The 230686-nt window shown below is 39.5% G+C and carries 187 protein-coding genes, 1 tRNA gene, 1 pseudogene and 2 riboswitches (1 of these 191 cut by a window edge); of the genes and pseudogenes, 99 read left to right on the top strand and 90 right to left on the bottom strand.

Annotated features, from left to right (window positions below; genetic code table 11):
• The first annotated feature begins 714 nt into the window (after nt 1-714).
• The 4 genes from ACMX3D_RS15905 (at nt 715) to bioB (ending at nt 5247) form a co-directional block, all read left to right on the top strand.
• Nucleotides 715-1458: a tetratricopeptide repeat protein gene (locus ACMX3D_RS15905; protein ID WP_482746863.1), complete on the top strand. Its 744-nt coding sequence runs from the start codon at nt 715-717 to the stop codon at nt 1456-1458.
• Nucleotides 1459-1581: 123 nt separating this feature from the next.
• Entirely contained in the window at nt 1582-2454 is an 873-nt protein-coding gene (locus tag ACMX3D_RS15900) for an SDR family oxidoreductase (RefSeq protein ID WP_482746862.1), read from the top strand.
• A 702-nt stretch (nt 2455-3156) separates the two neighbouring features.
• Complete coding sequence (locus ACMX3D_RS15895) at nt 3157-3885, top strand: WGxxGxxG-CTERM domain-containing protein (protein ID WP_482746861.1); 729 nt, start codon at nt 3157-3159, stop codon at nt 3883-3885.
• A 351-nt stretch (nt 3886-4236) separates the two neighbouring features.
• Nucleotides 4237-5247: a biotin synthase BioB gene (gene bioB / locus ACMX3D_RS15890; RefSeq protein ID WP_482746860.1), complete on the top strand. Its 1011-nt coding sequence runs from the start codon at nt 4237-4239 to the stop codon at nt 5245-5247.
• A 78-nt stretch (nt 5248-5325) separates the two neighbouring features.
• Here the strand turns inward: bioB and petL are convergent, their stop codons facing one another.
• A complete protein-coding gene (gene petL / locus ACMX3D_RS15885; RefSeq protein ID WP_229542885.1) occupies nt 5326-5421 on the bottom strand; it encodes a cytochrome b6-f complex subunit PetL in 96 nt (31 codons plus the stop codon).
• Between the two features lie 173 nt (nt 5422-5594).
• Between petL and aroB the strand changes: the two genes are divergently transcribed.
• Both aroB and ACMX3D_RS15875 read left to right on the top strand, forming a co-directional pair.
• The gene (gene aroB / locus ACMX3D_RS15880; protein WP_482746859.1) at nt 5595-6689 is read left to right on the top strand and encodes a 3-dehydroquinate synthase; all 1095 of its coding nucleotides are present in this window, start codon (nt 5595-5597) and stop codon (nt 6687-6689) included.
• Between the two features lie 209 nt (nt 6690-6898).
• Entirely contained in the window at nt 6899-7885 is a 987-nt protein-coding gene (locus ACMX3D_RS15875; protein ID WP_482752350.1) for a DNA-methyltransferase, read from the top strand.
• A 27-nt stretch (nt 7886-7912) separates the two neighbouring features.
• Here ACMX3D_RS15875 and ACMX3D_RS15870 read toward each other — a convergent pair whose 3' ends face one another.
• Nucleotides 7913-8737, bottom strand: a complete 825-nt coding sequence (locus ACMX3D_RS15870) for a helix-turn-helix domain-containing protein (protein WP_482746858.1) — start codon at nt 8735-8737, stop codon at nt 7913-7915.
• Between the two features lie 278 nt (nt 8738-9015).
• On the opposite strand from ACMX3D_RS15870, the gene ACMX3D_RS15865 reads away from it, so the two are divergent.
• Together ACMX3D_RS15865 and ACMX3D_RS15860 are read left to right on the top strand one after the other, a co-directional pair.
• Nucleotides 9016-9588 carry a Uma2 family endonuclease gene (locus tag ACMX3D_RS15865; protein ID WP_482746857.1) on the top strand — a complete coding sequence of 191 codons (573 nt, stop codon included), beginning with the start codon at nt 9016-9018 and terminating at the stop codon, nt 9586-9588.
• Between the two features lie 192 nt (nt 9589-9780).
• Nucleotides 9781-10248 (top strand): hypothetical protein, encoded by a 468-nt coding sequence (locus ACMX3D_RS15860; protein ID WP_482746856.1) that lies wholly within the window; start codon nt 9781-9783, stop codon nt 10246-10248.
• Between the two features lie 200 nt (nt 10249-10448).
• Here ACMX3D_RS15860 and ACMX3D_RS15855 read toward each other — a convergent pair.
• Both ACMX3D_RS15855 and ACMX3D_RS15850 read right to left on the bottom strand, forming a co-directional pair.
• Nucleotides 10449-10522, bottom strand: a tRNA-Arg gene (locus tag ACMX3D_RS15855).
• Nucleotides 10523-10554: 32 nt separating this feature from the next.
• Nucleotides 10555-11640, bottom strand: coding sequence for a tocopherol cyclase family protein (locus ACMX3D_RS15850; protein ID WP_482752349.1), 1086 nt, complete (start codon nt 11638-11640; stop codon nt 10555-10557).
• Nucleotides 11641-11970: 330 nt separating this feature from the next.
• On the opposite strand from ACMX3D_RS15850, the gene ACMX3D_RS15845 reads away from it, so the two are divergent.
• Nucleotides 11971-12645: a hypothetical protein gene (locus ACMX3D_RS15845; protein WP_482746855.1), complete on the top strand. Its 675-nt coding sequence runs from the start codon at nt 11971-11973 to the stop codon at nt 12643-12645.
• 546 nt (nt 12646-13191) lie between these two features.
• On the opposite strand, the gene ACMX3D_RS15840 is transcribed toward ACMX3D_RS15845, so the two are convergent.
• From ACMX3D_RS15840 to ACMX3D_RS15830, 3 genes are all read right to left on the bottom strand, one after another.
• Nucleotides 13192-14031, bottom strand: coding sequence for a metallophosphoesterase (locus ACMX3D_RS15840; RefSeq protein ID WP_482746854.1), 840 nt, complete (start codon nt 14029-14031; stop codon nt 13192-13194).
• 87 nt (nt 14032-14118) lie between these two features.
• Nucleotides 14119-14949: a metallophosphoesterase gene (locus ACMX3D_RS15835; protein WP_482746853.1), complete on the bottom strand. Its 831-nt coding sequence runs from the start codon at nt 14947-14949 to the stop codon at nt 14119-14121.
• 311 nt (nt 14950-15260) lie between these two features.
• Complete coding sequence (locus ACMX3D_RS15830; RefSeq protein ID WP_482746852.1) at nt 15261-16949, bottom strand: DUF262 domain-containing protein; 1689 nt, start codon at nt 16947-16949, stop codon at nt 15261-15263.
• 236 nt (nt 16950-17185) lie between these two features.
• Nucleotides 17186-17269, top strand: a riboswitch (adenosylcobalamin-variant (AdoCbl-variant) riboswitch).
• Between ACMX3D_RS15830 and cobG the strand changes: the two genes are divergently transcribed.
• The 3 genes from cobG (at nt 17256) to ACMX3D_RS15815 (ending at nt 20148) form a co-directional block, all read left to right on the top strand.
• Nucleotides 17256-18812 carry a precorrin-3B synthase gene (gene cobG / locus ACMX3D_RS15825; RefSeq protein WP_482746851.1) on the top strand — a complete coding sequence of 519 codons (1557 nt, stop codon included), beginning with the start codon at nt 17256-17258 and terminating at the stop codon, nt 18810-18812. Its footprint overlaps the riboswitch before it by 14 nt.
• A gap of 2 nt (nt 18813-18814) precedes the next feature.
• Nucleotides 18815-19441, top strand: coding sequence for a precorrin-8X methylmutase (locus ACMX3D_RS15820; protein ID WP_482746850.1), 627 nt, complete (start codon nt 18815-18817; stop codon nt 19439-19441).
• Between the two features lie 2 nt (nt 19442-19443).
• Nucleotides 19444-20148 (top strand): precorrin-2 C(20)-methyltransferase, encoded by a 705-nt coding sequence (locus tag ACMX3D_RS15815; RefSeq protein ID WP_482746849.1) that lies wholly within the window; start codon nt 19444-19446, stop codon nt 20146-20148.
• 114 nt (nt 20149-20262) lie between these two features.
• On the opposite strand, the gene ACMX3D_RS15810 is transcribed toward ACMX3D_RS15815, so the two are convergent.
• The 4 genes from ACMX3D_RS15810 to ctpB form a co-directional block, all read right to left on the bottom strand.
• Nucleotides 20263-20553, bottom strand: a complete 291-nt coding sequence (locus tag ACMX3D_RS15810) for an HNH endonuclease (protein WP_482746848.1) — start codon at nt 20551-20553, stop codon at nt 20263-20265.
• A gap of 391 nt (nt 20554-20944) precedes the next feature.
• Nucleotides 20945-21406 carry a DUF2214 family protein gene (locus ACMX3D_RS15805; RefSeq protein ID WP_482746847.1) on the bottom strand — a complete coding sequence of 154 codons (462 nt, stop codon included), beginning with the start codon at nt 21404-21406 and terminating at the stop codon, nt 20945-20947.
• A gap of 272 nt (nt 21407-21678) precedes the next feature.
• Nucleotides 21679-22647: a glycosyltransferase family 2 protein gene (locus tag ACMX3D_RS15800; RefSeq protein ID WP_482752348.1), complete on the bottom strand. Its 969-nt coding sequence runs from the start codon at nt 22645-22647 to the stop codon at nt 21679-21681.
• A 133-nt stretch (nt 22648-22780) separates the two neighbouring features.
• Entirely contained in the window at nt 22781-24118 is a 1338-nt protein-coding gene (ctpB, locus tag ACMX3D_RS15795; RefSeq protein ID WP_482746846.1) for a carboxyl-terminal processing protease CtpB, read from the bottom strand.
• Between the two features lie 326 nt (nt 24119-24444).
• Here ctpB and ACMX3D_RS15790 point away from each other — a divergent pair, with 326 nt between their 5' ends.
• On the top strand, nt 24445-25200 hold the full coding sequence (locus ACMX3D_RS15790; protein ID WP_482746845.1) for a YdcF family protein: 756 nt from the start codon (nt 24445-24447) through the stop codon (nt 25198-25200).
• Nucleotides 25201-25209: 9 nt separating this feature from the next.
• Here ACMX3D_RS15790 and ACMX3D_RS15785 read toward each other — a convergent pair whose 3' ends face one another.
• Both ACMX3D_RS15785 and ACMX3D_RS15780 read right to left on the bottom strand, forming a co-directional pair.
• Nucleotides 25210-26556 (bottom strand): pentapeptide repeat-containing protein, encoded by a 1347-nt coding sequence (locus tag ACMX3D_RS15785; protein ID WP_482746844.1) that lies wholly within the window; start codon nt 26554-26556, stop codon nt 25210-25212.
• A 295-nt stretch (nt 26557-26851) separates the two neighbouring features.
• The gene (locus tag ACMX3D_RS15780) at nt 26852-27373 is read right to left on the bottom strand and encodes a TetR/AcrR family transcriptional regulator (RefSeq protein WP_482746843.1); all 522 of its coding nucleotides are present in this window, start codon (nt 27371-27373) and stop codon (nt 26852-26854) included.
• Between the two features lie 249 nt (nt 27374-27622).
• Between ACMX3D_RS15780 and ACMX3D_RS15775 the strand changes: the two genes are divergently transcribed.
• On the top strand, nt 27623-28480 hold the full coding sequence (locus tag ACMX3D_RS15775) for a tetratricopeptide repeat protein (protein ID WP_482746842.1): 858 nt from the start codon (nt 27623-27625) through the stop codon (nt 28478-28480).
• Here ACMX3D_RS15775 and ACMX3D_RS15770 read toward each other — a convergent pair.
• Both ACMX3D_RS15770 and ACMX3D_RS15765 read right to left on the bottom strand, forming a co-directional pair.
• Entirely contained in the window at nt 28470-28664 is a 195-nt protein-coding gene (locus ACMX3D_RS15770) for a hypothetical protein (RefSeq protein ID WP_482746841.1), read from the bottom strand. The two genes, ACMX3D_RS15775 and ACMX3D_RS15770, sit on opposite strands and share 11 nt — an antisense overlap.
• Before the next feature lie 199 nt (nt 28665-28863).
• A complete protein-coding gene (locus ACMX3D_RS15765) occupies nt 28864-29259 on the bottom strand; it encodes a response regulator (RefSeq protein WP_482746840.1) in 396 nt (131 codons plus the stop codon).
• A 227-nt stretch (nt 29260-29486) separates the two neighbouring features.
• Between ACMX3D_RS15765 and gyrA the strand changes: the two genes are divergently transcribed.
• The 3 genes from gyrA (at nt 29487) to ACMX3D_RS15750 (ending at nt 33076) form a co-directional block, all read left to right on the top strand.
• A complete protein-coding gene (gene gyrA, locus ACMX3D_RS15760; RefSeq protein ID WP_482746839.1) occupies nt 29487-31991 on the top strand; it encodes a DNA gyrase subunit A in 2505 nt (834 codons plus the stop codon).
• An 84-nt stretch (nt 31992-32075) separates the two neighbouring features.
• Nucleotides 32076-32762 (top strand): phosphatase PAP2 family protein, encoded by a 687-nt coding sequence (locus tag ACMX3D_RS15755; RefSeq protein WP_482746838.1) that lies wholly within the window; start codon nt 32076-32078, stop codon nt 32760-32762.
• 131 nt (nt 32763-32893) lie between these two features.
• Complete coding sequence (locus ACMX3D_RS15750; protein ID WP_482746837.1) at nt 32894-33076, top strand: high light inducible protein; 183 nt, start codon at nt 32894-32896, stop codon at nt 33074-33076.
• 223 nt (nt 33077-33299) lie between these two features.
• On the opposite strand, the gene rpoD is transcribed toward ACMX3D_RS15750, so the two are convergent.
• Together rpoD and gyrB are read right to left on the bottom strand one after the other, a co-directional pair.
• Nucleotides 33300-34475 carry an RNA polymerase sigma factor RpoD gene (gene rpoD / locus ACMX3D_RS15745; RefSeq protein WP_482746836.1) on the bottom strand — a complete coding sequence of 392 codons (1176 nt, stop codon included), beginning with the start codon at nt 34473-34475 and terminating at the stop codon, nt 33300-33302.
• Between the two features lie 1592 nt (nt 34476-36067).
• The gene (gene gyrB / locus ACMX3D_RS15740; protein ID WP_482746835.1) at nt 36068-38005 is read right to left on the bottom strand and encodes a DNA topoisomerase (ATP-hydrolyzing) subunit B; all 1938 of its coding nucleotides are present in this window, start codon (nt 38003-38005) and stop codon (nt 36068-36070) included.
• A 376-nt stretch (nt 38006-38381) separates the two neighbouring features.
• On the opposite strand from gyrB, the gene miaA reads away from it, so the two are divergent.
• Nucleotides 38382-39275: a tRNA (adenosine(37)-N6)-dimethylallyltransferase MiaA gene (gene miaA, locus ACMX3D_RS15735; protein ID WP_482746834.1), complete on the top strand. Its 894-nt coding sequence runs from the start codon at nt 38382-38384 to the stop codon at nt 39273-39275.
• Nucleotides 39276-39402: 127 nt separating this feature from the next.
• Here the strand turns inward: miaA and ACMX3D_RS15730 are convergent, their stop codons facing one another.
• From ACMX3D_RS15730 to ACMX3D_RS15710, 5 genes are all read right to left on the bottom strand, one after another.
• Nucleotides 39403-40314: an Rpn family recombination-promoting nuclease/putative transposase gene (locus ACMX3D_RS15730; RefSeq protein ID WP_482746833.1), complete on the bottom strand. Its 912-nt coding sequence runs from the start codon at nt 40312-40314 to the stop codon at nt 39403-39405.
• Nucleotides 40315-40466: 152 nt separating this feature from the next.
• A complete protein-coding gene (locus ACMX3D_RS15725; protein ID WP_482746832.1) occupies nt 40467-41201 on the bottom strand; it encodes a hypothetical protein in 735 nt (244 codons plus the stop codon).
• A gap of 179 nt (nt 41202-41380) precedes the next feature.
• A complete protein-coding gene (locus tag ACMX3D_RS15720; RefSeq protein ID WP_482746831.1) occupies nt 41381-42784 on the bottom strand; it encodes an NAD(P)(+) transhydrogenase (Re/Si-specific) subunit beta in 1404 nt (467 codons plus the stop codon).
• A complete protein-coding gene (locus ACMX3D_RS15715) occupies nt 42781-43074 on the bottom strand; it encodes an NAD(P) transhydrogenase subunit alpha part 2 (RefSeq protein WP_096558236.1) in 294 nt (97 codons plus the stop codon). Before ACMX3D_RS15715 ends, ACMX3D_RS15720 begins: the two co-directional genes overlap by 4 nt.
• A gap of 79 nt (nt 43075-43153) precedes the next feature.
• Nucleotides 43154-44329 carry a Re/Si-specific NAD(P)(+) transhydrogenase subunit alpha gene (locus tag ACMX3D_RS15710; RefSeq protein WP_482746830.1) on the bottom strand — a complete coding sequence of 392 codons (1176 nt, stop codon included), beginning with the start codon at nt 44327-44329 and terminating at the stop codon, nt 43154-43156.
• Between the two features lie 685 nt (nt 44330-45014).
• Here ACMX3D_RS15710 and ACMX3D_RS15705 point away from each other — a divergent pair.
• The 10 genes and pseudogenes from ACMX3D_RS15705 (at nt 45015) to ACMX3D_RS15660 (ending at nt 52237) form a co-directional block, all read left to right on the top strand.
• A complete protein-coding gene (locus tag ACMX3D_RS15705; RefSeq protein ID WP_482746829.1) occupies nt 45015-45572 on the top strand; it encodes a DUF2808 domain-containing protein in 558 nt (185 codons plus the stop codon).
• A 121-nt stretch (nt 45573-45693) separates the two neighbouring features.
• Entirely contained in the window at nt 45694-45828 is a 135-nt protein-coding gene (rpmH, locus tag ACMX3D_RS15700) for a 50S ribosomal protein L34 (protein WP_193883728.1), read from the top strand.
• Nucleotides 45829-45853: 25 nt separating this feature from the next.
• The gene (rnpA, locus tag ACMX3D_RS15695) at nt 45854-46276 is read left to right on the top strand and encodes a ribonuclease P protein component (RefSeq protein WP_482746828.1); all 423 of its coding nucleotides are present in this window, start codon (nt 45854-45856) and stop codon (nt 46274-46276) included.
• Complete coding sequence (locus ACMX3D_RS15690) at nt 46263-46649, top strand: PH domain-containing protein (protein WP_482746827.1); 387 nt, start codon at nt 46263-46265, stop codon at nt 46647-46649. Before rnpA ends, ACMX3D_RS15690 begins: the two co-directional genes overlap by 14 nt.
• 248 nt (nt 46650-46897) lie before the next feature.
• Nucleotides 46898-48043: a membrane protein insertase YidC gene (yidC, locus tag ACMX3D_RS15685; protein WP_482746826.1), complete on the top strand. Its 1146-nt coding sequence runs from the start codon at nt 46898-46900 to the stop codon at nt 48041-48043.
• 3 nt (nt 48044-48046) lie between these two features.
• Nucleotides 48047-48562: a Jag family protein gene (locus ACMX3D_RS15680; RefSeq protein ID WP_482746825.1), complete on the top strand. Its 516-nt coding sequence runs from the start codon at nt 48047-48049 to the stop codon at nt 48560-48562.
• A 112-nt stretch (nt 48563-48674) separates the two neighbouring features.
• Nucleotides 48675-49181 (top strand): YceD family protein, encoded by a 507-nt coding sequence (locus ACMX3D_RS15675; protein ID WP_482746824.1) that lies wholly within the window; start codon nt 48675-48677, stop codon nt 49179-49181.
• Nucleotides 49182-49280: 99 nt separating this feature from the next.
• A pseudogene (locus tag ACMX3D_RS15670) lies at nt 49281-49888 on the top strand (Uma2 family endonuclease).
• Between the two features lie 1055 nt (nt 49889-50943).
• Nucleotides 50944-51288 (top strand): DUF1815 family protein, encoded by a 345-nt coding sequence (locus tag ACMX3D_RS15665; RefSeq protein WP_482746823.1) that lies wholly within the window; start codon nt 50944-50946, stop codon nt 51286-51288.
• Nucleotides 51289-51739: 451 nt separating this feature from the next.
• Nucleotides 51740-52237 carry an acyl-CoA thioesterase gene (locus tag ACMX3D_RS15660; RefSeq protein WP_482746822.1) on the top strand — a complete coding sequence of 166 codons (498 nt, stop codon included), beginning with the start codon at nt 51740-51742 and terminating at the stop codon, nt 52235-52237.
• 136 nt (nt 52238-52373) lie between these two features.
• Here the strand turns inward: ACMX3D_RS15660 and ACMX3D_RS15655 are convergent, their stop codons facing one another.
• Nucleotides 52374-52571 (bottom strand): hypothetical protein, encoded by a 198-nt coding sequence (locus ACMX3D_RS15655; RefSeq protein ID WP_482746821.1) that lies wholly within the window; start codon nt 52569-52571, stop codon nt 52374-52376.
• Nucleotides 52572-52895: 324 nt separating this feature from the next.
• The gene (dxr, locus tag ACMX3D_RS15650) at nt 52896-54092 is read right to left on the bottom strand and encodes a 1-deoxy-D-xylulose-5-phosphate reductoisomerase (protein ID WP_482746820.1); all 1197 of its coding nucleotides are present in this window, start codon (nt 54090-54092) and stop codon (nt 52896-52898) included.
• A gap of 194 nt (nt 54093-54286) precedes the next feature.
• Here dxr and ACMX3D_RS15645 point away from each other — a divergent pair, with 194 nt between their 5' ends.
• On the top strand, nt 54287-55027 hold the full coding sequence (locus ACMX3D_RS15645) for a class I SAM-dependent methyltransferase (protein ID WP_482746819.1): 741 nt from the start codon (nt 54287-54289) through the stop codon (nt 55025-55027).
• 20 nt (nt 55028-55047) lie between these two features.
• Nucleotides 55048-56433 (top strand): DUF2079 domain-containing protein, encoded by a 1386-nt coding sequence (locus ACMX3D_RS15640; protein ID WP_482746818.1) that lies wholly within the window; start codon nt 55048-55050, stop codon nt 56431-56433.
• 73 nt (nt 56434-56506) lie between these two features.
• On the opposite strand, the gene ACMX3D_RS15635 is transcribed toward ACMX3D_RS15640, so the two are convergent.
• Nucleotides 56507-58057, bottom strand: coding sequence for an ArnT family glycosyltransferase (locus ACMX3D_RS15635; RefSeq protein ID WP_482746817.1), 1551 nt, complete (start codon nt 58055-58057; stop codon nt 56507-56509).
• A gap of 187 nt (nt 58058-58244) precedes the next feature.
• Here ACMX3D_RS15635 and ACMX3D_RS15630 point away from each other — a divergent pair, with 187 nt between their 5' ends.
• The 4 genes from ACMX3D_RS15630 to ACMX3D_RS15615 all read left to right on the top strand — a co-directional run bounded on the left by ACMX3D_RS15630 (nt 58245) and on the right by ACMX3D_RS15615 (nt 63118).
• Nucleotides 58245-59207, top strand: coding sequence for a glycosyltransferase family 2 protein (locus tag ACMX3D_RS15630; RefSeq protein ID WP_482746816.1), 963 nt, complete (start codon nt 58245-58247; stop codon nt 59205-59207).
• Between the two features lie 71 nt (nt 59208-59278).
• Complete coding sequence (locus ACMX3D_RS15625) at nt 59279-59647, top strand: EamA family transporter (protein ID WP_482746815.1); 369 nt, start codon at nt 59279-59281, stop codon at nt 59645-59647.
• Between the two features lie 806 nt (nt 59648-60453).
• Nucleotides 60454-61365 carry a polysaccharide deacetylase family protein gene (locus tag ACMX3D_RS15620; protein ID WP_482746814.1) on the top strand — a complete coding sequence of 304 codons (912 nt, stop codon included), beginning with the start codon at nt 60454-60456 and terminating at the stop codon, nt 61363-61365.
• A gap of 1198 nt (nt 61366-62563) precedes the next feature.
• Nucleotides 62564-63118 carry a YdcF family protein gene (locus tag ACMX3D_RS15615; RefSeq protein ID WP_482752347.1) on the top strand — a complete coding sequence of 185 codons (555 nt, stop codon included), beginning with the start codon at nt 62564-62566 and terminating at the stop codon, nt 63116-63118.
• Between the two features lie 158 nt (nt 63119-63276).
• Here the strand turns inward: ACMX3D_RS15615 and ACMX3D_RS15610 are convergent, their stop codons facing one another.
• The 9 genes from ACMX3D_RS15610 to ACMX3D_RS15570 form a co-directional block, all read right to left on the bottom strand.
• Nucleotides 63277-63570, bottom strand: coding sequence for a DUF2288 domain-containing protein (locus ACMX3D_RS15610; protein WP_482746813.1), 294 nt, complete (start codon nt 63568-63570; stop codon nt 63277-63279).
• A gap of 79 nt (nt 63571-63649) precedes the next feature.
• A complete protein-coding gene (locus ACMX3D_RS15605) occupies nt 63650-64687 on the bottom strand; it encodes an AI-2E family transporter (protein ID WP_482746812.1) in 1038 nt (345 codons plus the stop codon).
• A 100-nt stretch (nt 64688-64787) separates the two neighbouring features.
• The gene (locus ACMX3D_RS15600) at nt 64788-65426 is read right to left on the bottom strand and encodes a lysophospholipid acyltransferase family protein (RefSeq protein ID WP_482746811.1); all 639 of its coding nucleotides are present in this window, start codon (nt 65424-65426) and stop codon (nt 64788-64790) included.
• Nucleotides 65427-65521: 95 nt separating this feature from the next.
• Complete coding sequence (fabD, locus tag ACMX3D_RS15595; protein ID WP_482746810.1) at nt 65522-66403, bottom strand: ACP S-malonyltransferase; 882 nt, start codon at nt 66401-66403, stop codon at nt 65522-65524.
• Nucleotides 66404-66495: 92 nt separating this feature from the next.
• On the bottom strand, nt 66496-67488 hold the full coding sequence (locus ACMX3D_RS15590) for a beta-ketoacyl-ACP synthase 3 (protein WP_482746809.1): 993 nt from the start codon (nt 67486-67488) through the stop codon (nt 66496-66498).
• Nucleotides 67489-67573: 85 nt separating this feature from the next.
• Complete coding sequence (gene plsX, locus ACMX3D_RS15585; RefSeq protein ID WP_482746808.1) at nt 67574-68599, bottom strand: phosphate acyltransferase PlsX; 1026 nt, start codon at nt 68597-68599, stop codon at nt 67574-67576.
• Between the two features lie 260 nt (nt 68600-68859).
• On the bottom strand, nt 68860-70344 hold the full coding sequence (locus ACMX3D_RS15580; protein WP_482746807.1) for a leucyl aminopeptidase: 1485 nt from the start codon (nt 70342-70344) through the stop codon (nt 68860-68862).
• A 1271-nt stretch (nt 70345-71615) separates the two neighbouring features.
• Nucleotides 71616-72065 (bottom strand): hypothetical protein, encoded by a 450-nt coding sequence (locus ACMX3D_RS15575; protein WP_482746806.1) that lies wholly within the window; start codon nt 72063-72065, stop codon nt 71616-71618.
• 888 nt (nt 72066-72953) lie between these two features.
• Nucleotides 72954-73649, bottom strand: a complete 696-nt coding sequence (locus tag ACMX3D_RS15570) for a peptidoglycan-binding domain-containing protein (protein ID WP_482746805.1) — start codon at nt 73647-73649, stop codon at nt 72954-72956.
• 1545 nt (nt 73650-75194) lie between these two features.
• Here ACMX3D_RS15570 and ACMX3D_RS15565 point away from each other — a divergent pair.
• On the top strand, nt 75195-77816 hold the full coding sequence (locus tag ACMX3D_RS15565) for a dynamin family protein (RefSeq protein ID WP_482746804.1): 2622 nt from the start codon (nt 75195-75197) through the stop codon (nt 77814-77816).
• Between the two features lie 108 nt (nt 77817-77924).
• Here ACMX3D_RS15565 and ACMX3D_RS15560 read toward each other — a convergent pair whose 3' ends face one another.
• Nucleotides 77925-78314: a hypothetical protein gene (locus ACMX3D_RS15560; RefSeq protein WP_482746803.1), complete on the bottom strand. Its 390-nt coding sequence runs from the start codon at nt 78312-78314 to the stop codon at nt 77925-77927.
• Between the two features lie 930 nt (nt 78315-79244).
• Here ACMX3D_RS15560 and ACMX3D_RS15555 point away from each other — a divergent pair.
• Nucleotides 79245-80573, top strand: coding sequence for a hypothetical protein (locus ACMX3D_RS15555; protein WP_482746802.1), 1329 nt, complete (start codon nt 79245-79247; stop codon nt 80571-80573).
• Nucleotides 80574-80694: 121 nt separating this feature from the next.
• Here the strand turns inward: ACMX3D_RS15555 and ACMX3D_RS15550 are convergent, their stop codons facing one another.
• From ACMX3D_RS15550 to ACMX3D_RS15540, 3 genes are all read right to left on the bottom strand, one after another.
• Nucleotides 80695-81822 (bottom strand): hypothetical protein, encoded by a 1128-nt coding sequence (locus ACMX3D_RS15550; RefSeq protein ID WP_482746801.1) that lies wholly within the window; start codon nt 81820-81822, stop codon nt 80695-80697.
• A 242-nt stretch (nt 81823-82064) separates the two neighbouring features.
• The gene (locus ACMX3D_RS15545) at nt 82065-82892 is read right to left on the bottom strand and encodes an alpha/beta fold hydrolase (protein ID WP_482746800.1); all 828 of its coding nucleotides are present in this window, start codon (nt 82890-82892) and stop codon (nt 82065-82067) included.
• Nucleotides 82893-83243: 351 nt separating this feature from the next.
• Nucleotides 83244-83969 carry a lysophospholipid acyltransferase family protein gene (locus ACMX3D_RS15540; RefSeq protein WP_482746799.1) on the bottom strand — a complete coding sequence of 242 codons (726 nt, stop codon included), beginning with the start codon at nt 83967-83969 and terminating at the stop codon, nt 83244-83246.
• 374 nt (nt 83970-84343) lie between these two features.
• Here ACMX3D_RS15540 and metG point away from each other — a divergent pair, with 374 nt between their 5' ends.
• The 3 genes from metG (at nt 84344) to lptC (ending at nt 88008) form a co-directional block, all read left to right on the top strand.
• Nucleotides 84344-85945, top strand: coding sequence for a methionine--tRNA ligase (gene metG, locus ACMX3D_RS15535; RefSeq protein WP_482746798.1), 1602 nt, complete (start codon nt 84344-84346; stop codon nt 85943-85945).
• A gap of 171 nt (nt 85946-86116) precedes the next feature.
• Nucleotides 86117-86749 carry a LabA-like NYN domain-containing protein gene (locus ACMX3D_RS15530; protein ID WP_229539581.1) on the top strand — a complete coding sequence of 211 codons (633 nt, stop codon included), beginning with the start codon at nt 86117-86119 and terminating at the stop codon, nt 86747-86749.
• Nucleotides 86746-88008 carry an LPS export ABC transporter periplasmic protein LptC gene (gene lptC, locus ACMX3D_RS15525; RefSeq protein WP_482746797.1) on the top strand — a complete coding sequence of 421 codons (1263 nt, stop codon included), beginning with the start codon at nt 86746-86748 and terminating at the stop codon, nt 88006-88008. Before ACMX3D_RS15530 ends, lptC begins: the two co-directional genes overlap by 4 nt.
• A 332-nt stretch (nt 88009-88340) precedes the next feature.
• Here the strand turns inward: lptC and ACMX3D_RS15520 are convergent, their stop codons facing one another.
• The 5 genes from ACMX3D_RS15520 to ACMX3D_RS15500 form a co-directional block, all read right to left on the bottom strand.
• A complete protein-coding gene (locus ACMX3D_RS15520) occupies nt 88341-89993 on the bottom strand; it encodes a caspase family protein (RefSeq protein ID WP_482746796.1) in 1653 nt (550 codons plus the stop codon).
• A 245-nt stretch (nt 89994-90238) separates the two neighbouring features.
• On the bottom strand, nt 90239-90967 hold the full coding sequence (locus ACMX3D_RS15515; protein WP_482746795.1) for a hypothetical protein: 729 nt from the start codon (nt 90965-90967) through the stop codon (nt 90239-90241).
• A gap of 35 nt (nt 90968-91002) precedes the next feature.
• Entirely contained in the window at nt 91003-91806 is an 804-nt protein-coding gene (locus tag ACMX3D_RS15510) for a S1 family peptidase (RefSeq protein ID WP_482746794.1), read from the bottom strand.
• Nucleotides 91807-91915: 109 nt separating this feature from the next.
• Complete coding sequence (locus ACMX3D_RS15505; RefSeq protein ID WP_482746793.1) at nt 91916-92704, bottom strand: S1 family peptidase; 789 nt, start codon at nt 92702-92704, stop codon at nt 91916-91918.
• A gap of 37 nt (nt 92705-92741) precedes the next feature.
• Nucleotides 92742-93305, bottom strand: coding sequence for a COP23 domain-containing protein (locus ACMX3D_RS15500; RefSeq protein WP_482746792.1), 564 nt, complete (start codon nt 93303-93305; stop codon nt 92742-92744).
• A gap of 394 nt (nt 93306-93699) precedes the next feature.
• Here ACMX3D_RS15500 and ACMX3D_RS15495 point away from each other — a divergent pair, with 394 nt between their 5' ends.
• The 3 genes from ACMX3D_RS15495 to ACMX3D_RS15485 all read left to right on the top strand — a co-directional run bounded on the left by ACMX3D_RS15495 (nt 93700) and on the right by ACMX3D_RS15485 (nt 96104).
• Complete coding sequence (locus ACMX3D_RS15495) at nt 93700-93993, top strand: P-II family nitrogen regulator (protein WP_482746791.1); 294 nt, start codon at nt 93700-93702, stop codon at nt 93991-93993.
• Between the two features lie 78 nt (nt 93994-94071).
• Nucleotides 94072-94746 carry a carbonic anhydrase gene (locus ACMX3D_RS15490; protein ID WP_482746790.1) on the top strand — a complete coding sequence of 225 codons (675 nt, stop codon included), beginning with the start codon at nt 94072-94074 and terminating at the stop codon, nt 94744-94746.
• Nucleotides 94747-94832: 86 nt separating this feature from the next.
• A complete protein-coding gene (locus tag ACMX3D_RS15485) occupies nt 94833-96104 on the top strand; it encodes a proton extrusion protein PcxA (RefSeq protein ID WP_482746789.1) in 1272 nt (423 codons plus the stop codon).
• Between the two features lie 49 nt (nt 96105-96153).
• On the opposite strand, the gene ACMX3D_RS15480 is transcribed toward ACMX3D_RS15485, so the two are convergent.
• Nucleotides 96154-96336, bottom strand: a complete 183-nt coding sequence (locus ACMX3D_RS15480; protein ID WP_482746788.1) for a hypothetical protein — start codon at nt 96334-96336, stop codon at nt 96154-96156.
• A 153-nt stretch (nt 96337-96489) separates the two neighbouring features.
• On the opposite strand from ACMX3D_RS15480, the gene ACMX3D_RS15475 reads away from it, so the two are divergent.
• The 4 genes from ACMX3D_RS15475 (at nt 96490) to ACMX3D_RS15460 (ending at nt 113701) form a co-directional block, all read left to right on the top strand.
• A complete protein-coding gene (locus ACMX3D_RS15475; RefSeq protein WP_482746787.1) occupies nt 96490-97227 on the top strand; it encodes an alpha/beta fold hydrolase in 738 nt (245 codons plus the stop codon).
• Between the two features lie 736 nt (nt 97228-97963).
• Nucleotides 97964-103444, top strand: coding sequence for an ATP-binding sensor histidine kinase (locus tag ACMX3D_RS15470; RefSeq protein ID WP_482746786.1), 5481 nt, complete (start codon nt 97964-97966; stop codon nt 103442-103444).
• A gap of 22 nt (nt 103445-103466) precedes the next feature.
• Nucleotides 103467-112667, top strand: coding sequence for an amino acid adenylation domain-containing protein (locus ACMX3D_RS15465; protein ID WP_482746785.1), 9201 nt, complete (start codon nt 103467-103469; stop codon nt 112665-112667).
• 179 nt (nt 112668-112846) lie between these two features.
• Nucleotides 112847-113701, top strand: a complete 855-nt coding sequence (locus ACMX3D_RS15460; RefSeq protein WP_482746784.1) for a phytanoyl-CoA dioxygenase family protein — start codon at nt 112847-112849, stop codon at nt 113699-113701.
• A 139-nt stretch (nt 113702-113840) separates the two neighbouring features.
• Here ACMX3D_RS15460 and ACMX3D_RS15455 read toward each other — a convergent pair whose 3' ends face one another.
• Nucleotides 113841-115526, bottom strand: a complete 1686-nt coding sequence (locus tag ACMX3D_RS15455) for an NAD(P)H-quinone oxidoreductase subunit 4 (protein WP_482752346.1) — start codon at nt 115524-115526, stop codon at nt 113841-113843.
• A gap of 199 nt (nt 115527-115725) precedes the next feature.
• Nucleotides 115726-116232, bottom strand: coding sequence for a GNAT family N-acetyltransferase (locus tag ACMX3D_RS15450; RefSeq protein ID WP_482746783.1), 507 nt, complete (start codon nt 116230-116232; stop codon nt 115726-115728).
• 65 nt (nt 116233-116297) lie between these two features.
• Here ACMX3D_RS15450 and ACMX3D_RS15445 point away from each other — a divergent pair, with 65 nt between their 5' ends.
• Both ACMX3D_RS15445 and ACMX3D_RS15440 read left to right on the top strand, forming a co-directional pair.
• A complete protein-coding gene (locus ACMX3D_RS15445; RefSeq protein WP_482746782.1) occupies nt 116298-117209 on the top strand; it encodes an isopenicillin N synthase family dioxygenase in 912 nt (303 codons plus the stop codon).
• Nucleotides 117210-118352 (top strand): NAD(P)/FAD-dependent oxidoreductase, encoded by a 1143-nt coding sequence (locus ACMX3D_RS15440; RefSeq protein ID WP_482746781.1) that lies wholly within the window; start codon nt 117210-117212, stop codon nt 118350-118352.
• 92 nt (nt 118353-118444) lie between these two features.
• Here ACMX3D_RS15440 and ACMX3D_RS15435 read toward each other — a convergent pair whose 3' ends face one another.
• The 4 genes from ACMX3D_RS15435 to ACMX3D_RS15420 form a co-directional block, all read right to left on the bottom strand.
• Nucleotides 118445-119179: a hypothetical protein gene (locus ACMX3D_RS15435; RefSeq protein ID WP_482746780.1), complete on the bottom strand. Its 735-nt coding sequence runs from the start codon at nt 119177-119179 to the stop codon at nt 118445-118447.
• Nucleotides 119180-119187: 8 nt separating this feature from the next.
• Nucleotides 119188-120501 carry a cytochrome P450 gene (locus tag ACMX3D_RS15430; protein WP_482746779.1) on the bottom strand — a complete coding sequence of 438 codons (1314 nt, stop codon included), beginning with the start codon at nt 120499-120501 and terminating at the stop codon, nt 119188-119190.
• Nucleotides 120502-120628: 127 nt separating this feature from the next.
• Nucleotides 120629-126313, bottom strand: coding sequence for a choice-of-anchor I family protein (locus ACMX3D_RS15425; RefSeq protein WP_482746778.1), 5685 nt, complete (start codon nt 126311-126313; stop codon nt 120629-120631).
• A gap of 608 nt (nt 126314-126921) precedes the next feature.
• Nucleotides 126922-127125: a CARDB domain-containing protein gene (locus ACMX3D_RS15420; protein ID WP_482752345.1), complete on the bottom strand. Its 204-nt coding sequence runs from the start codon at nt 127123-127125 to the stop codon at nt 126922-126924.
• A gap of 606 nt (nt 127126-127731) precedes the next feature.
• On the opposite strand from ACMX3D_RS15420, the gene ACMX3D_RS15415 reads away from it, so the two are divergent.
• The 4 genes from ACMX3D_RS15415 to ACMX3D_RS15400 all read left to right on the top strand — a co-directional run bounded on the left by ACMX3D_RS15415 (nt 127732) and on the right by ACMX3D_RS15400 (nt 134217).
• Entirely contained in the window at nt 127732-129063 is a 1332-nt protein-coding gene (locus ACMX3D_RS15415; protein ID WP_482746777.1) for a hypothetical protein, read from the top strand.
• A 209-nt stretch (nt 129064-129272) separates the two neighbouring features.
• Nucleotides 129273-130595, top strand: coding sequence for a hypothetical protein (locus ACMX3D_RS15410; protein WP_482746776.1), 1323 nt, complete (start codon nt 129273-129275; stop codon nt 130593-130595).
• 163 nt (nt 130596-130758) lie between these two features.
• Entirely contained in the window at nt 130759-133689 is a 2931-nt protein-coding gene (locus ACMX3D_RS15405; protein WP_482746775.1) for a carotenoid oxygenase family protein, read from the top strand.
• Between the two features lie 27 nt (nt 133690-133716).
• A complete protein-coding gene (locus ACMX3D_RS15400; RefSeq protein WP_482746774.1) occupies nt 133717-134217 on the top strand; it encodes a cupin domain-containing protein in 501 nt (166 codons plus the stop codon).
• Between the two features lie 12 nt (nt 134218-134229).
• Here the strand turns inward: ACMX3D_RS15400 and ACMX3D_RS15395 are convergent, their stop codons facing one another.
• A complete protein-coding gene (locus ACMX3D_RS15395; RefSeq protein ID WP_482746773.1) occupies nt 134230-134793 on the bottom strand; it encodes a 3'-5' exoribonuclease domain-containing protein in 564 nt (187 codons plus the stop codon).
• Between the two features lie 60 nt (nt 134794-134853).
• Between ACMX3D_RS15395 and ACMX3D_RS15390 the strand changes: the two genes are divergently transcribed.
• Nucleotides 134854-135477 carry an FMN-dependent NADH-azoreductase gene (locus ACMX3D_RS15390; protein ID WP_482746772.1) on the top strand — a complete coding sequence of 208 codons (624 nt, stop codon included), beginning with the start codon at nt 134854-134856 and terminating at the stop codon, nt 135475-135477.
• Between the two features lie 111 nt (nt 135478-135588).
• Here ACMX3D_RS15390 and ACMX3D_RS15385 read toward each other — a convergent pair whose 3' ends face one another.
• Nucleotides 135589-135855: a hypothetical protein gene (locus tag ACMX3D_RS15385; RefSeq protein ID WP_482746771.1), complete on the bottom strand. Its 267-nt coding sequence runs from the start codon at nt 135853-135855 to the stop codon at nt 135589-135591.
• Nucleotides 135856-136331: 476 nt separating this feature from the next.
• Here ACMX3D_RS15385 and ACMX3D_RS15380 point away from each other — a divergent pair, with 476 nt between their 5' ends.
• Nucleotides 136332-136781 (top strand): Fur family transcriptional regulator, encoded by a 450-nt coding sequence (locus ACMX3D_RS15380; RefSeq protein ID WP_482746770.1) that lies wholly within the window; start codon nt 136332-136334, stop codon nt 136779-136781.
• A 79-nt stretch (nt 136782-136860) separates the two neighbouring features.
• Here the strand turns inward: ACMX3D_RS15380 and ACMX3D_RS15375 are convergent, their stop codons facing one another.
• A complete protein-coding gene (locus tag ACMX3D_RS15375) occupies nt 136861-139881 on the bottom strand; it encodes a pentapeptide repeat-containing protein (RefSeq protein ID WP_482746769.1) in 3021 nt (1006 codons plus the stop codon).
• A 103-nt stretch (nt 139882-139984) separates the two neighbouring features.
• Between ACMX3D_RS15375 and ACMX3D_RS15370 the strand changes: the two genes are divergently transcribed.
• Nucleotides 139985-141742, top strand: coding sequence for a DUF3685 domain-containing protein (locus ACMX3D_RS15370; RefSeq protein WP_482752344.1), 1758 nt, complete (start codon nt 139985-139987; stop codon nt 141740-141742).
• A gap of 23 nt (nt 141743-141765) precedes the next feature.
• Here ACMX3D_RS15370 and ACMX3D_RS15365 read toward each other — a convergent pair whose 3' ends face one another.
• Complete coding sequence (locus ACMX3D_RS15365; RefSeq protein ID WP_482746768.1) at nt 141766-142668, bottom strand: Rpn family recombination-promoting nuclease/putative transposase; 903 nt, start codon at nt 142666-142668, stop codon at nt 141766-141768.
• A gap of 12 nt (nt 142669-142680) precedes the next feature.
• Here ACMX3D_RS15365 and ACMX3D_RS15360 point away from each other — a divergent pair, with 12 nt between their 5' ends.
• The 4 genes from ACMX3D_RS15360 to ACMX3D_RS15345 all read left to right on the top strand — a co-directional run bounded on the left by ACMX3D_RS15360 (nt 142681) and on the right by ACMX3D_RS15345 (nt 149675).
• Nucleotides 142681-143388 carry a diacylglycerol/polyprenol kinase family protein gene (locus ACMX3D_RS15360; protein ID WP_482746767.1) on the top strand — a complete coding sequence of 236 codons (708 nt, stop codon included), beginning with the start codon at nt 142681-142683 and terminating at the stop codon, nt 143386-143388.
• A gap of 106 nt (nt 143389-143494) precedes the next feature.
• On the top strand, nt 143495-144211 hold the full coding sequence (locus ACMX3D_RS15355) for an SDR family oxidoreductase (protein WP_482746766.1): 717 nt from the start codon (nt 143495-143497) through the stop codon (nt 144209-144211).
• 747 nt (nt 144212-144958) lie between these two features.
• Complete coding sequence (smc, locus tag ACMX3D_RS15350) at nt 144959-148636, top strand: chromosome segregation protein SMC (RefSeq protein WP_482746765.1); 3678 nt, start codon at nt 144959-144961, stop codon at nt 148634-148636.
• A 58-nt stretch (nt 148637-148694) separates the two neighbouring features.
• A complete protein-coding gene (locus tag ACMX3D_RS15345) occupies nt 148695-149675 on the top strand; it encodes a PRC-barrel domain-containing protein (protein ID WP_482746764.1) in 981 nt (326 codons plus the stop codon).
• Between the two features lie 515 nt (nt 149676-150190).
• Here ACMX3D_RS15345 and ACMX3D_RS15340 read toward each other — a convergent pair.
• The gene (locus tag ACMX3D_RS15340) at nt 150191-151150 is read right to left on the bottom strand and encodes an aldo/keto reductase (protein WP_482746763.1); all 960 of its coding nucleotides are present in this window, start codon (nt 151148-151150) and stop codon (nt 150191-150193) included.
• A gap of 79 nt (nt 151151-151229) precedes the next feature.
• Here ACMX3D_RS15340 and ACMX3D_RS15335 point away from each other — a divergent pair, with 79 nt between their 5' ends.
• Both ACMX3D_RS15335 and ACMX3D_RS15330 read left to right on the top strand, forming a co-directional pair.
• On the top strand, nt 151230-151829 hold the full coding sequence (locus tag ACMX3D_RS15335; protein ID WP_482746762.1) for a DUF1802 family protein: 600 nt from the start codon (nt 151230-151232) through the stop codon (nt 151827-151829).
• A gap of 548 nt (nt 151830-152377) precedes the next feature.
• Complete coding sequence (locus tag ACMX3D_RS15330; RefSeq protein ID WP_482746761.1) at nt 152378-152644, top strand: hypothetical protein; 267 nt, start codon at nt 152378-152380, stop codon at nt 152642-152644.
• 79 nt (nt 152645-152723) lie between these two features.
• On the opposite strand, the gene ggt is transcribed toward ACMX3D_RS15330, so the two are convergent.
• Complete coding sequence (gene ggt, locus ACMX3D_RS15325; RefSeq protein ID WP_482746760.1) at nt 152724-154523, bottom strand: gamma-glutamyltransferase; 1800 nt, start codon at nt 154521-154523, stop codon at nt 152724-152726.
• A 546-nt stretch (nt 154524-155069) separates the two neighbouring features.
• Between ggt and ACMX3D_RS15320 the strand changes: the two genes are divergently transcribed.
• Nucleotides 155070-155447 carry a hypothetical protein gene (locus tag ACMX3D_RS15320; protein ID WP_482746759.1) on the top strand — a complete coding sequence of 126 codons (378 nt, stop codon included), beginning with the start codon at nt 155070-155072 and terminating at the stop codon, nt 155445-155447.
• A 157-nt stretch (nt 155448-155604) separates the two neighbouring features.
• On the opposite strand, the gene ACMX3D_RS15315 is transcribed toward ACMX3D_RS15320, so the two are convergent.
• The 9 genes from ACMX3D_RS15315 to ACMX3D_RS15275 all read right to left on the bottom strand — a co-directional run bounded on the left by ACMX3D_RS15315 (nt 155605) and on the right by ACMX3D_RS15275 (nt 166006).
• Nucleotides 155605-156345 (bottom strand): phytochelatin synthase family protein, encoded by a 741-nt coding sequence (locus ACMX3D_RS15315; RefSeq protein ID WP_482746758.1) that lies wholly within the window; start codon nt 156343-156345, stop codon nt 155605-155607.
• A complete protein-coding gene (locus tag ACMX3D_RS15310; RefSeq protein ID WP_482752249.1) occupies nt 156342-157286 on the bottom strand; it encodes a glycine betaine ABC transporter substrate-binding protein in 945 nt (314 codons plus the stop codon). Before ACMX3D_RS15310 ends, ACMX3D_RS15315 begins: the two co-directional genes overlap by 4 nt.
• Nucleotides 157286-157924: an ABC transporter permease gene (locus ACMX3D_RS15305; RefSeq protein WP_482752248.1), complete on the bottom strand. Its 639-nt coding sequence runs from the start codon at nt 157922-157924 to the stop codon at nt 157286-157288. The genes ACMX3D_RS15310 and ACMX3D_RS15305 overlap by 1 nt, the downstream gene beginning before the upstream one ends.
• Entirely contained in the window at nt 157921-158679 is a 759-nt protein-coding gene (locus ACMX3D_RS15300; protein ID WP_482752247.1) for an ATP-binding cassette domain-containing protein, read from the bottom strand. Before ACMX3D_RS15300 ends, ACMX3D_RS15305 begins: the two co-directional genes overlap by 4 nt.
• Nucleotides 158680-158866: 187 nt before the next feature.
• A complete protein-coding gene (locus tag ACMX3D_RS15295; protein ID WP_482752246.1) occupies nt 158867-160570 on the bottom strand; it encodes a hypothetical protein in 1704 nt (567 codons plus the stop codon).
• 62 nt (nt 160571-160632) lie between these two features.
• Complete coding sequence (locus ACMX3D_RS15290; RefSeq protein WP_482752245.1) at nt 160633-162540, bottom strand: ABC transporter permease; 1908 nt, start codon at nt 162538-162540, stop codon at nt 160633-160635.
• 21 nt (nt 162541-162561) lie between these two features.
• A complete protein-coding gene (locus ACMX3D_RS15285) occupies nt 162562-163512 on the bottom strand; it encodes an ABC transporter ATP-binding protein (protein WP_482752244.1) in 951 nt (316 codons plus the stop codon).
• A 258-nt stretch (nt 163513-163770) separates the two neighbouring features.
• The gene (locus ACMX3D_RS15280; protein WP_482752243.1) at nt 163771-164622 is read right to left on the bottom strand and encodes a mechanosensitive ion channel family protein; all 852 of its coding nucleotides are present in this window, start codon (nt 164620-164622) and stop codon (nt 163771-163773) included.
• Nucleotides 164623-165139: 517 nt separating this feature from the next.
• Entirely contained in the window at nt 165140-166006 is an 867-nt protein-coding gene (locus ACMX3D_RS15275) for a mechanosensitive ion channel family protein (protein WP_482752242.1), read from the bottom strand.
• A 322-nt stretch (nt 166007-166328) separates the two neighbouring features.
• Here ACMX3D_RS15275 and leuB point away from each other — a divergent pair, with 322 nt between their 5' ends.
• From leuB to ACMX3D_RS15250, 5 genes are all read left to right on the top strand, one after another.
• The gene (gene leuB, locus ACMX3D_RS15270) at nt 166329-167414 is read left to right on the top strand and encodes a 3-isopropylmalate dehydrogenase (RefSeq protein ID WP_482752241.1); all 1086 of its coding nucleotides are present in this window, start codon (nt 166329-166331) and stop codon (nt 167412-167414) included.
• A 92-nt stretch (nt 167415-167506) separates the two neighbouring features.
• Entirely contained in the window at nt 167507-167767 is a 261-nt protein-coding gene (locus ACMX3D_RS15265) for a hypothetical protein (RefSeq protein WP_482752240.1), read from the top strand.
• Between the two features lie 103 nt (nt 167768-167870).
• Nucleotides 167871-168692, top strand: coding sequence for a prepilin peptidase (locus ACMX3D_RS15260; RefSeq protein WP_482752239.1), 822 nt, complete (start codon nt 167871-167873; stop codon nt 168690-168692).
• Nucleotides 168693-168780: 88 nt separating this feature from the next.
• Entirely contained in the window at nt 168781-169071 is a 291-nt protein-coding gene (locus ACMX3D_RS15255) for a nucleotidyltransferase family protein (RefSeq protein WP_482752238.1), read from the top strand.
• The gene (locus tag ACMX3D_RS15250) at nt 169068-169412 is read left to right on the top strand and encodes a HepT-like ribonuclease domain-containing protein (protein ID WP_482752237.1); all 345 of its coding nucleotides are present in this window, start codon (nt 169068-169070) and stop codon (nt 169410-169412) included. The genes ACMX3D_RS15255 and ACMX3D_RS15250 overlap by 4 nt, the downstream gene beginning before the upstream one ends.
• Nucleotides 169413-169505: 93 nt before the next feature.
• On the opposite strand, the gene ACMX3D_RS15245 is transcribed toward ACMX3D_RS15250, so the two are convergent.
• Nucleotides 169506-169628: a hypothetical protein gene (locus ACMX3D_RS15245; RefSeq protein WP_482752236.1), complete on the bottom strand. Its 123-nt coding sequence runs from the start codon at nt 169626-169628 to the stop codon at nt 169506-169508.
• 85 nt (nt 169629-169713) lie between these two features.
• Nucleotides 169714-169923 (bottom strand): hypothetical protein, encoded by a 210-nt coding sequence (locus tag ACMX3D_RS15240; RefSeq protein WP_482752235.1) that lies wholly within the window; start codon nt 169921-169923, stop codon nt 169714-169716.
• Between the two features lie 155 nt (nt 169924-170078).
• On the opposite strand from ACMX3D_RS15240, the gene accD reads away from it, so the two are divergent.
• The gene (gene accD / locus ACMX3D_RS15235) at nt 170079-171029 is read left to right on the top strand and encodes an acetyl-CoA carboxylase, carboxyltransferase subunit beta (RefSeq protein WP_482752234.1); all 951 of its coding nucleotides are present in this window, start codon (nt 170079-170081) and stop codon (nt 171027-171029) included.
• Nucleotides 171030-171110: 81 nt separating this feature from the next.
• Here the strand turns inward: accD and ACMX3D_RS15230 are convergent, their stop codons facing one another.
• Nucleotides 171111-172505 (bottom strand): MFS transporter, encoded by a 1395-nt coding sequence (locus ACMX3D_RS15230; RefSeq protein WP_482752233.1) that lies wholly within the window; start codon nt 172503-172505, stop codon nt 171111-171113.
• A gap of 191 nt (nt 172506-172696) precedes the next feature.
• Here ACMX3D_RS15230 and ACMX3D_RS15225 point away from each other — a divergent pair, with 191 nt between their 5' ends.
• Nucleotides 172697-173944 carry an ABC transporter substrate-binding protein gene (locus tag ACMX3D_RS15225; RefSeq protein ID WP_482752232.1) on the top strand — a complete coding sequence of 416 codons (1248 nt, stop codon included), beginning with the start codon at nt 172697-172699 and terminating at the stop codon, nt 173942-173944.
• A gap of 69 nt (nt 173945-174013) precedes the next feature.
• Here the strand turns inward: ACMX3D_RS15225 and ACMX3D_RS15220 are convergent, their stop codons facing one another.
• Nucleotides 174014-176455: an ATP-binding protein gene (locus ACMX3D_RS15220; protein WP_482752231.1), complete on the bottom strand. Its 2442-nt coding sequence runs from the start codon at nt 176453-176455 to the stop codon at nt 174014-174016.
• A 162-nt stretch (nt 176456-176617) separates the two neighbouring features.
• Between ACMX3D_RS15220 and ACMX3D_RS15215 the strand changes: the two genes are divergently transcribed.
• From ACMX3D_RS15215 to petJ, 6 genes are all read left to right on the top strand, one after another.
• Nucleotides 176618-177529 carry a carbohydrate ABC transporter permease gene (locus tag ACMX3D_RS15215; protein WP_482752230.1) on the top strand — a complete coding sequence of 304 codons (912 nt, stop codon included), beginning with the start codon at nt 176618-176620 and terminating at the stop codon, nt 177527-177529.
• A complete protein-coding gene (locus ACMX3D_RS15210; protein WP_482752229.1) occupies nt 177526-178362 on the top strand; it encodes a carbohydrate ABC transporter permease in 837 nt (278 codons plus the stop codon). Before ACMX3D_RS15215 ends, ACMX3D_RS15210 begins: the two co-directional genes overlap by 4 nt.
• A 193-nt stretch (nt 178363-178555) precedes the next feature.
• On the top strand, nt 178556-178810 hold the full coding sequence (locus ACMX3D_RS15205; RefSeq protein WP_482752228.1) for a hypothetical protein: 255 nt from the start codon (nt 178556-178558) through the stop codon (nt 178808-178810).
• Nucleotides 178811-178886: 76 nt separating this feature from the next.
• Nucleotides 178887-179378: a photosystem II cytochrome c-550 gene (psbV, locus tag ACMX3D_RS15200; protein ID WP_482752227.1), complete on the top strand. Its 492-nt coding sequence runs from the start codon at nt 178887-178889 to the stop codon at nt 179376-179378.
• Nucleotides 179379-179740: 362 nt separating this feature from the next.
• A complete protein-coding gene (gene petE / locus ACMX3D_RS15195) occupies nt 179741-180160 on the top strand; it encodes a plastocyanin (RefSeq protein ID WP_482752226.1) in 420 nt (139 codons plus the stop codon).
• Nucleotides 180161-180506: 346 nt separating this feature from the next.
• On the top strand, nt 180507-180851 hold the full coding sequence (gene petJ / locus ACMX3D_RS15190; protein ID WP_482752225.1) for a cytochrome c6 PetJ: 345 nt from the start codon (nt 180507-180509) through the stop codon (nt 180849-180851).
• Nucleotides 180852-181041: 190 nt separating this feature from the next.
• Here the strand turns inward: petJ and ACMX3D_RS15185 are convergent, their stop codons facing one another.
• From ACMX3D_RS15185 to ACMX3D_RS15175, 3 genes are all read right to left on the bottom strand, one after another.
• Nucleotides 181042-183732: a peptidase domain-containing ABC transporter gene (locus ACMX3D_RS15185; protein ID WP_482752224.1), complete on the bottom strand. Its 2691-nt coding sequence runs from the start codon at nt 183730-183732 to the stop codon at nt 181042-181044.
• Nucleotides 183681-184439: a peptidylprolyl isomerase gene (locus ACMX3D_RS15180; protein ID WP_482752223.1), complete on the bottom strand. Its 759-nt coding sequence runs from the start codon at nt 184437-184439 to the stop codon at nt 183681-183683. Before ACMX3D_RS15180 ends, ACMX3D_RS15185 begins: the two co-directional genes overlap by 52 nt.
• 147 nt (nt 184440-184586) lie before the next feature.
• Nucleotides 184587-185384: a TIGR00297 family protein gene (locus ACMX3D_RS15175; RefSeq protein ID WP_482752222.1), complete on the bottom strand. Its 798-nt coding sequence runs from the start codon at nt 185382-185384 to the stop codon at nt 184587-184589.
• Nucleotides 185385-185925: 541 nt separating this feature from the next.
• Here ACMX3D_RS15175 and ACMX3D_RS15170 point away from each other — a divergent pair.
• Entirely contained in the window at nt 185926-186357 is a 432-nt protein-coding gene (locus ACMX3D_RS15170; RefSeq protein WP_482752221.1) for a VOC family protein, read from the top strand.
• On the opposite strand, the gene ACMX3D_RS15165 is transcribed toward ACMX3D_RS15170, so the two are convergent.
• Nucleotides 186287-186964, bottom strand: coding sequence for an esterase/lipase family protein (locus ACMX3D_RS15165; protein WP_482752220.1), 678 nt, complete (start codon nt 186962-186964; stop codon nt 186287-186289). The genes ACMX3D_RS15170 and ACMX3D_RS15165 overlap by 71 nt on opposite strands.
• Before the next feature lie 396 nt (nt 186965-187360).
• Here ACMX3D_RS15165 and ACMX3D_RS15160 point away from each other — a divergent pair, with 396 nt between their 5' ends.
• Entirely contained in the window at nt 187361-187843 is a 483-nt protein-coding gene (locus ACMX3D_RS15160; protein ID WP_482752219.1) for a hypothetical protein, read from the top strand.
• Between the two features lie 4 nt (nt 187844-187847).
• Here ACMX3D_RS15160 and ACMX3D_RS15155 read toward each other — a convergent pair whose 3' ends face one another.
• Together ACMX3D_RS15155 and ACMX3D_RS15150 are read right to left on the bottom strand one after the other, a co-directional pair.
• Nucleotides 187848-188939, bottom strand: a complete 1092-nt coding sequence (locus tag ACMX3D_RS15155) for a tetratricopeptide repeat protein (protein ID WP_482752218.1) — start codon at nt 188937-188939, stop codon at nt 187848-187850.
• A 120-nt stretch (nt 188940-189059) separates the two neighbouring features.
• A complete protein-coding gene (locus ACMX3D_RS15150; RefSeq protein ID WP_482752217.1) occupies nt 189060-189791 on the bottom strand; it encodes a 16S rRNA (uracil(1498)-N(3))-methyltransferase in 732 nt (243 codons plus the stop codon).
• Nucleotides 189792-190166: 375 nt separating this feature from the next.
• Between ACMX3D_RS15150 and ACMX3D_RS15145 the strand changes: the two genes are divergently transcribed.
• On the top strand, nt 190167-191474 hold the full coding sequence (locus ACMX3D_RS15145) for a glycosyltransferase (protein ID WP_482752216.1): 1308 nt from the start codon (nt 190167-190169) through the stop codon (nt 191472-191474).
• Between the two features lie 101 nt (nt 191475-191575).
• Here ACMX3D_RS15145 and ACMX3D_RS15140 read toward each other — a convergent pair whose 3' ends face one another.
• The gene (locus ACMX3D_RS15140) at nt 191576-192682 is read right to left on the bottom strand and encodes a precorrin-8X methylmutase (RefSeq protein WP_482752215.1); all 1107 of its coding nucleotides are present in this window, start codon (nt 192680-192682) and stop codon (nt 191576-191578) included.
• Nucleotides 192683-192857: 175 nt separating this feature from the next.
• Entirely contained in the window at nt 192858-194246 is a 1389-nt protein-coding gene (locus tag ACMX3D_RS15135; RefSeq protein ID WP_482752214.1) for a carotenoid oxygenase family protein, read from the bottom strand.
• A gap of 269 nt (nt 194247-194515) precedes the next feature.
• Here ACMX3D_RS15135 and ACMX3D_RS15130 point away from each other — a divergent pair, with 269 nt between their 5' ends.
• The gene (locus ACMX3D_RS15130; RefSeq protein WP_482752213.1) at nt 194516-195820 is read left to right on the top strand and encodes a lactonase family protein; all 1305 of its coding nucleotides are present in this window, start codon (nt 194516-194518) and stop codon (nt 195818-195820) included.
• Between the two features lie 232 nt (nt 195821-196052).
• Here ACMX3D_RS15130 and ACMX3D_RS15125 read toward each other — a convergent pair whose 3' ends face one another.
• A complete protein-coding gene (locus ACMX3D_RS15125) occupies nt 196053-196232 on the bottom strand; it encodes a hypothetical protein (protein ID WP_482752212.1) in 180 nt (59 codons plus the stop codon).
• Nucleotides 196233-196742: 510 nt separating this feature from the next.
• Here ACMX3D_RS15125 and ACMX3D_RS15120 point away from each other — a divergent pair.
• Complete coding sequence (locus ACMX3D_RS15120) at nt 196743-197861, top strand: phosphotransferase enzyme family protein (RefSeq protein WP_482752211.1); 1119 nt, start codon at nt 196743-196745, stop codon at nt 197859-197861.
• The gene (locus ACMX3D_RS15115) at nt 197858-198397 is read left to right on the top strand and encodes a DOMON-like domain-containing protein (protein WP_482752210.1); all 540 of its coding nucleotides are present in this window, start codon (nt 197858-197860) and stop codon (nt 198395-198397) included. Before ACMX3D_RS15120 ends, ACMX3D_RS15115 begins: the two co-directional genes overlap by 4 nt.
• A 271-nt stretch (nt 198398-198668) precedes the next feature.
• On the opposite strand, the gene ACMX3D_RS15110 is transcribed toward ACMX3D_RS15115, so the two are convergent.
• The 4 genes from ACMX3D_RS15110 to ACMX3D_RS15095 all read right to left on the bottom strand — a co-directional run bounded on the left by ACMX3D_RS15110 (nt 198669) and on the right by ACMX3D_RS15095 (nt 201799).
• Nucleotides 198669-200285 carry a hybrid sensor histidine kinase/response regulator gene (locus ACMX3D_RS15110; RefSeq protein ID WP_482752209.1) on the bottom strand — a complete coding sequence of 539 codons (1617 nt, stop codon included), beginning with the start codon at nt 200283-200285 and terminating at the stop codon, nt 198669-198671.
• Nucleotides 200286-200320: 35 nt separating this feature from the next.
• A complete protein-coding gene (locus ACMX3D_RS15105) occupies nt 200321-200941 on the bottom strand; it encodes a chemotaxis protein CheC (protein WP_482752208.1) in 621 nt (206 codons plus the stop codon).
• A 7-nt stretch (nt 200942-200948) separates the two neighbouring features.
• On the bottom strand, nt 200949-201314 hold the full coding sequence (locus ACMX3D_RS15100) for a response regulator (RefSeq protein WP_482752207.1): 366 nt from the start codon (nt 201312-201314) through the stop codon (nt 200949-200951).
• 212 nt (nt 201315-201526) lie between these two features.
• Nucleotides 201527-201799 carry an IS1/IS1595 family N-terminal zinc-binding domain-containing protein gene (locus tag ACMX3D_RS15095; RefSeq protein ID WP_482752206.1) on the bottom strand — a complete coding sequence of 91 codons (273 nt, stop codon included), beginning with the start codon at nt 201797-201799 and terminating at the stop codon, nt 201527-201529.
• A 140-nt stretch (nt 201800-201939) separates the two neighbouring features.
• Here ACMX3D_RS15095 and ACMX3D_RS15090 point away from each other — a divergent pair, with 140 nt between their 5' ends.
• The 5 genes from ACMX3D_RS15090 to ACMX3D_RS15070 all read left to right on the top strand — a co-directional run bounded on the left by ACMX3D_RS15090 (nt 201940) and on the right by ACMX3D_RS15070 (nt 207891).
• A complete protein-coding gene (locus ACMX3D_RS15090; RefSeq protein WP_482752205.1) occupies nt 201940-204126 on the top strand; it encodes a chemotaxis protein CheA in 2187 nt (728 codons plus the stop codon).
• A complete protein-coding gene (locus ACMX3D_RS15085; RefSeq protein ID WP_482752204.1) occupies nt 204119-204568 on the top strand; it encodes a chemotaxis protein CheW in 450 nt (149 codons plus the stop codon). The genes ACMX3D_RS15090 and ACMX3D_RS15085 overlap by 8 nt, the downstream gene beginning before the upstream one ends.
• A gap of 12 nt (nt 204569-204580) precedes the next feature.
• Complete coding sequence (locus ACMX3D_RS15080; protein WP_482752203.1) at nt 204581-205885, top strand: methyl-accepting chemotaxis protein; 1305 nt, start codon at nt 204581-204583, stop codon at nt 205883-205885.
• Between the two features lie 108 nt (nt 205886-205993).
• Nucleotides 205994-207061, top strand: coding sequence for a protein-glutamate methylesterase/protein-glutamine glutaminase (locus ACMX3D_RS15075; protein WP_482752202.1), 1068 nt, complete (start codon nt 205994-205996; stop codon nt 207059-207061).
• On the top strand, nt 207061-207891 hold the full coding sequence (locus ACMX3D_RS15070; RefSeq protein ID WP_482752201.1) for a CheR family methyltransferase: 831 nt from the start codon (nt 207061-207063) through the stop codon (nt 207889-207891). The genes ACMX3D_RS15075 and ACMX3D_RS15070 overlap by 1 nt, the downstream gene beginning before the upstream one ends.
• A gap of 83 nt (nt 207892-207974) precedes the next feature.
• Here the strand turns inward: ACMX3D_RS15070 and ACMX3D_RS15065 are convergent, their stop codons facing one another.
• Nucleotides 207975-208346, bottom strand: coding sequence for a cyclic nucleotide-binding domain-containing protein (locus ACMX3D_RS15065; protein ID WP_482752200.1), 372 nt, complete (start codon nt 208344-208346; stop codon nt 207975-207977).
• 326 nt (nt 208347-208672) lie between these two features.
• Here ACMX3D_RS15065 and ACMX3D_RS15060 point away from each other — a divergent pair, with 326 nt between their 5' ends.
• Nucleotides 208673-208927: a DUF6464 family protein gene (locus tag ACMX3D_RS15060; RefSeq protein WP_482752199.1), complete on the top strand. Its 255-nt coding sequence runs from the start codon at nt 208673-208675 to the stop codon at nt 208925-208927.
• Between the two features lie 74 nt (nt 208928-209001).
• Here ACMX3D_RS15060 and ACMX3D_RS15055 read toward each other — a convergent pair whose 3' ends face one another.
• Both ACMX3D_RS15055 and ACMX3D_RS15050 read right to left on the bottom strand, forming a co-directional pair.
• Nucleotides 209002-209598 carry a hypothetical protein gene (locus tag ACMX3D_RS15055; protein ID WP_482752198.1) on the bottom strand — a complete coding sequence of 199 codons (597 nt, stop codon included), beginning with the start codon at nt 209596-209598 and terminating at the stop codon, nt 209002-209004.
• A gap of 147 nt (nt 209599-209745) precedes the next feature.
• Nucleotides 209746-209976 (bottom strand): hypothetical protein, encoded by a 231-nt coding sequence (locus ACMX3D_RS15050; protein WP_482752197.1) that lies wholly within the window; start codon nt 209974-209976, stop codon nt 209746-209748.
• Nucleotides 209977-210468: 492 nt separating this feature from the next.
• Between ACMX3D_RS15050 and ACMX3D_RS15045 the strand changes: the two genes are divergently transcribed.
• The gene (locus tag ACMX3D_RS15045; protein ID WP_482752196.1) at nt 210469-211029 is read left to right on the top strand and encodes a methylmalonic aciduria and homocystinuria type D protein; all 561 of its coding nucleotides are present in this window, start codon (nt 210469-210471) and stop codon (nt 211027-211029) included.
• A gap of 87 nt (nt 211030-211116) precedes the next feature.
• Here the strand turns inward: ACMX3D_RS15045 and ACMX3D_RS15040 are convergent, their stop codons facing one another.
• Nucleotides 211117-211686 (bottom strand): thermonuclease family protein, encoded by a 570-nt coding sequence (locus tag ACMX3D_RS15040; protein ID WP_482752195.1) that lies wholly within the window; start codon nt 211684-211686, stop codon nt 211117-211119.
• A gap of 89 nt (nt 211687-211775) precedes the next feature.
• Nucleotides 211776-211915: riboswitch (cobalamin riboswitch) on the top strand.
• 25 nt (nt 211916-211940) lie between these two features.
• Between ACMX3D_RS15040 and ACMX3D_RS15035 the strand changes: the two genes are divergently transcribed.
• From ACMX3D_RS15035 to ACMX3D_RS15015, 5 genes are all read left to right on the top strand, one after another.
• Nucleotides 211941-212720, top strand: a complete 780-nt coding sequence (locus ACMX3D_RS15035; RefSeq protein ID WP_482752194.1) for an energy-coupling factor ABC transporter permease — start codon at nt 211941-211943, stop codon at nt 212718-212720.
• Nucleotides 212707-213009 (top strand): energy-coupling factor ABC transporter substrate-binding protein, encoded by a 303-nt coding sequence (locus ACMX3D_RS15030; RefSeq protein ID WP_482752193.1) that lies wholly within the window; start codon nt 212707-212709, stop codon nt 213007-213009. The genes ACMX3D_RS15035 and ACMX3D_RS15030 overlap by 14 nt, the downstream gene beginning before the upstream one ends.
• Nucleotides 213006-213818 (top strand): cobalt ECF transporter T component CbiQ, encoded by an 813-nt coding sequence (gene cbiQ, locus ACMX3D_RS15025; protein WP_482752192.1) that lies wholly within the window; start codon nt 213006-213008, stop codon nt 213816-213818. The genes ACMX3D_RS15030 and cbiQ overlap by 4 nt, the downstream gene beginning before the upstream one ends.
• On the top strand, nt 213793-214620 hold the full coding sequence (locus ACMX3D_RS15020; RefSeq protein WP_482752191.1) for an energy-coupling factor ABC transporter ATP-binding protein: 828 nt from the start codon (nt 213793-213795) through the stop codon (nt 214618-214620). Before cbiQ ends, ACMX3D_RS15020 begins: the two co-directional genes overlap by 26 nt.
• Nucleotides 214621-214751: 131 nt before the next feature.
• Nucleotides 214752-214877, top strand: coding sequence for a hypothetical protein (locus ACMX3D_RS15015; RefSeq protein ID WP_482752190.1), 126 nt, complete (start codon nt 214752-214754; stop codon nt 214875-214877).
• Nucleotides 214878-215044: 167 nt separating this feature from the next.
• Here the strand turns inward: ACMX3D_RS15015 and ACMX3D_RS15010 are convergent, their stop codons facing one another.
• Nucleotides 215045-220777 carry an alpha-2-macroglobulin family protein gene (locus tag ACMX3D_RS15010; RefSeq protein WP_482752189.1) on the bottom strand — a complete coding sequence of 1911 codons (5733 nt, stop codon included), beginning with the start codon at nt 220775-220777 and terminating at the stop codon, nt 215045-215047.
• 218 nt (nt 220778-220995) lie between these two features.
• Between ACMX3D_RS15010 and pbpC the strand changes: the two genes are divergently transcribed.
• From pbpC to ACMX3D_RS14990, 4 genes are all read left to right on the top strand, one after another.
• Complete coding sequence (gene pbpC, locus ACMX3D_RS15005) at nt 220996-223275, top strand: penicillin-binding protein 1C (RefSeq protein ID WP_482752188.1); 2280 nt, start codon at nt 220996-220998, stop codon at nt 223273-223275.
• A 113-nt stretch (nt 223276-223388) separates the two neighbouring features.
• On the top strand, nt 223389-225284 hold the full coding sequence (locus ACMX3D_RS15000) for an ATP-binding protein (protein WP_482752343.1): 1896 nt from the start codon (nt 223389-223391) through the stop codon (nt 225282-225284).
• Nucleotides 225285-225304: 20 nt separating this feature from the next.
• The gene (locus ACMX3D_RS14995) at nt 225305-226567 is read left to right on the top strand and encodes a sensor histidine kinase (protein ID WP_482752187.1); all 1263 of its coding nucleotides are present in this window, start codon (nt 225305-225307) and stop codon (nt 226565-226567) included.
• A gap of 210 nt (nt 226568-226777) precedes the next feature.
• Nucleotides 226778-226933 (top strand): hypothetical protein, encoded by a 156-nt coding sequence (locus tag ACMX3D_RS14990; protein ID WP_482752186.1) that lies wholly within the window; start codon nt 226778-226780, stop codon nt 226931-226933.
• Nucleotides 226934-227031: 98 nt separating this feature from the next.
• Here ACMX3D_RS14990 and ACMX3D_RS14985 read toward each other — a convergent pair whose 3' ends face one another.
• Nucleotides 227032-227613 carry a hypothetical protein gene (locus tag ACMX3D_RS14985; protein WP_482752185.1) on the bottom strand — a complete coding sequence of 194 codons (582 nt, stop codon included), beginning with the start codon at nt 227611-227613 and terminating at the stop codon, nt 227032-227034.
• A gap of 407 nt (nt 227614-228020) precedes the next feature.
• Nucleotides 228021-228377, bottom strand: a complete 357-nt coding sequence (locus tag ACMX3D_RS14980; RefSeq protein ID WP_482752184.1) for a Rieske (2Fe-2S) protein — start codon at nt 228375-228377, stop codon at nt 228021-228023.
• Nucleotides 228378-228563: 186 nt separating this feature from the next.
• Between ACMX3D_RS14980 and ACMX3D_RS14975 the strand changes: the two genes are divergently transcribed.
• Nucleotides 228564-228824 carry a hypothetical protein gene (locus ACMX3D_RS14975; protein ID WP_229542517.1) on the top strand — a complete coding sequence of 87 codons (261 nt, stop codon included), beginning with the start codon at nt 228564-228566 and terminating at the stop codon, nt 228822-228824.
• 60 nt (nt 228825-228884) lie between these two features.
• Here the strand turns inward: ACMX3D_RS14975 and ACMX3D_RS14970 are convergent, their stop codons facing one another.
• Entirely contained in the window at nt 228885-230003 is a 1119-nt protein-coding gene (locus ACMX3D_RS14970; RefSeq protein ID WP_482752183.1) for a ferrochelatase, read from the bottom strand.
• A 357-nt stretch (nt 230004-230360) separates the two neighbouring features.
• On the opposite strand from ACMX3D_RS14970, the gene ACMX3D_RS14965 reads away from it, so the two are divergent.
• Nucleotides 230361-230686: the 5' portion of a hypothetical protein gene (locus tag ACMX3D_RS14965; protein WP_482752182.1), read on the top strand. The gene runs 241 nt beyond the window's last position; only the first 326 of its 567 coding nucleotides appear in the window; the start codon lies at nt 230361-230363; its stop codon lies off the right edge, out of view.

Genomic DNA, 230686 nt, shown 5'->3' with positions numbered 1-230686 from the left:
AGAACTTTGTAACATATCAATTAACGTTCCTTAATACTAGTCTTTAGTAATTTTACGCGCCTTCACCTAAATGGGTGAACTCCGAGATTTCATCAAAGTCCTGAATACAACACCAAAAAAAGTTTTCAGACATCCTCTAAAGTAAATTATTGACTAGGGGAGTCAGTGCAGTGGACGGGTTCCCGGCATAAAGGAGACAGTGCCGTGGTGAGACAGTCCGCAAAAGAGGGGGTTTCCCCCCGAAGGAAATGCAACAGATGGTTTCCCGACTCCCTAACTGTCGTCAACTGGCGTTGTGTTATGGCGTTAGCCTAAAGCACTACCAAAAATGAAAAACGTCCTTTCCTCGCAACTATCTCTGAGTCTCAGCGCGGTTATTTTCAAGCTATAGGATTCATATTTGATTAGTGAAAAAAATCAGTACACATCTAACTTTCCTATTATCTGTTCCCTGTTAAGAGTTCCCTACCTACACAAGGATTTTCAGTAACCAAATCGAATTCCTATAGTTACACAAAATTAATTACGCCAAATATAAGCTGAAAAGCTTGTGTAGTCAAAGCTCAATCTGTAATTTATCTATTAGTTTCCTGAGCAGCAAAATTTAGTGATTGCCCAGATAAGCAAATTAATTAAAAAAGAACAGTCTTTTCTGATACTATTAAGAAATATCAAAATGACTTAACATCAAAATTAGAGTTCTATAGGTACAGCATGGTCTTTTGGCGCTGCTTTGTTGCCTCTGGCTTGATTATTTGCTTCGCATCTGGCTGCGATAACAAAGCACAATTATCAATCAAAAATACCCAGCAAGTGGTGCAAGAAATTAATGTTTCTCAGTTGCTGACAGAAGCAAAAACTAGTCAAAAGGCAGAAGATTTATTTCATGAAGGCAATCAATTATTAGATGAGCAACGTTACCAAGATGCTATAGCAATATATGACAAAGTAATCGCCTTCAAACCAGAAAGTGCTGATGCTTGGATAAACCGAGGCATAGCTTTAACAAAATTGCAAAAACACACAGAAGCACTAGCATCGTATGATAAAGCGATCGCCATAAAAGCTGATAAAGATGAAGCGTGGTACAACCGAGGTAATGCTTTAGTTGCATTGCAAAGTTATAAAGCAGCAATTGCAGCTTATGATAAAGCGATCGCCATTAAACCAAACAAGCACGAAGCCTGGATAAACCGAGGCATAGCCTTGACAAAACTGCAACGTTATCCAGAAGCACTAGCATCGTATAATAAAGCGATCGCTATCAAACCAGACAAGCCAGAAGCTTATTACAATAGAGCTTGTACTTATGCTTTACAAAACAAAGTAGACTTGGCGATTGAGAACCTAAAAACAGCCATCCGTCTAGTTCCAGGAAAATACCAACAGTTAGCGAAAATCGATCCAGATTTTAAGAAAGTACGTAGTGATCAAAGATTTCAACAATTAATTCAATAGCTGCTTCCAACAGCGAGAAAGTATAAGTGGCAATATGCGCTCTGTTGCAAGTTACAGAGTATGATTTGGAATAACTAAATCTAATCTCTGCGTTGCTTTGCTCGCTGCGATCAAAAATCATATATGAAAAAATTATTAATTACCGGAGCCAGTGGTTTTTTAGGATGGCATCTTTGCCAACTAGCAAAACCAGAATGGGAAGTTTATGGTACATATTATTCACATTTTCTAGAAATTCCAGGAATCAAAATACTGAAAGTCAATTTAACGGACTTTCAAGAATTAAAACAACTATTTAAAGATATTAACCCAGCCGCAGTTATTCATACAGCCGCCCACTCACAACCAAATTTTTGTCAAATTTATCCTCAAGAATCACACATTATTAATGTCACAGCATCTTGCAATATAGCTGGGTTGTGTGCAGATTATTCTATTCCTTGCGTATTTACATCAACCGAGCAAGTCTTCAATGGTTTAAATGCTCCATATAAAGAAACTGCACCTGTATGCCCTATAAATATATATGGTGAGCAAAAAGTCATGGCTGAAATGGGTATGTTAGAACGATATCCCATGACCGCAGTCTGCCGGATGCCTTTAATGTTTGGCAGGGCAACACCTGCGGCACAAAGCTTTATTCAACCATTTATTCAAACTTTAAAAGAAGAAAAACAATTAAATTTATTTATTGATGAATTTCGCACACCAGCCAGTGGTACAACAGCCGCTAAAGGATTGTTGTTAGCTTTAGAAAAAGTGAATGGAATCATTCACCTAGGAGGGAAAGAGCGGATTTCACGTTATGACTTCGGGCAGTTATTAGTAGAAATATTTAAACTACCATCCACAGGCATAAGAGCCTGCCAGCAAAAAGATATAAAAATGTCAGCACCCAGACCACAAGATGTTTCTTTAGATAGTTCTAAAGCTTTTGGGTTAGGATATCAACCTTTATCTATCAAAGAAGAATTACAAATAATAGCCAAATATTAATAACAGATATAGCTTTCAGAGCCTATTTATAAAGTAAGTATTAAGTAGAGTGTGTTACTGCTATGCAAAGATTTGAGGCTTTGAGAGAGCTAGGATTAGCCGTAACGCACCATATCTTTCGGTGCGTTATAGCAACGCGTAACGCACCCTAAAATTTAAGCTTTACTTTATAAATCATCTCTCAAAGGTTAATAGCAACGTTGAGTGGGTGGTTTAAATTTTAAATCCTCCATTTTGCTGTTATTTCACTAACTTAAACTTATATCTCAAGAAAGAGGGTGCATACTTAATCGTCTGCAAAAATTTAAATTGTTTAATAACAATGCATAACTCGGCATTACTTATTATTAAGCAACAAAAAGCTAAGCAATTATTAATAGACTTCTTGCAAAATTCTAAAACATCAATAATTAACCGCAGATAGACGTAGATAAAATCTACTTATGCAAGAGGTCTAATGATTTCAAAAAAATAAACTGATGCCTGCGGCTATTTTTTTGATAGATGGATGGAATGAAATGAGTAAATAAAATACTTGTTTTCAATTAGTTTATCGTTTCGGGGGAAGTAGCTTATATCTGATAGGCAAAAGCCTAGGTTTTCAAAAAAACATCACAACAGAGAGTAAAAATCAATCTCTACCAAGACTTTTAAAACTCAAAAAATTGAGAATTTAGTACACACATACAAGGAAATAAAAGCATGAAATTCCTGAATTTATCTAAGTCTGTTTTAGTTAGTTTATTCGCTATCAGTTGTGCAGTTGCACTATCTACACCTATTTCTGCTCAAACTGGAGGAACTGGTACAGGCACTAGCGGAACGGGAACTAGCACAGGAACCACAGGTACGTCTGGAACCACCGGAACCGACACTACAGGTACTGGAACAGGAATTACAGGAACTGGTACTACAGGTACTGGAACCACCGGAACTGGCACAGGAACTACAGGCACGGGTACTGGAACTGGAACAGGAACCACAGGAACTGGTACTACAGGTACTTATGGTACAGGTACAGGAACTACTGGAACTGGTACAGGAACCACTGGAACCGGCACTACAGGTACTTATGGTACAGGTACAGGAACCACAGGTACTTCTGGAACCACTGGAACTGGTACAGGAACTACAGGCACTGGAACAACCGGAACTGGCACTACAGGCACTTATGGTACAGGTTCCGGAACCACAGATACCACAGGAACAGGAACTGGTACTACAAGTACTTACAGTACAGATCAAGGAAGGACAAACACTACAGGTACTACCTCTTACCAAGGAACTAACGATGTGAGAGGCGATCGCAATTCCAATTGGGGTTGGTTAGGTTTACTTGGTCTGGCTGGTTTAGCAGGATTAACTGGTAAGCGCCAGGAACCCACAGTTTACCGTGATCCTAATGAAGTGCGTTCGACTACCAGATATTAAATCACCATCCAGCCTGACTCTTGCAGCTAAATTTGCACAACATATTTTAGATCCCTGACTTTTAAAAAAGTCGGGGATTTATGTTTTTAGTTTATTTATATTGACCTAATATACCAATTTGAAAAATATTTGCGACAGATGAATTGATAGAAGCTATACACAGATAGCAATTTCCAATCTAAAATCCAAAATCTAAAATCCAAAATCCAAAATGTATTAGTCTGCCATCCCAGCAAAATATTGATAAGCTGATGTCTAATGTCTACAGCCTTAGGATTGAAAGCAGTACTTCAACAGATCCAGCAATAAGACAGATATTAATCAATCCAGTCAACAAGAAGGATTTATTGAATGTCGGTGGGAATACGCTACGATTGGCAGGAAGCAGAGATTCAGAAGATTTACGAAATGCCATTGCTAGAGCTGATTTATCAAGCTGCTAGTGTACATCGCCAATATCATGACCCTAAAAAAATACAGGTCTGTAAACTGATCTCCATTAAAACAGGAGGTTGCCCTGAAGATTGTAGCTACTGCGCTCAATCTTCTCGTTACAAAACAGAAGTAAAACCACAGGCGCTTCTGGACAAAGATACAGTGGTGAATATTGCCCAAACAGCTAAACAAAAAGGTGTAAGTCGTGTCTGTATGGGTGCGGCGTGGCGAGAAGTGCGAGATAACTCTCAGTTTGAAACAGTGCTGGAAATGGTCAAAGAAGTGACTGACATGGGTTTAGAAGTATGCTGCACCCTTGGTATGTTAACAGCTGACCAAGCAAAGCGATTAGAAACAGCCGGATTGTATGCTTACAACCACAACTTAGACACCTCGGAAGACTATTACAGCACAATTATTACCAGCAGGACTTACAGCGATCGCCTGAATACAATTGAAAATGTCCGGCAAACTAACGTGACTGTCTGCTCTGGTGGTATCTTGGGCTTAGGCGAAACTGCGGCTGACCGTGTATCAATGTTATGCACTCTGGCAAACCTCAATCCTCATCCAGAGTCAGTCCCCATTAACATTCTTTCTCAAGTTGAAGGAACGCCGCTAGAAAATCAACCAGATGTCCCCTTTTGGGATGTAGTGCGGATGATTGCCACAGCACGTATTGTGATGCCCACTTCTGATGTGCGGTTGAGTGCTGGCCGCGCCCGACTTTCTCAAGTTGAACAAGCTTTTTGCTTTATGGCAGGAGCTAATTCTATCTTTTCGAGCGACGATAACAAAATGCTCACAGTTACCACACCTTGTCCAGATTATGATGCTGACCAGGAAATGTTGAACTTGTTGGGCTTAGAAATGCGTCCACCTGTTCAAAGACAAAATCAGGTAGCTAGTCCTGCGGCTGTAGGATAACTAAATAGGGTGCAAGGGGTTAAGGGTGTAAGGGAATTCTGCCTCACTTCTACCCTTACACCCCCATACCCTTAATTCTTAGAGGATTTTAGCAGCACGTAGACCGAACAACAGACCAGCTGCGATCGCTGTAAATAAAGCCAAAAAACCGATGTAAGCAACTACTGCGAACATTTTAATGCTTCTCCACAATACTTCACTAAATCTATTGAACCATTAGTCAAGGGTCAATGGTCAATGGTCAACAGGCTAAAGAATGCAATTTCAGACTTCATACTTCAGACTTCATACTTCATACCCAGATTGCGATAGAATACAAGCCCACAGCGCTTGTTTAGGGATGGGTAATGACTTCTACCATTAACGTTAATTTACCGCAGCAGTCTTACGAAATTGCGATCGCACCTGCGAGTTTAGATCAACTTGGTCAAAGCATGGCCAATCTCAAGCTAGGTCAGAAAGTACTTTTAGTTTCTAATCCCACCATTTTCAAGCATTATGGCGAAAGAGCGATCGCATCATTAAAATCGGCGGGATTTGAAGTAGCTAGTTATTGCTTACCCGCTGGGGAACGCTACAAAACCCTCAATTCTATCCAAAAACTCTACGATGTTGCCTTAGAAAACCGCCTGGAACGTTCCTCCACAATGGTAGCTTTAGGGGGAGGCGTAATTGGTGACATGACTGGTTTTGCGGCTGCAACTTGGCTGCGGGGAATTAACGTTGTCCAAGTGCCTACCACTCTTTTAGCAATGGTAGACTCTGCCATTGGTGGCAAAACAGGTGTAAATCATCCCAATGGCAAAAACTTAATTGGCGCATTCCATCAACCGCGTTTAGTATTAATTGACCCAGAAGTATTGAAAACTCTGCCTGTACGCGAGTTTCGTGCAGGGATGGCAGAAGTCATCAAGTATGGCGTAATTTGGGATGCGGAATTGTTTACCCAAATGGAAGCCAGTAAACATCTCAATCAACTCCGATACATGAAGCCGGAACTGTTGAACGAGATATTGACTCGCTCTTGTCAAGCCAAAGCTGATGTTGTCGGCAAAGATGAGAAAGAAGGCGGAATACGGGCGATTTTGAATTATGGACACACTATCGGTCATGCCATAGAAAGTTTGACAGGTTATCGGTTACTGAATCATGGCGAAGCTGTAGCGATCGGTATGGTAGCTGCTGGACAAATTGCTGTCAACTTGGGTATGTGGCAACAAGCAGAAACTGACCGACAAAATGCCATCATTCAAAAAGCAGGTTTACCAACAAAATTACCTGCGGGTGTAGATATTGCTGCAATTATTGATGCACTCCAACTAGATAAAAAAGTCAAAGCAGGTAAAGTACGGTTTGTTTTACCAACTCAAATTGGTGTAGTTACAGTTACCGACCAAGTACCAGCAGATGTCATCCAGCAAGTATTACAAGAAATGCAATAAATGCAATAGATTAGCTAACAGTGAGGTTGTGAGGCGGCAGATAAACTCTGAGTTACCACAAGGAGCTCTGTGCCGTCCGTTGCAGCGCAGTGTTTGGCGGTGGACGAAAAGCGTGCATATGTAGATACTTGCAGGGTCGGGTGCAAAAAATATGCCACGTTTGCATTTTAGCATTATATTTATATAACGGACTTACAGTACGTTATACAATGCCTCTTACAAACCCCCTATATATTACAGACTACGGTGCAGCTTATGTTGGTGATTCAGTTGAACTACTAGAGCAGCTTGAATCAGACTCAATTGACTTGGTGATGACCTCACCACCTTTCGCTCTGCAACGTAAAAAGACTTATGGAAACGTAGACCAAGAGGAATATGTTGATTGGTTGATTGAATTTTGTAAGAAAGTTTATAGAATTCTCAAGCCAACAGGTAGCTTTATCCTTGACTTGGGCGGAGCTTATCAAAGTAAGCGACCAGTACGTTCTCTCTACAACTATAGAGTTTTAATTAGGCTTTGCGACGAATTAGAGTTTAGACTGGCAGAAGAATTTTTCTGGTTTAACCCTGCAAAACTACCTTCTCCTATTGAATGGGTTAACAAACGAAAGATTCGGGCAAAAGATTCTGTAAATACTGTATGGTGGCTTTCAAAAACTGACAATCCTAAAGCTAATGTCAGCAATGTTTTAGTACCTTACTCTGAGCGGATGAAGAAGCTACAAGCAGACCCAGAGAAGTATTACAAACCTAAAGAAAGACCTTCAGGTCACGATATTGGTAAGAGTTTTGCTACTAATAATGGAGGTGCTATCCCATCAAACTTGTTAGAAATTCCAAATACTGAAAGTAATTCAAGTTATATACAACTATGTAAGTCTATTTCTGTTCCTCCTCATCCGGCGAGATTTCCCCAAAAACTACCGATGTTTTTTATAAAATTTCTAACTGAACCAGGAGATAAAGTTCTAGATATATTTTCAGGCTCAAATACTACGGGTTTTGCAGCTGAACAACTAGAGAGAAATTGGATAGCTTTTGAAAAAGATTTATCCTATTTAGCATCCTCAGCTTTTCGCTTCTTGGATAAATCTCACACTCCAAATGAAGCTCTTGCTCTCTACGAGAGCCTTCTTACTCAACAAGGCTCTATTTATTTAAAGACTACAAAACAATTAGCCATAAATTTTTGAGTGAATTTACTAAATTAGCAATTTTCTTTAAATTGCTTGTTCATCTTGTTTTGGGTAGACCTTTTCGCCTTCCCTTTCTATCAGCCCTAGAGGAATTTTAGGATTATTAATAGACTCCATACCTCCCACTATTCTAGATTCCCAGTAGCTAAACTTAGTTTCCAGTGAGCTAGGATCAACTTTATATATGGCCTTTAATAATATTCCTTCATACACAGCAATATACCAAGCTTTTACAGCTCGGTATTTGGCTAAGATATCAAGATTAAGATGATGGTGCGTTGTAACACTTCTACTTAGAAGTTTATTAATCGTTTTTAATTCATACTCATTTCCTTCTGCGTCAAGTGCATCGTTTCCTTCCCGTCCAGGAGATATACGCAAGCCAAGTAGAATCAACACTTGAAGAACTTTTCCTCCATTATCCTGGAAAACATCATTGATGCCATATTCATTTGCAAGGCTTTGTAATTCCTGTATAGCCTCAAGTGCAGTCTGTAGTCGCTCTAAATCAGAGCGTCGCTCCTTCGTCGTATTAACTGGTTCCTCAACAGGTTGAACAAGAGAAGGAGGAACAACTGGAGTTTGTAATTCAGTAATAAAGTTAGTGCTGATATCGGCTAGAGGAGTGATGTTCATCAAATACGGCACTGATACTTTAAGAGCTTCAGCAATATCTAGAATTGTCTCGAAAGATGGGGTACGCTCACCACGCTCTATATAGCTAATATGCTCAACAGATTTATTAATAGACTCTGCAAGTTGCTCTTGTGTAATTCCTCTTTCTTTCCGAAGTGCTTGCACTCTATCGCCAAAGAGTTGTTTAGCTTCCTTATACTTTTTGGAACTCATAAAATTTAAAACGGACTAAAAGTACGTTTCAAATCTTATGAATGGCTTCAAAATATGGAAACGAACTGAAAGTGCGTTTTTTGAATAGCATTTAATTTGCATATTGATACAGCAGGGGGGGGTAGGGAGCAAGGGAGAGGGTTTGCAGCTTTTACCACCATGAAAATAGTGCAATTTAAATGACGATTAGCTTACTGTTATTAGCAATAACGATAGAATTAGAGGGTTTCAGCTTAAAGTTAATCACAATTAAAACTAGCTAACAGCTGGTTTACGCTATGATTCCCCAAGTCAAAAATCAATTAACTTTGCAAGAGTTCTTACATCTTCCTCCAGGTGAGGGAGATACTACTTATGAACTTGTGGATGGTCAAGCTATTCCTAAAATGTCACCAAAGTTTTTTCACGCCAAGCTGACTTACGTCTTTTTAGAGTTAATCGAACAATGGCAAAAAGAACAGGGCATCGTCTGCCCAGAATGGTCTGTTACTTTACAACGTCGAGGGCGTGATTGGGTTCCAACACCGGATGTTTTATACATTTCCTATCAGCGCTTACCAGCTAACTGGAATGAAGACGAAGCTTGCCCTGTTCCGCCAGATTTAGTGATTGAAATAATTTCACCAGGACAAACATTTGGCGAAATGGCGGCTAAAGCAAAAGATTATTTGGATGCACAAGTTTTGCGGGTGTGGGTGGTAGACAGCAAAGCCAGAAGTATTACTGTGTTTTTCCCAGATGCAGCACCACAAACATATATGGGAGATGAAGTGCTTCAAGATTCCCTATTTCCAGGGCTGGAATTTACGGTTGAGCAAGTATTTCAGCAGGCAAAAATCCCGTTAAAGTAACCATTTTTTAGTTATGAATTATTAGTAAAGAAGTTGATCCCTGGCTGATTAAAGAAGTCGGGCATACAATACAGAATTATTAAGAGTAATAAGAAGAAATGGTTAATTGCCTCAATAATGAGTTGAGTACTGTTACCCTAGTCTATAGATGATATGAAGTGAAAGAAAAGCATAACACTCAAGGATTGTTCGATGAAAACATTAATTTGCTTGCCTGCGATCGCTTCTTTATTGATGAGTGTGGGATGCCAAGTTGCTTTTTCTCAAAATTCCGATTCTAATTTAAAACAGGAATCAATCGAGTCACAAACATTATTTCAGTTAGATACAGCTAATATTGTGGAAGTTGCTGAATTTAAGCAAGAAATAGATGAAAAAACAGCCTTAAATTTAGTCTGGAAGCTACCACAAGTACAACGCAAAGCTAGGGAAATTGAAAGGCTGTCTAAAGGCAGGATTAAAGTAGGTGCAGTAGTTGATGGTTCTCCTACCTTTAATGAACCTTACTATACAGTTCGCATATTTGAGAATCAACCAGACCATGATTCAACAATTTACTGGTTTCGAGTTTCTAGTACCAATGGTGTGGTAGAAGTTCTCGATTTGATTGAAAATAAATACATCAGTTTGGATGAATGGCGAGAACAATTTAAGCGTTAATACCTGAATAATCTTAAGTTTTAGTTTTGGCGATCGCAATCTATCAGGGATAACAACACTAGTCAACCACTGATAATTAATTCATTTTCAATACTTCAAGTGATTTTAAATACTGCTTTAGTACTATATTTCAGCTACTAGGGCAAAAAATTAATCCCTGAAACCCTTGTCTTTTCAAGGTTTCAGGGACGAGTGGCTAACGGGACTGGTGCGTCTCGAACGCACGACCTAGCGCTTAGGAGGCGCTCGCTCTATCCAGCTGAGCTACAGCCCCAACTATAAGGCATAAATATAATAGCAGTAGTTTTAGCTAGACTGCCAAGAATTGTCCCAAGAACCGCCGCCTATTTCTAAACCACACAGAGAACTATGCGATTTTAGGATGATTTGAGATTGTTTGTCACTAACTTTGCGCAACTCCAAATTCAGATTTCCTTGCATGGTATCCCGACAACAGAACATTAAACCATTTGTGGTCGGCGCACGCAGGGGTGTACCTGGTAGATGGGTGGTTCCTGTCAACTCAACCTCGTAGTGTAGGTTTCTAGCTTGCATTTGCCATCTGCCCCAAGGTTGAATTTGCCATTGTACTTGCGAATTCCAGGGGACAAATTCATAAAATTTGCCTTGATAATGCACCCCAATCATCGCTACAGATTCCATCCACCACAATACACCGCGTCTACCACCACCAGCCGTTAATGCTAAGTCAGGTTCGCCGTCAAAGCAGTTACAGTTTAGCCAAAACCATTTTTGTGGAAAAGCCCCACCCCAATTTTTTTCTCCGTAGGCTGGCGCGTTGGTAAATTCATAGATTTTGCCATTCCAGTCTATCCAGCCACTAGCCAAACCATGCGCCATTAAAATTTGCCAGCCGGGTTCAAAAATCTGTAAAAATGACAGCCAGCCAGCAGTTGATTGCTGAAGACTATTGTGATTTCCCCAAGCATATACTGGCTGAATTTCATACAACCAACGGCAATAAAAACCAGTCGCAGGATCACGAATGATTCCCTGATTTAAGGTAGCTGTGGCTTGATAACCTTCTTGAATGTGCTGTTCAAATTCTCCTGGTAAGAGGTACAGAGGTTGAGTGTTGAGGTTCGTTTTGCCCCAATGTCCTAAAGCTAAGACATCTCGACTAGCCCAAAATTTTTCGACATCGGGAAAAGTCCGACATAAATACTCATCGTTGGGGCCGAGAACTTGGGCTGAACCACCGCTATGGGGTTTACCACCAATGGGGTCTTCAATAGAGTACATGAAAGCAAAGGTTTGTCCGCAGTCTGGCAAAGTTACACGGTAATACCAACCTTCAAAAAAACGACGACTACTGCCATCCCAATGGTAGCCGCTATGTGGTGTTTGAGAATTTACAGGCAAGGAAAACATCAGTATTGATATGCTTGCTAATTGGCTATTTTTTAGTATGCGCGATCGCCTGTCAGCAAATTTGACCATTTTTAGGCGACAGCTAAAATTTCCGGTTATCAGCTAATAACTGCATATATCTACCCTATACTCGCTCTTTTGGCAGATGATCAACTCCCGACTCTAGATAGAACCATCTGTGCAATTACAGAGGGTATGCTGAATATCATTACAAGCTAAGTAAAAAAAAGAACCCAAATTTATTGAGTTCTTTGCAGATTAGTATTGCAATTTCTTTTGTATTAAGGCTTTAGCTTTACCAGCACAGAGTTTAGGAGTGTAAATAATAGTATGACAAATTCAGGCGATCGCGAAAGATATAACAGCGAAACAAGACAAGAATCTTACACCGATAGTTACGGTAACACTCACACTAACGTGACACGTAGCAGTGAGACAGTGAACAACAATCCCAACTCTTACAGAAATGGTTACGTAAATGGTCGAGAAATCGAGCGTAACTACCAACAAGATTATTTAGCTACGCGTGACAATGAAAATGCGTCTCGTGGTTTACTACTGGGAATCTTACTCACTTCTCTAGCTGGTTTAATAGTTGGTGCATTCTGGTACTTTAACCAGCCCAGAGAAGCTGAAGTTAACCAAGTTCAACCAGTGTTGGTTCCCACACCTAACAATGAGCCACCTAGCCCTCAACCACAACAAACCACGATTATTGAAAGAACCAGAGACGTACCTGTTGTAGTTCCACAACCTCAAGTTCCATCTGTAACTATAACTTCCCCACCAGACATTAACGTTAACGTTCCGCCTCAACAGCCTGCGACATCTGGAACCCAAACTACTCCTCAAAGAGATAGTTCTGGTGATACTCCTGCGACTGGTAGTAAAAGTAATACTTCTCAAACCACTGTTCCGCAAGGGTCAAGCGATTCTGACAGAACTCCAAACAGCAGTTCTTCTAATACTGGTGATACTGCTACAGATAAGAGTAACCCTCGATAAATCCTGCATTGCAATATCTCTTAATAAATAAGGAACTAAGTAATGGAAAAATCTTAAGAAAATTTTTCCTAGTATTGCGACAAATTAATGGTAATCAACTTTAGTAAACAGGTATACCATTCAAAAATAGAGCGTGCTAGATTAAGAGCAAGGTACAGAAAGGTTAAGTTTAAGTGAAGTTAAAAACTTGAAATTAGAGCCTGTACCTCCTGCTCTAAGATCTACGCGATCGCAACTCAACTGTCGCATCCTCTGGAAGTGTTTTCGCCTTAAGTCTATTGATTTTGTTGGAGGTTTTTGAACGTAAAGCCAGAAATGCCTGCCTATTAGAATCAAGGATGCTGAAGTCTGAGAACAGCGATTGCATTTGTCCACCTTATTTGAGTTAGTTCTTCTGTTTTTTCAATCTTCTCGAACGACTTTTATATTTAATCAGCCGCCTGAAGTTACTGAACATTAATCGGTCGTAACTTCGGCGGTTAATAGTTTTAAGGATGTAGATATTCCTTGTGTCACTTCCTCAAAGTTAGACTAAAGTTTCATACTTCACACTTCACACTTCATCAAAGTAATCACAGTAACTTCAGGTGGGCAAAAAAAGCGTCCTGGTCGATAAGTTCCTAAGCCACGATTAACATATAACTGATTGTTGGCTACTTTGTGAAATCCCTGCGCCCATTCCCAATATCTCACTACCTTTGAACAATCACCGAATAAAAATGGAACCCAACGCCGCAGTTTTTTCGGGAGTTGTTTGAGTAATTTTTTATAATAAAAAACCGCAGGGCCAAAGCCAGGAATTACAATGTGTCCCCCGTGTGTATGACCAGATAACTGTAAATCAACTCGCCACTGTTCTAATATTTTGGCGGTATCTGGGTTATGAGATAAAACTATGCGGGGTGTCAAAGGGTCTAGTTGTTTCATAACGGGTACAGGATTAAACTCCCGCGACCAATAATCAGCTAAACCTACTATTGGTAATTCTTTTCCGAGTGGATAGGCGATTTCATTCCACAAAACATGAACTCCAATACTAGCGAAAGCATTTGTAACTTCTGCTTGGGAGTGATTGTAGTGTATGTCATGATTGCCGAGTACAGCATAAATACCGCAGCGACTTTGGAGATGTTTAAGTCGCATCACAAGTTGATGAATTGGGCTAGGATCATCAGTTACATAATCGCCAGTTAAAACAATTAAATCAGGTTCTGCTTCATTAGTAACTGCGATCGCTTCTTGCAACATTTCTTCTGATAGCCGCATCCCATCATAATGAAAATCTGATAACTGTACTAAAGTTGTACCTTCTAAAGATTGTGGAAGTTCGGCAATCTTAACCGTGATTTTATCTACACTTAAACGTCCCGTAAACAACCAGTGCATAGTGCAAAAAACACTCCTCATAGCAGCGTTTACAGCTTATCAAATATCAAAATCAAGCTTAAGAAATTGTAAAAACTTAATAACTAATTATTCTCTTTGTAGGGTAATAACTGTTACTTCTGGCGGACAAAATAGCCTTCCTGGGAAATAAGTTCCTAAACCACGATTGACATATAGCTGATTGTTTCCTATGCGATGTAAACCTTGCGCCCATTCCCAATGATGGATAACAAATTTTTGTCTGCGTAAAAATGGAACGCAACGCCGAATTGAGTAAGGTATTAGTTCCAGCATTTTTTTACGATAACCTACAATCACCCCTAAACCGGGAAGCACTATTTGACCACCATGACTATGACCGGATAACTGCAAATCTACGCGCCATGCTTGTAACATTTCCGCCGTGTCAGGGTTATGGGATAGGACAATTCGGGGAATGTTTGGGTCTAGCTGATTCATCACTGGGACAGGATTAAATTCTCGTGAATAACGATCTGCAAGTCCAACTAGTGCTAATTCTTTACCAAAAGGATAGGCGACTTCATTCCATAAAACACGCACTCCAATGTTAGTTAAAGCATGAGTAATTTCTGTTTTTGAGTGTCTGTAATATATATCGTGATTACCAAGTATGGCATAAATACCAGACTGAGTTTGCAATTGCTTCAGTCTTGAAACTAATTCGTGAATTGGTTGCGGAGTAGTTGTAACGTAATCACCTGTTAATAATACTAAGTCTGGTTTTACTTCGTTACTAAGTGCGATCGCTTCCTCTAACATCTCATCAGACAAACCCACACCATCATAGTGAAAATCTGACAACTGCACCAACTTCTTACCTTGTAACGATGCAGGTAAACCCGTAATCTTAACCATTAATTTTTCTACAGTCAACGGCCCAGACAATAACCAATACATAATAGATTTAATAAATTTCAATAATAGCTTTTAAAGTTTAACTAACAATCTGCTATTTGAAAGTTGCAAGTAAAACACTTTTTAGAAACTTGATAAATGTTAATTAAACTCTGGGTTTTTGTGCCTCTGTGGTTAGTATAAAAATTATTGAAATAAATCGATATATTTAGGAGTATCTTTTATAGCAAAGTGAGAATAGACACAACGGCGGAACAAGCTTACAAAAACAATTTTGGCAAAGTTTACCTAAGTGCGATCGCTTGCTCATTGACAGGATAATACAGATGCGATCGCACAATTCTAATTTAATATTATAAACGCCAAACTTTTTTCAACTTCTCAATTAAAAGTTTCTGCCTTTTTTCGATGAATTCCGGTGTCCATTCTTTCTCCATCAGCACTTGTGTAGTAAGCGCAAAATTACAAATCCCTTTTTTAGTTGTAAAATACTGCTGCTTCTTTTTTTCAAAATCATAGTTTTGAGCCATACTATTTTTATAAGAAGATAGCAGAACTAAATTTCCTATACGATGAACATATTTTTCCCGTTCTTCCTGACTAGGAAACCACGTAAACCAATCACTATCAGGAGATGGGTTTTGTGGTAATACATGCTCAATTGTAATGTTAGAGAAATTATATGCAGCTTTTCCTTCAGAGAGTGCAGCATCTAAGCGCAACAAAACATAAGTTCTAATTTTTTTAACTAAATAAAAGTCACCATTCAATATTTTGATGATATTTTCTTTTTCGTGAATGCTCAATTGTAGCGGTGAGCAGTCCGTATATAAATCTTCTTGATTTTCAATAGCATTTAGCAACTTGCTATAACGTTCAATTCGTTCATTGACATTAGACCGTTGAATCATTAAACCAGAAGCAAGCCTATCTAAATCTGAAAAGAATCGCAATAATAATTCAGGGTTGTGATAATTCTTCGATAAATAAAGAATAGCTGGAGGTATCCAATCAGAATTATCAATAAATTGTAACCACTGAAACAAGATATTAATTTCATCTGTCCAAGAGCTACCCTCGTAAACTTGATGATTAATATCATAAAAAGCTTCAGCTAAAGGGAGTAAAGTTTTATCAATGAACTGCTGAGGATATTGAAGCGGAGATGGTTTAACATCTTTATTAAATTCTTTAAGTATACCTTCACGCGGTTTTGACTTACCATGAATCATTCTAATATGAGAAAAAAGGCTTTTAAATACATCACGTCCTAGTTTTTCTTCAGCATCTTCCCACTTTTTACTATATTTATCTTGTTGTTCTGGGGCTATTTTGCCTATAATATCTGCTTTTAAAATATCAGCATGAGACAAATCCATCCCTCGATTATTCATAACAGAGAATATTCGATATGCTGAGTCAATATCAGGAGTTGATACTACTACCAAAAAACACCGAGTAATAATAAATTGACTCAGGCGCAGAATCGTTTGTTGCTGTAAATTCTTTAACTGCTCTACGAAAAAGAGTAAATTCTCTTTAATATTTTTACAGCTATCTGATAGCTTGCCATTATGTAATTCTTTTAAATTAATAATGTTACCTTCTGTTTGAACATATTCTCTAAAAAATTCTGCATCTCTGTCACGCAAAGTTAGACGGTAAACAGTAGGAATTCTAGCAACTGCTTTACCTTTTTGGTATAGATAGGTAGTTAATTCTTCAGCAATTTCTTGAGGTGCTAACATCCGTAGGGCAGCTATCAATAAAGTTAGTGTTGTTAGACGTTGTTGCCCATCAACTATTTCGGCATCTGGCTTATCTCCTTTAATAAGTACAATACTGCCTAAAAAGTATGGATTAATATCATCAATCTTCTCTTCGCTATCTCCCAACGCACTGACTAAATCGTCAAATAGTTCTCCTGCTTGTTCAATTTTCCAAGCATAGGGACGCTGATATAGAGGAATAGTAAAAATAAAATCTTCACTAAATACTCTATGAATAGGAAGTTGATTAGCTTGAATTGTAACTGTACTCATTGGTATATCCTTTAGGAGCGTAGTAGATTACACTTTCACTAAAGATAGTTTTCCCAACTTGCAGGGCAATATTTGATAGCAGTACAGTTTATAGAATCATATTTGATTGACAAAAATTGCAAGCCTCAGATCCCTGACTTCTTCAAGAAGTCGGGGATCTGTTTATTCATAAATCATTAATGAAAAATGTGAAGCATAGAGGATTCTGAAGACTGTCTCATGCTAAATTACTAAAGCTTGGAGTTGGGAAACTCCGGTGAAATTCCGGGACTGTGCCGCAGCTGTGAAGGGAAATCCCAAGTCAGAATGCCAACTCCGGGTGTGTCAGGAAGACACAATGATTATCTACTCTCTGCGTCGCACAGAGAAGGAGTTAGGACTTTGCTTTCGGGATTTACTGCCTGTCCAGGCTTATTTTACGCTACTTCTGCCCAAGATGGAATTTTATCTCGCTTGAGAATTCCTGGTGGGATACTTAATAGTAAACAATGTCAGGCGATCGCAGAGATAGCAGATAATTACGGTGGTGGCTATGTCGATGTCACAAATCGCGCTAACCTGCAAATTCGAGAAATTAGCCAGGGTATCAACAGCGAAGTTTTAAAACAGCTACAAGATTTGGGTTTGGGTTCGCGCAATTCGGCTGTAGACCACATCCGTAATATTATGATTAGCCCAACCGCAGGTATCGACCCAGAAGAATTAATCGATACTCGCTTTTTAGTTCAAAGCTGGGATGATTATATTGCAGCGCATCCTGAACTATCAGGACTATCGGCTAAGTTTAGCGTTTGCTTTGATGGTGGAGGAAAAGTTTCCGTATGCGATCGCCTCAATGATATCCTGTTTACGTCTGAGATAATAGACACTCAAGTTTACTTCCGCTTGCATCTAGGCATTACAAAAGGAAAACCACCCATTGATACAGGAATTGTATTGTCACCAGGGCAATGTTTATCCGTTTTGGCAGCTTTAGCTGATGTTTATTTAAATCATATTGATATTAACAGTAACCGCAAGCCACGTTTGCGAGAAGTTGTAAATGGTCTGGGATATGAAAATTATCTTCAGCAAGTTGCACAACGGTTAACTTTTTCTTTGACGCGTTGTGAAAAATTTATTCAGAAACCTTCCCAAGTAAACACAGAAGAATGTTTTGGGTATATTGGCGTTCATCCCCAACGACAGGAAAATTTATTTTATGTCGGTGTAGTGTTACCTCTCGGTCGCTTGGAAAGTCAGCAGTTGCGGCGTTTGGGAAATTTAGCCGAAAAATATGGTAGCGGGAATATCCGACTCACGCCTTGGCAAAATTTACTCATCACTGATATTCCCCAGGAGTCGGTTGTTGATGTTCAACGTGAAATAGTTGAATTAGGATTAGATTCCACAGTCACTAATATTAAAAGTGCATTAATTGCTTGTTCTGGTAAACGGGGTTGTGCGGCTTCTGCTACAGATACTAAAACAGATGCGTTGACATTAGCCGATTATCTAGAAACTCGTGTTAAGCTAGATCGCCCCATTAACATTCACTTTAGCGGCTGTGAAAAATCTTGCGCTCAACATCATAACAGTGACATCACTTTACTAGGTATGAGCGATCGCAACATAGAAAGTTATCACATTTATGTTGGCGATAGTAACAGTCATGAAAAATTCGGTCGAGAAATCTATCAATATGTGAGTTTTGCAGAACTACCTGCACTTATCGAACAAATGCTCAGGGTGTATAAAATTTATCGCCTTAATCAAGATGAATCCTTTGGGGAATTCGTCAATCGATATGAGAAGACCCAACTAAAAGAGTTATTTTCTCAGCCATTAGAAGTTTATCAGGGTTTAACTGCGGTTTGTAATTGAAAATGTCCGAATATATCCGAAACGCTAACGAAATCTACCGTAATTCTTTTGCTATCATTCGGTCAGAAGCTAACTTGGATGTGCTGCCACAAGATGTAGCAAAAGTTGCTGTACGGCTCATTCATGCCTGTGGAATGACGGATATTGTCACTGACTTGGGATATTCACCCACAGCAGTACAATCGGCACGCGCCGCACTCACAAATGGTGCGCCAATTTTATGCGATTGTCGGATGGTAGCCGAAGGTGTCACGAGGCGGCGACTACCTGCCAACAACGAAGTGATCTGCACCCTGAACTATCCAGAAGTACCAGAACTCGCCCAAAAATTAGGTAATACAAGGTCAGCCGCAGCTTTAGAATTATGGCGATCGCACTTAGAAAACTCAGTCGTCGCCATTGGTAATGCACCCACCGCACTATTTAGGTTACTGGAAATGTTGGACGAAGGAGCGCCTAAACCTGCGGTAATTTTAGGTTTCCCTGTAGGATTTGTGGGTGCAGCCGAATCAAAAGCCGCCTTAGCCGCAGATAGCCGGAATGTACCATTTATGACATTACATGGTCGGCGGGGTGGAAGTGCGATCGCCGCCGCCGCAGTTAACGCCTTGGCAACGGAGGAAGAATAATTATGACAACCAAAGGCCGTCTGTATGGAGTTGGTGTAGGCCCTGGCGACCCAGAACTGTTGACGTTGAAAGCACTGCGGTTATTGCAAACTGCACCTGTAATTGCCTATCAATCAGCAACAGATAAAGAGAGTATAGCGCGGGCGATCGTTTCTCAATATTTAACTGGCAAGCAAATTGAAGTCGCCTTTCATCTACCCCGCGCCTTAGAACCAGAAAAAGCCAAGGCGATTTACGACCAGGAAGTTGAACCTATTGCCCAACATCTGGCAGCGGGACGCGATGTAGTCGTGCTGTGTGAAGGCGACCCGTTTTTCTACGGTTCATTCATGTATGTATTCACACGCTTATCTGGGCATTACCATACAGAAGTTGTTCCTGGTGTTTCCTCTTTAATGGCTTGTCCAGTAGCTTTAGGTGTACCATTCACCTACTACAACGATATTCTCACCGTTCTACCCGCCCCCCTACCAGCCGAAGAACTGATAACACAACTACTAGCTACCGATGCAGCCGCAATTATGAAACTAGGCCGCCATTTTACAAAAGTGCGGAATATTTTGCATCAATTAGGACTAGCATCACGGGCATTATATATTGAACGCGCAACAATGACACAGCAACGAATTGTTCCCTTAGATGAAGTTAATCCAGCCGAAGTACCTTATTTTGCAATGATTGTCATACCTAGTAAAAATCGTCTGTAAAGATGAAGTAACAGTCAATATCAGATAAGAAAGACTCTAATGTGGGAATTACTTAAATACAACACTAAAAAGTTTTCAGTTATCCTCTCAGCACTCAGCACTTCGCTATATTGTTTAGCGATGAACCGCAATTCGCTTATCAGGGTTTTGTTTTTTAACCCACGCCAGGAATTTTTGCATTTGCGGGTTATTCGTTAGTTTTTCTAGAGTATTAAGTTCAATAGCAAGTTGTTTGTTATCAAATAAAGCATGAATCTGACGATGGCAGGCAGAACAGATATTTGCTGTTGGCCCTGGATCTTGCTTTTTACGTTTGGTATTTTGTCGCGGAACTAAGTGATGGACAGTTAAATGCTCCATCTCTCTTTGGCAAAGTTCACATTGCTGGTATTGGTTTTTAGACACATTATTTCGCTCAAATCCTATTTAATAGGATAACTATTATTAAACAAATTCGACACGCGATCGCCTTGTGCTTGTCCGGCTGGAGAGGTTAATTATAAAGTAAAAATAAAATGACTTTTGTGGACTGATACAACTAAAATCATCCAATAGATTTGAATGGAATTAATCGCAGATAAACGCAGATATAATTTCTAATATTGTAAAAAATTAGCTGTGTCAGTTCAGTCCAATCAGAATATTAGACCTCTCGCAAAAGTACCTATTTGCGAGCTTTTCTTTGCGTCTTTGCGCGGCAGTCGCTTCAAGTCGGGGAACCCGCCCAACGCGCTGCCTTGCCTTTGCGCGAGACAAATAAAGATTTATGCAAGAGGTCTATTACTTCTAAATTAATTTAGCCTAAGTCTGTACTTATTCCTGTTGCCATGATTGTTGCCAATAAAGGAATCAAGGTAAAACCAACAAGTTCAATCCTAATTAGCCAGATTAGACGATTTAGTTTTCGTATTTCCAGTTGAGGTGCTTCCCCACGTTGGAAATTTTTCAACCAACTAATAAAAGAAATTGTCGGATAAATAGACAAAAAACCTACGCTCAGAAAAAGCATCACTTTAGCGTAGAAAATTGGATTATTCAAATAGTAAACCGTACCTTTACCAAAGTAGATAACACGTAAAATTCCTGTGATCAGAATAGCAGTTGCTGATATGCCATATACTGCATCAGCAATGACAATTTTCCAAGCTTCACTCAGACTCAACTCTTTTTTTAAGGTGAATGCTTCTAACACCAGAGCGCCAAAACACAACATTAAGCTTAAATAATGCAAATACTCAACTATGCTACTTATCCACATATTAGTTTTTGCTAGTTTGCTGTTCTGATATTGATTTGAGGTGCAGACTCACACCATCCAGCCAAAACTAGCATTAAGACAACTAGCCAAAAAGTGCCTAATAATTCATATTTTCATTGACTACAAAGACTTAAGCGGAGACGGCTCTGGCTACTGTTATCAAATGAAACTCATGATAATCGAATGTAGATAATTATTAGTTTTTACACAGTACGAAATCCATCCTCTAAGAACTTTATTATTAAAGAATTGGGTAAATTTCAATCTCATTGTTACAACCAAGCAATTATCTTGGCATTTTCTGGTAACTTAGCATTTTTCTGCCCAGCAACACGAGCTTGAATCACAAATACAGTAATAGGAGTATTCAATAAATCTACAAGACTAGCTTTACCTGCGATCACCTTCACTATATTCTTAGGTAATTCCTTAAATAGCCAACGTCCCAACCGATGCCCATGTTCTAGAAGTGTAATTTCTGGCATAAGTTCTATACCATGCAATTCGTGTAAATAGCGATTTGACCGCCCATAGCGTCGCCATTGACTAGCAAGTTCTTTAAGTGTAGAACGATGATGATGCTGCACAGTTGCGTAGGATGCAAACTCTAAACGCCCAAGATTTTGTTGCAAAATTCGCCAGCACATATCTGCATCACCACCAGTAGTCAAGTAAGGACGAAATAAGCCGACTTTTTCTAAAGCAATACGGCGAATTGCTAAATTTGCAGTTTGTCCGTAAGCACAAAAGGGATGAGCCAGAGTATGCTTTTGCGATAAGATTTCTTGGAGTTCTGCGTATTGTTCTAGTAAACTGTTGCCAGGTAATGCTGTAATTTCGCCAGCTACAATCACTACTTCTGAATTAATAAAAGGCTGGATGAGTGATTCTAGCCAATCAGGTTGGGGATGACAATCAGCATCAGTAAAAGCGACAATTTCGCCTGTAGCAGTGCGAATTCCCGTGTTACGTGCTGCGTAGGAACTTTGAATTTGATTTTCGCTCAAAGCCCGAATTGTGATGGTAGAATTTGCCGCAGCTTCTTGGAGTAAGGTGAGGGTGCGATCGCTACTGTTATTGTCCACCAACAAGTATTCTACTCGGTCTTTTGGGTAGGTTTGCGCCGACAAACAACCAATTAAAGCTGGTAAATCTACCTCGGCATTATAAATAGGAACAACCACCGACACCATTGGTAAAAATTTGGTGGTGGTGGTTGTGTCAACTGGCTGATAATTCATAAAATTTTGGATTTTGGCAATAGGATTACTCATTATTATTCCCAATCCCAAAATCCTATGAAGATTTGATCAGGCAGTTTTTATAACTCCAGCAATTTAGGTTCAAAAATCCCCATACATGAACCTGTGGTAATTAAAACTTAAAGTTTTCGGCACTAGCACTCACAGGTGGGATGGGTGATATGACTGAAGACCGAGCAAAACTGTTACTAGATAAAGCTGCGATCGCTCCAGCATACTGCGGATCGCTGGGAGTGCCAATTAAACTGGGGTTAGATGCCAACTGGCGTTCTTGAGCTTCTGTTAAATCTATCTTGATATCTGGAGTAATGCCCTTATGGTTAATATCAGTTCCTAGTGGAGTGTAGTAGTGAGCAATAGTAACAGCTAAACCAGAACCATCTGATAGTTCATGCACTGACTGTACTAAAGCTTTGCCAAAGGTTTGACTACCAATAACTACTGCGCGTTTATTATCTTTCAGCGCCCCTGTTAAAATTTCGCTGGCACTGGCTGAATTTCCATCTACAAGCACAGCCAAGGGGAGTTTTGTTAAGGCGGTGCGATTAGCTTTGGTTTGCTCACTGCTACCTTGACGGTCAACTGTGCGGACGATCGCACCATTATCCATCCACATCCGCGCAATTTCAATACTTGCCTGCAACAAACCACCAGGATTTCCACGCAGATCTAATACGAAAGCATCAACTTTCTTACCGTTTAAATCTCGAATTGCTTTACGCATTTGGTCAGCAGCATGACCACTAAACTCTCTTAAGCGGATATAACCTACACGTCGATTGCCTTCTTGCTTCAGGCCATAACTAACGGTTGGGACTTCAATAGTTGCTCGTGTCAGTTTCAAGTCAAATGTACCCTGTCCGCTTCTTTCCAAGCGCAAAGTAATCGGAGTACCTGCTTGACCACGAATCAGCTTAGAAGCATCATCCACCTTGAGTTTTAAAGTAGATTTTCCATCAATTGCTAATATCTCGTCACCAGCTTTAATCCCTGCTTTTAATGCAGGAGAATTGTCTATAGCTTCTACAACTGTTAGCCGCTGAGTTTTTTCATTTACTTCCATGCGAATACCAATACCTGAGACCTCACCAGAAGTTTGGCTGGTAAGAGCCTCATACTGTTTGGGATCCATAAACCTTGTGTATGGATCGCCCAATTTTTGTAAAGCTTCGCGTATGGCTACATAAGCTTCTTGTTTAGAAGAATAGTCTTTACTTAATAGGCTCTGCCTAGTTGCTTGCCAATCTTGTTGATTAAAAGTCCCATCAACATACTCACGATTTACCAGTTGCCATACTTGGTCAACTAAGGCTTTAGGGCTATCTTGTAGGGCGGCACGAACGCAGCGTGTCCAAGCAGGGCCAAATACGGACACAGCAGCTGTCGTGGCGATCGCTCCACCAATCATGGCTAGTTGGAGCGGCGAGTAATGTTTCGCAGATTGGTTCATGTATATTAGCTGGAATGGTTGTGTTGTTGACAGTTTAGCAATCAGACTTTTCAGAGATTTTTAAGTTTTTATAATCTATTTTCAGTTAAGCTTTCTTCATTATTTTCCCCTCAGAATTATCCTAAAAATTCTGCATCACTTACCATTAGTGTTGCAGCCATACATCTGCTAAATAACTTAGCAGTCTAATCTCACACCATAAAGCTCTTGTGACACTTTTAACCGTGTCATATTTACACCCTATATTAATTTTATAAGATAGCATTTTGCAGGCTGGTCTGCTGGCATTTTCTAGATTCTTTAACTCAGCTTTTTTTAGCTATGACATGAGACATAAATTTACTCGAACTTCATCAATTTCCGAGCAGAGAAAATTACAAAAATGGTTGCAATTATTACAAAAACTTTTACGTAGTTTATGCTTAGTTTTGGGTTGCTGGCTAATTCTCATAACTATAACCTTAGTTCTCGCATCTTCCAAGCCAGTTGATGCTTTGTTTGTACTTGGTGGCAGTATTCGCCGTGAAATCTATGTTGCCCAACAAGCAAAACAAAATCCCCAAATCCCCATTTTAATTTCTCGCGGTTCTCCAGACCCTTGTATATGGCTGATTTTTCAAAGGGAAGCAGCAGATTTACAAAACGTTTGGTTAGAAAATTGTGCAAATTCTACCTTTGATAATTTCTATTATGGAATTCCAATTCTCAAACGCTGGGGAGTACATAAAGTCAAGCTAATTAGCTCTCCAACTCACTTTCCCAGAGCTAAATGGATGGCTCAGATTCTTTTAGGAGCGCATGGAATTTGGGTAGAACCAGAGGTTGTGAAAGAAAAAGGTCGTCCGGCTAATCGTGAATATTGGTGGAAAACAGGATTTGACATCACACGGAGTTTGTTGTGGGCTGTGATCAGTCAATTTATCCACCCGCAATGTTCAAATGTGATCCAACTTACTAATGTGGATATGCAAGCATGGCAGAATCAAGGATTTTTCTGTGAAAGACAAGGGGGCTTGGGCAAGCCGGGAGGCAGGGGGCAGGGTGCAGGTCAGGGGGACAGGGGAAAAACTATTGACCCTTGAATCAAAAATTTATCGCCCCAACATGTTAGGAATACCTTCACAACCACCGGGAATTGTGGCTCTAGTTTTTTCCCCACCCCAAGCACAGCAGTAGAAACGGTTAGCCTCAGACATCCGTTGGGCATTGGTGAAATCAGCATTTTCAACAACAGCCCCAGTGCATTCCCCAGTTTCGTAGTTTGGTGGTTCTGTACGACTTCGGGGTGAGGCTTTTTCTAAAGAGCCATAAAATAGACGCGCTCCATTGAGGTCAGCACCGCTGAGATTGGCATCATATAAAATGGTGCGGGAGAGGTTAGCTTTTACTAAGTCACAACCACTCAGGTTAGCACGGACAAGATTAGCTTCGCTGAGGTCAGTCCAACGCAAATCTGTTCCAGAAAGGTCAGCTGCGGCTAACATTACTCCTAAATCAATCACGCGCACACCTTCTAGGCGGTCTTCTGCATAACCACCCATACCGTTGAGAATCGCCCGACCTAAGCGCCGATCGCGTTTTAAGGGTGTCAGCAATTTAGAACGGGAAAGAAATCTGAGAATTTTGGCTTTACCACTGCCATCAACACTACTAAAAATCGCAGCTGTGCGACCTTCGGCGATCGCTCTTTCTTGGGGCCAGTCTTCTAATAATCCTTCTTCGTCTAACACCAAATCTGAAATACCTTGGAAATAAGAATCTATGGTCTGCTGCTGAGTGATGATATTTTGTTGAACTGTCAACAGATTTTGTTGAATGGTCAGGTCTTTGGAAATAACGTACTGTCGCCACGCTACGTAAACGGCAATAATAGCGATTAAAATTTGCCCCAATGCGCCAAACCATTCTGCTAGTGTTCCAGAGGCTTCCCAGTTGATTTTGCGTCCTAATATGAGGAGGCGCGAGCCAATACCAGAAAATTTGATAAAGCCGACAATGGCTGCTAGTAGTCCCAAAAAACCAACAAACAAGGTTCTGTCTTCTGCTGTAAACCATTCTCTGAGGACATATTGCAACCAAGGTAACAGCATTGCTACAGATAACACCAAAGTCAGCAAGGTGCCGACAATTCCCAAAATCCAGTTATTCAGGATGACTCCGAGCAAAGTCAAAGCGATCGCGCCTAGAGTTAGTACTAATGCCCTTGGCTTTACTGTAAATTGATCAGCAGGGCGTGGCTGCATACTAGAACGGGCTTGTTGCATCACTGCGGTATTCTGCGACGATTGCAAAGATGAAATCGCTGCTAGAGCCTGTTGAGTTGTCAGTGCTTCTGGACTTAAATGATTGTCGCTAGAGCCGTTGTCAAAATCATCTGGCTCCTGTTCGGGTAAAGGTTCTGGGGTTGGTCGATTGTGAGAGTTAGATTCAATTGCCATGCTTTCTATTTTGCCCCAGTAGACTCAGTTCAACAGCTGTTTTATGTTAACGGCGAATAAGTAGGATTAGATACAGGGCGATCGCTCTTACAAATCTTAAAAATTTTCATCAAAATTTTTAATCTTGCTTTTAAGCTATATTCTTAAATGCCATATCTTTATTTAGTTAGAAAACTTTATCAACCTCAATAGGTGCAATACCTAGCCAGATTGCTTCTATCAAATTCTGAATAAATGAAAACACTAAATTTGATTGATTTTCGGCGGAATCAAAGTCTTTGAAAGGTTCATTTGCTCATCCAGGTTGAAAGAGTGGTATGTGCTCTAAAAGAACGTAGTTCATTAAGGTTCCTACTAATATCTGGGCAACTATTTTGGCATTAACAGGACGCAATCTACTTAGGCTAATTTCTCGCTCTAAAAAAGAAGTTAACGCTTTAACATCTTGCATCGGCCCCTGTTCTGTTTTCATTCCAGGTTCTAAAAGAGTGCTGCCACGAGAACGCAGCATGATAAAGCAAGGTAGGACTTCTCTGTAAAATTCTAAAATCTGAATACACACCTGAATCAAGTTTTCTTTGAGATTACCTTTACCGCATAAGTTTTCTATTTCGGTTATCCACAAAGGTCTTTCCGGAAGCCCCATAGCTGAGAAGAACAATTCTTCCTTCGTAGAAAAGCGCTTGAAAATAGAAGCCTCAGAAATACCTGCTATTTGTGCAATTTCTACAGTTGAACCACCAAACCCTTGCTGAAGGAAGACTTCGCGGGCAGATGCTAAAATTTGCTGATTCGTAATTTTCGGTTTACGCGCCATAAATTAGTAATTACACACTTACGAATTTATACTTGGTTAATACTGATGTCAATGCTTGTAAAAATAGGGAGTCGGGAATAGGGAAGGAGCAATCACTACTCCCTACTCCCACTCAGCACTTTCTACTCAATTAAGCTATGGTGATGAATACAGCCAGCGCTAACGACTGTAAACTTTGCCTTTTGCCTAAAGTAGAGATCGTTTAAGCTAGTTGACAGATTATTTGATTTGTGGCTAAGAGGCGGTAGTGTGCCTAAACACGTTCGTTTAATTTCATTTCTAGTTGCCTGTAGTTTGTTGAGTCTGCCTAAAGTTGCTCACGCACAGGCACTAATTCCCCATACGCTGCAATTAGATCCGGCTAAGTTGGAGAAGCAAGGGCTGACTTTAGCACAAGAGGCAGCGCAACTAGCTCAATTTCAGCAGATTGATTTAGCTTTACCGCGAGCGCGGTTGGCCAGCCAACTGGCTCCCAAAAATGATAAAGTGTGGCTTCTATTGGGTGGTTTGCATTTACAAAATCGGGAATTTGAGCCAGCGCTTGCGGCCTTAAAGAAAGCACAATCACTCAACCCCAAAAATGCCGATGCTCTTTTTGCTATGGGTTCGGCTAATTTTCAACAGAAAAAGTACGATGCGGCAATTGCTAATTATCAAGCAGGTTTAAAACTGAAACCCAATGATCCAGAAGGGTTGTTTGATTTAGGTAATGCTTACTATATGGTGGGTAAATTACCAGAAGCGATCGCGCAGTACAATCAGGCAGTAGCCCAAGATAAAAAATTCTGGGCTGCAATTAATAACATTGGTTTAATCCAATATGAACAGGGAAATGCTGATGCGGCAATTAAGCAGTGGCAAACGGCTGTATCTATCGATAAGCAAGCCGCAGAGCCTTTATTAGCTTTGGCAGTGGCACTATATACTAAAGGCGATCGTCAACAAAGCCTAACATTGGGAGAAGCTGCTTTACGCATCGATCAGCGTTATGCTGATTTGGATTTCCTCAAGGAAAATCTCTGGGGTGAACGTCTACTAGCTGATACAAAGAAATTTTTGGAACTGCCCCGCATTCAAGCTGCTCTACAGCAACAGCCTACTCAATGAAAAGTGCTGAGTGCTGAGTTGAAAGTGCTGAGGAGCCACTGCGTTGCGCGGGTTTCCAAGGCACTCCGTTGGGCGGCTTCGCCGACTTGAAGGAAGTGTCGCCGCGTTGAAGCAAGTGGCGTTGCTGAGTTAAAAGACCGTTACGCGGGGTGAGGTATTTACCAAATGCGTAATTTCTACTCATACCAAGACACTGGAGAAGAGACTAAGGGCTAAAAAGTAAGATTTTTACTCAGAACTCAGCACTCAGCACTTTTTTCTAACTAGTACTTGCGAAAAACTACTATTATATAGTACATCTATACTAGATAAAAGGAAAATATTCGCCCAAAACTGTTTTGGGCGAATATTCCTAACAGAATCTAGTCAATTTTCAATGGTCATTAGTGGGGGAGAAGTGCCATGATTTGGTCAACAAATTGTTGATGGTCAACAACAGGCTTAGAGATGTAGCCGTCAGCGCCGCTTTGCTTGAGGAAGTTTTCGCGATCGCCTTCCATCGCGTGTGCAGTCACCAGAATTACAGGTAAGTTTGCTGTTTGTGGATCTGACTTCAACATTTGGGTAATTTTGATGCCATCAACAGACTTACCTTGATAAACACTTCTAGACAAAGAAACATCCATTAAAATTAGGTCTGCTTCCCCTGATTGAGCAATTTGGATCACTTCTTCAACATTTTCGGTATGTTTTACATCTAAGCCACCGCGCTTGGTCAAAATTTTGGAAAAAACGCGAGCATTAATTAGATCGTCTTCAACAATTAAAACGGTTTTCATGAGAATTTTATTAATAGAGGTGAAGGGGAAAACCCACTGAGCAACACAGTTGTCTAGCTCCTTTTTAATCATCAATGTATATCCCCGTCATCAAGGATAATACTACTGCCGTTTATCCTGTGACTAACAAGATTATGTTAGGAATCCCTTTCCATCCGTTATGCTGTGTTTGCTGCATTGTTCAGTTATAGAGATTTTTGTGTAGTTCAATTTCAGGGAAAAAACTCATGGCAAAACAGTTAAACCTTCTCTCAACGGGACAGGTAATTACAACAGCCCTGCACACCGAGATGCAACGGTCTTACCTAGAATATGCCATGAGTGTGATTGTTGGGCGAGCCTTACCAGATGTGCGTGATGGCTTAAAACCTGTGCATCGCCGCATTTTATATGCCATGCACGAACTAGGTTTAACACCCGATAGACCTTATCGTAAATGTGCGCGTGTTGTGGGGGATGTACTCGGTAAATATCACCCTCATGGTGATCAAGCTGTGTATGATGCTTTGGTCAGGCTAGTGCAGGACTTTTCCAGTCGTTATCCCTTACTCGCCGGACATGGCAACTTTGGTAGCGTTGATAATGACCCACCAGCAGCAATGCGCTACACCGAAACTCGTCTAGCATCCATTAGCCATGAAGGTATGCTGGCAGAAATCGGTGAAGAAACTGTGGAATTTATTGGGAACTTTGATAATTCCCAGCAAGAACCAACGGTATTACCTGCACAGTTACCCTTTTTGTTACTCAATGGTTGTGCGGGGATTGCAGTCGGTATGGCTACGAATATTCCGCCACACAATTTGGGGGAAATCGTTGATGGTTTAATTGCCTTAATTGACCAACCAGAGTTATCTGATGAAAAGTTATTAGAGTTAATTCCAGGGCCAGATTTTCCCACTGGTGGTGAAATTGTTGGCGATGCAGGTATTCGGGAAGCATACAGCACAGGCAAAGGTGGCATTGTATTGCGGGGCGTAGCTCAAATTGAAGAGATTGCTGGTAGTAGAGGCAGCAAGAAACGCACAGCAATTGTTGTCACAGAATTGCCTTATCAAGTGAATAAGGCTGGCTGGATTGAAAAAGTTGCTGAATTAGTCAATCAAAGTCGCTTGCAAGGAATTTCGGATATTCGAGATGAAAGCGATCGCGAAGGTATGCGGGTAGTAATTGAACTGAAACGCGATACTAACCCCCAAGAAGTACTGCAACATTTGTATCACCAAACCGCTTTGCAAACTAATTTCGGGGCAATTCTTCTGGCCTTGGTAGATGGGCAACCCCGACAATTAAGCTTGCGGCAATTGTTGCAAGAGTTTCTAAATTTCCGCGAAGCCACCCTCAACCGTCGCTATGGTTACGAGTTAGGTAAAGCAGAAAGTCGCTTGCACATAGTCGAAGGTTTGCTGAAAGCTTTATCTCAGGTAGATGATGTCATTAATATTTTGCGGCAAGCCGCTGATGGTAGCACAGCCAAAATTAATTTGAGTAACCAACTTAATTTGAGTGAGGCACAAGCAGATGCAATTTTAGCAATGCCTTTGCGTCGCTTGACTAGTTTAGAACAACAAAACTTGCAGCAAGAATTTGAGCAACTGACTGAACAAATTGCCCTCTTGCAAAACTTACTTAGCGATCGCCGCGAATTATTAAAGTCTTTGAAAAAAGATTTGCGATCGCTCAAGCGCAAGTATGGCGATCCACGACGTACTAAGTTAGCACCCAGTGTGAGCGAGGAATTGCCAAAAAGCAAAGCCGCAGAAGGTTCTAGAAGTCGCAAAACCGAAGAAATTGAAGAAATTTCCGCTGCCGAACAGCCTGCGGAAGAAGCAATTCTGGAGTTTACCCAGCGGGGTTATGTCCGCCGCCTTGCTACTTCTGGAAAGAAATCAAAAGTCGAAAACGGTCTACCAGACAATGATTTCCTCATCCAAACTGAATTGACCGATACAAACCAAGACTTACTTATTCTGACCAGTGGTGGCAAAGTTTATCCTGTGCGAGTCGGTGAAATTCCCTTAACTACTGGCCGTTCTCCACGAGGAACACCGTTGATTACCACACTCACCACTACAGCCCAAGGCAGTCAAGAACCTGTTGTCAGCCGCTTTTTATTACCAGCAGATTTAGATTCCAAGCAAATGATTCTCCTGACAAAACAAGGCAGAATTAAGCGCTTATCTTTGGCAGAATTTACTAACCTAACTCGTCGCGGAATTACAATTGTCAAACTCAAAGACGATGACGAATTGTTATTCACTCAGTCCAGCAGCACAGGAGAGCATTTAATTTTAGCTAGTTCTGGCGGACGTTTATTGCGGTTTGCGGTAAACGATGAACAATTGCCAATAATGGGTCGAACAGCGATGGGTTTACAAGCCTTCCGCCTGTTGAGAAACCAGCAAATGGTTGGCTGTGCAACTGTAGGCAAAGATGACCAATTACTCCTAGTTACTCAACAAGGATATGCTAAGCGTATGGCGGCGAGTCAATTAAGAGCTGCTAACCGAGGAGATTTAGGTACGCAAGCACTGAAATTTGCTAGTAAAACTGACAACTTAGTTAGTATGGTGAAGACTACTACTTCGGAAGTGGCGCTAGTAACAAATAAAGAGCGTGTAGTCCGGCTAACTGTAGATATAATACCAATCTTGAGTAGAGATACTACAGGTGAAAGCATCCTGCAACTGAATCGAGATGAAAAAATTATCGCTGTTGCTGAAGTACATTAGCGTAGATGCGTGCAAGCAAACAAAATTAGATGTTTGAGGTGTGTCTACCAAATAGTCTATGGGGGATGGAGGTAAGATTGGCTTATGCTCCGCAAAATATCAAATTTTTGGTTGCGACACATACATCCTCATCTAGCCCCCTTAATTGCCACAATTGGTATTTTTGGGCTGGCTAGTTGTCTGCTTATACTTTTTGTTTTAGCACAGCTTTTTGAAGAAGTTTTAGAGCAAGAAGCTTTTGCATTTGATACAAATTTTTTGTTGTGGCTGCATCAGTTTGCTAACCCCAGTCTAGACAATGTGATGCTAACAATAACGAACTTGGGTAATCCGAGTGTGGTGGTTGTTGTTGTAGTTGTTAGTTTAACCGTACTCTGGTGGCGGCGTTACTTTCAAGAAGCAAAAATATTTGCGATCGCTTGTTTGGGAGCTTTTATTCTGAATACAGGATTGAAGTTGTTGTTCACTAAACCTCGTCCCAAACTTTGGACTCAGTTGATTTCTGAAACATCTTTTAGTTTTCCCAGTGGTCATGCACTAGGTTCTTTAGTGCTATACGGGTTACTGGCTTACTTGTTGGCAACTCACTATCCTAGATTTTCTAAATTTATCTACAGTGTGGCAGTTATTGCGATCGCTGCTATTGGTATCAGTCGTCTATATTTAGGAGTGCATTGGCCTACAGATGTCATTGCAGGTTATGGAGTCGGATTTCTCTGGCTGATGATGTGCATCGCAATGTTAAAACTGCAAAATCTCAGACAAAATTAGTGTTAATTTTTCTATTAATTTCTAACTTTAGTAATAAAACTTTGAATAAAAGTTACATTTTTTAAAGATACTTGTTATATTAATTTACATAAGGTAACAAGCCCAAGTAAATCCTGTTTGGAGTATCAACGATGACTAACACAACCACAAAAATCTCTGCTCCCGTAGTTGAAGATCGCAACGCTTGGCGCTGGGGTTTTACTCCTCAAGCAGAAATTTGGAATGGTCGTTTGGCAATGATTGGCTTTTTAGCTGCTGCATTGATTGAACTATTCTCTGGTCAAGGCTTCCTGCATTTCTGGGGCATTCTTTAAGATTTAAGTAATGTAAATTTTCTAAAAATATGAAAAATAAAAACCTGGTAGCAATTAACTACCAGGTTGTTTATTTTCTTAGTCAAAAGTGATTAGTCAATTGTCAAGAGTATGAGGACTTCAGGCGCATTGCTATTGACTATTGACCCTTGGAATTGAGATTTTAAACGTTGGATTTTTTTGAATTAGAGAATTTATCAATCTAAAATCCAAAATTGGTTGACTAACGAATATATTCTTTGAGGACGCTATTACGGTTGGGATGGCGTAATTTGCGGAGGGCTTTGGCTTCAATTTGACGAATGCGTTCGCGGGTAACATTGAAGATTTGGCCAATTTCCTCAAGAGTTTTCATCCGACCGTCATCTAAGCCGTAACGAAGTCTTAGAACATCACGTTCGCGGGGGCTGAGGCTATCGAGGACTTTTTCTAAATCTTCACGCAACAGATTTTTAGAAACCTGATCTTCTGGGGTCTCACCATCGGATTCAATAAAATCGCCCAATCGAGAATCTTCTTCTTTACCAATGGGCGTTTCTAATGAGATGGGTAGCTGGGCAGATTTAGCAATAAACCGCAGTTTCTCAATGGTCATTTCCATGCGAGTAGCGATTTCTTCCTCAGTGGGTTTACGCCCCATTTCTTGAGAAAGTAGCTTGGTAGTTTTCTTGATCCGTGAGATAGTTTCGTAAAGGTGAACCGGTAAGCGGATAGTACGAGACTGATCTGCGATCGCTCTGGTGATGGCCTGACGAATCCACCATGTAGCGTAGGTGGAGAATTTATAGCCTTTTTCGTGGTCAAACTTCTCAGCCGCACGAATCAAACCAAGACTACCTTCTTGAATTAAGTCTTGGAAGGACAAACCACGATTCATGTATTTTTTGGCAATTGAAACTACCAGTCGTAGGTTCGATTGCACCATTTTATCTTTTGCCCTACGGCCAACATGCAAGCGATAGCGAAAAGCGGGTAACGGTAATTGCACTGCTTCTGCCCATTCGCTATCACGAGGAGCGCGATCTAACTGTTCTGAAAGTCTTTCCCGTATTCTTTCTAATTCCAGTAAATCAGCGATTTTCCGTGCTAATTCGATTTCTTCGTCAGCCCGCAACAAGCGAATTCGTCCTATTTCTTGCAAGTAAAGACGAATTGAATCTTCGGTGTAGTGCTTTTTCTTGCTTTGTGTGCGACGACGCGATTTAGCGGCTTTTCCAGACTTTGCGTCGTCCTCATCAGACTGAGGCTCTAAAAATTCATCCATTTCGCCATCATCTACGAGTAGCAAGTCATCCTCTTCTTCAATTAAGAGGTCTTCTAACTCCTCGAAATCAGGCTGATTTATTATTTCTAGGTCAGGCTGATAATTGCTTTCGAGTACGTTGTTAGCCTGGTTCATGCCGCGTTCCTCATGCTCCTTGCAGAATCAATTACTTCAATTACTCAAGATGTATTTAGCGCTCTTTTTATGAGGGCTAGTGAACAACCGAAAATCGGTTTTTAGGCTGTTTTCCCTGAAACTTTTTCGGCAGTTTTACTCCATATTGGAGGAGTTTTTTATTGAAGTGTGAAAAGTCGCATTTAATGCTGACTTACTCACTTTAGTAATAGTCGCGTGTTGCTGTCGCACACAACTTTTAACTTGTTTGTTTAAAACAGGGCTTGTCTTGATCGAAAATCTACCACTGCATATAGACTATTATGACTCTTGGCATATTTTCTTACAAAGACTGTTCCGATTGTAGCCTGTTTCACAGAAATTGCACTCTTTTTGTGTGTTAATCATGAAGTCATTAAGTAAGTTAAAGCCACTATTATCAAAAAGATATTGAAAACGGTAGGTATCCCCTTAAATTTTTTTTAAACCTTTTTGGAATCACAGTGGACTTATCTTTACATTCAAAGGAAATTCATCTCACCTTTACACAATTTTAGGTATTAACTAAAACATTAATTACCTAGAAACAGCGTGTTTTATATTAACTTAGGCGAGAAGTATTTAGGTGCATATTTTTACATTTCCTTTATAAATGACTCATGCCAAACAGTTATATAGGAAGACCCACAGGGTAGATCAGTAAGAGTGATACTGCTTCTCTGATAACACTTAACTGTAGTTTATGCCAACCGCCTTAACTGCGGAGTTGAGGCTGTGGCAAAATCTGGCAGATGGCATTCAATTGGGTTTTAACTGATTTGGTCTTATTCACACATTAGCGCACAGATGAGATTTCAACCCTATGAATCTTGACAAACTGTTCCTATTGTATACAAAGATATTTTAATCAATTTATAAAGAATTTGACAGTTGATAATTTAGATATTTATTTGCTGAGGGCAAAAGTTTATTAGATACAGACAAAATGACCATTTCGACTAAGACAAGATGACAGATGTTTGTATGTTTGCCTTGAACGAATTTCTACCATTACCAACCAATCATTTGAACATCAAAAAGTTAAAGTGTTGGTTGAGAATGTATTAGTTAATCCTTGCTACGTACGAATACGTTAAATATAATACTTATTTTTGCAGAAAATTATTGCTTTGTGTAATCTTCACCATCCTAAAATACTTAACCAACTTTTTAGGTAGACAAGATTAGGTACTCGCACCTCAAGGATAACAAATGCTCTTGCAGCTTGGCGAAAACTAGAATACGTAACTGTATGGATTGGGGCTTTTCAACTCATTGGAAATGCTGACCCAAGAGAAATTCATGGTTAAACCTTATATATAGCAATGACTTGACAACGTAAGCTTTTTATGCGTTTTTGTAGAAAGAAAAAATTAATAAGTTTAGTAATTAATACTTATGTATTTTAACAAACAACTCTCAGATAAGGGAAATGCTCATAAAAAATTTTCTTGATTTTTAGGCAAATAGCGACTAGAAATTGGAACCTAGAGTCTAGAAAAGAAAAAAGGTAATGAGCGATCGCCCATTACCCACCATTACTGCACATCAGGATAGTTGATATTTGCTGGATATTATATATCTAGTTCGGCAAGATTGAGTTTAGAACCGTAGGTTTCGATAAATTCGCGTCTGGGTGCGACGCGATCGCCCATTAAAATTGTGAAAATGCGATCAGCTTCAGCAGCATCTTCTATTTCTACTTGTTTGAGGGTGCGAGTTTCTGGGTTCATTGTGGTTGTCCAGAGTTGTTCTGGCATCATTTCACCCAAACCTTTGAAACGTTGGATGGTGTAGTTGGCATTAGCGGGGAACTTAGCGATGACTTCTTGCAGTTCTCTATCGCTATAGCAATACTCGTGATTTCTGCCGCGTTCTACTTTATATAAAGGAGGACAAGCAATATAAATGAAACCTTGTTCAATGAGCGATCGCTGATATCTATAAAAGAAGGTTAACAGTAATGTGCGGATGTGCGCTCCGTCTACGTCAGCGTCTGTCATGATGATTATGCGGTGATAGCGCAGCTGGCTGGCATCGAATTCTTCACCTTTTACCCCTAAACCCAAGGCGGTAATTAACGCCTGAATTTCGTTATTTTTGTAGATTTTGGAATCGTCAGTTTTTTCGATGTTCAGGATTTTACCACGTAGAGGGAGGATAGCTTGAGTGCGGCGATCGCGTCCTTGTTTGGCGCTACCACCCGCTGAGTCACCTTCTACAATGTAAATTTCGGATTCGCTGGGATCGCGAGAACTACAATCTGCTAATTTCCCAGGTAAAGGAGAGGATTCTAGTACAGATTTGCGTCTGACTAATTCCCGTGCGTGACGTGCAGCTTCAGCGGCTTTGAATGCTTGGATGGCTTTATCGAGAATTGAATCAGCGATACCAGGATGAAATTCCAGATATTCAGTTAAAACCTCTCCCACGAGAGAATCAACAATTCCCCGCACCTCAGTATTACCGAGTTTGGTTTTGGTTTGTCCTTCAAATTCGGGATCAGGAACTTTGACCGAGATTACTGCTGTTAAACCTTCGCGGACGTGTTCACCACTGAGGTTCGGTTCATTTTCTTTGATTTTATTCCGTTTACGAGCGATCGCATTTAATGTCCGAGTCAGCACCGCCTTTAAACCTTCCAAGTGCGTCCCACCATCAACAGTGCGGATATTATTCGCAAAACCCAACACATTATCTGTGTAAGCATCTGTACACCACTGCAACGCAACTTCTATTTGCACATTGCTGCGTTCTCCCTGCACATAAATAATTTCTTCATGCAGTGGTTGCTTTTCACGGTTCATGTAAGCGATATATTCTTTGATCCCACCCTTGTATTCATAAGTTTCGACCTTGGGTGTATCGCTTTTGAGGAGTTCTAAACGGTTGTCTGTGAAAGTAATTTTCACCCCTGCATTCAGATAAGCCAATTCTCGCAAACGGCCTGCTAGGGTGATGTAATCAAACTCTGTACCAGTCGTAAATATTTGAGCATCTGGCTTGAAACTAACAGAAGTTCCAGTTCTAGCTTCTTTATAAGATTTAACTACCAGTTCAGTAACTGGAACACCTCTTTCATAGCGTTGGGTGTGAACCTTTTTATCCCGCCAAACTGTAACTTCGACAATTTCTGATAAAGCATTAACTACAGAAATCCCAACCCCGTGCAATCCTCCAGAAACTTTGTAGCCGCCACCGCCAAATTTACCGCCAGCGTGCAGCACGGTTAACACTGTTTCTAAAGCCGACTTTCCTGTGCGTGAGTGAGTATCAGTAGGAATACCCCGACCATCATCTGTTACCGTCACGGAACCATCAGCGTTAAGATCGATCTCTATATGAGTACAGTAACCTGCTAAGGCTTCATCAATAGAGTTATCTACCACCTCATAAACTAAATGGTGGAGTCCTCGCGGCCCGGTAGAACCAATGTACATCCCCGGTCGTTTGCGGACGGCTTCCAGACCTTCCAGAACTTGAATCTGATCGGCACTGTAACTGCTCGTCATGAAAATTCTCCTGATGCGTGGGGTTGAAATCGCCCAAAGGCTAAAAAAGCAAAAACACACCAAAATTCTAACACAAAAGCCTTACTGGCGACTGTAGGGCAATTTTGTGAGAAGTTTATCTAGGGGATGTATCCCCATAAGTTTTCCCGATAGATCATTTAATTTTTTCTGAAATCACTTTTTTCAACGCTGAGGGGTGCAGAGTATTGCCAAAGATTACTTTGTTTAACCTCAATACAAATACTTCCTTGAGAGGTTAACACGGTTCTCATTGATTGAGAATATAGTACAAAAATACTATTAATAAATGTTAACACAAAAATATTAGGGAAGCTGAACTATTGACTATTGACCAATGACAATTGACCATTAATCAATGACTAAATTAATTGTTATTTGTGGGGCGACTGCAACAGGTAAGTCTGGTTTAGCTTTAAGTTTAGCTACAAGGTTAGGTTCTGTAATTCTGAGTGCAGATTCCCGTCAAGTTTACCGTGAGTTTAATATTGGCACAGCTAAACCAACGTTAGCGGAACAAAAATTAGTGCCACATTACTTAATAGATATATGCGAACCAACAGAAACAATGACGGTAGCAGACTATCAACAGCAAGCGCAAGCTTTGATTGCGTCTGTTGCTGTTGAGCCAATTTTATTAGTAGGTGGAACTGGTTTATATATTCGTTCAATAGTTCAAGGGATGAAAATTCCTAGAGTTGCGCCTAATTATGAATTGCGATCGCAGTTAGAATCTCTCGGTCAAAATCAACTTTATAGTATGTTGCAACAAGTTGATCCCGCCGCTGCACAAAAGATTCATCCGAACGATCCCGTGCGGACTTTACGAGCATTAGAGGTATTTTACATAACTGGAATGCCGATATCTGAACAACAAGGCGAAAACCCGCCAAATTATCCAATTTTGCAGATTGGCTTAGATTGTGATGTTGAAAAATTAGACGCACGGATTCACAAGCGAACTGAACAAATGATTGCAGATGGTTTAGTCGCTGAGGTGGAATATTTGTGTCAAAAATATGGTGCTGATTTATCGTTATTAAACACCTTGGGATATCAAGAAATCAAGCAATATTTGGCTGGTGAGATTACTTTAAATGAAGCGAAGGAATTAATAGTTTTACATACAAGACAATTCGCCAAGCGACAACGCACATGGTTTAGAGCATATCCCCAAATTGAGTGGTTTAATGCAGATGATGCTGATTTGATAGATAAGGTTTGGCAGCGAGTAACCCAGTTTATTAACTAAAAATTTGCCCCAGTCACAGTAGTTTTGAGTTAGGAAGTTCTGCTAGTATTGCTTTGCTTTTTTAATGAAATGCAAGCGATCGCAACAATATGAATCAAGAAAGCGATCGCTTAATAGGATAAACATCTTATTGCTGCTGTTGCAACCAAGCTATTAAATCAGCTTCCGAGGTGAAATCTAGTAAAGCTTCTGCTAAATCCTCTAACTGAGTTAAAGATAATCCCCGCAGTTGTTCTTGTAATTGGGGAGTAATTGTACCAATGCGTCTTGTTAAGAGACGCTGAATTATTTTCAACTCTCCTTGTTGCAGCCCTTGTTGTATCCCTTCCTCCATCCAACTGGTGACGATTTGCATAACTACCTCTTGTTGAGTTGGTTCAAATTGGGCAATTTCCGCCTGGAATATTTCATTTTCTTGGGCATTTAGCCGTAGATAGCTGTCAATAAACCCAGAAATTAACTGCATCCTCGCTGGATCTAACTGCAATGTAGCTAATAGGCGCAGACACTCAGATTTTACTCTGGGGCGGTCTTGCGGCGCTATGCTCATTTTAGCCATCAGCGCACTAGTCACAGGATTTTGCTGCTGTAAATACTCTCGCCAATTCAGGCGATTTAACTGAATGAGATCATAGTTGAATTGCAAGACTACTTTATTGGGAAATGCGACTTGATGAAAATCTTGTTCGACTTTTTTGGGGCGATCATAAGAAAATAAGGCAATAGGATAAACTGGCAAGCCGTATTTCTCATACAATCTGGCAAAGTAGCGATACATCCGTAAATCAAATGCTTCTTGATAATAAGCTTGATGTTCTAGATGTACTAAGAAAAACGATTCTTGCTCTCTAAATTTTGCTTTTACTACTATGTCAGTTTCATATTTTTCGCCAGCCGTAACATCGGTAAAAACTTCTTTATCAAGGAAGGTAATGGTGTCTCTTTCCAGATAAGCGGTAATTTCTGGAAAGAATAACTCAATGAATTCCCAGAAGAAGGTGGTGAGTAATTCTTTGAACAGGCGATCGTGGTCTATCATGATTAGATTTATACCATGTTAGTGATGAGAGATCGCTTTTCCTAACGAACCACAGAGGTTCAGAGAACACAGAGGAAAATAAGTTAGTTCATCACTTTTTAAAAGCAAAGGAACACGGAGGTAGCGCAGAGGGATGCAGAGTATTTCTAATGTTAAGATTTAGCTGCGATCGCTCTACCAATATTATGAAAATATTCATTTGGTAAAGCTCTGGGAAATTTAGCCATTACAAATATAGTTTGACTATTTCTACATATCCAGTAACATTCTGAAGACTGTGAAAACTCAATATCCGTTATTTTTTCAGTGATTTGTCTCCAATAATATTCAAATCCTAAACCGTAAAAAACAACTGCATTAGGTTTATATTCCTGTATTCTTTCACTGATATGATTAATTCGTGCCTTACAACAATGGTTTTCATAAGTTTGTCTATCACATAAATAAGGCAGGCGAGAATGTTTACCATATATCCAATCATTACGAGATGGTGATGGTAAAGGAAATAATTCTAATAGACAAGTTTCTTTCTCTTTTCTACCTAATTCATTTATTTGATATTTGCGAACATCTTCTATATCAATATTCTCTTTTCCTTTAGCGCTTAATACAATACGAATTATTGCTCTCCATACTGGTACATCTAATTTTGCACCTTCATGGAAAAGCTTTGGATATCCGATAGCTATATGATATTCTGCAATATCTTCTATTGCATTTTCTCCTCTTGCTGACCATTGCTTTATTCTGTTGTCAATTTCATTAAAGCCTCCTCCTGCTTCCTCCATTCCAATAAACCAATAATTACCCTTATAATTACCATATCCATAAAATTTATTAATTCTTTTTTCTAGAAGCTCATCATCAAACCAATTTTGATTATTCATATCTATGAACTTTTACCTAAAGATTTAAACATTAGCAAGTCAAAAATAATTGATAATAAAAAGATTGTCCAGTCAAAAATTTTAATCCTTTGCGTCTTTGCGCCAAACAAAATAAAAAACTTGCCTCAGAAGCATCACACCTCCAAGGCAAGTTAACTAAATTAATTATTCTTCTTTCCCTAAAGTTGCTTCACTTCTGAAACTAACTTTGCCACCATATCTTTCGCGCTACCAAACAACATTGTGGTTTTATCTTTGTAGAACAATTCATTATCTACACCAGCAAAACCTGCACTCATCCCGCGCTTAATGACAATGGTATGTTTTGCCCGATCTACTTCCAAAATTGGCATACCGTAAATGGGGCTATTAGCATCACTTCGTGCGGCTGGATTTACTACATCATTTGCCCCAATTACTAAAGCTACATCCGCTTGTTCAAACTGAGGATTGATATCTTCCATGTCATACAACTGGGTGTAAGGCACATTCGCCTCTGCCAACAATACGTTCATGTGTCCTGGCATTCTCCCGGCTACAGGGTGAATGGCATACTTCACATCAACACCCATACGTTCTAATTGGTCTGCCAATTCCCTTACGCTGTGTTGCGCTTGGGCAACTGCCATACCGTAACCAGGAACAATCACGACGTTTCGGGCATAACCCAACATCATCGCACCTTCTTCGGGATCAATACTGCGGACGGTTTGATCTGTTGTACCAGCCGCAGCTGCACCAGTAGCACCACCACCTGAACCAAAAGCGCTGAACAGCACACTGAACAGAGAACGGTTCATCGCTTTACACATAATCTCGGTGAGGATGATACCGGAAGCACCGACCAATGCACCAGCGATGATTAACATATTGTTCATCACCACAAACCCAGCGGCGGATGCTGCTACACCCGACAAGGAGTTCAACAGCGAAATTACAACAGGCATATCGCCGCCACCAATAGGGATGACGAACATTACACCTAATATTAAGGAAACGACCGTCACTGCTAAGAATATCGGTAGGCTATCTGGTGTGACAATTAAGTAGGCACTACCTGCTATGTAAGCACCTAGAAGCAACAAGTTAAATGGTTGCTGGAAGGGAAATGTAATGGGGGAACCGCTAATTAAACCTTGCAATTTGGCAAAGGCGAGAAAACTACCTGTGAAGGTAACACCACCAATTAACACATCCAACAACATGGAAATGTTGACATCTAAAGGGATGGGTTGGGAGTGTTCTAGTAAACGCCAAAATTCTGCGACAGCGACTAGGGCGGAAGCTGCACCGCCTAAGCCGTTCAGTAAACCCACCATTTGGGGCATTTCGGTCATTTGGACTTTGTAGGCTGCGATCGCACCAATGGCTGAACCAATAGCCAAGCCTAACAAAATCATTTCATAATTCAGCACATGCTGATCCAGCATCGTCGCCACAATTGCCAGCAGCATCCCCACTGCCGCAATCACATTGCCATTCCGGGCTGTAGCGGGTGAACCCAGCTTTTTCAAACCAAAAATAAATAAGGATGCAGCGACTAAGTACGTCAGCTGAATTCCAGTTGGTAAAAAGTCGCTCACGCCTTAATCTCCTTTTTCTTGAACATTTGCAGCATTCTGTCGGTAACGAGGAAACCACCCACGACGTTGACTGTGGCGAGTACCACTGCAATCAAACCAAGAATTACCGAAACACTTGTCTCTCTTGCACCAGCAGCTACTATCGCCCCCAGTACCGCAATGCCAGAAATCGCATTTGAGCCGGACATTAAGGGCGTATGTAGAGTTGGTGGAACTTTGTTAATTACTTCAAAGCCGATAAAAGATGCCAAAACAAATACAAACAAAGCAGCAAGTAATGCTTCTGTCATGAAATACTCCTTTTATTTAGGGGCTAGAGGCTAGAGCCAAGAAAAACTTCGGCATTCCCTACTCTCTACTCCCCATTCCCTAATTAACAGCGGGTTGTTGAGTGTTGATAGCTTGTAATGCTTCTTTGACACGTTGATTGCGGATTTCGCCTGCGTGGGTAATGCAAGCTGCATCAACGATGTCGTCAGCAAAGTTAATCTGCAAAGCTTTTTCTTTGTTAATTAAAAGTTGCAGCAAAGATGTCAGGTTCTTGGAATAAAGTTGGCTGGCGTGAACTGGCATAGATGAAGGGAGATTAATCGGGCCAATAATTGTTACGCCATTCCAGACAATATCTTTACCGGGATCGGTGCAAGCACAGTTACCGCCTTGTTCTGCGGCTAAATCGACGATAACTGAACCTGGTTTCATCTGTGCCACCATTTCTTCTGTAACTAGCAGTGGGGCTTTTCTCCCAGGTACTTGAGCCGTAGTAATTACTACATCAGCATTTTTAACGTGTTCCGCTAAAACTTCTTGAGTACGCTGTTTGCTGGCTTCCGAGATTTCTTTGGCGTAACCTCCAGCTGCTGTGGTTTCTTCTTCAAGTTTGACTTCGACGAATTTTGCCCCTAAGCTTTGGACTTCTTCTTTAACGGCGGGACGAATATCAAATGCTTCTACAACTGCACCCAAACGTCTGGCGGTGGCGATCGCTTGTAGTCCGGCAACACCTGCACCCATAATAAATACTTTAGCTGGGGCAATTGTACCGGCAGCAGTTGTCAGCATCGGGAAATATTTTGGTAATGCAGCTGCGGCAATTAATACAGATTTATAGCCTGCTAAGGAAGCTTGTGAAGACAAAGCATCCATACTTTGCGCCCTGGTAGTGCGGGGGATCAATTCCATGCTCAAAGCTGTAACTTTACGGTTGGCTAACTGTTGCGCTACTACCGGATTTCCTAAAGGATTGAGAAAGCTAATTAAAACAGATCCTTCTCGCAATAAATCAATTTCTGAGCGTCCATCTTCTCGCTCTTGTGGTGGACTAACTTTTAATAAAATATCTGCTTCGTTCCATAATTGAGCAGTATCTGTGATAATTTGAGCGCCTGCTGCTTCATAGGCAGAATCACTAAAAAAGGAACGCTCTCCTGCACCTTTTTCTACCCATACTTCTAAACCTTGTTTGACTAACCGGGCAACAGTATCAGGATTTAATGCCACACGACGTTCACAAACTTCTATTTCTTTAGCAACTGCTATTCTCATGAAATCTCCTAGAGATAAATACTTACATCTCTGCAAAATCTGTAATTGTCCCTGTTTAGGGATGTTTTGTCCTCATAGTGAAGCTGCAATTCTTGCCAGCGATCGCTTTAATTTGTAGATTGAACCTTGAACTTTATCTTTCCGACTTTGAGTTTTCAAGCTAAAGCCTGATTTCACCTTTGGTACAGGTCATACTTCCTGATAGTGACCCATAGGTTTGCATATTGCTAATGCTATGTTGATTCCCAAGTTTACATCTTTAGTCTTTAGCTTGTTTTCCAGATTGAAAAATTTTGCCTTACTTACATAGGAAACTATTCGGAAAAGTTTTAAAGCTTAATAATTTGATGGATTTTTAAAGATTACTCTTTCTTTACTACTGACTTATTTTTATAAATCTAGCTCAATATTTCTAGCGATCGCTAATTGTATAGCTCAATTTTTATAACAAAGTTCTCAAAATTTAGATACACTCGTACATATTTGGCAACATACTCATAATTTTTAATATTCCTGAACTCTGAGTTTTGAGTAATATATTCTTCCCCTGTCTCCCAGCATCCTACCTATGGCACTTTTTATTTTCGGTAATCGTCCATTGTCAAGAATTCAGTAGTAAAGTTTAGTTACGAATACTAAACTTGGGTGTTTACATAAAAGCTATATCTGCTAGAGGAGCCTAACTATGCAACGTTTATTTTTTGGCAATTGGATTCGACGCAAGCCGCAACTAGCAATTCTTTCGGCTTTAGCTGTAACTAGCTGTTTAGTGACTGGTGGATTGACAACTCAAGTCTTTGCACAAAGCTTACCTGGATTAACCTTATTTAGCGGGGTAAAAGCAGAAAATCAACTGCCGTTTCGGTTAGATTTTGGGGGACAAACTAACGGTATAGATAGATATATCCTGAAAATTCCCCAACAAAAAATGAAATTGGCAGTGGCTCAGTTTGCCATCACCTATCCCAATTACTATAAAGGAAGTTTTGATCCCAAGAAAATAGAGGTAAGAGTCAAAGGTAAAAAAGTCCCTCTTTCCGAAGTGAAATGGGATAAAGAAGGTCGGATCATCGAAATATTTCCCCAAGAACCAGTCCCAGCAGGTAGCAGAGTTGAATTAGTGTTATCTAACGTGCAGAACCCTTCTTTCGGTGGTGTTTACTATTTCAACTGTCAAGTTCTCTCACCTGGAGATACCCCACTACTGCGTTATATCGGTTCTTGGATTTTGAGTATCACCTAAGTCAATAGTCAATTGTCAATGGTCAATGGTTTTGGACTATAGGTTTTTGACTCTTGACCAAAGGCAATGGTAAGATTATAGATTGTGACTTTTTATAAGAATCGCCTTAGAGGACAACAGTATGAAAAGAACCTTGGGCGGCACATGCCGTAAGAGAAAAAGAACCTCCGGTTTTCGTGCCAGAATGAGGACTCCAGATGGCAGAAACGTGATCAGAGCTAGGAGAAAAAGAGGACGTTATCGTCTGAGCGTTTAGAGCATTTTCAGCAACTAGAGGGGCTGTGGCTTTGCCCAAGGCGAATCGACTAAAATCTCGCAAAGATTTTCAGGCAGTTTTCCGAGAAGGAATTCGGCGGCAAAGTTCTCATTTCACATTGAGAGCGCTAAAACCGCGAGATTCTCAAGAACCTTCTTGGGATACTGCCATTGCAACTCAACTAACAACGGATGCAAAAAAAGTTGTTAGTACACAAATTGGTATATCGATTAGCACGAAAGTCAGTAAAAAGGCTGTAGTGCGTAACCGAATTAAACGTCAGATGGCAGCAGCGTTGCATCAGTTGTTGCCGAAATTATCTCCAGGATGGCGGTTGGTATTTGTGGTGAAACCAACAGCAGCAGAATCTAAGTGCGGAAGCCAACAATTTCTGCAAGAATTAGAGCAGTTGTTGGCACAAGCTGAGGTATTAAATGGGCATTCGTGAAGAAGTTTACTATGAAGGCGGGCCTCACATTGGGGACTTAATTCTCAACTTGCTAATTGGACTGTCAGTTGTCGGTCTTCCCTTAACAATTGGGGCGATTGTCAGAGCATTGTGGTTGCGCTATCGAATTACAGACCGCCGAATTTCTGTAACTGGTGGTTGGATGGGGCGCGATCGCACTGACATCATTTACTCAGAAATAGTTAACATCGTCAAAGTTCCCCGTGGCATCGGCATTTGGGGAGATATGGTAGTTACCCTCAGAAATGGCAGTCGTTTAGAAATGCGGGCAATTCCCAAGTTTCGTGAAGTATATGACTACATCACTGAAAGAATTACTGCTAAGAACCCCACATACACTGGTGCTAAATAAAAGATAGGGAGTAGGGAGTAGGGAATAGGAAACAGGGAAAGGAATAATTGCTTTGTATAAAATAAAAAATTCTAAATTCCCCATTTATCAAATACTACCTATACCTCCCTACTCACCACTCCCCACTCCCCACTCCCAATTTCCGATCTGGTGCGGCTATCCGTAGCGAGAGATAGTCGCAGCCGAACCACGATTTAGATAAATTAGATTCAGTTAAATTTACAGTACCTCAGGTTGAATTCAGAATAATGGATTTTGGTATCGGCTTCCTCTCAAACAACGTAATGTTGCCAATCATAGACTTTTTCTATAGCATTTTACCGAGCTATGGATTGGCGATCGTTGCCTTGACATTGATAGTCCGCTTTGCGCTTTATCCCCTGAGTGCTGGTTCAATCCGCAATATGCGGCGGATGCGAATTGTGCAGCCTCTAATGCAAAAGCGGATGGCAGAAATCAAAGAGCGTTATAAGGACGACCCGCAAAAGCAGCAAGAAGAAATGATGAACGTCCAAAAGGAGTTCGGCAACCCCTTGGCAGGATGTTTACCATTACTGTTGCAAATGCCTGTATTGTTAGCTTTGTTTGCCACTTTACGGGGATCACCGTTTGCAGGCGTAAATTACTCTGTCAACCTGCAAATCTTGCCATCTGAACAAATCGAAAGAATTCAACCACAAGCCTTTGCTACTGCCCCACAAAACATTTATGTCGCTGATGGGGAACACCATAAAGTAACTGCTATCCTCCCTGGCGGTAACAAACTAGCAGTGGGAGAAAAAACCAAAATACAATATCAGACTTTAGAAGGGAAACCTTTTGATGTCTTATTAGCAGAACACCCAGAAACCAAGCTAACTCCAGAATGGAAAATCATCAAAGGTGAAGAACGAATCAAAATCGATGCCCAAGGTAATATTGAAGCCTTGCAACCTGGAGATGTGACACTCCAAGGCACAATTCCAGGACTAGCCGCAGACAAAGGATTTTTGTTCATTGATGCCTTGGGTAGAGTTGGCGCAATTGATCCCGATGGTACAATCCACTGGGATATTGTGGCGATGGTAATCTTTTTTGGTATCAGTCTCTACGTTAGCCAAATTCTTTCTGGGCAGAACTCCAGTGGTGGGAACCCACAACAGGATACAGTCAACAAAATTACCCCAGTCATCTTTTCTGGGATGTTTTTGTTCTTCCCCTTACCTGCTGGGGTGCTGATGTACATGGTGATTGGGAATATTTTCCAAACTCTGCAAACTTATATTCTCTCTCGTGAACCCTTACCAGAGGAACTACAAAAAATTGTAGCCATCCAAGAGAAAGAAGCAGCAGTAGCAGAACAAAAGTCATTACCTTTTGAACCAAAAAGTTCTAAGAAAAAGACTACAGGTTGATAGATGAGTAACAGTTCCATGCAGCGAGGTCAGCAGTGGTTAAAATCACTGCTAGAACTCACTGGGGTATCTGCTGAGATTCGGGGGAACTTAGAAGTAGCCCAAACTCAATATGATGATTCCCCAGAACCAGATAATTACTGGTTGACAATTGACGAAACCAACTTAACACCCACACAAATTCAAGTTCTCATCGGTGCTGATGGTTCTGTGCTGGATGCAATTCAGTATCTCGCTAATTCTGTCCTTAATCTGAACCAACCACAGGAAGAACAAGCATCCTATACCATTGAGTTAAATGGTTATCGGGTGAAAAGACAAGCCGAAATTCGCGCTCTAGCTGAAGCAGCAGCTGACGAAGTGCGAACCTTGGGCAGAGAAGTGGAAATAAAATCCCTCAGTTCAGCTGAACGACGGCAAATCCACACCTTCTTGAAGGAATTTTCTGATTTGGAAACCTTCAGTCGGGGCAAAGAACCACATCGCCATTTGGTTGTTCGTCCGGCTGATGAATTATGAAAGCTCACCCAGTCAACAATTTCGACTGTTCTCAGAGCTAAAATAAAAATGTAGTATCAGCAGAATTGCTGAAGGGTAACATAACTTTTCGTGAGGATATCTCACAAATCCTATGGACGCAATTTTTATTCCGCAGCTAACTAAAGCCCCGGAGCGGACAGAGGAAATTCAGGTTCAAGAGTTTCTGCCTGGGCTAGAAACGTTGACACCAGTTCGGGGTCGTGTGCGTGTGCAGCATCACGGCAATTACCTGGAAGTTTCCGGTCAGGCAGAAACTATTATTACTTGTACGTGTAACCGCTGTTTGCAGCAGTATAATCATCGTTTAGCGCTGAATACCAAAGAAATTATTTGGTTGGATGAGGCAGCTAATCAGGCACAAGACTTGCCTCTAGAACGAGAAGTAGCTATGGAAGACTTGGTGGAAACCATTTCACCTAATGGATATTTTTACCCCAGTGAATGGCTATATGAGCAGATGTGCTTAGAAATGCCTCAGCGACAGTTGTGTGATTTGAATTGTCCAGGTATTTTAAGCAGTGTTGATGAGAGTTATGAGAAGACTGGTGATAGCCGCTGGTCTGGCTTAGAAGCTTTGAAAAAGCAACTTCCTGGATAGTCGGTAATGTGTTTCACAGATATGTGAACTCAAAAATTGTTATGGCTGGTTTTACTACCATTGAAGCCAAGCAACAAGGAAGGAATGCAAATTGGCACAATGACGTATATTTCCCTAAAAAGCCTCTCCTTTGAAGATTTTCTCTCCCAATATCGAGACAATCCTCGTTATGAATTGGCAGACGGAGAACTGTTTGACATGGAACCGACTGGCCCGCACGAAACGGTAAGTGGCAAGCTGGCAACCCAAATTGGTATTTACTTGGTTACAGAAAAACTCCCCTGGTTTATTCCTCGCACTTGTTTAATTTACCCCTTGGCAGATGCTGCTACTACAGTTCGTCGTCCTGATGTTGTGGTTCTTGATGAAACTGTTATTGACCGTGAACCCTTGTGGGAGCGAGAACCCGTAATTACTCTGGGGAGATCGATTAAATTAGTGGTGGAAGTCGTTAGTACTAATTGGGAAACTGACTTGCACGCAAGGTTGAGGAATATGCTCTCTTAGGCATTCCTGAATATTGGATTGTGGATTATCGAGGATTGGGTGGAATAGCATTTATTGGTAAACCAAAACAACCTACCTTTACCGTTTGCCAACTAGTTGAAGATACCTATATTCAAAAACAGTACCGACTAAACCAATCTATTGAGTCGCCGCTTTTGCCTCGTTTCCAGCTGCGTTTAGATGATGTCCTTCCTCGTTAAGTTTTGCGATCGCATCTAAGATGAAAAAGTTAAGCGATCGCACTCTACAAAAGAATTTTGATTAAAAAGCCTTGATTAAGTTATACATAAGTTTGTTGCACTGATCTCTAACTATTGTTAGAGTGACAAACTTTAAGTCTCAAATATTATTGGTTAACAGAATTTCTGTAAAAATAAACTCTCCTCAATCAAGGAGTATAAGTATACTTAATGATTTATTTCATTTTTTGTTCTGAAGTCAGTCAAAACAAAAAAGCCTGTTTACGAAAATTTTTCTGGACAAAATAGGCTACTTTCAGCGTCAGCAAACGTTCTGGCCTGTTCTACTAAAGATGTTGCTTGATTCTAGATAATTTATGCTTGAAAATCTCCAGACTTTATTAAAACTTGGCGAAATGGCAACATGCTCATTTCGAGTTTCGTTATTCTCTGGGTTGAGTCTAGAGATAGTTAGGTAAAAAGTTAACTTAGTGTCTCAGAACACTGTTTGTATCAAAATTTTCTGCGAATCTATTAACATCTTGGAACTCAGCATCTCATCTCTGCAAGCTTTTCTACCAAACTCCATATATTTATTTAGGAGGCTTCAACATTTATTACTCAACACTTAGGTTGCATTAATCTGAGACTCAACGATACTCTAAATTAATTAGTCAAATAAAGGCGTAAAGAACATTAAAGGGTATTCAAGCTTTTGCCCATCATAGGTTAGGCTACACATAGCTAGTCAACACGATATCCGTAGCTTTTCTGTGGTTGACTGGTACCAAATGTGGGTTACTCTTAAAGCGGATCGCTGTAAGCTATCATCTTTAATGACAGAAGTATATGAAGAAATAATAATTTTTACGTTTCTGTCGGAAAGATTAGACTTGCAAACTGAATAGTTTGATACGGCAAACTTAACAGTTATCTCATACCCTAAGCTAGGTAGTTAATTAACTACTGCAAATATATCCGGGAATTGTAATGAATAGTTTACAATACCAGTGGGTAAGAAAATCTAAAAAAAATATAAAAGTGATTAAAATGACTGTGGTGTCTGGAGGACAAACGTGTTTCTGAGACTAGCGCATCAACATCGGCAATTCGTTCAAGACTTGGTAATGAACCTACAAGCGTTGGCAATTGTACTAGAACGACGGGGTTATCCTGCGTCTTGTTATACCTGTGGCGACCAAATGAATAGTGCTTCTTTTATGGTGAGCCTGGGAAATAACCATCTAATTCGATTTTTGGTATCGGACTATGGCATTACTTGGACAGAAATGCGGGATGACCGCGAATTAATGAAGTTAGAAGGAGCAGAAGCAATTAACCAGTTACAAGAACTGGCAAACCTTGTGAAGCAATCTGCACCAGCTTACGTGGGTGGTAAGACCTTAGCTAAAAAGAGTTAGGGATTCTTGTATCTGATGGTTTTTTTGAAAAAAAACTCTTATTTGAGAGTAAATCGCGCATTTACGATAGTTCACTGGTAATTGGTAATTGGTAATTGTGGCAGGGTTTTTATCCCCCATTACCTATTCACCATTACCTACAAGATTGGTTAATGGCTAGAACAAATAGACTGAAGTATCAAGTCTGAAGTCTGAAATAAGAAAAAGATTGCGAATTTAGCCAGCGAGAAATATTAGGGCTGCGTCACTGTTCTGTGTGACATTTAAAATTATTGAATTTTTGGTTGCTGCATCTGCGATGTGAGTATTAGGCAACTAACATATATTTTGGCAGGTAGTAATTAAATTATGCCATGCGATCGCGGGATGATTTTGGCGGTCTTATGGCGTAGATGTCTCATTTTTGTGATATTCCAGAGTTGGAAAACCATAATCGTTCACAAACTGGAAGATGTCTGAATCACAACCAAACCCAGCACTACCACCAACCGATGCCATTGAAATTACAGATAGTCGTGCTTTTGAGAGTTGGTTTGAATATCCTATCAGAGTGCAGCCCCATCATACTGACTATGGTGGTATTGTCTGGCATGGTACTTATCTAACTTGGATGGAAGAAGCACGGGTAGAGTGTTTACGCTCTATCGGGATTGAATTTGCTGATTTAGTGGCATTAGGCTGTGATTTACCAGTAGTAGAACTTTCAGTACGCTATCACCGTTCAATTCAGTTAGGTATGCAAGCTGTAGTTAAAACTCGGATGAACGAAGTGACTGGCGTGCGGATTAACTGGGATTATGCAATTGTCTCCGTTGATGGAACGCAATTATATGTCACAGCTAAAGTGACTTTAGTCGCATTAGACCGGGAGAGAGGTAAGATTATGCGTCAGCTACCCGTAAGTGTTAAGGATGCGCTGGCGAAGATTTCTGATTTACATAGTAATTAATTAATAATTTAGCAATCAGAATTCAGGAGTTACAGCAGGAAACAAGCTTGAAAGTCTTGATTTACATGGCTTTTTGGTGAAAAGTTGTACCTCATTCACCTGCAATCTGCTGTAAAATTTTGCTCCTGAACTCTGATTACTTGCTCAGGCGAATCTGCGACAGAGTTTGGGCAAACTGAATTATTTGATGCCAAATATCTTGTGGTGTAATACCAAAACCCACTTGTAGTAAAATAATAATTGCGGCAATAGTTAGGGCATTGCTCACGGTTGTTTTGACAATTTTCCACAAGATTGTGAAGACGATCCAAGCAATAATTAAAGTAGGAATCATAAATATCAATTCCTGAACATTGTTTTTGATTAAAAAATCCTAATTGTTATGCACTTAAAATTTTCATGAGAGAACTTTTGCACCCAAGTAATTGCAGTGAATTTTTGAGGATTTTTAACAGTTTTTCGTAAAATCAGTCTTGTGATTTTACTCTAAAAATACAGATAAATTTCAGTAGATGGAAAATATTTTAGAGAAAATTAAGAAAGTAGTTTTTATTAATTTATAAAAATATTAAAAACTCAATTAAAGATTATATTAAGTTGGTGAGGGTGGTGCTTTAAAATCACCATCCTCGTAAGTTTTGGAATGCTATCTGAGTTTTTAGTGCAGAGAAATCATCTGCGGGGAATTTGCTAAATTTTTAGTTGCGGTTAAAACTTTTTGTCTTGCCCATTGATCTGCTGCCAAAATGTCATCTAAAGAAGGATTCGCACAGTTATCATTTTGATGGCGATCGCATACCCATTCAATACACCGAGGAATATCTAAAAAGCGAATTTTTTCTGCTAAAAATAAAGCGACAGCTTGCTCATTAGCTGCATTCAACACAGCTGGCATTGAGCCACCTGCTTGACCTGCGGCATAAGCTAACTGCATACAAGGATACTTTTGATGATCTGGCTCACGGAAGGTGAAACTGCCAGCTTTGACTAAATCGAGTCGTTCCCAGTCAGTATAAATGCGATCAGGCCAAGATAAAGCATATAACAAGGGTAAACGCATATCCGGCCAGCCAAGTTGGGCTAATACAGAGGTGTCTTGCAACTCAATTAATGAGTGAATAATGCTTTGAGGATGGATGACAATTTCGATATCTTTGTAATCTAAGCCAAAGAGAAAGTGCGCTTCAATTACTTCCAATCCTTTATTCATCAAAGTAGCCGAGTCTACCGTGATTTTTTTACCCATCGACCAGTTAGGATGTTTGAGAGCATCAGCTACTGTAACTTCGGGTAACTTTTCTACAGGCCAATCACGGAAAGCACCACCGGAGGCTGTAAGTAAAATCTTCCGCAAGCCGCCTTTAGGAACGCCTTGAAGGCACTGAAATATCGCTGAATGCTCAGAATCAGCAGGTAATAGTTTTACCTTATGTTTTTCAACTAATGGCAGAACTACAGGGCCGCCAGCAATCAAAGTTTCTTTGTTGGCGAGGGCAATATCTTTACCCGCTTCAATGGCGGCGATAGTTGGTAGTAACCCAGCACAACCAACAATACCTGTAACAACAGTTTCGGCATCGCCATAACGGGCAACTTCAATCACTCCGGCTGCGCCAGCGAGCAGAATAGGTTGGGGATAGAGGTCTTGAATGGCTGCTTGCAGGGCTGGTAATTTATCTTCAGCTGCGATCGCTGCTATACTCGGTCGAAACTGCCGAATTTGATCCGCCAACATCTCCACATTATTACCTGCTGCCAATCCCACAATCCGAAATTGATCTGGGTACTGGGCGACAATATCTAGAGTCTGAGTACCGATTGAGCCAGTGGAACCAAGAAGAGTAATAGCTTTCACAATTGCTTAAGAATTTACAGATAACTCCCACTATAAATTGCTTAGGACTCATAAATAACAGCGATCCCCACAATCAATCATTAAAAGTGCTGAGTTGAAAGTGCTGAGTGCTGAGTGTTGAGTTATGAAACTGCATTTGCAATGCGAAAAAGTGTGAAAATATTGGCATTATTGCTCAGACACTGAATTTGTGAATGGATAAAAATTTTTATTTACAGTATGCCGCAGTTGAGGATCGACATTGGTGGTTTGTTGGTCGCCGCCGAATTGTCGAGACATTGATTCGTCAACTCATTCTTCCGCAAGATGCCAAAATTCTAGAGGCTGGCTGTGGCACTGGAGGTAACTTGACTATGTTGGCGCGTTATGGTCAAGTTGCGGCGATGGAGTTAGATGAAACTGCTTGTCAACTGGCGAACGAACGACAAGTCACTACGGTAAAACAAGGCAGCCTACCTAATGCAATTCCCTTTACCAGCCAGTTTGACTTAATTGTCATATTGGATGTTTTAGAACATATTGATGATGATTTAGCGGCTTTAAAAGTATTGTCTGCACGATTAAAACCGAATGGTAGGTTATTAATTACAGTGCCAGCTTATCAATTTTTATGGAGTTATCATGATGAAATTAATCATCATAAACGTCGCTATACATTGAAAAATTTAAAGCAAGTTGTTAGGCAAGCTGGTTATACTGTTCGCTATGGTAGCTATTTTAATACTTGGTTATTTCCTCTCGTAGCTAGTGTGCGTTTATTAAAAAATTTCCTCAAGATTGATCAGAAGGCTGTTGCTAGTAGCGATTTAAATTTGCCTGCTAAACCTATTAATAAGTTTTTAAATTTTTTATTTGCTAGTGAACGTTATTTAATTAATCGGTTCAGTTTACCTTTTGGTGTATCTGTTGTGTTAATTGCCCAAAAAACTGAGTAAATCAAAATATTTTTTATATTATGCGATCGCCAGTAAATAAGACCGTAATTTGGATGGTTGGTGTGAGTACCATAATTCTATTTGTATCCAGCAGTTTACGGCATATATTGTTTCAATCAAACTCTTTTGACTTAGGAATTTTTGACCAAGCAGCTTATTTAATCAGTCAAGGACAAGTACCGATTTCGACATTCATGGGTTATCACATTCTGGGTGATCATGCTGCTTGGATTTGGTATCCCTTGGCTTTACTTTATAAAATTTATCCTAGTGTTTACTGGCTGTTCGCTGTACAGGCAATTGCTTTGGCATCAGGTGCTTTGCCCACGTGGCAGTTAGCGCGTCAAGCTGGGTTGAAAGAAAGTCAAGCAGTAGCAATGGCTGCTGTTTACTTACTTTATCCTTTAGTATTTAATGTCAATTTATTTGATTTCCATCCAGAAGTTATTGCTTTACCGCTACTATTGGCAGCAGTTTTGGCAACACGTCTCAATCAATTAGGATGGTTTTGCTTAGAAATTTTCTTAATATTAGGTTGTAAAGCTGTACTTTCATTCACAGTTGCCGCTATGGGAGTTTGGTTGCTGTTGTTTGAAAAGCGGCGTTTACATGGTGCGATCGCTATTTTTGCTGGTGTAGCTTGGTTTTTAATTGCTACACAAGTAATTATTCCTGGTTTTAGTGGTGCAGAACCAGCAGCAATAGGACGTTACAGCTATTTAGGTAACACAGTTCTAGAAATTGCTAAAAATTTAATTTTTCAACCAGGGCTGATTTTTAGCAAAGTGTTTGCTTTAAATAACTTAGAATATTTGGTGCTGCTATTAGCACCTGTGATTTGGGGTTTTTCACTGGTAGGAATGACACCTTTGGTAGCTGCTATACCCTGCTTAGCACTTAATTTAATTGCCGACTACCAACCACAAAAAGATTTAGTACACCAATATTCTTTACCAGCTTTACCATTTATATTGTTAGTTTTAATTTCTAGCTTGGCAGCAGGACGAGGATTAATTCAACATAAACGAGCAATTATTATATGGTCATTGATAGCGTTTTTGAGTTTGGCAAAATATACGCATTTTTTTGGAAAATATTTTCAGTTCGTTGATACTTGGCAAGCCACACGAGAAGCGATCGCCTTGGTAAAAACTCAAGGTAGTGTGATAACCACAGAGAAAATAGCTTCACATTTAAGTCATAGACAACTAATTCAGACAGTATCAGCTAACGACATAAATTTTGAGAAATTAAATAATTTTAATTATGTATTGCTAAATCTCCGCCATCCTGGTTGGGTAAATTTCTCAGATGCTGCCATTAGTATAGTCAATCAACTAAAAAAATCCTCAATATTTGATTTAAAGTATCAGCGTGACAATGTTTATTTATTCATTAAAAAATAATTTGATGGCAAAAATATATAAAGCTGATACTCTCACTTTGATGATTAGTATTATTGCTGTAATGAGAAATAGTTTAATTATTTGCTGGTGCAATTAAGGTAAAGCCTTCAGCCGTACCCAGATTTTGGTTATCAAGTAAAGGTATGTCTTTTATTATGGTTTCGTCTAAAAGTAAATAAGATTTTTTCGACAACATTTGTTGTAATTCCGCACCATTCTTAGGTACGACTTTGCAATCACAATAAAAATTCAAACTAGGACGACCATAAGCAAATGATGTGTAAATTGTTGTGCCTGGTGAGACATATTTGCGAATTAAGGCTGCGACTGGTTTGACTGGGAATGCTTCGTTTAATTCCCAAATCCAAGATTGCGAACTCATTAATAGTAATAAGACTACATACATACCAGAAAATAAAACTGGAATAAATCTGCGATCGCGTTTATAAACTAACCATGCCACCACACTCATATTTATTGTTAAAACAATACTCATAAATATTAATACAGGTTCTTCCTTTGCAAGAGCAAAGTAAATGCTACCTCCCAAACCAGCAAGCGCAATAATAACTATAAATATTGCCCAAACTCTCGAATTAAATACTTGTTTTTGCCAAACTTCACTTAATTTTGCCCCAATTGCCAGTGCTAAAAATGGGTACAAAGGCATAACATACCAGGGAAGTTTTGTCGTTAGCAAAGAAATAGTCAAAAAGTAAACAGTCGTACCAACTAAAACTAAGCTACCCCAGTTAGTATGACGTTTTTTCCAAGCTAGATAAAATCCTCCTGGCCAAAATAAAAACCAGGGAAAAGCATATTTCAATAACTCAATTAAATAATACCAAGGAGCGCCTGTATTACCTTCAACAGGTTGCGTTATGCGGTCAAAGGTTTGCGCTTGTAAATTTATTTGTAAGAAATTACCTCCATAATATTGCCATTGAGCAACATACCAAGCGATCGCTGGGGAAATTCCTACCAAAATTCCTATCCACAAGTAGGGGTTGCTTAATAAAGCTAATTGCGACGATGCCAAGATAAATAAAGCAGTAATACCCCCCAGCAACAAAACTAGCATTCCTTTAGTCAGGGTAATTAGCCCTAGGCAAAATCCTACACCTAAAGCCCACTGTCTTTGCTGACGAGACTTTAATAAACAAAATAACAATAGTAAGAAAAAAGTAATACTTGTACCATCTAACATTGCCAAGCGTCCATGACGCACTACAGGCAAAGTGGTTAAGTAAACTAAAGCCGCAAACAAAGCTGGTAAATTATCGCTAAAAAGCAAACACCCCACCAGATAAACTAAAGGTACTCCCAAAGCTGTTAACACAGCACCAGGTAAGCGTGTTGTCCATTCATTCACGCCTCCTAAAGAGTAAGACCAAGCGATTAACAAGTGCATAAGGGGCGGCTTATTATGGTAAGGTTCACCTGATAAAGTTGGATACAGCCAATGCAGAGAACCATAGGAGGCACGCCAAATTTCACGGGCAACTTGTGCCACCGTACCTTCATCCCAGTCTCGTAAGGGGGAGTTTCCCAAAGATATCAGCCAGAGAAGTAGAGACCCTAGCAATAAGCTAAATAGCCATTCTTTTTCTCGGAATGGGCGCATATTGACAATTAGTTTAATTATTTAATTGAGTGATTATTGATTACCATAACTAGATATAATTTTTACGATTCAATTACTCTAGAAGGATTTTTTAGGAGAAAGTATATTAATAATTTTATAGTACATATCTGTTTAGATTCTGCTGTTAATTTTCTTGTTGCCTTGATTCAATAATCTGATAATAACTGTGATTCAACCAATATACTCTTTAGTAATTCCCATTTATAACGAAGAAGAAAATATTACAGAAATGTATCGTCGTCTGCATAATGTTGCAGAGCAGTTAGAGGGCGAAGTTGAATTAATTTTAGTTGATGATGGTAGCTGCGATCGCTCTTTGAGTATGATTCGGGAACTCCACCATCTCGATAGTCGAGTGCGTTATCTCAGTTTTGCACGCAATTTTGGTCATCAAATCGCTGTCACAGCTGGGCTAAATTTTGTCCAAGGCAGATGTGCGATTATCATGGATGCGGATTTGCAAGATCCCCCAGAATTAATCTTCCAGATGGTGGAAAAATGGCGACAGGGCTATGAAGTTGTGTATGCGCAACGTTTATCTCGGAAACAAGAAAGTTGGCTGAAACGCTTTACTGCTTATGCCTTTTATCGCATTCTCCGACGTTTATCTCATGTCGATATACCAACAGATACAGGAGATTTCTGTTTACTAGACAGGCAGGTTGTAGATATTCTTAATGCGATGCCTGAACGTAACCGTTACATTCGCGGCTTACGTGCTTGGGTGGGGTTTCGCCAAACATCCGTACTGTTTGAAAGAGAACCACGTTTTGCTGGCAAAGTCAAGTATACCTTTGGAAAGTCCTGGGCATTGGCAGTCGATGGCATTATTTCTTTTTCAACAGTGCCGTTAAAATTAGCTACCTATTTAGGGATGGTAGCAGCTGCGATCGCTCTATTGATGATCATATTAGTACTATATTGGCGCTTATTTGAACCTGTCAGTCCTTTAATTGGATACACACTGATTACAATAGCTATGTTTTTTCTCGGTTCTGTTCAGTTAATTTGTATTGGGATTTTAGGCGAGTATATTGGTCGAATTTACGAAGAAGTAAAAGCCCGTCCTATCTACACTTTGAAAGAAACTGGTGGGGTAATTAAAATTTCAGAAATGCAGTCTAAATAGTATTTTTTAAACATAGTTGGGAAATTCTCATAAAATTACGCTTTGATTTTGCTATCAGATATTACAATGCTATGACCCCGCAAGAGTTTATTTTATTGATTGTATCAGTTCTGATCAGTACAGCAGGACAATTTTTTTTGAAAATAGGTGCAAACAAATTAGGAAAAGTTCATCTAGGCAATGCAATTAATCATATTCTGAGTATTATTACAATACCAGAACTTTTAATTGGCTTAACTTGCTATGGAATAGGGGCTATGTTTTATATTCTGCTGCTCACGAGAGTTAATCTCAGTGTTGCTGGCCCATCTATATCTATAGGGTATATTTTCTCTGTGTTGCTAGGATATTGGATATTGAAAGAACCTATCTCTCTAATGCGATTGTTTGGTTTGGGATTTATTGTAGTGGGAGTAATATTAGTAGTTTGGCGAAAATAAAATTTATATTTGATGCGGTTATTGTTTAGTCATAGACTAAATTGAAACAATCTAAATATACAGCTAGAATAGAAATAATATTAAATTTTATTTAATATTTGAGTGCGGCACATACTAGAATAGTAGTATAGATAAAATATTAAAGATGGTTAAAATCAAGGATTGCTCATATCATCTGGAATGATGATTAAAGAGTATAGAAATTAACGACTTAATATTCTTTGCTAATGAGAAACTAGCTTTTGTTGATTGCCAGCAAATAAATCGATGAAAAGCATAAAACAACAATTGGTTAAGAAAGAAAATAATTTTTTAATCAAATCCCAAGAATATTTTTTTGCAGTAGAATATACAATATTAAATAAAAACTACATAGTAAAACAGGGATAGTTTGGGTAAATAACCTACTCCTACAAAATCATCAACTATCGAGAAAAATGCTGTAAACATGATGTTTTCTTCATTTTTAGAAGATCTCTAAGAGATTTCTAAAAGATAGATGAATCGATTAGTATCCCAATAAAAGCAAAATTTTTTTGCTTACTAGCATGACAAGTAGCAATTTGTACACAGTTATTGGTATTGCATAAGTAAATATCTATATAGTGAGTGATCGCTCTTTAATAGATTTACTTATAACGTAACCTAGCCTGTGTCAGGAAAACTCAAATATTAACTTCTGTAAAACTGAACTAAATTTTCAGGATTAGCGGAAAGTATTTGGGGATCTAATTTTTAGAAAAAAGTGTGCTATAAATTACCGTCAGAACTATGTGCAATGGTTCGACCCTTGAAGGAGCTATGAAGTGGAACAAAATAAATCATTACTTTGGCCGCAAGGCATATTAATTGCATTGCTTGCCTTGGGTGCTACCTTGAGCGTTGCTGTGATGATGCTTCTTAGGCCAAATGCTTCGGAAGCACAAAGTAGTCAGAGTATAAATATAAACAATAATTTAGTCGCTAAAGTCGGTACTCAAAAGCGTATTGAAGGATTAAAAGCGACAATGCTTACAAGTTGGCAACAAGAAGCACAAGCTAAAGGTCTTGGTTATGCTTTAGCTACACGCTTTCAAGGGGCAGTAATTAAAGAAGCTAAACTTAGTCAAGCTCAAAAAGTAATTGCTCTTACTTTTGATGATGGCCCTTGGCCTCAAAGTACTGCCCAAGTCTTGGATATTCTCAAACAGAATAATATCAAAGCAACATTTTTTGTTGTTGGGCAGAACGTCAAGAATTATCCAGACTTACTTAGACGGGTAAATGCTGAAGGTCACGCAATTGGAAATCATACTTGGCATCACTGGTATCATTTCATGAATCAACAGGCTGCCGCATATGAAATTGACCATACAACAGAGATGATTTATCAGACTACAGGTGTCAAGACAAATTTGTTTCGACCACCTGGAGGAATAATGCACAATGGAGTAGCGGGCTATGCCAGAAATACAAAGTATGCCATTATTATGTGGTCATCTGATTCTGTAGATTATTCACGTCCGGCTATACCTAAATTAATCAATAATGTTTTCCGGCAAGCTAAACCTGGTGGTATTGTATTGATGCATGATGGTGGTGGAAATCGCTCGCACACTGTGGAAGCTTTACCAGAGATTATCAGTAGATTTCGTAAGCAAGGATACCGCTTTGTGACTGTTCCAGAACTTTTAGAAATGCAAGATAAAGAGCAAAGTGTAATTGCTAATAAGAAGTAATAGCTAAGTTACTAATTACTCATCATTAATATGTAATTTGGTTGAATATAGCAATTATATTTGATTTGCAAAAATTTAAAGTATCAGATCCCCGACTTCTTAAGAAGTTGGGGATCTCTTTTTCTCATAAGTAGCTCAACATAATCATTTTCTGCCACTTTCCGGAATAAACAAGTAGGAAATAAGTAAAATTATCCAGAAGCATAAAAGGGTTTAAATTGATTCATCTCTCATCTTGCGCCTGGAAATACAAATGTCAAAACCATAACTACGTACAAGGGGTAACATTTAAACCAAACAAACTAACTTGTTGTCTTTGTTTGTGCAAATGCCTTATAACTCTTCCATCAACTAACTTCCGGTTAATAGCCCCGCCTGCAACATAATGTTGTGAGTTATTGAAGTAATACTGCAACTAATACTTCAATAACTGTGAAATAGGCAGATTTACTCAAGCATATTCCCCAATTTCTGACCGTGCCGCTACCAATCTTTGAAGGTTAAGGGTACAATTCCTCCGGTAGAGAACAAGAAAAGATGATTAAGGGTATAAACAAATGGTTATAAGTGGTAAGAATAGGGAATGAATATGAATAGTTCTGGGAGTAAAAATAAACTAAGTTTTATTTGCTACCAGTATCAAAGGAGATTAATAGACCTAACCTGAAGAAGATTGATGTTTTCTAGCTGAATGATTATGGAACCAATATTGACACTAATGATTTACAGCAGGCAACAGGTAACAGGGGACAGGGAACATGCTCGAAAGTTTGGTGTTACATAGCTTTTTGGTGAAAACTTGTACCTCATTCACCGGCAATCTGCTGTAATTGTGAAACCCTGACTGGTAAGCATTTTTGATAAAATGTCCCGTGTCTCCTAAACACTAGGTCGTGCGTTCGAGACGCACCAGTTCCGTCGTCATATCAAAATAAATTCACAAAAATTTAGTCGGCAGTTTTTACGGAATCTTCCGAATAAATTCGGAAGCTAACTGCTAAATTCCGGCCGAGGGCGTTTACATACAGTTAAAGCGGTATAGACGCAAAAGTTTTTTAGTCAAAAAAGGGTAGATTTGGCTAAAATCTGCTAACCTAACATATATTTTTAACTTATTCAGAGAATATTACATTTTAGTACACGAAATCATAGAGCCTTGAAGAACAATTTTTTGTTTACAGGTAAATCTTTTCGGTTTATGGTTCTTGCCTTACCCCTAATCATGTGGTTTGGTTACAAAGAAGCCCAAAAAGAAGATACACAACCTCAAGCAGTATTAGTCTTGGGTGGTTCAACAAAAAAATTAGAGAGAGAAAAGTTTACAGCAGAGTTTGTACGCAAGCATCCGAAGTTACCAATTTGGATTACGGGTGGCAGTCCACCTAGCTCGACTCGCAAGGTATTTGTCAAAGCTGGTATTGATCCCAAGCGTTTGCACTTGGATTATGAAGCGGTAGATACAGTTACTAATTTTACCAGCTTAGTAGACGATTTGAAAGCCCACGGTATTAAGAAAGTTTATTTGATTACTTCCGATTTCCACATGCGTCGTGCTTGTGTTATCGGTGAGATAGTCTTAGGTAGCCGAGGAATTGATTTCAAAGCAGTATCAGTTCCTTCCGAAAAACCGCCTGAACCAATTGAAAAATCTATCCGTGATGGCGCGAGAGCTTTAATTTGGGTAGCTACTGGTTATACAGGTGCAAATGACATGAATAAAGCCGGTAAATCAAGAATTGAAAGTAGAAGGTAATAAGCTAAAAGTAAAAGGCAAAAGTAAAAAGGTGAGTCCAGCACTGCGGGAGGGTTCGCCTCCGCAGGTGACTAGCGTTAGCGACGCAGGAGCGTCATCCGAAGGAAAAATAATCAATCTTTGACTTTTTTACTTTTTACTTTTCACTTTTTACTTTCCTATACAGCAATTTCTTGCACTAGAACATAGGGTTGTAAAATCAGAGTATTAAATCGTTTTTGACGATCGCCATTCCATTCTCCCACTTGATCTATTGAAGGTTTGGTAATTAATTGCTCATCAATCCACTGCTGTACGGATTGAGTGTTATCATTAGCGATCGCTTCTCCTACATCTAACAAGTTTAGTTCTGGCGCTACCAAAATTACAGCATCGCGCTGTACATGGGGAATTAACCACTCCCATTCCGCTTCATCTAAACCTTCTGTTAATTCTGCTCTTAAATCTGACATGATTTCCTTAGGTGATTGTTATTAACTAATTTTACCTTAATCATCCTAGGCTATGAGAAACATCACCAGTAACAAATAACTAAACTTCTGCCTTCATCTCATCGATTTCAAATAAAGAAACGATAGCGCCAGTAATAGGAATAGAAATAAAAACTCCTAATAATCCTGCTACTCTAGCGCCCACTAATAATGCGAAAAATACTACAACAGGATTAAGATTCAACGCACCTTGCATAATTCGAGGTGCAATCAAATTGTCTTGAATCTGCTGAAGAATAATACAAGCAATTAATACTTTTAGTGCTAACCAAACATTTTGAGATAACACAATTAAAGTAATTGTGCTAACACCTAAAGTTGCTCCTATCCCCGGAATGATATCTAAAAATCCTACTATTACAGATAGTAATAAAGCAAAAGGCACTTGCAATAATACAAAAACCACAAAAGTTGTTGTTGTTAAAAACAAACTTAATAATAACTGACCTCGAAAGAAACCTAAAAAGCTACGTCTGATAATATTAGTAAATCTAATACGACGTTGTTTAGGTACTATTTTTAAAATAAAATTCCACAGTTTGTCGCCATCCAATAGCATAAAAAATGCCACGACAGCAATCAAAATAAAAGTTATAAAATTAGTTAATAACTGTTGTAAAAAAGTTAAGCTATTTACTAAGGTTGATACAGCCTGATTACGCAATTGTTCTTCAATTACACTTAAGTCTATTTCTAGATTCCGGTTGCGTAATAATTCTTCAATTCTTTCTATCAAGGGTGCTAGAGAACTGAGAAATCCCGAAATACTATCAATTAATTGCTGTCCTTGGGATAACACCGCAATCCCAACCGTGATCATCAATCCTCCCAGAATCACGATACTGAGTAAGAAAACGACAATCACAGCCACACCATGAGGCAAAAACCGCCGCAACCAATGCACGGGATAGCTAAGTAAAAAAGCTAAAATTGCCGCGAATGTAAAAATAACAATGACGGCTTCAAAGTATGCTAAAAGTTGTACAAAAGCCCAGCCAGCAGCCACTAACAGCAAAAAGCGGACTAACGCCGAATTATTCAATCGATTCCAAAAATTTTTGGCATCCCAGCCGGTCATATAATATTTAAAAAATCAGCTAGTTTAGCGATCGCTAGTAGACATTAAAAACATAGAAAAATCAAGTGGCGATCGCTACTACCTAAAAGTATATTTCTCCTCAACGTCCTAAATCATGCATTTCGTTGATTACCTTTGCGCACTTTTGGGTTACCTCCTCTAATTCTTCTTTATTAGTAGAACTAGGTGGGTCAATTACATTCCCAATTCTGATAGTTAGGGGAACAGCACGTGGCATAGATGAGCCTTTGACTAAAATCCCTTCAGTTCCCCACAAACTTACAGGTAAGATAGGTGCTTGAGCCTTTGCTGCCAAGAGTGCTGCACCTTTTTTCGGGTCAGTAATTTTACCATCGGGGGTGCGAGTACCTTGTAAAAAAACTCCCACTGCCCAACCATTTTCCAAACATTCTAAAGCAGCACGAATCGCATTGCGATCGGCACTACCTCGACTCACTGGGTAAGCACCATACAATTTAATGGCTTGTGCCAAAACAGGAATTTCAAACAACTCTTGTTTAGCCATATATGCTACCGGACGACGCACACAATTAGAAACAATTGGCGGGTCAAAGTAACTAGCATGATTGCTGACAACCACCAATGGATCTGATTGCGGGACATTTTCGACTCCATAAATTTTGCCCCGAAAGTAAGCATGAAGCATGGGGCTGACAACCGACCATTTGAAAGCGTGGTAAAGTGCCAGACTGATAAGCGGTTCACGACTGCGAGACATAGGAAGTATGAAGTATGAAGTATGAAGTATGAAGTGTGAAGTATGAAGTGTGAAATCGAGTATTTTATACTTCATCCTTTACACTTTTCTATTTTCTATTCTGGTAATTCAGCAGCATTACGGACGTTCTTTAAGATTAAATCAGTAACGGTGCGTTTAATTAAACCAGTTAAAACATTGCCAGGGCCGATTTCTATAACTTGTTCAATGTTGTTAGCTGGTAATTGCAGAGACATCTCTCGCCAGCGTACTGAACCAGTCATTTGTTGAGTAAGACGCTGTTTTAAAATCTGAGCATCAGTCGCGGGTACAGGTTCAACATTTGACATTACAGGTACAGTTGCAGACTGAAATGCTACAGTTTCTAGAATTTCTTGAAATTCAGCCGCAGCAGTCGCCATTAAATGAGAGTGAAACGCACCCGAAACTTTTAAGGGAATAGCACGCTTGGCTTTAACTTGGGACATGACTGTTTGTACTGCATCAGGAGTACCAGATATCACCACCTGTGCTGGACTGTTATCATTGGCCAAAACTACATCTGGTGTTGCAGCAATAACTGCATCTAATTGTTCTCGGTCAAAGTTCATTAAAGCCGCCATCATGCCACCTGCGGCACTATCCATCAGTTCAGCACGACGTTTAACTAAACGCAAACCTGCTGACCATTCAAAAACACCAGCAACATACAGTGCAATATACTCACCTAAACTATGGCCAGCGACCAAATCTGGTTGATGTCCCCGTTCCCGCATCAAATCAGCGAGAATACTTTCCACTACATAAAGACAGGGCTGAGTATAAAGTGTCTGCCCTAATTTTTCTTCTTGGTTTTGGCAGATATCAGTTACAGACCACCCTAAGATTTCCTCAGCTTGAGTGAATTTGTCTTTAGCACCTGGTATATCTAATAAGTCTGTTCCCATTCCCAGTGCTTGGGAACCTTGTCCGGGAAACACCCATGCAGTTTTAGTCATTGTCGATAGTCAATGGTCAATGGTCAATGGTCAATGGTCAATGGTCAATGGTCAAAAGTTTTGACTTTGGACTATTGACCATTGACAAATATTTATCTTCCCCACTGGAAAATTGCTGCACCCCAGGTGAGGCCTGCACCAAAACCGGATGCTGCAATGATGTCATTGGGTTGAATTTTGCCTTGTTGTACTGCTTCATCTAAGGCTAGGGGGATAGAAGCAGCGGAGGTATTGCCGTAATTGGCAAGATTACTAATAACTTTCTGTTCAGGAATTTCTAGACGTTGGGCCACAGCATCTAGAATGCGTTGATTGGCTTGATGCAAGACTAGCCAATCTATTTGCTTAATAGTGAGGTTCGCTTCAAATAACGCTTTATCAATGATTTCTGGTACTTTCTGGACAGCAAAGCGGTAAACTTCTTTGCCATTCATGGTGATGGGTTGGTAAGTGCCTTGTGAAACACTGATGCCTGGGAGTAATTCTTGAGCAGAAGCTGCATAGCCAAGGTTGAGCTGATGATTTAAAGTACCGTCACTTTTGAGGGCAAATCCTAACAAGCGATCGCTTTCAGCTGCTTGTAAGACGACTGCGCCCGCTCCATCACCAAACAACACACAAGTTTTTCGGTCTTGCCAATCTACCCAACGAGAGAGGATATCTGCCCCAATCAAAAGTACATTCTGATATACACCTGTTCTGATGTATTGGGCAGCCGTTACCAACCCAAACACAAAGCCAGAACAAGCGGCAGTTAAATCAAAGGCTACTGCTTTGGTCGCTCCCAACTCAGCCTGCACTTTACAAGCAGTGCCAAACAAATCATCTGGGGTAGATGTTGCCAGCAAAATCAGATCTATGTCTGTTGCTTGAATTCCTGCCGCTGCGATCGCTTGACGACTAGCTTCAGCAGCTAAGGAACTCAAAGAACCTGACGGTAGTGATACTCGTCGTTGACGAATCCCTGTTCTTGTGGTAATCCACTCATCTGATGTTTCAACCAGCGCTGTTAGTGCCTGGTTATCAAGGGAAGTTTCGGGAACTGCCGAGCCACTTCCTGTAAATGCTATGCCTAACTTTTGCACTCCTAATCTCCCAAGCTCTCAGCATTTTGATCATTTGTTCTTATGTCTTGCAAAAGACAAATGACAAATAACAAATGACGAATGGCTAACCGCTATCACGCTGTAGAATTTCGTACTGGGACTGAAGTCTTTGTAGTACTTGATTATCCACCGCTTCTTTTGCCATACGTATTGCACTAAAAATTGAAGGTGCTTGCGAACTGCCGTGACCGATAAAACAAACTCCAGCCACACCTAACAGTAAAGCACCTCCATGCTCCGCATGATCCATGCGTTGCTTAATTCGCTTGAGATTTGGTTTTAAAAGTGCCGTACCAATTTGACCGTGCAATCCTTGAGGCAATTCTTCACGTAAAATTTGCAGAATTACTCCTCCCAGAGATTCGGCAAATTTCAATAACACATTGCCTACAAAGCCATCACACACAATCACATCAAATTGCCCAGACAGCACATCACGCCCTTCGGCATTACCAATAAAATTGATATTAGAATTTTCTCGCAGCAGTTGATGAGCGCGGAGAGCTTGTTCATTCCCCTTAGTATCTTCTTCGCCAATATTTAATAAACCTATTTTGGGTGCTTCTGTCCCCAATACATATTGGCTATAAATTGAACCCATCACAGCAAACTGCTCTAAAAACTTAGGACGGCAGTCTACATTTGCACCCACATCCAGTATCAACACTGGCTTGCCAGCCATAATCGTGGGGAAAACTGTGCCAATTGCTGGGCGATCAATTCCTGGCAATCTTCCTAAGCGCAGCAATGCTGCTGCCATAGCTGCCCCAGAGTGTCCAGCAGAAAATACAGCATCCGCCTGCTGATTTTTTACCAAATCCATCGCCACATTGATAGAAGCCTTGCGTTTGCGTCTAACAGCATTTAAAGGCTCCTCATCCATAGCTATAGCTTCTTCAGCAGGAACTATCTCCACCCGCTCCAAAGTAGTTTTTGGGGGCATGACAGCTTTTATTTGTTGAGGATCACCCACTAACAAGACTTTCACACCCAATTCTTCACTGGCGCGTAATGCACCAGCAACGATTTCTTTGGGTGCGTGATCCCCCCCCATCGCGTCAATTGCTATCCGTGCGCAAGTCGATCCCATTGCTCAGAGCTTCTAGAAACCTTACAAATTTTACCAGATGGCTTTGTTAAAAAACCTTAACTTTCTGACTGCCAAATTACTATGTTGAGTGCTGAGTGCTGAGTGCTGAGTGCTGAGTTAAGTAAAAAGGACTCAGTACTCTGCATCATTTGTCATTATTACAACTTGTTTTGGCGGCAAGCCCAAGATAACACGAATAAAGTATGAATTCTGAAGTATGAAGTCTGAAAACTCATATTTCACACTTCATACTTCATACTTTAGACTTCAGTTCCTAGTACCCAGTTGACCAACATCCTTACGCCGTAACCGGTTGCGCCGGGGCCGTTGTAGCCATTTTCTTTGTCTGTCCACACTGGGCCAGCAATATCTAAGTGCGCCCAAGGAGTATCTTTAACGAATTGCTTCAGGAATAAGGCAGCAGTGATGGAACCACCAGGACGCGGCCCAGTATTTTTCATATCCGCAATGCCGGACTTCAAGCCTTCAAAGTACTTTTCTTCCATTGGCATTCGCCAGATTTTTTCGCCTGAGGTGGCAGAAGCTGTTTCTAACCCAGAAGCTAGTGCATCATCGGGAGTATACAAGCCTGCAATATCTTCACCCAAAGCAATCACGTTAGCACCTGTGAGGGTAGCTAAATCAACGATCGCATCTAAGCCTAATTTGTCGGTATATACCAACGCATCAGCTAAGGTTAAACGACCTTCGGCATCGGTGTTATTAACTTCAATGGTTTTGCCGTTGGAGGCTTTGAGGATGTCGCCTGGGTGCATAGCGTGACCGCTAATCATGTTTTCAGTCACGGCAGAGATAAAGTGAACTTCTGCATCTGGCTTGAGTTGGGCGATCGCTTTTGCCGCACCCAAGGTTGCAGCTGCACCACCCATATCAATTTTCATGGTTTCGATGCCGCTACCTGCACCTTTAATATTCAATCCACCAGAATCAAAGGTTAAACCTTTACCAATAATGGCGAGTTTCTTTGTCGGTGTGCCTTCTGGTTTGTAGGTGAGGTGAATGAATTTGGGTGGCAAATCAGAAGCTTGGGCCACTCCTAAAAAAGCACCCATGCCTAATTTTTCACAATCTTCTTTTTCGAGTATTTGTATTTGTAAACCGTAGTCGTTGGCGATCGCTTGGGCTGTCTCTGCCATTGTAATTGGCGTAACTGTGTTGGCTGGGGCTGCTACTAATTCTCTAGCCAAAATTACGCCGGACACAATTTGGTTAGCGCGGGTAATTGCGGCTTCTTGCCCATCAAAGCCTAACAGTTCTACAGTTTCGACTTTTGACGCTTTATCATCTGGTTCTGATTTAAAGCGCACATCTTGGTATAAAGCTAACTGCACACCTTCCGCGATCGCTTGGGCTGTGGCGGCTGGGTCGTTATTCCATAAGGGAAAGCTAAATCCCAGAGTTTTGCTTTTTTGTTTTTTGGCTACCTTAGCCGCCGCCGCCGCTGCACGACGCAGATTATCTATTTTCAGTGTGTCTGGTTTTCCTAAGCCGACTAAGATTACTTTTTTAACTGAACCACCACCAGTAACACGGGTGAAGACAGTGCTGTTGGCTTTGGCTGTAAATTCTTCTTCGGCAATTACTTCTTTTAAGATGCCAGCAAACTTTTCATTCAAAGTCGCCAGTTCACCTGTTAACTCTACCGCATCTTCAAATAATCCAATTGCCAAACTATCGCCTGCCCACTCCAAGAGAGGCTGATTACTGAGTTGAATTGCTGCCATGTTGGGATTTTTGTTTCAAGATTCCTTCTTGTACCAGTATTGCTCAAATTTTTTTGTTCAGGGTGAGGGGACTGGGGAATGATGAGCAGGGGCAGAATTTCTCAGGTGCCAAGAGGCTATACTCTACAGCTATTAACTTTTGACTCGGCTTTCATGAGGTCGAAATCAGCTTTTAATCTACTTTTCATCAAGTGCTGTTCTGGCTGGTCTTCAGTGCGATCGCTTGTGGTTATACTGCAAAGTCCCAATAATAACAGTTGAAATCTTCATTAATTTCGTCAATTTTCACACATTTTCGCTCTCATGAAATTATCTACTCAAGCATAAAACAAAACATTACTGGAGGCTCAAGCCTCCAGAATAGCTTTCATCCCCAGCTTAAAAGCACAGCGTTTTCAGCCTATCTATTATCAAGGTTTACTGTAACTATAACCAGTTATCTTATTACGAATTTGCTGAAGACGTTTTTCAAAGACAGTTGTACTTGAAAACGATTTACCTGTAACATCTTGCCAGTAAAGAAAATCTATAAAATCTAAAACCTGCTTTTGTTTCTCTTGTGAAAGGTCTCGCCACTTTGTTAATAATACCTGTTCTGAAATCATCAGATGCACCTAAACTACTGTTGAATTGTTCCACTTTGACGGTTACATCTTTATATATTAAAGTTAGCGTACTTGTAAATAATTTCCTTGAATTATGCCAATATCGTCAGTGTTTGTTTGACAAGCTCTAAGACTTCAGATTTTATGCCAAAACCCTGACAGGATGTCTAAAAAATTTTGAGTGTGGTATTCAATGCTTGATGATACCCTAAAATCTTCCTTGTTCAGTAAGATTTTGAAATGATTATCCTGCTTGTTAAAGAGTGCTAGGCGCGAGCAGGAAAAATATTTAATACTTTCATACATCCTCTTACCATAATACGAATCATGGCAAATTAGGTAAAAATTTTTGATGTTTATGGTAATAGTCTGTAATCTTTGTTAAAACTCTCAAAACTATTCAGTCAAAGCAATATTATTTATCCTACCCAAGATTTAGCTAACAAAACAAAGCCTTTATGTTTACATAATCAAAGTAGAACTTGTATGATCAATTGGCCAAAACACATCATCCACTACATAAAATAATTACTATTGTCATCACCATCTATCCTAATTGTTAATAAGTAAAAATTAGACATTTTTTCAATTGGTCTAACTTCTAAGCTAGAGAAAAAATTGGTACGATAGCGATAACTATAATCCTAGCCAAATAGTCAAGTATGCCTAATCTTTAGGAATATCCTTGGTTGAATTTTTAATTTTAACTTGATGACATACAGCCAGGCGTTTGCGGCAGTAGCCATAAGATTGAGATTGATTTGCAAACTTTGTGACCTTTTCTTGAGCCTTAACAAATCTTGAAGCAGCTGTCATTGAGCGAAGATTAGCCTTGGCGTTGCTTTTGTTTGTTGAATATTCATGCTGCTGTTTTACCTCGTTGTCTAATTGTGTAAGTTTGGCTTTGGGTTCGGTTACAACTAGAGTTTCTGGTAGAGATGATTGGTGCAGTGATTGTTGATTTCGATGCACTGCTGCACCTAGCCCAAACATTCCTGTACTGATAGCCAACATTATAGATAAACCAAAATATTGAGCAGCAAAATATCCAAAGCTTACCGCAGCAACTGTTGCCGTAATGCCTGCTACGCTATTTTTTAATATAAATTTGTTCATACTGTCTCTCCAAAACTTTGCTGATACATCATTTGTTAACTTTTGTGATAGAATGTTTAAAAAGTATTGTTATTAACCTCAACATCTCCCAAACCTAATCTCATAAATAACACCATACAGCACGGCGAGTAGAAAGTTCTTCAGAAATACATTTCTTATTAACGGAAATAGACCTAAACTCCAAACCAAAAGCCGGAAGTTTTTTCGAGAATTAGCTGCTGATATCTTAGGAATTAGTACATACCAATATCAAAAGTATGTTTTTGATTGCCTGATAAAAGTTCGAGTTAAAAAAAATTGAGTTAGAGAACCGAGAAGTTCCGAACTTCCATCAATGTTAGTATGTATCTTAAGGTAAGAAAGGAAGTAGCTTAACACTAAAACTGAACCATCTTTCAAATTAAACGTTACGGATAGTGGGTCTTTTGCTTTGAATACTGTAAAAGAAAAGTGATTGGTTTCACACATTACACGCGGATTTGATTTGGGTTATGTTCCAGTTTAAGCTATTGGTATTGCTCCTAAAATTAGTATTAGTTCTCTTTGTTTTAAGGTGTTGGGTAACGATCTGCAATCTTTTCCAATCTAAGCCCCTACTAATTTCTCAATCATTCCCCCCTAGAAGCAACCGTCAGAGGTTAAAGCAATTCTTAAAAGTTAGACAGAAAAAACAACGAGAAGTTGTACAAAAATATTGCACATAAATTGCAATAAAATCTAAATTGGCAAGCAAGCAAAATCATTACTCTCAGAATTATGTTGCAAAAACTTTTTCAGGGTATAACACTTCTGAGTTGACTATGTAATTGATTTTGCTAAATCGCTTAGTAAACAAGTAACCGTATGATAGTCAATAGAGAATACATAGTAAAGATAAACCCCCAGTTTTCAACTAAAATATCTTTGCTGCTTGCTGTACATAGTCAGACAGTACCAAGTTTGCTTTCCTACTATTCCATCCACTGTTAAATCTTGCTTATCTTGAAAAGCTTTAACAGCACTCTCGGTTAAAGCGCCAAAATACCCATCTACTGGAACAGCATAGCCATTGGCTATTAATAGCCGTTGTAAAACTCTGACAGCTACACCTGAATTACTAAAACCTAGATTAGGTAATCTTTGTTTATTGAAGCTTTGAGAATTTGCAAGAACAATATCATTATTATTACTATTTTGTTCTATAATTGACTGTTGCCTATCAAGAAAACTCATTTTTTGAGATTTCGTAAACACCAGCTTTTCTCTACGTTGTTTTGCAGTTAAGCTTTTTCTTTGAGAAAACTCATTTTTCAAGACTTGAGAAGAATTTATTTTAGATAATTTGTCTAAACTTTTGGTAAATATTTCTCTTGTCTTTGTTATTCGGCTCTTTTGAGATTTAGACTTAAATACTAATGGAACGATCCGTAAATTATGGCTTAGCCTCATGGCTTTAGTTGATGCAACTTTTGCTTCTGAAATTATCTGATATGACTGATTCTGCATATCTTTGTGTAACTGAGTTACAGACAGGTTAAGTAAATTGGGCGAAGACACTTGTTCTGTCATCAATACGCTTGCCATTAACATTGTGATATTGTTCATTGTACTGGCTAACTAAAGGTGGACTAATTAAGAGAAAACACGGATACTCTTGCTCTACAAAAGCATGACATATCTGTATCAGCTATTGAAGAAAACCTGAGTAATCAAGCCATTATAAGCGCAATATTTTAGATTTAAAGAGTCCCCAAGAGGCAGAAGTCGCTGTACGGTTTTATTTGGTGAGTTTGGTGGGGTATTTAGTCAAGACTGAATAAGGATGAAAAAATAAGAAATGTCCGTACTGTTAAGTATGCTACTAAACCGAAAAGCTATTTCGCTTCATTTAACCCAGAGTCACTATCTTTCTACCTAATGATGAAAATTTATCTTGTCCTCATATCACTGCATCCCAGCCCTACCCAAATTGTTCACCCATAGCTTCACCCTCCATCAGCCTGTTTTGAAACAACATCAACATCAGCGTATAGTCACGGTGGGCAAATAGACTTTGCGTTTTGTGGCTACATCCAAGATAGCTTGCACTTCACTTGATGTCTGGTATGCTTTTGATCTGTAATCTGAAGTTACACCGTGCATTTGTACTAAAAAAGCTCATAAGCCTGGCGAGCTAATAAATCTAGCGTTCGACCTGTCCAAGCCAGTACCCATGTAAAGTCTGCATCCAAATAGACTTCTTATGGTAGGCTAAAAAATCATGTTCAGCTCCTCAAATTCGCTTCGCAAGACCCTTTGGCAATTTGTACCCAGTAAGGCGGAAGCAAAAAATCCTAAAAGCCGCTTTAAGTAAGCATTAGCGTTTTTTGTTTAGGGGTAACTTCAGTGTAATGCTTAGTCAGTTTACCTTTAGTTGGTTAGGCATTCATTTGAGCTTGTATGTACTGTCCAGGTTACGTGATGAAATAGTTGTTCCTCTATCACACAAGCTCAAAGGTTTATCTCTAATTATTTTGACAAGCTCTTATTTCTTGGGGCATAGAAAAGCCTTAATTGCTTTATAGACTAATTTAATATATTGTATTACTATTTTAGTTTCAAAAAATCTTATACCTAATTTGTAAACTAAAGTTAAACACTTACTATGTAAGGGTTTCAGTAATTTCAATTAATACAGCACTTATTCGCTGAAACTTAAAACCTAGCAATAACTTGAGTCCTCTTAAGATTGTCTTTACGAATCAGCTCTTATAATGTAAGCTTTCTGGCAACTTTAGCCTTAAATATATATTTACCTAAAATGAAACCAAGCGCGTAGACATGAAGTAATCCTTAATGGGAGAATATTTAATGAGAAGTAATTTATCAAGTAAATGTTAATCTTTGTAATGCTTTACAGTCGCCTGTAAAGCATTACATTTAATTGCAGATTAGCTTAGGGCTAACTTTTAAACTTCTAAATATTCAAATATCAATATAGTTATATAGCCTTAATGCCGTCTCTATATTTAGTTTACTCTATGAACGATTTCTCAAAAACCTCAATTGATTATGACAAATAGCTATTACAGATAGCTACAGTCATAATCTAAATTTTATTAAAGTTATCTTTAATAATAAAATAATCAATGAAATAGGTAATGATTATTTATGAATGCATCATTAATTGAACATCAAGTAGTTAAGTTTTTGTCAAAAATTACTGGACAAAATCTGACTCAAAGAGATGTTACACCATTGGTCATATTTGTTGCTAATTTGATTATAGTCTTGCTAGGAGTAATGTTTGCTGATGGCAAAGTTACAGATAATGAAAAACAAAAACTTGTCGAGATTTTAGATCGATTTAGTACACCAGAAAGTGACATACGTAGATTTAAGTATTTGATGATCAAAGGAGTTAAAGAATATCAGCTTTATCTAAAATTTAATGAATTAGTAACCATAAGCAATCTTCTTTCAGAATCAGAACGATTATTGTTGATTGGTTTGGGCTATGAAATGTCTACAATTGATGGGAAATTGGGCTGGCGTGAACAAAGGTATTTAGAAACTTTAGCTCAGTTTTTAAGTGTTAAACCGCAACATTTTGCAGTTTTATCATCTGCATTTCAACCTCAAGCAAATTTAGATGTGGTAGTTCTTGATGAGGTAGATGATTTACTAAATATTTTACATCCTCAAGAACTTAAGACTGAAGATATTAAGCAATATTCTGATGAATTGAATGAAGCTATTAATCAATATTCTAATGAGTTGAAGGCTCTGACTGTTAATCCTAAAGCTAAAAAAACACAACCGCGTGTTTCCATATACTATGAAGGTTTGAAAAAATTTCAAGGGTTTAGCCAGCAATTAGGTAATTATTGTCATCATATTTTTCAGATAGTTCAAAATTGTCATGAACTTGGCTTTCTATCTAAAGATTTAGTTGACGAAGCTAGTAGCTTATCAAAAAAAATCGAATTACATCGATTTCGGTTAGCAATTATCGGAGAGTTTAACCAAGGGAAATCAACCTTAATCAATGCTTTGCTTGGTGAAGAAATTCAACCAATGCAAGACATTCCCTGTAATGGTACAGTAGTAGTCTTAAAGTATGGGATGCAAAAACGAATAGTCTGTCGTTATCAAGATGGACGTGAAGAAGAAATATCATTTGATGATTACCGGCAAAAAGTAAGTATTGTTCAAAATAATGCAATTGGTTTTCTAAATGAAGAATTAGTACAATCTGCGATTGAAGAAATCGTTGTTGAACATCCAAACTTGGCATTGTGTAACAGTGGTGTAGAAATAATTGATTCACCAGGGTTAAATGAAAATCCTGAACTCACAGCTATTACTCAAAGGTTGCTTCAACGTATTGATGCTGTTATTTTTGTTACTAATGCTTCACGATCGCTAACGCAAGGTGAACGTGAATTATTAAATCAATTGAAAATCCAACTCAACGGTGGTAAAGATGAAGAACCAGCAAATAACTTATTTATTGTGTGTAACTTTATAGATTTAATTAAAACAGAGAAAAGTCGTGAGCAAATTAAAAAAAGGATTCACACAATTGTTGAAGGTGATAGACCAATAATTACAGGTAAAAACCGTGTTCACTTTATTTCAGCTCAAGCTGCACTGAGTGCTGTTCTGAATGGATACGAAGATGAGTATAAAAAAAATTTCGATGTTTTTGTTAAATCAATTGAAAGATTTTTAATTATTGAACGTGGAAGGTTGAAACTTCAGCCATTGTCTGAACAACTTAATAAATTGATAAAAAAAATGATCAGCAATCTGAATGAATTCAAAGATGAGTTAGAAACTAAAATCAAGATTGCTGAACATGAAAAACGTAAAATTTTAGAGCAAATAGGAAGTTTTAGTGGCCGTGATGTAAAAATAACTTTATTAACAATAAAACTTATAGAGCAAGCTCTTGAACAAGTTAATGTTTCCTGGAATGAGTGGAATGAAGGTTTAGAGAAACGTATGATATTAAGAAGTGAGCAATGGAATTCTGACCATAAGCTCTTTTGGAAGCAAGATAAATTAATTCGTGACTACATTCAGTGCTTTGTTAGAGACTTATCAAATGAAATTGATGAGTGGGTTAATAATCAATTAAAAAATGTAATTTTGCAACAGAGCTTACTAAGTCTAAATAGAGATATTAATTATGAGTTAGATGCAATTCAATCTGATGTGAGCTTGTTAGAAATGAGAAGCAATACCCTATTCCGTGAAGAGCTAAAACTCTCTATTAATGATATTGCTGATCAATTAATTGAATTAGATAATATTGATTTTAGTGCTGCATTAAAGGCAGAATTACTAGTCTTTACTGGAATTGGATTTATACCTGTTACGTTAGCTAATATTACTGGGGTAATTGCTAATTCTTTTGGCTCTATGCTAGATGCCGATGGATTTCATGAAGAGATTAAAATATCTGTTTTAGAAACAGGACTTCAAAAATTTGATGAAGCCTTAGATAAAATTTATGAAAAATTACAGGAAAACATTGAGAAATTTTTTGATACTAAAGTTGAAGCAGTAAGTCGAGTCATTGAAGGAGCTATATATGCGTATGAAAAACTTTTAGAACAGCAAGAAAAATTTCATCAAGAAATGCTAGAACAACATTATGCAACAAAATCTCAGATTGTAGACAAGTGCGAAGCACTTGAGCAAATAAATAGTAAAATTAGCAAAGATATTGCTTTATGGTATTCTGAGGAAATTAATAAAGTAATGGTTAAAATAGAAAATAATTGATTCTCTTAGAAAAGATTTTGATTTCAAATAGTTTTTTAGGATGATCACTTTGTGTAAATTACAGATGTTCGATTTGCATTTGGTAAGCCAGTATCTGAGATGAGAAAGTCATGCTAAGTTTTGTGGACAGTAGCCTAATCCGTGAATAAAATGCTTTCGGAATGCTTCAATGTCCTCACACTGTGGACTACCATGAGAAACGACTGCTACCTGATAGCGGCGCATAACATCTATTGCGGATTGCCCTGCTTCTAAACTCATCAGAGCCATAGTCATGAGATTAGATGGGAAGTAAATGGTACCCAATTCATTCAAGAAAGCTCTAAAGTCAGCATCTATCTGAGGATCAAGAGGGGAGTTCATTTTTACCATAACAACCCAGCCATCAATTTGACTAATAACTGTGACAAATTTGATGGGGAAAGAAGGGTGACTACGTAGGAAATATATGAAACGTAGTGTAAGACTAGCGTTTGCTAGATGGTAAAGATATTTCATATATGTATGAAATTATACTAAGAAATTATATATTTATTTGCTGCTAATCAAAGTTGACAGTTATGAGGGAATAACTGTTGAAATTCAGTGAGGACTTTACTCTTGATGAGAATAGAGTTGAGGAACTCAGGTAAAGATTATTCAAGGCTACATTTGGTTTAGTGAGTATTTGATAATACACAAACAATATGAAGAACTTGTGAGCAAGTAAGTTTAACTTGTTGTCACTCCTCAAGCGATCGCTTTGAGCAATTGCCGAGATACCTGTAAAAAGAAACACTTTATAAATAAATATTGCAAAAAATGCTTTATTGATTTACTAAGTTAACCAACCATGATATACGGCAAATAAAAATTTTGCACGAAAAAAACTCAGCTTTCATCCCTTAGTTGCTTATGCTTGCCAATTCATCAGCTTTTTAGACAATATTTTCCTTTGAATAGTCAAGTTCAACTTGAGTTTGAGATAAAGCTAAATCAAGTTTCTTAACTATTTAATTTAATAAATTACATTTTGCATATATTTCAGCTGAGACCCTAATTTTTTCCTTGACTCAACTGATGCCAGACATAGAGTTAATCTAGTGGTAATACGGAGGTTTTTATTTCTATTAATAATTATTTTATTTATTTGTTATTACAATCAGTAGACCGAAAACTTTTGTTCGCTAACGAAAAAGTCAGGATTTCAGATGTCGTTCTTAAGAATTTCCATCATGACGACAAGCTATCACTCTGAAGCCCTCCCACAGAACAAAAGTTATTGAAACACAGATTAAAACCTGATTTCAGATTTTTATATTCCTCAGTGAAAATGAAGATCTGTTAAGTCTTCTGGAAAACTTTTCGGTCTACTGACAGTTTTATTATCTACTTGCTGTTCAGGGTTTCTCTGTTTAGGTGCAACATCTACCTTTTACAACGTACAATATGCTGTTTGAATTTACACCTACTATTAAAGCTGGCATTGCAGCTGGTAAATATTCAGAAATATTCAGTAGTGGAATCCCTATTGGTATAGTAAGGGATACGGTATCTGGCAGTTTTTTCGATCATGCCGTTGATATTCTAGTTGATAATCATCCTTTATCACCACTTGTTGTACCTGTTCAGTTCCTCATGACAGGAGCAAACATGGTGCAGAACAATCTAGCTGTCTCAGAAAGAAATCAGCAACATAGTTTTTTACAAACTGGGTTACATTCGCTGCAAACAAGCCTAGAAGTTCTACAAGCAACTATAGCTTTGATTGAGTTAGGCTCGATACCGAGTGTTGCATTAGAAGCAGTGAACTTACACCAGACGCTCAAACTTAAAAAAGAAGTTGAGCAAATGCAACTTGAAGTCAAAAACGGCTTTATTGATTTGCAACAAGCTCTCAAAACTCAAAGAGCCGAAGTTAGGCAACTTGCCAAAGAAGTAGTCCATAATATTAATTTTGAACAGCATTATGCAGTTTTATTAAAAGCTTATGGACTGTTTATCCAGGCACTTCATCGTTTAGGCTTAGCATTAACATTACAAGATACTAGTCAAAAGTATGCTGAAATTGACAGTGCCAGAGAAATGTTATTTGAGGCATTAGGAGATTACATCAATCCTATACCACTAGTAAAAACCTCTGCACCTAGTCAACTTCGTAGATTTGAATGTGCTTGGGTAATTGAACAAGCAATTATGATTACATATCAAATGCAGAATGAGGTGCTAACTATTAGCGATCAGCTTTCCCATCTTCGCGATAAAATTAAGGAACAAATATGTACGGTAGTTAATAATTGTGAATCTTACGATGAGCTTAGTTTTATCTTTCCCGAAATTAGCCGGATTTGCAAACACGATTTAGCTATTTTGGAAGTATGGCAGGCACGGGTTAATTGGGTACGTTCACTTTCAGCGATGGAAATGAAATTTTTAGCTAAAAATGATTGTACGACTTCAGAACTAGCGGATACCTTAGATAAACATCAAGGTACAAAAGTGCTACTAATCCCACCCGAACAATTAGCATACGAAGATTTAGCTGAAAAATCTCATTTCTACTCTCTGCTTGACCAATTGATATTTATGCTCAAGCCTGTTTTACGTCAGGAATACGAAGTTTATATCAACCAACAAGCTCATGTCAGCGGTCACAAGACATTAGTTCAAAAGAACCTACAACAAGCTTCTGATATGACAATTGCAAATCTTTATTACTACTTCAAAGTCAGAGATGAGTCCAACACAGAAGAGACTTTAGAGGCAATAACAGCATAACGTTCTTGGAAATCTCAAATCATCTGAGTTCGGGATAAGCTGAAACCATTATTCTATCGTTGGCTAAAACTCCTATTCCTTCATATAACTAGCAGCAAAATCGTCTTAACCCGAACTGAGGTTAAAATCCAAAATTGGTTGACCTGACTTCAAAAATGTCAAATTTATTGACGATCGCACTAATAATTTCTTGCTCTACTGCTGTAGTTTGATTATCAAGTTGAGCAATTCTTTGGCATTGTGCTAACAGCGGAATAGCAAAATCACGGTTGAGTTGATTGAGCAGTGTATCTAAAGGTTGCGGTGATTTGATATTGTTAGCGATCGCCGTTAATGAATTTGGGCTGAGGTTCAATGCTTGCAATTCTGGTAAAATTTCTTCCCAGGTTTTTTCGGGATGGCTGGCAAGAATCATGTGAACTAAAATTTTATCCATGATCACTTGTTGAGCGATCGCAGTTTCTAAGTAATTTTCACTTTCAGCTTTCAGGGTTGCCAAAGTTTCTGGTGATGTCAGAGAAACTGATTCATCCAGTTTGGCTTCGTAAAATCGACAAGCTGCGTACCCTAGAGAATAGCTTAAGGCAGCATTGGAACTAGTGGCGATCGCTGCACCCGCAAACGGCACATTTCGCAGCAAAGCCAGTCCAGTGGCTTTTAATAGGCGATTACCACCCAAACCTAAACCAAAAATTGTTAAAACTTCCCCTTTACGTGCTGGGTCTTTTAAATCTAGCCCATAGGCAGCTGCAATTTTATACAGCATTTCTGATTGCAATTTTAGTGTAGCGGCTAAATCAACTGCTAATAACGCTGCTGCTACCCCTGGTAAAATACTACTTGCAAATCCAATCCCCCCAGCTTTCGTGGCTGTTTCCAGCATGATGCGGTGAGAAATTTGGCTGGGTGATTCCTGGGGATGCTGTTGCTGGAGTTTTTTGACTGTGGCTGCTGCTTTTTCTAAGTCAACATTTTCACTCGCACCAATTAGCCAATTAAGGTTTAAAAATCCCGATAGTTTTCTGATTAACCAATTTTGGTTGAGATAATCAATTAACTCACCAGTGCTTTGAGTGGCTTGTCCAAATAACTTATTTGTATGTTTTGCTGCTGCTATACTAAATCCGAAAGCTGTATCTACAAATGTTTTACCTGTGTTAGCTAAAGAATCTAATAGTGATGGTTGCTTTGTGGCGGATGTCTGATTTGTGATTTTTACTTCTGGTTGTTGTTGGGGTTGGTCTGCCATTGTTTTGACATTATTTTAAAAGTCTCTCTAGTCTGGTTGTAGCGAATTTTATAACGGCTTGACATCTCCCAACTAGTACACTTTTTCCGTTGAAATATGGCAACTAACTATGAAAAAGGAGGTGTTGCAATGTATCTCACCCAGAGGAGTCAGCGCTGTGCGGGGGTTCCCACCGTTGAGGCGAATGGCGTGCGCAGAGTTGCAGAGAGGATAAAGATTTTATTGATGCCAACTATTAATACTCAACGTACTTCTTTGACTTGTAGCTTATAAACTTTGTCATCCTTAGTTTCTAAAAAATTATTCTTTTTCAGAATTTCATAAAGACTAATATCTTTCTCTAGCAAACAGGCATGTCCACTATTTGGCAGTACCAAAACCTCAGCATTGGGGAGAATAGCAGCTATACGCCTAACTTCGGTAACAGAAGGTAAAAGCCGATCATTTGCACCAGCGATTAACAAAACTTGTTGAGTTAAAGAACTTAACAGGCTGTCATTAACTTCAAATTCTCTCAATAAAGCCAACCGCCAGTTAACTGTTTCTGATGGTACAGAACGCATGGTTTTTAGTAGTTCGTGGCGATCGCTTCTAGTCATGCGTTCTAAGGATGCCAAAAACGGCAATAAACCCAATGCACCAACATCATAAAAACATTCTGGTACTAAGTATGATAGCTGGGATGCCCAATCCAAAAAAGGACGCAGGCGGAAAGCCGAGGCGGGATTGATCAGAATAATGCGTTTGAATAAATTTGCTGCTTTGGTTGCTACTTTCATCGCCAAGCAGCCCCCAAATGATTCTCCACACAGATAAACTGACCTTTGGGAACTTTTTTCTAATTCTGCATGAATTAAGTCCAAGACATTTTTCGTTAACTCTTCCCAAGTAGTTAGGTCTTTTCTGGGGATTGCCAAACAGCGAACATCAAAGCCAGCTTCTAGTCCCGATGTTTGTGATCGCAACAACTCACCAGTGCCATCCATTCCTGGCAAATAAACAAACAACGGACACTCTGGTTGTACTCTTTTAGGAGTCAGAAAACACGGCTTTAGCTCAACTTCTGGCATTGTAAAATTGTAATTTCCTTTGGGTTTTTCATACATTTACCTGCACACTATAACCATCTTTTGACGTTGGCGATCGCTTGCTAGATTCAGTTCCGTATTACAGGCATATATCTGTTACAATCTTAACTCAACTAATAATAACTCACTTAACAATATAATTGTAGACTTGTCTTCTACTCAGCACTTTAATATAAAATAAACTGCTCATCAATATAACTCAATCTTATCAAGAGATAGCTTCAGGCAATATTTAGCAAGATATATCAAAAATCGGCAAAAAAATACAATAGTATTAATGCCAAATTACTCAGAACTTCCTGCTATGAATTGCCTTTTCTGTAGCTTTCTGCATTAATAGCAACCTTGTTGCAGTAAGGTGGCAATTTCGCTGTGACAGTGTTCGGTTAACTCAGATACAACACTTTTTGCTTGTTTTCCATGATATTGACGTTGATGATAGTTTGTAATCCAATAAGGACGACCAACTAGCACAGCCACTCGCTGGTATATTACTAATGGATGCCAGCCATATTGGTTGAATAAAGGTTCTGAAGGGTCGAATAAACTCAACAGTTTTAGGGGAAAAGCTGTGGTGTTAACTTCTTCTAAAGAGGCGATCGCTATTGGTAAAATTGCTAAGTCTGGTACACCAGATCGCAAAGCCAAATGAGCAAATCCTCGTTGAAATTCTCCCACTACAGATGCCGGAGTTGATTGCACCATTGGTTCAGCCCCTTCAGGAAAAACTCCTACCATCTGTTTTGACTGTAATAGCATCTGTGACTGTGCAAAAAAGCTTTGCTGTCGGTTTTCAACTGCCTCTAAAGGAAAACAACCTAATTGTCCCGTGACAATTTCTCGCAAAATAGGTACTTGTCCCATATAGTGATGGCAAGCAAAACGAATCGGACTCGATAATGCAGCCATTAAAATCATGGCATCCATAAAGCTGCGGTGATTGCTCACTATTAACAAACTTGCATCACTAGGAATGCGATCCTCGTAATAGCGAAACATTCGTGTGGAAAACGTTGCTAAAAGCAAGCGAGAAATGTCCAAAGGGCTATTTAGACTCATATCTAAATATTTTTTTGGGAATATATCGTAGTTTATCTTGACTCAATTTTTACATTTCTTTACTATTACTACGACCGTCTTAGGATAGAAATGTCTTATCTACAAAAGGAAATGGTTTTTCTATGTTTGGAGCGTTGTACTTTTAGTCACAATATATGTAATAAACAACATTGGATCAAGAATATTAAATTTAAATTTTTGTTTGTAGTTCAGAAATTAGCCCGATTTGTACTTAATACCAAACATTTCTTAACTCTAGAAATTTGCTACTATTAAGGTGAGGTTTGAAAAAGCAATAGTAATGTTGTATAATTGCCTAGTTTTGCCGTCATAATTAATTAAAAAACGTTTTAATAATTTAGTTTTTATTTTGCATGAACCTAGTGGATAAAACAGACAAGACATTTGCACTGACAACACCCCTCTATTATGTAAACGATGTACCGCATATTGGAAGTGCTTATACAACGATCGCCGCAGATGTAGTAGCTCGGTTTGGGAGGCTAATGGGGCATCGTGTACTGCTAATTACAGGTACAGATGAACACGGACAAAAAATTCAACGTTCAGCGGAGTCATTAGGAAAAGCGCCGCAAGAGTTTTGCGATGGGATTGTTCCTAGTTTTGTGCGTCTGTGGGAGGTATTAAACATTCAATATGATCGCTTTAGTCGGACAACAGCCCCGCGCCATGAAGCGATCGTCAAAGAATTTTTTGGGCGAGTTTGGCAAAAAGGTGATATCTACCAAGGACAACAAAAAGGGTGGTACTGCGTAGCCTGTGAGGAATTTAAAGAAGAAAGAGAATTATTAGAAGACAAGCGTTGTCCTATCCATACTAATAAACAAGTTGAGTGGCGAGACGAACAAAATTACTTCTTTCGTTTATCTAAATACCAGAGCCAGCTAGAAGAATTTTATCAATCAAACCCAGATTTCATTCAGCCTGAAAGTCGGCGCAATGAAGTCTTAAGCTTTGTCAGTCGAGGTTTGCAAGACTTTTCAATTTCTCGAATTAATCTTGATTGGGGTTTCCCTGTACCAACTGACCCTAAGCACACACTGTACGTTTGGTTTGATGCACTGCTGGGTTATGTCACAGCATTATTAGACCCTGATGTTGAACCAACCTTAGCCAATGCTTTAGCAACATGGTGGCCGATTAACTTGCATTTAATTGGTAAAGATATTCTGCGTTTTCATGCAGTTTACTGGCCAGCAATGTTAATGTCAGCCGACTTACCTTTGCCAAAAAGAGTGTTTGGACACGGCTTTTTGACCAAAGATGGTCAAAAAATGGGTAAAGCACTGGGTAATACCCTCGATCCCATCGCCCTAGTCGAGAGTTATGGTAGTGATGCAGTTCGTTATTACTTTCTTAAGGAAATCGAATTTGGCAAAGATGGCGACTTTAATGAAAGTAGATTCATTAATGTTCTAAATGCAGATTTGGCAAATGATTTAGGTAATTTGCTCAATCGCACCTTGAACATGGTGAAGAAATACTGTGCTGGCAATGGATTGTCAATTACAGATGAAATTATTTCTGCGGAAAATCCTTTGAGAACAATTGGTTTAAGTCTAGGGGAACAGGTACAACAAGCATACCAAGAGTTAGCTTTCAATCAAGCCTGTGAAGCGATCCTGTCATTGGTGCAAGCCAGTAATAAGTTTATTGATGAACAAGCACCTTGGTCACTATATAAACAAGGACAGCAGCAGGAAGTAGAAAAAGTACTTTACGCAGTTCTGGAATCGGCTAGACTGTCAGCTTATCTGCTTTCACCAGTTATTCCCAATATCAGTAGCGAAATTTATCGACAACTGGGTTTTGGAATCAACTTTAACGAACAAATTAAAACAGCGATCGCTGCCCCATTTTCCATTCATTCTAAATGGGGGGTACTATCTAATAAACAACAGTTGGGGAATCCTCAACCAATCTTTAAACGCATAGAACCTCCTAAAAACGATTAGTTTTTTTAATCTCTTTCAGACCATTCTCTTATCTCTCAAAAATCTCAAAAAATTTATCGGGGCTGAACTTAAATCATTAGCCCCGGAAAATTATCATAAACACTCTAACTAAATGTGCAAGTTGGAAATTTGTATCACAAATAACAAGATAAAAACCGAGGTATGACAACAATGTTAAATAATTTAGAAAATGACTCGATATTTACGCCAGAACAAGTTTTAGAGAATCGAGGTCGAGTCGCCATTTTTATTGATGGCTCAAATCTATTTTACGCTGCCTTGCAATTAGGAATTGAAATCGATTACACCAAGTTATTATGTCGTTTAACAGGTGGATCTCGACTGTTGCGGGCTTTTTTCTATACAGGTGTAGATAGAACAAATGAAAAGCAACAAGGTTTTTTATTGTGGATGCGTCGTAATGGTTATCGCGTCATAGCTAAAGATTTAGTCCAGCTACCAGATGGTTCTAAAAAAGCCAATTTAGATGTGGAAATAGCTGTTGATATGATGGCTTTAGTTGACTCTTATGATACTGCTGTTTTGGTGAGTGGTGATGGCGATTTAGCCTACGCCGTCAATTCTGTAAGCTATCGTGGTGTAAGGGTAGAGGTTGTGAGTTTACGCTCAATGACCAGTGATAGCTTAATTAATGTTAGCGATCGCTACATTGATTTAGAAGCTATCAAAGAAGATATCCAAAAAACTCCACGCCAGAGTTATCCATATCGCCCTCTCACAGGTATGGGTTTTTTGGATGACCCCACAGATCATGACGGACATTTAGAAATTCAAGATACATGAAGGATCAGCAAGGCAGGCAGATAGCAAAAAGAAATTTAAGATTTATGGGGGGAATAACAAATAAATCCCCCCACTTTCATACATTTCCTTTTTTGAATTTTATTAAATTAAAAATAAATTGGTATTACCTGCCTTTAACTCTAATTTTAATAATTAGTTTAGGAGCTTGTGGTAAACTTCCCACAGGCTCTAATCAAAATAATCAAAATACATCAGCAGAAGATTCAGACAGTAACTTAACTTTTTTTGATGTAACTTTAGAACAAGCTGATGAAATCGGGCGACCGCTTTGGAAAGTGCAAGCTAAAAAGGCAAAATACACCAAAGAAAAACAAATTGGTCAAGCCGAAAGTCCCTATGGGGAGTTATATCAAGATGGCAAAGTAGTTTACCAAATTAAGGCAGAACAAGCAGATATTGAACAAGATGGTAAACGGCTATTTCTCAGGGGAAAAATCTTGGCTACAGACCCTAATAATGGGGTGGTTTTGCAAGGAAATGAAATGGAATGGCTACCTAAAGAAGACTTATTAATTGTTCGCAATCAAATCAACGGTAAGCATAAACAATTACAGGCAGTAGCGCAAGAAGCACGAGTTAAAACCCGCGAACAAGTAGCAGAATTTATTGGCAAAGTAGTAGCCAACTCTACTGATCCCCAATTACAAATGCGGACTGAGCATTTAATTTGGCAGATTAAACAAGAAAAATTAATTGGCGATCGCCCTTTACAATTTGACCGCTATAAAAATAATCAAATCACAGATCGTGGCCGAGGGAATTCCGCCGAAGTTAACTTAAAAACAAAGATTGCTACCATCAAACAAAATGCCCAAGCAGATTTACTAGACCCACCAGTGCAGATACTGAGTAACTCCATGATTTGGGACATGAATACAGAAAATGTCAAGACAAATTCTCCGGTGCGTGTCTTCCACCGAGTGGAAAAAATGACGGTAACAGGGAATCAAGCTGAAATGAAAATACCCCAAAAAACGGTTTATTTAGTAGGAAATGTTAACGCTGTTGGTCAGCGTCGCCAGTCTCTAAAATCTCAGAATTTAACTTGGTATCTCGATAAAAAATTACTAGAAGCCCAGGGAAATGTCGTTTATCGACAAGCCAACCCAGCCTTAACCTTCAATGGAGATACCGCTGTAGGTAATCTGGAAACAGAAAACATTGTTGTCAGTGGTGGTAAAACAGGTGGTCGCGTAGTCACAGAGATTATTCCTGAATCACCAAAACCGAGGAATTAGGAAAAAATCGCAGATCCTCGACTTTTTTGAAGATGCAGATAGTGAATCAGAATCACCCTTAATTGAACGGGAGTTCTACTGACTGAAAAACCCCTCTCCAAACCTCTCCCCTGCAAGTGGCGTAGAGGCTTAAAAAGTTTAGATTTCAGCCCCTCTCCGCGTCGGAGATGGGTTGGGGAGAGGTTCATCGAACTTACGCTAATTGAGATATTTTTCGTTATTCCACCAGATGTAGAGACGTAGTACTACTACGTCTCTACAAGCAAATTTGTAGGTGAATGAGAAATCTTATCCATCATTCACCTACAGTTTCCTTTGATAAATTGCATTTGCTAAGTCATATTTTTGTTCAAATCTTGTTCTAGATTCTTCGCAAATGATCGCTTGATTTCTGGAATGGCTTCTTCAATAATCTGATTCACTAAAATAGGATTTTGTTTGAGAGCATTGTGAATTTGATATTTAAGTTCACGTTTGATTGATGCTAACTGGTCAGCTATGTCTTTATCACTAATCTTCTTTCTCACCCATACAGGTAGATCAGTTTTTCTAAAAAGTGTCAAATCCTTAGTAAGGATACCAGATAGTTTACTAGGTAAATCCCAAGCATTTGTTGAAATCGATAGAATACCCAGTAGTAATCCCGCAATTGTAGGTTGCATTAATGTACTTAGAAGAATGATTAATGCTATAAGTACAATGATGCTTAGTGAGCCGGAAAGTATTGTGATAGCCAGAAGAATTCCAAATAAAAGTTTTTCGGAAAGTACCCTGAAGGTTGGTGATTTACTAAGATTATATATTCTCCCTTTGAGCTTAACCTCATCACTTGTACCAAAAATTAAACCTTCAAATTCCCTAATATCTAAACTATACTTGTGCGCTATGTTAGAAATATTTTGCTTTAAGATAGTTAATATTTTAATTATCCAATCATTTACTTCTGTCTCCATCAAAATTCTTGCTACATCACTATCAAACCATTGTGATGACTCTATAACTACTTGATTTTCTAAATCAAGAATTGTGAAATAACCAACATTGCGATCGCGCCATCTCTTTATACAAGGCGTAAAAATCTTTTCAATTAAGCCATCCGCTAATGAATTTGCTAGTGAATCAAGTAATAAATCAGCTTTTTTCTCAGCTTCATACTGGAAAACTAAATCTAACCAATTATTAAATTCTTTCTTCAAGGCTTCCGCTCTTTGAAACTTGATTCTTGAAGCCTTGGATAATGTTGTCGCTATCTGAATCCAATATCCTTCCTCAGCAATATAAAATATTTGGGGAGTCATCTGAGACGTAACTCCAGTTACCTTCTTCTTAGCATATTCATGTAGTTCAGCAATTGAAATGTACCCATCATCGTCTTCATCTGCTGCTCCTGTGCGGATACCTTCTACCAAATAGCGAGTATAAATTGAAAGTTCTTCATTATCTGGAAATAGCGAGTATTGAGTGGGGCTAGATGAAGTAAGAACTGCTCTACCTGTACCGCCAAGTTGAGCTTGGATGTCAACTTTCAAGTCATCCTTTGCACTCATACCTTTAGCAAAAGCTGCACTGAAACAGCTATCCAAAATGATTACTTGCCGTTTGGAACGACTTTTAGACATTTGCTCTTGAATGAAACTTGCTGCTACTGAAGTTGGTGTGATTAGCTTCCCATTCTCAGCTTTACGAGTTTCTTTTGTAGAAAGATATAGCTTTCCGTTGTCGTCTATGTCTGTTATGCCATGTCCCGAAAAAAAGAAAAGTACCAAGTCATCTTTTTTGCGTTCCGAAAAGAGTTTATAGATGGCGATTTCCATATCCTGTCGGGAAGGATTATGTAGCATTGTTACGTTATCTTCAGGAAAACCACCCATTTCTGGATGTACTAGAACTTCACGTAGCGCCTCAGCATCTTTTATCGCAGTTGGTATTGGCGTTAAACCAGGCTCGTATTCACTAACGCCAATTAATAGAGCAAACTTTTCCATAGTAAAAATGTGCTATGTGGAACTATAGCTATGAATTATTATTGGAATGCTGAAATAGCCTGGAGGATGTTGGGTTTCGTTCCTCAACCCAACCCATACCAGAGTTAATTTTTAGCCTTAACTGAACAGTATTGATTTATAAACTAAATATTTGGTAGTGGATTGACAAAGCTAACTAGGACAACAAAGGCAAAACACTATGGCATTTATATATTTTGCCTTTTACCTTTTACTTTTTGCTTTGTTTACGGCTGACTGGGTGCAGTACAAGCACTATTAAAACCGTAAGCTTCTTGCCAATGTTTCACAGTTCCCTTGCCGATAGGAAAAACTTTAGTATCACCATTGGCAAAGGTTAACCGAGCGCGAACTTCTTTTAGTGGAGCTTTGCGTAAAATGTTAGCAGCATCAGCATTGATGGCAAATAAAGTATCCGACATAAACCAAGTATTGGTATACGAAACGTTGCGACTATTTTCGTATTCGGTATAAGTGTATTTACCCGAAAAGCCTCTGATTTTGCTATTAGGACTAGGAGTTAATTGCAGAATTTGACCATCAATACCTAACTCTAAAGTTGTCGGGGCAATTTCTTCTAAAGTCGCTTTGCCATCTTTAGGGGCTGTTTGGACGACGATTTTGGTAAAGCAGCCTTCAATTTTGCTCCCCCACATAGAAACAACTACAAATCTGCCAGGACGAGGGCCGCTAAAAGGACTTTTAATTAAACTGCTTAATGGATCTTCACCGTGGGCATCAATGACTACTTTACCTAAAGCAGAATTGACAAGGGTATCTTGAATATTTACCAGTTTACTAAAAGGTAATCCACCACCAGCCCAAGGCATACCATTGACTGTATTGAGTTTATCTTCATCGATCGCAGTTTGCGCGATCGCTCTTACCGCATAAAAATTTAGCAATGTTGGTAATAGTAATCCAGCTAAAAAACTAAATTTTAAAAACTTTTTCATCTTAAAAAATTGATTATGTAAAACTAATTAGATATTTAACAAACTCTACCAGGACACGAGCCTGATGCCCCTCCAGAACCATTGATGACACTTGGTCTGCCAATGGTGGGAACATTAGCCGATGCTGGCTTTTCTTTTGGTTGAGAAATCGGTATTGCAAATTTTAAAGTGCTAACAGCTTGAGAATTGATAAAGATTTTGATAGGAATGCCTAAATTAAAACCAACTTTTTCACCTCCGAAAGTATCTCTAGCACCTTGTCCGTGAATGCCAATTAAACGTCCGTTATCATCCAACACAGGGCCGCCACTCATACCGCGATAAGTAGTGTTGTTGTATATCAAGGCATAACCATTCCTAGGTTGAGCATTTGTCCCAACAATTTGCCCCATAGGTACCAATACAGTGCGGTTTTCGATGCCATTTAAAGGTTCTGGTGCGCCGGATACATAGACAGTTGTCCCTTCTCTGGCAGTATCAGAATTACCAAAAATGGCAATATTGTGAGTTTTATCGCTGTTAAACTGGATAATTGCTAAGTCTGCCTCTGGTACACGGGTAATTGATGTTGGTTGCACTTGATATTGCGTCTGATCCCGTGTTTGGATAGTGTAGGTTCCTGGTTCATCCACAACGTGCCAATTGGTGAGAACGCTGTAAGTTTTGCCTTTGCGGTAAATGATGACTCCAGAGCCAAGTTTGGGGCCACTAATGAGTACAGTAATATCTTTAGCAAGATTAGTGACATCCTGAGCGGTTAAGGGTCGGGCAATTTCTGGTTGCGTAAAAGCGATCGCTCCCCCGATAATTGCTGTTGCTAATCCACGATCAAGTCTCATAATCTGAATACCAATTTAAAAAATGATAGCGACCGATTGACAGAAACTAGACACAGACAGTAATTTCCAATTAACAATCTAAAATCTAAAATTCAATATTGTATGACCTCTAATTAGCCTTATTGAATACAGTAGTAATCGTAGTTTTTCCGGCTTTTGGCATGATTTGCATTACCTTTGTTATCGGTACAGCCCAACTCAGGCGAATAATCATTTGATGCAATCTTTCATCAGCTTTGGAACCATCAGCAAATACCGAAGGTTGATCCCACAAAGGATAGGCTTGCATTCCATTGATACCCACCACCTGACCCCGACGATTTAATAGAGGGCCGCCACTCATACCGTTTTTAATGGTGTTGGTGTAGCCTAGCTGATAACCCCCTTCTAAAGGTTTGGCTAACACTAAGCTCACCTTACCTGTAGTAAATGCAAAACTTTGCTTTTTACCTGCCTCTTCCACCGCGGGATAGCCTGCTGCAAATACCTCATCTCCTGGTGTGGGAGGTACACCAACAGAGGCTACTGCATAGATACTGCCTGCACTTTTGAATTGCAACACAGCCAAATCGTTTTTCCCGAAGTTTAAGCGTTGAGGTAAATTAGCTGTATAAATCTTACCATCCGCAGTTTGCACACGATAGGGGGGATCACCAGCTTGTAATACATGAGCATTGGTCAGTACTGTATATGTCTTGCCGTTACGCCGCAACAGAATACCTGACCCCAAAAAATCCTGGGATATAACCTTAACAGTAATAGACCGAGCCTTTTGTGCCAGTGGGATGGACTGAGCAATATAATTTGGTGCAGGAATACTGACAACTGGTGCTGATGCCGACATGGTAAGGGAGATACTGGCAATACAGACAACCAGTGTCAACTGAGAACAATTCATCTACGTTTATAAGTGATATGAGATAGCGATCGCATCTTTATTCATTAATATCTTGATTAATATCGCTATTTTGCTCATTTGTAGCATGATTCAGATAAGTATCAAAATCAATATTCAACGAGTCTCCGCCACTTTCGTTGAGTACATTCCCAGCCACTAACCCCCGACGATTCATCAGTCTTCTCAACGTTGCTTTCGCATTACTACCACGCTTGAGAGTAAATAACAAAGAACTATCTGTGCAAGGAGCGTTTTGATTCACCGCCGCACAGACTACAGGTTCACCCCTCAGAACACCAGTTTTAATATACTTTAGTTTGCCATTGTCATAACTTCGTTGAAATCTCCGAGATACTTCATAACAACGGCGTTCCGTGTTCCACTCCCTAGGAAAGTAATCCTGAGATGACCATTGAATCATTGGCACTTTTCTGCCATCTTGAGTCTGAGCAACTGTCACAGGTACACCCTGACGCTTTTCACACTTGAAGATAGTACCTCCTGCATAACTGGGCTGATTGATAGTTGCAATCATACTCAACACAGCCACAGAAGTTACCCCAATCCCCATCAACCCTTGGCCAAACAACCTCAATTTCATGGTTAACACCTAACTTCCTCGACAATATCAAGCAGCTTACTGAAAGCTTAAAACATAATTGACCGTAAATTTACGGTAATAGTTCCAAAAGGTGGATTTCTCTTAAAGCTAGTCGTAGTACGACATCAAAACAATATTTTTATGAAAAGTAATTTACTTTCATGAATTTAAAATTTGCTATTTATGTTTTTTATTACTTACAAGATATTAAAGAATATTTTTTATTTAATTCATACTGTTGACATACAAAAAACACACGTTCTTTATATTATTGCAATATATTAAGTCAAAATCATTAATGTTTGTAACAAATAATTAATGACCTTCCCTTTCAACATTATTATTGGCATTCCTTTGTATTTCAACATTATTAAAGCAATTGGAGTTTCATAAAGTGGAAGCCATCAAGAAAGAAGAGATAGTTACGAACTCTTTAGAACTACCAAAAGTGCTAGAAATTTTAGAAAAAATCGGAGTCTCTGGCTACACAGTAATTAAAGATGTTACAGGTAAAGGAGATAGAGGTAAAGTTTTTAATAATTTAGAAACCCATACACTCACTAATGGATATGTTATGAGTGTTTGCACACAAGAACAAAAACAAGAATTAGTAACCACAATTGAGCCAATTCTGAAAAAGTTTGGAGGTGTGTGTATTGTCTCTGATGCCAAGTGGATTGCTCATTAGATAAGCTCTGAGGAGACGTATTGATAGTATCAGCGTCTCTAAAAATCACATTTAGCTTATTACTAGGAGTAGTTAACCGTGCCAATCAAACGCATAATTGAGGGGCTAAATGAATTTCACGACAATTATTTTATTACACACCGCGAACTATTTGAAAATTTATCACAAGGGCAGAAGCCAGAAGTATTATTTATTACTTGTTCTGATTCACGCATTGATCCTTTTTTAATTACACAAAGCCAGCCTGGAGATTTATTTGTCATCCGTAATGTGGGTAATATTATTCCTCCTTATGGCTCACCGCATGGTGCTGAAGGTGCGGGAATAGAATACGCGATTCAAGCTTTAAATATTAACGATATAGTCATCTGCGGACATTCTCATTGCGGCGCGATGAGAGGATTATTACAGATAGGTAGTTTGGCACAGCAAATGCCTTTAGTTTATGACTGGTTACGGCATTATGCTGAACCTACTCGCCGTCTTGTTATGGATAATTACAAAAATTATCCCAGTGATAAACTCTTAAAAATTGCAATTGAACAGAATGTGCTGACGCAAATAGAAAATTTGGAAACACATCCAATTATTCGTTCTCGACTGCACAGCGGTCAACTCACTCTTCATGCTTGGATTTATGAAATTGAAAGTGGAGAAGTTTTTGCTTATGATGCCGATACTGGTCAATTTAAGATTCTGGAAAATCGGCCATTCCCTGTACCTAATCCGTTGATTGGTGTATATTCAGAGTAATCAATTTTTGATTTTTGATAGGGTAATAATTAAAATTTAAACTATTTATTACCCTGCTTTAATTCCAGATTACACTGAATACTGCAATGAAAAATTTTTTGTTTACGAAGAATAGAGATTCGCTTCGTCAAAAAATGTATGAATATTGGGAAGTAGTGAAGCAATGGTTTGTCAGTACACCGGAGCGATCGCTGGCAAAAGCCTACGAAGCTGCGCAGAAAATCAGAAATATTGAAATAGAACATTTTGGGAATCAAAGCATCTCTGCTACTTCAGTCAATGAGACTGAAAATGTAATGTCTTATTGGCAGGGTATACTTAGACAAAACTTAACTATTATTAAACTGAGACTAGCCGAATTTCAAACCAGTCGTTCATTATTAGAAATTTCTAATCCAGTTTTATTAAACAAACTCCAGTTTATTGATGAAGTTATTGCTAAATATCAGCAGCAATCAGTAACAATTAGCAATACAGATAAACAATCAATATCTAAACCTGTAAACATTGAAGGGGAAATTTATCAAAATACATCTAATTTCATTAATCCTAACCCCAATCATCAAAGCATAGGATTTCTACCTAGTTCTATCGGTAGAACAATTAATAGAATTACAACTGATTTTTCTCCGCAGGCTGAAGCAGATTTTCTTCACAATTATCACATTTCTCAAAATCGGACTAGAACATCTATTAGGTTCTTGATACTTTTGATTGTTATACCTTTGTTAACACAGAAACTATCTAAGGAATTGTTAGTTAGTCCGATAGTAGAGCGTGTTAGAAGTGAACAAGTAAATCAAGTTTTTATCAATTCCGAAATGGAAGAAGAAGCTTTCAAAGAGTTAAAGGCTTTTGAAGAAAAATTAAAGTTTAAAACTTTACTCAATAAAGCCCCAACTTTATCTCCAGAGGTAATTGAAGAAAATATCAAGCAAAAAGCAATTGAAATAGCTGAAGAATTTCGTGGGAAAAGCAAAGAAGCTATTAGTAATGTTTTTGCTGATTTGATATCATTAGCGGCTTTTGCCTTAGTAATAGTTAACAGTAAAAGAGAAATTGCTGTTCTTAAGTCTTTTATAGATGAACTTATCTTTGGTTTGAGTGATAGCGCTAAAGCTTTTCTAATTATTCTGGTCACTGATATATTTGTAGGTTTCCACTCTCCACATGGCTGGGAAGTGATTCTCGAAGGATTCGCAGAGCATATTGGAGTAGCAGCTAATAGAAATGCAATATTTCTATTTATTGCCACATTTCCTGTGATTTTAGATACGATTGTTAAGTACTGGATATTCCGTTACCTCAGCCGCTTGTCACCATCAGCGCTAGCTACATACAAAGAAATGAACGAGTAGTAGTACCAATTGCCCTGCTGAAATTTGTGCTGTGAATAATCTTGGGAAATTAATCTCCTTCTTCTGTTGGTTTAACATTGCCGATAATAATTGCTTGAAAGAGGTTTTTGATAAACCAGAAAATTCCTGTAATTAACACAACAATCATTAAACTAGCAAGGGCAGCAAAAGGAGAGAAAATCAACAAGACTAACATAGCGAAAATCACACTAGTGATTAAGGTCTTATTCATATCGTTCAACCTGTTATAGTTTCTGGTGTTAGATTAACTAACAACAGGGCTAACAGTCCTATATCTGAGAGTAGGCATTTGGATTAAGCTAAAAAATATCTATAGCAATCCTACTGAAACTACTCGTATATGTAGGGAGTGGGGAGTATTTATATGAGTCTTTTTTGTCTAGTTCACGGTGCTTTCCAAGGTACTTGGTGTTGGAATTTTTTAATTCCCTACTTAGAAGCACAGGGCCACAGAACTTTAGCAATGGATTTGCCAATTGAAAATGCTTCTACTACTTTGTCTCAATTTGCAGACGCAGTAATTCAAGTGCTGCCTAAAACTGATGATGATATTGTTTTAGTTGGTCACTCAATGGCTGGTACGATAATTCCCCTGGTTGCAGAAGCAGTAAAAGTACGTCAAATAGTATTTGTGGCTGCGCTACTGCCGTATCCTGAAATCAGTACGCTTGACCAGTTTGCTCATCAGCTTGATTCAAAGACGCTTCAATCATTCAATTACCAAGCAAAAGACCCCAGTAAACTCGAACAGTTCCATGATGAGCCTGGTATGTATAAACCAGATTCTATGGGGAAAGATTATTCAGATGAAGCAGTATTACGGCATTTTTTCTATCATGATTGTCCACCGGATGTAGCACAGTGGGCGATCGCAAAAAGTCGATCACAACAATCTCTAGCATATATTTTTGAAACAAATCCTCTCAAAGCTATACCTGCGGTTGAGCGTAAATATATTGTTTGTACTAATGACCGAATCATATCTCCTGCATGGTCAAGCTACGCTGCACGCAAGCGTTTAGGAGTTGATGCGATTGAGCTACCTTCAGGACATTGCCCACATTTGTCTTGTCCTGACCTACTGGCTTCAGTATTATCGTAGGGGACAAGTTACAGGTGACAAAGTTAAAACACAAAAAGTTGAGGGGTGTATCTTAAGATTCCGCAGGTTGAAATCGTGATTTCAGTGATGTGCAGTTATATCCCCTATTTTTTGAATAAATCAGGGATATAGTAAACAGTCAAAAAATTAATGATACAGATAGTGAACACCTATATTTGTGATAACCCGCAGAGAAAAATGGATAAAGTCGAGCTTAGTTCCATGACAAAATAGCAAACGCAACAAAGAAGACCTAGCTAGGGACAGGGCGGCCGCATCTTCATTATTTTTAATGAAAACCAAAGTTAAACATCAACGAAAAAATCAGCATTTACTGCTTGATTTACTTTCCTAGACTCAAAGCAATCGCTTAATAATTTCGCAATAAGCAAGGATTAATGAGAAAAATACAGAGTTTATTGAGAATGAAATAGCCTGATTGATATTTCTCAACAATTTTATCGAGTTTTAAAACATGCTCTAGGCTGCTTATTAATTCAGGCAAAGTACGGTAATTACATAGAGTCTAGTTGATATAAAGTTAGTCAACAATAGTAGATTAGCCGATTACAGTTAAGTATCGAATAAGTATAATTAGCAAAATATATATTATTTATTATACAAATGTTATTTACTATCTAATAGCAATTGAAGGATAAATAGTTGAACCTTATTTTTATTCATAAAAATAAAAATATCTTGCCAAAATGAAGAAATCATTCAAAGGTAGAAACTAATGATTACTAATTCTAAGTATAAAATTATAGAAAAGCTTTCTGAAGGTTTAGAGACTGTTGTTTATAGAGCAAAGGAAGTTGCAAACCAGGGAAATGTTATTCTAAAAAGTCTTAAAAGTGAATATTCTAATCTTGAATATGTTACCGAATTTAAACATGAATATGAAATTTCTAAGTCACTAAACTTGCCAGGTATTATCAAAGTATATGGGTTAGAAAATTTTCAAGATTGTATTACTTTAGTCTTAGAAGATATTGAAGGACAAAATTTAAAACAATATATAAATAATATTCAACTGAATGTAATAGATTGCTTAAAAATAGCTATTCAACTTGCTGAAATTATTGCAAGCTTGCATGAAAAACATATTATCCACAAAGACATTAAACCACAAAATATAATTATTAATCCTAAATCACAGCAAGTTAAAATTACCGATTTTAGCATTGCATCACGTCTGTCAAAAGAAAATGCAATTATCAGTAATCCCAATTTGCTTAAAGGAACACTTGCTTATATGTCTCCTGAGCAAACAGGGCGGATGAATAGGTCAATAGACTACCGTACAGATTTTTACTCTTTAGGTATAACTTTGTATGAATTGCTGACCTCAAAGTTACCATTTAACTGTAGTGATCCCTTAGAAATAGTTCACTGTCACATTGCAAAACAACCTATACCTCCTCATCAGCTTAACCCACAAATTCCAGAGGGTTTATCTAATATTGTCATGAAATTATTATCTAAAACTGCTGAAGAAAGATATCAAAGTAGCTTAGGACTAAAAGCAGATTTAGAAATTTGTTTTAAACAGTTATTAACTAATGGCAAACTAGAAAATTTTATTCCTGGTCAGTTAGATAAATTTAGCCAGTTTACTATTCCTCAAAAACTCTATGGACGTGAAGAAGAAGTAGCCTGCTTGATATCAGCCTTTGACCGAATAAGTTCTGGAACATCTGAGATGATGTTAGTCTCTGGTTATGCAGGGATTGGTAAATCTTGCTTAGTTAATGAAATTCATAAACCCATAATCCGGCAACGGGGATATTTTATATCTGGTAAATTCGATCAATTTAAGCGAAATATTCCTTATGCTGCTTTAATTCAAGCTTTTCAAGAATTAACCCAACATTTACTAACAGAAAGTCCAGAAAAAATACTTATTTGGAAACAAAAACTTTTAGAAGCATTTGGTGACATTGGCCAAGTTATTATTGATGTTATTCCCGAAGTTGAGAAAATTGTTGGTCAACAGCCATCTGTTCCGCAGCTAGGGGCTACTGAATCACAGAATCGCTTTAATCGAGTATTTCAAAATTTTATTCAGGTGTTTACTCAAAAAGAACACCCACTCGTCTTATTTTTAGATGATTTACAATGGGCAGATTTAGCATCTCTAAAATTGATTAAGATGTTAATGATTGAACCTGATAGCCAATATTTATTAATGATAGGAGCTTATCGGGATAACGAAGTCAGATCAACGCATTATTTGTTTCAAACTTTGACTGAAATTCAAAAAGCAGGAACGGTCGTTAATAATATTGTTTTACAACCTTTAAACATTGATAATGTCTATCAATTAATAGGCGATACCTTTCATAGTAGTACAGAAAAAACAAAAGTATTAGCTAACCTTATTTTTAAGAAAACCCAAGGAAATCCTTTTTTCTTAAATCAGCTACTGCAAACTATGTATCAGGAAAATCTATTAAATTTTGATTTTAATAGTGGAGTATGGCAGTGGGAAATTAAACAAATTCAGACCGTTGGTATTACAGATTATGATGCCATAGAATTAATTGCTAGAAATATTAAAAAATTACCTCAGGAGACACAGCAAGTTTTACAATTAGCGGCTTGTGTAGGAAATCGCTTTAGTATAGATATTTTGACAATTGTCAATGAAAAGTCTCAGTCAGAAACTACATCAGACTTATGGGAAGCATTGCAAGCAGGTTTAATTTTACCACTAAGTGAAAACTACAAAGCTCCGTTGTTTTTTGACAAAGATACATCTATATCAATAGCTTCTCAGGAATTAAAAGTTTCATATAAGTTTTTGCATGATCGCGTCCAGCAAGCAGCTTATTCCCTGATTCCAGAATCACAAAGAAAACAAACACATCTAAAAATTGGGCAATTATTACTAGAGTCTTACCAAATAGAAGAAATTGAAGAAAATATTTTTGATATTGTCAATCATTTAAATTTTGGTATTCAGTTTATTTGCGATCAATCTCAAAGAGATAGACTAGCTAAATTAAATTTGATAGCCAGTCAAAAAGCAAAAGCTGCATCAGCATACGAAGCCGCTCTTAGTTATTCAACAATTGCTTTAGAATTACTTAAACTATCAAGTTGGGAAAGTAACTACGACCTGATGTTAGCACTGCATTTAGAAAGTGTAGAAATAGAATACTTAAATACTAACTTTAAACGTGCAGCTATCCTAACTGAAACTATCTTAGCAAGAGCTACTAATCTCCTCGATCAAGTAAAGGCTTATCAATTACAAATCCAGTATTATATGGCGCAAAACCAGATGATTGAAGCAATTGATGCTGGACTAGAAGCGCTTACTAAGCTGGGAATATCTCTATCAGAAACACCTAATAAACAAAGTCCCATAGCTAATTTACCTCAACTTCAGGATTTAGAAAATTTTCCAGTTGTCACAGATCCTTATATTCAAGCAGCTTTAAAAATCCTTGTTACTATTGCTGGTGCTGCTTTTATTACTAACCCAACCAAGACAAATTTTCCGCAGATAATTTTGACTGTTGTTAATCTCTGTATTAAACACGGTCACTCACCTTTAGCTGCCCACGGCTATGCTTACTATGGTATGCTTTTGTGCGGCTATCTAGAAAATATTAATGCAGGATATCACTCTGGTAAAATAGCTTGGCAGATATTAGAGCAATTCCAAGTTATTGAACTCAAGAGCAAAGTATATGCACCGTTTTATGGTTTTACAATTCATTGGAAAGAGCATATTAGAGAAACAATTGTTCCACTCCAAGAAGGAATTCAAAGTGCATTAGAAATTGGAGATTTAGAATATGGTGGCTACTGCTCTGTCCACTATTGTGGTCATATATTTTTTAGTGGAGAACCACTGGAATTAGTAGCTCAACAGCAAGCTTCATATATTGATTTGCTACAAAAATTTAAATTAGATTTTCCTATAAACTACATTAAAATTTGGCATCAACTTGCCTTAAATTTACAGGGTTTATCACAACATAAAGATGTTTTAGTTGGCGATAGTTTTGATGAATTATCAATGGTGACATACTTACAAAATACAAAGAATGCTACTTCTTTGTTCGTTGTTTACGTTGCCAAAATGATTCTCTTTTACTTATTCAAGGATTACACCCAAGCAGTTGATAATGCCAAATTAGCTTTAGAATATATAAGTGGTGTCATGGGAATGATGTCAGTTGGCATTCACAACTTATATTATTCTTTAGCCTTGATTGGGTTATATCCTAATGTTGAACCAGACATTCAACAAGAATATATAACTATTATCAATGCCAATCAAGAAAAAATGCAGTTATGGGCTAGTCACGCACCTGCTAACTATCAGCATAAATATGATTTAGTAGAAGCAGAAAAAGCCCGAATTTTAGGACAGCCCTTTGTAGCAATGGAGTATTATGAGTTAGCGATTCAAGGAGCAAAAGAACAAAGATATCTTCAAGAAGAAGCACTAGCTAATGAATTAGCAGCAGAATTTTATTTTTCTCGTGGTAGAGATAAGCAGGCTATTTTCTACCTGAAAGAATCGTATCACACTTATATACGTTGGGGAGCTATTACAAAAGTCAATGAATTAGAATCAAAATACCCTGACTATTGCCCATTAAGAATCAATCATGAATCTTCTAGTTTGAAGGCTGGCGTACCCACAACTTCAAGCAAAATCAGTAATTCAGCATCTTTTGATTTAAATACAGTTTTTAAAGCTTCGCAAGCTATTTCTAGCGAAATCATGCTAGAGGATTTACTTGCAAAGTTAATGAAAATTGTTATGGAAAATGCTGGCGCACAAAGCAGCTGCTTCCTTTTAGAGAAAAATGGTCAAATGGTAATAGAAGCTGTAGTGGGTATTTCTAACAATAAACTATTGTTGGAAACATCAATGCCATTAGACAATACTCAATATTTACCAGTATCAGTCGTTAACTATGTTGTGAGAACCAAGGAAAGCATTGTTCTTGGTAATGCTAGTTGTGAAGGCATATTTGTTAGTGATCCTTATATTATTAAAAATCAATGTAAATCTGTTTTATGCACACCGATAATTCATAAAAATAAACTTATCGGGATTTTGTATTTGCAAAATAATTTAACAGCGAATGTATTTACCACTGAACGTTTAGAAATTTTAAAAATTTTAGCTTCTCAAGCAGCTATTTCCATTGAGAATGCCAAGCTTTATAGTAATTTATCTAAACTAAATGAGAATTTGCAACAAGCTAACCAGGAATTGGAGAATTATAGCAAAACTCTGGAACTAAAAGTCGAAGAAAGAACCCAGGAATTACAAGAAAAAAGTGTGCGTTTGGAAGAACAAGCACAACAGTTAGAATTTACATTACAGCAACTACAAGCTACCCAGTTACAGATGATTCAAAAAGAAAAGATGTCTAGTTTAGGGCAACTAGTTGCTGGTATAGCTCACGAAATTAATAACCCAATTAATTTTATTTATGGCAATATTGCCCATGCAAGTGAGTACATTAAGGATATATTACATCTCATCAAGATTTATGAGCAAGAGTCACCAGATTTAACTCCTCAAATGCTGGCAGAAGAGGAAAATATTGATTTAGAATTTTTGCTTGAAGATTTACCTAAGTTACTGTCTTCCATGAAAGTTGGAGCTGATCGCATCCGTCAGATAGTTCTGAGTTTACGTAACTTCTCCCGTTTAGATGAAGCAGAAGTAAAAGCAGTTAATATTCATGAGGGTATTGATAACACCTTACTCATCTTGCAGCATCGACTCAAAGCTGACTCACAGATTCAAATTATCAAGAATTATGGCAATTTACCTTTAGTAGACTGTTATCCCAGTCAACTCAACCAAGTATTTATGAATTTGTTAGCTAATGCTATTGATGCTTTAGAAGAGTATAACTCTGTTCGTTCATCAGAAGAAGCTCAAAGCAATCCAGGGTATATCAAAATCACTACTGAGTTATTAGAGCAAAATTTCATCTTGATTCGCATTAGTGATAATGGAATTGGTATGAATTCAGATATACTTTCTCAGATTTTTAATCCTTTCTTTACTACCAAACCCATTGGAAAAGGTACTGGCTTGGGATTATCTATTAGTTACCAAATCATTGTAGAAAAACACGCGGGTAAAATTAGTTGTTCGTCAATACCAGGACAAAAAACAGAGTTTTTAATTGAACTTCCAGTTCATCAAAATTATTCTCAATTAATTAAGTAACATTCACACAACAGGCATCTTTATGATTAACAATTCTCAAGGTAGAGAGATTGCTAATATTTCTATTTCTGAAGTTTTTATGACTTTAGTAACAGGAAATATATTAGATGAGACTTATGAACCTTCACGGATTGGAAAAATTTCTCGACTAACAACTACACAAAGAGATTTATACCTGGATAATATGCTCAATCCAGATAGTAATGTTTTCAGTTTAGGATTATCGGTGAAACTACCTCAAACTTTAGATAGGTTTATTTGGGAACAGGCAGTAAAAATAGTATGTGAAGCAGATGATACAATTAAAACAAAATTTATTTTTTACCAAGGTGAAGCTTTTCAATTTGTAGATAAAAATGCTGCTATTCATTTTGAATTCATCGATATAGAAAATAATAATTCTCATAATTTGGAAAAAATTATCCAAGATAAAATTAAAGTCAAGGTAGAGTTAAACAAAGATTATTTATTTAAGAATATTTTAGTTAAAGAACAACAAGGCAATTATATTGCTATTTTAGGTGCGCCTCATATTCTTTTTGATGGATATTCTGGTAAAGTTTTTTTTGAAAGAGTTGGCAAAGTTTATTTAGATTTAAAAGCAGGTAACATACCTGTAAAATTTGAACTTAGCTCTTTTTATGATGCTGTTGAGCAGCATCTGCTGAGATTTGATACTCAAGAAATTCAGGATTATTGGCAGGAATATTTAAGTAAGATTACTCCCGTTACATCTTACTTAAAACCGAAAGAAAAAAATAAAGCTCAATCTCAAAAGTTACAAATTACTGGTAAAAATCTAGCGGAGATCAGAAAATATTGCCAATTAAATAAATGTAATCTGCCAGCTTTTTTTAGATCTGTGTATGGTATTTATTTGAGTAAGTATTTCCAAGCACCAGGAGATTTTGTATTTTACGACATTATTGGTAAAAGAGAACGGCAAAACCTGAATGTTTTAGGTTGTCTTTATCAAGTAGTTCCTATTATTATACCTGAAAATAAACTGGAGAAAAACTCCAAGATTTTGGATTATGTTTTTTATATCAGTGATTATCGCAAAAATCTGAACCATTATCAAAATATTTCTGTTTTTCTGCAAATACAGATTATCAAAGACGAACAATTAAAATTTTTCTATAATTTTTATAATTTCAGTGTTATTAATCTACCTTTTACTGAAGAACATCCTAGATTAACTGTTCATAATTCCTTCGCTGATAATGAAGTTCATCTGATAATTAACGAGTTTTCAGATACTCTAGAACTGGAAATATTTTACAACGAAGCTTTTTTTGTCTATATAAAAGTATTAGAAAGATTGCTATTCTTGGCAAATCAAATTATTCAAGGTTATGAGTATTTTGATCAACTGAAGCTCTTGCCAGCAAGTGAGAATAGAGATTTATTAGAAAATTGGAATCAGACCAATACTAATTACGCATTAGATAAATGTGTTCATCAACTATTTGAAGCGCAGGTGGAGCGATCGCCACATACCTTAGCTGTCATCCAAGAAGCAGAAAATCACCGCGAACAATCTTCACTGACTTACCAGAACCTCAATCAGCGAGCGAATCAGTTAGCACATTATCTGCATTCGTTGGGTGTGAAACCAGATATGCCTGTGGGAATCTGTGTAGAGAGAACATTGGAAATGGCGATCGCAGTTTTGGCGGTTCTCAAAGCTGGTGGTGCTTACTTACCACTAGATCCGGCGTATCCCAAGGAACGTTTAGCTTTCATGATTGAGGATACGCAGATATCCGTATTGCTCACTCAGCAGCAATTACTAGCAGAACTTCCCCAACATCAAGCACAAATTATTTGTTTAGATACTGACTGGGACAAGATAAATCAATACAGCCAGGAAAATCCTTCTACAGAAGTCACAGCAGAGAATTTAGCATATATCATCTACACCTCTGGCTCAACAGGCAGACCGAAAGGTATTTGTTTAGCTCACCGTCCTTTAGTGAATTTATTGCAATGGCATCTCAACTCACTATTAACAGGTGTCCGTACCCTGCAATTTGCCTCCTTAAGCTTTGATGCCAGCTTTCATGAAATGTTTGCGGCTTGGTGTTCGGGTGGAACTTTGTTTCTCATCTCAGAAAACTTGCGCCGGGACACCACAGCTTTAGCTCACTTTATTCACAACCAACAAATTGAAAAAGCGATTTTGCCTGTGGTCATACTACAGCAAATGGCAGAACTAGCTGCGTCTGGCTGGGAATTATTTAGTAGCCTCAAAGAAGTTACCACCACAGGCGAGCAATTGCAAATTACTCCAGCCATTGTCAAATTATTCAAATCCCTGCCACACTGCTCATTTCACAACCACTACGGGCCATCAGAAACCCATGTTGTAACAGCTTTAACATTAGATAAGAATCCTGATTCCTGGCCTACTTATCCCTCCATAGGTCGTCCGATAGCTAACACTCAAATCTACATACTCGATACCCAGTTAAAGCCAGTTCCTATCGGTGTTCCAGGAGAGCTATACATTGGTGGCGTTAGTTTAGCTAGGGGTTATCTCCATCGACCAGATTTGACTAACGAACGGTTTATTTCTAATCCTGACGCAAAATCCCATCGCTTGTATAAAACAGGCGACTTAGCTTGTTACTTACCTGATGGGAATATTGAATATCTCGGTCGAATAGATCAACAAGTCAAGATTCGTGGCTTCCGCATTGAGCTAGGGGAAATTGAAACAATACTGTTGCAACATCATGATGTGCGTGAAACCGCAGTCATAGTGCGTGAGGATGTGCCTGGAGATAAGCGATTAGTAGCTTATATTGTTTCCAACCTAATTCCCGAACGAGTACCTTACCAAAGTTTTTGTCGAGTCGAGACTGATGACAATCGGATAATAGAACTGCAAACAGAAGATATTTCCAATGGTGGCCTGTGCTTAGTAGAAGTGCCATTTAGTTGGGCAAAAGGTAAACGAGTTCGTCTTTGTCTAAGGTTGCCAGTAATATCAGAAGAACTTTGGTTAGACGGCTATGTTGCTTGGTGTCAGGGTAAGCGGGCTGGTATTGAGTTGACTTTAACGCCCAATGAAAAAATCCTCTTTAACCAAACCATAGAGCATATCTTAGAAACCCAACAGCTATGGAAAACATTGCAGCGGACAATAAGTGGCAATCTTCGGAGATTTCTCCAACAGAAGTTGCCAGATTATATGCTGCCTTCTAGTTTTGTGATGTTAAACGCATTACCACTCACACCAAATGGCAAAATAGATCGTCGCTCCCTACCAATACCCGATCGCACCCGATGGAATCAAGAGCAAGATTTTGTTTTACCTCGGACTACTGTTGAGGAAGTACTCACAAAAATTTGGCAGGAAGTTTTAAACTTGCAGCAGATTAGTGTCCACGATAACTTTTTTGAGATGGGGGGACACTCGCTGTTAGCCACACAGGTAACTTCTCGGATTCGAGATACCTATCAATTGGATATACCATTACGGCGTTTATTCGATGCCCCTACTATTGAGGGCTTGGCTGAAAGTATCGAGGTGCAACTCAAGCAAAATCAAGAATGGCATACTTGGGCGATTGCACCTGTAACGCGCAACCAAAACTTACCTCTTTCCTTTGCCCAGCAGCGATTGTGGTTTCTCGAACAGTTGTTGCCTGACAGCCCCTTTTACAATTTCCCCCAAAGTTTTCGCCTGTTTGGCCAGGTAAATGTGAAAGCTTTAGAGCAAAGCATCAACGAAATTGTGCGGCGACACGAAGTTTTACGCACCACTTTTGCTTCATTAGATGGGCAGCCTGTACAAATTATTGTTCCGGCTCTAAGTGTACTTATACATCTGGTAGATTTGCGTTCTCTATCTGAATCACAAAAAGATACACAAATTGAGCGATTGCGGATTGAAGAGTTCCAACAACCATTTAATATCAACTACGGGCCGCTATTGCGGGCAGCCCTAATACAGATAGATGCAGAAGAATCTTTACTACTTCTGAGCATTCACCACATTGTTTTTGATGGTTGGTCTGTGGGCGTATTGTTCCAAGAACTGACATTGCTGTATCAAGCTTTTGCCAATGGTTTACCTTCTCCTCTAGCTGAACTGACCATTCAGTATGCAGACTTTGCTGTTTGGCAACGGCAATGGTTGCAAGGAAAAGTCATATCAGAGCAACTGAGTTATTGGAAACAACAGTTAGCAGATTTACCCATTTTACAGTTGCCAAGCGTTAGCGAAGCTCGCCGTAGGCATCGCCCCCGTCCAGCCATCCAAACTTATCGCGGAGCGCGTCAACCTCTAGCACTCTCCAAATCTCTTAGCGAGGCAGTAACTCGGTTTAGCCAGCATGAGGGATGTACCTTGTTTATGACCCTCTTAGCAGCATTTCAAACGCTGTTATACCGCTATACGAGTAGTGAAGACATCGTAGTAGGCTCGTTAATAGCCAACCGCCATCATCAGGAAATCGAGAGTTTAATCGGATTCTTTGTTAACACTTTAGTACTACGCAGTGATTTTTCCGATTCTCCAACGTTCCGCCAGCTACTCAAGCAAGTACGAGAAGTCACCTTAGAAGCTTACACTCATCAAGACGTACCCTTTGAAAAACTGGTGGAGGAACTAGAACCAGAGCGCGATTTGAGCCGCCATCCTTTATTCCAAATTTGCTTTGCACTGCAAAATGTACCCATACAAGCTTTGGAACTTTCCGGTTTAACAATCAACCATCGCTTAGAACACAACGGTACAGCCAAGTTCGATTTATTCCTAGAATTATTTGAAACCCCAGATGGGATTAGTGGCTGGTTTGAATACAGTACCGACTTATTTGATGTTGCCACTATCTCTCGGTTAGGGGAAAATTTCCAAACTTTAGTTGCGGGGATTGTTGCTAATCCAGACCAGAAGGTTGCAGACTTACCGCTTTTAACATCTGCTGAACGCCAACAATTATTGGTGGAATGGAATCAAACTCAAAGTGATTTCCCCCAACAAATTTGCATTCATCAACTATTTGAAGCCCAAGTACAGCGTGTACCGGATTCTGTAGCGGCGACATTTGCAAATCAACAAATAACTTATCGCGAGTTGAATGCTAGAGCCAATCAGTTAGCCCGTCATTTACAAGCTTTAGGTGTAGGGCCGGATGTATTGGTGGGGATTTGTGTAGAACGTTCTTTGGAAATGATTGTAGCTTTGTTAGGGATTCTCAAAGCTGGTGGGGCTTATATACCTCTAGATCCAGCTTATCCCCAACAGCGTTTATCTTTAATGCTGTCAGACTCCCAGCTATCAGTACTTTTAACCCAGCAACATTTATTGGCACAACTTCCCGAACATCAAGCGCAGATTGTCTGTTTGGATAAAGACTGGCAGGATATTACAACACAAAGCCAAGATAATCTCGATGGTAATGCTAATTCTGAGAACTTAGCTTATGTAATCTACACCTCCGGTTCCACTGGCAAACCGAAGGGTGTACAAATTATGCATCGTTCTGTGGTTAATTTCCTCCACTTCATGGGTCACCATTTAGAACTGACGGAGCAAGATATACTGCTTTCGGTTACTACTTTATCCTTTGATATTGCCGTACTCGAAATTTTCTTACCCATGACTCTCGGTGCTTCTGTGATTATAGCCAGTCGGGAAGAAGCTATGGATGGCACAGCGTTGATGGCAAAATTAACCAATGGCGTTACCGTCATGCAAGCAACCCCAGCCACTTGGCAACTGCTTCTAGAAGTAGGTTGGCAAGGCAGCAAAAATTTAAAAATCCTGTGTGGCGGGGAAGCTTTGCCGAAAAAATTAGCTCAACAGTTGCAACAGCGATGTGCTACCTTATGGAACCTTTATGGCCCCACTGAAACTACCATTTGGTCAGCAACATATAAAGTTTTATCTGAAGACGGACAAGTTCTAATTGGTCGCCCGATGGCCAATACTCAGTTCTATATACTTGACTCTCAGTTACAACCCGTGCCTGTAGGTGTACCAGGAGAACTCTACATTGGTGGTGCTGGTTTAGCGCGTGGTTATTTCAATCGTCCTGACCTTACAGATGCTCGATTTATTCCTAATTTATTTGATAAATCAAAAGCAAGCGATCGCCTTTACAAAACAGGGGATTTAGTTCGTTATCTCCCCGATGGCAATATCGAGTATCTCAGTCGTATCGACCACCAAGTAAAAATTCGTGGTTTCCGAATTGAATTAGGAGAGATTGAAGGGGTTTTGGCGCAACATCCTTCAGTGAAAACAGCCGTAGTCATAGATCGGGAAGATGTACCTGGACAAAAGCGTTTAGTAGCTTATGTGGTGCAGAATCAACAAGATGAGAATGCCCCATTATTAGCAAATTGGCAAACCGAACACCTTTCCCAGTGGCAGACAATTTACGATCAAACCTACAAACAAACTACTAAGGAAGAAAACCAAGTATTCAATACTATTGGTTGGAACAGTAGTTATACGGGTTTGCCTATTCCCGTCGCACAAATGCGTGAGTGGGTAGATTGTACTGTTGAACGCATTCTTTCTTTACAACCCAGCCAAGTACTAGAAATTGGTTGCGGTACGGGTTTATTGCTATGCAGAATTATTTCCCATTGCAGTAAATATTGGGGTACTGATTTTGCACCGGAAGCACTGCGACAAATCCAACGGCTGCAAATGTCCCATCCAGATTGGCCGCAACTGACTTTGTTACCCAGACCAGCTGACAATTTTGTAGGTATTGAAGCTAATACCTTCGATACGGTAATTATCAATTCAGTAATTCAGTATTTTCCTAGCATTGATTATTTGCTGCAAGTTTTGACGGGAGCTGTTAATGCTGTGGAGCCTGGTGGTTTGATATTTATTGGAGATGTACGCAGTTTACCTTTACTAGAGGCTTACCACACTTCTGTAGCACTGTATCAAGCATCATCCACACTTTCCACAATCCAGTTACAAGAGCAGATTCGCCAACGCCTCAACCAAGAGGAAGAACTGGTAATTCACCCAGACTTTTTTCGGGCATTGCAACAACATTTGCCTAGGATTGGCCGCGTGCAAATTGAACTCAAACGGGGTCAGCATCACAATGAAATGACAAAGTTCCGCTACGATGCAATTCTACATATAGGAACTAATAGCGATGATACTGTTGGAATTACTTGGTTGGATTGGCAACAGCAACAGCTAACTTTGTCATCTGTTCGCCACCTGTTATTAGCAACTCAGCCAGAGATTCTAGGAATTAAAAATGTACCCAATGCCAGAGTAATTCAGGAAGTGAAAACTATAGAATTGCTCAACAGCCCGGATATGCCAAAGACTGTAGGAGAGTTGCGATCGCATTTAGAACAACTTCCCCAAATTGGCATCGATCCGGAAGAATTATGGAATTTAAGCGAAGATTTACCTTATTTACTCGATATTACTTGGTCGGAATCGAGTTTAGTTGATTGTTACGACGTAGTTTTTAGACATCGCCACAGAGAAAAAGTTGAAGGGGTAGCCACTGCTGATGAAGATACAGTTCCTATTCAACCTTGGAATTACTATGCTAATCAACCTCTACAGAGCAAATTTAGCCGCAAAATAGCAGTGGAACTCCGGCGTTTTCTGGAACAAAAGCTACCGGAATACATGGTGCCTACAGCCTTTGTATGCTTAGAGAAATTGCCACTAACACCTAATGGTAAGTTAGATCGGCGATCGCTACCTGCCCCAGATCGATCCAGAACCACCCTAGAAGCTACATTAATTAAACCTCGTACTCCTACTGAGGAGAAAATGGTTGCTATTTGGACTAAGGTATTGGGTAGCGATGCTGTGGGAATTCAAGATAATTTCTTTGAACTCGGTGGTAACTCCCTATTAGCAACCCAGTTAATCATGTCTGTACGAGAAACTTTTCAAGTAGAACTGCCGGTCAGATGTATTTTTGAGCAGCAAACCATCGAAGGACTCAGCCAAATTCTTGAAAAGCTCCATCAACAAGACACTACTGTTCTCAATACTGTTGTTAATCTCCAAGCTGAAGCTGTACTCGATGCAAACATCTATTCTCCGACAGTATTTACTCAGGATATCACTCAGCCAAGCCATATTTTCCTCACAGGAGCCACTGGTTTTTTAGGTGCTTTCTTAGTACATGAATTACTACAGCAAACTCAAGGAAAAATATATTGCCTCGTGCGTGCTAAGAACGAAACTGAAGGTTTCAAAAGACTAAAACAAACCCTAGAAAAATATTTAATTTGGGATGCAAGCCAAAGCTCCAGAATCATTCCCATACCAGGGGATTTAGCTTTACCTCGTTTTGGTATCTCTCTAGAGCAATTTGAAAAGTTAGCAGCACAAATTGATGTTATTTATCATAGTGGCGCTCAAGTCAACTTTGCTAAACCATATTCTGTAGTTAAGGCAGCAAATGTTCTTGGTACGCAAGAAGTTCTGAGATTAGCGTGTCAGCAAAAAATCAAGCCAGTACACTACATCTCAACAATGGCTGTTTTTGGGGCAATGGCCTGTTTAAATGGAATAGATGTCATTTATGAGGATGATGATATTGATAAAAGTGAACCTTATCTTTCTCAAGAGATTGGCTATACACAAAGTAAATGGGTGGCTGAAAAACTTGTTTGGATTGCTAAATCTAGAGGAATCCCTGTAACAGTCATCAGGTCGGGATTTTTAATGGGTCATTCCCAAACTGGTGTAACTAATACAGATGATTTCATATCTAGATTGATCAAAGGTTGTATACAAGTAGGTAGTTTTCCAGAATTAATTAATCAAAAACAAGATTTAATTACTGTAGATTATGCCAGTAAAGCCATTGTTCAAATATCTCAAAAGCCAGAATCTTTAGGAAAGGCTTTTCATATAGTACCTTTACCATCGGAAAACATCGATTTAATTAAATTATTTGAGTTGATAGCTGCTTGTGGATACCAGCTTCAGAAAGTACCTTATACTCAATGGACAGACAATTTAATTAATCAATCTCAATATTCTCAGTCAAATCCCTTATTCCCTCTTTTGCCCATGTTAACTGACAAATTGAATCAAGAAATGGCTGCATGGGAGCTATATCAAAATACTCCTGATTTAGACTGTCGCAATACACTCAATGCAATTGCCAATACGTCTATCAAATGTCCATCAATGGATACGGAATTAATAAGTAAATATTTAGAGTATTTCCGACTTAGCGGCTTTTTGAATAAGTGATTTGTAGAGTGATTCTAGTTAATACTACTCATTAATGTTAAATTAAAAAGAATTTAATCAAGTATTTTTGAGTAGTTTAATTTTTCAAAAATTATTAGTGTTTTAAGTATTTATGGCAATTTTGCTCATTAATAAAAAAGTTAAATTTGAATTGTTCATAGATGTTGTAGGCTTTTAATATGTACCTGACAGAAGAGCAATTATCAATTTACAAAGAGCAAGGATTTCTTGTACTGCCAGAATATTTTTCTCGTGCTGAAATCGAAGCCATGAAAGCAGAATTATCGACTTTAGCTGCTGATAATTCACCTAAGAAGGTTATTGAAAAAGATGGCAAAACTGTACGATCACTGCATGGTTCACATACAACAAATCATGTTTTTAATTGTTTAACAAGACATCCATTTATTGTTGAACCTGCAATGCAAATAGTTGGTAATAAAGTATATATTTATCAATTCAAAATTAATATTAAAGCAGCATTTAGTGGCGATGTTTGGAAATGGCATCAAGACTATATTTATTGGCGTAAGGAAGATGGAATGCCAAAACCGCAAGTGGTCAATGCCATGTGTTTATTAGATGATATGAACGAATTTAATGGCCCACTATTTATGATTCCTGGTTCTCATAAGGAAGAGATGATTGATGTTACTGCCAATAGTCCTAGAGAAACAACTACAGAGTCTCAAAATTCTACTGACAGTCCTGAATGGATATCGAGTTTTAGTGCTAATTTGAAGTACTCTCTCAACCAAAAAGTTATCACTGATTTAGTATCAAAGTATGGAATCACTTTTATCAAAGCTGCGGCAGGTTCATTAGTATTTTTTGATAGTAATATTGTCCATGCTTCAACAAAAAATATCTCACCATTTGGGCGTTCTACAGTGATTATTACTTATAATAGTATTGAGAACATTCCTTATCCGGTGCTACAGCCACGACCTGACTTTTTGGTTAGTCAGGATTATCGCCCTGTTATTCCTTTAGCATCTGATGTATTATCTCAGCTTTCTAGCACTAAAAGTTAAAAATTTCTGACTCTTATTCACATCAGGTTACTGACTAAACCAAAGCTATTGATCTCCTACCTTACCTGCGGAATGCGGGGTGTATAAGTGTAAGTGAGCAAAACCCTTAAGCCTTACACTTATACACCCTATTTCAACGTTATTTAATTATTCCTAAAACAGGTGTGGTTTCAGACTGTGCAATTTTGGGAGAAAACAATCCTTTAGCATATATTTTGGGATTTGCTTGAGCAAATTGAATATATGATTGGCGTACCTGAGTGTTGACAGCAACAGTTTTCACATCGTACATCTGTGTAGCTAACTTGGGATAAATCCCAACCCCAATAATCAACACCAAGAAACAAGCAGCGATAAAGATTTCACGCGGTTGAGCATCTCTATAGACGGCTTCGGTGGGTAAGAGACAGTCTGTACCAAAGCAAACTGTTCCCTCATCCTCTTGATTTTCTAACGCAGCATTACCAATATCGCAGGTGAGTTCTGCACCAGTACCGTAAAATACTTGTCTCAGCATTGAAAGCAGATAAATCGGGGTAAGGATAACTCCCACGGCGGCTAAGAACACCATCACAGTGCAGAATGTGGAACTGTAGATGTCACTGGTGGTAATGCCAACAAATACCTGAAGTTCACTAACAAAGCCACTCATCCCAGGGAGAGCCAGTGATGCCATTGCGCCAGCAGTGAATAAAGCAAACACTTTTGGCATAGCTTGACCGATACCACCCATGCTTTCCATTGCCATTGTATGGGTGCGATCGTAAGTAACACCAGCTAAGAAAAACAAGACTGCGGCAATTAAACCGTGAGAAAGCATTTGCAGCATCGCCCCACTTACACCTACGTCGGTGAAGGAAGCAATACCCAACAGTACAAAGCCCATGTGCGAAATAGACGAATAAGCAAGGCGGCGCTTCATGTTCGTCTGAGCAAAGGAATTTAACGCACCATAAATAATATTGATTACGCCGAGAGTTGCCAGTACGGGTGCAAAGTAAACATGGGCATCAGACAGCATTTCTAAATTGAGGCGAATCAGTCCATATCCACCCATTTTGAGCAGTACACCTGCCAAAAGCATGGATACGGGAGCGGATGCTTCACCGTGAGCATCAGGCAACCATGTGTGCAAGGGAAATACAGCTAACTTGACACCAAAGGCAATTAACAGTCCTGCGTACAGCCACAGTTCTAAAGCCAAAGGATAATTCTTCGCACCAAGTTCGACGATATCGAAGGTTGTATTATCGCCATAAAGAGCCATTGCCAACCCTGCTACGAGAATAAAAATCGAAGCAGCGGCAGTGTATAGCAAGAATTTTGTCGCGGCATAGCGCCGTTTTTGACCGCCCCAAATGGAGACAAGCAGGTACACAGGAACAAGTTCTAGTTCCCACATAATGAAGAACAATAGTAAGTCTTGGGCGACGAACACTCCAATTTGTGCGCTATACAGCAGCAACATCAAGAAATAAAATAGGCGCGGCTTGAGATTAACTTGCCATGCAGCAAACATTGAAAGCGTCGTCACCAACCCTGCCAGTAGCACGAGTGGAGCGGATATTCCATCGACCGAAACTGCCCAACTCAGACCTAACTGAGGTAACCAGGCATATTTCTCCACGAGTTGAAAAGTTGCAATGCTGGCATCGTAATGCTTCCAAAAGGCATAGCACATCAAGATAAAATCCGCGATCGCCACACCTAAGGCATACCATCGCACAAGTTTGCCGTCTTTATCAGGCAGCACGGGAATGAGCATGGAAGCAACGAGTGGGAGCAGAATAATCGCGGTTAGCCAAGGAAATCCATCCGCTATCATGGCAATGAGCAAAAATACTTAGTAGTTGAATGAATTCATTATATGCAATTACGTTAAACTTTCTTCATAAATCTTTACCGCAGATGGCTATAGAAGGAATTTATTCTGTAAAAGTAGAGATAACGGTAAAAACGTTCGATAATAACTAAAAATTAGGATTTACTTCAGTAATGCTGAGTAGTGTCACAGCTTGGCATAATTAAAGTGTCAATTCCATAAAAATCCAGTTAGCTCGATATTTTAGAGGAACTTCCAGTTTTTCAAAATATGGTTCGATGTCTTGAAAACCGAGTGAATGATAAAGCGCTTGTGCTTCTTTGGTAAAAGGAGCCGTATCTAAGCGGAGTTTTGTGTAACCAATATTGGCAGCTTCATAGATAACATTTTCTATTAAAGCCCGACCTACACCTTTTGTGCGAAACTTTGGCTTGACATACATCCTTTTAACTTCGCCAATGCCTTCATCAATTCTGCGTAAGCCAACACAACCAGCGATTTTGCCTTTATATTTGCCTAAAAGTAAGCGTCCTTCTGGTGGCATAAACTCATAAAGTTGAGCTATAGATTCTTCTAAGTAACTGTTAACATCAAAAGTGATATTATATTCACTGCTCCACATCAAGTTTATCCAATTAAAATATTCTAAAAATAAATCTTTTACATGAGATTTATCTTGATCAATCTCGAATTGAATGATATTCAGCAAAGTATATTTCTCCTAAAGAACGCTTAGATTTTAAAGTAAATAAATTGAACAATGGCATAAATTAAATGTTTACAATTCCCATCATTGATTTAGTTGATTTGAGCAATAATAATGCCACATCTCGGCAGGCTGTAGTTCAACAAATTTATCAAGCTTGCCATGAAGTTGGCTTTATGTACTTGCAAAATCATGGAATATCAAAAGACTTAATTGCAAAAGTATTCACCCATAGTCAAGATTTTTTTAAATTAGCTTTAGAAGTCAAACAACAAATAGCCTGGAAAAATGAATTTAGTAATACTGGTTATGTTGGCATAGAAAGAGAGTGTCTCAATCCGAATCAACCAGGTGATTTAAAAGAAGCTGTGAATTTTAGCAAAGCAGAAATTTTTGCTTCGGCTGGCTATGATGTTTCTCTAGCAAACAACCCTTGTATTATTGCATTTTATAAAGCTTGTACAGAACTGGCAAACAAAGTATTACAAACATTTGCTTTGGCATTAGAATTACCAGAAGACTTTTTTACAAGCAGACATAATCAGCAAAATCATACCCTACGACTGCTACATTATCCACCTTTACAAACACCTCCTAAACCTGGACAAGTACGTGCGGGTGAGCATTCTGATTATGGCAGTATTACCTTGCTATTCCAAGACGAAGTGGGTGGTTTGGAAGTACAAACAACTACTGGAGAGTGGATTACTGCTTTGGCAATTCCTGATACTGTGATTGTGAATACTGGCGATTTGATGCAACGTTGGACAAATGATGTGTTTTGTTCAACCAAGCATCGGGTAATGATTCCTAATGATCATAGGTTACAGCGATCGCGCTACTCCATAGCATTTTTCTGTCATCCTAATGATGATACAGAAATTACTTGTCTGGAAACTTGCCAAAAAGAACGTAAGCCGATGTATCCTCCCATCCTTGCGGGAGAATATCTGTTGAGTCGTCTACAAGCAACTTATTAAATGAAAACCTACGACTGGATTGTGGTTGGTGGCGGAATTACAGGTGCTACACTTGCCTATGAATTAGCCAAAGTAGGCTTGAGTGTACTTTTATTAGAACAACACGCCACACCAGACAATGCAACTCGATACAGTTATGGTGGACTAGCTTATTGGTCGGGTACAACACCACTAACTCGTCAATTATGCCAGGAAGCGATCGCACGTTACCAAATTTTGCCTCAAGAGTTAGATGCTGATATTCAGTTGCGAGAATTAGATTTATTACTGACGATTTCAGTTGAGACTAACCCAGAAACCGCCGCCGCTGTCTATGCAAATTGTGCAGTATCGCCACGTTTACTCAGTGTGCAAGCAGCTTGTGAGTTGGAACCACTGCTGAACCAGGAAGCAATTTCCGGTGCTTTAACTGTTAAACATGGCCATATTCATCCAGAGAAAACAGCACAAGCTTACATTCAAGCTTTTTTACGTGCTGGGGGTGAAATGCAGATAAGTCAAGTTGTGCAAATTCTCAGAGGTGGTGTCGAAACGAATACTGGAAAATATCACAGCGCTAACGTTGTAATTTGCGCTGGTGGACTCAGCCGACAATTACTCAAATCAGCAGGTATTTCTGTCAAAGTGTATTTTACTCATGCAGAAATGATGGAAATTCCACCTGTGGATTTGCGTTTACATACTTTAGTAATGCCAGCTAATCTGCAAAGATTTCAATTAGAAGCAGCATCGACTCAAGTTGATGAATTGTGGGATGAATTAGGCAATGAATTAGTCTCGCCAATATTAGATGTAGGTGCAGTGCAATTTTTAGATAATAGCTTGCGCTTGGGACAAATTAGTCGTGTGCTGACAAATCCTGATGCACAGATAAACTCAGAACACAGTGAACAATGGCTGCGAAATAGTATTAGCAAAGTTTTACCAGCGTTGGGGAACTTACCAGGAAATTGGCATCATTGTTTAGTAGCGTTTAGTAACAATCGTCTCCCGGTAATTGGTGCTGTCCCAGAGTTTGTAGGTGTGCATATTTTTTCGGGATTCAGCAATCCTCTTGTTTTTGTACCACCTTTAGCACAACGTTTTGCTAATTTTGTGAGTGGGAAGAACGATGAGATTATTATGGGGCTGATTAAATCCTAAGTTTTTTTAACGCAAAGGAGCGCAAAGGTGAGCGCAGAGTTACGCTGAGATTTTTTTGAGGAAGTTATAAGAAACTTATTTATAGAGAGGGGTTAAATGCTATTAATTTGATTTTGATTTAATCTAATTTGCTGAATTTCGAGGTTACTGGGATTTGTGGCCATGATTTCGGCTGCTTCTTGTAAAAGTTGCTTTTGTTCTTGTTGCAGTGCTTCTAATCGACAAGAAATTTCTGCTAATCTTTGCTGTTTATCTTGATAAATAGGTTGAATATTATTGGCTAGTAAGGTTGATGTGTTATCTATTTTTTGGTTATTAGTTATTTTGTTAAAAGTAAAAGTACCAACTTTGGTCAATGCAAGAAAGATAATTTTCATCAAAGCTTGCAATAATTTCAATGGTGCTTGCAATATGGAAAAGCTTGCTGTTGTAAATAAGCGAATAATGGCGTTGATAATACTCAAAATAATTGCAAGACTAAACAGCACAATTACTAAACTGATAACAGGGTGATTAGCTGCCCAATTGAGTACTTGCAGCAAATGTAACATGGCTGGATGTTGTGTTAGCCAATCATTCATGGAAGAGGCGATCGCAGTTTCAATCGCCCCTGATGTTGTATTTTTAAATTGGTCAGCTGTTTGTAACCCTTGTCCAATAGAAGATTTAGCTCGTTCAAGAGTTGTGGTTGCTGTTTGTTGCCAAGAATCTCCAAGTTGTTGAGTAGAATTACTCACAGAGTTAACTTTTTGGTTGACAAAATCTTTGACGTTTTGCCAATTTTGAGAAACTCCTTCAGGCAAACTAATGTTTATTTGAGGTGCCATATAAAATTTCACCGAGGCTGAAATCGAACCCGCAACCCATCTTTGGGACGATTTGTGGGAATTCGGACTGTAGCCAAACTTTGGTTAGGTAAGATTTCCCAATCATAGCTGCGTAAAAGATGGGCGGCAACAATCTTCATTTCCATTTTGGCAAATGCCACACCAATACACACACGCGGCCCACCACCAAAACCAATTAAGCTAAAAGGATATTGTTTATGTTCTTGACGTTGCGGATTGAAACGTTCGGGGTCAAATTTTTCTGGTTCAGGGTAAATTTCTGGAAGGTTTTGGGTAGTTAAAATTGAATAATATAATTGCCAACCAGCCGGAACGTAAAATCCATCAAATTCAAAATCTTTGATTACACCACGAAATCCTCCCGCAACTGGTGGATGCAGTCTTTCAACTTCCCATAAAATTTGGTCTAAATAGGGCATTTTTCCCAATTGTTCTAAAGTTATAGAATTATCTTGAGCAAGTTGTAACTGTTCTTCTCTAGCGCGTTGTAAAACTTCTGGATGAAGCGCCAACTCTGTAGCTAACCATGTCAACATTGCAGTTGTAGTTTCATGTCCAGCAAAGAGTAACAACACTGCTTGAACAATAATTTCTGGTTCACTTAAGCTATTACCATCTTCATCTCTAGCTTGTATTAATAAACTCAACGCATCTTTGGTTGGATGTTGCTGGCGTTCTTTTACAACTTGAGCAACGTGTTCTAAAATTTGATTGCGAGCAGCTTTAGCTTTACTAAATGTAGTAAACGGTAAAGGTAGAGTATTTAGAGCAAAAAAACCATTGGTGAGGTTGGTAAATAACTTACTCAAACGTACAGATTCCTCACCAGAACTTGTACCGAGCAACAATTGACTAGCAATATCAAATGTGAGTTTTTTAAACTCATCAAACCAGGTAAACTCTTGTTTAGCTTCCCATATTTTGAAATAGTTTCGGATAATTTCGTCCATTGTAGAGACATAGTTTGCCAGTGCAGGCCCATGTAATGCTGGCATCATCAGACGGCGATTTCTGCGATGTTCTTCGCCATCTTGCAAAAACAATGATTCACCCAACAGTACTCTAAAATTTTCTGGCCATCCCTCACGCCACGAAAAATACTCCATGTGCGAAGAAAGGACAAACTCAACAGCTTTTGGCCCTACCATTGCTACTGTTGGTCTACCCAATATGTGGGTTTTAAAAATAGACCCATATTGCTGATAGCGCTTTTCCACAAAGTTTAGGTCTGCAAGAAACGAGAGAGTTTCTCCGAAGATTGGTAAACCAAAGTTGCCAGGTGGTAGTTGCAATTTGTTCATCAGATTAGCGATCGCACTTTCAATACAATATTAAATTTAACGATGTTCTGAAAAACAAGATACCCGACTTCTTCGAGAAGTCGGGTATCTAGACACCTAGAATAATTTCAAAGTACGGCTAATCAAGCTACGCCATCACAGTGAAATCGGTATTTGCAAGAGTTGGTCTATTTGATAATTGGGCTATCTGAACTTTACCTATACTGCCAATGCCATCTTGATCAAAGAACAGTTTACCTGTACTGCTGTCGTAGATAAAGCGATCGCTTGCTGTACTAGCACTTGTACCCAGACGGAATAAGCTGGAATTAAGTGTACCCAGTGTTTGGTTAAGTCCAAATTCTGACTGAGAGACAACGAGACTATCGACACCAGAAGCAAAATCGATAATTATATCAGAATTGTCTTTGCCATTCTGAAGATAAAAACTATTTCTACCACCTCCACCAGTTAAAATATCTCGACCTAACCCGCCAATGAGAGTGTCATTACCGTCACCACCTACTAGGGTGTCGTTACCTGCGCCGCCATCCAGGGTATCATTGCCATCACCACCCATGAGGATGTCATTACCATCTCCTCCATAAAGGACATCGTTATTACCTAAGCCAGTGATAATATCATTACCAGCCAGACCACGAATAACATCGATTCTGCTGGTTCCTAACAGAATATCGTTTTTGGAAGTACCGTTAATTTGGTTGCTACCAAGGGTAACTGTCAGATTAACTGTGGCTGTGGCGGTTAAATCACCATCACTAATGGTGTAAGTGAAACTATCAGTACCAGAAAAGCCAATTTGCGGAGTGTAGGTAAAGGTGTTGTCGTTATTTTTCACCAAATTACCTGTGGTCGGATTGGTGAAGCTATCAATAGTTAGTGGATCGTTATCTGGGTCACGATCATTTGCTAGTACATTAATAGTTACTGGTTGAATATCTGTAGTTGTGGCACTGTCATGATTGGCAATGGGTGCTTCGTTAACGTTATTCACGGCTAAAGAGAAAACAGCCAGCGCATCGGGAGTATTGCCTACTGTGGGGTCATCAACGGTAACTGTCACACTGTAGTTAGACTGGGTTTCAAAATCCAGGTTAGTGTTAGCCCGTAGATACAGTACAGAATTTTCGATTTCAAAGGAATTGGCATTTGTACCAGTTAGACTCAGGTTATTTGTGCCTAAAGCATCATCAGTGATGGCGATGTCTGCAACTTTGATGCGGTTGGTGGTATTGGTATTTTCGTTGATGCTGGCGATCGCATTATTAAAAATCACCGCAGTCGGTGCTTGGTTTGCTGGGATATTAAACCTCGCCACACTGGGATCATGGTCGCTGTCTTGGTCAACAAACTCTGAGTTAATGTGAACTACATCATAGCCATCTAGTCTGTTGAGCAAGTTATTACTAACTAAAATATGGTCAAGTACCTGGGCATTTCCTTCAAAATTGTAGGTGTAACGTTCGTTTGCAGGCAAAGTTTCAATTAGAGAAGTCAATCCAGCACTTTCAATCGTATTGACAGGATTAGAAAACTCAAAATCATTCAAGTCACCTAGCACCACCACATTAGCATTAGGGTCAATTGCTAAAATCTCTTGCACAAAGTCTCTGACTATTGTTGCTTGTTGCTGTCGCTGCACTTCGCTGCTGAGAGTTGGTGGTTGATTTACTCCATATAAAGCTTGGTCACCACCTTTGGAGTTAAAGTGATTGCCAATGAGATAAATAGTTTGACCGTTGAAGACAAACTCACCAACTAAAGGTTTACGACTGCTGTTGAAAGCAGGGTTAGTGGGATCTATGAGGCCAGGACTAGTAGAAAGTGTAGGAACACCATCAACATTGGTGACTGAGATGTTGGTAGTCGAACCACCGCCAGGACGGTCTACAAAACTGACACGTTCGGGGTTAAACAAATAGCCTACGCGAATATTACCGCCTGGTTCACCACCATTAGTATCGTCCACTGGGTTAATTTGGCGATATTCGTAAGTAGGGCCACCAGCTGCTGCGATCACATCTATCAATAACTGGAAAGTTACACTCGCATCAACTACACTGTCATTCCTCGCCCCGTTATTATCTTGGATTTCTTCTAAAGAAATAATGTCAGGCGATCGCAAGTTATTGACAATGCGGTTAGCAAGGTTATTAAACTGGGCTGTACCATCCCCAGGATCAAGGTTTTCTACATTGAAAGTAGCAACTGTGAGTTGGTCAGTGGTAGCGGTAAGATTAGTTACTTCCCTCGTCAGAGGACTGGGTGCGGTGACAGTCAAAGAGGTTGGCAGTACTTCAAAGTTGTTGAAACTGTAATCAACTACACCCACAATTGTGTCGAAAGTCGCGCCTACACTTACTTGAGGAGTGCTACCACTCAACAAAGTATCATCAATTTGAATACGTTCTGGGTTAAAGTCATTGGCACTAATAACAATTCCACCACGGGCTGTGCGTCCTGTGGCATTTGTTCCGTTATCTGCCAATACCCAAGTTTCACCAAAAGAATTAGTCGGACTAACTGCAACCGGGTTGTTGATTTGTACCAGCATTCCTTCTACGCTTTCGTAGAAATCAATGCCATCATTGGCTGGGTCAAATACACCATTAGTTTCGACACTACCATTGGCATCATCTTCAATGACTGTGTTAGGGATGGTACGTCCACCATTACCTAGAATGGTGGCAGCAGGTAGGGGATTATTCCGGGAGATGATGCTGATTGTAGGACTAGTAATTTCGGTAGTTGTCAGATTATTGCTAGTAGCACCACCAGGACGGAACTCTGTGACTCCACCACTCACTAACACAGAATCACCTACTTGTACGGTTGGTGCTGAGGAAGTGAAAACAAAAATGCCTTCGGAAGTGCGAGTGTCGTTGTCGGGGTTGGGGTCTTGTAAATAAAATCCATTGTTTCTCAATGCAGTCACAATTCCCGGTACATTCGTCACATTTTGCCCATTGAACGGGGAAATGTGACTAGTACCTTGAATATCGCTGATCCGCACGGGTGGGTTAACTTCAAATACTGTCACAGTTCGGCTAACTTCGCTGGTTGTGACTAGTAGCGGTCTGCCTGTGGGACTGTCTGCTGCTGAAACAAAGGTCAGTCCTTCCACAGCCTGATCTTCTGGTGTGTTGATGTATTGAACAAAGGTGGGATTGTTAGGATTTGTGACATCGTAGACGAGAACATCACCAGTACGTTCTAAACCAATAAAAGCATAGGTGCGGTTATTGATTACGCCAACGGTTACACCTTCCGGTTCTGGCCCTCGGTTATCGCTACGAGTATCAAAACTAGCCACAGTTCCATCGGAGTTAAATAAAGTTGGCACTCTGCTGGCTGTGATTTGTTCAAATTGATCGCCACTATCAAAAACTTGATTGCCGTTAGCGTCCCAAATTGAGAAGGAACGCCCTCCAAATGCCTCAATGCGGTCAAAGTCTCCATCGCCGTCAGTGTCACCGGAAGCATTTGTCACCGTTAACCGTCCCAAGTTGGCGTTTTGCTTGAGGGTGGCGGCGTTGGGGAAAGTTGTGGGATCTAAAACATAGGAAGCTGCACCAACTCGTACTTCCTCACTAAATCCTGTGTAGTCCCGCCCATCGCCCTCATTGGCAGTGATGTAGTAAGTTTGGCCGTTGGCAGTAAAGCTGGCGATCGCATCGGGTTGATACAATCCAAACACAGGCCAGTTCTGAATATTAATTCCAGAATCGCGATCGCTGGCATCTATGCCATTACCTGGAAGATTGAAATTTTTTGTACCCAATGGCACAATGTCTGTAATTGTGCCACTGGCAATATCTAAAATAGCGATCGCATTATTTTCTTGCAGAGTAATTCGTGCGGTTTGGCCATCTGGCGAGATTGCAATGTACTCTGGCTCTAGGTCTTGTGCTACTGTCGCGCCAGGGCCAGTAATTCTCACCCCTGCGGCGCGAAGCGCGTCGATTTGGCTATTGAAGCTAGTAAACGTAGCATTAGCAACAGTTGCATTTGCTACGCCCCCTGAAATGTCGATAATACTAATCGAACCTTCTGGATCAACCGAATCTGCTTGCCCGTAACTGTTGGGTTCTCCTTCGTTGGCTACCAATACCTTTGTGCCATCGGCTGTAAAGGTCAACATATCAGGTAATGCACCCACAGCAACGGAGTTTAAAAATGTGCCATCAACAGCACTGTAGAAGCTTACCTGTCCGGTCTGTTGGGCGTTGGTAGTGGTATTTTGAATAGCGTAGGCGACTGCAACAATGCCATTGCTGACTGCAACACTGTTGGGAATAGCTTGGGTGCCTAGAGGCGGGATCAATCCTGTGGGCAAAGTGCCAGTTAAGGTGAGTGTGCCTGTGTTGCTGAGGCTATAAATTTCTACGGTGCTACCTGCAACTACAAACAAGCGATCGCTTCCCGGATCAAAAGCGGAAATTTCGGCTCCATTGGCACTAGTAAAACTACCAATTCTTTGCAAGGTACTGGAGTTGTTGTTGGTAATTGTAATGTTTTGGGAAGTAGTAGTACCTAGAGCAATGCCAGCAGAAGGTGTATCAATTGTCAAGATTGCTGTTTCTATGGGTTCAGCGATCGCATCATCGGCAACAATGAAGGTGACAGAACCGCTCGTTTGGCCATTGGCAATGGTAATGGTATTGCTGGTGAGGTAATAATCTCCTGCGGTAATGCCTGTACCCGAAACTCCTAAATTAACTGTTTGATTGCCAGAAACTGCACTGGAAGCAGTCGCAGTTACAGTAATAGCTGTTGTATTTGCTTCTGAACCAGCATTAGTACTGACCGATAAATTAACAATGGGGACAGCAGGAACATCGTTATCAGTAATTGTGATATTTTGTGTTGTCGTGCCAAGGGTAATCCCTGCGGTTGGGTTAGTGATAGTGAGAATTGCTGTTTCTGTGCCTTCAATCAACGCATCATCAACAACTGTAAAGGTAACAGAACCTGTGGTTTGTCCATCAGGGATAGTAATGATGTTGCTGCTGAGGGTGTAATCTCCGGCATCAACACCAGTTCCTGACACCCCTAAGTTAACGGTTTGGTCGCCAGATACAGTGCTGGAAGCAGTTGCAGTCACAGTAATTACTGTTGTACCTGCTTCAGTGCCTGTGCTGGGGCTAACAGATAAATTAACTGTGGGATTGCCATTATTGATAGTAAAGGCAGTTGCACTAAATGGCACATCTGGGGCAGTTCCATCAATACTTTGGTCGCCTGTGCCATCTTGTGTTTGCCAGTTTACCGCATTATTAATGAGAGAACGATAATCACTCAAGTTGGTCAAGCCACTGCGAGTACCGTTGTAAGCACCGATGTCTGCATCATCATCAACCGTGCTTAAGTCCAAAGCAGTTGTGCCAACTACTAAACCTGTGTTAGTCAAGAGTCCATTAGCTGTATTGAACCCACCATTGGCAACGGCTGTAATAAAAGTAGTGGGGACACCTGGCGTTCCTTGATAGGCATAGATAACTTCATCACCAGCAGCCAGCCCTCGATTGGAACCTCGACCAGCAACTGGTATTGCAGCTGTTCCTGTGCTGGCTGTAATAGTGCCACTACCTATGTTGTCAATTCTAACAATTGTTCCTGCTGCAACTGGTGTTGTTGAAGTCCAACTAAAAGCAGACTCGTTGGTATCAACAAAACCTGTGCCATTCCACTCATTATCTTCAAAGTAAATAACTTCACCAGCGGGAATGTCTGCCAGTGCGACAAAGGCTATATTGTCATTACCATCCGCGTTGAAACCTACAAATGCGATATCGCCAGTATTAAGTGCCATAACAAATTTTCCTAATTAAGTAGTCCTGTATGTTGCGGTGTAAGCTTTTTCGAGTGGTGATATGCTTCACAAAGCATCAATAATTGAATGCAATCATGCACAGAGGGCGTTTCTCTCATGCCCTACTCGACCTCGTTTGTCTTGCCTGAGATATAGATGATGTATAGCAGATGAAGCATAAGTTCAGACATTGCCAATTGCTCAAAGCTTTGATAATACTAGGTTTATACTCAGCGAGAAGTTGCAAGCAGGGTTTCCCTCCGGGCAAACTTCGGTGACTTTCAACTCAGTACTCAGCACTTTGCTATAAATAGCGATCGTAATCTCACCAGGGTTCAGATTTATAACTGCCATAAGTAATCAACAAATAGGCAAAAGGATAAAAATACGGACAGTCAACACAAAATTTCGACCTATCTCGCAATAGTCCTAACTACGCTGAGTACTCTTGTAGATGCTGCAACTTAACTTGCAGTAATTTTTTTGTGTAACTAGTCCCCGAAAATTTACTGAACCAAGGTTAAGAAAATACTAGGAAAAGGTAAAGTTAGGGAATATTTATAAATAATTGTTTTATGTAATATTGCTTAGTCAATCAGTTGCTTCTATTACTTAGCTAAAGCATCAATGGTGATAGTATCACCTTCTTCTACTAAGGCGATCGCTTGAGTAACGATATTATTGCTTTCATTGATTTCAATCACATTGTTGTAACCATCAGCTTTGTAAAGCAGATAATAGTTACCTGCCGCAATATGATTCACAATGTTGAGTGAGAATGTTTTGGAACTGGAATTATTAGTATTTTTTATATCTATTTATTGTAAATAAATATAAAGACAGATAAGACATTTAAGTAGTAAATTCAAGGTAATTACCGGACAGTTAAGACAGTTAAGAATTTTTTGTCACCATTTATACATTTATTCAATAAAGAAGCATTATTTATAATATTTTGTCAATTCGTATTTGTAGTAAAAATAAATACAATTTTCCCGGTTTACAAATTTAGCAAATTGTTCGAGCATAACCAAACAATAACAATTAATTAACACCCCTTTGTACATCAAAGCCCTGGTTTGTAAAACTTATGTCTTAAATTTTTGAGTAACTTTCATGAGAATAGTATCACCAATCAATAAACACAAATCACAAAAAAGAATAAATCATGAAAAATTTCGCTAATTGCTGAAATTTTTCACTCTCGCAGCATGACTATTTTGAACAACAATTCGCTTAACTGAACTTCAAAATAGTGGTTTTGATGGTTCAAAATAAATTTTATTATCGAACTCATCTCAACAGTTAAGCACAGAAGAAAGCACATTAAAATTGCAAGTAGGCAAGAGAGTTTGCAGTTTTTACCCACTAATTAAATGTGCAACTTGTAGACACAAAATTTACTTAGCCAAATAAACATGAGTACAATACCCGATCAAACCCTAGATGTCCGCAAGCGCGTTATTGAATCTGCCAACCGATTGGGGGTTCAACTGAATGAGCAAGAATTAGAGCGTTGGATGAAGTCAATCACCGAAACCACAGGAGACAGTGATATTAGCGTCGATCAAGAGACTGGTGTGTTTGGTCACAGAGTCACTATGTTGGACTTCGATCCGCAAGAAGTAGCACGTTTTCGGACGATCGGCAAAATTGTCGAATTTGAAGACATTCCCGGCGTTGTCGAAACTGCTTTGTCTATCTCTGGTTCAGCAGCGCAATCTAAGATTCAAACTTACCCTGGAGACTGTGACTACTTTGAGCGGGTTAATATCATCGCTCCCACCCGTGCGGAAGCTGGCACAATACTCGCTCGGTTGGTGCGTGATAAGGCACTCAATACCGTGTCCGGCCTGAATTATCAGTTAATTGATGTCAAGTTTGGTGCTTATCCCCAAGATGTCATTCGTGAGGAACGTACTCGACGCGCTGGTTCACCCATTACCTGGTCAATTGAAGAGATTACTGCTGGTCAAATTGAAGCGAAAGACCTAGAAGGTAATCCATTAGTCATTACCTGGGATGCTGTAGCACAAGACCCCAACTGGTCTTGGTGTAAGTTGGAATGGATTATCGCCGACACAATACGTGGTCAATTGTCCAACGCCAGCAACGTAGTAGATGTCACCTGGGAAGCACCCGATGGCACAATCACTGCACTAGATGGCTATCTGGACGGTTACTTCCAAGAAGTTTACTTAGACGCTGAATCTGCACCCATTTTTGCAAAGTTGATTAAGCAGGCCTCCGCCGATGTCATGGATGATTATGTGACGAGGTTGGAAAAGGAAGTGCAAAAATGTGTCAAAGGCAAGTATCCTAACTACGGCAAAGCTGCAAAGCGGATGTACAACATCTTCCGGCTGAATGGGCGTTATGAAGAAGCAGCCTTTTTACGCGAGTTATTCGACGAACCCGCCGCATTACTTTATCAAGTCCACGCATTGATGGGAACTGTCCAGCAAGCCAGTGACAACAACAGTGTTTTTGATATCGATAGTATCCTCAATCAGACTGATGAACTGATCATGGCAGTCATCAAGGTTTTAGAAGGAGAAGAGGAATTAGAAATTGTGCGCTATCTGCTGCGCTTATACCGTAGTTTGAGCCGTCAAGAGTCTGGTACTCCATTGGGGCCTGAAGTGGATGCAGCCAAAGCAGAAGTAATGAAAATTGTGAACAATTTCTTCTATGAAAAGATGACGGCGCTACCCACAATCAAAGCTTACATGGACGGCGTTACAGTTTAGCAAAGTGCTGAGCGTCATAAAACATTGCTAATTTTTTATGGGATGGGCGTTCGTCCGTCCCTTGTATTTTCAGGTGATGAATCACCGTATACCAATTCTCTAAAATTCGGTAATAAATTCCACATTTCAAACCCAGAATATCTCTAACTTCCTTAATTACGAATTACGAATTTGTATTATCTCTTAATTCAGCAATGCAGGAATAAAGTATGTCAACAATCCCAGATCAAACAATAGATGCACGCAATCGGGTGATTGAATCCGCCAAAAGATTGGGGGTTCAACTTAATGAAGCAGAATTGGAACGCTGGATGAAGTCGATCGCCGAAACGACAGGAGACAGCGATATTACCTATGATCACGAAACTGGTGTATTTGGTCACAAAGTCACCATGTTGGATTTTGATCCCAAAGAAGTGGCACGTTTTCGAGCGATCGGCAAAATTGTCGAGTTTGACGATATACCAGGTGTTGTCGAAACCGCTTTGGCTCTTTCTGGTTCAGCTGCTCAATCCAAGATGCAAACATATCCTGGAGACTGCGACTACTTCGAGCGGGTAAATATTATTGCTCCTACCCGGACTGAAGCCTGCCAAATTCTTTCCCGAATTATGCGTGAGAAAGCACTCAGTAGCTTGTCTGGCACTAATTATCAATTAATTGAAATAAAATTTGGTAGCTATCCCCAAGATGTGATTCGTGGCGATCGCACCTATCACCAAGGCTCACCAATCACATGGTTTCCTGATGATATTGTCGCAGGAGAAATTTCAGCTACAGATATTCAAGGAAATCCTATTGCGATCACCTGGGATTCTGTCGCCGACGATCCCGGTTGGTGCAAGCTGGACTGGGTAATTGCCGATCAGGTACGCGCTCAATTGTCCAATGCTAGTAATATGTTGGATGTCACCTGGGAAGCTCCCGACGGTACAATCACTCCGCTTGATGGTTATCTCGACGGGTATTTTCAAGAGGTTTATTTAGATGCTCAATCTGCGCCAATTTTTTCCAAACTGGTGAAGCAAGTCTCCACCGATGTCATGGATGATTATGTGCGGCTGTTGCAAAATGAAGTGAAAAAATGTGTTGGGAATAATCCTAACTATGGCAAAGCTGCTAAACGCCTATACAACATCTTCCGATTAAGTGGACAGTATGAGGAAGCAGCTTTTTTGCGCGAATTATTTGATGAACCAGCGGCATTACTTTATCAAGTCCATGCTTTGGTACTAACTGTCCAAGAAGCTATAGAAAAAAGTACCGTCTTTAATCTTGATAGCATTCTAGATCAAACTGATGAATTGATTCTTGCAGTTGTCAAGGTTTTAGAAGGAGAAGAAGAATTGGAGATTGTGCGCCATCTTCTGCGGCTATACCGTTGTATCTGTCGTCAGGAAGCAAGTGTACCCCTTGGGCCACAGGTAGAAGCAGCCCAAGCCGAGGTAATGAAGATTGTCAACAATTTCTTCTATGAAAAGATGACAGGATTACCCACAATTAAAGCTTATCTCGACGGTTTAAAGATTTGAGATTCATCGCAAAGGAACAGGGAACAGTTTTTTCTATTCCCTGTCTTTGCCAGGAGATTCATAAAAATCTCGACTTTATCAATTAACTCTAATTCCTTAATCAAATTCTATCTCTACATACTGTAAAATTTAAAAAATCATTTTTCCTCAAAGTCATAAGAATATGAACAATAGTCAATCAGATAAACAGTTACTAAAAATTCTGATTGGGGTTGCTTGGATAGATGGGATTGTTCAAGCAGAAGAACGCGAATACTTACAACAAATAGCAACCCAAAAAGGACTAGCTGATGATCCAGAAATCAAATTATTGTTGTCACCTATAAAGAAAGTACAGCCAGCCGAATGCTATAGTTGGTTAAAAGCTTATTTGGGTAGCAATCCAACTCAAGAAAAATATCAAGAACTACAAGAAAGCATTAGTTTCTTAATTGCAAGTGATGAAAAACTAGAAGCATCAGAAAGAAAATTTGTCAAAGCTGTTCAAGTAAAAAATAAAAATCAATCATGGGTTAGTCAAAACATCAGCAAGCGCTTAATCAGTATTTGGCAAAATAAAAATTTTCTTACAGAAACATTTCAAAAACAAAAGCGTTTACAGAGTATTGATGCCCTAGCGATAGATAACAATAGCAAAAATAAACAGTTACTAAAAATTTTGATTGGTGTTGCCTGGATAGATGGTGTTATTCAACCAGAAGAACGCGAATATTTAAAACACATCGCCACCCAAAAAGGCTTAATAAATGACCCAGAGATAGAAAGTTTATTAGCCCAAACTAAACCCATCCAGCCAGAAGAGTGTTATGAAGCTTTAAAAGCTTACTTAGGCAGCTACTCTAGCACAGAAGATTATCAGGAATTGAGCGATACTCTTTGTAGTTTAATTGAGAGCGATCGCAATATAGATGAGCAAGAAGAAAAACTCCTCAAAACACTAAAAGACACAAATTTAGTAGGCGGTCAGAATCTTCTCAACCGCTTTTTAGGTGTTTTGCTGACTAACAATTTTATTCCTAGTAAATTTCCCCAACTCTCAAAACCCAAAGCAGATATAAAACAAGGTTCTGTGGTGTCACAGCTATTGCAGAGTGACTTTTACTGCAAGTTGCTGGTGAATGCAGAAGGTCAACCACTCCTCAACGAAGCAGATTTGTCTAATTTGACAACCACAGTCAAGCAAGTTCGTTTCACTCCAGGACAAACAATTTTCCGCAAAGGAGATCCAGGTGAAACTGCTTACATTATTGTCAGTGGCATTGTAAAAGTTCAAGTCGAGGAGCCAGGGACATCACAAGTCAAACAGTTTGAACTAAGTTCTGGTTCATTGTTTGGTGAGACAAGTGTCATTACAGGCTTGCCGAGAATATCAACAACTTACGCTACTCAAACTGTAGATTTACTAGAGCTTTCCAAGCAAACTTTTGCTCAATTAGTCGTTTTACACCCAGAAATTCCTGATATCTTAGCAGATTGGGCTGAGAAACAAGATGAATCGGTTCTAACTAGACTCAAAAGTTTCGCAGACAAGAACCAAGTTAACGCTCTCAGCCACGAGAAAATTGTCGGACGCTTCCAAAACATTGCTCAAGAAGTGTATGGAATTTACGCCTCTGTTCCCTACGCAGTTGTCAACTATTTGAGTACAGCAGCAAGTGACAAGCAAATAAACACCAAGTTAGTAGACATCTTCCTCACTGATAACTTTGCCCCAGTCAAGCAAGAGATTACAGCTAACGATTTGCCTGTAATTGGAGAACTACCAAAAGAACTTTCAGGGATGTTCTTGCGTATTGGGCCTAATCCCCAATTTCCTCCGATTGGTCGTCATCATTGGTTTGATGGCGATGGCATGATTCACGGAGTACACATCAATGATGGCAAAGCCTCTTATCGTAACCGCTATGTTCGTACCAAAGGATTTAATATCGAACAAACAGAAGGTAGAGCTATCTGGCCTGGACTTTTGAACTTGCCTCGGCTGGATTTGCCTCAAGGAATGCTATTTAAAAATCCAGCTAACACAGCAATGGTGTGGCATGGTAATAAATTTTTGGCTCTTTGGGATATGGGTGAACCATATCAAGTAGAACTTCCTAGTTTAGAAACAGTAGGTTCTTACACCTTTGATGGCGAGTTAACCTCTGCTTTCACTGCTCATCCCAAGGTAGATCCAGTCACAGGTGAAATGATATTCATTTCTATGTCACCTTTAATGCGACCTTACCTAAAATATGGTGTTATTTCGGCGGCAGGAAAAATCGTACACAATGTGCCGATTCAGATGCCTCATGCAACAATCATGCACGATTTTGCCATTACCGAAAACTACTCCATTCTGGTAGATATACCTGTGGCGCTCCAGCCAGGGAAGTTACTGCGAGGCGATTCACCCATTGTGTTTGATGCAGCACGTCCCAGTCGTTTCGGCATTCTACCCCGCTACGGAGATAACAGCACAGTTGTTTGGTTTGAGATTCCTGGTTTTGCACTCTTTCATACTATTAATGCTTATGAACAGGGTGACGAAGTGCTGCTATTTGGTTGTCGGATGGATTCTACTTACTTCTTCGTACCGCATTACAACGACGGTGTACTAGTTGATATCGATCCAGCTTTGGCAACCATGCAGTTAGTATGTTGGCGATGCAATATAGTTACTGGATCTGTGCAGGAGGAAGTATTTGAAGATTATGTTCCCGCTGATTATCCGCAGATTAACAATAACTATATGGGACGGCAGATGCGTTACGGTTACTTTGCGCGGGGAGATTTAGACAAGATGCCTAAACCATTAATTAATGGTTTGCTCAAATATGATTTTGAAAATCGTAGGTCAGAAACTCATTACTATGGTCAAGGACGCTTTGGAGGTGAAGGGGTATTTGCGCCCCGACCAAATGCTACTGCGGAAGATGATGGTTGGCTGTTGACTTATGTCTATGATACCCAGTTGGAAAGATCGGAATTACTGGTAATTAATGCCCAAGATATGACATCTGAACCTGTAGCAAGGGTAATACTTCCCCAGCGCGTACCTTATGGTTTTCACGCTTTATGGGTTGCTAACACAGGAATAGGTGAAAAGAACTAATAACAAATAACAAAGGACAAAGAACAAATGACAAGCACAATCATTCAACCAGGCCAGGGTAAGACATATTTACTCATGGGTGACTTATTTACTATTCTGGCTACAGGAGAAAATACAGGTGGAGTTTATGGACTATCTGAGGTGTTAATGCAACCTCAAGGCTACATACCACCTCACTTTCATGAACAAGAAGAAGCACATTACATTTTAGATGGGGAAATGGAATATCAAATTGATGGTAAAACCATTGTTGCTACCCCAGGAACTTTTATCCATATCTCTAGAAACCAAATTCATAGTTTTAAAAATCTGGGTTTAAAGCCTCTCAAATATATCTTTTGGGTAACACCAGCTGGATTGGAACAGATATCCCCCGAAGTAGGACAACTAGTAGAGTCAACCAATGAAGCAGAAAAACTGAGTCTTTTAGGAAAAGTAAATCCTGAAGATGTCGAAAAGGCGATCGCTCTTGCTGTCACAAAATATGGGTTCAAATTTCCCCCTTCTGATACCCAATCAGACAGCTAGAGCAAAGCTAAATTAATGTTCACGTTGTAAGTTGTTTTGTAAGAGATTGCAAAACAACTTTCCCTGTTGAATAGCATCATCTAGTGCAACATGGCTTAAGGGAGCCTCCTCTAACCACTCACTTGGTAAGTGTTCTTTGCCTGATTCCTTATAATTTCGTTTCAAGAATGCCATCGCATAAGAACGGATATCTAGTGCTGAATGTTTAAAGGGACTATCACCCACAAAGTTGATCAAATACCAATAAACAAACATAAAATCGTAAGCCGCTGGATAGGCAACGAAGATTGGTTTACCTGGTAATGCTTGTAACCAAGTATGATATGCTTGCATCACCTGACTTGGTGGCTGGGCGTTGACTCGACAAGCTTCCCAAGCTTCTGGCTGTGTTGACCACCATTTCATAGTTTTGGGATGGCCTGTTGCTCCTGGCAATGTTTCCAAGTTTGCCGAAAAGGTGGCAATTAATTGTTTATCTGCGGTGTAGGCTGCTGAGCCAATACTGAGCATAGAATGAGGCCCAGGGATAGGGCCGTCTGCTTCAATATCTGTGCTGACGTAGATTTCGATTGTCACCTTTTTTACTGCCTGTTCAACCCAACAAATTGAGTAATAATCTGATTTTAGGCTTTATTTATGGCAAATATTCTACACATTGATTCTAGTCCTCGTGGTGAACGTTCGATTTCGCGATCGCTCACGTATGAGTTTGTCACATCTTGGAAAGATAAACATCCAGGTGATACAGTTACCTATCGAGATTTAGGTCATCATCCTGTTCCACACGTAGACGAATCATGGATAGCAGCGGCTTTTACACCCCCTGCTGCACGCACACCAGAACTAGTTGAGGCGATTAAGCTTTCGGATAGTTTAATTGATGAGTTTTTGGCTGCCGATCGCTATGTTTTTGGTATACCGATGTATAACTTAAATATCCCTTCTACCTTCAAAGCTTACATTGACCAAATTGTGCGTGTTGGTCGTACCTTTGCTATGGATGCAAACGGCTACAAAGGTTTAGTTGATAGTAGCAAAAAAGTATTAATTATTACATCTCGTGGTGGTTCTTTTGCTCCAGGCACACCCTTTGCTGCTTACGACTATCAAGAACCTTTTCTCCGGGCTATTTTAGGTTTTATCGGTCTGATCGATGTGACATTTATCCATGCTGATAACCTCAATTCAGGTGATGATGCTCGTCAGCAATCATTAGCATACGCCAAAGAAGCGATCGCTCAAGTTGTAACTAATTGGTAAACTTTCATACAGATATATTTTCTCTCAAGGCGCACAGATGTGTGCCTTTATCCGTTTTTATTACCCTTGGCGATCGCTTTTCAATTGTTAATCTGTTTTGCAGTGCCGAATTTATCCAATTGTTAAATCTGGTTCTTCACAAAAGTTAAATAAGGCTGACTCAGTTTCTGATTCATCTTCAAATACAGCAGATATATACCATTCACAGGGTGAATCATTGGTATATTCAGCCCAGGCGATTGTTGCTGTTTCACCTGATGGAATTCCTTCATCACTCAACGTGAATGGAAGCCACTCATCTTCATCGAGAGATACATACAATTCTGTAATTGCTAGGTCAGTTTGATTGGTAACGGTAAACGTGAATTGATCTGACATAAATAGCCTTTTAGCGAAAACCTATTGCTAATTGTCAGTCACCGATTATACTCGCTCTTTTTCAAGCTGTTGCAAATTTTAATGCCAAAATCCATACGCAGAAAAGACTTCAAGATTTTTTACCTCAATTTAATGAGATAAAAGAGGATTAAAAATTTTACCTAAATTTTCTACATACCTTAGAGTAGGGCGCAAACCTTAACTGAACTATATTGCGACATATAAACCACACCTATCCTCAGGTGGACATCGATGAGAACTTTAAGCTAAAGTTGTAATGAGTTTGTTTTAGAGAGGAATATGATGAGTCAATCCTCAACAAGCTGTAAATGCAGTTGTTTTAGACTGTGAATTGTTCAGCGATCGCTAACAACAACACAGTTAGAAGGAAAAAGCAGCCTATAATATTTTTTTATATCAAAAAGAACCAATACACATGGAAATAGAAAATTTCCTGAATAGATAGCGAAACTAATATGCAAAAACCAACGATAGCTAAAAAACCAATTCGTTCCTTAGAAGATGCGCTCGACCGATGCCAAATGTTAGGTATGCGCGTCAGTCGCCAGCGCCGTTTTATCTTAGAATTGCTGTGGCAAGCAAATGAGCATCTATCTGCTAGAGAAATTTATGATCGCCTCAACCAAGAAGGTAAAGACATCGGTCATACATCTGTATATCAAAACCTGGAAGCTTTATCTAGTCAAGGCATTATTGAGTGTATTGAACACTGCGACGGTCGTTTATACGGCAATATTAGTGATGCTCACAGCCATGTCAACTGTCTTGATACCAATCAAATTCTGGATGTACACATAGAATTACCAGAAGAATTGCTGCGTCAAGTAGAACAGCAAACAGGCGTGCAAATTACTGAATACAGTATTAACTTTTATGGTTATCGCAATCCATCAGAGGATGCGTAAAGAAAACAGGAGTTTAGGGGTGTAGGGGTGTAGGGGAAAAATAACAAATGACTATTGACTATGGACTATTGACCATTGACTAATCATAATCATTAGGGTTCACACTAAATACCGTTTCGTCTTCGACATCATCATCGTATAAATCCACTGGGGAAATTGGCTCTCCTTCCAAGCTTTCAATTCCTCGGATATCAATATTATTGTTAAACCAAGCTGCTGTTTTGTCGGTGCTAGTATTACCCATCAAAGATGGCTGTGATAGCAATTTTTTCAGGGTGTAAAACTCCTCCAAAGAGAATACAGCACCATTAGCTGTGGCAATTTCTCTGCCAGTATCAGCCAGGATAGCATCAAATAAACAAGCATTGGTGAGATTAACTGTCTCAAGATTTACTTTGCTGAGATTAGCACCAGTCAAATTTGCACCAGTTAAATTTGCATAGCTGAGATCAGCACTAGTTAAATTTGCATGGCTGAGATCAGCACTAGTTAAATTTGCATGGCTGAGATCAGCACCAGTTAAATTTGCGCCTGTTAAGATTGCACCTGATAAATTTGTCTCCTCTAGATTGGCTTTAGCTAACATCGCTTGCAACAAAGATGCACTGGAAAGATTAATTCCAGCTAGAGATTGGGGAAGAATTCGCTTAATTGTTACATAATTAGATAGAATTGCGGCTTTGCCAAACAGCATTGTTAAAGCTTCTGGATAAAATTCTTCTATATGTTTAGGATTGCCACAAGGGGAAAAAGCAACTTTTGTAACTCGATAACCAGCACACAACAATAAAAATATATTTACGCCAACGTTGGCATTAATTTGCTCAATATTTATCGGATTATTTCGGTTGTGGAAATAATTCCAAGCTTGATGAACTATCCCTTCATTCAACCAACGACCGTGACAGTAACCACGCCAAAATAATTCTAGACGTTGCAGTAATAAATCTAGAGAAAAATCGCTTTTGGGCTGGTGTAGCAAAGCTTCAATAACTAGTTTTTCAATGTCTGGAGTGAGAACTCCATAGCCAAGAAGATTATATAAATGTTGGGCAACACTAGTAGGTGAATCTAGGCAAAAAATTAGTGTTCCGTAGGTATCTTTTTGCTGTTGAGTCAGGATTTGTAGTTGATTAGCAATAGCTTCAGCACAGAGATATTCGCCTAATTTAGGGTGGGAAAATTCTGTTAGTGGGGAGTGGGGAGTAGGGAGTAGGGAGTAGGGGGAAGAAGAGGTTTTGAAGTAGAAGGCGGGTAAGGTGTTGAGGTGATATTGTTCAGGTAAGTTAATTTGATAGCGATCGCTGTGTAAAATTTGGAGAGCGATCGCCTGCATTTGGTCTAATAAATCTTGGGGATGGCGATTTGAGAGTAAATTGGCGATCGCTTCTTGTGTACGATGAATGTGAGCTGAACCCGAACGCAGTAGCATTGTCTTAATCCCGCCAGTTGCTGGATAGCCTAATAACCAGCGACTCAGGCGATGGTAGATTTCCCAGACGACAGTGGTAGTACTAGTTTGTTGAGCTAATTGCCAAATTTCCTCATCTAAGAGTGCGTCACGGTGTAAAACCCCAAATAAATACAGCATCAAAGGTTGGCGAACCAAAGCAGCTAGTTCGGGAAACTTAGAGTTACTAATAAATAGCCCAGATTGCTTTAAAAACGTAAATAAATTTTGGGCGATAGGTAAAGATTGTAAAATTGCCCACTGTTGAAACCATTGTTTTAATTGCTCTTGTTCCAACGGCTGAATAACTATTTGCTGCAACTGCAATAATATATCTGAGTCAATTTCTTCTAAAGTATTTTTGCGACTAGTCAACACAATTTTATGTCTACCTTCAGCTTGAAATGTAATTAGCTGCTGAAGAAAAATTGCCTTTGCCCTTGTACCTAAATTAGTAGCAGGTAATTCATCTAAACCATCTAGCAATAATAAACATCGCGGATTTTCTTGTTCTAGCCAATCACTTAAATTAGTCTGAGCATTTAAAAGAAAACCAGAATTGAGAGTTTCTGCTAAAGTTTTGCCATATTTAATATCACGCAAGCGAATGATAATTGGTATCCAAGTAGGATAAAGTTCTCTTGCTACTTCTGCTGCCCAAATTTGGCAGAAACTGGTTTTACCATACCCTGGTTCTGAAGTAATAACAGCTATTGTTTCACTATCTGCTAATTGTTCTTGCACCCATCTTTTTAAATCAACTGACGGAGAATTACTTGTGTCTGCTACTACACCTTTGAGAGGGACATAAATATCCTTGAGTGCAAAGGATTCCATGAATAAAGGTGTACTGAGATTTTGCAGTAAAATTGCCCGGTAGTTTTCTCGACATAAATCAATTTTGTCACCGACTGAAGAATTAGCAGATTCTGGAGAGGAAATATTGCTAGTAGAACCCAATTTGAAAAATTTTTGTAGTTGGGCTAAAGGTGGCGCATTCTCAGCAATAACTTTGAGTAAATATCCACTAAGGGAATGAGTTAAACGCTGCGTCAGTAATTTAGCTTCTAAATCTTCAGCACCATTGGCGATCAACCAAGCTACAGTAGCATTATTCATTTGTTGTACTAATAATGAATCTGCAACTACAGAAAGAGCTTGTTCAGCTTGAGTATCCGTTAATTTACCTGGACTGAGAGTTTTTAATAGCCCTTGGAGTTGAGTATCTTGCAGGCTAAGTTTGCTAACTAACTCTTTTAAAATTTCGGCTGGAGTGGGAATCATAGCTCGATTCAGCCAAGGTTTTTGCAAGTTTATTTCTTGCGCAATTACCTGTTGTAAAGCTTGAAGATAAGCAATTTGAAACGCCAGCCATGTACCTTCGTTACGTTTTAAAGCCTTTTTTTCACTGAGACTACGTAATAAGCTTTCTGTTAATCGAGCAATGACATTGATATCTTGCCAAACAGAACCTAAGGGTAGTTCCAAAACTTCTGCTAAAGTACAGATATCAAGCGGTGCAAGGCTTTTAACTTCCATATCCTGGACAATACGGTAAGCAATCCCCGCCAACTGACCAAGTGAAAATTCTCTAATTTGACTGATTTCAATCTGGCGTTCTGCCAACCATTGCCGGATATTGAGGTTCATTTAATTACATAATTAAGAGTCCGCCTATGTAATTATGATTCATTTATTGGTTGACGAAAACAGGTAACAATGAGTAGGACTAAGCTTAGTATCTCAGCAAATGATGAGCGATCGCCCTCTAAAATTATTACTAATTGACCAAGACCCTATTTTCCGCTTGGGACTGCGGGTAGCTTTGGAGGAAATGCCTAATTTGCAAGTAGTAGCAGAAGTAGAAACAGCGACTGCTGCTTTGCAAATACTAGCAGAACTTGCCAATCAAGACCTCAACCAAGTGAATTTGGTGGTTTTGGAATTAGGAAACGGTCGTTCAATTGACAGCCAGTTGCAAGGTTTACAACTCTGTCATCAACTAAAAACTTTACACCCCACCCTGCCAATTTTACTTCTGAGTTATGTCCAAGACCCAAAAACACTGGCAGCAGCAAGGGCAGAGGGTGTAGATGGATACTGTCCTAAAGGTACTCCTGTTGCTCAAATAGTGGCTGCAATGGAAGCAGTGGTAGCTGGAGGTTATCAGTGGTTAGTAGAAACAAGTCCTGTTCAACCACCGATTTCTTTATCTTCTCAGTCACCTTTATTTCGCTGGCGACATAATCTTCGTCTTTCAGGAATCAATTATATTAATGCTGCTTTAGCAAAAGTTACAGTACAATTACAAACCCCAGGTTTACCCATACTAGACCAGGCTGTTCTGGCTGGACAACGGCGAGAACTTTTAGCAGCGCGTTGGTTACTCAATAGCTTGTTAAGTTCACACCAAGAACGACAACAACAGCAATTTACTGTTTCTCCTGAGCAATTGCCAGTTATGCCCTCACCTAGTAGTGCTATTGTCTCAACAGATGCTGAACAACAGTTAACTTTACCAGCTTCAAATAACCCCAGAGTCTTACAAATCGCTTTATTTTCGTCTTGTATAAACAAATTACAATTTCCTTTAGAAAATGTCACAGATGTTCCTCTAGAAATTGATATTTTACGTGAGGTTAAAAAGCGTGAGTTACTGTATTTGATATTACAGAAATTAGCTAAGCAATTAGATGAATTACGTGCTTCTCAAATTACAATTGAACAGTTAGAAGGGTATAAGAACACTATATTATTTGATTTATGGCAAGCAACAGTTACAGATTTTTTTGGTAAGTTTTCCCGCGTGCAAGTCGGCAAACAAAATATCGAGATTGTAAATGTATTGTTGCAAAATCCCAGGATTGTTCAAACTGAGATATTAAATAAAATTCCGTTTGTGTTGGAATTACTTGCTTATTTGCTATTTCAGAAAGATTTACATATTGATAATAATGCTTATCTGGCAGCTAGTTATGATGCAAAAGCTCAGGCATTAACAATTTTAGAGAATTTATTGATTCAAGTTGCTAATGGAGTATTACAACCACTGTTGAATTACTTGGCAGATGTAGAAGCAATTAAACAAAATTTTTATACTCGTCAGTTAATTTCTACACGAGAAATTGAACGATTTAGAAATGACTTGTCATGGAAATATCGTTTAAATAATTATGTCAATGAAGCGAAAGCAATTTTTGAAAGCCGCTATGAGTTATTTGTTTTAGTACCGCGCGGAATTGCTAAAACTTCAATTTACGCACCTCGCAACGAAGAATTAGCCAAGCTTTCCGGAGTACCTTTATTTGTAACGCTGGTACTAGAATTGTGGGATGCGATCGCTCCACGCTTACAATCACTGTTATCCTTTTTAGGTAGTGGGATTGTTTTTGTTTTAACTCAAGTCATCGGTCGCGGTTTAGGTTTAATCGGTCGCGGTATTCTCCAAGGTATTGGTAGTGTTTCGTTTCAAGATAAAAATTTTAAACGCAATAGTGAAAGACAAAAGTGAACAACAGGTTTGATACTCAGCACTTAAACTTGAATTGCTTCTAACCAAAGTTGCAAATCAGCCAAATTGGTGAAATCAAGCAAGGCTTCACTCAAATCTTCAACAACAGCAAGGGGTAAACTGGAGATATGCGATCGCACTTCTTCAGGTAATTCTCCAAATCGCTTAGTTAGTAAGCGAATTACGAGATTAACCGCCTCTTGTTGTCGACCCTGTTCTAATCCTTGTTCTCGACCTTGTTCTCGACCTTCTTCGCGCCCTTCTTCGCGCCCCTCTTCCTTAATTTCTCTGTAAACTCTTGTTTCTTTCAGGGTAATTCCTAGCATTGATTCAACCTCTTGTCGGCTTAATTGTTCAAACTTGTACACCATTATTGTTGTGATTAGTTCTATTATGGCGCGTTGTGTAGTTTCAGGTTGTTCAACGGCGGAACGGTCAAGTAAATACCTGGCTTCTTGTGGTGCTTGTGCTTCATCTACCGTAGTTAACACCATCAACGCTACCCACACAGGTAATTGGCGGATATCTCCTAATTCATTTAAATACACGCGATTTACTTGGTCGCTGTTGAGCAAGGCGCGATAAGGATAAATATCACTTTGCTCGATGCTACGAGACGGGTAAATTATCACGGCTTGCCAGTCGCTAAATCTCGCCCGGTTGCGATAAAAGTATAATAAGGATTCTGCAAATACCCTTTCATAAAGCTGTTCATCTCTTTGAAACTGCACTTCACAAAAATAAATAACTCCAGCACCAGCGTTTTCTGGTGGGAGAAATACGCCATCGATTTCAAATTTCGGTTCTTTGACTGCAACAGAATCAAATCGATAAGCATTTGCGTTCGCTACAGGATTTTGTAATAGTTCAAATAGTAAACTAGGGAATTGTTGAAATAGTTTGTAAAATATCGAATCTCGGCGCATTCATATTCAATAATGACTAACAATGATTTTATCGGACTAGCAGCATCTTATACCTACGCTATTAGTTTATTAGTTCTTGGTGAAGGACTACGGAGGCTGTTTGGTATTAAACCAGATTTAACTCGCAAATTTATCCATATTAGTGCAGGGATGTGGGTTTTTGGCGTACTGCTGCTGTTTAAACATTGGCAAATTGGTATCATACCTTTCGCTACTTTTATTGGGGTAAATTATTTGCTTTATCGTTATCGAGTCATTGGTGCAATGGATACTGAAGATAGTTCCCCTGGTACAGTTTATTTTGCAATTTCGGTGACAATGCTTTTTGGGTTATTCTGGCGACCAGATAGCCCAGTTGATCATGTATCTATTGCTGTAGCTGGTGTGATGGCCATGACTTGGGGAGATGCTTTAGCTGCATTAATTGGCAAACGTTTCGGACAACATCAATACCAAATAGGGTCATCTGTGCGTTCTTGGGAAGGTTCGCTGGCAATGTTTTTAGCCAGTGCAACCGTAATATTTTTAGTGTTGCTATTTTTACCCAGTTCTTTTCTGAGTCCTCTAGCTGTGTCTGTTGGTGTTGAAAAGGCTTTGTTAACAGCATTAATTAGTGCTATTTTTGCAACTTTAGTTGAAGCAATATCGCCTCACGGTACAGATAACCTCAGTGTGCCACTAGTTACAGCAGGGGTAATTTGGGTATTGATGCAGGTTTAATTTATAGTCTGTTTTCTGTCAAGCGATGGGTGTTATTTTGAGTCAGACCTAGTATTTTGAATAGATGCCGCTACACAGATAAAAATATGATGCGGAGAAAATCAGCATGAGTACAAACCAAAAAGTTGCAGTTGTTACTGGTGGAAATCGTGGGTTAGGGTTTGAAGCTTCTCGTCAATTAGCTAAACAAGGATATGAAGTCATTCTCACCAGCAGGAATGAAGATGAAGGTAAAGCTGCGGCGCAAAAGTTACAATCTGAAGAATTAGATGTGATTTCTTATCCCTTGGATGTGACTAGTGATGAAAGCAGTCGTAATTTGGCTGAGTTTATTCGTCAGCAGTTTGGCAAAGTTGATGCACTGGTAAATAATGCTGGTATTTATATTGATGCTCAAACAGGTAGCGGCAGTATTCTTGATACAAAAATTGATACTTTGCACAAAACAATTGACACAAATGTTTACGGTGTTGTGCGTGTTACTCAAGCTTTAATTCCATTAATGAAGGAACAAAATTATGGACGAATAGTTAACGTTTCTTCTGGGATGGGACAGTTAACAGATATGGGAGGAGGTTCTCCAGGCTATCGCATTTCTAAAACAGCTTTAAATGCCGTAACTCGGATTTTTGCTAGTGAATTAATTGGCACAAATATTTTAGTTAATTCTGTGTGTCCTGGTTGGGTAAAAACTGATATGGGTGGTGCAAATGCACCCCGTACTCCAGAACAGGGAGTCGATACGATAGTTTGGCTGGCAACGCTTCCAGATGATGGTGCGACTGGTGGATTTTTCCGCGATCGCCAACCAATTGATTGGTAAAATTTTGTATTTAGTTATTTATCAATATAGGTAATTAATGACAATTAACAGCGCAAAGGTTGCTAAATTATATGATTTTCCTGACATAGGGATCGTTGAGCAAAATTAATTCAATAATCTAGCAAAAATTGTACGGGCTGATACAGTAATTTATAGATAGCTATTATAAGCTTTATAAGCCCTTTACTTTTACCCTTATGGCGGAAATGTCCGCTAAAAAAGCACCAAAGCGATAGATCATAACTCCTAATCAAGTAGGGTTGACAAACTTCAACCACAATACTTATGTAACAAAATAGGAAAACTTCTCCGCTTTGGTGTTTTACTTAATTTTCGTCAATATTCAATAGTCATTGGTCATTTGTTATTCTTACTCTGCATCGTCTGACAGGCATAGGTTTTAAATAGCACAATTAAAAAAGTTAGAACCATTTTTGTCATTTTTTGGAATATCGCTGCAATTTTCTCAATATATGGTTGCTAACAATCTCTCAACATATACCATGCAAGAGTTAGAAACATTTATTGATAACAAAACTAAACAATTATAATTCTGACAAGAATACTATTTTTCCTAAGTTTTCGTTAAAATTACCTTTGATATTTCAGTAATTTCTCTCTTCCTACACGAGTTCCTTGCCTCCGTTCTTGGAGAATCCTTAAATTCTCTATACGAAACTATTGCGAAATTTTCATTAATTGATACACTTGTTCTTCATTAACCATTAGCCCAGTGAACCAGCGCCTATGGTGTACGTCAAGCGCGTGGAACTTACCAACTTCAAATCCTTCGGCGGTACTACTTCAGTCCCTTTGCTGCCGGGGTTTACTGTCATATCTGGGCCCAATGGTTCCGGTAAGTCGAATATTTTGGATGCGCTATTGTTTTGTTTGGGACTGGCCAGTTCTAAGGGGATGCGGGCCGATCGCCTGCCGGATTTGGTAAATAATACTCAAACGGCTAAGGGACGCGCGTCAGTGGAAGCTAGTGTGACGGTGACGTTTGATTTGACAGGGGAGGATATCTCACGCAAAGACGCAAAGGCGCAAAGTGAGGACAGCAGAGAGGAATTAGAAGAAGAAAACAAGAATCCTGACTCAGCACTCAGCACTCAGCACTCAGCACTGAATACAGAACTCAGCACTCAGCACTCAGCACTCAGCACTGAATGGAGTGTCACAAGACGGTTGCGGGTAACTCATCAAGGAACTTACACGTCAAATTACTATATCAATGGTGTTGCCTGTACGCTGACGGAGTTGCATGAGGAGTTGGAGAATCTGCGGATTTATCCTGAAGGCTACAACGTCGTTTTGCAAGGGGACGTTACTAGCATTATCTCGATGAATGCGCGGGAAAGGCGGGAAATTATTGATGAGTTGGCAGGTGTGGCGGCGTTTGATCGCAAGATTCACCAAGCCAAGGGTACGTTAGATGAGGTGAAGGAGAAGGAAGATAGTTGTCGGATTATTGAGACGGAGTTAACTGCACAGCGCGATCGCCTTTCTCAAGATAGGGCGAAAGCGGAAAAATATCAAAAGTTGCGGACGGAATATCTGCACAAGCAATCTTGGGAAGCGGTGTTATCGTGGCGTTCGCTGCAAGCACAGCAAGAAAAGTTAGCAACGGAAATTCAAAATGGCGATCGCTCTCATAATGACCTTACACTCCAATTAGAAACTTTAAATGTCGGGATTACCCAAAAAACGGCTGAATTAGAAAAACTCAATGCTTATGTCAAAGCTTTGGGTGAAGAGGAACTGTTAGCGGTACAAGCGACTCTCGCTACTCAAGAAGCAGAACGTAAACAACTCCAGCGTCAGCAAACGGAATTAGAAGCAACTTCCCAAGAAACAGCCAAGCGTTTGGTGCAAACGCAGCAGGAAATTCACCAGCATCAGCAGGCTTTGGGAGAAATTGCCGAAACCCAGAATGTCGAACGGCAATCGATTGTATATTGTCAACAGCAACGGGATGAGGCGGAACAAGCACTGCAAAAATCCCGTGAAGCCGCCGCCGAAATCGCCTCCGCGTCGGAAGCATGGGTACAGCAACAAACTGCACTCAATCGTCAAATTGAAACTTTACTGCAAACTCTGGAACCGCAACGCACAGAGCAAGCACAACTAAGAGAACGTAATAGTCAGCTACAAGAATTAATTCACGAACAAACTCAGCTAATTGCCACCTTAGAACCGCAATTAGCCGAAAAACAAGCTGAGTGTACGCGAGTTGAGGCAGAATTTAACACATCTAGCGAACCCATCCAGAACTTAGCGCAAAATCTCGCGGCGACAGAACAAGAATTACAAATTCAGCAAGATACTCAAAAAAGGCTTTCTCAAGAACAACGAGAAAAACAACGCCAGTTAGATAAAATTGAGGCACAAACCCAAGCACAACAAGAAGTCCAAGGGACGCAAGCTAGTAAGGTAATTATTCAATCGGGGATGCCTGGGGTTTGTGGTTTGGTGGTACAGTTGGGACGGGTAGAACCTCGGTATCAGTTGGCGTTGGAAATTGCGGCTGGTGCGAGGTTGGGACATATCGTAGTCGATGATGATGGGATAGCCGCCGCCGGAATTGAACTGCTGAAGCAAAAACGCGCCGGGAGAGCGACATTTTTACCCTTAAATAAGATTCAGGCTCCGAGAATTACCCAAGATGCGACGCTGCGGTTAGCTAACGGCTATGTTAATTATGCTGTGAACTTAGTTGAGTGCGATCGCCGTTATAAAGATGTGTTTAACTATGTTTTTGGTAACACAGTCGTCTTCGCCAACTTAGAGCAGGCGCGGAAAAACCTCGGTTTATATCGCATCGTCACCTTAGACGGGGAATTATTAGAAACCAGTGGCGCAATGACTGGTGGTAGTACAAATCAGCGTTCTGCTTTGCGCTTCGGTACAGGGGAAGCGGCGGAATCAGATGAAGCGATTGCGTTGAAAAATCGCTTGACAGATATTGAACGGATTTTAGATCGTTGTATTGATGCGATCGCCTCTTTATCCAGCAAAACCAAACAACTAAGCCAAGAACTCACCGAAGCACGTCAAGCACGCCGCGAACAGCAATTGCAATTAGAACAGTTGCAAAAAGATATTAAAGCTTTGACAACGCAGTTAGAAGGCACGCGATCGCAACTTGCCCAAAATACCGAAAAATTCTCCGTCGCCCAATCTCGCCTAGAAATTTTGGATAAAGATTTACCAGGACAAGAAGCGCAATTACAACAACTGCGCCACGCTTTAGCGGAGCTAGAAGCATCACAAACGCCTAGTGAGTGGCAACAAATTCAAGCGGTAATTAAAACCCAAGAGCAACAATTACAACAACGAGAATCCGCATTACGGGAAGCAGAACAACGGCTGAAAAACTTAGAAAACCAGCAGCAGCGTTTACAAGAACGTATCCAAGAAGCTGAACAAAAAATTGCCCAGTATCATCAAGAACAAGCAAGTTCTCAGCAGAAACTCCAAACCCTCAGCACTCAGTACGCAGCACTCAGCACTCAAATCACCGAAACTCGCGCCAAACTGAGTGAAATGGAAAAAAGTTTGGGTGAAGAAAAGGTAAAACGCGATGCTATCGAACAAGAAGTGCGATCGCATTTACTCCGTCAGCAACAATTAGAATGGGAACTGGAAAAGCTGCAAGAAACCCAGCAAAAGCGGCGTGAAGAACTAGAAGCATTGCAAAATCAATTGCGAGAACTACTTCCAGAATTGCCCAGTCCTTTACCGGAAGTGCCAGAACAGGTAGATTTAGAAGAATTGCAAAAAGAATTGCGATCGCTTGCCAAACGTCTGCAAGCAATGGAACCTGTAAATATGCTGGCGTTAGAAGAATACGAACGCACCCAAAACCGTTTGCAAGAACTCACAGAAAAATTACAAACCTTAGAAGCCGAACGCACGGAATTATTATTAAGAATTGAAAACTTTACCACTTTGCGACAACGCGCCTTTAAAGAAGCCTTTGACGCAGTGAACGAAAACTTTCAATCGATTTTTGCCACCCTCTCAGAAGGCGACGGCTACCTGCAACTCGATGATCCCGAAGATCCTTTTAACAGTGGTTTAAACTTAGTCGCGCATCCCAAAGGTAAACCCGTACAGAGACTAGCATCCATGTCTGGGGGTGAAAAATCCCTCACCGCATTAAGTTTTATTTTCGCCCTGCAACGCTACCGTCCATCACCTTTTTACGCCTTTGACGAAGTAGATATGTTTTTGGATGGGGCAAACGTAGAACGATTAGCTAGAATGATCAAACAACAAGCACAACTAGCACAGTTCATAGTTGTGAGTTTGCGTCGTCCGATGATAGAATCAGCCGAACGCACCATTGGCGTTACTCAAGCACGAGGCGCTTATACCCAAGTTTTGGGAATTAAGTTAACATCCTCGAATACATCTGCTTGAATGTTTGTTAATAATAGTGTATAGATAAACCGGATTCGAGATCAGGACTCGGTATAGAATGACCTCTGAACAGATAATTAGGCGTTCCGACTTATTAAATACCCAGGTGATTACCCGCGACAACGCCAAGCGGTTGGGGATTGTGAATCAAATCTGGGTTGATATTGATCAAAGGGAGGTTGTGGCTCTTGGTTTACGAGACAGCCTGATCTCTATCTCTGGACTGCCACGCTATATGTACCTCAGCAGTATCAACCAAATTGGTGATGCCATCCTGGTTGATAACGAAGATGTAATCGAAGATATTGAAATTGAAGCTTTCAGCAACCTGATTAACTGGGAAGTAATTACAGAAACAGGTGAAGTCTTAGGTAGAGTGCGGGGCTTCAAATTTGATGGCATCTCAGGTAAGCTACACTCGATAATTATTGCTTCTTTGGGAGTACCACAAATTCCCGACCAATTTCTCAGTACTTATGAGATTTCAATAGACGAAATTGTTAGTACTGGCCCCAGTAGATTAATTGTGTTTGAAGGAGCCGAAGAACGTACAACGCAATTAACAGTAGGTGTGCTTGAGCGTTTAGGTATCGGTAAAGCCCCTTGGGAAAGAGATGCAGACGAAGAATATGGTTATTCTGCACCACGCACAGTTGCACCTGCAAATCAGCTACCTAGTGGAACACCATTACAACCACCTAAGCCAAAAGTTCGCGCCCCTGAACCCGTAGCGCGGGAAGAAGAATGGAATGAAGACTACGTAGAAGAAGAAAGACCACGGCGCGAAGTTATGAGAGCGCGACAGTATGAGTCTATCCGCTACGAAGAAGAAGACGAAGAAGATAACTGGAGCGAAGCTACAGGCAAAGACAGATATCAACCGCCCAAGTATGAACCTAAAGCCTACACCGACGACGATTATGATGATTATGACGACGATGTAGAAGGCGATGCTTGGGAAGATGCGCCAAAACCAGTAAACATTCCCAAGAAAGTCAAGGAACGGCAGCCAGAGTATGAAGAAGAAGGCGGGTATTAAGTAAGATTTAACCCATCTTATATTTCTTACTCAAGAGGCAGAGTAGTTTTCAACACCACTCTGCCTCTTGAATTTTGTATTACTATAAAAAGCTTAAAACCTGGTCAACGGTGACCAGGTTTTTGGGAATTCACAGGTTTCAAATTTTTTAAAATTAGCTAAATAATCGAGAGAGCAAACAACTAAGGTGGACTTAACAACTAGCAAACTCAGCAATCTTTGTTTTTCCGCTTAGGGATTTGGCTTTGCCTTTTTAATTTGTTGGCTTTTGCCACATCTAAATTATAGGTATGCTGAATATTTGCTTGGGCTTCTGACAGGAGACATCATAATCATTTGCCCTTGGGGTTTGGTTTTGCTTTGTTTGATGTCTTGTTATTCAATTTAGCACTCGATTAGGGAGTAACAACCACTACTTTACTAAAGTTGATATTTTGTTTACTTTTGCAATCTTTGTCATGTAGAGACGTAGCACTGCTACGTCTCTACATCTGGTTTGATGCAGAAATATCAGCTTACCAATTCCACATCACAGGATTGTTATCTAGATGATCGGTGACAATTCGTCCAATTGCATCAATTTCCGCAATTTCATCGGCAGATAATTTCACATTAGCGGCTGCGGCATTATCCTTTGCTTGTTCAGGATAACGCGCACCAGCGATCGCATTTGTTTGGGGTTGGGCAATTAACCAAGCTAACGCTAATTGAGCCAAGGTACAATGATAGCGTTCTGCTATGGGGCGCAGTTTATCTAAAGCTTGTTGAGCGCGTTCAAAGTTTTCACCTTGAAATAGTTTATTTTTGGCTCGGTTATCTTCAGGCGCAAATTTTTGGCCGCGAGTGAATTTTCCAGTTAGCAATCCTTGGGCTAGGGGTGAATAAGCCAGGATAGAAATTTGATTTTCGATACAATAGGGCATAGCATCTTGCTCAACCTGTCGCCAAAATAAAGAATATGGTGGCTGTAAGCTATCAATACGTCCATATTGTGATGCTTGGGCCAATTGAGCGCGAGAAAAGTTAGAAACACCAATCGCTCTAATTTTTCCCTCCTGTTTGAGATAATTTAAAGCGCTCATTGTTTCTTCAATCGGCACAATTTCACTATTAAAAGCTCCAGAGGGCCAATGAATTTGATAAAGGTCGATATAATCGGTTTTAAGGTTTTTTAAAGAGCGATCGCAAGCCTCAATTACTTGATCATACTTAAGATGGTTGGCGAAAACTTTTGTGGCATACTGTACTTGGTCGCGCACATCTGATAAAGCTTCGGCTACAATGCGCTCAGAGTGACCTTCACCATAAACTTCCGCTGTGTCAACAGTTGTGATTCCAGCTTCAAAGGCGGTGCGGATGGCTTTAATTGAGTCCGCGTCTTCAATTCCCACCCACATCTTTTTGCCAGCTTGCCAAGTTCCAACGATGATGGGTGTAATTTCTACGGCAGATGTACCTAATTTTCGCTTTTCCATGATAATTCTCTAACTCATTTCCCCGGATAGTTTCATACTTTAACGGTCTTAGCTTGAAATTAAATCAGAGTTACAGTAGATGCTGATAAATTTGACTTCGACTTTATTTGCACTCAAAGAATGGTCTGTGGCGATAAATGCTTTGGAAAGTGGCAAAACCATCATGTTGCTGCGTAAAGGTGGCATTCACGAGAAAAATGGCCGTTTCCAAGTTGCCCATGAGCAAGTTTTACTTTATCCAACTTTTGAACATCAACAGCCATTCCTGCTAAAATCAGAATATGCTGGACTCGTCTATCCAGTAACTCCTGGTTGGCATCCAGAAACGATTCGCATCGGTAGTTGGGCTGCAATCACAGATATTTTGCCAATTAGTGAGGAGTCTACTGTTAACGCTTTACTCCCCTTTCATATCTGGAATGAATATTTTATTAGCGATCGCTTGAAATGGAAACCGCGTCAGCCGTTGTATATTCTGCTGTTAAGGACTTATAAACTACCGAAGGTTCAAGAAATCTCTTATCTTCCGCAATATGGTGGTTGCAAATCATGGATTGATTTAGCGCAACCAATTAATATCCAAGGTGCAACACCTGTTTTGTCTGATTCTGACTACGCAGAAATCGTCAAGGAAATTCGCGCGATTATTAATGATCAGTTTTATGTGCCATCGCTGTGAATATCAGTGCTGATCAGCATTTGATTCGTCAACTCAAAAAATATTTTGAGCGAATTCAGTATAAGGAGATAAGAAAATTTTACTGGTGTGACTAGCAAAACAAATCATTTGTTATCCAGCTATCCGTCAAAAAAGTAACTCTTGTTACATACATTAGCAAAAACCGCAGATACGATGAGAAAAATCTTGCCCTCATAACCAGCGAAGTATCGTTAAAAGGCGTTATATGAACGCGCCTGTAAGCAATGCTGAATCATTACCAGTCTCGGAGTGAAAGATATTGAGTCATCAACAGCTTTTTTGTACAAAATCCCCAATACATGGCACTTTTAACCAAGATCAGGAATTGGGGATGGCGTAATTTTGTAGTGCTGCATCTGCAAAAATGGTCGAGATGCTCTATCTATTGGCTTAAGTAATTTTACTAAGCCAATTTGTAGATAAATGGACACATACTAGGGAAATAAAAAATTATCCCACAAGGGTGATGCAGGGCTTGACAAAAGTCTGTGATTATGCAAAGTTAACTAAACACGAAGGAGTTTACCATGCATCGACAAATGTGCTGGTTATCTAAGTCTGGTGACGATGGCGAGAAAGTTTTGTATTTGCAAGTTGAAGCAAATAAAGGTTGGCGACCCTACACAGCTTATCCGCAATTCGCAGTACCCGATTATCAAATTCCTGGTGGCTCTAAAGGTTGGGCAACTTATCAAAAACTCTTGAAGGCTGGCTGGACATTAGTACCCAGCGCCAGAGCAAATGAGTTTGGTACTCAAGTTCAATACTCAGAATCAATAGCGCAAAATCAATAGTTGCAATTAGATAATTTAGTTCTCAAGCATTTTAACAATCCCTAAAAACGGCAGTGTTGCGTCAGTAAGTGATGTCTGTCTACCAGCCTCTAGGTGAACCTTCACCGCGAGGATCGGCGGCGGCTTCTAAGTTGCCATCTGCTGTAACTGTGATCGCGTTAGCATTACCCCAAGGAGTTTTTTCTTCCTTGATGTTGTGTCCACGGCGGCGTAAGTCTTGCAGAGTTAAAGCATCCAAACCCCAAGGTTCGACGCGCAACTCATCAGGAAGCCACTGATCATGTATGCGTGGGACTGAGACAGCTGCACCAACGTCCATATTGTATTCCAGCACATTGAGAATCACTTGCAAAACCTGAGTGATGATCGTGCTACCACCAGGGGCCCCCACTGCCATTCGGAGGTGATTATTTTCTGTAACGATTGTCGGAGTCATACTCGACAGCGGAGTTTTGCGGGGTGCGATCGCATTCGCTTCATTGCCAACTAATCCAAAAGCGTTAGGTACTCCTGGCGCACTGGCAAAATCATCCATCTCGTTATTGAGTAAAATTCCTGTTCCTGGTGTCACCACACCAGCACCAAAACCAAGATTAATTGTAAAAGTCAGGCTAACAGCGTTGCGTTGTTCATCCACAACGCAAAGATGACTGGTTTCTGGAGATTCGTAGCGAGTGGCTTGCAATCGTAATGATTTGTTAGGTAGGGGAACTATTTGATTACTCACTTGGCCAAAACGTTTAAGCGTTTCTGGCGCTACTGGCTTGATTTGGGTTGCAGGTTTCGCTATATCCAGATTAATTTCTTGACGGCGCTGTTTGGCATAAGCTGGGCTAATTAGCGCTTGTACAGGCACTTTGACAAAATCAGGATCACCTAAATATTGTGAGCGATCTGCATAGGCAATTTTCATCGCTTCTGCCATTAAATGTAAAGCATTGGGATGATGCCATCCCCAAGATTTCAAATCACTGTCACCGATAATATTTAAAATCTGCAATAGATGAACGCCACCCGATGACGGTGGTGGCATTGAACAAACTTTAGCTTGGTGAAAACTACCGCAAAGAGGAGTTCGCCAGATGGGTTTGTATGCCTTCAGGTCTTCTAGAGTAATTAGACCATTATTTTGGGCCATATCTGAAGCGATCGCACGGGCAATTTTGCCAGTATAAAAACTTTGGGGATTCTCGGCAATGCTTTCTAAAGTGCGTGCTAAGTCCCGTTGCACTAATCTTTCTCCAGGCTGATAAAATTCGCCTTTTCGGGTAAATATGGCACTAGCGGCGGAATTCTTGAGAATTACTGGCTTGCGGTTTTCGTAAGCTGGAATTGAACGCCAAGTTAGCTGATTACTCAGGATAAAGCCATTTTTAGCCAGCGCGATCGCAGGTTTGACAACTTCTTTCCAAGGCAACTTACCATAACGGCGATGCACCTCATACATCCCCGCCACTGTTCCTGGTGTCGCCACAGCTAAATATCCATTCACACTTGCATTCGGACGCACCTTACCTGCTGCATCTAAATACATATTTCTTGTGGCTTTGATAGGTGCGCGTTCCCGAAAATCTAACGCTTTCATCTCGCCAGTTTTTTTTGAATGCAGCAGTAAAAATCCACCGCCACCAATTCCTGCTGAAAAAGGCTCAACGACAGATATTGCAAAAGTTGTAGCGACTGCTGCATCCACAGCATTACCACCTTTACGTAACATTGCTAGTCCCGCTTCACTCGCCAAGGGATGCGCAGATACTACCATCCCCTTTTTGCTGCGTAGGGGTAAGGTGGTAGTGGCTGATGCAACTTGACTGTAACAGAGAATGCTAAGGGAAAAGACAGTAAATACAACCTGTTTAGGTTTAGCAAAGATAGGCATTTTTATACTGTTGTATATTGATATGTTTTAGCCTATCGCTTGACCACGCAATTATTTATTGGAATTTGCATAGATAAAGAACTTATACAATAACTCTCTATTATTTTCTTAACTTTTGCTCATTAGTTGATAGTCTCAATAAGTTAGATTTCTACTGAATTTTGTCAGCGTATCACGAAACAAGATTGATGTAATAGCTTTTATTTATACAAATAACAAATCAAAAAAAATCTTGTTATATCAAGCTACTTACCATATTATAACTGTTGTTTAAGCGTTTTTCAGGCGGTTTATTTGTGAAACCGTAATCATTCTGTAATTTTTCCATACATCTACCCCAGCAAGGAAAGCTTGTCGATGATACTTCCAGTGAAGAGTAATTTCGCTAAACGCTGCCGAATTTCAGCCTTGGCCTGTGCCATTGCGACTGCAAGCATAGGTCTTGATTTCATAGCAACCAAATCAGCTGCCCAAGCTCAACTTCTCCCAGTAATTTGCCCCGTAGGATCGGAGACAGCGACCTATAACCCACTGCTGACGAACCAAGTGCAAAATACTACAGTCACGGTGCAAGGTTCTGTAGGTCAATGCATCGGCGCTCAACCAATTAGCTCAGGTACTTATAACTTTACGTTTACAGGCCCACTCTCCTGTAACAACATCGGGATTTTCCCAGCATATTCAGTTACATACAATTGGAACACTGGGCAGTCTAGCCAAGTAAACTACACTTTTACTTCTAGCAATCTGATTAATGGTTCAGTGATTCTGACTTCTACAGGAACAGTCGTGAATGGACTTTTCCAAGGTAGAACAGTACAGAGAACCATAGCACTTTTGGCAACTGATGTTACAGCTTGCTCTGCTCAGGGTCTCTTTAGCATTGGAGGCCCCCAAACACTGACTATTTTAGGGTTGCTGTGATCAAATGGTTTTAGCTTACCGAGTTCAAGCCAAAGATAATAACAGTTAAGAAATTTAGTAAACTCAGATTCCTGATTTTTTAAAATTCGGGAATTTTATTTTTGTGATCGCCTACAAAAAAATATAAAAGAATTTATGAGGTTTACAGATATCAAAATTAAGAACTTTTGCTAACTACAACAAAGCCGCGTGTTTTACCTGAAACTATATCCTTGGTATTCATAGCTTTCCATAAATCTGCGGCTTTCACCCACACTGGCGGATATTTATAACGAGAAACATCCATAATCAAAAATCTATCTGTTTGCTCATTGTAGGCAGCAATGGGTGAAATATGTCCACCTTTTTCTTGACCAATTTCTTTACGTAAATAGTTAACTATAACGAAGTTTTTAGGTTGCTTCAAATTTTCCGATACTAGCTTACGAAACTGTTCTAAATTAGTATCAGCCGCATGGTAAACCTTAACTTGGACATCATAACTAGCAATTAATCCGCCTAATTGATCTAAAGTCAAACCTTGACGCGCAACAACTTCAGGTGTAATTACCTTTTTAGTTTTTTCATTGCTAAAAAAGTTTTCTTGAGTAAATACTCTATAGGGAGAATATTGTGGTGATTCTGGTGCAAGTATTTCTAAACTATTCAATACCATTACACTACTAGCAACGCCACAAAAGGCTTGATTATTTTGAGTTACAAACTGCATACTCAAAGAAAAGAAATCTTCTCTTGAGCGACTTTGAATTAATAGCTTTTCTCCTTCATCTGAATTAAAGCCAATTAAGTTATTTGAGAGAGGTAGTGTTTGAGAAACAACAGTTCCGCTTGAAACACAAAACCAGATAATTGCAGCCTTAACAGTTGTTGCAAAAGTTTTGCGTACCTTAATATTCATAACTTCTCCATATAAAAACTTTGCGCCTTTGCGCCTTTGCGTGAGATTAAACCCTTCGCCTTACGAAACTCACGCACAACTTCCTTAATATCTCGTAATTCGCCTTCAACTAAATAATTTAACTGCCGCATTTCATCTGCGGAAACTTTACCAGAAAGTTGAGCGATCGCCTGTCTTAAATCAGGATACTTATTTAATGTTTCTTGCCGTACAATTGGCGTAGCTTCATAAGGTGGAAAATATTGTTTATCATCCTTCAATACAGCTAAACCCAAACGAGAAATTTGCCCATCAGTAGAATTTCCCGCCACCATGTCTACTTGCTTTTGTACCAAAGCCCGATATATTAAACCCAAGTCCATAATTTGCGGTGGTTTAGAAAAGCGCAAATTGTAAGTTTTCGCTAACCCCGAAAAGCCATCTTCTCTCTCTAAAAATTCGTAGCCAAACCCGCCGCGCCATTTGGGTGTATATTGTGTAGCCTGAGATAAGGTTTGAAGATTGTATTTCTTCGCATCTTCGCCGCGAATTACCATTGCAAATGTATTTTCAAAGCCCAAGCTTGGCATAACTTCCAGCTTAAATTGTTGGGCGTAGGCTTGTTTTAGTTTCTCGTAAACTTCCTTTGGATCATTCAAAGATTTTTGTTTAAGAATTCCGGTAAAAGCTGTGCCTGTATACTCAATATAAGCATCAATCTTGCCAGCAAGAATAGCATTATGACAAACAAAAGAACCACCTAAACGAGGACGACGGGCAACTTTAAGTTTAGTTGTTGATTCGATTTGTTGGGCTAACAGTTCACCTAAAATATCTTGTTCCGTAAAATCTTTAGAAGCTACAACAATATCGCCAGTCGTATTATTTGAATTGGGGTTACAAGCTGCGATCGCAACTACTAAAGCAAAAGTTAAAATGAAAAATATCAAAAATCTTTTCATTACTTTTCACTTTTAATTTTTAATCTTGTTTCCAACAACCCAATTAGCAAATCTGCGAGTAAGGCAATTAACGCGGCTGGTACTGCCCCAGCTAAAATTAACTCATTATTCACCACAGCAATTCCGCGAAAAATAAACACACCTAACCCACTAGCACCAATAGCAGCAGCAATAGTGGCAATGCCGATAGCTATAACTGTGGCGACTCTTACCCCAGCCAAAATTATACTCATTGCTAAGGGAATTTCTACTTGTAACAACAATTGTTTATCAGTCATGCCCATACCTCTGCCAGCTTCAATAATTGCTTTGTCTACACTAGTAATACCTGTGTAAGTGTTACGAATTATCGGCAGAAAAGAATATAAAGTTAAAGCCACAATTGCCGGGACAACACCAATACCACCAATTACAGGTACAGGAATTAGTAAACCAAATAGCGCCAAACTAGGAATAGTTTGCAATACATTAGCAATACCCAGAATTGGTTGACGCAGGCGAGTTTGACGCGTGATTAAAATTCCTAAAGGAATGCCAATAAGCGTGGCAATTGTAATAGCAATGCCTACCAAGAATAAATGTTCCAGCGTGTGCTGTAAAATTTCTGGGGCATACTTAATCAAGAAAAAATCTTTCATAAATTGTCTTGCAGAGAACGCAGACATTGAAGAAAAGCGAGACTTTCTGGATGTTGCGATCGCAGAAATTCCTCTTTTGTACCCAATACTACCAGTTCTCCGTCATACATTAAACCAATTCTCGACGCTAAAACAAAAGCTTCTTGGATATCGTGTGTCACAAAAACCACTGTCTTACCGAGTTCTTGCTGTAACCGCCGAAACTCCTGTTGCAATTCCAAACGCGTGATGGGATCAAGTGCGCCGAAGGGTTCATCCATCAACAAAACTGGCGGATCTGCTGCTAAAGCCCTCGCTACGCCTACCCTTTGCCTTTGTCCACCTGAAAGTTCATGGGGATAACGCCCAGCAAATTGTACGGGATCTAAACCTACTAAATGCAATAATTCATAAACTCGTGTTTTGATTTGTTTCGGTTTCCAACCTTCTAAACTGGGGACTAAACCAACATTGCGTTCTACAGTGAAATGAGGAAATAAACCAGTTTCTTGAATTACATAACCAATCTTACGCCGTAGTTTAATTTCATCCCATTGATTTGTAGAAATGCTGTCAAATATTACTTCACCTTTTGTCGGAGTAAAGAGGCGATTAATTAATTTCATTGTGGTAGTTTTGCCACTCCCACTGCGTCCAAGTAATATTAAAGCTTCTCCTTGATAGATAGAGAAGTTAAGATTAGATACTAAATTGCGATGGTTGCGGCTAAAGCTGACATCGCGGAATTCAACAGCAATTTGACGATTTTGCGACATGGTTGACTGTTGTAGACTGACTTTTAGTTATTATTGCTGATTTTGCTAGTAAGTCAAATTTAATTTAGCCTGAGCGATTTCTAATCGCGGCTACAAAAACAAAACCCGCCTTTGCGGGTTATTTTATAAAGTCTACATAGGTAGACTTAGTTTGTGTAGTTGCGAATTTTATTCACACAATCATCAATTAATTTCCTGCCAGCAATGCTTTAGTGGCAGACTCTCCTGCTTTTTTCAACTTTCGACTCAGTTGAGACGCTAAAAATCCTAAAATAGCAAAATGTCCTAAAATTGCTAAGAAAGGAACCCATGCTAATTTGTAGTCTCCTGTAGGAGATAAAGCTAATATTGGTGCAACTATTGAAAATAGCCACATAAAAGAATTGTTACCAGGATTAGAGAAGAATAGAGCTAAGATGATAGGTGGCAATACAATAACGGCAGTTAAAACCCCCGTTGCCCATAATTGTCGTTGTTCATTTTTTGTGAACAAAATAAACTGGGTTAATGCTGCGTAAATTACTGCCAAACTTCCAGCGAAAAACAGCGCCATCCAAGAATTAATTTTATTCTCTACGCTGACTTGTGAGACCAAAACAAAGAAGCTTAAGGCAGTAACAGAAATTACCGCATTAATTGCGATCGCTAAAATTCCGGGACTTTTTTCACCCCAAATTAAATCATTAATTAAACTAGTGTGTCCTAATCCTTTGGTATAAGAAAAGTGTCTATATCTTGCCCAATCTTGCAGCGTTTGGTAGCTAGGATTAAGGGCTGCAATTAAATATAAAAACAGTCCCAAAGTCAAAACCATTAAAAGTGCTAAATTTTCTTGAATTATAGAAGTACTGGGTGACTGATTAAAGACTAAATCTTGCCAATTAGCACATCCTAAAATAATGACTGTAAAGCAAATAGTTAGTAAATAACTCTGCTTTTTATTCAACATAGTCGCATTGGGATCACGAAAGCAACGCTGTAAAGATTGCCAAATAAAGTATGCACCTACAAAGTAAACTGCTATAGCAAAGCAAGCTGTAGTAATAAAATTCTCTCCTAAAGGTAGAATATACCAATAAAAGTCTATAAATTGCGGAATGCTTTTGGTAAATTCAGCATTAATTTCCGGGTATGGAATTAAGAAATAGGGGTTAAGTATTCCAAGAAAGGTAACTGGATTATTTGCCGAAAAATTCGGTGCGATCGCTTGCTTAGTAAATATGAGATAACCTAATAATGCGCCACTACCTAACCAAGCTTGAAACCCAACCAACCAAGAACCGACTAAGCCAAATAATAATGCAGCACTGTAGTAAACAAAACTAGCAGCTATTACGATTGCATAAAAACTCAAAATTGAACTTAAAGGAAGTGTTGCATTCAAACCTGACCATAAATGTAAAGGTAATGCTAATATTACAGCAACATAAATTAAAGCTGGAACACCTAACATTTTTCCCCATAAAATACTCTGTGGTGATTGGGGACTAAGGCGAATAAAATTGAGTGTATCATGCCGTTCTTCAGTAGCTAAATCATGAATCAGTAAATAAGTTCCTGCTGCTAATAATCCAAAGCAAGCAATAATACTCAGCCAAGAAAATATATCAAACCACCACAATTGCCAATTAATAATAGCTTCACCCGATCCATCAGTGAGGCATTGCGGCAAGCTATATTGTGTTTCACCTGTACAATATTTATTAGGATTGTCTTGCAATACACTCAGACGTGTTGGTAGCTGGGTTCGGAATGACATAAATAGTATAAATTGACCCAGCAGTGATATGGCAGATACTAATATGATGTTGCGTGTTTTAATTCGCCCTTTGAGTTCCCGAAATAACTGAGGATTCCAGTTTCCTAAGCGGTCTATCAAACTTTGTATCATTGTTAATTCTCCAAATATTTCTTCATTTCATACTTCATACTTTATACTTCAGCCTTTTGCTACTAGCGTCCTGATAACAATGCTTTTGTAGCAGACTCACCAGCTAATTTCACCTGATTTGTTAAATGTAAATTTAACAATGCTAAAACAGTTAACTCACTTAAAAGTGACATAAAAACTGTTGTTGTTGCTGAGTGTTCTAGCGCCATCCAAGGAAAACTTGAAAATAACCAAAATAAAGAATTTGTTTGCGGTGAAATTCTCAGCGTACTAAAGATTATCAGTGGTAAAAATATCACTATAGCTATAGTTGCGATCGCCCATAACGCCCGCTTGGGAGTTTTAAGTAATAGCATTCTCTGTGCTATGGTGGCGTAAATCATAGTAAGGGTGATAAACATAGCTATTCCTAAAATAGCTTTCATTCTGCCAATCTTGTTCACCCAGTCGATGCTGTTGTTATGTTGAATATTCAAAGCTGGTGCAATCACAATCCAAACTAGTAATGGGATAGTAATCATAATTAAACTAATCCCAATTGTTATTATTACAGGACTTTTATCATTCCATATTAAATCTCGCCATAAAGATTTCTTCCCAAAAGTATTATGGCTAGGTGTTTGTTGATGGTGATATCTTGCCCAATCTTGTATTTGTTGTCTGTGAGGAGACAAAATTACTAACAAGCAAGTTAGTAAAACTACGTTAAATAATACAAACCAGACGAAATTTTGACTAATTTGATAATTCATGTCATAATAACAGACTCCTAGGTTATATCTCTGGTAATTTGGGCAATAATTTTTTGTATATTGCAGAGTAAATCCCCACAAAATTACTTGAGAGCAAGCCACGAATAAGTAACTCTGACCTTTACTTAGTAGTGTTGCATTAGGATTACGAAAGCGCCGTTTTAGTGCTTGCCAAATCCAGTATGAACCAACAGCATAATTAAATAAATGTAATCCTAGAAATGCGAAGACACTTGTTCCTAATGGTAAATAGAAAAACTGTACTTCCTTCAGCGATGGATTAACTCTATTAAATAGATTGGGAAACAGATATTTCGTCATCTCAAAAGGACTTAATAGCCTTAGCCAAGCTGCTGTATTGTGAAGGTCTACAGTAGAAAATGCAAATTGCATTGTAGTTATCAAAAATAAGATGACTGCACCACTAGCTAACCAAGGCTGAAAGCTACTAAATCGTTTACTCATTAAGCCAAATAATAATGTGGCACTGTAAAAAAAGAAACAACAAGCAGCTAGAAAAATATAAAAGCTGAAAATGTAACTTAATGCGATTTTCGCAGAAATTCCTGACCAGATATGTAAAGGAACCGCAGCCAGAGTCATCAAATAAATGATAATTGGAACTCCGAGCATTTTTCCAGTTAAGATACTGATTTCTGACTGAGGGCTGAGGCGAATAAAATTCAGAGTATCGCGACGTTCTTCTTGCGCTAAATTATTGACGAGTAAATATGTACCTGCTACTAAAAGCGTGAATATAAAAACTACACAAAGTGTAAGAAATATATATTCCCAATGGTCTCGCCACCACATCTGAAAGTTGATTTCAGATGTGGGACAGTCTTGCTGATATAAAGTGAAATCTAAATTTTTTCGTTTTAATTCTAGAGATTTTAATTGGTCTTTGAAATCATCAATTTTTGTGAAATTATAATTATTTTTACTGTTATATAAGTTAATTTTTTGCTGAACTTGAGCTATGAGTTTATCAAGTGATTCTAATTCCTGTCGATAACCTTTATTCAGATTACAGTAATCACCATTCATAGGATATTTATGACTAGGATATTGCCCAATCTGATAGAGAAAAAGTCCCAATTGACCAACTAGTGAAATAGCAAAGGCAAATATCACATTAAAAGCTTTCAGGCGACCTTTAATTTCTCGAAGAAGCTGTGGATTCCAGTCGCCGATTTTGTCTAAAAGATTGAGATACATATGGTAATTTGTTGTAATTTGTCAGGATGCTTGTTTATGACCTAACTTGAGAAAAATAGTTTCTAAGTCTTCTTGCGTGCAATGAAAATCAGTGACAGGAATACCAGCTTGAATGAGCGATCGCAACAATTCAGCACAAGCTGCTTGATCACCAGAAAAATTCACGCGCACGTTGTTATTTCCTGGTAAGATTTCCCATTCTTCTACCAAAGGATGATTTTTCAATTCGCTAATAACTGCTTCTGTTTTTCCCAAAGTTGACAACATAATTTGTTGTCTAGACAAACGCTGATAAAGTTGTTTTAGTGAAGCACTTTCTACCAAAAAACCCAGTTCCATAATTCCCACAGAAGTACATAGTTCCGCTAAATCGCTAAGAACATGGGAAGAAATTAAAATTGTCATCCCAGCTTCTTGCAATGCTTTGATAATTTCGCGGAACTGCATCCTCGCAATCGGATCAAGGCCAGAAACAGGTTCATCTAATAAAAGTAAAATTGGCTCGTGAATAATAGTTCGCGCTAAACTTAGCCGCTGTTTCATCCCCCGTGACAGAGTAGAAATTAAACTGTTGCGTTTATTACCCAGTTGAATGAGTTCTAAAACTTCGTGTAGACGTTGAGTGCGGCGTGGTTCTCGCAAACGATACAAACGAGCAAAATAATCTAGATAATCCCAGACTGTCAAATCTTCATACAGAGGATAGTCATCGGGTAAGTAGCCAAGACGACGCTTGATAGTGGGGTTACTCTTGTCACGTACCATGCGATCGCCATTAATATAAATCTCACCCGTTGTTGGCTCCTCAGCAGTTGCTAACATTCGGATGAGAGTCGTTTTACCCGCGCCATTCGGCCCTATTAGTCCGTATACTTCACCTGCTTGGATCTCTAAATCAACGTCATTAACGGCTACATATCGCTCAAATTGCTTAGTTAAACCACAGGTGCGAATTGCTAATTCTTTTACCATAGCTGCTAGAGTACGGTGGTTGATTACACACTAACCTAGCCTCTTTCTACAGATGTTGTCAGGCTCGTTTCGGAAATTGAAACTGATTTTATGTTAAGTCTTAATTTAAAGTAATTAATTATACATTAAATTGTTAAGTAAAAATATTTTGGTTAAAAAATATTTGTTAATAATCTAACAAAGCAGGTAAGGTATATCAAACCTTACCTGTTGGTTATTTTTTAGTTTCCTATTGAGAAAAACTATGTTAAATAAAGCTTAGACAATTTTAGGAGACGGAATCATAGGTTTTGTTCCATCTCCTACTGAAGTGCTAAACGCATAGCGTTGTTCCGGAACAGGATAACCAGCCTCGCCAAAGGTTTCACGAATAGCTTTATTTGTGTCGAAGTAAACCTGCCAGTAATTTTCATTATTGCAATAAGGACGCACCGCTAACACTGGCCCTGCTAAATTAAAGGTCATAATCTCAACATCTGGTGCAGGATCATCTAATACATTGGGAATTTGGCTAATTCTAGTTTTTAAACGAGCGATCGCATCATTATGATTAACATCATGATGCAGTTGCGCTAGTAAATCAACTCGACGGTAAGGATTAGCAGAGAAATTCTGAATATTATCAGAAAATATTTTATTATTAGCAACAATTGTCATCACATTATCAAGCGTGTTAATAGTTGTTGTAAATAATCCTATTTCTGTAACTGTTCCGGTCACGCCTCCAGCCGAGATTAAATCACCAACTTTAAAGGGACGAAAAATAATTAAAAAAGCCCCAGCCGCAAAGTTAGCTAACAGTCCACCCCAAGCTGCACCAATTGCGATACCAACTGCGGCTAACAATGCTGCAAAAGAAGTTGTTTCAATACCGAAAAAGCCAAGAATTGCCACTACCAAAACAACTCTTAGCGTTACGGCAATAATATTAATCAGATAGTTAATCAGCGTTGGTTCAACGTGTTGGCTGCGGAAACCTCTTCGTAATAGCTTTAACCCAAAGTCAATCAATCTCTGCGCGATAATCCATAGAAGAATCGCACCAATAATTTTCAAGCCAAACTGTGTTAAAAGTGCAAGGGCAACTCGACCGATTTCATTTAAATTCATAATTTTTTATCTGTTTGTGCAGTTAGCAGAAAATAGGACAAAATTTGCCCAAATGATTTTTGATTTTTAGTACTTGCCATAATAGTTTGAAGATTCAATCTAATACCCTACCTCATTCCAAAGTAGTGTTTATAAATTCTGCCTTTTGATAGACAGATGATAAATCAAACAAGGTGTGTAAAGTTGAATATAAACACGCTGGATAGGCATTTTTCTATTGTTTACTCAGCGAATGTCTTGTCTGCTATCTATCCTAGTTGTAATAGTTTCTGGGTATAATTATTTAAAATATTGCTGAGCAAGTATTAATTAATGCTGTTATAGCAGTACTAAATTATTGTTGAATAGCAAGATACCCGACTTCTCAAAGAAACCAGGTATCTGAGCCTCTCAATTTTTACATACAAGCTTTTAATCAACTTTAAAAACGTAATAAAAAAGTAGGTAAATCACATAAAATACCTACTTTGCTACGAATATTCTATTTTTTGAAAAAATTTAGTTGAATAGCACCAAGTTAACTCATCAACGAGGCAGATGAGATAGCAGATTGTCCATCATCTGGTGTGCCATTTGCAGATTGACTACTAAATGCATAGCGTTGTTCAGGAATAGGATAACCAGCTTCACCGAATACCTCACGAATGGCTTTATTAGTGTCAAAATAAACTTGCCAGTAGTGTTCATTATTGCAGTAGGGACGTACTGCTAATACTGGCCCTGCTAGATTAAATGTGATAATTTCAACATCTGGCGCAGGATGATTGATAACATTAGGAATTTGACTGATTCTAGTTTTTAAACGAGCGATCGCATCATTATGATTTACATCATGATGCAGTTGTGCCAGCAAATCAACCCGACGATAAGGATTAGCAGAGAAATTCTGGATATTGTCAGCAAAAATCTTATTATTGGCGACAATTGTTAAAACATTATCCGGTGTGTTGATATTAGTAGTAAACAGTCCAATTTCTGTAACTGTTCCTGTGACACCTGCGGCTGTAATAAAGTCGCCAACTTTAAACGGTCGAAACACAATTAAAAATGCACCAGCGGCGAAGTTAGCCAATAGTCCACCCCAAGCTGCACCAATTGCTACACCTGCTGCTGCTAATAATGCCGCAAACGATGTTGTTTCAATGCCGAAAAAGCCAAGAATTGCAACAACTAAAACAATTCTTAACGTTACGGAAATAATATTGAGCAGGTAGTTGATGAGAGTTGGCTCAACATTTTGGCTGCGGAAAGCCCGTCGGATTAACTTCAGTCCAAAATCAATCAATCGCTGTGCAATAATCCAAAGCGCGATCGCACCAAGAATTTTCAGTCCAAAAGTCGTTAACAATGCAACGGCAACTTGTCCAATTTGATTAAAATTCATAAACTTTTTTATTTTTGGCTATTTTGATCCAAAACATACAAGAAACAAAGCCAAAAACGCCGATTATCAGATATTTTTTAATCTTTGGATAGATGCGAGATCGCACATTTCAAAGTTAATTATAGTTCGCTAATTAGTACAAATGTTACCAAATTAACTAAGTGCGGATTTTCCGGTTAATGTGTAATTTACAGCTTTTCTAGTTTTCACCTTGCTTCTATTGTTTTTTTCATTGCCTGAATTTCAGCATGAAAGCTTCCATAGGTACATCTTGCTCGGTATGATATTTAATCTGCAAGCATTTACCTAATAGAAACCAACTATGACTCAAAACTACCGCATTACCTTACTTCCCGGCGATGGCATTGGCCCTGAAATTATGGCAGTGGCGGTAGATGTGCTAAAAGTCGTAGGGAAAAAATTTGATATTGAGTTTGCATTCCAAGAAGCTTTGATTGGTGGTGCAGCCATTGACGCAACAGGCGAACCATTGCCAGCTACAACTTTAGAAGCTTGCCGTAATAGTGATGCTGTTTTACTCGCCGCTATTGGTGGTTATAAGTGGGATACTTTACCATCCCACCAACGGCCGGAAGCTGGTTTGTTGGGACTCCGCGCAGGTTTGGGATTATTTGCCAATTTACGCCCAGCCCAAATTCTGCCCCAATTAATTGAAGCTTCGACTTTAAAACGCGAAGTTGTAGAAGGCGTAGATATTATGGTGGTGCGTGAACTCACAGGCGGAATTTACTTTGGTAAACCCAGAGGAATTTTTGAGACAGAAACAGGTGAGAAACGCGGTATCAATACAATGGTTTACAGCGAGTCAGAAATTGACCGCATCGGTAGAGTCGCCTTTGAAACCGCCCGCAAACGACGTGGAAAACTTTGTTCTGTTGATAAATCTAACGTATTAGAAGTATCCCAGTTGTGGCGCGATCGCATGACGAAACTTGCCGCAGAATACCCCGATGTCGAACTGTCTCACCTCTACGTCGATAATGCCGCAATGCAATTAGTCCGCGCTCCCAAACAATTCGATACGATTGTCACAGGTAACTTGTTTGGCGATATTCTCTCTGATGCGGCGGCTATGCTGACAGGCAGTATTGGGATGTTACCTTCTGCTAGTTTGGGTGCTTCTGGCCCTGGCGTATATGAACCAGTTCACGGTTCTGCACCCGATATTGCAGGACAAGATAAAGCCAACCCCCTAGCGCAGGTTTTGAGTGCAGCAATGATGTTACGCTACGGATTAAATCAGCCACAAGCAGCAGATAGCATCGAAAAAGCTGTGTTGCAAGTTTTAGAACAAGGCGATCGCACAGGCGATATCATGTCTCCAGGCATGAATCTTTTGGGTTGCCAAGCAATGGGTAATTCACTCATTCAAGCATTAGAAAAATAATTCTTTGAGTAGAAACTGGCCAAATTGGCAATCTTTACAAAAACTTTCGGGTACACTATAGACAAAATCTAGTAAGTAGATAGCAGTATATAGTGTACGCTTTACGACAAGAGACAGCTAATTTCAATGCCTCTAGAATCCAGCCACCTCTGATTGATCCCGCTGTCATCAGAGCAGCTGGCAAGATTTACTACACTTATTGTGAAGTACATCCTGAAATCGCTGGGCAGCCTTCCGGGGTAGCAATTAATCGTGTTACCCTGCGGGGAAAAGTGATTTTTACTCACAACCCCGTCCTCTTACCCCAAGAATGTTTTGTCCCTTTAAATCAAATTGAATCGCACATGTATTAGTCATTAGTCAATGGTCAATGGTCAATGGTCAATGGTTGTTAGTTATTTGACAAAGAACAAATAACAAAGCACAAATGACACAGAACATTTGACAAATGACTATATGGACTTTTTAATGGCCGTTCCGGCGATTATTGTTGTTTTCGCCTTGGGTGCATCTATAGGTAGCTTTATTAACGTTGTCGTTTATCGAATCCCTGCGGGGTTATCGATTCTTTGGCCACCTTCCCGTTGCCCCCATTGCTTAAACCAGCTAAAAGCTTATGACAATGTACCCGTGCTGGGATGGTTGTGGTTACGTGGAAAATGCCGTTATTGCAAAAGCAAAATTGCTGTTCGTTATCCAGTTGTAGAAGCGATAACGGGTTTAATTTTTGTCATCGTTTTTGTAGTATTTCAAGTTTCGATCGCCACTTTAGGATATTGGGCTTTTTGTAGTTGGTTGTTAGCGTTAGCGCTAATTGACTTAGATACAATGACTTTACCTAATGCCCTAACTCAATCAGGGTTAGTACTAGGTTTGGGATATCAAATGCTTAGTGGTTTTGTCCCTGAAGCCAGTGGGGTGGGATTAATCAGACACCTAATGATGGGGATAGTTGGTGCTGTTATTGGCTTGTGGCTATTTGAAGGAATCGCCCTTGGTGGTTCAATAATTTTAGGTAAAACTGCGATGGGTGCAGGAGATGCCAAACTAGCCGCCATGATGGGTGCTTGGCTGGGTTGGCGTTATTTGCTTTTAGCTAGTTTAATTGCCTGTGCCGTAGGAGTATTAATAGGTGGATTAGTGATTGTGCGATCGCAGCAAAAAACTGGAGTTAAAATCCCCTTCGGGCCTTTTTTAGCTTTAGGCGCAATCATAACTTTATTTACCGGGCCAGCCATCTTATCGGCTTATTTAAAATTTGCATTTCCTTCCAGCTAACTCATATTTGTAGAGCAGGGTGGGCAAAGTTTGTCCACTTTAGGAACTACTAACTATATGATCAAAGAAAATCTGTGGAGTTTGGCTGATGGGAATTGAAGAATTATTACTACCTTTTCGAGAAGAAATATTAAGAATTGCGGCTAAATATGGTGCGTATAATTTGCGTGTATTTGGTTCAGTAGCTAGAGGTGAAGCTAGACCAGATAGTGATATAGATTTTTTAGTAGAGCTAGAGCCAGGACGCAATTTATTAGATCGAATTGGATTAATGCAAGATTTAGAAGAATTATTAAAACGTAAAGTTGATGTCGCCAAGCCAAGTAATTTACATGAATTAATTAGAGATAAAATTTTAAGTGAAGCTGTTGCATTATGAGAGATGAAAGGCGTTATTTACTTGATATTGCAGAATGTATTGAAAGGATAGAAGAATATACCTGCAATGGAAGAGACGCTTTTATCCAAACCAGGATGATTCAGGATGCAGTAGTAAGAAATTTTGAAATTATTGGTGAGGCAACTAAAAGAATATCTCCAGAAGTAAGACAAAAGTATTCTAATGTACCGTGGAAGCAGATAGCTGGGTTTCGAGATGTCTTAATTCATGATTATCTGCGGGTAGATTATGATGATGTTTGGGGAATCATTGAGCGTGATTTACCTGGGTTAAAAGCTAGTATTCAATTAATTTTGCAAGATTTAGATGAAGAAAATTAATAAGCAATTAACTCACATCAAGTACTAGGGAATATCACATCAAGTACTAGGGAATATTTAAAGTGACAAAAAACAAAAAATTACTAACTTTAACTATGCTAAGGGCTGGTGAGTTACTGGAATGATGTAAACCAGATCAACATTCTCATCAAATTTGAGCGATCGCCCAAGTGTTACGGTTGCGATACAATTTACATTCCAGCTTAAGACAAGCATTCACAATTCCTAATGACTGTAACCGTCATTACCCCATCGCCGCTTCGCCTTTTGATAATATCAGCCTGTGACTTGTATTACCCTCTTAACGAACCAGACCCGTTGGCAAGACTAATGCCATAGATGCTAATTGCTCAGAAACTAGCAAATTATTTACTAAATATGGGGGCAGAAAATTGCCGCTAGGGTTGGCTAACAGCATCTTTTTGCGGGAGTTGGTATTCCAACGGACTTGACGCAAGCTAATACATTTTACAAAAACATATCCGCAAGAGACTTGTATTGGTATAAGCATTTTCGTTAAGCTGGCAACCAAAGATGCAAAATAATGTCTGAATTGCTTACAAGCGTAATTTGGCTATGTAGTCATTAGTCAAGAGTCATTGGCAACGACAAAGGACGAATGACAAAAGACTGTTTTCGACCCATACCCACTTGAATAAGATAAAAATGGCAAACAACGAAGAATCACGCGGTTTAAAGTCTCTGTTTGATTGGTTTGCAAATCGAAGAAAATCAGGCTCTACCAACCTGGAAAAGCAAGAACGAGAGATTGCTGACGGATTATGGCACAAATGTTCTAAGTGTGGTGTTTTAACCTATACAAAAGATTTGAGAGCTAATCAAATGGTCTGTGTCGAATGTGGACATCATAATCGGGTAGACTGTGATGAACGCATCCGCCAATTGATAGATAACAATACTTGGCAACCGATAGATGAGCATTTGCGCCCAACTGACCCCTTACAATTTCGCGATCGCAAACCGTATAGCGATCGCCTCCGGGAAATGGAAACCAAAATGGGTCTGATTGACGCAGTAAAAACAGGTTTGGGACAAATCAACGGAATGCCCGTAGCGTTGGGAGTGATGGACTTCCGCTTTATGGGTGGTAGCATGGGTTCCGTTGTGGGCGAAAAACTCACCCGCTTAATAGAACAAGCAACTGGGCGACGTTACCCAGTTGTCATTGTCTGCACCTCTGGTGGTGCGAGAATGCAGGAAGGTATGCTCTCCCTGATGCAGATGGCGAAAATCTCCGCAGCCTTAGACCGCCATCGTGATGCGAGATTACTTTATATTCCCGTGTTAGCCAACCCCACCACAGGCGGCGTAACCGCAAGTTTTGCCATGTTAGGCGATATTATTTTGGCAGAACCCAAAGCAACCATCGGTTTCGCTGGTCGGCGCGTAATTGAGCAAACCCTCCGCGAAAAACTGCCAGATGATTTTCAGACCGCTGAGGATTTACTCAAGCATGGCTTTGTGGACGAGATTGTTCCTCGTACTCAGTTAAAGAACACCTTAGCCCAGCTAATAGCTTTACACCAACCAGTGACAACCGCCCCTCCTATGATGCTGTGGGAGTCAATGACATTGAGTTCCACAGCAGTTGAGTAAAAGAGGCAGGGGAGACAAGGAGCAGGGAGACAAGGAGATGGATTTTCCCCTCTGCACCCTGCACCCTGCCACGTTTCCTCTTTACCTTCCTGGTTCTTGCACAAAAAATAGTGGTACAAGTGCAGCTAGGCGCAACAAGCCAGAGAGGGCGAATAAGCCGAGTAAGCCTCCCCAAACGGCAAATTGGGCAATGAAACTGCCTATGGTTGTGCCTAAAGCGCCACTACCGCCAGCGACAGCAGCAGCGATCGCAAAATAAATTGACTGATTTTTCATGGGTGCGATCGCTAATTGCAAATTGTTATTACACAAGTCAATTGCTGCCCAAGTTACGCCAGCCAAAATATGTAATAGTGGCAACCATAGCCAAATATCAATTTGAGTGGCATTGATTCCTAACCACAAAATTGGTGTCAATCCCACCATAATCCCCACAAAAAGAAGGATAGGAAGATTTCCTACCCTGTCTGCTAATTTGCCCCACCAAATCATCATTAGCAAGTTTGCGCCAGCTTGCAAACTGCCATAAAGCGTCACCCAGCTGACATCTATACCCAGAGTATCTAACATATAGAGGTTAAAAAAGGGGGCGCTTAAATGAACAGCAAACATCCATAAACTGATATAAATCAGAAATATGAGAAAGTTATAGTTTTTCCAAATACTAGTAACAGGCTGATTTGTAGCAGCAGGTAAAGAAACAAATTCGTCTGTTGTGTTGGTTGTAGATGTAGAACCCAAGGAATTTTGCAATTGGGGATTTATGTCTACCTTAAAGTATTGACAGCCAATGCTGAGAACGCCAAACACAACTCCGACTAACAGCACTACTCCGTAACCTTGGATAGTCCCACCGTACCAATGGGAAACCGCTAGACCTGCTAAAGGCATACAAATCAAATTAGTCAAGCTAGTTGCACTGTTGCGAATCCCGAAATACCTACCGCGCAATCGTCGGGGAACGATCATCGCTAACCAACTCATCCAGGATGCGCAACCTAACCCTCCTAAAAGATGGGTGGCTAAGACAATCAACAGCGTCATGACAACTAACTGTTGAGAACTAATACCGCCCCAACTAAAGATAGCAATAGCGATCGCTAAAATTAGCCACAGTAAACGCGCAGTTCCATATATCCCCAGTGCATACCGAAAACGGCTAGTAGTGCGTTCTGATAAATAAGCGCCCAAAGGCTGAATTAGATTCACCAGCATGGGTATAGAAGATAACATCCCAAACACTACTGGACTAGCATCTAATTCTACGAGGAAATTACTGAGTAAGATACCGCCAGTGGTAATACCAAAAACCGTTGCTAAAATCGCATCCATCGTGGAAGCTCGTAAACTAGTACGAATAGCATCCTTAGGAATACGGAAACTAGGTTGTTTGCTAGGACTAATAGTTGGCGGCGCAACAATCTGGGGTATTTCCAGAGTCAGAGAAGCAGCTGTTTCAACCTGAACAGAATCCATAGTTATATTTGAAGTAACGCACCTCAGCGTAGTTTTAGGTACATATTGAGGAATCGAAAGATCCTCATCAGCTTTGGTTATAATTTTTAGATATTTTATCTTGCCAATTCTCAACAAAAATTCAGATTAGTTAAACATCTGTCCTTGGCTACAGACGATATAAGTGAAGTGAAAGCTACTGTCATCCATCTGTGAAAAGAATCAGCTTGTGGAGATTTTTGGGGGTAGTAATAGCGATCGCGATCGCTATTATTAGCTATCACAGTCTACAACTACCAAAAGCCAACGCAGTCACCGTCAAACTTAGCGGTTGGGCGGGTTCCCAGGTTGAGCAAAAGCTATTAAAACAAGTTCTGCAAGACTTTGAAGCCCAGCATCCCAATATCAAAGTCAAATATGAGGTAATTCCCGACCAATATATGGATGTAATCAAGACACGCTTGGTCGGAGAAGCTGCTCCTGATGTATTTTATCTTGATGCGCTAGAAGCACCTTTTTTGATGAGTCAAAATGTTTTAGAAACTTTAGATAATTACATTCAGCCAGAATTCGACATAGATGACTTTGAAGTTACCCTATTAGATAGTTTTAAGTACCAAAACCATATTTATGGGCTTCCTAAAGACTATTCTACATTAGCTCTTTTTTATAATAAAAAATCTTTTTCTGCCGCAGGCTTAAATAGTCCTCCAAGCACTTGGTCAGAACTGCGTTCTTACTCCCAAAAGCTAACAAGCAAACTCAACAGATATGGCTTTGGAGAAACTCCAGAGTTAGCACGTCAAGTATATAAAATCAAAGCTTTCGGTGGACAAGTTATTGATGAGAACGGTTATGCTACTTTTGCGAGTAAAGCTAGTTTGCAAGGATTACAATTAGTTATTGACCAATATAGAAAAGATAAATCATCTGCCCAAAAATCTGATGTTGGTACAAACTCAGGTAGTGAAATGTTTGGTCAAGGTAAAGTCGCAATGGTCATTGATGGTAACTGGGCAATTCCTTACCTGCAAGAAACCTTTCCACAACTTCAATTTGCTACAGCCGAATTACCCACAATTAATAATCAAAAAGGTACGATGGTCTTCACTGTAGCCTATGTGATGAACAAGCAATCTCAGCATAAAGCAGCAGCTTGGGAATTAATTTCTTATCTCACGGGCAAAACTGGAATGCAAAAGTGGACAGCAACAGGCTTTGCTTTACCAACCCGAAAATCAGTAGCACAGCAATTAGGTTATGACCAAGATCCTCTAAGAAAACCATTAGTTGCAGGAGTGAGTTATGCAACACCCTGGCAAGTTGGTAAATATCCCGCACCAATTATGAATAATTTTGATAATCAGTTTGTCAGTGCTTTATTAGGACAACAATCTTTACAGCAAGCAATGTTACGGGCGCAGAATGCAGCCAATCAGCAAATTAAAGTAATGGAATAGTCTATAAGATAGCCGACTTCTTTAAGAAATCGGCTATCTGGATAACATACTTTCTAAATAAGTTTATTCCTAATCAATTTCCCACTCTACTCTCAAGGTTTCTAGCTTAGAATTTTTTACACTCAATCTCTTACACTCATCCAAAAATTCTTTTACCTGTTCTTGAGTCAGGCTCAATCCACCATCTTGGAGATTATGAATATAAGTAATCACATCTGAAGTTGTCAAATATGAACTTATCTCTTCCAGTAAAATCGCATTATTAACTTCTCTACAAACTAACTCAATATCAGAAGAAGTAAATCTAATACTCTTCTCTGCTAATATTTCAAAATTGACAGATTGCTTCACATTAATTTGTGATAGATATTGCTTAAATATTTCGGTTCTCTCTGCTTGATTTGGTGGAAAAATCGGAATTTTCCAATCTAACCTGCCAGAACGTTTCAAGGCACTATCAAGACCACTTAAATAATTAGTAGCAGCAATGACTATTACATCACTATCTTTAATATTATTCAGTTCAATCAATAATTGATTTATTGTCGCTTTTTGGTCAGTATGTGCATTATCTTCATTACGATTAAACCCAATACTATCTAACTCATCAATGAATAATACAGAAGGTGCTTTTTTCTTGGCTTGAGCAAAAATATCTCGAATATTTTTCTGGCTTTGACCTATCCACACACTCACAATATCAGCAGGGGAAAACTTAAAGAAATAGCGACCAGATTCATTAGCAAAGGCATTAGCTAGTAATGTTTTACCACATCCAGGTAAACCATAAAAAAGAATACCACCAATTGAACCTTTATATCCTTTAGATTGTAATTTAAGAAGTTTATTTAATTTTTCTTTTTCTTCATTGAGTCCTTGGACTTGGCTAAAGTCAAGTTTTACTTGTTTGATAATTGGACTGATTTGTCTTGTTACTCTTGTTCTAACTTTATATTCAAAAGTCGGATAATTAATTTTTTCAAATGAGACAGGTACTAATTGGTGTTTTTCATAATCTGGTGTCATGATGATAATTTTAAAATTAGCCCCATAGTATTCTGCTAGTTTATATTCTAAAATTTCTTTAGTCTTTTTCAATTGATAATAGTTGCGAGCGATTTCAAATCCAGGTACTACTAACCAAACATTTTCTAAATTATTTGGCCAAACCTGAGCTTTTCGCAGAATTCTCTTAATCATATCAAGAAAAAGATTATTATCAGAAAATTCTTGATATTTGAGAGTTTCTATTTCTACAACAATTTTATTTTTTATATATACTTCAATTTTTTCAGTTTGATATTCTTCATATTCATTATAATCATCTTCATCTGTATTTTCTTCATCTTGGGAAGTTAACTCTATCTGACAGCCAATATGAGATAAATCATAGCCAAGACTTTCTAAAGTTTTGATAGCAAAATATTTTAGATAGATATATTCAGTACTTTCTTCTGCCCATTTCAGATGATAAAGATGTTCAGGCTTCATCCTCAGTAATAATTGTGACTCAGCTTGAATTTGGGCTTTTTGAAGTTCTAAAAAATAATTTAGTAAAGATACATCATCTTCATCTGTTTCATAATAAGGTAGTTCTAATAAGAGACGGAAGTGAGCTAATATTTCTTCTTTTTGTTCAATAGCAACTTCCTGTGAGTATTTACATCTTAGAGTAAAAGTAAAAGGAATTTTGCTGGCAACTCTATCGACTAGATGTCCTAATGTATCTTCTTTTTGCTGAGCTTGGATTTCTAATAATGATGGGCAGTGAAATAAAATAAATGTTTGCGTGGAATTATATTTGTTAAGAGCTAAAGATATTTGTTCAAATTGTTCATCAAATTTTTCTGAATCCAGCAATTCTAAGCCAGTGTTACCCAAGATAACACTCGTCATAGTAGAGGAATAAAAATGAAATATATTAGCGCCATTAATTGGGTTTTCTTTTTCATTTTCCCCATCATCATCTGAGTCAATTATATTAGTAGAGAATTGTCTAACAGAAGAACTAGTCACTTCAGTAAGACCTTTGTATTGAAATTTTCTAATCAACTCATAATTTAAAATTTTGACAACAATATCAGAAAAGAAATCTACAGCTTGAGGAATGAGAAAAAGTCCCATAGGTTGATTTGAATCTAAACAAGACTGAAAGCGTTCATATTCTTGCTCAGAACCAAAATCAAATAAGTAGTAAAAGAAATCATGTTTGATTTGAATCGGTTCTTTGAGTTTTTGAGAAATTGGCTCAGATGGAAATGATTTCTCAGACAGTTCTACACCTTTGATAGAAATATCTATCTTGGTATCTAAAGGAATATATAAATCAAAAACTGGATCGCTACACAGCCCTAAGTTCTCAAGAGTAGTATTAAAGTCATCTATAAATGCCTGACTTCTGCGTTGATAGCCAAAATGTTCCATGATGGTTTTAACTCGCAAGCTTTTTTTGGCTTTACCAGTTCTTTGAAGTTCATTTTTAATAGAAGTTAAGTAGGCTGTATATGACATTTTGTATCCTCACTAGAACCAAATCTATAGTTCCCTAAATGAGGTATGGAGATAACTTAATACAGGCGATCGCCATACTCTCAGCATCAAGCGCTACCATAAATAATCATGCACTACCTATCGCTTCAACTAAATTGTGCGGAATTAAGCGGAGGTTAAATTGTGTTGCAAATTAGCAGGCGACAGCAGAGAAGAACCAGGTGGAATCTGACGGAAAATCTGGCTGGGTATCTGTTCCTCGCACCCACTATCCTGGTTTTAGGGACTTTTGTTGTATTACCTATTCTTTACGCCGTTTTTCTGTCGTTACATAAAGTCCAGCTTCTCGGCGGAATCGAATACCAGTTCATCGGCTTGCGCAATTTCAGTCGCTTAGTTGAAGATGAACGCGTTTGGATAGCTTTGAAAAATACGGCAGAATACGTTGCTATTGTAGTGCCTGCTCAAACCGTTTTGGCTTTAGTTCTGGCGGTAACTCTAAATTCAGGTATTCGTGGGAAAAATTGGTGGCGCATCCTCTACTTTTTGCCTACGGTGACTTCTTCCGCAGTGTTAACGCTCATTTTTATGTGGATTTATAACACTGATGGGTTACTAAATGATGTTTTAGCCTTTGTCGGTTTACCTACTTATAACTGGTTGGGTGACCCATCTGTAGCACTCAAAGGCATCATGATGATGAATATTTGGTCAACTGCACCGTTTTATATGGTGATTTATTTAGCGGCGTTACAGGATATTCCCCAAAAATTGTACGAAGCAGCAGAACTGGATGGGGCAAATGCTTGGCAGCAGTTTATTTACATTACTATTCCTATACTCAAGCCTGTCACCTTTTTTGTAGTAGCTATCGGCATAATTGGGACTTTTCAATTATTTGACCAATCGTATATTTTCTCTGGTGGGACTGGCGGGCCAAATAACGCGACTCTGACTTTGGTTTTGTTAATTTATCAAGCCGTATTTCGCAATTTACAGATGGGTTATGCTGCTGCGATCGCATTTTTATTGGCACTAGTGATCATCACTATGACTTTAATTCAGCGGCGTTTATTTGGAGGCGAAAAAGCGTGACTACAATTTCTCGCATCCCCTGGCTTAAAGTACTTTTATACGTGGTGCTAACTGTTTATGCAGTTATTACCTTAGTACCATTTCTCTGGGCATTATCGGCATCATTTAAACCCCTATCAGAAATAGTTAATGGCGGCAGTAATTTCATACCCAAGAATTTTACTCTGGATAACTACAAGCAAATATTTTTACAAGAACCACTGTTTTGGCGTTGGTTATTCAACAGTATATTTATTGCCGTCAGCGTGACGTTATTAAACTTAATATTTAATTCGATGGCAGGTTATGCTTTGGCTAGACTGCGCTTTGTGGGGAAAAACTTTTGGTTCTTCTTGATTTTGGCAGTGTTAGCAGTACCAGCGCAAATTACCTTAATTCCAACATTTTTAATTTTAAAGGCGATCGGTTGGTTGAATTCTTATCAAGGCATGATTGTGCCTGGAATGGTTAATGCTACTTTTATCTTCATGATGCGGCAGTTCTTTGTCAATTTTCCCAAAGAATTAGAAGAAGCAGCGCAACTAGATGGCTTAAATACGTTTGGAATTTTCAGATATATTGTCTTACCTTTAGCAAAACCAGCATTAGCAGCCCAAGCGGTTTTTGTCTTTATGGGTAGTTGGAATAATTTTTTATTACCTGTAGTGATTTTATTTGACCCCGAAATGTTCACCCTACCCTTGGGCTTGAACACCTTTAAAGGCCTCTACATCAGCTATTGGAACTACATTATGGCAGCTTCAATGGTTTTTACCCTGCCAGCTTTAAGTATATATGCTTTCTTTAACCGCTACTTTATCCAAAGTGCCACCTTTACAGGTGGGAAAGGATAGTTAGGAGTCATTTGTCAATGGTCATTAGTAAAAAGGCAGGAGGCAGAAAGCTAAAGGATAACATTTCATACTTCACACTTCATACTTCATACTTTTCACCAGCCCCTGCTCCAAATTTGGGCAACAAATTGCACTCCTAACGTGATATTGGTATTACAGCGACTCAATCTCTATTTGTCAGTTAACAAACATTATGGGTTTTGCAGATCTACCGATCGCAGAGATAGCAACACACCACAGTATGACTGTGGCGAAAGTGTTTTCTCTGTTTAACCAATTGGGAATTGCCTATAAATGCCAAAAGGCTTATTGGGCGTTAGAAAATGCAAAAGTAATTATGGCGCAAACATTGTCGGAAATTTGCCGCCAAGGGACTAGCGACTCGGTGAGAGATACCAGAGTCACCTGGTGGGCGATTTCGGGCTTGAGCGAATCTTTAATAACATAGAACCACCGTTAGCGACACGGAGATTGAGCATCGCATTATTTAGCTGTGTTGAGCGTCAAAATTTTTAAGGGGAAACATGTTTAGAAGATTAATTGGCGTTGTTGTGGTTACTGTTTTACTGACATTTCAATTGATGGTTGGTAGTGCTACAGCTGTGGAACTAGACGCAGCTACCAGAACAGTAGCATTAAATGACAAGGGTGACACTATCACACTTAGCCTCAAACAAGTTAAAGAAGGTAAACGCTTATTTCAGTACGCTTGCGCTCAATGTCATGTTGGTGGCGTGACCAAAACCAACCAAAACGTAGGACTTGAACCAGAGGCGCTGGCATTAGCTACACCAAACCGCAACAACATTGAAGGTTTGGTAGATTACATGAAAAATCCCACTACTTATGACGGCGAAGAGGAAATCTCTGAATTACACCCCAGCCTCAAGAGTGCAGATATTTTCACAGAAATGCGTAATTTGACCGAAGATGATTTAGTAGCGATCGCTGGTCATATCCTCCTACAACCCAAAGTTGTAGGTACTAAGTGGGGCGGTGGCAAAATCTATTACTAAACTTCAGTTTTAATTACTGAATTATGGGGAACTAGGTATTGAGAAGAGAAAAGCCTCAAGTCTAAAGTATGAAATTTTACTTGTTTCATCCTTTAACTTCCGTCTGAATACTTCACAGTTCCTAGTTCCCAATTTCTATAATTTTTTAACAATTGGGATTTAATGTTGAGCTTCCTTTAACTTCACACACAAATTTTTTAGTGCGATGCCATCTAGTAATTATTGCTGATTGCAAAATTTTTGCCTATTGATTTATGGCTCGAAAATAAAAAAATTATATCTACGACATATTGTCATACTTTGGCGTTGATTTTATTTAAAATGAAATAGGGAAAATAAAAACCACCTGTTAGGAGAACGTCATGAAATTAATTGCGGCAAGCCTGCGACGCTTAAGCTTAGCTGTTTTGACAATGATTTTAGTTGTGAGCAGCTTTGCTGTTTTTACACCTTCCGCTGCTGCTGAAACCTACCAAATCAAGTTGGGTAGCGATAAAGGAATGCTGGCATTTGAACCCAGCAAGTTAACAGTGAAGCCCGGCGATACAATTGAATGGGTAAACAACAAAGTTCCTCCCCATAACGTTGTGTTTGATCCTGGCAAAAACCCTGCTAAGAGTGCAGATTTAGCTAAATCTCTATCTCACAAAAGCTTGTTAATGAGTCCTGGTCAAAAAGAAACAACCACTATCCCAGCTGATGCACCTGCTGGTGAATACACCTTCTATTGTGAACCTCACCGTGGTGCTGGCATGGTTGGTAAAATTGTAGTTGAAGGCTAAAAATAGTACTGTTGAAACTAGATGATTTTCTAGCCTCTTCAGTAAAATTCACAACCTAACAAATGCCAGAGTCTGGCACATACAAAACATTAACTAATGGCGGTGACGAGTCTGATTCCGTCCGGAATACTTAACAGTGCATAGCGCTGGAGGGAATGAACTCGTCACCGCTAATTTTAATGATATTTAAAGATGTTAAAATAAATTTCGTTATCAGAAACTTATTGTTTACTCTTACCACAAATATTAAGGTTAAATAAAAACCGCAATACATATAAATAAATCTATAAAATATTTATTGTAAGAGGTTATTGAATCGCTAGAACCTATTTACGAGGAGAAGAATTTGAGAATACTGTTATTAATATTATTTCTGGCGATCGCTCTCTTTAACTTAACATTTACTTATCCAGCACTAGCCGCTGAAACATCCAACGGTGCTAAAATTTTCGCTGCTAATTGCTCTTCTTGCCACATAGGTGGTGGTAACATCCTCGTTGCGGAAAAAACTTTAAACAAGGAAGCATTATCAAAATACTTAGCAGACTATAATACAGATTCCATTCAAGCAATTATTCATCAAGTGCAGAATGGGAAAAACGCCATGCCTCCTTTCAAAAATAAGTTAACTTCTGAAGAAATTGTGGATGTTGCTGCTTACGTTTTTCAAAAAGCAGAACAAGGGTGGTAAGCAGGTGAGAAAAAGAGACTAGGGGCTGGTATTTTTTACTCAGTACTTTTAAGACAGCTAATCAAGATACAGCAAAGTGGTGAGTGCTGAGTGAATAAATTTTAGATTTTAAATTAGGACAATCTTTCAATCTAAAATCGGCAATCTAAAATCTAAAATTCTCTAGCCCCTAGCCTCTATTTTTTAGGAACTAAACATTAGCCTGTTGACGCTGATAAAGAGACCAATACAAACCCTTCTGTTGTAACAGTTGAGTGTGAGTCCCCCGTTCAGCAATCACGCCTTTTTCCATCACCACAATCAAATCAGCACGTTTGAGCGGGGCAAAGCGGTGAGCAATCAAAAATACGGTGCGATTTGCCGAAACTCGTTGGAGATTTTGCAGCACTTGTTGTTCTGTTTCACTATCCAACGCACTTGTCGCCTCATCCAAAATTAAAATCGGAGCATCTGACAAAAACAACCGTGCCAAAGCAATGCGTTGTCGTTGTCCGCCAGATAAAGCTGTACCTCGCTCCCCAACATTTGTTTCGTAACCGAATGGCAATTGACTGATAAAATCGTGAGCTACGGCCAATCTCGCCGCTTCTACCACCTGTTCAGAGGTAATATTTGGATTGCCCAAAGTGATATTTTCTAATATCGAGCCATTAAATAAAAAGTCCTCTTGTAACACCACCCCAATTTGTTGCCGCAGTGATGCTAAGTCCGCACTCTTGATATCAAAACCATCAATTAAAATTCTTCCTGACTCAATTTGATACAAACGTTGCAATAACTTTGACAGAGTACTTTTACCCGAACCACTACGTCCAACTATCCCCACAAACTGCCCTGGTTGCACATCAAAAGTAATCCCGCGTAACACAGGTTCAGTATGAGCTTGGTAACGGAAAAATACCTGTTCAAAACTTACTTGCCCTTTTAATGTTGGTAATACTAATCCTGTGCCTGCTTCTGCTTCTGGGGCAGTGTTGAGAATATCACCAATTCTATCTACTGACAGCAATACTTGTTGCAGATTTTGCCACAGTTGTACCAAACGCAACAATGGTTGTGTCACCCGACCAGATAACATCTGAAATGCTACCAATTGCCCAATGGTGAGTTTTTGTTCAATCACCAACTTTGCACCTACCCACAGAATTAGTAAGGTAGAAAAATTTGTGAGAAAGTCACCAATATTACTACTGATATTAGATGTAGTCGAGGCTTTAAACCCGGTGCGGATAAAACGAGCAAATAAGCCTTCCCAACGTTCCCGCGCTACTGGTTCAGCTGCATGGGCTTTCACAGAATGAATGCCTGTAATTGTCTCTACCAAAAACGATTGACTGTCGGCACTGCGGTTAAAAGTTTCGTTGAGCCAGTTGCGTAAAATTGGGGTAGCAAAAATCGTTAACGTAGCAAACAACGGCAGCACTGCCAAGGCAACAAAAGTTAAAGGGATGTTGTAGTAAAACATCAATGCCAGATAGACAACAGCAAAGATGCTATCCAGGATGACTGTTAAGGCTGTACCTGTGAGAAATTGCCGAATTTGTTCGAGTTCTTGGACACGGGCAACAGTATCACCCACCCGCCGAGATTCAAAATAAGCTAAAGGCAAGCGCATCAGATGGCGGAATAACTGCGCCGATAAGCTTAAATCTAAGCGTCTAGCAGTATGGGTAAAGATGAACAGACGCAAAGTTCCCAGCACCGCCTCGAAGCAAGCAATTAATAATAAGGCGATCGCCATAACATCGAGGGTGGGCAAGCTTTCTTGCACCATCACCTTATCAATTACAACTTGGGTAATTAGGGGTGTGCCTAAGCCAAATAGTTGTAATGTTAAGGATGCCAGCAGAACTTCACCTAATAATCCCTTGTATTTCCAGACGGCGGGAATAAACCAACTAAGGTTAAATTTCTCTTGTTTATTAATGAGTTCTGCTTGCCACAGTTGCCCATCCCAGGCAGCTTCGACGATTGATTGTGGTAGAGTTTCGCATATTTGCCCTGGATGTAGAGGGTTGGCAATAATTAAGCGTGAACCTTTGAGGGCGTAGACAACTACCCAACTCGGTTGAAGTTGAGTTTCGCTTTGCCATAACATCAGGGCGGGAAATGAAAGTTGTGGTAATTCTGCCCAAGTTACTTGCAGTCGCCGCAATACTAGTCCTAGTTTTTCGGCAGCTTCGACAATTTGCTTCGGGCTTTGTCCGCGCAGTTGCCTTTGTACCCATTCGAGTTGAACGGGGTTTTCTAGTTGTTGGGCGACCATTGTCAGGCAAGCTGCGGCGGTGTTGCTGTGGGCAATGAAGGGATAATTTGATGTGTCTGGAGTGCGGTTGAGTAGTTCTTGGAGAGTTGGCTGTTGAGAGGTTGCTGCTGGTAGAGGCAGTTGTGGTTCGAGACTGGGCTGGGGTTGAGGATGAATTGGTGCTGGTTCTGCGGTGGAACCTGAGAAGAATTGTTCAATTTCTAAAGTGCTAAATTCTGTCCACAAAGCGCTTTCCCAACAGGCGACGATGACTTCTTTGCTGGCGGCTACGGCTTTGCAATCTACTGCTACTTTGTAGAGGTCGCCAAACCAGTCTCCAGTTTGTAGGGCTGCTAGGGCTTTACTATCTTGTTCTTGTCTGAGTCTGACTTTGCCTGAGACTATGTAGTATTGATAGCCGCGTTTTTGCGATGACCAGATTTTTTCTCCTAATTGGTAGCGATGGATAATTAACTGATGACGCAATCTTGTTTGTTGTTCGCTACTTAGCCAGCATAAAGGTGCTTGATTCCAAGGTATTTCTGCTATAGCGTTTATTTCTAAAGATTCATTATCCAGAGGTGTTAACTTATTTGTAATTTCACTGTTAGCTTTTGAATTTTCTCTGCTAGCCATTTTTCAAATAACTCATTTTGTAATGCTTGTTGGAGTTGAGTATCTTCTAAAGACGCTGGCAGAAATTGTTCGACTCGAAACAAACCATAACGTCCTTCTAGTTCTATTGGCCCTACCAATTGCCCAGAACTGGCGACATCTATCGCTGACCGCAATGTATCTGGCATAGTGCCACGGCTGATTGCTCCCATCATGCCGTTCATTATGCGATCGTCTGTGAGGGAATATTCTCTGGCTAGTTGTTCAAAGCTGCCTCCTTCTTCGATTTGAGTTCTGAGTTCTTCACAAAGTTCTTGGCTGTCAACAATAATGCGAGAGATAACGACGCGATCTAGAAAAATTTTTCTTTCAATAAAGTACTCAGGAATATTTGTTTGCGTAACTACTGTTTTGAGTTTTTCTAATTTGAAACCGAAGGTAATTGATGTATGAAATGTTTCATAATCTGTACCATTTGCTTGTAACCATTCTTGAAAAATTTGTGGTTGAGTTAGTTGGTTTTTTAAACGAAAGTCAATAACTGCTTGTTCTGTTAATGCTGGGTTGATATCTAAATCATCTCTAGTTTTGATTTCTTGCTCAATCACGTACTGACGGAGAATATCGCCAATAAACTGTGATAATTTGCCAGAAGCTTGGAGATATTTTACTGCCTCTGCTATTGAGAGTGGATGATCATTTATTAACAGAAATGATAAAGATTCCATGAAATAACTCAAGAAAAACAGCTAAAAGTTCATAATTTAGAGAGACTAATACTGGCTCAGGATGACTTAACCTTGGTCAGCATAGGAAATTACGGCAACTCACTATGAATGTGTTGCCTAAAAAGATTTTTAAATTTCATCAGATAATTAACTGATCGCTATTGTCCACAACCAAGCAAAGAAGATGGCAGCGATCGCACCAATTAAGGTATTTAAAATATTGACTAATTCATTCGTTAGCCAAGTATATTTCGATTGCAGTGTGGCTCCAATGACACTTTCTAGATTGGTAGCAATGAAGGCTGCTAAGATACACCACACGATCCCTAATAAATCTATCAATCCTACCGCCCAACCAACGCAGGCGATCGCGATCGATGCCACTATACCCGCTAAAGTTCCTTCTAAACTGACTGCACCTTCTGTACCTCGCGGTACTGGTTGCAGTGTGGTAATCAAAAAGGTACGTTTACCATAGGCTTTACCGACTTCGCTGGCTGATGTGTCAGATAGCTTGGTGCTAAAACTCGCTACATAGCCCAACAACAGCAGGTAAACAGGATTAGGCACTAGAGACTGAAGATTAGATCCTAAAAATCCCGAATTTATGATTCCTACACCCAAAGCACATAATGCCGCAGTTAACGCTGAACCCCAGACATTTTCTGGGCCTCTTGCACCAGAACGCTTCTCGGCTATGCCTTGGGCTTCTTTCTGTGCCATACCGATGCGCGTCACTCCTGAACCCACTAGGAAATAAAACGCAACTACTAGATATCCCTGCCAACCTAAAGTTCCCCAAATTATTACGCCCAATATCCAGGCGTGGAATATCCCTGCTGGGGTAAGCAGCTTTTTGGGAGCAATCCAAACTAAACCCAAAAGAATGGCGTTTAATCCTACTCCTACTAACCAGGGATTCGCAGAGTCAATTAAAGGTAACATTAGCAGTGAATCACAAGTAGTGTTGTCATTGCCAGCATATCAACAGAATAACTAATTTTAGACCTTGGGTGTTGTCTCTCATTCTTTAATTCTAGAATTGCATCGATTCTATTACTTTTACTAGTAGTGAGAGAAAAAACAGGCAAGACAAACAACAAATTTTTTTCAGCTACAACAAGGTAGGAGAGGGACTAGAGATTAGAGGCTAGTATTTTGACTTAGTAATAAGTCAGCTATTCACGGAAAAATCCACTACCAAGCACAAACAAAGAATATTTCCACTTCCTACTCCCCACTCCCTACTCTCTTTTCCAAGGATGTAAATATCGCTAACAGCATATAAGCGACAGCAATATAAAACTGTGTTCCAATTAACCACAAACGACTTTTCAGCGCCTAAATTGTAGATATAGCAGGTGACAGGTTACAGCTTAGAGGTGACAGCATTAGAAGTCTTTTGGTGTCTAAGTCCCGTTATCTACTGATATCCTAAGTACCTTGGCTATTGCTATGGCAACTACACGTCTAGTGAACACAAGTTATGAATAAACCTATATTTCATCTGGCTTTCCCTGTGAGTGATATTGCTCAGACAAAGGCATATTATGTTGATGGCTTGGGCTGTATTCCTGGCCGAGAAAATCCTCACGCGCTGATTCTGAATCTTTACGGTCATCAACTAGTAGCACATACTACTAAAGAACCTTTAACACGGCAACGCACGATTTATCCTAGGCACTTTGGGTTAATATTTACTCAGGAAAGTGACTGGGAAAGCTTGTTAAATAAAGCACAAAATCAGCAACTTTTATTTCGAGAAGAAGCCAAAGATAGATTTGTTGGTTCTCCTTTAGAACATCGGACTTTCTTTTTAGAAGATCCTTTTTACAATTTGCTGGAGTTTAAATATTACCGCTACCCAGAGGCGATTTTTGGTAGTTATGAGTATACCCAAATTGGCGATCGCGGTTAATATTCTGCATCGGTTCGGCTAAAGCTGTGGCTACTGCTGCCAAACTTCTAGAGTCGGTTAACATCCAAGGGTGTGATGCTGCTGGGATAATGACTTCTGTACCTATGGGCATTTGCGAACTTTTGGCTGGGACAATCATCAAATCATAAGGTGTCCAAATTGATGTAAAATTCAACTGCTTTAACATCACAGCGTCAGAATTTAAATCCTTGAGAAAGTTACTGTTAGAACGCATTTGTAAACAACCAGGCCGCCAAGAACCATAGGCGACTACAGTTCCATAATGCGGTGATGAGATGGTAATAAACCGCTGCACGCGCTCAATTCCTCCCAGTCGTTGTACATAATAACGACTGACAATTCCGCCCATGCTGAAACCTACTATATCTAGTTTCTGCTCTGGCTCAAAGGTCACGGCAATATAATCAGCTACTTGCTGCGCCAATACATCAAGACCAACATCGCCATTATTTGGTACTAGATTGAGAGCATACACAGACCAACCCTTGTCTTGTAAATAATTTCTCATCTTGCGGAATACAGCTTCCGTATCTCCAATACCGTGGATCAATAATACGGGGTTGTACTGTTGATTAATGGTGTTCATTGCTTGATTCACCTGCATGGGTCTGTCAAAAATCTAGCTAAGTTATCTTGCTATCTGTGAACAAGCTATGACACTCAAATCACTGGCTTAAATCTGATATTTGCTTCACAGTTATTTATGTATTTATCTAAGCAACTTTGTTAATTTTTGTTAAGCCAACTTTCATAATCTTGCTTATAGTTACAGTAAAATTTAATAATTAGTCTTGATATATACAGGCTGCAAGTGCCTGCAAAATCAAAGACATTTGCTCTGTAGTCTTACTAAAGTGTTGCGTAAGCACTAAACTATAAAGCTAGTCAAAGTAATAGTACGGCGCAAAAAAATGTAGCATTAAGCTGCAATTTTTAACATTACGGTCAAATTTACAGAATATAGAAGGCAGGAGAAATTCTAATGTTCGGTTTTATCAAAAATTTAATTGCTGGGATTTTAGGCTTCTTCACAGGGCTGTTCGGTGGCAAGAAAAAAAATGGTGGCTACTACTTACAGTTAGATGAAAGTGGTGCAGAAGTAACTCCAGCACCAGCGCCAGCAGCTAAACCCGCACCGACAGCTAAAGCAGAAGAAACAGCTAAACCAGCAGCTGCTTCTACTAACGGCACAAAAGCTACAGCCACAGCGCCTGAGCCTGAGCAAAAACCAGCGCCTGCTGCTAAAGCAGTAAAAGCAAAAGCATCCAAAAATGGCAAAGCTGCGCCAACTGAACCAGAAAAAGCTCCCGCAGCAGCTGTTGCTGTTAAGAAAGAACCAACTATAACTACATTTGCACCAAAATATTTAGTTCCTACTGCTTCTAATGGTCGCCGCCGTCCAGGAGCAAATATGAGTTCTTTCTTAGACATGGCAAGTCAAGTTAAAACTCCTAACCAAGCTTAGTGGTTTAATTTTCATTGTTAGCGATCGCTAAGCATTTACTAAATAACAGTCCGCTGTACAACTGAAAAGCCGCATCCCAATTAGTTGGTTCTCGACGAAACAGATGTATATGGGGTGTGATACTGCTTAATATTTCCGTTTGATCTAAAACCGTCTCCGCAAAAGGTGTAAATTCTGACCAAAGCTTCACTTGTGGCAGATGCTGCTCTAGCCAGTTGAGTACTTGATTCCAGTTGATTCTGATAGTATTTTGACTAGCTTGAGCAGCAATTTTTACACCTTGTTGGAAATCATAACTATGATCAGACAAGCGCAGAATGCAACGTCGCCTTGGTAGATGTAGGTCGCAAAACTGGGCATAGTCTTGAGTTTGAGTTTTACGTTCTAGCTTGTGACGCGCATCAAGATCTACAACTTCTTCAAAAATCGGCAAAAGTCCAACTACTCTGGCTTGGACTTCTGACCAATTAAAAGTGAGAGTACCAGTTTGATTAGTTTGGTTGCGACAAACAACGGTCGGTTCTAGACCAGATTCGGAAAAATATTGAACCTGATAAACTTGTATTTGTTGAACTGCGGCTATTGTCGCCCAAAAGCAAGGAATTCCAGCTTGCTGTAGCTGTTCACCATAAAATTTCAATTCTCCCACTTGCCCAGAACGATAGACTCTCCAACTCCGAGTGGGTAGAATTAGCCTTGCTGTATAATGGTCTATCTGCATAATTTGAGCAAATTTCGCTGCAACTGTTGACTTTTGTGCATTACTCAAAGGTTCTAAGACGAGTAACCCTGGTTCATTGCTGTTAGGTTCAGCTGTAGCTTTAGCAATAGCCCGTTGTCTTTCTTCTTGTTCAACTTCTTGGAGGCGTTGCAAGCCTTGACGTGCTTGGGTAACTATTTTGGTGTTGGTTGTACTCCGCAACAACTGGCGATAGATTTTCTCTGCATCTTGTCGCTTATGAGATACTTCGTACAGTCTGGCAACATAAAATTGCACCCAAGGATTATCTGGTGATTGTTTGATTAGCTGTTGGAGTAACTTAGCAGCTGTGTGATAATCTTTACGCTCAAAAGCGATCGCAACCTGCTCAATCATTTTCCCCTCTCCCTGCATTCCCACCTTGTTTTTTGCCAGTGTTGATTGCTCTGAACAATGAATAAACCTAGCCTTATACTCAGCACTCAGAACTCAGAACTCAGCACTTTGCTATATCATTTATACTTCACAACCTGCGGTAACTATGGATAAAGCTACGATGGGTGCAGTAACAGCGCGGAGAATACGACGACCGAGAGATACAGGTTGAAAACCGGATGCGATCGCATTTTCAACTTCTTGTTCTGTCCAGCCGCCTTCGGGGCCTGTAGCAATAATTAGTTCGTAGCCATTGGTGATTTGTTCTTTATTTGGTAAGCAGTTTTTTAGATGAGGATAGTTACCACGCGCCTCACAGATATACTTTTGACTCTTGACCATTGACTCTTGACCATTGACTCTTGAAATAAAAGCCACTGGTTCTAAAATTGTGGGGACAAAAGCTCGTTCTGATTGTTCGGCGGCTTCAGCAGCGATGCGTCGCCAACGTTCGAGTTTTTGGGGACTAGGATTGAGGAGAGTGCGATCGCTCATGACTGGAGCAATACAAGTTACACCAATTTCCGTACAGCAGCGCACAATTTCATCAAATCCGCTGCCTTTGGGCAACGCAACTATCAATGTAATTGTTATAGGCAATTCAGTTTCTACGGAAAGTAATTCTAAAACCTGGGCTTGTTCTCCTGCCAGCTGTGTTAACCACCATTTGCCCATACCATCCATAGCAATAAAGCGATCGCCCTCACGCAAACGCAAAACGCGACCGAGATAATGTAGTTGCTGGGGTGTAAGTAAAATTTGGTCTTGTTGCAATTGTGAAGGGGCGATCGCAATTCTTTGTAGTTGAGCCATGTAATATCAAGTCCGGATGATTAATTATCGATTTCCGCGCCGCCAGGGTTGGGCAAACGCCAAAACCGATAGAGATCGCTAATTACTTAAGTACAGAAGCACTATTTGTGAGATTCCGCCAAGCTACAAAAGCAACAAAACGCAGCCATTACCAAATTATACGGTTGTTTAGATTCAGAATTTGGTGAGAACTAACGGGGAATTTACTTAATCGAGTTTATAATATAAGCGCTAATCTAACTTGATATATGACGCTTGATTTGGCAGGTTATTCCTATTCCATCTGTTGTCGAGTTAATTGCTTGGGCGGTTTTCAAAAGTAACAGGTGATTCAATACACTTATTGAGTCGAACCATCTTCACAGGAGAAGGCATTTGAATCAAACTTTACCCAACGTACCAAACCGAAAACTGAAAATTACGCTCATAGTATTAGGATCAAGGGGAGACTTGCAACCCTATTGTGCCTTGGCCATTGGTTTAAGACGTGCTGGGCATAAAGTAACAATAGCAACAACCGAAAACTTTGAGTCATTTGTTAGGCAGTTTGATTTGGAGTTTGCGCCTCTAGGGGGCAATACTCAAGAGCTATTCCAATCAGACGCAGGTATTCGCGCTATGAGCGGAGAAAAATTCGAGCTTCTAAGCGACGAGCTATTTCAGCAACAGTTAGAATCGGCGTGGGTAGCGTGTCAAGAAAGTGAAGTGATCATCTACACCCCCCAAACAAACTGGGGATATCACATAGCAGAGAAGTTAGAAATACCCTGCTTTATAGCTTTCTACCAGCCCTATAGCCCAACGGGGATGTTTCCTTTGTTGCAGTTTACCCAAATCGCTAATAATCCACTGAGTAGAGCGATAAACTATGCCAGCTATTTTTTAGTAGAGTTCTTGTTTTGGCACAGATACAAACATTTAATCAATCGCTTCCGAACCCAAACATTAAAATTGCCCCCGTTGCCGTTTTTGGGCAGTCCTTGGCGAAAGAAAACGCCTAAAAACCTATCACAAATTCCAGTACTACATGGATATAGTTCTCATGTGATTCCCAGACCCAAGGATTGGCCTCAATGGGCTTATGTAACTGGTTATTGGTTTATTGACCAAGCTGACACCTATGAGCCACCTGAAGAACTGAAGGAATTTCTTGCTCAAAAGCCAACACCCATCTATCTTGGATTTGGAAGCATGGCAATGCAAGATCCACAGAGAATTACAAACTTGTTCTTGGAAGCTTTAGAGAAAACTGGTCAGCGTGGCATCATACTGTCAGGCTGGGGAAAAGTAGGAACAACCGATAAAATTAAAGATTCCTCACGCGCATTAGTGATTAACTCAGTTCCCCATGACTGGTTGTTCTCCCAAGTGTCAGCAACGGTTCATCATGGTGGTGCAGGTACGACTGCGGCAGCATTACGAGCAGGGATACCCACAATCATCGTACCCTTTTTTGCAGATCAGCCGACTTGGGGAGAAAAGGTGGTTCAACTGGGAGTTAGTCCTGCATCAATTCCGTACAAGGAGTTGTCAGAGGAAGCTTTAGCAGCAGCTATTGAAGTCGCCCTCAAAGATTCTGTGATGCGCTCTAAAGCCAAAGAATTAGGCGAGAAGATTAGGAGTGAAAATGGTGTGGCAAATGCTGTTGAGGTAATTCATCGACATTTGGGGTTGATTGGGTAAGTTAACCTTTTTTGTTACTTTAGGAAGAAAAAAACTTTATCCCCAACCTAAACCTTAGACAAAATCATAAATTGAGCGATCGCATTCCACAATTGGTATTGCTACTGTGCGCTTTTTAAATAACAATGACAATTTGGCTTTTCAATCAAAGACTCAACCAAAGCATTGAGGGCAGTTGCAGCAAGTAGCCCACCGCCCAAAGTGCCTTCAATTGTAATAGCTGGAACCGCTTGTTGCATGAGTTGGCGTTTAGCGGCGGGCGCATGACTAAAGCCAATAGGCATTCCAATAACTAATGCTGGTTGAATTTTTTGCTCTTTAATGGCGGTGCAGGCTGCAAGCAGAACAGAAGGTGCATAACCAATTACTAAAACGCAACCATAAGAAACTTGCAATAACTTTTCTCGCCATGCTTGATGCTGCCAACATTCTTGTTCGGCTTCTGTGGCGGTGGTGACGTGGGGATTGTTAATTAAAGTAGTCACTTGGCAACCTAAATGAGCTAATCTGGTTTGATCTAAGGCAGCTGCAACAGTGGGGATATCGACAAAAATCTCACAACCGGAAGAGAGAACTTGACGACTAGCAGCGATCGCACCTGCATTCACCCTGACAAAAGATGCTAAACTCACATCGCCACAGGCTAAAACCAACTGGGAAATTAGGTGTTGTTCAATTTCCGAACGGTGGGATAAATCAGGTAACAAACGTTGTAGGGATTCAGCAAAACTTTCTGAGTGGGTATGTACCTCTGCGTCTAAACGACTCCAAAGTTTTTCTAGTCCGCCTAATCCAACTTGGGTTTCGACTTCCAATAATTTCAGTTGAGCTAATACTTCCGCCTGCATAATTTGACAATGGCGATCGCGTCCTAATAATCCTTCTAATGCTGAGGCTGTTTGTCGCAGTTGGGCAATTTGCTGCATAATCGCCCGATACTGTTGTTGTAATTGCGCTGTGAGAGTTTCCGTTTCTGGTTCCATCTCTAAAATATTGCGGATGTGATTGAGTTGGAAACCTTGCTGCTTCAGCGCCACAATTCGTTGCAACCGGATGACATCTTGTTCAGTGTAGAGACGGTAGTTACTTGGCGATCGCACTGGTTGCGGCAATAGTCCTAATTGATGGTAATGTCTCACCATCCGGGGAGTTATGCCACCACCTACTGCTTGGGTGAGTTCTTTAATTGTCAAGCCACAAGTTTTCATTTGAGTGCAATACAACTAGGACTTACGCACAAAGATTGTCTGTTGAAACTGGGTGCAAGGGTATAGGATGTAAGGGTTTTGTTCAATTACACTTCATACAACCATACCCTGGGGATGAATCATCATTTCTTCGACCCCTACACCCTTACACCCTTATACCCCTATTCTCAATTAGCTAAAACCCTTGCAACTGTTTTTCAGTAACCCAAGTCGCATGGAACCCATAAGGTACACGTTGGGGAATTAACACTCTTGCTACAGGTTCAGCCGTGACATCTTGAGCATTCAATACCAGCAATTCGGAAGTATTTGCTGCTTCATCGTGAACAAAAGTCATCAACCAGCCATCATCTTCAGTGGTAGCATTGGGGCGTGGTACAAATACAGACTCACCACCATAACGCCCTTGCCCATATTCGTGAATTTGGGATGTGCCATTATAAAAGTCGTATTTAATTACACCATCAAACAAAGGCACAGGAGTATCTGCGTTTTTATTCACATAGCCATAGCGAGTTTGCCGCCCCAAGAAGTTCTCATTAACGCGGGGAAATTCCCCAGCAGTATCGTCTAACCTAGACTCAGACACAGCCCCAGTCTTGAGGTTAAACCGCCATTGATGCAGTCGCGGAATATTGGCATCTGGATCTTCAATACCACTAAAACCCAACACCGAAGTAGAACTCATGCGACAGGCAATTAGAACTACTTCATCACCTTGTTGGTATGCGTTCAGGGTATGAAACACATAGCAAGACGAACTCTCAAACCAGCGAATCTTGCTGTTATCGCCGTGACGTGGAATAATGCCAAAACGACTTGGGCGATCGCGCTCAAACATCATCATTGGTTTTCCCTGTTGCATCCGTTCTGGGCGAAAAGTCAGGGGTAAATCCATAAAAATTGTATAGTTTTCCGTGATAGCAAAATCATGCATCATCACAGGTGTAGGGATATCAATTGGTACTGTCCATAACAACTCACCTGCTGCGGAAACTATGCCGTATTGCAAATACGGTGGTGCAAACGAGTAGCCAAAAAACATCATTTCTCCCGTAATTGGATCTACTTTGGGATGAGCGGTGAAAGGAGAAATTAATTTGCCATTATAGGTGTACTCACCGATTGTTTTTAACTCTGGAACTTGAATTGTATGAGGCTCACCACCTTCCCACACTGCCAATAGCTGACCACCATGCCAAACTAAAGCAGTATTAGCAGTATTTCCCGATATAGCATCATGATTTTGCTGTGGCGGTTCTAACAACCCAGTCAAAATCGCTTTACCTGCTTCATGTTCAGCTTGCCATTTTTGCGTCTGTACATAGCGGTTGCGATAAACAGCTTTACCGTGATTAATTCTGACACCATGCAGCATCCCATCACCATCAAACCAATGATACTGACCGATAGGTGACCACTGCGGATTTGGGCCATTCCGCACAAACATTCCTGATAGTTCAGGCGGTAGTTCACCAATTACTTGCAAGTTTTCCGCAGTAATTTCTTCACGAACTGGCGCAAAGTTGCCATCAAGATATGGATTAACTGCTGTTTTGGTCATGATGTTATCTATGGAAACTCTGTGAATTTGCAAGAGTACTTAATTTAATGATGACAATATAAAGGCAATACTTCCTCGCTACTGAGATTGAAATTGGAATTATTTAACTGCAAAAACCCTCTATTTCTCAATGGACAATCTCTGTATATTCCGAAAACAGAAAATTTGTACTGGGCAATTTGCATAAATTCTCGGATCACATCTGATATCTCTACAGAAAGCTTTGTGGCAATTGCTACTAATTTTCTGCTTTATCAGGATGTATGAATATGATCTCTAAAACTAGCAAGGTTAATCGTCAGCGTTCTAAAATTTGGCTGACAATAAGTGGTTTGACTGCGGTTCTGTTAACTGGCGGATTCGCAGTTAAAGATGCTAATGCCCAATGGCAATGGTATCGTTCTAATGATCTTGTTTATACCCAAAGTAACATTCCCACTCCAAATGGCAACTCTATTCTGGGATTTCAACGTGATGCCTTTGGTACACTAACACCATTACCCACTCCATCTTTTCCTACTGGAGGTGCGGGTATTGTTAATGCCCCTGTCACCAATATATCTGGAATTCCTATTAATACAACTTTCGCATCTGATCAAGAAATAATTGCTAATCCCGAAGGTAATCGACTTTTTGCTGTCAATTCCGGTTCCAATACAATTGCAGTCTTTGATATTAATAAAAATGGTAGCCTTTCTCCTGTCAAGGGTTCTCCATTTCCTTCAGGTGGCGTGGGGCCTGTCAGCCTGGGTTTGGCGGGTGATTTCCTTTATGTGTTGAACTGGAATCGAGACCTGCAAAATCCATCTCAAGAAGCAAGTAATTCACTACCAAACTATACTGGCTTTCGTGTTACGCCTCAAGGCAAGCTGATTCCAGTACCGAATTCTACCAGATCAATTCCTCAAGGTTCTCTACCATTCCAAGTAGTTACCTCACCAGATAAGCGACTGTTGTTTGGTGTTGAGTCTGGAAGCAAGTTTCTCCGTTCTTTTCAAATTCTCCCTAACGGTCAACTGCAAGCAAGTCCAAACTCACCACAGTTAGTACCTCAGCCCGCTGCACCAAGCCCACCAAATATCCCACTGGGAATTCAGGTTCATCCCAAACAGCCAATTTTGTACGCCACTTTTCCAGCCACTGGTCAATTAGGAGTCTATTCCTACGACAAAGCTACTGGAGAGTTAACCTTTTTAAGAGGTGTATCTAATTCAGGCATCGCAATTTGCTGGATTGCTGTTAACCGTGCCGGAACTCGTCTTTACACTAGCAATACTGGTAGCAATAGTATTAGTGTCTACGATATTGCTCAAGACCCAACCACACCAGTAGAGATTCAGACAGTCAAACTCCGGAGTCAAAGTTTAAATGGCCCTGCCCAGTTAAGTTTAGACTCTACAGAATCATTTTTGCATGTGGTTGCTCAACCACTGACGACCGCTCCACTTCCGAATAATCAATTACACGTACTGAGGGTTAATCAATCTGACGGGACTTTAACGGAAGTACCTACCTCACCTCGGTTGATACCGTCAGTTAATAACAGCTTTCCCAAAGGGATTTTTGCTAATTAAGATAACTTGCTGATCAAGCGATCGCTTCATTCGGTTTGGATAACTTTTATCAAGTTAATAGGGTACGTCAACAGTGTTAACGCACCCTAAAAAAATTAATAGATTTTTTACAAAAGTAGATATATCTAAAATAAAACCTACAAATGCAAATCTATGAAATATTGATAATTTACCGAGGTTTGGATACTTTTACCAAGTAACTCAGATCGGAATATATATTTATTAACTAAATTTATGATTGTTGATGTCCCTTGGCATCGCATTCTTTATGCCAGCACCTTTTGAGCAATCCAATCCGCCAGCTATGAGCAAATCGATGAGGATTTAATTCTAATTTAGAATCACGGCTAAATAAGGGTTGGTTAAGATACTGCCAAAGAGGAAATTTAATCTTGGTGTGTTTTTCTACCATAGGAAGAACAAACTAAATATATATAAGCGATCGCGTTATATGCAGTAGTGGAAATTGATAAAAAAACTGCCACTTACTGAATTTCTAGTTAAAGATGACATGATATGTATTCAGTTGTCCTGGTGGCAATTGCGGAATTTTACGTAAAGTTTTCTGTCCAATTCTTTAGACTGAAGATGATGCTCAAAGTTCCTAACGCTGAATACTACGTGGTTGTAACTGCCATGTCTGGCTGTTGTACTGAGTTCGCTGACCATATCAGTGGCTCATGCTGACAAGTTTTCTGTTAACAGGGAACAGGGAATAGGAAATAGGGGGTGCAGCTGCGGTGCTGGTTAGGGAATGGTAAAAATTCATCACTGTTGCCCGTTGCCCGTTTTCTCTCCCACAGAAAGTTGCCTATTCTGGCTGAAAGTCGCAACACATTTATATACTCTCAAGCCAACACTTGAGTTAACATTTCTGCTATTGCTTTTGTGCTTTTTGCGTGGGGAGTAGTCAAAAATAAATATGGCAACAGTTATCAGCAAGCAGAACGTAGCGAATCTAGTTGCAATTGCCGAGCAATTTGTGCTTCAGGATAATGTGAGAAGTGTGGCAGCATTTGGCAGTGGTAATATCAATGACACTTTTTTAGTAACCTTGGATTCTGCACCAGCACAGTATTTTGTTTTGCAACGCATCAACACCCAGGTATTTCGTCAGCCGCAACTGATTATGCAGAATATGCGGATTTTTAGCGATCATGTTTATCAGCGTCTGCAATACACACCCCTCAACCGTCGCTGGGAAGTACCAAGGGTACTGTCAACCAAGAATTCTCAAGACTATTTTATGGATGCTGATGGCTCTTTTTGGCGGGCAATTAGCTATATTCAAGACTCACAGTCTTTCGATACGATGCCAAATATTGGATACGCCAAGGAAATTGGCTATGCCTTGGGAATGTTTCACAATTTAATCAGCGATTTACCACCAGAACAACTGGCAGATACGCTTGCGGGTTTCCACATTACACCGCTTTATTTGCGTCATTATCAAGAAGTTTTAGCAAACAATAGTCCGCAATTATCTCCTGAAGTTAATTATTGCTTGCAGTTTGTTAGCGATCGCACAAATTTTGCCCAGATCCTCGAAAATGCCAAAGAACAAGGCTTGCTACCATTACGCTTAATGCACGGTGATCCCAAAATTAACAATGTCATGTTTGATACGGCAACGCAAAAAGCTGTCAGTGTGATAGACCTTGATACTGTGAAGCCGGGATTAGTACATTACGATATTGGTGATTGTTTGCGTTCTGGTTGCAATCCGGCTGGTGAAGAAACGGAAGCATGGGATAGGGTTTATTTTGATACAGATTTGTGTCAGGGAATTTTACAAGGTTATCTTTCCGTAGCGAAAGCATTTTTGACTGAGAATGATTATGCCTATATGTACGATGGCATTCGTTTAATTGCCTTTGAATTAGGACTGCGATTTTTTACCGATTACTTAGCTGGGAACGTATATTTTAAAGTCAAGCATCCAGAACATAATTTAGCAAGGGCGATCGTTCAGTTTAAGCTAACCGAAAGTATCGAATCTCAAGAAAGCCAGATTCGCAAGATTATTCAGGATATGAAATGAACGAGCAAAAATTCACTTTGCAACCCTTTGCATCTGACAACTTGCTACCTGATGTGCAAATCACAGGTAATATCGCCCGAAAAGAGCGTAAACTTGCTATTACTTACAATCTACTCGGCGATTTAACAGAAATTATCATTGCTGCACCATCAGATACACCAACCCGCAAGGATGAACTATGGCAAGATACTTGCTTTGAGTTCTTTGTGGGAATCAAAGACTCAACAAGGTATTGGGAATTTAACTTATCTCCCGCTGGACACTGGAATGTCTATCGTTTTGATGGCTATCGTCAAGGGATGCAAGCGGAAACAGCCTTTACTATTCTGCCATTCGCTGTTAAGCATCAGGCTGACATTTTAACGCTGAATTTAGATGTAGATTTGGCGAAAATCATTTCATCAGACCAAGGTATTGATGTGGCAATTACTACTGTGGTAAAACAAAACAATACTCAAGTGTCTTACTGGGCATTAGCTCATAAAGGTGCTGAAGCGGATTTTCACTTGCGTGATAGTTTTCTAATTCGGTTGTAAATTAGAGAAATTAATACCAGTATTAAGCAAGACGCAGATTGAGGGGTTAAGCCCATGAGGGGGCTTACCCCACAGTCAGAATGAAGCCAGCAAAAATACAATTTTAGTAATCGATTACTTTGTTCAGGGTTTTATAGGCTATAAGATAAGCGATCGCTACCACGGAACTGCGATCGCTCTTTTATTTTGGGTATTTAATTGAGACAGGGTGTAAGGGTGTATGGTTTAGGGGTGTAATGGTTGTAATCAGCATGAATTTTACATCCTGCTTTCACTTGTGAACCAGTCCCGCGATGGCAGCGATTAATTTTGTGGGATCGGCTGGTTTGGCAATATGCAGTTGAAATCCGGCGGCAAAAACTAGTTGTTGGGTTGTCTCGGCGGCGTAAGCTGTCAGGGCGATGGCGGGAATTTTGCCACCTTGATGAGTAGGAAGCGATCGCAGTTTGCGAATCAAAGCGTAGCCATCAACATCTGGCATACCTAAATCACTCAATAGTATATCTGGCTGGGACTGCGCTATGGCGGCAAGGGCTTCATAGGCAGATTGTGCTGTAGTGATAATTGCACCTTGCTGTTCCAAAAAAAAGGCCAGAAATTCCCGTGTATCAACATCATCATCTACGATTAATACCTTGATACCCTCTAAGGGCAGGGAAAGTATGGGAAATGGATAGGAAGTGCTAGATACTTTGCTTTCTTCCTCGACTAACTCTGGAGTTTGTGGTTGCGCTGGTAGACAAACTGTAAATGTTGCGCCTTGTCCTTCACCCAAACTTTCCGCCCAAACTCTACCACCATGTAACTCAACTAGCTGGCGGACAATTGCTAAACCTAGTCCTAGTCCGCCTGATCTGCGGGTGATGCTACTATCTGCTTGACGAAAATACTCAAAGACATAAGGCAAAAATTCCGGATTAATACCTTTACCTGTATCTTGGACTTGGATTTGAACTTGAGAATCAATTTGTTTTAAATAAACAGTAACTTGTCCTCCATCAGGAGTAAATTTGACAGCGTTCGATAGCAAATTCCAAACAACTTGTTGCAAACGGCCACTGTCACCTTTGACTTTGGCAATGTTTGGCTCAAGATGCAGTTTAATTTGAATTGACTTGGCTTCGGCTGCTAATTGCACTGTTTCTAAGGCAGATTCAATCGTAGAAGCAAGATTCACGGTTTCTAAATTCAGTGATAGCTTACCCCGTAGAATCCGCGAGATGTCCAATAAATCATCAATTAATTGCACTTGCAGTTCAGCATTGCGTTCAATTGTCTCCAAGGCGCGAAGGCTGGCGGCTTCGTTGAGAGTGCGTTTGCGCAATAGCTTTGCCCATCCCAAAATCGGATTTAGGGGCGATCGCAACTCATGAGACACTATAGCCAGAAATTCATCTTTAATGCGGTTGGCTGCTTCTGCGGCTTCTTTGGCTTGCTGGCGTTCTTCGGCTACAGCTAAGGCGCGATCGCGCATATTCTTGTATTCTTGAACTCGGAAGGTTAAATCAGTCACATCTTGAATGGAAAACAGTGCGTAAAATCTATCTCCTTCTAATGCAGGTACAGCAGTTACTGTTGTGTGTTGAATGCGGTATTTATCCTGCGGTAACGCTACAGGAATCACATATTTATGCAACTGAGAAGAAAAAATTGTTGGCGGGCCACCTTCAAAAATTTGTTTGAGACGGATAGAATAACGAGGTTGATTCAAATGAGGAAAATACTCATCAATAGATGTTCCTAAAATCTTACTTCTCTGGATTTTTGTCCATTCTTCCAAACAGCAGTTCCAAAATAAAACGGTGTGTTCCGAATCTAAAACAAAAGCTCCTAAAGGAACTTGGTCTAACAAGCTAAATTTTTCTTGGGCTTGCTCAATTATTTTCATCTTCTCACACTATTTTTGATTTGTGCTGCTCAACACTAATGGGAATTTTCCCATAATATGGACATCTCTTCGTTAATCGCTTGAATTAACGCATCGAATGTTCCTACCTCAAAAATTAAAATAATATCACCAATCAGTTCTAATTGTTCAATCGTAAAACGAGCTTGGGCTAGTAAAATCTTAGAATCGTTGGCATCTGTAGTTAATAATAAATTATCAATTTTAGCTTCTAAATAAACAGGTAGTGTGTAATTCATGTGCTGCTTCAACACATTACTAATTGAACCCATCACCCCATTAATTACAATATTGCCAATTTCACTTAAAGTTCCAATTTTAACTGCATCTAAATCATCTGAACCAGGCTCTTCCCCCGTCAAAACTGCCACTAATGTTGATGCACTTTCTGTCGGAAAAATTAACCCGGCTGTGCCATAGAAAGAGCCTGTAAAATTCAGCTTAACAGATGCTAAACTAGCATCATGAAATCGACTAGTTAATTCTTCATATGCTTGTGTAGTACTCAAGACTTTAACAAAAGGAATTTCCAAACGAATGTGAGAATCTACCATTTCATTCAGTAGACTGGCGGCTCGACCAACTCCAATATTAATTAATTCTTGTAAAGCATCTAGTTGATCTACTGTCACATTCATAAGATTTTTATTCCTTGGTATTAATAACTTGCTGAACAACTTCGCGCAATTCTTGTTCTTTCGGGGGCTTATTAATAAAGTTAACTGCTCCTAAGTTATAGCTTTGATTACGTGCGCCTTCTTGAATATCTGCCGAAATGATAATTGTGGGAATTTTTAACCCTTCATCTTGTAAAGCCTGAAGAAATTCAAACCCATTCATATCTGGCATTAACAAATCAGCTAACACGCAATTAGGCTGATATTTGTGAACTATTTCTAAACCTTCACGCCCATTAGTAGCTTCCAGGATTTCATAACCATCAACTTGCAGAAACTTGCGAATCATTCTCCGAGAAAAGGCTGCATCATCAATAATTAATACTAAGCTCATCAGCTTAACCCTAAAATTTTTTCCTTATATTTACTTATTTTAGATTGCTGGCTTAGCATAGATATTTTGTTAAATCAAACTCAGTATTATGAAATAAATTTTTATTTAAAAATAACGCAATTTTATACTTTTTTATAAAAATAAACATACTCTCAAAATCATATATCTTGCTGAAACTATAATGCTACTTTCAGATATTTTTGTCAAATTATTTAGGTTTGAGAAATATTATCTATTGTTGACTTAGCTTGCCGTAGCCAGTGTAAAACAGTCGTGTGATGAATCTCCGTTACTCGTTCAATTTCCCGTAGGCTCATACCATTGAAGTACATTTTTAAGCAAAGTTGCTTGATATCATTTGAATAGCTCCAAGGATGATAAGTTTCGAGAAACTGACGACCACACTGTTTGCACTTATAGCATTGTCTGTTTTTGCGATGACCATTCTTAGCAGTTTGAGTTGAATAGCAACGGGGACATTGCATATCTCACACTTGATGATTGGGTTTAACCATTATCTTTTCAGCATTAACTACTGTGAACATCTTTCTCAAGAAATATATCTGTTGATTTTAAAAATATTAAAATTAAAACGCAAGATATAATTTTATAGCCTATCAATCCAATGGAGTTAACGGAAATTGACAACGATGACATAGAAGCATTCCTCGTTGAAAGCTATGAAAGTTTGTCTCAAATTGAAAGAGACATTATTGATTTAGAAAAAGCATCTGTCAACCGAGAAGCTTTAGATCGAATTTATCGCTCACTGCATACACTCAAAGGAAACTGTGGCTTTTTACCATTTCCCAAGTTAGAATCCCTGGCTCATGCAGGAGAAAGTTTAATATCATGTTTGCGTGATGGTGCAAAGCGATCGCTGGAGAACAATCAGCTAAACTGGACAATCACACCACAAATCATTAGCACTTTACTGCAAACAGTAGATAGCATCCGTCAGTTGCTATCCCAGATTAAAACCACAAAGCATGAAGGCAACGATGACTATTCTACTCTTATCCGTGCTTTAACGAGATTACAAGAAACGCAACAGATAGTAGCAGTTTCGCCATTGCTACCAGCGCCCCAGCCCATTGAACTTGCGGAAACTGCAATTTCAGGATCAGAATCAGCTTATATCCGCGTGAATGTGAGTCTGCTAGATCAGATGATGAACTTAGTAGGGGAACTGGTTTTAACCCGTAACCAAGTGATGGGATTTTCCCAGAAATATAAAGATAGTAATTTTGCTGCAACTTGCCAGCACCTCAACTTGATTACAACCCAATTGCAGGAAGGGGTAATGAAAACTCGACTGCAACCAATTAGTAGCATCTGGCAAAAATTCCCGCGCGTAATTCGAGACTTAGCGATCGCACATGGTAAACAAGTTGAAGTTCAAATGCAAGGAGCCGATACAGAACTAGATAAAAGTATTATTGAAGCCATTAAAGACCCCTTAACTCATTTAGTCCGCAACTGCATAGATCATGGCATTGAATCACCAACCGACCGTAGTGCGGCTAGTAAGTCAACCACAGGAAAGATCTTTCTCAAAGCCTTTTATGAAAACGGCAAAGTCAATATTGAAATTGGTGATGATGGTCGTGGTTTATCTCCAGCACAACTGAAAAGACGGGCGCAGCAACTAAGCTTACTTAGTCCTACACAAGCGGAGATAATGAGCGATGCAGAAGCCAGAAATTTAATTTTTTTACCCGGCTTTTCCACCTCAGAACAAATTAGTCACCTTTCCGGGCGTGGCGTGGGGATGGATATAGTCAAAAGTAATATTGAAAAAATTAACGGCAGTATTGAAATTGACACTCAACCAGGACAAGGAACCAGATTTATACTCAAAATTCCCCTGACATTAACAATTATTCCTGCATTAATTGTCACCAATGACGGCGATCGCTATGCCATTCCCCAAGCCAGTCTCCAAGAGTTAGTGCGCTTAGAACCAGAACAAGCACTCAACAAAATTGAAATATATTACGACGTACCCGTGTATCCCCTGCGTGGTAATCTCATCCCCTTAGTTTACCTCAATCAAATCTTACAACCTCCAAATACACCCCACTCCCCACTCAGCACTCAGCACTCAGCACTCACTTTAGTCATCATTCAAGCCGACAACTATCAATTTGGACTGGTCGTAGACACAATTGAAGACATTCAAGATATTGTTGTCAAACCTTTAGGAAAGCAGTTAAAAGCACTATCTTTGTTTGCTGGAGCCACAATCATGGGAGATGGCAAAGTAGCATTAATTATTGATGCGGTAAATTTGGCAAAACTGGCAGGACTGCACGAGAAACAACAGCTATTGTCGAGTATTTCAGCGACAAATATCCTAGTAGAAGTAGAAGAACGCCAATTAATTTTACTGTTTCAAGGGCCTCAAGGCGCACTGATGGGAATACCAATTGCGATCGCCTTCCGGTTAGAAGAAATTAAGCGCACTGCTGTAGAAAAAGTGGGTAATCAGGAGGTTGTACGGTCTTCCGACAGAATTTTGCCTTTAATTAACCTGCAAAAGATATTTCCTGGTGATGAGTTAACGCCCACTACTGAAACCGATACACTGCAACTAGTGATTGTTTCTCCCAAAGCCGGACTAAGTGTTGGGCTAGTAGTTGAGCGCATTCTTGATATTGTAGAGGAACCATTAACAATAACAGGTATCCCTAGTAGACCGGGTGTTTTATTTTGTGCCGTAATTCAAGGGCAAATCACAGAAATTCTCGATGTTGAGGCTGTGATTGAGATTGCTAACCCCTATTTGCTGCAAGTGAGTGAACGTGGCTGAACAACAACTTTGCACTTTTTGGTTAAATCAAACTTACTTTGCCATCGACGTAAAGCACGTTCAAGAAGTGATTCGTCCCCAAATCCTCACTCGTGTACCTTTAGCACCGCCAGATATTTGTGGACTGATTAACTTGCGGGGACAGATTATTCCTGTGATTGACTTGCAGCAGCGATTAGATATGGGTGAATCGGTCAAGCGAAACATTCATCTAGAAGCAGCCCAGGGGTTTAATATCGTTGTATGTTCTGATGATGAACTAGTGAGTTTACTTGTCGATAATGTGGGAGATGTTTTGGAGTTTCCCGAAAACACCTTTCAACCCCTACCCGCAACCTTAAAAGGTAGAATTCGTCAAGTACTGGCGGGAGCTTACCCCCTTGCAGAAGGGTTTTTGTTAGTTATTGACACAGAAAAAATTCTCAACATTCAAGTAATTTAGGAGCTATTGGCAATGGCTACAAATCGGGCTGGGAAAACAGCCAACTCTAAAACTCCCGCAGAAAATAATACAGAGCCAACACAAATTAATCAAAATATCACAGATATACAACTACAACCTTTATTAGCAGCACTCAAAGCTGCCAAAAATGGTGATTTTACCGTTCGTTTAGCAGTTGAGAACAATGGTTTAGGTGAAATTGCCACAGTTTTTAATCAATGGGTGAGTTTGAACCAAAGCGTGAACAACGAAGTTGCACGCATAGCAGCGGAAATTGGTACAGAAGGAAAATTCGGTTCTCAAGCCGTTGTCAAAGGTGCTAAAGGTTCTTGGCAAGAATTACTGAACAACGTCAATCAGATGTCTGCAAATATCTCTGAGCAGATTAAAAGTATTCGAGAAGTTACCCTGGTTGTTGCTCAAGGAAATTTATCCCAACACATCGAGGCAGACAATGCGGGAGAATTTAAGCAGCTGACTGATAATGCCAATCAGATGATTAGCCGTCTGCGGTCTTCTATTAGACAAATGGCAGATGTAGCCACAGCAGTTGCATCTTCTGCCGAAGAATTAACCGCAGTCAGCAAAGAAATGACGGAAAATGCCAAACAAACCGCAGAACAGGCGACTTCAGCTTCGGCTTCGGCAGAACAGGTGAATCAAAATAGCATCACAGTTGTTACAGCAGTAGAAGAAATGAATGCCAGCATTCGGGAAATTGCCAAAACTGTCGCCGAAGGGGCAAAAGTTGCCAATGAGGCAGTTAAAACCGCCGATCGCACCAATGAGACAATAGATAAACTTGGTCAAAGTAGTGTGGAAATTGGCAAAGTCATCAAAGTCATTACTTCCATTGCTCAACAAACCAACTTACTAGCACTCAACGCCACCATCGAAGCCGCCAGAGCCGGGGATGCTGGCAGAGGATTTGCTGTCGTCGCCAACGAAGTTAAAGAATTAGCCAAGCAAACAGCCAACGCTACCGAAGATATTAGTCAAAGAATTGAAGCAATTCAGAGCGATACCAAAGGTGCGATGGCAGCCATCTCTCAAATTACCGACATTATCAACCAAATTAACGACTTGCAAAGCACCATCGCCAGCGCTGTGGAAGAACAAACAGCAACCACTAATGAAATTGCCCGAAATATTGCCGAAGCCGCCCAAGGCACAACAGATATTGCCAAAAGTATCGGCATTGTCGCCCTGAATGCGCAAACCACAACCATAGGAGCCAGTAATACCTCAGCCGCAGCCACCGAATTAGCCCGTATGGCCGTAGATTTGCAAAAAGTTGTGACTCAATTCAAGTATTGAGGGGGCTAGGGAAAAAATTTAACTCTCTGCGCCTTTGCGCCTACCCTGCGGGAAGCCGCTACCGCGTCTATGCGTGAGGCATCAAATTCTTCTTCTTGAAATTTCACTATGCCAAAAATTCGGGTATTAGTTGTGGATGATGCGGTGGTGGTTCGCAGTCGCGTCAGTAAGATTTTATCCAGCGATCCGCAACTAGAGGTGGTGGGGGTTGCGGCTAATGGTCGCATTGCTTTAGCAAAGATTCCGCAAGTCAATCCCGATGTTGTCATTTTAGATGTGGAAATGCCGGAGATGAACGGTTTAGAAACTCTGGCTGCGCTCCGACCAATATATCCACGCTTACCAGTAATTATGTTCAGCACTTCTACTCATACTGGTGCAAGTGCTACCCTAGAAGCTCTCTCTTTAGGTGCTTCAGATTACGCCACCAAACCCAGTAATCTGGGAGGTGTAGAGGCCGCTAACCAGCATATCCTTCAAGAATTAATTCCCAAAATCAAGCAATTTGGTGCAGGAATGATCGCATTTTCTCCGGTAAGTGCGATCGCGCCTACATTCGTTCTTCCCATCCCCGCCAAAAAACAGCCAGTGGATGTGGTCGCCATTGGGGTTTCTACCGGGGGGCCAAACGCCCTCGCCATACTACTAAGTGAGATACCCGCAGATTTCTCAGTTCCAATTTTGATTGTGCAACACATGCCACCGATGTTTACAAAGCTACTAGCCGAAAGATTATCCTCTAAGTGTCAAATTCCTGTAGCGGAGGCGATTGACGGTGTGCTGTTAAAAGCAGGACAAGTCTGGGTTGCACCGGGAGATTTCCACATGATTGTGCAACGTGATGGCAGTGCAGTGCGCCTGGGGCTGCATCAAGCACCACCGGAAAATTCCTGTCGCCCTTCTGTGGATGTGCTGTTGCGTTCAGTTGCCCAGGTTTACGGTGCAGGTGCGATCGCAGTGATTCTCACGGGTATGGGTCAAGATGGATTACATGGCTGTCAATGTATCCGTGAGTCTGGCGGACAGGTATTGGCACAAGATGAAACTAGTAGTGTAGTCTGGGGAATGCCTAGTTTTGTTATCAATGCTGGGCTGGCGAATCAAATTGTTCCCCTGGAGGAAATGGCAGGTGAAATTATGCAGCGCATCCATCCTGTCCAAAGGACAGGTTTGTGATGAAACAGAAAATGGATATCACTACTTCAGATTTTGACTATTTGCGGCAATTAGTTCATCAGCATTCAGCAGTGGTGTTAGATGGTGATAAAACTTATTTGGCAGAGTTACATTTGCAACCAATTGCCGAAGCCGCCGGATTCACTAAAATTGCCGATTTAATTGCTTACTTGCGGCATCAACCATTAAGTGATCTGCATATTCAGACAATTGAGGCGTTAGTTACTAACGAAACTTCATTTTTTCGAGATACATATCCCTTTGAAGCTTTGAAACAAGTAGTGTTGCCAGAGTTGATCAAAAAACGAAGAATTGAGCGATCGCTAAATATTTGGTGTGCTGCCTGTTCTAATGGCCAAGAAGCTTATAGTATTGCCATGCTGATTCGGGAGCATTTTCCTTTATTGGCTAATTGGTCTGTACAAATTATCGCTAGTGATTTTTCTGGTAAAGTGTTAGCCCGTGCCAAGCAAGGGCGTTATAACCAATTAGAAATTAAGCGTGGTCTACCGAAAAATCTCCGAGAAAGATATTTTAAATTGTTAGATAATGAATGGGAAATTCATGATGAAATTCGCCAAGTAATCGATTTTCGCCAGATAAATCTTGTGCATTCTTGGTCAATTTTACCTAATATTGATATTCTCTTTCTCCGCAATGTTTTAATTTATTTTGATATAACTACTAAGAAAAATTTACTCACAAAAGTTAGACAGCAATTAAGACCAGATGGCTATTTATTTTTAGGTAGTGGTGAAACTACTATTAATTTACATGAAGCTTTTGAGCGGGTGCAATTTGACAGAAGTATTTTCTATCGATTACGCTAAGTTTCTTTAGACAATGCGATCACACCGAGAAAGTGATTGATTTGTAGTCTGCTTTCTCGGTTCTGCTTGTGGTAGATTTCACCCTAAACCATGTGTTGTAAACGAGATAAACGCTCTGAATAGTTTTTGATTACATGGAGTGCAAACATCGGTGTTTCTTGAACAGCGAAGAGAAATCTTTTTTCGTCTAGAGAAACAAGTTTGCATTCAGTTTTAGCGATCGCAGTATAAGTACGATTTTTGATTCCTACAAGTACCCCTGTACCAAAAACATCCCCAGTTGTAATTGTCTCTACAATTTTACCGTTTACTAATATATCTATTTCTCCTTCGACAATGCCGAACATAAACTCACCAGACTGTCCTTCTTCAAAGATGACTTGGCCAGCAGAATATATTTGAGCGTTGGCTTGTTTTTGAAAGATATTGATTGTAATTACTGGACTTAAAACCATTAGAGCAATACCAAAATTGTTTACTTGAAAAAATTTTAGTTACGCAAGATTATAACCTATGTAAATTATACTACCGACTGTTGATGAACCTTCAACAGACTCAACAGATGTTAATAAGCGTAAATCTAACTATTATGGCAGAATTAGTCGTTTTATAGATTATGTAGATATATAACTTAGGACACTTGTATTTTCTGTATATTTATCCTTTTTGACTAATTATTTATCAATTTTCTTTACTAAAGACGAATGGCTAATGACGGATGAACAAATATATTCACATCACTAAAATCATTTACAGTTAGGATTTTAGCTAGGTGTTGAATATGGGTCGTATTGCTGATTTTGTGTTAATGGCTTTTTGTGGCGCAGTTTGGGGCTTACTGGGAATTTTATCAGCCATAGCTTCACCCCAAATGCAAGTTCGAGAACAAAATCACAGCCGCAAACACCAAAATAGGTTTGCAGAAAACGACTGCTTATTTAACGCGCGATCGCCTTATATCCAATGTGCTGTTAATCCAACAGAAGAGTGCGAGATCTGTGTTTATTTTATTGAATATGAGGAGTGGAAATACTAATTTTTAATTAAGAATTTTATATTATTTGTTGACTGTTGACTGTCAACAGTCAACAATCAACTAAATATGCAAGCTTAATGATTAACTAAGCCCGATCTGAGGGTGAAGTAAGCAGCACAAAACCGACCGCCATCAGGATGTTTTAGTACAGCTTTACCTAAATAAAAATCATGATCAATCTGGACTAATTGGTCTACCAAGTCACGAATCAGGAATTGGGGATTATCTGGTAAATCAAAGTTCAACCGCAAAACTTCAATGTCTGGCTCTAATAAACATTGATCACGAGATGATTGAAATTTAAAAGCAAGCGTTCTTCCTCTACCATCTGCAACATAACCATTATAGAAAGGCCAGATTAAGCGTCCTAGCAATAACCCATCATTCGTAAAAATATTATCTCCGGTGTTGCTTTTAGCATCAAATGTTTTACCTTCCCAAGGTAGCCAAATTTTAGTGATGATATCTAACCAACTATCTAAAACTGGGTGGAAATTAGCGGTAAGAAACTCACCCCAGTAGCGACCGTTTAAAAGTGGATCTGGTACTCTACCTTGACGGTAAATATTATCTAAGGCTGCAATTCCACCTTTTTGGTCATATTTCAACTGTCTTCTAGCTACCTCAAGTTCTTCGCGTAAATTAATATTGAATTGCTGATAAGTATTCATGAGTAGCCTCACTGAGTTTAGTTGATTCCTGAGAGCTAGGACTTACACAATGCAGTAAATTTAACTATTTCGGCTTAATCAAGTGGCTGCTTCTATTATTACAATTAACAATGAAGGATTGAGGAAGCAAAAGCCAGAATTGAGAATTTACCCGTGAGGTGAATCTAAAAATCTCAACTTGTTTGCTGGTTCTTTGCCGCTAACGCCGGTTCCCAGAGTTAGGCTTACTACTTGATTGTGAATTTCTGCCAATTTGGCAAACAAATCGTTGTGAATACTGATATTGTTTGTATTGTGCAAGGGGTGTACCAGAAGTTGCCCTGACTTAATTGTTGGGGCAGCTTCTCCAAAAAATATTACGTATAAATTGCTTCTCATGTTGCCTTGGGTTCAAGGCTGGTCACTCAGGCGCTAAGCAACGGGTAAAAAAGAACCGGACTTTAACATTTTTCACAGTCCCCATCAAAAAAATGTTGACTGCCAAGATAAAAAAGGGGTGCTGAATCTAGAGATTCAAGGCAGACCCTATAAACTTTCCATACAGCCAAATCGGCAAATAAGTAAATCGGTAGAATAAAACTGAACTATGTGAAGAAAAGTAAATAAGGCTCAAACTCTTTCTCTCCCTGCCCCCTGCCTTATTCCAATAATTATTCACGCCAACCGACTTAACTCTTCCCTAACCTCTTGCTCTCATTTTTAAGCAAGGTTAATAATTGATAAAAATGAGATTAAAAATTTCCAGTTGAATGCATAGATTACAAAAAAATCTTTCTACTTAGGGAAAATTGATGGTTTTTATAAAGTCTTAAGAGTTATTATCGATCCCAAGGAATAAATTAACAACTTGCAAACAACCGAATCAATGTAGTGAACTACCCAAGCATTTACATTTCGGAACAAAGCAGTCCCATAAATTTAGTTGGCGACATGGGACAAGAGGTGCAAATTTCCATTCATGCACCTAGCGAATATATCTGTGCCAACTGCGAACAGATATTACCAGATTGGAAACAAGAAGCTTTATTCTGGGTTGTGATTGTCTTGCAGCGATCGCAACATCATTTAGTGGAAAGTACAAAAGAAATAGAAGACGAAAAACAACGGTTACGCGAAAAGTTTATGCGGTTCGGGATTGATGTGGCTTTTGAACTGCGCGATCGCGGCTATCTTACAGACTTAATCGATCCGCGCACTGGCTATCCTTTACTTTCCCGTCCTGGTGCAATGCCCCATAATGATACAGCAGTAGTAAAAGCATTACTTGGCTATCCAGTAATTAAAAACAAATGCTGTATGTTAGTGCATCCTGTTTGGGGTACAGCTGTTTATCCCAGTATTTTAATCTCAACCGCACCACCCACGCTGATCGAATTTGTCACTAAAGAAATAGCTTGTAAGCATGGGTGGGAAGAACAAATAGAAGTCTGAAGAAATCGTTATTATGGGCTACTGGCGGGGTAAGGCGTATTCGGTAGAGATCAAATTAACCGCAGATAGAAGCAGATAAAATACAGGTCACTTTCTTTTATTAAAACTGCGATACTCCCAAGGATTGATAAACTTAGTATCACTCCAAATTCCCAGCTTTTGCTGCTGCGCTTGCGCTTCAGCTTGTTGAACTAAATCTTTACTGGGACATTTATTTAAATAAGGACGATATACCTTAGCTAAACCTTCGCGTAATAAGACTTGTTGAACAAACGTACCATCTTTTAAACGAACTTCTGCCACTTTCCTCCCATAGCGATCGCTATCTGTGATGTTTAGGATAACGCGATCGCCTGATTGTTTTACGAGTTCCTGTAAGCGTTCTTGTGCTTTTACACCCCAACTAAATTGATTGCGATCGCTGGCACTTTTACTATTCCTTTCCTTTTGCGAATGGGGTACTTCCGGCGCATCCATACATGCAAATCGCACGTTAAATTTATTACCCTTAGCATCTTTGACAGCCAAAGTATCACCATCGCTAACTCTTTCAACCAAATCTCCAGAAGCACCAAAGAATTTATCACAACCTGCTAAACCGACAAGTAAGATAGTTGCACTCAGCCAAATTACTAGTTGTTTTGTTAGTTTATTCATTCAACATCACCTCACTTTGATGGATGATACTATATTTGATTTTTGAAATAGATGCGGCTTTTGCTGAAATTCCTACATTGAGAAATAGTGATATAGTTACTGAAATCGGTTCTGATGGGGAGCAGCCATCAGACGTAAGGGGGAAAGTCCGGTGTAAATCCGGCGCTGTCCCGCAACTGTGAGCCAAAATTAGGTGAGTCAGGATGCCCGCCGGTTAGAATCAGTTCGTTACATAAATCTGCGAGGTACAGATTATGGAAAGAAAAAAACAGGCCTTACTTAGTCTAAGCCTGATAGGATTTATCAGTTTTTATCTAGTAATTGGTTTACCCAAACCTGCCTACGCAATGCACATCATGGAAGGTTTTTTACCAGTACAGTGGGCAATTTTTTGGTGGGTTGTGGCACTACCATTTTTTCTATTGGGATTGCGTAATTTAACTCGCATTACTAAAGCAAACCCGGAATTGAAACTACTGCTGGGGTTAGCTGGTGCTTTTACTTTTGTGCTGTCAGCATTGAAAATTCCTTCCGTCACAGGTAGCTGTTCTCATCCTACAGGAACAGGGTTAGGTGCAGTGCTGTTTGGCCCCTTAACAATGTCGGTTTTGGGTAGTTTAGTGTTGTTGTTTCAAGCTTTGTTACTGGCACATGGCGGCTTGACAACGCTGGGGGCAAATGCATTTTCGATGGCGATCGCCGGGCCATTTGTCGCTTACTGGATATATAATTTGACAATTAAGTTGGGTGGTAAACCAAGAATTGGCATATTTCTAGCCGCAGCTATCTCAGATTTACTTACCTACGTTATCACTTCCATTCAACTTGCCCTAGCTTTTCCTGCCCCTGTTGGTGGGTTTATTGCTTCATTCGCTAAATTCGCCGGAATTTTTGCTATCACTCAAGTTCCCCTAGCAATTAGTGAAGGATTGCTAACTGTATTGGTGTGGAACTGGCTGCAATCTTATAATCCTCAAGAATTGGAATTGCTGAAATTAATCAAACGGGAACCCAAAGGAAATGAATCAGTCTAAAAAAGGGTTGAGTAACTGGCTGTTGCTAGTAGCTGTATTAGGTTTAGCAGTTGCACCATTAATATTGGTGCGTGATGCGGAATTTGCAGGTTCCGATAACAAAGCTGAAAAAGCAATTACTGAAATACAACCTGGATATCAACCTTGGTTTAAATCATTTTTTGAACCTGCTAGTGGAGAAATAGAAAGCTTATTATTTGCTTCACAAGCAGCTTTGGGTGCTGGAGTAGTTGGTTATGTAATTGGGTTGTATAAAGGACGTTCCCAACAACAAAAACCTGAAGAATGAGCTTGCAATTAGACACTTTAGCTTACACTAATCGACTGCGAAGATTACCACCAGAACATAAACTAATTTTTGCATTTACCACTCTTGCTATTTCCCTTACTACCCATCCCTTAGTACAAATTTTGATAGCAATTTGGATGGGTGTTTGGATAGTTATTTATGCAAGAATTCCAACTGGTGTTTATTTGCGATTATTATTATTCACCATAGTATTTTGTTTGACAAGTTTACCAGCACTGATGGTGAATGTAGTGGCAATTAATGATTTGCCAAAAATACAATTAGATTCTTTGTCTGGTCTAAGTCTGGGACACTTCTATATTTATGTCAGTCATCATGGAAGTCTGCAAGCATGGGCAATTTTAACCAGAGCATTAGCCTCTGTCTCTTGCTTATATTTTCTCATGTTAACAGTTCCTTTCACAGAAATTTTACAAATTCTGCGTTACTTACGATTTCCAGTGCTTTTGACTGACTTACTATTATTAATGTATCGGTTTATTTTTATCCTGCTGAACACAGCTAATGAATTATGGACAGCACAAAACTCTCGTGGTGGCTACCGAACTTGGCGTAGTTGGATGAAAAGTTTAGCGGTACTTATCGGACAACTATTACAGCGCACATTACAACGATATAGTCAGTTTTCTCTAGGACTAGAATCACGAGGTTTTGTCAGTGAATTTCAAGTTTGGCATCCTCGTCGCTATCGTCCCCAAGTGCGATATATCATCGAAGCAATTTGCGGCTGTATTGGCTTATTAGGATTGGAATTTTGGCGGAATGCAGGAATATTTACTAGAATTTGAACAAGTATATTACACTTATTCAGGCGCACGACAATCAGCTTTGAATGGTCTAACCTTAAAAATTCCATTAGGTAAAAAATGTGCATTAATTGGACAAAATGGTTGTGGGAAAACTACACTGTTTTTATTAGCTAATGGGTTATATAAACCAGATGCTGGCATTGTAAGTTGGCGTGGTGAACCGTTAAATTACAATCGTAATTTTATTGGAAAATTACGCCAAAAAGTTGGGTTAATATTTCAAGATCCAGAACAACAATTAGTGGCTTCTACTGTTGAAGAAGATATATCTTACGGTTTGTGCAATTTAGATTTGCCTGTATCCGAAATTCAATACCGAGTAGAACAAGCATTAGTTGAATTTGGGTTGACTGCTTTAGCGGAGAGACCAGTACATCATTTGAGTTTAGGACAGAAAAAGCGAGTTTCCCTAGCAGATGTGATGGTACTGCGCCCAGAACTGTTGTTGTTAGACGAACCTACTGCCTATTTAGATGTCAAACATACTCGAAATTTGATAGCAACTCTGCAAAAAATTCATCAAAATGGTACGACTTTAATGATGGCAACCCACGATTTAGATTTAGTTTATCGTTGGGCAGATTGGGTTTTTGTTATGGATGAAGGACGATTAATACTAGAGGGTAAACCACAAGATGTATTTAGTCAGCGTCATCTTTTAGAAGAATTAGAGTTGGGTGTACCGTTGATATATGAAATGTTATTTGATTGGTTATCTGGTGAGGAGGAAGTAGTTAGAGAACGAGTGCAACAACGGATATTAGAATTATTTTGGGGTTGAGCATAATTATATGAGCAATACTTCTCAATAACGGTGGTTTGCTAAAGTTAAAAGTATCCGACAACTCCCAAGATTGGTACAATAGCTTCGCTTAATAGATAGCGACTATCAATTGCTATCTCCAAGTGCAGATGGAATTATTCGTTCTCTTAGCAGTAGAGGCGCTGTTAAACAATCAGATGGTGCGAGTTTTGAAAGTAGTACAAGAAGGGTTAAAGTCACCAGAACATACTGCGTTTGTCCAGCGATTTTTTTAACGTAGACGCGAAGCGGCTTCCTGAAGGGTACCACAGAGACACAGAGAACGCAGAGAGAAGAAAAACTCCGCGTAACTTTGCGTTTACCTCCCTTCGGGTTCACCAGTCACCAGCGGAGGGAAACCCTCCCGCAGCGCTGGTTCACCACAAACCTCTGCGTTTAAAACTCACCGCCTCTCCTCAAGAATGATTGTAGACTCAGCAGAACGCCCAAATTCTTCGGGTGCGTATTGTAAATGCGCTTCTGCACCAGGCCAGCGGTATGTACCGGGAGTTACAGAACGGACTAAGTAATGCAGGCTATAAACTCCTGGTTCGAGGTGGTCAGCATAGGCGATAATGCGATCGCGGTAAATATTGCGATAACCAAGTTCCCAACTATCGGCTTTGGCTTGCAATGCGGCTGTCGCAGTTTGAAAACTTTGATCTACGGCTTCAAATCCTGCTGGTAATGGGTCTTTAATTACTATATGGTCTACAGGATGATCTGCAATTATTTCTAAACCAATATCAAATACTTGTCCACTATCTACAGTTAATGGTTTATCAAAAGCATACATTCCTGTTTTTTGCAGAACTTTTTCTTCACCGACTTTGCTAATTTCTCGTGTAACGCGTAAACCATTAAATCTCCCTGGTTGATTGCCTTGCAAGCGATAATTATAGGCAACTAAATAATGTAATTTACCATTACCTGATTTTTGTAAGGTCAAATCGTGACGACCACGCGGTAATTTTTCCATTGGTACATTTAGCTGCAAGCTAGGATTTTGATAGCCAGTAAAGCGATTTTCACCTAACTTTTTACCAGCTAATTGGACTGTTGTTGCAAAATTGGGTGGTGTGGGTTGCAGTTGACTATATTCTACTAAAGCTGTTAATGCTTGAGCATTATCATAGTTAGTTTGCCATGTGCCATCGCGGCGCATTGCTAGAAGACTTTGGAATAATTTATCAATAACTTCTGGGTTACTTTGTTTGGCAATAAATAACCGTAAAGCCTGTGCTTGGGCTGTGGTAGATGAATTCATCCATCCCCAACTAGGGGGTAAACTAATAACTGCTGTGCGACCAGTTTCATAGATATTTTGTTGTAACTGGTTTAGCATTTGTTGTGATTCATTTTGCCATTCTGGGAATTGAGATAAGTATCGCGCTAGTTTTATTTGCGTAACTATATCAAAGTTTTGGCGTTGTTGATAAATATCACCCAGGAAACTATTGCGTTTATCGCCTAATTCTGCTAAGGCGATTAAGGCGTTTAATTGCAGTTGATTTTTACAAAGTTGTTGTTTGCAAAAATCGTACTGTCCTGGGTTAGCTAAAACTTTTTGCAAATAAGTTTTCAGCCGCGAAAGTATTGCAGCATCTACAGAATTTGGAAATGCTTGATTAGCTTTCACTAGTGACTCAGCAGCGTAAGCAGAAACCCAAGGATCAGATTTTTCTTGTCCTGGATAAGCCGCAAAACCACCGTCGGCTACTTGTAGTTTTTGCAGTTGAGTAATGGCTTGATTTGCTTTCTGGCTAGGATTAAATTCAGCAAATGATTGACTATATTTTTGTCCTAAAGTTTGCAAGTTAGCAGCAATGATTAATTGACTAGCGGCTGGTTCTGCAAAGGGTAAATCATCATCTTCTAAAACTTGTTTAGCGGGTGCTTTAATTTCGGGTATTAATGTACTCGCTAATTGAATATCTAAACCGCCAGCTTCCGGGGCGATGTTTTTATCAACATTCACCGGAATTTTAACTTGTTTTTCAGTCACACCAGTTTCAACAACTTGTTCTGTAATTTCTAGCGGCTTCACTTCTAAAGGCACTTCAAAAGCATCGGCGGCTGTATTATTTAGCTGGGTGGTAAACCTGACTTTACTTTCACCAATGCCACCTGCAATCATGGGGAAGCGATAAGCACGAGTAGCTGATTCTGCATTTGTTTGCAAAAAAGTAGTTGTGGGGTTCTTTTCGGCAAACTTAACTGTACCGCTAAGTTCGCCGTTAATTGATAGGTTTCCGTTATTCCCGGTGTTGTTGGTGACGGATAAACCAGCCAAGATGCGATCGCCTGGACGCACAAACTGTGGCAAGATGGCATTGGTTAGCAATGGCTTACTGGTGATAAACGTCGCGTCAGCGTTACCAAAGCGCAAGTTTCCATCAGTAGCGACAGCCATCACTCGCCATGTAGTTAAATCATCAGGTAACTTAAAGGTTATCTGCGCTTTACCATCAGCATCAGCTAACACAGAACCGTTGTAGTAAGCCAACGCCTGAAAATCTGTACGGACGCGGGTATTTGCTGCACCGACGGAAAAACCACCGCCATAACCCCAGCCTTTGGGCTTCGTTATATCTTGCGGTTGTATCACCACATCAGGACGATTATCGCTGAAACGGGTAGATATTTGCTGTTCTGCATAGACTGTATCTACCAAATTTGGCGGACGATAACCAGACAGTTGCAACACGGCTTCATTTACCACCATGACTATAAATTGTCCGGGTGTGGGGTTGTTTTGGTTGTCTTTGAGTTCTAGCTGTATTGTTTGTTCTGCACCAGGTTCTAAAGATGTTTGCAATGGCGTAACTTGCACTTTTAAATATTTATCTTGCAAGTTGACTTTAAAAGGTGCAAAACCAAGTTTTACTAATTTATCTATTCCTGGTTCTATTTGGTTGAGAGGTGCGCCTTGTCTCACTAATACAGCTTCTACGGCTGCATTAGGTAACATTTCTGGGGTGACTTGAAACTGAATTTGGGGTGCGCCTCCCTTAACTTTGGTTACTTGTTGATAGAGGGGTTTGTCTTTAATAACAGCAAAGTATAATTCTGCTTCTGGATAAGGTGATTGAATTAAAGCTGTGACAGTTTCCCCAGGTTGAAACTCTTTTTTATCTAGTTTAACTTCTAGGCGATTTTCTTCATCTGAACTCCAATAAACTGGGTTTTCTCCTGTTGCCCAAATTTGCAAATCTGTTGCACTTAATTCTTCTTTTGTATCGCTATTAGCTCTAATTCTGTATGAACCTGATTCTGGTGGTGTTAGCGTTAATATCTGAGGACTATCAGCAGATGTAATTTCTGCTTGTTCCACTGTTTTATATTCAACTTGATTTTTAGCAGTGCGGCTACCTTCCACTACCTGCGTCACACTGCTATATTTCATCTGTTGTAATTCTAAATGCACCCGTTGACCTATGATAGGTTTTCCTGTAGGTTCAGTAACAATAACTTCAATAGGTAAAGCTTTACCAGCATCAGCAATGAAATTACTTTTTAACCCTATTAGTCGATTACTTGGTAATGCTGTAAACTCTTGCGAAGTAGCCACAGATAAATTAGAAACATCTGCGACTTGCACATCTACTCGGTAAGTCATCGGATAAGGTAAATCTTTAGCCACTGTCACAGTTTGGCTAGTTTTACCACTTACATCTAACTTGGAGTTAGTCTGCAACACATCACTCGGTAAAGATGGACTTTCTTCCGGCCAAAACCATTGTCTACCAAAACTAAATTCATCCCAACCTTTAGGGATAAAATTAGTCTGCTGACGTGTGACAAAATATTTTGCTTCTCCTGCTTCTACAGGCGCACCAAATAGATAATTACTAGCGGCTTTCGCTTCAATTTTGTCGTTAACAAGGGCAAACTCTTTATCTAAATTGAGTTCCACTTTAAAATTAGGTGGTTTAAACTCAGCTACCCGAAATTCACCCGAAATTTCATTTCCGTTTTTTCCTTTTGCTTGAATTGTATAGTAGCCTAATTTTTGAGTATTCTGAATCTGTAACTCTAGAGAGAATGTACCAAACTCGTTTGTAGTTTTGCTACCTAAATCAGTCTTTTGTCCATCAGGATTTAGCAAAGTTAATTGATAATCAGCATTTTTATCTTGCTGAATACTTCCATTTTGTAAATAATCAGCAAAACCAGTTAACCAAGCTTTTTCTCCTGGTTGATATAACTGTCTATCCGAAAAAATTACACCCCTTGATTCTGGTTTACCTTCTTGCCAACCTGCATCAATACCGTAACCAAAAACACCACTATATTCTTCAGTTCTCGCAAAAGCCCAATCTTGATTTTCACTGGTAATTACTAATAGTTGTGGTGACTTTGTAAATCTTTGCTTATCTGCAAAACACTGCTTTAGATTTTCACGCTGAAGTCTTAAAGTACCATTTTCATCAGTTTTCCCTGTCGCACAAGGTACAGCATTACCTGAAGATTTTTCCTCTAACTTTGATTGATAAATGTCAATAGCTGCACCCTTCACTGGCGAACCATCACTCAGATGATGTACCCGAATTAAACCAGAATCAGGAAACCATTGACTAAATACACCCAAATTTGTTAACTGTACTAAACCATAAGTTGTCGGTTCTCGCCAAAGTTCCTTGCCATTTTCTTGATATTTATTCGTGCGTGCTTGTACTCCGTATGCCAACATTCCTGTAGGACTACCAAGCTTTTCTCTTAAAGGTACATTGACATCAACTGGTTGATTTTTCTTACTATTTACTTTAAAGCTTTGCCATGCACTTGGCTGTGGTAATAAATCATTATCATTACCTTTAGGATAAGCACCATTAAAATAAACTAAATCTGTAGGTTGAACTACACGATAAGCTGCTTTATATTTAGACTCTGGTAGGTTAACTGTACTAATATTTAACTGTAAATTTTGACCCGATGGGAAAATATGTAAATCAGACGGAACCCAAATATCACCCGCTAAATCTCCAGTATTATATTGTAAGCTGACAGGTTTATTCAAAGTCTGCCCAAATTTATCTTTGAGATTTGCGGCGATCATAATTTTATAATTAGTAGCAGGTTCTAAAGCGTAGGGATTGATAGTCACCACACTAGATTCATCTCCTACTTGTAGCATTCGGGAGATATCTTTTGGTGCTGGCTCAATTTTGATATTATCTTTAACGGAATCTTCTACTAAGATATTATTAAATTCTAACTGTGGACTACCTTTAAGAAAGCGCCCATAGGTTCCGCTAACATCTGGTTGTCCGTAAAAATTAATTTTTTGAAATGCTAAGGGTGAATAAGTTGCTAACTTACTAACAAACTCTTTATCTGTAGGTAAGTTACCGTAATCTGGTAAGATTCCTGGAGAAAATACAAGGCGATAGTTAGTTGCCTTTTCGAGACTTTGCTGCGGTATTAAATTATAAACCCAACTACGTGCTGAAGGGTCAAATTTTTCTAAGGGATCTTCACCTTCTGTGGGTTTTTCTTCTTTCGCCAAATCTACATTAAATTTGATATCTTGATTTTTACCTTCCGGCACAAGTTTGATATGCTCTTGTAAAGAAGATAAGTTCAATTCTACATTGGATGTAAACTGTAGCTTTTGTTGTAAATCGATAGGTTGAATATCTGCTTTTTCAACAGGATTAACACCCGGTAAGTTAGTCAGCTTGATAGGCTCAGTGTTAAATGTCCAAGCTAAATCTTGATTTAACCGATGATTTTTTAAATCTGCCAAACCAGCTTTTAAGGTAACTTGAAATCTTGTAGCTTGTGGCAGTGCTTTATCGGCTTGAAAGCCTACCATACGCGGTGTTAAAAAGCGAAATTGACCGGGTAAAGGCGGCCATAAAGCAAATTTTTGTAATAAATTCTGCTGTTCTTGACTGTCAAGACTTTCAACAGGAATTAAAGCTTCTTTAAAGCGAATGCGAATTTGGTTGAGAGGTTTTGCATCACCAACAGGGCTAATTTGTTCAATCCAGTCTGGCAACTTTGGTGGTGTGAGTGGAGAGACAGCAGGTAATGGTTCTTTGTTTGAGGATATACCTAGTAAACTACAGCCGCTAATGCCTAATAGAAATGTCAGGGTAATAAATAATTTAAGAAAAATTTTAATAATCATGTTAAATAAAAAAGACTAGCTTTATCTTTTCTTTGCGTCTTTGCGCCTTTGCGTGAGATTCTTGTTCTATATGGATAACCAACCGCCTATAGCTATTTCCTAAAATAACTACAATTCTTAATTTAAATTGGGAGAAATTGTTAAGTCTTTGAAATAATTACTGATAAAGAAATAGCGATCGCGTCAAAATTAAAGTAAATTTAACTGAGAAATCCCTGATGAGACTAAGTAGACGGCTCATCCAAAAAGCAAAATTTATCTTAGCTATTTTATTAATATGCCTAGTAGTGCGGCTATTGCCATATTTTGCTCCTATTCATGCCGCAGATATAGCCCAAAATCGGTTAGCTTTGGAATTTAGCGATCGCAACGGTTTACCATTAGGAACAATACTCACCCGTGACCAAGAACACACCGCCGTAGTACCCTTAAATCAGGTTTCTCCTCAATTTATCAACGCAATTTTAGCCGCCGAAGATAGCAGTTTCTATCATCATGGCGCGTTGGATATGAAAGCCATTATCCGCGCCATCAACCAAGCCATTCATACCAAACGAATTGTCTCCGGTGCTTCCACAATTACAATGCAATTGGCGCGGATGTTAGAACCATCTCCCCGCAACCTGTCAGGTAAATTGCAAGAAATTTGGTTAGCTTGGCGGTTAGCTGCGGGAATGAATAAAAACGAAATTCTCGCTGCATATATCAACCGTCTACCAATGGGCGGCAATATATATGGTGTAGAAGCCGCATCCCGCACTTATTTTTCTACTCCAGCCAGTGATTTAAATCTGGCCCAAGCCAGTCTTCTAGCGGCTATCCCTAATAATCCCACCTACTTCGACCCGCTACAACATTGGGACAGGGTGAAACAGCGCCAAAAATACGCCCTCAACCGTATGGTACAGGATGGCTATATCACTCAACAAATAGCCGAGAAAACCCAAACCGAAAAAGTAGTTTTTCAATCTCGTCAACGCGGAATTATCGCTGCACCTCATTTCTTATTTTGGTTAGCAACTCAGTTATCAAATACCCAACAAGAAACATCCCCCATTTCTACCACCATAGATAGACCATTACAGCAATTCGTCGAAGCACAAGCGCAGCAAGTAATTTCCACCCTCACCGCTAACAACGTCCACGATGCAGCAGCTTTAGTAATTGATAACCACACTGGCGAAGTCTTGGCTTACGTCGGTTCACCTGATTATTTCAACGAAGCCAAACTCGGACGCAACGACGGAGTACAAGCACTGCGTCAACCAGGTTCTACTCTCAAACCTTTTGTCTATGAGTTGGCGTTAGAAAAAAAACTAATTCGCCCAAACACGATTTTGGCCGATGTACCAGCCCACTATGCCATTCCTGGTGCGAAACTTTATAGCCCAACAGATTATACTCAACGCTTTCTTGGCCCAGTACGCGTGCGGATAGCTTTAGCCAATTCTTTAAATGTTCCAGCCGTGCGAGTCTTAGAAAAGGTCACTGTACCAAGTTTTCTAGAACGTCTGCATGAACTAGGATTTACTCACCTCAATCAAACCCCCGAATACTACGGTTTAGGTTTAACTCTCGGTAGTGGCGAAGTTACGTTATGGGAACTTGCTCAAGCTTACGTCACAATGGCCCGACAAGGACAAGCTATCCCACTTGTAACTACTATTAACGATTCTGCAATCCAAAATCCAAAATCTCAAATCCAAAATTCGACGGTATGGCAACTTATCACTGATATGTTGAGTGATAACCATGCCCGCGCCACAGCCTTTGGTGTAGACTCGGTGTTAAACTTGCCCTTCCCCGCCGCTGTGAAAACGGGTACTTCTTCCAACTTTCGGGATACTTGGACTGTTGGCTTCACTACCGACTACACCGTTGCTACTTGGGTGGGAAATTTTAACGGCGAACCGATGCGTCAAGTTTCGGGAGTTATGGGTGCAGCACCTTTGTGGAATCGCATTATGTTACATCTGCATGAAAATCAAGAACCAACAGATTTTACAGTTCCCCAAGGCTTAATTAAACTACCTATATGTGCAATTTCTGGATTACGCCCAACACCAGATTGTAACTCTGTGGTGCAGGAATATTTTTATCCAGAAGACAAAATTGCTTACGAAACTCAAAATAACTTTCATTTACCACCAGAATATGATGATTGGTTAGCAAAGCAGCAATCAAATTTTCTTTCTAGTAATTTGAGAATTGTCTCTCCCCAAAATGGCGATTTGTTCTTACTATATCCTGGTGCTGAAGGAAAGCAAAAATTAGAATTTAAGCTTGCTGGAAATCAATCTGCATCTGTCGAATGGTGGCTGAATGGTAAAAAACTTGATACACAATCAGCTATTTCTTTATTTTGGTATTTGCGTCCTGGAAACTGGACTTTGGAAGCACGAAGTAAAGAAACAAGTGATAAAGTTAATTTTCAAGTTGAGTTAGCCAAAATTAAACCAACTCGTCGGGGTTTTTCTATTGTTAATTCTCAGCGGTAGATGCAGCAGTTGAGGATACCATAATAGCCACGAAATGCTAGTTCATCTTTAGTAATGATCTGGGAATACTAAAATTTACACAGCTTAATACATTTCCAGCAAGTTCTAGCATGATATTGGCATTGTTTAACCATCCCATTTACTCAACTGGTTTCATTCCTCACGGGCATTGTTATCTCTGGAAACCAGCATTAGTATGGCTCCACATTATTTCTGATGGCGCGATCGCCCTTGCCTATTATTCTATTCCACTGTTACTGATTTACTTTATTTCCAAACGTAAAGATGTTCCTTTCAATGGAGTATTTCAATTATTTAGTGCTTTTATCCTTGCCTGCGGAACTGGACACTTGATGGAAATTTGGACGCTTTGGCATCCTGATTACTGGATTGCAGGTGGTGTAAAAGCTTTTACTGCAATTATTTCCATATATGCAACATTCGCCTTAATTTATCTCATACCTCAAGCTCTCACACTACCTAGTCCCGCCCAGTTAGAAGCTATTAATAGAGTGCTTAAAAGTGAAATTGTTGAGCGCAAACGCATCGAAAAAGAACTACGCCAAGCCGAGGAAATGGCGAAGGATTCTAGCCAAGCCAAGAGTGAATTTCTCGCTAATATGAGTCATGAATTACGTACACCTCTTAACGGCATCCTTGGTTATGCACAAATCCTCCAACGCACAGAACCTTTAACTGAAAAAGGGAGCAAAGGAATCGGCATTATTTATCAATGTGGTTCTCATTTATTAACTCTGATTAATGATATTTTGGATTTGTCTAAAATAGAAGCCCGGAAGCTCGAATTAAATTCGATTGATTTTTACTTACCTGCATTTCTAGAAAGTGTAAGTGAAATTTGTCGCATCCGCGCCGAACAAAAAGTGATTCAGTTTAATCTGCAACTTGACCCCAATTTACCAACAGGAATTCGTGCTGATGAAAAACGCTTGCGGCAAGTATTGATTAACTTGCTTGGTAATGCGATTAAATTTACACAGCAAGGTAGTGTCACGTTCAAGGTTAAAGTTATTAATCAAACAGTGAATAACCAAGGACAAATTATCTATAAAATTCGCTTTGAAATCATAGATACAGGTGCAGGTATCACTCCTGAGCAAGTTGAGAAAATCTTTTTACCTTTTGAACAAGTGGGCAGTCAAAAGCGACAAACTGAAGGTACAGGTTTAGGATTAGCAATTAGCCAAAAAATTCTATCTTTGATGAATAGTCAAATTCAAGTGGAAAGTGAGTTTGGCAAAGGTAGCACTTTCTGGTTTGAGGTAGAGCTACCAGAATCTAAAGATTGGGCAAAGGTTTCTAGAGTCATAGAGCTGGGAATTGTTATTGGTTATCAAGGGCAAAAGCGCACTATTTTGATTGTGGATGATAAATGGGAAAACCGCTCGGTAATTGTCAATTTACTAGAACCAGTGGGATTTACTGTAATAGAAGCTAGTCATGGTGAAGAAGGATGGGAACAAGTAAATTCCTGCAAACTAGACTTGATTATTACTGATTTAGTTATGCCTGTAATGGACGGATTTGAGTTCATTAAAAGTTTGCGCCATTCTGACCAATTTCAAGAGATGCCTATCATTGCTTCTTCAGCCAGTGTTTTTGCAATTGACGAATATAAAAGTATTGATATGGGTGCAAATGCCTTTCTCCCCAAGCCGATAGAAGCTGAAACACTTCTGGAATTACTACGTCAATTCTTGCAACTGGAATGGTTGTATGAAAATAAGCAAAACTCAATCAACAAATCAAATGTAGAGCGTTCAGATTGTTTAGTTAATTTAGTTCTTCCTGGCAAAGAAATTTTACAGCAATTCTTGGAACTAGCACAAGACGGCGATATTCAAAAAATTTTAGAAATAGCGGAGCAAATTTCTGCATCCAATCAGCAACTCAGCACTTTTACTGGGCAAATTATACAGTTAGCAAGCAACTTCCAACTCAAACGTTTAGAAGGTTTTATTCAACAACAATTAGTTAATTTAGCTTAACTTTAATTTTAAAATCCATCATGAATAAGGTTTCAACTAAGGGATTTATTTTAATTGTGGATGATAATCCCACCAATTTATCTGTATTGTCGGAAGCGTTGGCTAGTGAGGGTTGGCGTTTTCGTGTTGCAGTTGATGGAGAAAGTGCGATCGCTCAGGTGGAACGCAATCAACCAGAATTGATGTTACTAGACATACAAATGCCGGGTATTGACGGATTTGAAACTTGTCGTCGCCTCAAAGCCAATCCTGTAACGCACAATATTCCCATTATTTTCACTACAGCCTTAGCCGATACAGAAAGTAAAATCAAAGGATTTTCTCTCGGTGCAGTAGATTATATCCCGAAACCATTTGCCCAAGAGGAAGTGATTGCCAGAGTGCGCGTGCATTTACAACTTAAGCAATTGACTCAATCTTTAGAACAACAAGTGTGCGATCGCACCGCTGCTTTGCAACAAGCTCAAGTGCAACTGGTGCAGCAAGAAAAACTCTCAACATTAGGAGAGTTAATTGCTGGTATTGCCCACGAAATGAACAATCCCATCAGCTTTATCACTAACAATATTCCGCCTTTAAAGGAATACATTAGCTCAATAACCGAACTTCTCCAAATTTATGAACAGGAGTATCTCAACCCAACAGCCAAAATTACTAATTTTATTGAAGACTTGGATTTAAAATTCGTTCTCGAAGATCTCACAAAAATTTTGAGTTCACTCCAGATAGGCTCTGAACGAATTCAGCACCTTTCTACTTCACTGCGCAGCTTTTCTCGCTCGGACAGTGATACAAAATTACCTGCTGATTTGCATTTAGGGCTAGATAGTACACTGATGATTTTACAACATCGCCTGAAGGCTAACGGCGATCGCCCTGGCATTGAAGTTATGAGGTGTTATGGAAAATTACCACATATAAACTGCTATGTCGGAGAGATGAATCAAGTATTTATGAACATTCTGGCCAACGCTATTGACGCTCTTGATGAAGCTATTCTCCAAGGTAAAATGACCAATAAAATTCCGCAAATTAAAATTGCCACCGAAATAAATGCTCAACAAATGGTTGTCACTCGGATTGCTGACAATGGAATTGGCATTCCTGAGCGACTCAAACAACGGCTGTTTGAGCCTTTGTTCACTACAAAACCCGTTGGCAAAGGTACTGGACTTGGCTTGTCGATAGCCCATCAAATCGTCGTAGAAAAACACAAAGGCACAATGGAAGTAAATTCTCAGCCAGGTAAAGGAACCGAGTTTACAATCGCAATTCCCATGTAATTAATCAAAACTTTTAGCTCTCAAAGGCATAGTTCTACCTAGTGGTATACCTATATGGAGTAAACCATAGGTATACCAAAATGTTTGTCATAATAGACTACTTTTATACCGTGCGATCGCCTAAATAATATAAATAATACCTCTTCAGAAATTTGCGGTTTTGAAATTGATGATTTAAAGTAGTGCTGAGTTTTTAGGAAATAATCATCAATGACGACTTTAACCACAGAAAATCAAAAATCTACCAAGCAGAAAAAACAGTCTTTTGGGCGTATAGATATAGGTTCCCCTAAAGTTCCATTCCGCAAAACCAAAAAGATAAAGCAAGAACATGAGTTACTCAGTGACTGGGAACACGCTAGTTAATCAATTGCTACAGCAAAGTGCTGAGTGCTGAGGAAAAGCCTTGTATTTACCCTATGGGAAGCCGCTTTTCTACAGGAGTTTTAACAATCAAAATAGTCCTAATCTATGTTTGGACTGCTATATGTAGAACTCCACTGACACAATTGAGATACTGGTGTCATGCGAGGGCGATTGTATTGGTAAAATCCCTGAAGATTTAGTGAAGCCTTACGGTACAAAATCCACTTAGCATTATCCTCGTTAGCATTGGCCGTAGTGAGGATACTTCCCTGATTAAGTGTTAAACGTCCTTCTGAGTCCCACTTAAATTCAGCAGACTCAGGTGTATTTTTCAGTTGAAGATTATCCCACACTATACCTAGACCTTCACCAGTGATGCGATCGCCATCTACTATCCCACGAATACAAACAAATTGATCCGAGTGCGGATAGCCATAATAGCCATTCACTTGATTTCCGATTTTACTGAAATTCAAACAAACTCCAGCCCCATCTCGCCAATCTTTAGGATCAGGTTGACTACAAAATTGATAGTTACCGTTTGCTAAACTAGCAATATTTACTGGTTGATTTGCCAGCAGAAAGTCTTGCTTGAGAAGCAATTTACCAGAAAATAGTGAACCTGCTAATAAATTTACACAGAAAACACCTAGTGGTAAGAAATTGCTCAATTTCAGCATAATCTCACCCATACATTTCTGGGAGACTAGCTTTTTACAGAAGCATTGATAACAACTAACTAATTTCTACACGGCTGGAGCCGCAGAAACTACCATCAAAAGTAGTAGTGCCAACATCAAGACGATGAGTTTGACAATGAGGTAAGTTGTAGGGTCAGAGAGTGGAAAATCGCTAAACATAAGACACCTCCATTTGCCATCTTTGCAAAGTCACTTGAGGCGAAAAATTTTCTTTGAAAACAGAACTGAGATTTTGATCTAGCTTTTGTTTTCTACATTTATATTTTCTCTCAAAATCCTCTTACGGGAGCCGTTATGTAATTATAGGTAACATTTTGCGGCTATCTCATGCTTTGTAAGTAGGGTGGGCATCTTGCCCGCCCAATTAATGCCATTGAAATGTAAATTTAGTTATCGTCTATATCAATCCAAATACTGCCTTCTTCCACGCGCACGGGAAATACTGGCAGTGTTTTTTGTTGCGAAATTAAAGACAATACTTTACCGACTCCAGGCGGCCAGGGACACCAATTATTTACCTGCCCAGTCTGCAAATCAAAAGCGCTACGGTGAGTAGGACAAACAATTGCCCCATCTTCGATTTTGCCATTCTTGAGAGGTAATTTTAAATGAGGGCAAGCGTTATCTACCGCATATAATTGATTTTCGTGATTTAGCACGAGAATTTTTCGCTTGCCAACATTTACCACTTCTCTCGCACCAGGGGCAAGTGCATCAGCTGCCATAACTTTAGTCCAGCCCATTGAATTCTCCTTGGTTAATGGATCTGTTTTCAGTTTCCCGCAATTGTGACCTCAGTGCGTATGGTTGCAAGGATGATTGTCAATATGGTGCGATCGCCTCAACTCAACTTTTGCAATCTAATAGCTCGGTATAACATAGAGTAGGCAACGTCTTAACTTTAAAATACTTTACAAAGGTGGTAAAAAATGGGTCGGATAAATCCCTACACCCTGCAAATGCAAATTACTCGGATGTTTGACCAAGGACAATCATTTTTCGCTACAACCAAAGTCCAGGAATGGCTCAAAGAACGCAATCAAAATCCCTTAGATTACGACATTATTTTTCATCAAAAACCTGCTCCTCCTGGTTCTAAAGAAGTCATGGTGGTAGAAATTGAATTGCGACGTAAAGATGGACAACCTGTAGATTCTTGGTTACAAGAACAAGCCAATCTTCATGCGTAATTTTGGGGAGATGAACAGTATTATCTGTAGGGTGGGCAAAATTTTGCCCACCTAATTTATTTAATGATGATGGTGGTGGTGATGATGTTCACTTGAATGGGGATTAACTGCCAAAGCTTCCTCTGACAACAGATCTGCAATCTGCGGATTTGCCCATTCTGCGGCCATTGCCAAGAATTCTGCATTGTCGTTAACACAAGCCATCTGCACATAATTCACATCAGAATGCTGTTTTTCTAAAGCATGAATAATGTGATGGACATCTAACAGAGTCTCGTGATTTTCGGTAGCGAAACCAATAGGCATAAATATTATTACTTTCGCACCCAATTGAATCAAGTTTTTGGCAGCTTGTTCGGCGTTGGGCTGCGTCCATTCAATCAGAGGCGTATCGTGATTTAACCAACCTACCGATATTAAAGGATAGCGGTTAATCAATTTCTCTCTCACTAACTCGTATAGTGCTTGACTTTCAGTTATCCCAGAAGTGAAGCCTTTAGCTTTGTGAGGACAACCGTGATTCATTAAAACGATCCCGATTTGAGAAGGTAGGTAAGTGGCGGCTAAATCAGCGTTAATTTTCTCCTCAACCAAATGCGCCATCAAATCAATGTAGGCGGGTTCATTGTAGAAAGAAGGAATGTAACGCTGTCCTTTAACCCAATGTTCTTCTCCATCAGCTATTTCAGATAGAGCATTATTCACTTGCTCGATCGCAATCCCACTAGTAAAAATTGAATCAACCACCAACAAGGGGTAAATTAGCAGCTTGTCAAATCCTTGGTTGTGAATTTCCGCTAAAACTTGCTTAGGAAGAAAAGGCGCACAGAAGTTAAAGGCTTTGAATACTTTAACGCGATCGCCCCACTTAGCTTGTAAATTCTGCTCAATCCCGGCTCGTTGCTGTTCAAATATAGCGTTGTGTGGCGAGATAAAGTCGTGGTGTGTATGACCCCATTCATGGCGGTCAAATAACGCCAATAGCCGTGCTAAGGGAGGATAAATCCAAGTCGGGACTGGTGCGAATTTTGCTGTTAATAAATTTAAAGCCTGTTCATTATAGTTGGCGAAATCTTCGTAGCTTTCGACTTCACCATAACCCATAAGCAATACAGCTACACGGTCTTGACCTGGTAGATGCTCGTGGGTGTGTTGCAATTTTTCTGGCGTAGCAACCACAGTAAGTTCCTCAATATAAACCAGATTAAAGAGCTAAATAATAGCTCTATGTATTTTTCTGGATCATAAAACATTATCCCTTCCGGGGGGATAGGATAACCATAAAATTAACAACAATACTTCAAAAGACATACTTACGTTAATACTAGATACTGAGTATGACAAAATAATTTCTGAGTATCCTAAAGAAAAATGTGAATTCTAGTTAAATCAAGATTTCACTACGCTCCAATATTAATGTAGAATTTACTAGTAATTTTTATAGCACTACTTTTAAATATAAATACTTACAAAAATCTGATCAATTACAAAAAACTCAATCATCAGAGAGTGAAAGTTGTGAAAACCAATAGATAAATGACGATCATCATTTGCCCTGGAATCCATGACCCAGAATTAACTAACAGCTTTATCTCAAACTGGTTAACAGTAGGTGCTGATAGCTTAAGTAAACAAAATAAAATCAAGACAATAATTTTTCCGGGAAAAGGTGTTTTAGCTTTATCAGCACCTCATATATTGCAGTTTTTAGGCGATCGCTTAAAAAATCAACAAAACTCACCCGTTGTATTTATTAGCTTCAGTGCCGGAGTAGTAGGTGCAATAGTCGCCGCTTGGAACTGGCAAATTTTAGGAGGACAAGTCAAAGCATTTATTGCTATAGATGGATGGGGTGTCCCTTT

This window comes from Anabaena sp. TISTR 8404 (genome assembly GCF_056847745.1).
Note: the sequence above shows the minus strand (reverse complement) of the source record. Positions and strands in the feature narration are given on the sequence as shown.

Bases quoted from the DNA above. Each gene is read 5' to 3' on its own strand.
- ACMX3D_RS15905 (WP_482746863.1), top strand. From the start codon at position 715: ATGGTCTTTTGGCGCTGCTTTGTTGCCTCTGGCTTGATTATTTGCTTC.
- ACMX3D_RS15900 (WP_482746862.1), top strand. From the start codon at position 1,582: ATGAAAAAATTATTAATTACCGGAGCCAGTGGTTTTTTAGGATGGCAT.
- ACMX3D_RS15895 (WP_482746861.1), top strand. From the start codon at position 3,157: ATGAAATTCCTGAATTTATCTAAGTCTGTTTTAGTTAGTTTATTCGCT.
- bioB (WP_482746860.1), top strand. From the start codon at position 4,237: ATGTCGGTGGGAATACGCTACGATTGGCAGGAAGCAGAGATTCAGAAG.
- petL (WP_229542885.1), bottom strand. From the start codon at position 5,421: ATGTTCGCAGTAGTTGCTTACATCGGTTTTTTGGCTTTATTTACAGCG.
- aroB (WP_482746859.1), top strand. From the start codon at position 5,595: ATGACTTCTACCATTAACGTTAATTTACCGCAGCAGTCTTACGAAATT.
- ACMX3D_RS15875 (WP_482752350.1), top strand. From the start codon at position 6,899: ATGCCTCTTACAAACCCCCTATATATTACAGACTACGGTGCAGCTTAT.
- ACMX3D_RS15870 (WP_482746858.1), bottom strand. From the start codon at position 8,737: ATGAGTTCCAAAAAGTATAAGGAAGCTAAACAACTCTTTGGCGATAGA.
- ACMX3D_RS15865 (WP_482746857.1), top strand. From the start codon at position 9,016: ATGATTCCCCAAGTCAAAAATCAATTAACTTTGCAAGAGTTCTTACAT.
- ACMX3D_RS15860 (WP_482746856.1), top strand. From the start codon at position 9,781: ATGAAAACATTAATTTGCTTGCCTGCGATCGCTTCTTTATTGATGAGT.
- ACMX3D_RS15850 (WP_482752349.1), bottom strand. From the start codon at position 11,640: ATGTTTTCCTTGCCTGTAAATTCTCAAACACCACATAGCGGCTACCAT.
- ACMX3D_RS15845 (WP_482746855.1), top strand. From the start codon at position 11,971: ATGACAAATTCAGGCGATCGCGAAAGATATAACAGCGAAACAAGACAA.
- ACMX3D_RS15840 (WP_482746854.1), bottom strand. From the start codon at position 14,031: ATGCACTGGTTGTTTACGGGACGTTTAAGTGTAGATAAAATCACGGTT.
- ACMX3D_RS15835 (WP_482746853.1), bottom strand. From the start codon at position 14,949: ATGTATTGGTTATTGTCTGGGCCGTTGACTGTAGAAAAATTAATGGTT.
- ACMX3D_RS15830 (WP_482746852.1), bottom strand. From the start codon at position 16,949: ATGAGTACAGTTACAATTCAAGCTAATCAACTTCCTATTCATAGAGTA.
- cobG (WP_482746851.1), top strand. From the start codon at position 17,256: ATGCCAACTCCGGGTGTGTCAGGAAGACACAATGATTATCTACTCTCT.
- ACMX3D_RS15820 (WP_482746850.1), top strand. From the start codon at position 18,815: ATGTCCGAATATATCCGAAACGCTAACGAAATCTACCGTAATTCTTTT.
- ACMX3D_RS15815 (WP_482746849.1), top strand. From the start codon at position 19,444: ATGACAACCAAAGGCCGTCTGTATGGAGTTGGTGTAGGCCCTGGCGAC.
- ACMX3D_RS15805 (WP_482746847.1), bottom strand. From the start codon at position 21,406: ATGTGGATAAGTAGCATAGTTGAGTATTTGCATTATTTAAGCTTAATG.
- ACMX3D_RS15800 (WP_482752348.1), bottom strand. From the start codon at position 22,647: ATGAATTATCAGCCAGTTGACACAACCACCACCACCAAATTTTTACCA.
- ctpB (WP_482746846.1), bottom strand. From the start codon at position 24,118: ATGAACCAATCTGCGAAACATTACTCGCCGCTCCAACTAGCCATGATT.
- ACMX3D_RS15790 (WP_482746845.1), top strand. From the start codon at position 24,445: ATGAGACATAAATTTACTCGAACTTCATCAATTTCCGAGCAGAGAAAA.
- ACMX3D_RS15785 (WP_482746844.1), bottom strand. From the start codon at position 26,556: ATGGCAATTGAATCTAACTCTCACAATCGACCAACCCCAGAACCTTTA.
- ACMX3D_RS15780 (WP_482746843.1), bottom strand. From the start codon at position 27,373: ATGGCGCGTAAACCGAAAATTACGAATCAGCAAATTTTAGCATCTGCC.
- ACMX3D_RS15770 (WP_482746841.1), bottom strand. From the start codon at position 28,664: ATGAGTAGAAATTACGCATTTGGTAAATACCTCACCCCGCGTAACGGT.
- ACMX3D_RS15765 (WP_482746840.1), bottom strand. From the start codon at position 29,259: ATGAAAACCGTTTTAATTGTTGAAGACGATCTAATTAATGCTCGCGTT.
- gyrA (WP_482746839.1), top strand. From the start codon at position 29,487: ATGGCAAAACAGTTAAACCTTCTCTCAACGGGACAGGTAATTACAACA.
- ACMX3D_RS15755 (WP_482746838.1), top strand. From the start codon at position 32,076: ATGCTCCGCAAAATATCAAATTTTTGGTTGCGACACATACATCCTCAT.
- ACMX3D_RS15750 (WP_482746837.1), top strand. From the start codon at position 32,894: ATGACTAACACAACCACAAAAATCTCTGCTCCCGTAGTTGAAGATCGC.
- rpoD (WP_482746836.1), bottom strand. From the start codon at position 34,475: ATGAACCAGGCTAACAACGTACTCGAAAGCAATTATCAGCCTGACCTA.
- gyrB (WP_482746835.1), bottom strand. From the start codon at position 38,005: ATGACGAGCAGTTACAGTGCCGATCAGATTCAAGTTCTGGAAGGTCTG.
- miaA (WP_482746834.1), top strand. From the start codon at position 38,382: ATGACTAAATTAATTGTTATTTGTGGGGCGACTGCAACAGGTAAGTCT.
- ACMX3D_RS15730 (WP_482746833.1), bottom strand. From the start codon at position 40,314: ATGATAGACCACGATCGCCTGTTCAAAGAATTACTCACCACCTTCTTC.
- ACMX3D_RS15725 (WP_482746832.1), bottom strand. From the start codon at position 41,201: ATGAATAATCAAAATTGGTTTGATGATGAGCTTCTAGAAAAAAGAATT.
- ACMX3D_RS15715 (WP_096558236.1), bottom strand. From the start codon at position 43,074: ATGACAGAAGCATTACTTGCTGCTTTGTTTGTATTTGTTTTGGCATCT.
- ACMX3D_RS15710 (WP_482746830.1), bottom strand. From the start codon at position 44,329: ATGAGAATAGCAGTTGCTAAAGAAATAGAAGTTTGTGAACGTCGTGTG.
- ACMX3D_RS15705 (WP_482746829.1), top strand. From the start codon at position 45,015: ATGCAACGTTTATTTTTTGGCAATTGGATTCGACGCAAGCCGCAACTA.
- rpmH (WP_193883728.1), top strand. From the start codon at position 45,694: ATGAAAAGAACCTTGGGCGGCACATGCCGTAAGAGAAAAAGAACCTCC.
- ACMX3D_RS15690 (WP_482746827.1), top strand. From the start codon at position 46,263: ATGGGCATTCGTGAAGAAGTTTACTATGAAGGCGGGCCTCACATTGGG.
- yidC (WP_482746826.1), top strand. From the start codon at position 46,898: ATGGATTTTGGTATCGGCTTCCTCTCAAACAACGTAATGTTGCCAATC.
- ACMX3D_RS15680 (WP_482746825.1), top strand. From the start codon at position 48,047: ATGAGTAACAGTTCCATGCAGCGAGGTCAGCAGTGGTTAAAATCACTG.
- ACMX3D_RS15675 (WP_482746824.1), top strand. From the start codon at position 48,675: ATGGACGCAATTTTTATTCCGCAGCTAACTAAAGCCCCGGAGCGGACA.
- ACMX3D_RS15660 (WP_482746822.1), top strand. From the start codon at position 51,740: ATGTCTGAATCACAACCAAACCCAGCACTACCACCAACCGATGCCATT.
- ACMX3D_RS15655 (WP_482746821.1), bottom strand. From the start codon at position 52,571: ATGATTCCTACTTTAATTATTGCTTGGATCGTCTTCACAATCTTGTGG.
- ACMX3D_RS15645 (WP_482746819.1), top strand. From the start codon at position 54,287: ATGGATAAAAATTTTTATTTACAGTATGCCGCAGTTGAGGATCGACAT.
- ACMX3D_RS15640 (WP_482746818.1), top strand. From the start codon at position 55,048: ATGCGATCGCCAGTAAATAAGACCGTAATTTGGATGGTTGGTGTGAGT.
- ACMX3D_RS15635 (WP_482746817.1), bottom strand. From the start codon at position 58,057: ATGCGCCCATTCCGAGAAAAAGAATGGCTATTTAGCTTATTGCTAGGG.
- ACMX3D_RS15625 (WP_482746815.1), top strand. From the start codon at position 59,279: ATGACCCCGCAAGAGTTTATTTTATTGATTGTATCAGTTCTGATCAGT.
- ACMX3D_RS15615 (WP_482752347.1), top strand. From the start codon at position 62,564: ATGGTTCTTGCCTTACCCCTAATCATGTGGTTTGGTTACAAAGAAGCC.
- ACMX3D_RS15610 (WP_482746813.1), bottom strand. From the start codon at position 63,570: ATGTCAGATTTAAGAGCAGAATTAACAGAAGGTTTAGATGAAGCGGAA.
- ACMX3D_RS15605 (WP_482746812.1), bottom strand. From the start codon at position 64,687: ATGACCGGCTGGGATGCCAAAAATTTTTGGAATCGATTGAATAATTCG.
- ACMX3D_RS15600 (WP_482746811.1), bottom strand. From the start codon at position 65,426: ATGTCTCGCAGTCGTGAACCGCTTATCAGTCTGGCACTTTACCACGCT.
- fabD (WP_482746810.1), bottom strand. From the start codon at position 66,403: ATGACTAAAACTGCATGGGTGTTTCCCGGACAAGGTTCCCAAGCACTG.
- plsX (WP_482746808.1), bottom strand. From the start codon at position 68,599: ATGGGATCGACTTGCGCACGGATAGCAATTGACGCGATGGGGGGGGAT.
- ACMX3D_RS15580 (WP_482746807.1), bottom strand. From the start codon at position 70,344: ATGGCAGCAATTCAACTCAGTAATCAGCCTCTCTTGGAGTGGGCAGGC.
- ACMX3D_RS15575 (WP_482746806.1), bottom strand. From the start codon at position 72,065: ATGAACAAATTTATATTAAAAAATAGCGTAGCAGGCATTACGGCAACA.
- ACMX3D_RS15570 (WP_482746805.1), bottom strand. From the start codon at position 73,649: ATGAACAATATCACAATGTTAATGGCAAGCGTATTGATGACAGAACAA.
- ACMX3D_RS15565 (WP_482746804.1), top strand. From the start codon at position 75,195: ATGAATGCATCATTAATTGAACATCAAGTAGTTAAGTTTTTGTCAAAA.
- ACMX3D_RS15560 (WP_482746803.1), bottom strand. From the start codon at position 78,314: ATGAAATATCTTTACCATCTAGCAAACGCTAGTCTTACACTACGTTTC.
- ACMX3D_RS15555 (WP_482746802.1), top strand. From the start codon at position 79,245: ATGCTGTTTGAATTTACACCTACTATTAAAGCTGGCATTGCAGCTGGT.
- ACMX3D_RS15550 (WP_482746801.1), bottom strand. From the start codon at position 81,822: ATGGCAGACCAACCCCAACAACAACCAGAAGTAAAAATCACAAATCAG.
- ACMX3D_RS15545 (WP_482746800.1), bottom strand. From the start codon at position 82,892: ATGCCAGAAGTTGAGCTAAAGCCGTGTTTTCTGACTCCTAAAAGAGTA.
- ACMX3D_RS15540 (WP_482746799.1), bottom strand. From the start codon at position 83,969: ATGAGTCTAAATAGCCCTTTGGACATTTCTCGCTTGCTTTTAGCAACG.
- metG (WP_482746798.1), top strand. From the start codon at position 84,344: ATGAACCTAGTGGATAAAACAGACAAGACATTTGCACTGACAACACCC.
- ACMX3D_RS15530 (WP_229539581.1), top strand. From the start codon at position 86,117: ATGTTAAATAATTTAGAAAATGACTCGATATTTACGCCAGAACAAGTT.
- lptC (WP_482746797.1), top strand. From the start codon at position 86,746: ATGAAGGATCAGCAAGGCAGGCAGATAGCAAAAAGAAATTTAAGATTT.
- ACMX3D_RS15520 (WP_482746796.1), bottom strand. From the start codon at position 89,993: ATGGAAAAGTTTGCTCTATTAATTGGCGTTAGTGAATACGAGCCTGGT.
- ACMX3D_RS15515 (WP_482746795.1), bottom strand. From the start codon at position 90,967: ATGAAAAAGTTTTTAAAATTTAGTTTTTTAGCTGGATTACTATTACCA.
- ACMX3D_RS15510 (WP_482746794.1), bottom strand. From the start codon at position 91,806: ATGAGACTTGATCGTGGATTAGCAACAGCAATTATCGGGGGAGCGATC.
- ACMX3D_RS15505 (WP_482746793.1), bottom strand. From the start codon at position 92,704: ATGAATTGTTCTCAGTTGACACTGGTTGTCTGTATTGCCAGTATCTCC.
- ACMX3D_RS15500 (WP_482746792.1), bottom strand. From the start codon at position 93,305: ATGAAATTGAGGTTGTTTGGCCAAGGGTTGATGGGGATTGGGGTAACT.
- ACMX3D_RS15485 (WP_482746789.1), top strand. From the start codon at position 94,833: ATGAAAAATTTTTTGTTTACGAAGAATAGAGATTCGCTTCGTCAAAAA.
- ACMX3D_RS15480 (WP_482746788.1), bottom strand. From the start codon at position 96,336: ATGAATAAGACCTTAATCACTAGTGTGATTTTCGCTATGTTAGTCTTG.
- ACMX3D_RS15475 (WP_482746787.1), top strand. From the start codon at position 96,490: ATGAGTCTTTTTTGTCTAGTTCACGGTGCTTTCCAAGGTACTTGGTGT.
- ACMX3D_RS15470 (WP_482746786.1), top strand. From the start codon at position 97,964: ATGATTACTAATTCTAAGTATAAAATTATAGAAAAGCTTTCTGAAGGT.
- ACMX3D_RS15465 (WP_482746785.1), top strand. From the start codon at position 103,467: ATGATTAACAATTCTCAAGGTAGAGAGATTGCTAATATTTCTATTTCT.
- ACMX3D_RS15460 (WP_482746784.1), top strand. From the start codon at position 112,847: ATGTACCTGACAGAAGAGCAATTATCAATTTACAAAGAGCAAGGATTT.
- ACMX3D_RS15455 (WP_482752346.1), bottom strand. From the start codon at position 115,526: ATGATAGCGGATGGATTTCCTTGGCTAACCGCGATTATTCTGCTCCCA.
- ACMX3D_RS15445 (WP_482746782.1), top strand. From the start codon at position 116,298: ATGTTTACAATTCCCATCATTGATTTAGTTGATTTGAGCAATAATAAT.
- ACMX3D_RS15440 (WP_482746781.1), top strand. From the start codon at position 117,210: ATGAAAACCTACGACTGGATTGTGGTTGGTGGCGGAATTACAGGTGCT.
- ACMX3D_RS15435 (WP_482746780.1), bottom strand. From the start codon at position 119,179: ATGGCACCTCAAATAAACATTAGTTTGCCTGAAGGAGTTTCTCAAAAT.
- ACMX3D_RS15430 (WP_482746779.1), bottom strand. From the start codon at position 120,501: ATGAACAAATTGCAACTACCACCTGGCAACTTTGGTTTACCAATCTTC.
- ACMX3D_RS15425 (WP_482746778.1), bottom strand. From the start codon at position 126,313: ATGGCACTTAATACTGGCGATATCGCATTTGTAGGTTTCAACGCGGAT.
- ACMX3D_RS15415 (WP_482746777.1), top strand. From the start codon at position 127,732: ATGAGTACAATACCCGATCAAACCCTAGATGTCCGCAAGCGCGTTATT.
- ACMX3D_RS15410 (WP_482746776.1), top strand. From the start codon at position 129,273: ATGTCAACAATCCCAGATCAAACAATAGATGCACGCAATCGGGTGATT.
- ACMX3D_RS15405 (WP_482746775.1), top strand. From the start codon at position 130,759: ATGAACAATAGTCAATCAGATAAACAGTTACTAAAAATTCTGATTGGG.
- ACMX3D_RS15400 (WP_482746774.1), top strand. From the start codon at position 133,717: ATGACAAGCACAATCATTCAACCAGGCCAGGGTAAGACATATTTACTC.
- ACMX3D_RS15390 (WP_482746772.1), top strand. From the start codon at position 134,854: ATGGCAAATATTCTACACATTGATTCTAGTCCTCGTGGTGAACGTTCG.
- ACMX3D_RS15385 (WP_482746771.1), bottom strand. From the start codon at position 135,855: ATGTCAGATCAATTCACGTTTACCGTTACCAATCAAACTGACCTAGCA.
- ACMX3D_RS15380 (WP_482746770.1), top strand. From the start codon at position 136,332: ATGCAAAAACCAACGATAGCTAAAAAACCAATTCGTTCCTTAGAAGAT.
- ACMX3D_RS15375 (WP_482746769.1), bottom strand. From the start codon at position 139,881: ATGAACCTCAATATCCGGCAATGGTTGGCAGAACGCCAGATTGAAATC.
- ACMX3D_RS15370 (WP_482752344.1), top strand. From the start codon at position 139,985: ATGAGCGATCGCCCTCTAAAATTATTACTAATTGACCAAGACCCTATT.
- ACMX3D_RS15365 (WP_482746768.1), bottom strand. From the start codon at position 142,668: ATGCGCCGAGATTCGATATTTTACAAACTATTTCAACAATTCCCTAGT.
- ACMX3D_RS15360 (WP_482746767.1), top strand. From the start codon at position 142,681: ATGACTAACAATGATTTTATCGGACTAGCAGCATCTTATACCTACGCT.
- ACMX3D_RS15355 (WP_482746766.1), top strand. From the start codon at position 143,495: ATGAGTACAAACCAAAAAGTTGCAGTTGTTACTGGTGGAAATCGTGGG.
- smc (WP_482746765.1), top strand. From the start codon at position 144,959: ATGGTGTACGTCAAGCGCGTGGAACTTACCAACTTCAAATCCTTCGGC.
- ACMX3D_RS15345 (WP_482746764.1), top strand. From the start codon at position 148,695: ATGACCTCTGAACAGATAATTAGGCGTTCCGACTTATTAAATACCCAG.
- ACMX3D_RS15340 (WP_482746763.1), bottom strand. From the start codon at position 151,150: ATGGAAAAGCGAAAATTAGGTACATCTGCCGTAGAAATTACACCCATC.
- ACMX3D_RS15335 (WP_482746762.1), top strand. From the start codon at position 151,230: ATGCTGATAAATTTGACTTCGACTTTATTTGCACTCAAAGAATGGTCT.
- ACMX3D_RS15330 (WP_482746761.1), top strand. From the start codon at position 152,378: ATGCATCGACAAATGTGCTGGTTATCTAAGTCTGGTGACGATGGCGAG.
- ggt (WP_482746760.1), bottom strand. From the start codon at position 154,523: ATGCCTATCTTTGCTAAACCTAAACAGGTTGTATTTACTGTCTTTTCC.
- ACMX3D_RS15315 (WP_482746758.1), bottom strand. From the start codon at position 156,345: ATGAATATTAAGGTACGCAAAACTTTTGCAACAACTGTTAAGGCTGCA.
- ACMX3D_RS15310 (WP_482752249.1), bottom strand. From the start codon at position 157,286: ATGAAAAGATTTTTGATATTTTTCATTTTAACTTTTGCTTTAGTAGTT.
- ACMX3D_RS15305 (WP_482752248.1), bottom strand. From the start codon at position 157,924: ATGAAAGATTTTTTCTTGATTAAGTATGCCCCAGAAATTTTACAGCAC.
- ACMX3D_RS15300 (WP_482752247.1), bottom strand. From the start codon at position 158,679: ATGTCGCAAAATCGTCAAATTGCTGTTGAATTCCGCGATGTCAGCTTT.
- ACMX3D_RS15295 (WP_482752246.1), bottom strand. From the start codon at position 160,570: ATGATACAAAGTTTGATAGACCGCTTAGGAAACTGGAATCCTCAGTTA.
- ACMX3D_RS15290 (WP_482752245.1), bottom strand. From the start codon at position 162,540: ATGTATCTCAATCTTTTAGACAAAATCGGCGACTGGAATCCACAGCTT.
- ACMX3D_RS15285 (WP_482752244.1), bottom strand. From the start codon at position 163,512: ATGGTAAAAGAATTAGCAATTCGCACCTGTGGTTTAACTAAGCAATTT.
- ACMX3D_RS15280 (WP_482752243.1), bottom strand. From the start codon at position 164,622: ATGAATTTAAATGAAATCGGTCGAGTTGCCCTTGCACTTTTAACACAG.
- ACMX3D_RS15275 (WP_482752242.1), bottom strand. From the start codon at position 166,006: ATGAATTTTAATCAAATTGGACAAGTTGCCGTTGCATTGTTAACGACT.
- leuB (WP_482752241.1), top strand. From the start codon at position 166,329: ATGACTCAAAACTACCGCATTACCTTACTTCCCGGCGATGGCATTGGC.
- ACMX3D_RS15260 (WP_482752239.1), top strand. From the start codon at position 167,871: ATGGACTTTTTAATGGCCGTTCCGGCGATTATTGTTGTTTTCGCCTTG.
- ACMX3D_RS15255 (WP_482752238.1), top strand. From the start codon at position 168,781: ATGGGAATTGAAGAATTATTACTACCTTTTCGAGAAGAAATATTAAGA.
- ACMX3D_RS15250 (WP_482752237.1), top strand. From the start codon at position 169,068: ATGAGAGATGAAAGGCGTTATTTACTTGATATTGCAGAATGTATTGAA.
- ACMX3D_RS15245 (WP_482752236.1), bottom strand. From the start codon at position 169,628: ATGCTTGTCTTAAGCTGGAATGTAAATTGTATCGCAACCGTAACACTT.
- ACMX3D_RS15240 (WP_482752235.1), bottom strand. From the start codon at position 169,923: ATGCTTATACCAATACAAGTCTCTTGCGGATATGTTTTTGTAAAATGT.
- accD (WP_482752234.1), top strand. From the start codon at position 170,079: ATGGCAAACAACGAAGAATCACGCGGTTTAAAGTCTCTGTTTGATTGG.
- ACMX3D_RS15230 (WP_482752233.1), bottom strand. From the start codon at position 172,505: ATGGATTCTGTTCAGGTTGAAACAGCTGCTTCTCTGACTCTGGAAATA.
- ACMX3D_RS15220 (WP_482752231.1), bottom strand. From the start codon at position 176,455: ATGTCATATACAGCCTACTTAACTTCTATTAAAAATGAACTTCAAAGA.
- ACMX3D_RS15205 (WP_482752228.1), top strand. From the start codon at position 178,556: ATGGGTTTTGCAGATCTACCGATCGCAGAGATAGCAACACACCACAGT.
- psbV (WP_482752227.1), top strand. From the start codon at position 178,887: ATGTTTAGAAGATTAATTGGCGTTGTTGTGGTTACTGTTTTACTGACA.
- petE (WP_482752226.1), top strand. From the start codon at position 179,741: ATGAAATTAATTGCGGCAAGCCTGCGACGCTTAAGCTTAGCTGTTTTG.
- ACMX3D_RS15185 (WP_482752224.1), bottom strand. From the start codon at position 183,732: ATGGCTAGCAGAGAAAATTCAAAAGCTAACAGTGAAATTACAAATAAG.
- ACMX3D_RS15180 (WP_482752223.1), bottom strand. From the start codon at position 184,439: ATGGAATCTTTATCATTTCTGTTAATAAATGATCATCCACTCTCAATA.
- ACMX3D_RS15175 (WP_482752222.1), bottom strand. From the start codon at position 185,384: ATGTTACCTTTAATTGACTCTGCGAATCCCTGGTTAGTAGGAGTAGGA.
- ACMX3D_RS15170 (WP_482752221.1), top strand. From the start codon at position 185,926: ATGAATAAACCTATATTTCATCTGGCTTTCCCTGTGAGTGATATTGCT.
- ACMX3D_RS15165 (WP_482752220.1), bottom strand. From the start codon at position 186,964: ATGAACACCATTAATCAACAGTACAACCCCGTATTATTGATCCACGGT.
- ACMX3D_RS15160 (WP_482752219.1), top strand. From the start codon at position 187,361: ATGTTCGGTTTTATCAAAAATTTAATTGCTGGGATTTTAGGCTTCTTC.
- ACMX3D_RS15155 (WP_482752218.1), bottom strand. From the start codon at position 188,939: ATGATTGAGCAGGTTGCGATCGCTTTTGAGCGTAAAGATTATCACACA.
- ACMX3D_RS15150 (WP_482752217.1), bottom strand. From the start codon at position 189,791: ATGGCTCAACTACAAAGAATTGCGATCGCCCCTTCACAATTGCAACAA.
- ACMX3D_RS15140 (WP_482752215.1), bottom strand. From the start codon at position 192,682: ATGAAAACTTGTGGCTTGACAATTAAAGAACTCACCCAAGCAGTAGGT.
- ACMX3D_RS15135 (WP_482752214.1), bottom strand. From the start codon at position 194,246: ATGACCAAAACAGCAGTTAATCCATATCTTGATGGCAACTTTGCGCCA.
- ACMX3D_RS15130 (WP_482752213.1), top strand. From the start codon at position 194,516: ATGATCTCTAAAACTAGCAAGGTTAATCGTCAGCGTTCTAAAATTTGG.
- ACMX3D_RS15125 (WP_482752212.1), bottom strand. From the start codon at position 196,232: ATGGTAGAAAAACACACCAAGATTAAATTTCCTCTTTGGCAGTATCTT.
- ACMX3D_RS15120 (WP_482752211.1), top strand. From the start codon at position 196,743: ATGGCAACAGTTATCAGCAAGCAGAACGTAGCGAATCTAGTTGCAATT.
- ACMX3D_RS15115 (WP_482752210.1), top strand. From the start codon at position 197,858: ATGAACGAGCAAAAATTCACTTTGCAACCCTTTGCATCTGACAACTTG.
- ACMX3D_RS15110 (WP_482752209.1), bottom strand. From the start codon at position 200,285: ATGAAAATAATTGAGCAAGCCCAAGAAAAATTTAGCTTGTTAGACCAA.
- ACMX3D_RS15105 (WP_482752208.1), bottom strand. From the start codon at position 200,941: ATGAATGTGACAGTAGATCAACTAGATGCTTTACAAGAATTAATTAAT.
- ACMX3D_RS15100 (WP_482752207.1), bottom strand. From the start codon at position 201,314: ATGAGCTTAGTATTAATTATTGATGATGCAGCCTTTTCTCGGAGAATG.
- ACMX3D_RS15095 (WP_482752206.1), bottom strand. From the start codon at position 201,799: ATGCAATGTCCCCGTTGCTATTCAACTCAAACTGCTAAGAATGGTCAT.
- ACMX3D_RS15090 (WP_482752205.1), top strand. From the start codon at position 201,940: ATGGAGTTAACGGAAATTGACAACGATGACATAGAAGCATTCCTCGTT.
- ACMX3D_RS15080 (WP_482752203.1), top strand. From the start codon at position 204,581: ATGGCTACAAATCGGGCTGGGAAAACAGCCAACTCTAAAACTCCCGCA.
- ACMX3D_RS15075 (WP_482752202.1), top strand. From the start codon at position 205,994: ATGCCAAAAATTCGGGTATTAGTTGTGGATGATGCGGTGGTGGTTCGC.
- ACMX3D_RS15070 (WP_482752201.1), top strand. From the start codon at position 207,061: ATGAAACAGAAAATGGATATCACTACTTCAGATTTTGACTATTTGCGG.
- ACMX3D_RS15065 (WP_482752200.1), bottom strand. From the start codon at position 208,346: ATGGTTTTAAGTCCAGTAATTACAATCAATATCTTTCAAAAACAAGCC.
- ACMX3D_RS15060 (WP_482752199.1), top strand. From the start codon at position 208,673: ATGGGTCGTATTGCTGATTTTGTGTTAATGGCTTTTTGTGGCGCAGTT.
- ACMX3D_RS15055 (WP_482752198.1), bottom strand. From the start codon at position 209,598: ATGAATACTTATCAGCAATTCAATATTAATTTACGCGAAGAACTTGAG.
- ACMX3D_RS15050 (WP_482752197.1), bottom strand. From the start codon at position 209,976: ATGAGAAGCAATTTATACGTAATATTTTTTGGAGAAGCTGCCCCAACA.
- ACMX3D_RS15040 (WP_482752195.1), bottom strand. From the start codon at position 211,686: ATGAATAAACTAACAAAACAACTAGTAATTTGGCTGAGTGCAACTATC.
- ACMX3D_RS15035 (WP_482752194.1), top strand. From the start codon at position 211,941: ATGGAAAGAAAAAAACAGGCCTTACTTAGTCTAAGCCTGATAGGATTT.
- ACMX3D_RS15030 (WP_482752193.1), top strand. From the start codon at position 212,707: ATGAATCAGTCTAAAAAAGGGTTGAGTAACTGGCTGTTGCTAGTAGCT.
- cbiQ (WP_482752192.1), top strand. From the start codon at position 213,006: ATGAGCTTGCAATTAGACACTTTAGCTTACACTAATCGACTGCGAAGA.
- ACMX3D_RS15020 (WP_482752191.1), top strand. From the start codon at position 213,793: ATGCAGGAATATTTACTAGAATTTGAACAAGTATATTACACTTATTCA.
- ACMX3D_RS15015 (WP_482752190.1), top strand. From the start codon at position 214,752: ATGGAATTATTCGTTCTCTTAGCAGTAGAGGCGCTGTTAAACAATCAG.
- ACMX3D_RS15010 (WP_482752189.1), bottom strand. From the start codon at position 220,777: ATGATTATTAAAATTTTTCTTAAATTATTTATTACCCTGACATTTCTA.
- pbpC (WP_482752188.1), top strand. From the start codon at position 220,996: ATGAGACTAAGTAGACGGCTCATCCAAAAAGCAAAATTTATCTTAGCT.
- ACMX3D_RS14995 (WP_482752187.1), top strand. From the start codon at position 225,305: ATGAATAAGGTTTCAACTAAGGGATTTATTTTAATTGTGGATGATAAT.
- ACMX3D_RS14990 (WP_482752186.1), top strand. From the start codon at position 226,778: ATGACGACTTTAACCACAGAAAATCAAAAATCTACCAAGCAGAAAAAA.
- ACMX3D_RS14985 (WP_482752185.1), bottom strand. From the start codon at position 227,613: ATGCTGAAATTGAGCAATTTCTTACCACTAGGTGTTTTCTGTGTAAAT.
- ACMX3D_RS14980 (WP_482752184.1), bottom strand. From the start codon at position 228,377: ATGGGCTGGACTAAAGTTATGGCAGCTGATGCACTTGCCCCTGGTGCG.
- ACMX3D_RS14975 (WP_229542517.1), top strand. From the start codon at position 228,564: ATGGGTCGGATAAATCCCTACACCCTGCAAATGCAAATTACTCGGATG.